Source organism: Psychrobium sp. MM17-31 (genome assembly GCF_022347785.1).
Taxonomy (GTDB): domain Bacteria; phylum Pseudomonadota; class Gammaproteobacteria; order Enterobacterales; family Psychrobiaceae; genus Psychrobium.
On sequence record NZ_JAKRGA010000005.1, the window covers coordinates 1 to 230,686 of the forward strand.

The 230,686-nt window shown below is 42.9% G+C and carries 200 protein-coding genes, 7 tRNA genes, 1 rRNA gene and 2 pseudogenes (1 of these 210 cut by a window edge); 102 read left to right on the forward strand and 108 right to left on the reverse strand.

The features are described from left to right. From MHM98_RS14715 to MHM98_RS14730, 4 genes are all read right to left on the reverse strand, one after another. Positions 1–62, reverse strand: a 16S ribosomal RNA gene (locus tag MHM98_RS14715); the annotation flags it as partial. 496 nt (positions 63–558) lie between these two features. Further along, positions 559–1,053: a cytochrome c-type biogenesis protein gene (locus MHM98_RS14720; protein ID WP_239440126.1), complete on the reverse strand. Its 495-nt coding sequence runs from the start codon at positions 1,051–1,053 to the stop codon at positions 559–561. Next, positions 1,053–1,586 carry a DsbE family thiol:disulfide interchange protein gene (locus MHM98_RS14725; RefSeq protein WP_239440127.1) on the reverse strand — a complete coding sequence of 178 codons (534 nt, stop codon included), beginning with the start codon at positions 1,584–1,586 and terminating at the stop codon, positions 1,053–1,055. Before MHM98_RS14725 ends, MHM98_RS14720 begins: the two co-directional genes overlap by 1 nt. 9 nt (positions 1,587–1,595) lie before the next feature. Next, positions 1,596–3,566 (reverse strand): heme lyase CcmF/NrfE family subunit, encoded by a 1,971-nt coding sequence (locus tag MHM98_RS14730; RefSeq protein WP_239440128.1) that lies wholly within the window; start codon positions 3,564–3,566, stop codon positions 1,596–1,598. A 299-nt stretch (positions 3,567–3,865) separates the two neighbouring features. Between MHM98_RS14730 and ccmI the strand changes: the two genes are divergently transcribed. The 10 genes from ccmI (at position 3,866) to MHM98_RS14780 (ending at position 11,870) form a co-directional block, all read left to right on the forward strand. Further along, positions 3,866–5,095, forward strand: a complete 1,230-nt coding sequence (gene ccmI, locus MHM98_RS14735) for a c-type cytochrome biogenesis protein CcmI (protein WP_239440129.1) — start codon at positions 3,866–3,868, stop codon at positions 5,093–5,095. A 2-nt stretch (positions 5,096–5,097) separates the two neighbouring features. Continuing rightward, positions 5,098–5,724: a cytochrome c biogenesis heme-transporting ATPase CcmA gene (ccmA, locus tag MHM98_RS14740; RefSeq protein WP_239440130.1), complete on the forward strand. Its 627-nt coding sequence runs from the start codon at positions 5,098–5,100 to the stop codon at positions 5,722–5,724. Then, a complete protein-coding gene (gene ccmB / locus MHM98_RS14745; RefSeq protein WP_239440131.1) occupies positions 5,724–6,416 on the forward strand; it encodes a heme exporter protein CcmB in 693 nt (230 codons plus the stop codon). The genes ccmA and ccmB overlap by 1 nt, the downstream gene beginning before the upstream one ends. A gap of 29 nt (positions 6,417–6,445) precedes the next feature. Beyond that, a complete protein-coding gene (gene ccmC / locus MHM98_RS14750; protein WP_239440132.1) occupies positions 6,446–7,192 on the forward strand; it encodes a heme ABC transporter permease CcmC in 747 nt (248 codons plus the stop codon). After that, positions 7,192–7,410 carry a heme exporter protein CcmD gene (ccmD, locus tag MHM98_RS14755; protein WP_239440133.1) on the forward strand — a complete coding sequence of 73 codons (219 nt, stop codon included), beginning with the start codon at positions 7,192–7,194 and terminating at the stop codon, positions 7,408–7,410. Before ccmC ends, ccmD begins: the two co-directional genes overlap by 1 nt. Next, complete coding sequence (gene ccmE, locus MHM98_RS14760) at positions 7,394–7,867, forward strand: cytochrome c maturation protein CcmE (RefSeq protein ID WP_239440134.1); 474 nt, start codon at positions 7,394–7,396, stop codon at positions 7,865–7,867. Before ccmD ends, ccmE begins: the two co-directional genes overlap by 17 nt. A gap of 162 nt (positions 7,868–8,029) precedes the next feature. Beyond that, positions 8,030–9,094, forward strand: coding sequence for a TRAP transporter substrate-binding protein (locus MHM98_RS14765; RefSeq protein ID WP_239440135.1), 1,065 nt, complete (start codon positions 8,030–8,032; stop codon positions 9,092–9,094). 91 nt (positions 9,095–9,185) lie between these two features. After that, the gene (locus tag MHM98_RS14770; RefSeq protein WP_239440136.1) at positions 9,186–9,722 is read left to right on the forward strand and encodes a TRAP transporter small permease subunit; all 537 of its coding nucleotides are present in this window, start codon (positions 9,186–9,188) and stop codon (positions 9,720–9,722) included. Continuing rightward, the gene (locus MHM98_RS14775; RefSeq protein WP_239440137.1) at positions 9,719–11,008 is read left to right on the forward strand and encodes a TRAP transporter large permease subunit; all 1,290 of its coding nucleotides are present in this window, start codon (positions 9,719–9,721) and stop codon (positions 11,006–11,008) included. The genes MHM98_RS14770 and MHM98_RS14775 overlap by 4 nt, the downstream gene beginning before the upstream one ends. A gap of 196 nt (positions 11,009–11,204) precedes the next feature. Further along, positions 11,205–11,870, forward strand: coding sequence for a response regulator transcription factor (locus MHM98_RS14780; RefSeq protein WP_239440138.1), 666 nt, complete (start codon positions 11,205–11,207; stop codon positions 11,868–11,870). Between the two features lie 63 nt (positions 11,871–11,933). On the opposite strand, the gene trpS is transcribed toward MHM98_RS14780, so the two are convergent. From trpS to MHM98_RS14795, 3 genes are all read right to left on the reverse strand, one after another. Continuing rightward, a complete protein-coding gene (trpS, locus tag MHM98_RS14785) occupies positions 11,934–12,935 on the reverse strand; it encodes a tryptophan--tRNA ligase (protein WP_239440139.1) in 1,002 nt (333 codons plus the stop codon). A 26-nt stretch (positions 12,936–12,961) separates the two neighbouring features. Further along, positions 12,962–13,627, reverse strand: a complete 666-nt coding sequence (rpe, locus tag MHM98_RS14790) for a ribulose-phosphate 3-epimerase (protein ID WP_239440140.1) — start codon at positions 13,625–13,627, stop codon at positions 12,962–12,964. 128 nt (positions 13,628–13,755) lie between these two features. Then, on the reverse strand, positions 13,756–14,403 hold the full coding sequence (locus tag MHM98_RS14795) for a TorF family putative porin (protein WP_239440141.1): 648 nt from the start codon (positions 14,401–14,403) through the stop codon (positions 13,756–13,758). 329 nt (positions 14,404–14,732) lie between these two features. Here MHM98_RS14795 and crp point away from each other — a divergent pair, with 329 nt between their 5' ends. From crp to MHM98_RS14810, 3 genes are all read left to right on the forward strand, one after another. Further along, positions 14,733–15,368: a cAMP-activated global transcriptional regulator CRP gene (crp, locus tag MHM98_RS14800; protein ID WP_239440142.1), complete on the forward strand. Its 636-nt coding sequence runs from the start codon at positions 14,733–14,735 to the stop codon at positions 15,366–15,368. Between the two features lie 251 nt (positions 15,369–15,619). Then, positions 15,620–17,422, forward strand: a complete 1,803-nt coding sequence (locus MHM98_RS14805; RefSeq protein ID WP_239440143.1) for an acyl-CoA dehydrogenase C-terminal domain-containing protein — start codon at positions 15,620–15,622, stop codon at positions 17,420–17,422. A gap of 326 nt (positions 17,423–17,748) precedes the next feature. After that, the gene (locus MHM98_RS14810; protein ID WP_239440144.1) at positions 17,749–20,073 is read left to right on the forward strand and encodes a methyl-accepting chemotaxis protein; all 2,325 of its coding nucleotides are present in this window, start codon (positions 17,749–17,751) and stop codon (positions 20,071–20,073) included. A 27-nt stretch (positions 20,074–20,100) separates the two neighbouring features. Here the strand turns inward: MHM98_RS14810 and MHM98_RS14815 are convergent, their stop codons facing one another. Next, complete coding sequence (locus tag MHM98_RS14815) at positions 20,101–21,318, reverse strand: methyltransferase (protein ID WP_239440145.1); 1,218 nt, start codon at positions 21,316–21,318, stop codon at positions 20,101–20,103. Continuing rightward, positions 21,293–21,958, reverse strand: coding sequence for a ribosome biogenesis GTP-binding protein YihA/YsxC (yihA, locus tag MHM98_RS14820; protein ID WP_239440146.1), 666 nt, complete (start codon positions 21,956–21,958; stop codon positions 21,293–21,295). The genes MHM98_RS14815 and yihA overlap by 26 nt, the downstream gene beginning before the upstream one ends. 152 nt (positions 21,959–22,110) lie before the next feature. Here yihA and MHM98_RS14825 point away from each other — a divergent pair, with 152 nt between their 5' ends. Then, positions 22,111–22,716 (forward strand): c-type cytochrome, encoded by a 606-nt coding sequence (locus tag MHM98_RS14825; protein ID WP_239440147.1) that lies wholly within the window; start codon positions 22,111–22,113, stop codon positions 22,714–22,716. 177 nt (positions 22,717–22,893) lie between these two features. After that, the gene (locus MHM98_RS14830; RefSeq protein WP_239440148.1) at positions 22,894–23,712 is read left to right on the forward strand and encodes a hypothetical protein; all 819 of its coding nucleotides are present in this window, start codon (positions 22,894–22,896) and stop codon (positions 23,710–23,712) included. 618 nt (positions 23,713–24,330) lie between these two features. On the opposite strand, the gene tuf is transcribed toward MHM98_RS14830, so the two are convergent. The 10 genes from tuf to metB form a co-directional block, all read right to left on the reverse strand. Further along, entirely contained in the window at positions 24,331–25,515 is a 1,185-nt protein-coding gene (gene tuf / locus MHM98_RS14835) for an elongation factor Tu (RefSeq protein WP_239440149.1), read from the reverse strand. Positions 25,516–25,709: 194 nt separating this feature from the next. Continuing rightward, a tRNA-Thr gene (locus MHM98_RS14840) sits at positions 25,710–25,785 on the reverse strand. Positions 25,786–25,793: 8 nt separating this feature from the next. Then, a tRNA-Gly gene (locus MHM98_RS14845) sits at positions 25,794–25,868 on the reverse strand. A gap of 46 nt (positions 25,869–25,914) precedes the next feature. Further along, positions 25,915–25,999: transfer RNA gene (locus tag MHM98_RS14850), tRNA-Tyr, on the reverse strand. Between the two features lie 26 nt (positions 26,000–26,025). Beyond that, positions 26,026–26,101, reverse strand: a tRNA-Thr gene (locus MHM98_RS14855). A gap of 119 nt (positions 26,102–26,220) precedes the next feature. Then, positions 26,221–26,979: a type III pantothenate kinase gene (locus MHM98_RS14860; protein ID WP_239440150.1), complete on the reverse strand. Its 759-nt coding sequence runs from the start codon at positions 26,977–26,979 to the stop codon at positions 26,221–26,223. Next, positions 26,976–27,962, reverse strand: a complete 987-nt coding sequence (birA, locus tag MHM98_RS14865; RefSeq protein WP_239440151.1) for a bifunctional biotin--[acetyl-CoA-carboxylase] ligase/biotin operon repressor BirA — start codon at positions 27,960–27,962, stop codon at positions 26,976–26,978. The genes MHM98_RS14860 and birA overlap by 4 nt, the downstream gene beginning before the upstream one ends. Next, on the reverse strand, positions 27,955–28,986 hold the full coding sequence (gene murB, locus MHM98_RS14870; RefSeq protein ID WP_239440152.1) for a UDP-N-acetylmuramate dehydrogenase: 1,032 nt from the start codon (positions 28,984–28,986) through the stop codon (positions 27,955–27,957). The genes birA and murB overlap by 8 nt, the downstream gene beginning before the upstream one ends. Positions 28,987–29,111: 125 nt before the next feature. Then, on the reverse strand, positions 29,112–31,523 hold the full coding sequence (gene metL, locus MHM98_RS14875; RefSeq protein ID WP_239440153.1) for a bifunctional aspartate kinase/homoserine dehydrogenase II: 2,412 nt from the start codon (positions 31,521–31,523) through the stop codon (positions 29,112–29,114). A 40-nt stretch (positions 31,524–31,563) separates the two neighbouring features. After that, positions 31,564–32,727 (reverse strand): cystathionine gamma-synthase, encoded by a 1,164-nt coding sequence (gene metB, locus MHM98_RS14880; RefSeq protein ID WP_239440154.1) that lies wholly within the window; start codon positions 32,725–32,727, stop codon positions 31,564–31,566. Between the two features lie 238 nt (positions 32,728–32,965). On the opposite strand from metB, the gene metJ reads away from it, so the two are divergent. Then, positions 32,966–33,295, forward strand: coding sequence for a met regulon transcriptional regulator MetJ (gene metJ, locus MHM98_RS14885; RefSeq protein WP_239440155.1), 330 nt, complete (start codon positions 32,966–32,968; stop codon positions 33,293–33,295). Between the two features lie 68 nt (positions 33,296–33,363). Here the strand turns inward: metJ and MHM98_RS14890 are convergent, their stop codons facing one another. The 6 genes from MHM98_RS14890 to MHM98_RS14915 all read right to left on the reverse strand — a co-directional run bounded on the left by MHM98_RS14890 (position 33,364) and on the right by MHM98_RS14915 (position 39,860). Further along, complete coding sequence (locus MHM98_RS14890) at positions 33,364–34,656, reverse strand: ATP-binding protein (protein ID WP_239440156.1); 1,293 nt, start codon at positions 34,654–34,656, stop codon at positions 33,364–33,366. Then, positions 34,653–35,357 carry a response regulator transcription factor gene (locus MHM98_RS14895; RefSeq protein WP_239440157.1) on the reverse strand — a complete coding sequence of 235 codons (705 nt, stop codon included), beginning with the start codon at positions 35,355–35,357 and terminating at the stop codon, positions 34,653–34,655. The genes MHM98_RS14890 and MHM98_RS14895 overlap by 4 nt, the downstream gene beginning before the upstream one ends. 10 nt (positions 35,358–35,367) lie before the next feature. Then, entirely contained in the window at positions 35,368–35,673 is a 306-nt protein-coding gene (locus MHM98_RS14900) for a DUF3019 domain-containing protein (protein ID WP_239440158.1), read from the reverse strand. A 79-nt stretch (positions 35,674–35,752) separates the two neighbouring features. Then, entirely contained in the window at positions 35,753–36,577 is an 825-nt protein-coding gene (locus tag MHM98_RS14905) for a MipA/OmpV family protein (protein ID WP_239440159.1), read from the reverse strand. A gap of 87 nt (positions 36,578–36,664) precedes the next feature. Next, on the reverse strand, positions 36,665–38,713 hold the full coding sequence (locus tag MHM98_RS14910) for a TonB-dependent receptor (RefSeq protein WP_239440160.1): 2,049 nt from the start codon (positions 38,711–38,713) through the stop codon (positions 36,665–36,667). Positions 38,714–38,864: 151 nt separating this feature from the next. Further along, entirely contained in the window at positions 38,865–39,860 is a 996-nt protein-coding gene (locus tag MHM98_RS14915) for a prolyl oligopeptidase family serine peptidase (protein ID WP_239440161.1), read from the reverse strand. A gap of 126 nt (positions 39,861–39,986) precedes the next feature. On the opposite strand from MHM98_RS14915, the gene MHM98_RS14920 reads away from it, so the two are divergent. Both MHM98_RS14920 and MHM98_RS14925 read left to right on the forward strand, forming a co-directional pair. After that, entirely contained in the window at positions 39,987–41,042 is a 1,056-nt protein-coding gene (locus MHM98_RS14920) for a histidine kinase (RefSeq protein ID WP_239440162.1), read from the forward strand. Next, entirely contained in the window at positions 41,033–41,752 is a 720-nt protein-coding gene (locus MHM98_RS14925; protein ID WP_239440163.1) for a LytTR family DNA-binding domain-containing protein, read from the forward strand. The genes MHM98_RS14920 and MHM98_RS14925 overlap by 10 nt, the downstream gene beginning before the upstream one ends. A gap of 79 nt (positions 41,753–41,831) precedes the next feature. Here the strand turns inward: MHM98_RS14925 and MHM98_RS14930 are convergent, their stop codons facing one another. Together MHM98_RS14930 and rpmE are read right to left on the reverse strand one after the other, a co-directional pair. Beyond that, positions 41,832–43,073: a malic enzyme-like NAD(P)-binding protein gene (locus MHM98_RS14930; RefSeq protein WP_239440164.1), complete on the reverse strand. Its 1,242-nt coding sequence runs from the start codon at positions 43,071–43,073 to the stop codon at positions 41,832–41,834. A 424-nt stretch (positions 43,074–43,497) separates the two neighbouring features. Then, a complete protein-coding gene (gene rpmE, locus MHM98_RS14935) occupies positions 43,498–43,713 on the reverse strand; it encodes a 50S ribosomal protein L31 (protein WP_239440165.1) in 216 nt (71 codons plus the stop codon). A 285-nt stretch (positions 43,714–43,998) separates the two neighbouring features. On the opposite strand from rpmE, the gene priA reads away from it, so the two are divergent. The 8 genes from priA (at position 43,999) to MHM98_RS14975 (ending at position 59,197) form a co-directional block, all read left to right on the forward strand. Further along, positions 43,999–46,230 carry a primosomal protein N' gene (priA, locus tag MHM98_RS14940; RefSeq protein WP_239440166.1) on the forward strand — a complete coding sequence of 744 codons (2,232 nt, stop codon included), beginning with the start codon at positions 43,999–44,001 and terminating at the stop codon, positions 46,228–46,230. 195 nt (positions 46,231–46,425) lie between these two features. After that, entirely contained in the window at positions 46,426–48,174 is a 1,749-nt protein-coding gene (gene argS / locus MHM98_RS14945; RefSeq protein WP_239440167.1) for an arginine--tRNA ligase, read from the forward strand. A gap of 3 nt (positions 48,175–48,177) precedes the next feature. After that, positions 48,178–48,747, forward strand: coding sequence for an SPOR domain-containing protein (locus tag MHM98_RS14950; protein WP_239440168.1), 570 nt, complete (start codon positions 48,178–48,180; stop codon positions 48,745–48,747). A 198-nt stretch (positions 48,748–48,945) separates the two neighbouring features. Continuing rightward, entirely contained in the window at positions 48,946–50,532 is a 1,587-nt protein-coding gene (gene dptF, locus MHM98_RS14955) for a DNA phosphorothioation-dependent restriction protein DptF (protein ID WP_239440169.1), read from the forward strand. 6 nt (positions 50,533–50,538) lie between these two features. Further along, positions 50,539–51,846, forward strand: a complete 1,308-nt coding sequence (gene dptG, locus MHM98_RS14960) for a DNA phosphorothioation-dependent restriction protein DptG (protein WP_239440170.1) — start codon at positions 50,539–50,541, stop codon at positions 51,844–51,846. Beyond that, complete coding sequence (dptH, locus tag MHM98_RS14965; protein WP_239440171.1) at positions 51,827–56,911, forward strand: DNA phosphorothioation-dependent restriction protein DptH; 5,085 nt, start codon at positions 51,827–51,829, stop codon at positions 56,909–56,911. Before dptG ends, dptH begins: the two co-directional genes overlap by 20 nt. A gap of 14 nt (positions 56,912–56,925) precedes the next feature. Then, complete coding sequence (locus tag MHM98_RS14970; protein WP_239440172.1) at positions 56,926–58,188, forward strand: ATP-binding protein; 1,263 nt, start codon at positions 56,926–56,928, stop codon at positions 58,186–58,188. A 4-nt stretch (positions 58,189–58,192) separates the two neighbouring features. Beyond that, a complete protein-coding gene (locus MHM98_RS14975; protein ID WP_239440173.1) occupies positions 58,193–59,197 on the forward strand; it encodes an O-methyltransferase in 1,005 nt (334 codons plus the stop codon). 79 nt (positions 59,198–59,276) lie between these two features. On the opposite strand, the gene MHM98_RS14980 is transcribed toward MHM98_RS14975, so the two are convergent. From MHM98_RS14980 to MHM98_RS15020, 9 genes are all read right to left on the reverse strand, one after another. Further along, positions 59,277–60,431 carry a DNA sulfur modification protein DndB gene (locus MHM98_RS14980; RefSeq protein WP_239440174.1) on the reverse strand — a complete coding sequence of 385 codons (1,155 nt, stop codon included), beginning with the start codon at positions 60,429–60,431 and terminating at the stop codon, positions 59,277–59,279. Beyond that, positions 60,428–60,970: a hypothetical protein gene (locus MHM98_RS14985; protein ID WP_239440175.1), complete on the reverse strand. Its 543-nt coding sequence runs from the start codon at positions 60,968–60,970 to the stop codon at positions 60,428–60,430. The genes MHM98_RS14980 and MHM98_RS14985 overlap by 4 nt, the downstream gene beginning before the upstream one ends. An 11-nt stretch (positions 60,971–60,981) precedes the next feature. Beyond that, on the reverse strand, positions 60,982–61,335 hold the full coding sequence (gene dndE / locus MHM98_RS14990) for a DNA sulfur modification protein DndE (RefSeq protein WP_239440176.1): 354 nt from the start codon (positions 61,333–61,335) through the stop codon (positions 60,982–60,984). Further along, complete coding sequence (gene dndD / locus MHM98_RS14995) at positions 61,335–63,323, reverse strand: DNA sulfur modification protein DndD (protein WP_239440177.1); 1,989 nt, start codon at positions 63,321–63,323, stop codon at positions 61,335–61,337. The genes dndE and dndD overlap by 1 nt, the downstream gene beginning before the upstream one ends. Further along, positions 63,320–64,945 carry a DNA phosphorothioation system sulfurtransferase DndC gene (locus MHM98_RS15000; RefSeq protein WP_239440178.1) on the reverse strand — a complete coding sequence of 542 codons (1,626 nt, stop codon included), beginning with the start codon at positions 64,943–64,945 and terminating at the stop codon, positions 63,320–63,322. The genes dndD and MHM98_RS15000 overlap by 4 nt, the downstream gene beginning before the upstream one ends. After that, positions 64,942–66,027, reverse strand: coding sequence for a DNA sulfur modification protein DndB (gene dndB / locus MHM98_RS15005; RefSeq protein WP_239440179.1), 1,086 nt, complete (start codon positions 66,025–66,027; stop codon positions 64,942–64,944). Before dndB ends, MHM98_RS15000 begins: the two co-directional genes overlap by 4 nt. Positions 66,028–66,297: 270 nt before the next feature. Then, entirely contained in the window at positions 66,298–66,930 is a 633-nt protein-coding gene (locus tag MHM98_RS15010) for a hypothetical protein (protein ID WP_239440459.1), read from the reverse strand. A 165-nt stretch (positions 66,931–67,095) separates the two neighbouring features. After that, positions 67,096–68,568, reverse strand: coding sequence for a hypothetical protein (locus MHM98_RS15015; RefSeq protein ID WP_239440180.1), 1,473 nt, complete (start codon positions 68,566–68,568; stop codon positions 67,096–67,098). Between the two features lie 163 nt (positions 68,569–68,731). Further along, the gene (locus tag MHM98_RS15020; protein WP_239440181.1) at positions 68,732–69,145 is read right to left on the reverse strand and encodes a helix-turn-helix transcriptional regulator; all 414 of its coding nucleotides are present in this window, start codon (positions 69,143–69,145) and stop codon (positions 68,732–68,734) included. Between the two features lie 446 nt (positions 69,146–69,591). Here MHM98_RS15020 and MHM98_RS15025 point away from each other — a divergent pair, with 446 nt between their 5' ends. Further along, the gene (locus MHM98_RS15025) at positions 69,592–70,143 is read left to right on the forward strand and encodes a peptidylprolyl isomerase (protein WP_239440182.1); all 552 of its coding nucleotides are present in this window, start codon (positions 69,592–69,594) and stop codon (positions 70,141–70,143) included. On the opposite strand, the gene MHM98_RS15030 is transcribed toward MHM98_RS15025, so the two are convergent. Next, complete coding sequence (locus tag MHM98_RS15030; RefSeq protein WP_239440183.1) at positions 70,118–71,020, reverse strand: alpha/beta fold hydrolase; 903 nt, start codon at positions 71,018–71,020, stop codon at positions 70,118–70,120. The genes MHM98_RS15025 and MHM98_RS15030 overlap by 26 nt on opposite strands. 177 nt (positions 71,021–71,197) lie before the next feature. Here MHM98_RS15030 and hslV point away from each other — a divergent pair, with 177 nt between their 5' ends. After that, a complete protein-coding gene (hslV, locus tag MHM98_RS15035; protein WP_239440184.1) occupies positions 71,198–71,737 on the forward strand; it encodes an ATP-dependent protease subunit HslV in 540 nt (179 codons plus the stop codon). A gap of 9 nt (positions 71,738–71,746) precedes the next feature. Beyond that, positions 71,747–73,072 (forward strand): HslU--HslV peptidase ATPase subunit, encoded by a 1,326-nt coding sequence (gene hslU / locus MHM98_RS15040; RefSeq protein WP_239440185.1) that lies wholly within the window; start codon positions 71,747–71,749, stop codon positions 73,070–73,072. Between the two features lie 57 nt (positions 73,073–73,129). On the opposite strand, the gene MHM98_RS15045 is transcribed toward hslU, so the two are convergent. From MHM98_RS15045 to MHM98_RS15060, 4 genes are all read right to left on the reverse strand, one after another. Continuing rightward, positions 73,130–73,684, reverse strand: a complete 555-nt coding sequence (locus MHM98_RS15045; protein ID WP_239440186.1) for a hypothetical protein — start codon at positions 73,682–73,684, stop codon at positions 73,130–73,132. Between the two features lie 22 nt (positions 73,685–73,706). Beyond that, a complete protein-coding gene (locus tag MHM98_RS15050) occupies positions 73,707–75,035 on the reverse strand; it encodes an ATP-binding protein (protein ID WP_239440187.1) in 1,329 nt (442 codons plus the stop codon). Beyond that, entirely contained in the window at positions 75,032–75,709 is a 678-nt protein-coding gene (locus tag MHM98_RS15055; protein ID WP_239440188.1) for a response regulator transcription factor, read from the reverse strand. Before MHM98_RS15055 ends, MHM98_RS15050 begins: the two co-directional genes overlap by 4 nt. 75 nt (positions 75,710–75,784) lie before the next feature. Continuing rightward, positions 75,785–77,731 carry a TonB-dependent receptor gene (locus MHM98_RS15060; RefSeq protein WP_239440189.1) on the reverse strand — a complete coding sequence of 649 codons (1,947 nt, stop codon included), beginning with the start codon at positions 77,729–77,731 and terminating at the stop codon, positions 75,785–75,787. Between the two features lie 308 nt (positions 77,732–78,039). Here MHM98_RS15060 and MHM98_RS15065 point away from each other — a divergent pair, with 308 nt between their 5' ends. Next, positions 78,040–78,414: a gamma-butyrobetaine hydroxylase-like domain-containing protein gene (locus tag MHM98_RS15065; RefSeq protein WP_239440190.1), complete on the forward strand. Its 375-nt coding sequence runs from the start codon at positions 78,040–78,042 to the stop codon at positions 78,412–78,414. A gap of 10 nt (positions 78,415–78,424) precedes the next feature. On the opposite strand, the gene msrQ is transcribed toward MHM98_RS15065, so the two are convergent. From msrQ to MHM98_RS15080, 3 genes are all read right to left on the reverse strand, one after another. Further along, a complete protein-coding gene (msrQ, locus tag MHM98_RS15070; RefSeq protein WP_239440191.1) occupies positions 78,425–79,024 on the reverse strand; it encodes a protein-methionine-sulfoxide reductase heme-binding subunit MsrQ in 600 nt (199 codons plus the stop codon). Positions 79,025–79,032: 8 nt separating this feature from the next. After that, complete coding sequence (gene msrP / locus MHM98_RS15075) at positions 79,033–80,028, reverse strand: protein-methionine-sulfoxide reductase catalytic subunit MsrP (RefSeq protein ID WP_239440460.1); 996 nt, start codon at positions 80,026–80,028, stop codon at positions 79,033–79,035. Between the two features lie 179 nt (positions 80,029–80,207). Beyond that, positions 80,208–81,077, reverse strand: a complete 870-nt coding sequence (locus MHM98_RS15080; protein ID WP_239440192.1) for a transcriptional regulator — start codon at positions 81,075–81,077, stop codon at positions 80,208–80,210. Positions 81,078–81,212: 135 nt separating this feature from the next. On the opposite strand from MHM98_RS15080, the gene MHM98_RS15085 reads away from it, so the two are divergent. Further along, positions 81,213–83,021 (forward strand): S41 family peptidase, encoded by a 1,809-nt coding sequence (locus tag MHM98_RS15085; RefSeq protein WP_239440193.1) that lies wholly within the window; start codon positions 81,213–81,215, stop codon positions 83,019–83,021. Between the two features lie 59 nt (positions 83,022–83,080). Here MHM98_RS15085 and MHM98_RS15090 read toward each other — a convergent pair whose 3' ends face one another. Beyond that, positions 83,081–83,893, reverse strand: coding sequence for an SDR family oxidoreductase (locus MHM98_RS15090; protein WP_239440194.1), 813 nt, complete (start codon positions 83,891–83,893; stop codon positions 83,081–83,083). 130 nt (positions 83,894–84,023) lie between these two features. Between MHM98_RS15090 and MHM98_RS15095 the strand changes: the two genes are divergently transcribed. Beyond that, entirely contained in the window at positions 84,024–84,968 is a 945-nt protein-coding gene (locus MHM98_RS15095) for a LysR family transcriptional regulator (RefSeq protein ID WP_239440195.1), read from the forward strand. Here MHM98_RS15095 and MHM98_RS15100 read toward each other — a convergent pair. The 3 genes from MHM98_RS15100 to MHM98_RS15110 are packed head-to-tail and all read right to left on the reverse strand — an operon-like array spanning position 84,965 to position 87,357. Next, complete coding sequence (locus MHM98_RS15100; RefSeq protein WP_239440196.1) at positions 84,965–85,858, reverse strand: helix-turn-helix transcriptional regulator; 894 nt, start codon at positions 85,856–85,858, stop codon at positions 84,965–84,967. The two genes, MHM98_RS15095 and MHM98_RS15100, sit on opposite strands and share 4 nt — an antisense overlap. Then, positions 85,848–86,237: a hypothetical protein gene (locus tag MHM98_RS15105; protein ID WP_239440197.1), complete on the reverse strand. Its 390-nt coding sequence runs from the start codon at positions 86,235–86,237 to the stop codon at positions 85,848–85,850. Before MHM98_RS15105 ends, MHM98_RS15100 begins: the two co-directional genes overlap by 11 nt. Before the next feature lie 55 nt (positions 86,238–86,292). Further along, positions 86,293–87,357: an alpha/beta hydrolase gene (locus tag MHM98_RS15110; RefSeq protein ID WP_239440198.1), complete on the reverse strand. Its 1,065-nt coding sequence runs from the start codon at positions 87,355–87,357 to the stop codon at positions 86,293–86,295. Positions 87,358–87,644: 287 nt separating this feature from the next. Between MHM98_RS15110 and MHM98_RS15115 the strand changes: the two genes are divergently transcribed. From MHM98_RS15115 to MHM98_RS15145, 7 genes are all read left to right on the forward strand, one after another. Next, a complete protein-coding gene (locus MHM98_RS15115) occupies positions 87,645–88,919 on the forward strand; it encodes a CoA transferase (protein ID WP_239440199.1) in 1,275 nt (424 codons plus the stop codon). Between the two features lie 40 nt (positions 88,920–88,959). Continuing rightward, the gene (locus MHM98_RS15120; RefSeq protein ID WP_239440200.1) at positions 88,960–89,808 is read left to right on the forward strand and encodes an enoyl-CoA hydratase; all 849 of its coding nucleotides are present in this window, start codon (positions 88,960–88,962) and stop codon (positions 89,806–89,808) included. A gap of 96 nt (positions 89,809–89,904) precedes the next feature. Continuing rightward, positions 89,905–91,062 carry an iron-containing alcohol dehydrogenase gene (locus tag MHM98_RS15125; protein ID WP_239440201.1) on the forward strand — a complete coding sequence of 386 codons (1,158 nt, stop codon included), beginning with the start codon at positions 89,905–89,907 and terminating at the stop codon, positions 91,060–91,062. A 51-nt stretch (positions 91,063–91,113) separates the two neighbouring features. Then, the gene (locus MHM98_RS15130; protein ID WP_239440202.1) at positions 91,114–92,610 is read left to right on the forward strand and encodes a CoA-acylating methylmalonate-semialdehyde dehydrogenase; all 1,497 of its coding nucleotides are present in this window, start codon (positions 91,114–91,116) and stop codon (positions 92,608–92,610) included. Positions 92,611–92,721: 111 nt separating this feature from the next. After that, the gene (locus tag MHM98_RS15135) at positions 92,722–93,489 is read left to right on the forward strand and encodes an IclR family transcriptional regulator (RefSeq protein WP_239440203.1); all 768 of its coding nucleotides are present in this window, start codon (positions 92,722–92,724) and stop codon (positions 93,487–93,489) included. A 65-nt stretch (positions 93,490–93,554) separates the two neighbouring features. After that, positions 93,555–94,187 (forward strand): TetR/AcrR family transcriptional regulator, encoded by a 633-nt coding sequence (locus MHM98_RS15140; RefSeq protein ID WP_239440204.1) that lies wholly within the window; start codon positions 93,555–93,557, stop codon positions 94,185–94,187. Between the two features lie 77 nt (positions 94,188–94,264). Beyond that, entirely contained in the window at positions 94,265–95,248 is a 984-nt protein-coding gene (locus MHM98_RS15145; protein WP_239440205.1) for an MDR family oxidoreductase, read from the forward strand. Between the two features lie 70 nt (positions 95,249–95,318). Here MHM98_RS15145 and MHM98_RS15150 read toward each other — a convergent pair whose 3' ends face one another. Then, a complete protein-coding gene (locus MHM98_RS15150; RefSeq protein WP_239440206.1) occupies positions 95,319–95,834 on the reverse strand; it encodes a Spy/CpxP family protein refolding chaperone in 516 nt (171 codons plus the stop codon). Positions 95,835–95,981: 147 nt separating this feature from the next. Between MHM98_RS15150 and MHM98_RS15155 the strand changes: the two genes are divergently transcribed. The 4 genes from MHM98_RS15155 to MHM98_RS15170 all read left to right on the forward strand — a co-directional run bounded on the left by MHM98_RS15155 (position 95,982) and on the right by MHM98_RS15170 (position 98,848). Further along, positions 95,982–96,671: a response regulator gene (locus tag MHM98_RS15155; protein ID WP_239440207.1), complete on the forward strand. Its 690-nt coding sequence runs from the start codon at positions 95,982–95,984 to the stop codon at positions 96,669–96,671. A 23-nt stretch (positions 96,672–96,694) separates the two neighbouring features. Continuing rightward, on the forward strand, positions 96,695–98,098 hold the full coding sequence (locus tag MHM98_RS15160; RefSeq protein WP_239440208.1) for an ATP-binding protein: 1,404 nt from the start codon (positions 96,695–96,697) through the stop codon (positions 98,096–98,098). A 134-nt stretch (positions 98,099–98,232) separates the two neighbouring features. After that, positions 98,233–98,709, forward strand: coding sequence for a tRNA (uridine(34)/cytosine(34)/5-carboxymethylaminomethyluridine(34)-2'-O)-methyltransferase TrmL (gene trmL, locus MHM98_RS15165; protein WP_239440209.1), 477 nt, complete (start codon positions 98,233–98,235; stop codon positions 98,707–98,709). Then, positions 98,699–98,848 (forward strand): hypothetical protein, encoded by a 150-nt coding sequence (locus MHM98_RS15170; RefSeq protein WP_239440210.1) that lies wholly within the window; start codon positions 98,699–98,701, stop codon positions 98,846–98,848. Before trmL ends, MHM98_RS15170 begins: the two co-directional genes overlap by 11 nt. A gap of 52 nt (positions 98,849–98,900) precedes the next feature. Here MHM98_RS15170 and gpsA read toward each other — a convergent pair whose 3' ends face one another. From gpsA to MHM98_RS15190, 4 genes are read right to left on the reverse strand one after another with little or no spacing between them, the layout of a single operon-like run. Further along, positions 98,901–99,923: an NAD(P)H-dependent glycerol-3-phosphate dehydrogenase gene (gene gpsA, locus MHM98_RS15175; RefSeq protein ID WP_239440211.1), complete on the reverse strand. Its 1,023-nt coding sequence runs from the start codon at positions 99,921–99,923 to the stop codon at positions 98,901–98,903. 2 nt (positions 99,924–99,925) lie between these two features. Beyond that, a complete protein-coding gene (gene secB, locus MHM98_RS15180; protein WP_239440212.1) occupies positions 99,926–100,396 on the reverse strand; it encodes a protein-export chaperone SecB in 471 nt (156 codons plus the stop codon). Positions 100,397–100,433: 37 nt separating this feature from the next. After that, on the reverse strand, positions 100,434–100,685 hold the full coding sequence (gene grxC / locus MHM98_RS15185; protein ID WP_239440213.1) for a glutaredoxin 3: 252 nt from the start codon (positions 100,683–100,685) through the stop codon (positions 100,434–100,436). Between the two features lie 10 nt (positions 100,686–100,695). After that, complete coding sequence (locus MHM98_RS15190; protein ID WP_239440214.1) at positions 100,696–101,124, reverse strand: rhodanese-like domain-containing protein; 429 nt, start codon at positions 101,122–101,124, stop codon at positions 100,696–100,698. Between the two features lie 263 nt (positions 101,125–101,387). Here MHM98_RS15190 and gpmM point away from each other — a divergent pair, with 263 nt between their 5' ends. The 3 genes from gpmM (at position 101,388) to MHM98_RS15205 (ending at position 105,054) form a co-directional block, all read left to right on the forward strand. Further along, on the forward strand, positions 101,388–102,929 hold the full coding sequence (gene gpmM, locus MHM98_RS15195; protein ID WP_239440215.1) for a 2,3-bisphosphoglycerate-independent phosphoglycerate mutase: 1,542 nt from the start codon (positions 101,388–101,390) through the stop codon (positions 102,927–102,929). 28 nt (positions 102,930–102,957) lie between these two features. Continuing rightward, positions 102,958–104,058: a peptidoglycan DD-metalloendopeptidase family protein gene (locus MHM98_RS15200; protein WP_239440216.1), complete on the forward strand. Its 1,101-nt coding sequence runs from the start codon at positions 102,958–102,960 to the stop codon at positions 104,056–104,058. A 162-nt stretch (positions 104,059–104,220) separates the two neighbouring features. Beyond that, complete coding sequence (locus MHM98_RS15205) at positions 104,221–105,054, forward strand: divergent polysaccharide deacetylase family protein (protein ID WP_239440217.1); 834 nt, start codon at positions 104,221–104,223, stop codon at positions 105,052–105,054. Here MHM98_RS15205 and MHM98_RS15210 read toward each other — a convergent pair. The 5 genes from MHM98_RS15210 to ftsY all read right to left on the reverse strand — a co-directional run bounded on the left by MHM98_RS15210 (position 105,021) and on the right by ftsY (position 109,560). Continuing rightward, positions 105,021–105,248, reverse strand: a complete 228-nt coding sequence (locus MHM98_RS15210; RefSeq protein WP_239440218.1) for a hypothetical protein — start codon at positions 105,246–105,248, stop codon at positions 105,021–105,023. The genes MHM98_RS15205 and MHM98_RS15210 overlap by 34 nt on opposite strands. Positions 105,249–105,377: 129 nt before the next feature. After that, positions 105,378–106,235: an RNA polymerase sigma factor RpoH gene (gene rpoH / locus MHM98_RS15215; protein WP_239440219.1), complete on the reverse strand. Its 858-nt coding sequence runs from the start codon at positions 106,233–106,235 to the stop codon at positions 105,378–105,380. 124 nt (positions 106,236–106,359) lie between these two features. Continuing rightward, complete coding sequence (gene ftsX, locus MHM98_RS15220; RefSeq protein WP_239440461.1) at positions 106,360–107,277, reverse strand: permease-like cell division protein FtsX; 918 nt, start codon at positions 107,275–107,277, stop codon at positions 106,360–106,362. 52 nt (positions 107,278–107,329) lie between these two features. Then, on the reverse strand, positions 107,330–108,034 hold the full coding sequence (gene ftsE / locus MHM98_RS15225; RefSeq protein ID WP_239440220.1) for a cell division ATP-binding protein FtsE: 705 nt from the start codon (positions 108,032–108,034) through the stop codon (positions 107,330–107,332). Positions 108,035–108,063: 29 nt separating this feature from the next. Next, positions 108,064–109,560, reverse strand: a complete 1,497-nt coding sequence (ftsY, locus tag MHM98_RS15230; RefSeq protein WP_343229219.1) for a signal recognition particle-docking protein FtsY — start codon at positions 109,558–109,560, stop codon at positions 108,064–108,066. A 183-nt stretch (positions 109,561–109,743) separates the two neighbouring features. Between ftsY and rsmD the strand changes: the two genes are divergently transcribed. Further along, positions 109,744–110,316 carry a 16S rRNA (guanine(966)-N(2))-methyltransferase RsmD gene (gene rsmD / locus MHM98_RS15235; RefSeq protein WP_239440221.1) on the forward strand — a complete coding sequence of 191 codons (573 nt, stop codon included), beginning with the start codon at positions 109,744–109,746 and terminating at the stop codon, positions 110,314–110,316. Positions 110,317–110,326: 10 nt separating this feature from the next. Here rsmD and MHM98_RS15240 read toward each other — a convergent pair whose 3' ends face one another. Then, a complete protein-coding gene (locus MHM98_RS15240) occupies positions 110,327–112,858 on the reverse strand; it encodes a TonB-dependent receptor (protein WP_239440222.1) in 2,532 nt (843 codons plus the stop codon). 281 nt (positions 112,859–113,139) lie between these two features. Here MHM98_RS15240 and MHM98_RS15245 point away from each other — a divergent pair, with 281 nt between their 5' ends. Beyond that, a complete protein-coding gene (locus MHM98_RS15245; protein ID WP_239440223.1) occupies positions 113,140–113,577 on the forward strand; it encodes a hypothetical protein in 438 nt (145 codons plus the stop codon). A gap of 97 nt (positions 113,578–113,674) precedes the next feature. Here the strand turns inward: MHM98_RS15245 and MHM98_RS15250 are convergent, their stop codons facing one another. The 3 genes from MHM98_RS15250 to MHM98_RS15260 form a co-directional block, all read right to left on the reverse strand. Then, positions 113,675–114,043, reverse strand: a complete 369-nt coding sequence (locus MHM98_RS15250; protein ID WP_239440224.1) for a hypothetical protein — start codon at positions 114,041–114,043, stop codon at positions 113,675–113,677. 115 nt (positions 114,044–114,158) lie between these two features. Then, positions 114,159–115,808 carry an electron transfer flavoprotein-ubiquinone oxidoreductase gene (locus tag MHM98_RS15255; RefSeq protein ID WP_239440225.1) on the reverse strand — a complete coding sequence of 550 codons (1,650 nt, stop codon included), beginning with the start codon at positions 115,806–115,808 and terminating at the stop codon, positions 114,159–114,161. Positions 115,809–116,082: 274 nt separating this feature from the next. After that, positions 116,083–118,239, reverse strand: coding sequence for a GNAT family N-acetyltransferase (locus MHM98_RS15260; RefSeq protein ID WP_239440226.1), 2,157 nt, complete (start codon positions 118,237–118,239; stop codon positions 116,083–116,085). Between the two features lie 116 nt (positions 118,240–118,355). Between MHM98_RS15260 and MHM98_RS15265 the strand changes: the two genes are divergently transcribed. Then, positions 118,356–118,751, forward strand: coding sequence for a thioesterase family protein (locus MHM98_RS15265; RefSeq protein WP_239440227.1), 396 nt, complete (start codon positions 118,356–118,358; stop codon positions 118,749–118,751). A gap of 21 nt (positions 118,752–118,772) precedes the next feature. Here the strand turns inward: MHM98_RS15265 and MHM98_RS15270 are convergent, their stop codons facing one another. After that, complete coding sequence (locus tag MHM98_RS15270; RefSeq protein WP_239440228.1) at positions 118,773–120,815, reverse strand: winged helix-turn-helix domain-containing protein; 2,043 nt, start codon at positions 120,813–120,815, stop codon at positions 118,773–118,775. 210 nt (positions 120,816–121,025) lie between these two features. Between MHM98_RS15270 and MHM98_RS15275 the strand changes: the two genes are divergently transcribed. Further along, positions 121,026–123,380: a DUF5916 domain-containing protein gene (locus MHM98_RS15275; protein WP_239440229.1), complete on the forward strand. Its 2,355-nt coding sequence runs from the start codon at positions 121,026–121,028 to the stop codon at positions 123,378–123,380. 7 nt (positions 123,381–123,387) lie between these two features. On the opposite strand, the gene MHM98_RS15280 is transcribed toward MHM98_RS15275, so the two are convergent. Then, a complete protein-coding gene (locus MHM98_RS15280) occupies positions 123,388–123,834 on the reverse strand; it encodes a GNAT family N-acetyltransferase (protein ID WP_239440230.1) in 447 nt (148 codons plus the stop codon). Positions 123,835–124,035: 201 nt separating this feature from the next. Here MHM98_RS15280 and MHM98_RS15285 point away from each other — a divergent pair, with 201 nt between their 5' ends. The 7 genes from MHM98_RS15285 (at position 124,036) to MHM98_RS15315 (ending at position 129,538) form a co-directional block, all read left to right on the forward strand. Next, on the forward strand, positions 124,036–124,866 hold the full coding sequence (locus MHM98_RS15285; RefSeq protein WP_239440231.1) for an ABC transporter permease subunit: 831 nt from the start codon (positions 124,036–124,038) through the stop codon (positions 124,864–124,866). Continuing rightward, on the forward strand, positions 124,863–125,765 hold the full coding sequence (locus MHM98_RS15290; protein ID WP_239440232.1) for an ABC transporter ATP-binding protein: 903 nt from the start codon (positions 124,863–124,865) through the stop codon (positions 125,763–125,765). The genes MHM98_RS15285 and MHM98_RS15290 overlap by 4 nt, the downstream gene beginning before the upstream one ends. 119 nt (positions 125,766–125,884) lie before the next feature. Beyond that, positions 125,885–126,652 carry a transporter substrate-binding domain-containing protein gene (locus MHM98_RS15295; RefSeq protein WP_239440233.1) on the forward strand — a complete coding sequence of 256 codons (768 nt, stop codon included), beginning with the start codon at positions 125,885–125,887 and terminating at the stop codon, positions 126,650–126,652. Positions 126,653–126,715: 63 nt separating this feature from the next. Continuing rightward, positions 126,716–127,465 carry an ABC transporter substrate-binding protein gene (locus tag MHM98_RS15300; protein ID WP_239440234.1) on the forward strand — a complete coding sequence of 250 codons (750 nt, stop codon included), beginning with the start codon at positions 126,716–126,718 and terminating at the stop codon, positions 127,463–127,465. 61 nt (positions 127,466–127,526) lie between these two features. Continuing rightward, positions 127,527–128,285 (forward strand): transporter substrate-binding domain-containing protein, encoded by a 759-nt coding sequence (locus MHM98_RS15305; RefSeq protein ID WP_239440235.1) that lies wholly within the window; start codon positions 127,527–127,529, stop codon positions 128,283–128,285. Positions 128,286–128,302: 17 nt separating this feature from the next. Beyond that, positions 128,303–128,665 (forward strand): hypothetical protein, encoded by a 363-nt coding sequence (locus MHM98_RS15310; protein WP_239440236.1) that lies wholly within the window; start codon positions 128,303–128,305, stop codon positions 128,663–128,665. Between the two features lie 129 nt (positions 128,666–128,794). Beyond that, positions 128,795–129,538, forward strand: a complete 744-nt coding sequence (locus tag MHM98_RS15315; protein WP_239440237.1) for an ABC transporter substrate-binding protein — start codon at positions 128,795–128,797, stop codon at positions 129,536–129,538. Here the strand turns inward: MHM98_RS15315 and hutI are convergent, their stop codons facing one another. Then, positions 129,539–130,762: an imidazolonepropionase gene (hutI, locus tag MHM98_RS15320; protein WP_239440238.1), complete on the reverse strand. Its 1,224-nt coding sequence runs from the start codon at positions 130,760–130,762 to the stop codon at positions 129,539–129,541. It lies immediately after the preceding gene. Between the two features lie 98 nt (positions 130,763–130,860). Here hutI and hutC point away from each other — a divergent pair, with 98 nt between their 5' ends. Together hutC and MHM98_RS15330 are read left to right on the forward strand one after the other, a co-directional pair. Then, complete coding sequence (hutC, locus tag MHM98_RS15325; protein ID WP_239440239.1) at positions 130,861–131,571, forward strand: histidine utilization repressor; 711 nt, start codon at positions 130,861–130,863, stop codon at positions 131,569–131,571. A gap of 9 nt (positions 131,572–131,580) precedes the next feature. Then, on the forward strand, positions 131,581–132,015 hold the full coding sequence (locus MHM98_RS15330) for a GNAT family N-acetyltransferase (RefSeq protein ID WP_239440240.1): 435 nt from the start codon (positions 131,581–131,583) through the stop codon (positions 132,013–132,015). A 2-nt stretch (positions 132,016–132,017) separates the two neighbouring features. On the opposite strand, the gene MHM98_RS15335 is transcribed toward MHM98_RS15330, so the two are convergent. Both MHM98_RS15335 and MHM98_RS15340 read right to left on the reverse strand, forming a co-directional pair. Further along, the gene (locus MHM98_RS15335; RefSeq protein WP_239440241.1) at positions 132,018–133,883 is read right to left on the reverse strand and encodes a DUF885 domain-containing protein; all 1,866 of its coding nucleotides are present in this window, start codon (positions 133,881–133,883) and stop codon (positions 132,018–132,020) included. Between the two features lie 69 nt (positions 133,884–133,952). Next, positions 133,953–136,898 carry an EAL domain-containing protein gene (locus tag MHM98_RS15340; protein WP_239440242.1) on the reverse strand — a complete coding sequence of 982 codons (2,946 nt, stop codon included), beginning with the start codon at positions 136,896–136,898 and terminating at the stop codon, positions 133,953–133,955. Positions 136,899–137,036: 138 nt separating this feature from the next. Here MHM98_RS15340 and MHM98_RS15345 point away from each other — a divergent pair, with 138 nt between their 5' ends. After that, entirely contained in the window at positions 137,037–138,110 is a 1,074-nt protein-coding gene (locus tag MHM98_RS15345; protein ID WP_239440243.1) for a hypothetical protein, read from the forward strand. Between the two features lie 4 nt (positions 138,111–138,114). On the opposite strand, the gene MHM98_RS15350 is transcribed toward MHM98_RS15345, so the two are convergent. Both MHM98_RS15350 and ilvY read right to left on the reverse strand, forming a co-directional pair. Next, positions 138,115–138,375: a DUF5062 family protein gene (locus MHM98_RS15350; RefSeq protein WP_239440244.1), complete on the reverse strand. Its 261-nt coding sequence runs from the start codon at positions 138,373–138,375 to the stop codon at positions 138,115–138,117. A gap of 48 nt (positions 138,376–138,423) precedes the next feature. Continuing rightward, the gene (ilvY, locus tag MHM98_RS15355) at positions 138,424–139,314 is read right to left on the reverse strand and encodes an HTH-type transcriptional activator IlvY (protein ID WP_239440245.1); all 891 of its coding nucleotides are present in this window, start codon (positions 139,312–139,314) and stop codon (positions 138,424–138,426) included. Between the two features lie 160 nt (positions 139,315–139,474). Between ilvY and ilvC the strand changes: the two genes are divergently transcribed. Then, the gene (gene ilvC, locus MHM98_RS15360) at positions 139,475–140,950 is read left to right on the forward strand and encodes a ketol-acid reductoisomerase (RefSeq protein ID WP_239440246.1); all 1,476 of its coding nucleotides are present in this window, start codon (positions 139,475–139,477) and stop codon (positions 140,948–140,950) included. Positions 140,951–141,029: 79 nt separating this feature from the next. On the opposite strand, the gene MHM98_RS15365 is transcribed toward ilvC, so the two are convergent. Further along, on the reverse strand, positions 141,030–141,599 hold the full coding sequence (locus tag MHM98_RS15365) for a lysophospholipid acyltransferase family protein (RefSeq protein WP_239440247.1): 570 nt from the start codon (positions 141,597–141,599) through the stop codon (positions 141,030–141,032). Positions 141,600–141,743: 144 nt separating this feature from the next. Between MHM98_RS15365 and MHM98_RS15370 the strand changes: the two genes are divergently transcribed. Next, on the forward strand, positions 141,744–143,516 hold the full coding sequence (locus MHM98_RS15370) for an EAL domain-containing protein (protein WP_239440248.1): 1,773 nt from the start codon (positions 141,744–141,746) through the stop codon (positions 143,514–143,516). A gap of 6 nt (positions 143,517–143,522) precedes the next feature. On the opposite strand, the gene MHM98_RS15375 is transcribed toward MHM98_RS15370, so the two are convergent. The 3 genes from MHM98_RS15375 to MHM98_RS15385 form a co-directional block, all read right to left on the reverse strand. Further along, a complete protein-coding gene (locus MHM98_RS15375; RefSeq protein WP_239440249.1) occupies positions 143,523–146,483 on the reverse strand; it encodes a DUF2339 domain-containing protein in 2,961 nt (986 codons plus the stop codon). 112 nt (positions 146,484–146,595) lie between these two features. Next, a complete protein-coding gene (locus MHM98_RS15380) occupies positions 146,596–147,882 on the reverse strand; it encodes an alpha/beta fold hydrolase (RefSeq protein WP_239440250.1) in 1,287 nt (428 codons plus the stop codon). 149 nt (positions 147,883–148,031) lie between these two features. Beyond that, positions 148,032–149,225, reverse strand: coding sequence for a GNAT family N-acetyltransferase (locus MHM98_RS15385; RefSeq protein ID WP_239440251.1), 1,194 nt, complete (start codon positions 149,223–149,225; stop codon positions 148,032–148,034). A gap of 87 nt (positions 149,226–149,312) precedes the next feature. Between MHM98_RS15385 and MHM98_RS15390 the strand changes: the two genes are divergently transcribed. The 5 genes from MHM98_RS15390 to ftnA all read left to right on the forward strand — a co-directional run bounded on the left by MHM98_RS15390 (position 149,313) and on the right by ftnA (position 153,824). Beyond that, positions 149,313–150,788: a PLP-dependent aminotransferase family protein gene (locus MHM98_RS15390; RefSeq protein WP_239440252.1), complete on the forward strand. Its 1,476-nt coding sequence runs from the start codon at positions 149,313–149,315 to the stop codon at positions 150,786–150,788. 119 nt (positions 150,789–150,907) lie between these two features. Then, positions 150,908–151,150: a cell division protein ZapB gene (gene zapB, locus MHM98_RS15395; RefSeq protein ID WP_239440253.1), complete on the forward strand. Its 243-nt coding sequence runs from the start codon at positions 150,908–150,910 to the stop codon at positions 151,148–151,150. Next, positions 151,150–151,425, forward strand: coding sequence for a cell division protein ZapA (locus MHM98_RS15400; RefSeq protein ID WP_239440254.1), 276 nt, complete (start codon positions 151,150–151,152; stop codon positions 151,423–151,425). The genes zapB and MHM98_RS15400 overlap by 1 nt, the downstream gene beginning before the upstream one ends. Positions 151,426–151,480: 55 nt before the next feature. Beyond that, the gene (locus MHM98_RS15405; RefSeq protein ID WP_239440255.1) at positions 151,481–152,713 is read left to right on the forward strand and encodes a mechanosensitive ion channel domain-containing protein; all 1,233 of its coding nucleotides are present in this window, start codon (positions 151,481–151,483) and stop codon (positions 152,711–152,713) included. 574 nt (positions 152,714–153,287) lie between these two features. Then, positions 153,288–153,824, forward strand: coding sequence for a non-heme ferritin (gene ftnA, locus MHM98_RS15410; RefSeq protein WP_239440256.1), 537 nt, complete (start codon positions 153,288–153,290; stop codon positions 153,822–153,824). Between the two features lie 213 nt (positions 153,825–154,037). On the opposite strand, the gene MHM98_RS18855 is transcribed toward ftnA, so the two are convergent. Further along, positions 154,038–154,163 carry a hypothetical protein gene (locus MHM98_RS18855; protein ID WP_275441637.1) on the reverse strand — a complete coding sequence of 42 codons (126 nt, stop codon included), beginning with the start codon at positions 154,161–154,163 and terminating at the stop codon, positions 154,038–154,040. Positions 154,164–154,210: 47 nt separating this feature from the next. On the opposite strand from MHM98_RS18855, the gene MHM98_RS15415 reads away from it, so the two are divergent. Next, positions 154,211–155,395, forward strand: coding sequence for an NAD(P)/FAD-dependent oxidoreductase (locus tag MHM98_RS15415; RefSeq protein WP_239440257.1), 1,185 nt, complete (start codon positions 154,211–154,213; stop codon positions 155,393–155,395). Positions 155,396–155,477: 82 nt separating this feature from the next. Here the strand turns inward: MHM98_RS15415 and MHM98_RS15420 are convergent, their stop codons facing one another. Continuing rightward, complete coding sequence (locus MHM98_RS15420; RefSeq protein ID WP_239440258.1) at positions 155,478–156,794, reverse strand: ATP-binding protein; 1,317 nt, start codon at positions 156,792–156,794, stop codon at positions 155,478–155,480. Between the two features lie 154 nt (positions 156,795–156,948). Here MHM98_RS15420 and MHM98_RS15425 point away from each other — a divergent pair. After that, a pseudogene (locus MHM98_RS15425) lies at positions 156,949–157,041 on the forward strand (NAD(P)/FAD-dependent oxidoreductase); the annotation flags it as partial. Positions 157,042–157,112: 71 nt separating this feature from the next. On the opposite strand, the gene MHM98_RS15430 reads toward MHM98_RS15425, so the two are convergent. From MHM98_RS15430 to MHM98_RS15475, 10 genes are all read right to left on the reverse strand, one after another. Next, positions 157,113–158,263 (reverse strand): IS3 family transposase gene (locus MHM98_RS15430; protein ID WP_239440259.1). Its coding sequence is split into 2 segments (ribosomal slippage): positions 157,113–158,017 and positions 158,017–158,263, totalling 1,152 coding nucleotides; the frame shifts between segments, so codons are not numbered across the junction. A 439-nt stretch (positions 158,264–158,702) separates the two neighbouring features. After that, positions 158,703–159,581, reverse strand: a complete 879-nt coding sequence (locus MHM98_RS15435) for a hypothetical protein (RefSeq protein ID WP_239440260.1) — start codon at positions 159,579–159,581, stop codon at positions 158,703–158,705. Further along, a complete protein-coding gene (locus MHM98_RS15440) occupies positions 159,582–161,177 on the reverse strand; it encodes an AAA family ATPase (RefSeq protein ID WP_239440261.1) in 1,596 nt (531 codons plus the stop codon). A 2-nt stretch (positions 161,178–161,179) separates the two neighbouring features. Next, positions 161,180–162,811, reverse strand: coding sequence for a restriction endonuclease subunit S (locus MHM98_RS15445; RefSeq protein WP_239440262.1), 1,632 nt, complete (start codon positions 162,809–162,811; stop codon positions 161,180–161,182). Next, the gene (locus tag MHM98_RS15450; RefSeq protein ID WP_239440263.1) at positions 162,808–164,400 is read right to left on the reverse strand and encodes an N-6 DNA methylase; all 1,593 of its coding nucleotides are present in this window, start codon (positions 164,398–164,400) and stop codon (positions 162,808–162,810) included. The genes MHM98_RS15445 and MHM98_RS15450 overlap by 4 nt, the downstream gene beginning before the upstream one ends. A gap of 81 nt (positions 164,401–164,481) precedes the next feature. Beyond that, positions 164,482–167,946 carry a type I restriction-modification system endonuclease gene (gene hsdR / locus MHM98_RS15455; RefSeq protein WP_239440264.1) on the reverse strand — a complete coding sequence of 1,155 codons (3,465 nt, stop codon included), beginning with the start codon at positions 167,944–167,946 and terminating at the stop codon, positions 164,482–164,484. A gap of 9 nt (positions 167,947–167,955) precedes the next feature. Beyond that, the gene (locus MHM98_RS15460) at positions 167,956–168,867 is read right to left on the reverse strand and encodes a restriction endonuclease (RefSeq protein ID WP_239440265.1); all 912 of its coding nucleotides are present in this window, start codon (positions 168,865–168,867) and stop codon (positions 167,956–167,958) included. Between the two features lie 16 nt (positions 168,868–168,883). Continuing rightward, complete coding sequence (locus tag MHM98_RS15465) at positions 168,884–169,648, reverse strand: hypothetical protein (protein WP_239440266.1); 765 nt, start codon at positions 169,646–169,648, stop codon at positions 168,884–168,886. Continuing rightward, positions 169,649–170,389, reverse strand: coding sequence for an NYN domain-containing protein (locus MHM98_RS15470; RefSeq protein WP_239440267.1), 741 nt, complete (start codon positions 170,387–170,389; stop codon positions 169,649–169,651). It lies immediately after the preceding gene. Positions 170,390–170,539: 150 nt separating this feature from the next. Next, positions 170,540–170,950 carry a hypothetical protein gene (locus tag MHM98_RS15475; protein ID WP_239440268.1) on the reverse strand — a complete coding sequence of 137 codons (411 nt, stop codon included), beginning with the start codon at positions 170,948–170,950 and terminating at the stop codon, positions 170,540–170,542. A 328-nt stretch (positions 170,951–171,278) separates the two neighbouring features. On the opposite strand from MHM98_RS15475, the gene MHM98_RS15480 reads away from it, so the two are divergent. Continuing rightward, positions 171,279–171,914, forward strand: coding sequence for a TetR/AcrR family transcriptional regulator (locus MHM98_RS15480; RefSeq protein ID WP_239440269.1), 636 nt, complete (start codon positions 171,279–171,281; stop codon positions 171,912–171,914). Positions 171,915–172,105: 191 nt separating this feature from the next. Continuing rightward, the gene (locus MHM98_RS15485) at positions 172,106–174,748 is read left to right on the forward strand and encodes an EAL domain-containing protein (RefSeq protein ID WP_239440270.1); all 2,643 of its coding nucleotides are present in this window, start codon (positions 172,106–172,108) and stop codon (positions 174,746–174,748) included. 2 nt (positions 174,749–174,750) lie between these two features. Here MHM98_RS15485 and MHM98_RS15490 read toward each other — a convergent pair whose 3' ends face one another. Then, positions 174,751–176,901, reverse strand: coding sequence for a TonB-dependent receptor (locus tag MHM98_RS15490; protein WP_239440271.1), 2,151 nt, complete (start codon positions 176,899–176,901; stop codon positions 174,751–174,753). A gap of 166 nt (positions 176,902–177,067) precedes the next feature. Between MHM98_RS15490 and MHM98_RS15495 the strand changes: the two genes are divergently transcribed. The 7 genes from MHM98_RS15495 to MHM98_RS15525 all read left to right on the forward strand — a co-directional run bounded on the left by MHM98_RS15495 (position 177,068) and on the right by MHM98_RS15525 (position 185,301). Then, complete coding sequence (locus tag MHM98_RS15495) at positions 177,068–177,763, forward strand: response regulator transcription factor (RefSeq protein WP_239440272.1); 696 nt, start codon at positions 177,068–177,070, stop codon at positions 177,761–177,763. Positions 177,764–177,858: 95 nt separating this feature from the next. Continuing rightward, positions 177,859–179,523 (forward strand): HAMP domain-containing sensor histidine kinase, encoded by a 1,665-nt coding sequence (locus MHM98_RS15500; RefSeq protein WP_239440273.1) that lies wholly within the window; start codon positions 177,859–177,861, stop codon positions 179,521–179,523. Between the two features lie 109 nt (positions 179,524–179,632). Further along, positions 179,633–179,908, forward strand: coding sequence for an acyl carrier protein (locus MHM98_RS15505; RefSeq protein ID WP_239440274.1), 276 nt, complete (start codon positions 179,633–179,635; stop codon positions 179,906–179,908). Continuing rightward, a complete protein-coding gene (locus tag MHM98_RS15510) occupies positions 179,889–180,722 on the forward strand; it encodes a hypothetical protein (RefSeq protein ID WP_239440275.1) in 834 nt (277 codons plus the stop codon). The genes MHM98_RS15505 and MHM98_RS15510 overlap by 20 nt, the downstream gene beginning before the upstream one ends. Continuing rightward, entirely contained in the window at positions 180,723–182,495 is a 1,773-nt protein-coding gene (msbA, locus tag MHM98_RS15515) for a lipid A export permease/ATP-binding protein MsbA (RefSeq protein ID WP_239440276.1), read from the forward strand. Between the two features lie 8 nt (positions 182,496–182,503). Beyond that, positions 182,504–184,087 carry an acyl-CoA ligase (AMP-forming), exosortase A system-associated gene (locus tag MHM98_RS15520; RefSeq protein ID WP_239440277.1) on the forward strand — a complete coding sequence of 528 codons (1,584 nt, stop codon included), beginning with the start codon at positions 182,504–182,506 and terminating at the stop codon, positions 184,085–184,087. Continuing rightward, positions 184,084–185,301: a pyridoxal-dependent decarboxylase, exosortase A system-associated gene (locus MHM98_RS15525; RefSeq protein WP_239440278.1), complete on the forward strand. Its 1,218-nt coding sequence runs from the start codon at positions 184,084–184,086 to the stop codon at positions 185,299–185,301. The genes MHM98_RS15520 and MHM98_RS15525 overlap by 4 nt, the downstream gene beginning before the upstream one ends. A 77-nt stretch (positions 185,302–185,378) precedes the next feature. On the opposite strand, the gene MHM98_RS15530 is transcribed toward MHM98_RS15525, so the two are convergent. Continuing rightward, the gene (locus MHM98_RS15530) at positions 185,379–186,134 is read right to left on the reverse strand and encodes an AAA family ATPase (RefSeq protein ID WP_239440279.1); all 756 of its coding nucleotides are present in this window, start codon (positions 186,132–186,134) and stop codon (positions 185,379–185,381) included. A 326-nt stretch (positions 186,135–186,460) separates the two neighbouring features. Here MHM98_RS15530 and MHM98_RS15535 point away from each other — a divergent pair, with 326 nt between their 5' ends. The 5 genes from MHM98_RS15535 to MHM98_RS15555 all read left to right on the forward strand — a co-directional run bounded on the left by MHM98_RS15535 (position 186,461) and on the right by MHM98_RS15555 (position 189,475). Further along, on the forward strand, positions 186,461–187,624 hold the full coding sequence (locus MHM98_RS15535) for an RNA ligase RtcB family protein (RefSeq protein WP_239440280.1): 1,164 nt from the start codon (positions 186,461–186,463) through the stop codon (positions 187,622–187,624). Then, positions 187,624–188,244 carry a peptide chain release factor H gene (gene prfH, locus MHM98_RS15540; RefSeq protein ID WP_239440281.1) on the forward strand — a complete coding sequence of 207 codons (621 nt, stop codon included), beginning with the start codon at positions 187,624–187,626 and terminating at the stop codon, positions 188,242–188,244. Before MHM98_RS15535 ends, prfH begins: the two co-directional genes overlap by 1 nt. Before the next feature lie 71 nt (positions 188,245–188,315). Continuing rightward, entirely contained in the window at positions 188,316–188,534 is a 219-nt protein-coding gene (locus MHM98_RS15545) for a hypothetical protein (RefSeq protein WP_239440282.1), read from the forward strand. Positions 188,535–188,559: 25 nt separating this feature from the next. Next, a complete protein-coding gene (locus MHM98_RS15550) occupies positions 188,560–189,141 on the forward strand; it encodes a hypothetical protein (protein WP_239440283.1) in 582 nt (193 codons plus the stop codon). Position 189,142: 1 nt separating this feature from the next. Then, positions 189,143–189,475: a phosphotyrosine protein phosphatase gene (locus MHM98_RS15555; protein ID WP_239440284.1), complete on the forward strand. Its 333-nt coding sequence runs from the start codon at positions 189,143–189,145 to the stop codon at positions 189,473–189,475. Between the two features lie 63 nt (positions 189,476–189,538). Here the strand turns inward: MHM98_RS15555 and MHM98_RS15560 are convergent, their stop codons facing one another. The 9 genes from MHM98_RS15560 to MHM98_RS15600 all read right to left on the reverse strand — a co-directional run bounded on the left by MHM98_RS15560 (position 189,539) and on the right by MHM98_RS15600 (position 196,476). Then, positions 189,539–189,976 (reverse strand): energy transducer TonB, encoded by a 438-nt coding sequence (locus tag MHM98_RS15560; protein WP_239440285.1) that lies wholly within the window; start codon positions 189,974–189,976, stop codon positions 189,539–189,541. A 76-nt stretch (positions 189,977–190,052) separates the two neighbouring features. Further along, on the reverse strand, positions 190,053–190,892 hold the full coding sequence (locus tag MHM98_RS15565) for a hypothetical protein (protein WP_239440286.1): 840 nt from the start codon (positions 190,890–190,892) through the stop codon (positions 190,053–190,055). Further along, a complete protein-coding gene (locus MHM98_RS15570) occupies positions 190,889–191,827 on the reverse strand; it encodes a hypothetical protein (RefSeq protein WP_239440287.1) in 939 nt (312 codons plus the stop codon). Before MHM98_RS15570 ends, MHM98_RS15565 begins: the two co-directional genes overlap by 4 nt. Next, on the reverse strand, positions 191,820–192,656 hold the full coding sequence (locus MHM98_RS15575; protein ID WP_239440288.1) for a nucleotidyltransferase domain-containing protein: 837 nt from the start codon (positions 192,654–192,656) through the stop codon (positions 191,820–191,822). Before MHM98_RS15575 ends, MHM98_RS15570 begins: the two co-directional genes overlap by 8 nt. Then, the gene (gene rtcA, locus MHM98_RS15580) at positions 192,653–193,687 is read right to left on the reverse strand and encodes an RNA 3'-terminal phosphate cyclase (RefSeq protein WP_239440289.1); all 1,035 of its coding nucleotides are present in this window, start codon (positions 193,685–193,687) and stop codon (positions 192,653–192,655) included. Before rtcA ends, MHM98_RS15575 begins: the two co-directional genes overlap by 4 nt. 10 nt (positions 193,688–193,697) lie before the next feature. Next, positions 193,698–194,924 (reverse strand): RtcB family protein, encoded by a 1,227-nt coding sequence (locus MHM98_RS15585; RefSeq protein ID WP_239440290.1) that lies wholly within the window; start codon positions 194,922–194,924, stop codon positions 193,698–193,700. 14 nt (positions 194,925–194,938) lie between these two features. Continuing rightward, on the reverse strand, positions 194,939–196,096 hold the full coding sequence (locus MHM98_RS15590; RefSeq protein WP_239440291.1) for a slipin family protein: 1,158 nt from the start codon (positions 196,094–196,096) through the stop codon (positions 194,939–194,941). A 233-nt stretch (positions 196,097–196,329) separates the two neighbouring features. After that, positions 196,330–196,407 (reverse strand) — tRNA-Asn (locus MHM98_RS15595). Further along, a tRNA-Leu gene (locus MHM98_RS15600) sits at positions 196,406–196,476 on the reverse strand. The genes MHM98_RS15595 and MHM98_RS15600 overlap by 2 nt, the downstream gene beginning before the upstream one ends. Positions 196,477–196,730: 254 nt before the next feature. Between MHM98_RS15600 and rtcR the strand changes: the two genes are divergently transcribed. The 8 genes from rtcR (at position 196,731) to MHM98_RS15640 (ending at position 203,871) form a co-directional block, all read left to right on the forward strand. Then, positions 196,731–198,335: an RNA repair transcriptional activator RtcR gene (rtcR, locus tag MHM98_RS15605; protein WP_239440292.1), complete on the forward strand. Its 1,605-nt coding sequence runs from the start codon at positions 196,731–196,733 to the stop codon at positions 198,333–198,335. 266 nt (positions 198,336–198,601) lie between these two features. Next, positions 198,602–198,820, forward strand: a complete 219-nt coding sequence (locus MHM98_RS15610) for a hypothetical protein (RefSeq protein ID WP_239440293.1) — start codon at positions 198,602–198,604, stop codon at positions 198,818–198,820. Between the two features lie 84 nt (positions 198,821–198,904). Then, a tRNA-Ile gene (locus MHM98_RS15615) sits at positions 198,905–198,981 on the forward strand. Positions 198,982–199,049: 68 nt separating this feature from the next. Further along, the gene (locus MHM98_RS15620; RefSeq protein WP_239440294.1) at positions 199,050–199,523 is read left to right on the forward strand and encodes a peroxiredoxin; all 474 of its coding nucleotides are present in this window, start codon (positions 199,050–199,052) and stop codon (positions 199,521–199,523) included. A 29-nt stretch (positions 199,524–199,552) separates the two neighbouring features. After that, positions 199,553–200,677, forward strand: a complete 1,125-nt coding sequence (locus tag MHM98_RS15625; RefSeq protein ID WP_239440295.1) for a hypothetical protein — start codon at positions 199,553–199,555, stop codon at positions 200,675–200,677. Positions 200,678–200,714: 37 nt separating this feature from the next. Next, positions 200,715–201,851, forward strand: coding sequence for a hypothetical protein (locus tag MHM98_RS15630; RefSeq protein WP_239440296.1), 1,137 nt, complete (start codon positions 200,715–200,717; stop codon positions 201,849–201,851). 124 nt (positions 201,852–201,975) lie between these two features. Beyond that, a complete protein-coding gene (locus MHM98_RS15635; RefSeq protein WP_239440297.1) occupies positions 201,976–202,905 on the forward strand; it encodes an oxidoreductase in 930 nt (309 codons plus the stop codon). A gap of 60 nt (positions 202,906–202,965) precedes the next feature. Beyond that, positions 202,966–203,871, forward strand: coding sequence for a helix-turn-helix domain-containing protein (locus tag MHM98_RS15640; RefSeq protein ID WP_239440298.1), 906 nt, complete (start codon positions 202,966–202,968; stop codon positions 203,869–203,871). Here MHM98_RS15640 and MHM98_RS15645 read toward each other — a convergent pair. After that, a complete protein-coding gene (locus tag MHM98_RS15645; protein ID WP_239440299.1) occupies positions 203,868–204,779 on the reverse strand; it encodes an SDR family NAD(P)-dependent oxidoreductase in 912 nt (303 codons plus the stop codon). The genes MHM98_RS15640 and MHM98_RS15645 overlap by 4 nt on opposite strands. 215 nt (positions 204,780–204,994) lie before the next feature. Between MHM98_RS15645 and MHM98_RS15650 the strand changes: the two genes are divergently transcribed. The 3 genes from MHM98_RS15650 to MHM98_RS15660 are packed head-to-tail and all read left to right on the forward strand — an operon-like array spanning position 204,995 to position 206,669. After that, positions 204,995–205,426 (forward strand): DUF4345 domain-containing protein, encoded by a 432-nt coding sequence (locus tag MHM98_RS15650; protein ID WP_239440300.1) that lies wholly within the window; start codon positions 204,995–204,997, stop codon positions 205,424–205,426. Positions 205,427–205,481: 55 nt separating this feature from the next. Continuing rightward, positions 205,482–205,787: a DUF1330 domain-containing protein gene (locus MHM98_RS15655; RefSeq protein WP_239440301.1), complete on the forward strand. Its 306-nt coding sequence runs from the start codon at positions 205,482–205,484 to the stop codon at positions 205,785–205,787. A gap of 30 nt (positions 205,788–205,817) precedes the next feature. Then, the gene (locus tag MHM98_RS15660) at positions 205,818–206,669 is read left to right on the forward strand and encodes an AraC family transcriptional regulator (RefSeq protein WP_239440302.1); all 852 of its coding nucleotides are present in this window, start codon (positions 205,818–205,820) and stop codon (positions 206,667–206,669) included. Between the two features lie 9 nt (positions 206,670–206,678). Here MHM98_RS15660 and MHM98_RS15665 read toward each other — a convergent pair whose 3' ends face one another. Then, on the reverse strand, positions 206,679–207,272 hold the full coding sequence (locus tag MHM98_RS15665) for a short chain dehydrogenase (RefSeq protein WP_239440303.1): 594 nt from the start codon (positions 207,270–207,272) through the stop codon (positions 206,679–206,681). A gap of 64 nt (positions 207,273–207,336) precedes the next feature. Here MHM98_RS15665 and MHM98_RS15670 point away from each other — a divergent pair, with 64 nt between their 5' ends. Continuing rightward, positions 207,337–208,260 carry a LysR family transcriptional regulator gene (locus tag MHM98_RS15670; protein ID WP_239440304.1) on the forward strand — a complete coding sequence of 308 codons (924 nt, stop codon included), beginning with the start codon at positions 207,337–207,339 and terminating at the stop codon, positions 208,258–208,260. On the opposite strand, the gene MHM98_RS15675 is transcribed toward MHM98_RS15670, so the two are convergent. The 3 genes from MHM98_RS15675 to MHM98_RS15685 are packed head-to-tail and all read right to left on the reverse strand — an operon-like array spanning position 208,257 to position 213,618. Continuing rightward, positions 208,257–209,258 carry a zinc-binding dehydrogenase gene (locus tag MHM98_RS15675; protein ID WP_239440305.1) on the reverse strand — a complete coding sequence of 334 codons (1,002 nt, stop codon included), beginning with the start codon at positions 209,256–209,258 and terminating at the stop codon, positions 208,257–208,259. The two genes, MHM98_RS15670 and MHM98_RS15675, sit on opposite strands and share 4 nt — an antisense overlap. A 51-nt stretch (positions 209,259–209,309) precedes the next feature. Then, a complete protein-coding gene (locus MHM98_RS15680; RefSeq protein WP_239440306.1) occupies positions 209,310–212,435 on the reverse strand; it encodes a multidrug efflux RND transporter permease subunit in 3,126 nt (1,041 codons plus the stop codon). Between the two features lie 13 nt (positions 212,436–212,448). Beyond that, positions 212,449–213,618 carry an efflux RND transporter periplasmic adaptor subunit gene (locus MHM98_RS15685; protein ID WP_239440307.1) on the reverse strand — a complete coding sequence of 390 codons (1,170 nt, stop codon included), beginning with the start codon at positions 213,616–213,618 and terminating at the stop codon, positions 212,449–212,451. 118 nt (positions 213,619–213,736) lie between these two features. On the opposite strand from MHM98_RS15685, the gene MHM98_RS15690 reads away from it, so the two are divergent. Together MHM98_RS15690 and MHM98_RS15695 are read left to right on the forward strand one after the other, a co-directional pair. Further along, complete coding sequence (locus tag MHM98_RS15690) at positions 213,737–214,708, forward strand: LysR family transcriptional regulator (RefSeq protein WP_239440308.1); 972 nt, start codon at positions 213,737–213,739, stop codon at positions 214,706–214,708. A gap of 89 nt (positions 214,709–214,797) precedes the next feature. After that, positions 214,798–215,814 (forward strand): ankyrin repeat domain-containing protein, encoded by a 1,017-nt coding sequence (locus tag MHM98_RS15695; RefSeq protein WP_239440309.1) that lies wholly within the window; start codon positions 214,798–214,800, stop codon positions 215,812–215,814. Positions 215,815–215,835: 21 nt separating this feature from the next. Here the strand turns inward: MHM98_RS15695 and MHM98_RS15700 are convergent, their stop codons facing one another. Then, entirely contained in the window at positions 215,836–216,723 is an 888-nt protein-coding gene (locus MHM98_RS15700) for a LysR family transcriptional regulator (RefSeq protein ID WP_239440310.1), read from the reverse strand. Between the two features lie 128 nt (positions 216,724–216,851). Between MHM98_RS15700 and MHM98_RS15705 the strand changes: the two are divergent. Further along, a pseudogene (locus MHM98_RS15705) lies at positions 216,852–218,044 on the forward strand (MFS transporter). A gap of 4 nt (positions 218,045–218,048) precedes the next feature. On the opposite strand, the gene MHM98_RS15710 reads toward MHM98_RS15705, so the two are convergent. Beyond that, on the reverse strand, positions 218,049–218,948 hold the full coding sequence (locus MHM98_RS15710; RefSeq protein WP_239440311.1) for a LysR family transcriptional regulator: 900 nt from the start codon (positions 218,946–218,948) through the stop codon (positions 218,049–218,051). A 123-nt stretch (positions 218,949–219,071) separates the two neighbouring features. Here MHM98_RS15710 and MHM98_RS15715 point away from each other — a divergent pair, with 123 nt between their 5' ends. Both MHM98_RS15715 and MHM98_RS15720 read left to right on the forward strand, forming a co-directional pair. Next, entirely contained in the window at positions 219,072–219,626 is a 555-nt protein-coding gene (locus MHM98_RS15715) for a nuclear transport factor 2 family protein (RefSeq protein WP_239440312.1), read from the forward strand. Next, complete coding sequence (locus MHM98_RS15720; protein WP_239440313.1) at positions 219,626–220,588, forward strand: NAD(P)H-dependent oxidoreductase; 963 nt, start codon at positions 219,626–219,628, stop codon at positions 220,586–220,588. Before MHM98_RS15715 ends, MHM98_RS15720 begins: the two co-directional genes overlap by 1 nt. Positions 220,589–220,641: 53 nt before the next feature. On the opposite strand, the gene MHM98_RS15725 is transcribed toward MHM98_RS15720, so the two are convergent. Then, positions 220,642–221,583: an AraC family transcriptional regulator gene (locus MHM98_RS15725; protein ID WP_239440314.1), complete on the reverse strand. Its 942-nt coding sequence runs from the start codon at positions 221,581–221,583 to the stop codon at positions 220,642–220,644. 92 nt (positions 221,584–221,675) lie between these two features. Between MHM98_RS15725 and MHM98_RS15730 the strand changes: the two genes are divergently transcribed. Next, positions 221,676–222,629: an alpha/beta hydrolase gene (locus MHM98_RS15730; RefSeq protein ID WP_239440315.1), complete on the forward strand. Its 954-nt coding sequence runs from the start codon at positions 221,676–221,678 to the stop codon at positions 222,627–222,629. Between the two features lie 62 nt (positions 222,630–222,691). After that, positions 222,692–223,252 carry a nuclear transport factor 2 family protein gene (locus MHM98_RS15735; RefSeq protein ID WP_239440316.1) on the forward strand — a complete coding sequence of 187 codons (561 nt, stop codon included), beginning with the start codon at positions 222,692–222,694 and terminating at the stop codon, positions 223,250–223,252. A gap of 477 nt (positions 223,253–223,729) precedes the next feature. Here MHM98_RS15735 and MHM98_RS15740 read toward each other — a convergent pair whose 3' ends face one another. From MHM98_RS15740 to MHM98_RS15755, 4 genes are all read right to left on the reverse strand, one after another. After that, positions 223,730–226,444 carry an AAA domain-containing protein gene (locus MHM98_RS15740; protein ID WP_239440317.1) on the reverse strand — a complete coding sequence of 905 codons (2,715 nt, stop codon included), beginning with the start codon at positions 226,442–226,444 and terminating at the stop codon, positions 223,730–223,732. Positions 226,445–226,556: 112 nt separating this feature from the next. Continuing rightward, on the reverse strand, positions 226,557–227,345 hold the full coding sequence (locus MHM98_RS15745; RefSeq protein WP_239440318.1) for a hypothetical protein: 789 nt from the start codon (positions 227,343–227,345) through the stop codon (positions 226,557–226,559). 9 nt (positions 227,346–227,354) lie between these two features. Continuing rightward, on the reverse strand, positions 227,355–229,307 hold the full coding sequence (locus MHM98_RS15750) for a M1 family metallopeptidase (protein WP_239440319.1): 1,953 nt from the start codon (positions 229,305–229,307) through the stop codon (positions 227,355–227,357). 365 nt (positions 229,308–229,672) lie between these two features. After that, on the reverse strand, positions 229,673–230,686 hold the 3' portion of the coding sequence (locus tag MHM98_RS15755; RefSeq protein ID WP_239440320.1) for a LysM peptidoglycan-binding domain-containing protein. The gene runs 318 nt beyond the window's last position; the window shows 1,014 of its 1,332 coding nt (coding positions 319–1,332); its start codon lies beyond the right edge, outside the window; it ends in the stop codon at positions 229,673–229,675.

Here is a 230,686-nt window from a genome sequence, read left to right on the forward strand (position 1 = left end):
ACTTGCATGTGTTAGGCCTGCCGCCAGCGTTCAATCTGAGCCATGATCAAACTCTTCAATTAAAATTTGATTTAGGTTCTCAATGAATTCTGTCTATTTGCATAGGCATTGTCATTAAGTTCCAAAGCAATAAATGCTTAAGTGATTCTTAACTTCAAATGCCCACACAGTTTATTTGAATACTAATTTTTAAAGAACGTTTTAACTCAACCTCGTTTGAGGGAGTTACGCTTCAAAGCACTGTGCTTCGTTGCGTTAGGGCTGCGCATTCTACGCAATCCTTATTTGAAGTCAACAACTAATTTTAAATAATTTTTAAAGTTTATTTAAAACGTTGCTTTCTTCGCTAACCCGCGTTGTTACTTCGTTTTAGAAGCTGTCCCGCCGTGTCAGTGGATGCGCATTATAGAGATCCAATTTAACTTGGCAAGAGCTTTTTTGATCTTTTATTTCAATTGGCGATCAAAACTACGATCCGGTCACATTATTCTGGCAAATACGGCTATTTTATCGACGCCATGTATAAAAAAGGACAGCGAATGCTGTCCTAGATATGTATTATTTTAAAAGCTTATCTAATTCTGCTTGTTCTTTTTCAGTCAAACTTGTATTTGTAGCAGTTTCCGTCTCTTCTTTTTGTTGATTGCCATTTCTACGTTTCTGGCGAATGACAATATAACTAACAATTAAGAGCCCGAAGATACCAAAACCTATGGGCCCGTACCAGAGGAAGTAAGTTACGCGATCAAGCCTTGGCTTATAGAGTACAAAACTGCCATAACGCATGACCATATATTCCATGATTTGTTCATCACTGCGCCCTTCTTCTAGCAGACGACGTACTTCGCGGCGCAGATCTTGAGAAATAAGCGAATTGGAATCTGATAAGTTTTGGTTCTGACATTTTGGGCAACGCAGTATTTTATTAAGTTCGTGAAAACGAACTTCATATTCTGGCTTACTAAAAGTATAGGTTTCTACAGAGTTTGCATTGGCGACTGAGCTAAAGCCAGCTACAAACAAAAAAACTAAACTAAGTAATATTGCTTTCATTATTCACCAGCCTTTATTGACTCAATTAAAGGCTTAATCTTAGTGTTCCACGCTGTTGGATCTAAAATCCCTGCAAAGCGTAAACGAATAATGCCTTTATCATCAACAACAAATGTTTCAGGTGCACCGTACACGCCTAAATCCAAAGCTAGTCGCCCGTCAGAATCATAAACGGTAAACTGGTACGGATCTTCGTAGTCTTCTAGCCATTGCTGTGCAGCATTCAATTCATCTTTAAAGTTAATGCCGTAAATAGGTAGCCCACTCTTTGCAATATCAAGTAGATAGGGGTGCTCGATTTTACAGCCCGCACACCAAGTACCCCAGACATTAAGTAAATAAACTTGTCCTTTTAAATCTGCATTGGTAACAACGCGATTTTGATCTTTCACTGTCAGAAGTTTAAAAGATGGAACTGGTTTACCTTCCAACGCTGATGGCATTTCTTGTGGGTTCAAATACAGCCCTCTATATAAGAAAAATCCCATCGCTAAAAATAGAACTAGCGGTAAAAAGAGTAATACGCGTTTCATAGTGATTCCCTATGCAAATACTTGTGCAGACTTTGAAGTTTCTTTTGCCGTAGCTTTGCGGCGATACCGCTTGTCGAACATACATAAGAAGCCACCTGCCATAATGACAAAACCAGCCAACCACAATAAGTTAATGAATGGTTTTACATAAATTCGTACAGCCCAAGCATCATTATCTAACGGATCGCCAAGTGCAACAAATAGATCGCGTGTAATGGTGCTATCAATTCCAGCTTCCGTCATGCCCATAGTTTGTACACGGTAAACACGTCGCTCTGGCTGTAAGCTAGCGACCTGCTCACCATCTTGGTACGCAATAATAGTTGCGCGTTGTGAGCTATAATTTGGCCCTTCAACTGGATCAACGGCTTGTAGTGAAAATTCATAGCCACTTAATGCAACGCGGTCGCCTTTGTCCATTCGCACATCGAGTTGAGTTTCATAATGACTGACTAATGTGATACCAACAATACCAATCGCAATACCAAGGTGAGCAATAACCATTCCCCAGTAACTTTGGGTTGGGCGGGTAATATCAAGCTTACCGTTGCGATCTTTAATACTAGTGTGAGTATTTTTCAATGTCCCTAAAGTCAGCCAACATGCTAATCCCATACCGATGGCAACCCAACCAATAAACTCACCGCCGTAAATAAATGGAAACGCTAAGCCAAAGACAACACTAATAACAGCAATTAGACCAAGCTCATTGATTAAGGTGCCTGCTTTATTCTTTTTCCAACGAATGATGGGCGCTGCCGCCATAATAACTACCATCACCGCCATTATAGGGTTGAAGACGGTATTAAAGAACGGAGGCCCCACTGAAATTTTGCCGTAACCAAGTGCATCCACTAATAATGGATAAAGCGTACCTAGCAATACTGTTGCCGTTGCAACCACTAGTGCGATGTTTCCGAGCAATATTAATGTTTCTTTCGACAATAATTCAAAATTCGAAGGTTCACGTAACGAGCTCGCTTTAAAAGCAAATAAGGTGAGAGAGCCAATGACGGCGATAGCTAATAGTAGAAGGATAAACATCCCGCGTGACGGATCGGCGGCAAATGAGTGAACTGAATTAAGCACGCCAGATCGTACTAGGAAAGTTCCCAACAAACTTAACGAGAATGCCGAAATAGCCAGTAACACTGTCCAGTTTCTGAACTGACCACGTTGTTCAGTAACAGATAATGAGTGAATAAGTGCAGTCCCTACGAGCCACGGCATAAATGACGCGTTTTCAACCGGATCCCAGAACCACCAGCCGCCCCAGCCTAGTTCGTAATATGCCCACCAACTACCAAGTACAATACCAATAGTTAAAAATGCCCAAGCAGCAAGCGTCCAAGGTCTAGTCCAACGCGCCCATGCCGCATCCATTTTGCCACTGAGTAACGCCGCAACAGCAAAAGCAAAAGCCACTGAGAAACCAACATAGCCTAAATAGAGCATCGGCGGATGAAGAATCAAACCGATATCTTGTAGTAAGGGATTTAAATCTCGGCCCTGTGTGGGAATATCCCACAAGATACGTTCAAAGGGGTTTGAAGTAATTAGAGTAAATAAGAAGAAGCCCGCTGCAATCATCCCTAGAATAGAGAGTACTCTTGCAACAAATGCCTCTTCGAGCTGGCGACTCGTATAAGCCAGCGCCAGTGCCCAAACACATAAGGTTAATACCCAAAACAATAACGAGCCTTCATGGCCACCGAACACTGCGGCAATTTTATATTGTATTGGTAATTCAGTATTTGATTGATGCGCGATGTAATAAACAGAGAAATCGTCGACGATAAAGCTGTAGGTTAATAGTCCGTAGCTCAATGCCGCAAAAAAGAACATACCGAAGGTGAGTGGTCTAGCATAACGAATTAGACTCAAATTGTTTTGCGCAACCCCAACCAGTGGCACAACGCTTAAGGCAACGGCGAACATCAGTCCGACAATAAAGGAGAAATTTCCTAACTCAGGGATCATTTCACTTCCTCAGTATTAAAGTAATGCTATCTCAAGACAGCGTAATGCATCGGCCGCCTATAATACCTGATTCGATATTAGATTAACTAATAAAGATCAAATATTCGCAGTTTTTCACATGACAAAGTCTATAGGCGAAGCACGATTGACAGGAAAATTTGACGAAAGTTTCACTTATTGGAAAATTTATTTTTTGTAACTTGATCCTGCATAAATTTTAGTGTGATAGCTATACCACAAGGGCTAATTTAACGTACAATCAGCACCAATTTTTTCCGATATTGGCAGTGAGTCACTTCATGACAACAGAACTTTGGACAGCAATTGGCATTATTGTGCTGTTAGCACTTCTTATTTTATGGTGGCCTTATGCTCGCAATAGTAATATTCAAGCGAAATCCGATAACTCACGCCAAGACGCCAACAAGGAAAGTTACTTAAGCTCATTAGAAAAAATAGATACTCAACTCGACGAAGGCCGTATCGACCAAAGCGAATACGACGAATTAAAAGCCGAACTTGGCCGTAAACTAATTCAAGAGTCCGCACAAACAACAGAGCTACAAGTAAAATCACACTCGATAATGTTACCGCTCATTCTCAGCGGTTTAATGATTTCCGGCTCTGTATATATGTATTTAAAGATTGGCTCATCACAACAAATTGAGCAGGCAATGGCTCAAAATGAACAATCAAAATCACAGCAGCAAAAATTCCTTCAAGCGCTCAAAGTGTTAGAAGACAAAGTTGCCGAGAATCCGAACAACAGTGAGATGTTGTTTAACCTCGCTCACTTCTATATTTCAGCACAGCAGTTTGACAAGGCAGTTGCTGCTTTTAACAAACTTATTGAAATGGTTGGCGAACACGCAGAGTTTATCGGTCCACAAGCTCAAGCGTTGTATTACAAAAACGATCAGAAAATGAATGACGAAATTCAAACACTGATCGACCGAGCATTGGCGTTAGATCCTAATGACGTGTCAACACTAGTTCTGCAAGGTATGGATAATTTTGTTAACGGCAACTACGGCCCTGCCATCGTCATTTGGCAGCGCGTGATAAATAACGGTCGCCCAGGCACTGATGTTGAAGCGCTAACCAATGCCATTAACAATGCCAAGCAACGACTAGAAATGACAGGCCAACCGATGCCTGAAATTGAAGAAGTAGCAGTATCTAACAGCGGCGTTGACGTTGAAGTCTCTATTAGCGACGCATTGGCTGGTAAATTCACCCCAGAACAAACAATCTTCATATATGCAATTGCTAGCGAAGGCCCGCGCATGCCATTAGCCGCCGTAAAACTCAGCGCTGGTGATTTACCACTTTCAATTCGTCTTGATGATACTCGTGCAATGACACCTGCTGGTAAAATTAGCCAGCACAAACAAGTACGTTTATTTGCCGTTATTTCTCAAACCGGCAGCCCAGGGATTAAGCCTGGCGATCTCCACGGCATGATCGAACGTGCCGATGTAGATAACGACACCCCATATTCACTAGTCATTGATAAAGTAGCGGAATAACCATGAGCTGTTTACTGCGCGCCCATCAATTAACCTGTATTCGAGAAGATCGCATATTGTTCGACGAACTATCGTTTGACGTAAACAGCGGCGATCTCATTCAGATTGAAGGGCCAAACGGCGCGGGAAAAACCAGCTTACTTAGATTGCTCGCTGGCTTGTCTTTACCTTACGAAGGTGAGGTGCAATATCAAGAACAAGCAATTACCAAATGTCGTGAAGAATATTATCAAGATCTCACATTCATCGGCCATTTGGCTGGCGTTAAAGGCGAGTTAACCGCAGTCGAAAATCTCTCGTTTAGCCTCAATTTGCAACAAGATGAAACGCAGGCGATGGACCAAGCAATTGAACAAGTTAATCTTTCAGGTTTTGAAGATAGCTATGCGTCCCATTTATCGGCAGGCCAAAACAGACGTATTGCTTTAGCGCGTCTATGGCAAAGTACCAGCAAAATTTGGATCCTCGATGAACCTTTTACAGCCATCGACAAAGCAGGTGTCGCTAAGCTTGAACGACTGTTCCTAACTCATATCGACAACGGCGGCGCCATTATCTTTACCAGCCATCAAGAGTTACAAATTGCCAATACCTCAGCAAAACGCATCAACTTAGAGGAGCTTGCCTAATGTCAGCACCTAAACCTCTGAGCTATAGCCAACTCTTTTGGCAAGTTATGCACCGCGACTTAAAAGTTGCTGTGCATAACAAAGGCGATTTTCTCAATCCGCTTATTTTTTTGGTTATTGTTATCACGCTATTTCCATTAGGCGTTGGCCCTGAAACCAACTTACTTACCCGTATAGCGCCGGGTATTATTTGGGTGGCAGCACTATTATCAGCATTATTGTCGTTAGAGCGTCTCTTTAAAAACGACTATAGCGATGGCACCTTAGAGCAAATGCTGCTTAGTCCACAGCCATTATTTATTATGGTGCTGGCTAAAATCAGCGCTCATTGGCTACTAACAGGCCTACCAATCATACTAATTGCACCATTGTTAGCCTTAATGCTACACATGGAAACACTCGCTTATCCCGCGCTTATGATAACATTGGCGCTAGGCACACCAGTACTCAGCCTAATTGGCGCTATTGGTGTCGCACTAACCGTCGGCCTTAAAAAAGGCGGCGTGTTGTTGAGTTTATTAATTTTACCGCTGTACATTCCGGTGTTGATCTTTGCAACAGCTGCCATAGAAGCAGCAGCACTCAGCATGCCTTACAGCGGACATATAGCAATTATATCCGCGCTTCTTGTGCTGGCCTTAACTCTTAGCCCCTTTGCTGTGAGTGCCGCACTGCGTGTGAGTACCAATTAATTTAAAATTTTTAGGTGAGTAAATAGATTATGTGGAAGTGGTTACATCCATACGCCAAACCAGAGCGCAGCTATCAGCTGGCAACTACCCTGTTGCCGTGGTTTGCTATCTCGAGTATTACGCTATTAGTTATCGGTGTCACTTGGGGCCTAGCCTTTGCCCCAGCTGAGCTATATCAAAAAGAGTATTACCGCATCATTTATATTCACGTGCCGTCCGCTACACTTTCTTTAAGTGTTTATATGGCCATGGCCACTTCCGTTCTAATTTCAATGGTTTGGCAACTTAAACTGGCCGATGCTGCCGCCGCGGCGATGGCTCCTATTGGTGCAACGTTAACCGCAATTGCGCTTATCACAGGTGCAATTTGGGGCGCACCTTCTTGGGGCACGTCTTGGGTTTGGGACGCACGCCTAACCTCATATTTAATTTTACTCTTCCTATATCTCGGTGTCATTGCACTGCACAACGCCTTTGACGATAGAGCACTAGCCAGTCGCGCCGCTGGCATCCTAACCTTAGTAGGCGTGGTGAATATTCCAATCATTAAATACTCTGTTGAGTGGTGGAACACCCTTCATCAAACAGCAACAATTTCAAAGCTTGATGCACCTTCGATGAGCACAGAAATGTTATGGCCACTGCTAACTAACATCCTTGGTTTTGCCTTAATGATTGGCGCGTTAACTTTAGTTCGTTTTAGAAATGAAGTGCTAGCAAGCAACTCAATGCGTCCTTGGGTCAGAGAAATGGCCGCTAAAGAAGGAGAGAAATAATGCACTTTGACAGTTTCAGCGACTTTATCGCCATGGGCGGCCACGGTTTTTACGTGTGGTGGTCATATGGTATTGCCTTCGCACTGCTACTAACTCTGACTATTGTCAGCGTACGTCGCCGTAAATCACTATTAAAGCAAATCGCCAAGCGCGCCGAGCATGAGCAAAAATTAAAACAAATGAGAAAGGATAAAAAAGCTAATGAATCCAAGACGTAAAAAGCGCCTCACCATCATTTCCATTATCTTCGTCGGTTTCGCCGCTGTTGTCGGATTAGTGCTTTATTCTTTAAGCCAAAACATTAACTTGTTTTACACGCCTCATGAAATCGTGGGCGGTAAAGATGATACTGGTCAAAAGCCAGTTGTCGGCCAACGCCTACGTATAGGCGGTATGGTGAAAGAAGGTTCAGTTGTCAAAAACAGCGAAAACCTCAAAGTATCTTTTGTCGTTTTTGACGCAACACACGAAGTTACGGTTCAATATGAAGGTTTACTACCAGACCTATTCCGAGAAGGCCAAGGCATTGTCGCTAATGGCGTACTTGCAGAAGGCAACGTTGTAGTGGCGACTGAAGTTTTAGCCAAACACGATGAGAATTACGTAGCGCCCGAAATTGCTGACGCTATGAAGAAGCAGCACGAGAAAGCTGAAAAAGCCAAAGCTGGTTACTAGTCTTTCCCCCAATTCGTCAGCGATGGCCAAGGTCATCGCTGAATATTATTCCTTTTCTACTCCCCTTATATTTTTATTATTTCCTCTACGCCCAACGTTTAATTGCCTTTTGAATCAGTTTTGTATAGGTTCATGTTAAACAAATGTAACGGAGCGACAAAAATGATAAAAAGTAAGTTACTTATTTCTACTGTTCTAATTGGCTTAATGGCCAGTGGCAGTGCCTTTGCAGCTAAGAAAGTTCACCGCTGGAAGCTCGCCGAAACTTGGCCGACCAATTTCCCGATCTTTGGCGATGCCAGTAAAAACATGGCCAAGATGGTTAAAGAAATGTCCGATGGCCGTCTGATTATTCAAATTCACTCGCGCAATAAACACAAAGCTCCGTTAGGCGTACTAGACATGGTAAAAGCCGGCCAATATCAAATGGGTCATACCGCGTCTTACTATTACAAAGGCAAAGACATTAACACTATGTTCTTTACTACAATGCCATTTGGCATGGTGGCCTCAGAACAGTATGCATGGTTCTATCACGGTGGTGGTATGGAGTTAATGGAGAAGGTTTACGATAAACATCGCATCTTGGCCTTCCCAGGCGGTAACACAGGTAATCAAATGGGCGGCTGGTTTAGAAAAGAAATCAACAGCCTAGATGATCTCAAAGGGCTAAAAATGCGCATTCCCGGCTTTGCTGGTGAAGTACTAGCGCAGTTAGGCGCCAAGCCAACTAATATCCCAGCAGGTGAGCTATACACCGCACTTGAGCGCAATACGATTGACGCACTCGAATGGGTTGGTCCGTCGCTTGATTTACGCATGGGTTTCCACAAAATTGCCCCATACTACTACACGGGTTGGCATGAGCCAGGTGCTGAGTTGCAATTTATGGTTAACAAGCGTGCTTACGAGAAGCTACCAAAAGATTTACAAGCTATCCTAAAAACAGCGATGCGCTTAGCGGCTTATGATATGTACACCTTGTCTACCCACGAGTCTGGTAAAAACCTAGCAAGCATTAGCAAAGACTATCCAAACGTGAAGATTAAAACCTTCCCTAGCGATGTAATGGACGCGCTGCGTCAAGCTAATCAAAAACTGCTAAAAGACTTTGCAGCTAAAGATCCACTCACTAAAGAAATCATCGACTCTCAACGCAACTACGTTGAGCAAGTTCGTCCTTGGACTAACATTTCTGATCAAGCGTACCTCAATAGCGCTAAATAATCCGAACAAGCCTTATCGTGAGATAGGGCTTTTTTATTTCCCAAATTCTTGTTAGTTTTTGTGCTTGATATTCAGCCGTAGTTACGTCATTATGTTTATATTTTTAAGAGACTTACTTGCGAAAATCATCGACTTTGTTGGTGTGCTAGTCGCCTGTTCTGTCATCGTTTTATTAGCAACCATTTTTTACAACGTCGTTAGTCGTTATTTGTTTGACGATGTCGACATAGGCCTGCAAGAGCTTGAATGGCACCTTTTCGCTTGCATGTTTTTATTTGGTATCGGCTATAGCCTCAAAGAAAATGCCCATGTCCGAGTCGATATTATTTATGAAAAGCTTGGCGTAAAAACTCAGGCCATTATCAATCTAGTCGGCACTATTGCACTATTAATTCCCATTAGCTTACTCATCATCTATTACGGCTACGATTTTGCCAACGAGGCATATCAGTCTGGCGAACGCAGCGGCGATCCCGGTGGTTTAACCCATCGCTGGATTATCAAAGGCGCCATACCCGCCTCATTTTGTTTTACTGTGCTGTGCGGAATCTATGTCGTTATCGAGCAGCTAGTCGTATTGACCAATGGCAGTGAGCCAAACAAATCATCTCAAGGAGAGGCTTTATGATAGGTATAGTGCTATTTATAACGGCGTTATGTCTGCTGTTCTTAGGTTATCCAATTGCCTTTACCTTTGCTGGTATTTCGCTGCTATTTGGTTGGTTTGCAATGGGGCCCGATCTATTCGCATTTATGCCGTATCGCATAATGAGCATCATGGAAAACACCATTTTAATGGCAGTACCGATGTTTATCTTTATGGGTGTCGTTTTGCAAAAATCCCAACTTGCAGAGCGATTGCTTGAATCCATGGCCACCTTGTTTGGCGAACTGCGCGGTGGTTTGGCTATTTCAACGGTTATTGTTGGCGCATTTCTAGCTGCCTCAACAGGTGTTGTTGGCGCTTCAGTTGTTGCTATGGGGGTTATTTCACTGCCGGTAATGATGAAATACAACTACGACAAACGCCTCGCCACTGGCGTTATCTGCGCCTCAGGAACGCTCGGACAAATTATCCCGCCATCAATTATCTTGATCATTCTCGGTGACGTTATGGGACTACCTGTTGGTGACTTGTTCCAGGCCGCTCTTTGGCCAGGTATTGCACTTATTCTCGGTTACGTTTTGTATGTCACCTACGTCGCATGGCGTCATCCTGAACGCGCGCCAGCGATCTCAGTACCACAAGAAGAAAAACGCAAAGCATTAATCCAAGCGGTGATTTATATCATTCCTCCGCTACTACTCATCGTGGCCGTGCTGGGCTCTATTTTCTCGGGTATTGCAACTCCGACAGAATCGTCGGCTTTAGGTGGTGTTGGAGCTATTGTGTTAGCGTTATTTAGCGGAAAATTTAATATCAAAATGATCCTCGATAGCGCTAAAGAAACATCAAAAGTGAGCGCCATGGTATTTGCTGTGCTCATTGGTGCCACGGCATTTTCAATGGTATTTACCTATACCGGCGGTGATTACTTAGTTGAAGACTTTATGCTACAGCTACCAGGAGAGAAGTGGACCTTTATCGCGCTTGCAATGATTGCCATCCTTATTTTAGGGTTCTTTATCGATTTCGTGGAAATCGCATTCATCATTGTGCCTATTTTAGTACCAATTGCTGAATCTTTAGGGATAAACATGATTTGGTTTGCTATACTCATAGCAATGAATTTGCAGTCGTCATTTTTGACACCGCCCTTTGGGTTTAGTTTGTTCTATCTCAAAGGAGTTGCTCCTAAGGGCGTCGCTACCACGGACATATATAAAGGCGTAATTCCCTTTATCATGATCCAAATTGCGGTGCTTGCAATGCTCATTGTGTTTCCAAGTGTCTTTGGCTTGTCGATGCAGTAAAGGTCGTCAACGTTGTTATAGTCGGAGTGAGTAGCCAATTAGAGGGATGGGAGCGGCTACTTGAGATTCTACTAAAGAATTTTCAATTAAATTTTACTTTTCCCAATTCCCTGCTAAGTTATATTTGTATAATAATTTTGTATTAGTAACCCTTTCCTACAATTGCACTATAGGAAAATAGAATTTACGAAAGGTAATGATGAAAAATACTCCGATATATATAGTTTCAACGGTTTCTGATAGTGCATTATCAAAATTGACTTTGATATTGCAAACATTAGATCTAAAAATCGTTTCCACCCAAATTGAGCAGGTTAATCAACTTCCTGATGGAATAGTGTTATTAGACTCGCGTAATTTGGAAATCGATCAACACGGTATTCCCAAGCAAATTAACGATATTAGTCGCAAGCACCAACTGGCTTTAATCAATGTGACTAAAGACTCTGTTAATGAATATATCTGTGTACAAATGGGTATTAAAGCGGCCTTCTATACAGACATTGAAACAGACCAATTGCTTAAAGGCCTGCGCTGTTTAATGAATGGCGAATGGTGGTTCTCTCGTAAAGTGCTTAGCCAAACACTAGCAAGCTTGTTTGAAAATATGCCAACGAGCATGCAGGCTCCAACTCAGCCTTCTCAACCATTAGCAGAAAGCTTAACCAAGCGTGAGAAAACTATTATTAAGTTAGTGTGTCAGGGCGCGAAGAACCAAGAGGTTGCCGACTCACTGAACATCAGCCCTCACACGGTTAAAACGCATTTGTATTCTATTTTTAGAAAAACCGAGTGTCGCAACCGCGTTGAATTACTCAACTGGGCTAAACAGCACACACTTGCTTACCAACTTATGGTTTAGCAAGCATCAAAAACAAAAAAAGCAGCTAAATAGCTGCTTTTTTTATGTTTTAATCTCGATTAATTAAACCGAAATTAGACCCAATGCATCTTTTGCTTTATCTAAAGTTTGAGATGCTTTTTCAGAAGCACGCTCAGCAGCATCCTTCATGATATTCAGCAATTCACCTTCATCTTTACGCAATTCGAAATAACGTTGTTGCAGCGGTTCAATCACTGACAATACAGCTTCCGCAGTGTCTTTCTTCAAATGGCCATACATTTTGTCTTCGTACTCTGGAACGATCTCGTCAATTGAACGCCCCGTCATACAAGACATCAAAGTGAGTAGATTAGAAACACCTGGTTTTTCTTCATTGTCGAAGTAAATACGCGCTTGCTCATCAGAGTCTGTTACTGCGCGCTTTAGTTTTTTCTCAATCTTCTTTGGCTCGTCCAATAACATAATAAAGTTATTAGCATTATCGTCAGACTTTGACATCTTCTTCAATGGATCTTGCAGGCTCATTACACGAGCGCCCACCTTAGCGATGTAAGGATCAGGAAGTTTAAACACTTCGCCGTATAGATTGTTAAAACGCGTGGCAATGTCGCGAGTTAATTCAAGATGTTGCTTTTGATCTTCACCAACAGGCACTTTATCTGCTTGGTAAAGTAAAATATCAGCCGCCTGCAAAACAGGGTAGCCAAACAAACCAACGTTTACGTTTTGAGAATGACGCGAAGACTTGTCCTTAAACTGAGTCATACGGTTAAGTTCGCCCATTTGCGCATAACAATTTAAGATCCAACCAAGCTGTGCATGCTCAGGTACTTGAGATTGGGTGAAGATAGTGCTCTTTTTCGGATCTAAACCACAAGCAATGTACATGGCTAAACACTCTAAAACGCGCTCGCGCATCACTTCTGGATCTTGGCGCACGGTAATAGTATGTAAATCAGCTAACATAAAGAAACAATCATTGTTTTCTTGCATTGGCAGCCACTGATTAATAGCACCGATGTAATTACCAATTGTTAAACCGCCAGACGGTTGAATACCACTTAATACCACAGGTTTTGACATGATTATTTCTCTTTGTTTAATTTTATCTATTTAGCTAATTCTTGACGCATTTGATCGATGACTGCTTTGTAATCTGGCTGATTAAAGATAGCCGAGCCTGCTACAAACATATCGGCGCCAGCTTCGGCAATTTCCGCAATGTTGTCGACTTTAACGCCACCATCTACTTCAAGGCGAATGTCATAACCGCTGTCATCGATTAATTTTCTAACTTGGCGAAGTTTATCTAAGGTCGACGGAATAAATTTCTGACCGCCAAAGCCCGGATTAACCGACATTAATAAAATAACATCGAGCTTATCCATAATATATTCAAGACAAGCTAACGGCGTAGCTGGATTTAACACGACTCCCGCCTGACAACCGCTATCTTTAATAAGTTGCAAGGTTCTATCAACATGCTGTGATGCTTCAGGGTGGAAGGTAATGATAGAAGCGCCAGCCTCGGCAAATTGCGGCACTAATGAATCGACGGGTGACACCATCAAATGAACATCAATGGGTGCGGTAATGCCGTAATTACGTAGTGCTTTACATACAGCCGGGCCAAAAGTTAATGCAGGTACGTAATGATTGTCCATCACATCAAAGTGCACAACATCGGCGCCACTCGCAATTACACGCTCAACATCTTCGCCTAAACGGGCGAAATCCGCTGACAAAATTGAAGGAGCAATTAGAAAGTCTTTCATTACGCAATCTCATATCAAGAATCGAAAGCGCAATAATACAGGACGGAACTCTATGGGTGAAGTGATAAATACTCCCCCGTGCAATCTAACACAGGGAAGATAAATCGAGTTAATGTCGCGAGGGAAGTCTAAAGATCGAAGTCTAACGAGTAGCTCAAGACAACTTTCATATCATCGCCATCTTTATCTGTATCAGTGATGCCGAAGCTAAAGCCATTCTTACTTAAACTAATGCCATAATCACTGTAATCGCCACCCGCGTCAAAACTAGATGAGCCGTAATGGAAGCCCAATTCTAAGCCATCACTAACTTCAAATGCCATATCAACGAAGATGTAATCATCATCGCCAAAATCACCGCCAGCATCTGAATCAGCCAATACGTTGTAGCCGACAGTTAAAAACTCCCAGCTAACACTGGCATAAACTTCTGAAAAATCTAAATCCTCACCTGCTGGATAGCCATAATTTAGATAGCCAACATCAAATGTCAGTTCGCCTACTTCAAAACCATAACCCAAATAAAGATCTAATTCGGAATTTGCTGTACCGTATTTCACATTTGACGCCCATGCGCCAACATAAAATCCAGATTCAGCATTAAAATCAATACCACCTGATACAGCTGCTTGATCATCGGTTTGCGTTACACCACGCCAAATATAATTATTAGTCACGGACGCGTTAGCCGACAACCCATCGACAGCTTGAGCTGAGGTGGTAAATAGACCAGTAGCAAGAGTTATTGCGCTTAACATTAATGCAGTTTTCTTCATGGTAATTCCTTGTTAAAAAGTGATGTTTGCTATGAAGCACTAACTAGACCAAATTTATTATTGATTGATTTTCTTGAAGATTAAAAGGGTTAGATAAAATTTTTATAATTCTTTTGCACTATTTTTGAGCGTAAAACAACCATTTTGGTGCACCAAGTCACTGTTTTGAAAAAAGTAAATTAATTTATAACTAAAAGCGTTTTAAAATTTTTAATTACGAATTTTTTTTGATAGTTGTATCGAATGGCGTTAAAGTCATTGTTATCGATAGATAAATCAATGCTTATCGACTACTATTTCAATATCGCTTAAAAATGCAAAGAGGGCTTATGTCAATTATTCAAAAACCGCAGCAAGATCCTGTTATCGACTGGTTTTTATCACAGTGTCATTTACATAAATACCCAAAGAAAAGTACCATTATTCACCGTGGTGACGTAGCAGATACGCTTTACTACATTATCGACGGCTCCGTTGCTGTGCTAATTAAAGACGAACAAGGTAAGGAGATGATTTTATCTTACCTGTCTAAAGGCGACTTTGTTGGTGAACTGGCGTTATTTGAAGACGAGCCAGAACGCACGGCGTGGGTTAAAACTCGCGAATCTTGTACTATCGCTGAGATCTCATTTACTCGTTTTAAGCAATTAGTACAAACCAACCCTGAGATTTTGATGAAGCTGTCTAAGCAGATGGCTGATCGCTTGCAAAGCACTAGCGAAAAGGTTGGCGATTTAGCTTTCTTAGACGTTACAGGTCGCATCGCACAAACTTTACTTAATTTATGTAAACAACCAGATGCGATGACTCATCCAGACGGCATGCAAATTAAAATTACGCGCCAAGAGATCGGCCAAATCGTTAGCTGTTCTCGTGAAACAGTTGGCCGAGTGCTTAAATTACTGGAAGAGCAAGAGCTTATTTCCGCCCATGGTAAAACCATCGTGGTATTCGGCACACGCTAACAGCAGCCTGCCTAATCAATATAAAAAACGCGAGTTAATTAACTCGCGTTTTTTTATGCCTGCCGAAAATAAGTCATTAAGTCTATTTGACCTTACACAAGTTCGCTCAAAAAAATAGCAACAATTTGAGTAGATACTCTATACGAAAACAAAATTGACTGATAATATCGATCCCAACAAATGTTTCAAACGTATGTTTACATAGCAAGTGAAACATTATCAAAAATAATAACAATCAATTTGAGGTGAGTATGCCTGACTTTAAAGCGCCATTAAAAGATATCGAATTTGTAATGAACGAAGTGTTAGACTTTCCACAACACTACGCCAGCCTGCCAAATGGAGAAGAAGCATCAGCCGATCTCGTCAACGCGATTCTTGGCGAAGCCGCTAAATTCTCGGAAGAAGTTTTGGCACCACTCAATCAAATAGGTGACCAACAAGGTTGTACTCGTAATGAAGACGGCAGTGTCACGACACCGCAAGGCTTTAAAGAAGCTTATCAGCAATATGTTGAGGGTGGTTGGCCATCACTGGCTCACGATCCAGAATTTGGTGGCCAAGGATTACCAGAATCATTAAGCACTATTATCAGTGAACTAGTGGGTACAGCAAACTGGTCGTGGGGCATGTACCCAGGCCTTAGCCACGGCTGTATGAATACCCTAACCAGTCACGGTACCGACGAACAAAAATCGGCCTACCTTCCAAAACTTATCAGTGGCGAATGGACAGGTACTATGTGTCTTACTGAACCACATGCCGGTACAGATTTAGGTCTCCTACGCACCAAAGCCGAGCCAAATGAAGATGGTAGTTACAAAATCTCAGGTACTAAAATTTTCATCTCTTCTGGCGAGCACGACATGTCAGAAAACATCATTCATATCGTGCTAGCTCGTTTACCTGGTGCGCCTTCAGGCACCAAAGGTATTTCATTATTTATTGTTCCTAAATTTAACTTAGATGCTAACGGCAACGTTGGTGAACAAAACGCCGTGAGTTGTGGTTCACTCGAACACAAAATGGGTATTCACGGTAACGCAACCTGTGTCATGAACTTTGATGGCGCAACAGGTTACTTAATTGGCCCAGAAAATCGCGGCTTAAACTGTATGTTTACCTTTATGAATAGCGCGCGCATTGGTACCGCCATTCAAGGTTTAGCAGCCGCCGAAGGCTCATTCCAAGGAGCAGTTGCTTATGCCAAAGATCGTTTACAGATGCGTTCTTTAAGCGGTGCAAAAAATCCTGAGGGCGCTGCAGACCCTATCATTGTGCACCCTGATGTGCGCCGTATGTTACTTACCCAAAAAGCGTTTGCCGAAGGCAACCGTGCTATGGCCTATTTCGGTGCACAGCAAAATGACCTAGCACACAGTGCAGCATCACCAGAAGAGCGTAAACAGGCCAGTGATTTACTATCATTCCTAACACCGATCATGAAAGCCTTCATGACAGAAACGGGTTATGAAGCGGCTAATCATGGCGTACAAGTTTTTGGTGGTCATGGCTTTATTCAAGAATGGGGCATGGAGCAAATCGTTCGCGACACACGTATCTCAATGCTTTATGAAGGCACCACTGGCGTTCAAGCTCTCGACTTACTAGGCCGTAAAGTACTAATGAGCCAAGGCGAACTACTCAAAAACTTCACTAAAATCATCCACAAATTTGTGCAAGCAGAAGCCAATACTGCTGACATGGAACAATTTATTAAACCACTTGCAGATCTCAACAAGCAATGGGGTGAAATTACCATGGAAATCGGCATGAAAGCGATGCAAAACCAAGATGAAGTTGGTGCAGCATCGGTCGATTACCTAATGTACTCAGGGTATGTTTCACTAGCGTATTTCTGGGCTAAATCGGCTAAAGTGGCACTGGCTAAATTAGCTGAAGGCGAAGGTGACCAGGCATTCTACCAAGCTAAGGTTGATACTGCTAAATTCTACTTTGCTCGTATTCTTCCTCGTACACTAAGTCACGTAGAAATGATAAAAGCAGGTAACGATACCTTAGCAGCAATCGATAGCGAGCACTTTGTGTTTTAAAAATTTTTGACACCATAGTCAAAGCCTCTACATTGTAGGGGCTTTATTTTTCTATTCTTTAGTATTAACTCGCCCAACTTCACTCTCGCCACGTCACATTAGTTTTCATCGTCAACTAATTGAAAATAAATACAATTTGTAAACGCTAAGATTTTAGTTGATCTTCGGTAAAGCTAGTTCTTTTTCATGACATTTGAGTTGTAATCTAATAATTTATTAGATAGGTTTATTTATAAGCCGATCACATTTTTACCAAAAATTTATAAAAATATCTGTGTAGGCATGGAAAAAATACTGTTGTAATGAATTTTATGAAGGACTGAGTTATGAATTTGAAGACCAAAATATTAATTGGTGCAGGATTGCTAGTGGCATTACCAATTATTATTTCATCTGTCGTACTTGGCTACACAGCATCATCTAGTGCGTATCAAGCACTGGAAGACTCAAGTAAGTCTCGCTTGACCGCGGTGCGGGATATTACTAAAGGACGCATTGAAGATTACCTCAATACCCTCAACAAGCAGGTCAAAACCTTTTCCAACGATCGCATGATTGTCGATGCGATGCGCCAGTTTAGTAGTGCCTATAACAACTACAGCCAGCAAAGCCCTCAAGCTATTGAGCTAGCACGCGAAGAATTAAAGACTTATTACCGAACTCAATTCAATCCAGAATACGAAAAACAAAATCACGGTACATCAGCCAATATCGACCAATGGCTAGCAAATCTTTCTGATACCGCCGTATTATTACAACATAAACTCATTCAACAAAATTCTAACGGCCTAGGCGAAAAACACCTTCAAGATTCCCTTTATGACAACACTGATTACGACACCGTCCACAGCCTCTATCACCCATCGATTAAAGATTACCTAGAACAATTTGAATACTACGATATCTTTTTAGTCGACAGTAACACTGGTGATATTGTTTACTCAGTATTTAAAGAGCTCGACTATGCCACTTCGTTAACTCAAGGCTCATTTTCAAATTCAGGCTTAGCAAAAGTATTTAGCAAAACCAATGCACTTGCTGATAATCAAGTTTCGGTGTTTGAAGATTTCGCTGCCTACGGCCCTTCTTATGAATCGCCAGCAGCATTCATTGCCTCACCAATCTTCGACGGCTCCGAAAAAATTGGTGTGCTAGTTTTCCAAATGCCAATTGGCAAACTCAACGAAATCATGACGCATAACAGTGATTGGGCCAATGCCGGCTTAGGCAACTCAGGCGAAACTTATCTCGTTGGCCCAGATAAAACCCTGCGCTCACAAAGCCGCTTCTTGATTGAGGATAAAGCTGGTTACCTCAATGCAATTAAAGCAGCAGGTATGGCACAAAATGTAATTAGTGCAATTGAAGATAAAGGCACAGCAATTAGCTTACAGCCAGTCAATAGTAATACAGCAAACGATGCTCTGCGCGGCCAAAGTGGCATTGAGATCATCAATGATTACCGCAATGTTCCGGTTTTGTCTGCTTATGCTCCGATTTCATTCAATGGCCAAACTTGGGCAATTCTCGCAGAACTTGATGAAGCGGAAGCATTTGAAGATGCCATTGCCATGAGCAGTTCAATTAAAATTTATGCGGTAATAATTGGCGCCGTTTTAATTGTGGGCGGTGTTGTTGCAGGTTGGTATTTTGCTGCTTCAATTAGTGCTCCTATTGTTCGTTTAAGTGATAGCATCAATACTATTGAAGATAGCTCTGATCTTACTTATCGCTTAAAGTCTTTATCTACCGACGAAATTGGCTCTGCGTCCACCGCCTTAAATTCAATGTTAACCAAATTTCACGACGGCATAACTAAAGTCTCCGACAACGCCAATTTAATTGCGACCGCTGCCGAAGAAACGTCAGTGATCACGGAACAAAATAGTAATCTACTCGACGAACAACAAAACCAAACAGCGCAAGTTGCTACTGCGATGGAACAAATGACCATCACTGTTGAATCAGTGGCGCAAAACCTTAATGAAACTGTCGACGCCGTTAAAACAGTTGATGAACAGAGTAGCCAAGGTCATGCAACAATGCGTAATACCATCAACTCAGTAAACCTACTTGCTAGTCAAATCGAACAAGCTTCACAAGTTATTCGCGATTTTGAGAACCACAGTAGCGAAATTGTTGCCGTGCTCGATGTCATTAAAGGCGTAGCCGAACAAACTAACCTACTCGCCCTCAACGCCGCTATAGAGGCAGCCCGTGCCGGTGAGCAAGGCCGCGGCTTTGCGGTTGTAGCAGATGAAGTCCGTGCGCTTGCAGGGCGTACCCAAACATCGACCAGTGAAATCGGCGCTGTAATTGATAAACTAAAACTCAGTGCCGAGCAAGCGGTTGGTGCAATGGAACAAAGCCAAACGTTAACCCGCGATGTGGTAGAACAATCTTCCACCGCAGAGCGAGCTTTTTCAGAGGTATCTAATTCAGTTGCATCGATTGCAGAAATGAATACGCAAATTGCCAGTGCCGTAGAAGAGCAGCGTGCAACCTCTGTTGATATCAATCGTAATATCAACTCGATTTCGAGTATCAGTATGGAAAGTGCCAAAGGCTCTAGTCAAACAGCTGAAGCATCAGTAGAACTAGCCAACTTAGCCCTAACTCTTAGAAATCTAGTCTCAGAATTTAAAGTCTAGTTATAGACCTGAGAATACATAGCCCGCTTAACTTGCGGGCTTTTTTATGCCTTGAATCATCGCATTGCGCGGCGTAATTGAAGACTCACAAAAATTAAACAAAGCGACTTCATAGCCCTGCTCTTCTAGATAAAGCACTCTATCTAGCAACAACCACCGCTCAAGCAATTGTCTAAATGCATGAGTGACCACTTCAATCTTTCGATTAACGATAAAACGTGCGAATCCTTGAGCTTCAAGCCGATTAAAATCAACATCTTGCGGCAACAACAGATTCTTTTGCGCCGCAGCCCACTGACAAAAGGCTTCGAATGAACCTGTCAGGATCGACTGTTTTATTGATGGCAAAGGTAAATATTCATCTACATTTCTAATTTGACGCTGTAAAACATCAAACGCCAAACGCCAACAGACTTCGGTATAACGATGGCGCTGCTCTCTCGTCGCCGACACAACAGATTGTTGCATCGATAAGCTAAGATCTAACTTGCTCAATTTTAAGCTACTTTCAGCTGCTACAGATGACAACGCTTGATAATGAGGTGCTTTAATCAAGTGATAACAACACGGCGCGATAGAAACACGCTCTAACGCTTTTTCACTACCAACCTTTAACAACTGCGTGTGTAAATCACCACAAGCATGTAATGCAATGGCGTGTTGGCAAGACTTAACATGTTGTTTCACTTGGTTGTCAAATACATCCGCTTCAACCACCTGCTGAGAAACATCGTGTTTTTTAGCGAGTACATTGCCTTGCTCACACAATGATTTTTGCCACTCCAAACTCAACACATCACGTTGCTGTGTTTTCGCGACTAGACGCCCCAAATGCCCTTTCCCCGCACACCACTCTAATATCGGCGAGTTTTCTGGCTTAATAAAGGATGAAAAATGTTGAATTTGAGACCACTTACGACCTTTGATTCCCGCATTAAAATGAGGTGCTACATCAGCTGACGTACTGGGTTTCACTGGTAAATCAGTAATGATATCTAACGACTCACCAATCAACGGAGAAAGAAACTGTCGTAGTGCGTGATCATCGCTATCAAGCTTATCAATATCATCGAGAGATAACATATCAAGGGCTTGAATTAATTCGCGATTATCGCTCCAGGGAAGATTTACAAAAGAAAACGGCAATATCTGCCAATATTGCCGTGTTTGAGTTAATAGCGAATCAATTGCCTTGAATTGCTCTCGCCAATCTCCTCGATTATTCTTCAACGAATTGTTCGTCATCTGACTCACTGTCATCGACTAGCTCTTCGTCTGGTTGTAACCACTTGTTCATCACACTAATTGCTTCGCCTTTACCCAAGCCTTTAAGCGACGAAAACGCCTGAATAGTGATATCGCCACCGTAAGCCTCACAGTCTTTTCTAGCTTTTAAAACCGCGGCTTTACGAGCGCCAGATTTTAACTTGTCACACTTAGTCAACAAGCCCAATACTGGTAAATCACTCTCTACCGCCCAGCGGATCATATTTACATCAAGATCTTTTAGTGGATGACGGATATCCATCATTACTACTAAACCGCGGAGACATTGACGTGATTGTAAGTATTCACTGAGGGACTTTTGCCACTTTAATTTCATGTCCAATGGTACTTTGGCAAAGCCATATCCCGGAAGATCCACCAAACGACGTTGCGGATCTAGACTAAAGATATTGATCAATTGAGTACGGCCAGGAGTTTTACTGGTACGGGCTAAATTTTTCTGACGGGTAATAGTGTTTAGAGCACTCGACTTTCCAGCATTGGAGCGGCCTGCGAAGGCAATCTCATACCCCAAATCTGCAGGCATATGCATATGGGATATATTGGGCGCACTCGTCAAAAATGAGGCCGCTTCAAAGTTTATTTTTAGATCTAACACAATTTTTGCTCCAAAACTTAAGTCAAACAGCGCTTGGCTGATTACTTTTTAATTTTTTCATGTACAATTATGAAAATTAAAACAAGTTTAGCATGCCAAGGTCGCATGTGAGTAATAGCAATCTTAATAATTCCGTAAAAAGTTGAGACGTCATGAAAAATGTAGCAATCGCATTAACACTCTTAGTTGGACTAGTTGGCGGCGCAAATGCCAAAGGTGATGCTGAAGCTGGTAAAGCAAAATCAACAACCTGTATGGCTTGTCATGGTGCCGTTGGTAACAAGACACTTCTAAACACCTACCCTAAATTAGCTGGTCAGCACGCTGACTACATCGTAAAACAGCTAAAAGAGTTCAAATCTGGCGTTCGTAAAGATCCAACAATGGCAGGTATGGTTGCTACACTAACTGAACAAGACATGATGGACCTAGCGGCATTCTACGAGTCTCAAACTGCAACTTACGGCACTACGCCAGAAAACGTTGTAGAAGTAGCACGTAAACTATACCTAGGCGGTGACATGGAGCGTAACATCGCATCATGTATCTCTTGTCATGGTCCACGTGGTAACGGTAGTGGTTTAGCGAAATTCCCTAAAATCTCTAGCCAAAACGCAGAATACATCGCAGCACAACTTAAGAAATTCCGCTCTGGCGAACGTGCAAACGATCCTTCAGGCATGATGGTAGATACAGCTAAGAAATTAACTGATGCTGAAATCGATGCACTATCTAAATACTTAGGTGGTTTACACTAATCTCTGATTAGTTATCACCAACACAAAGGCAAGCCAAATGGCTTGCCTTTTTTATTGCTGATTTTCTACTTGAAGGTATTAATTCTTAAGAAGAATTAGCAGAAGATACTTATCTCAAGTCGATCAACATATAAATATCGCGTAGGATAGCCCCAAACAATTTAAGAACTTAATAAGATGAAATTAATAGGGAAATTAATAGGGAAATTCATGCTATTCGCATGCTGTTTAGTAACTGCGCATGCATACGCTAAAGACGCTAGTGAGCTCATCTCACAATCAGGATTATGGGAAGGCGTTGATAATAAAAATAAATATTTTAAGCTACTCAAGCGCAATGAAGACGGGAAACAATTTTTGTATTCAATCCGGATGATCAGCGGTTTACGAGAAATTCAAAAAATACCTTTTAATGACAAAGATGTGCAATGTAGCAGCTCAGAGTGCACAATCGACCTCCCGTACGACAAGCGAGACAGAGCATTTAGGCGATTAATACTAACACCTCATGGAGTTTCGGGATTTCATGTTATTGAAATAGCGCTTGATAAAAATAAGAAGGTTATTACAAGTACTACCTATCAACTTCAACCACAAAAGCGTCAGTCTTCGGCTCTCCAGTTTCTTGAAGAATTTCATTCCAGATTCGAAGAATTTAAAAAATACGATAATTCAGATGAAGGGTTATGGATAGGTACAGCTTTAGTCAATAATAAATATCGCTTACTTATCTTAGAGCTATACAGAGACAAAAACTCTAGACTATTAGAATACTTTAACGGTAGCAATGATGTTCTTGTAATAGAGTTTAAACCCGAAAACTCTGAATTCTTTAACAATAACATTGAAGTAATAATTCAAGATGGTGGAGAGTTAAAGACACTTAACTTGTACAATGTTAATAACTTCAAGCTTGAAGGATATATGCTCTCAACAATAGATGCTGAACTACTCCGTAACGTGAAAATAGAATTATTCAAATTAAGACTAGAATAAACTGCATTCCATATTCTTTAGAACAATCATTTTTGATTTTTGAGAGCGGCAGATTCGCGCGCGTGAAGAGCATTACCGCTCCTAGCCATCCATGGCTTCGCGGCATTGCCGACAAGGATGTCGGTACTTAGGGTTTGCAGGAGCTTAAACCCTGCCCGTTCATCCTCGGCTCGGGCTCTAGCTTTTCTCGAAGCATAAAAAAGGCCACCGAAGTGACCTTTTTAATCGATATATTCAGCTAAGCCAAATATTAGTCGATGATATACGTACTGCAACACCAGCACCTAGACGTCTCACATAACTAAATCTAGGACCTTCGTCCATTGTTGACTCTTGAGAGCGGCAGATTAGCTATTTTCTCAAGGCATAAAAAAGACCGCTAAAAAGCGGCCTTTATAAACATATATTCGGCTAAGCCAAATATTAGTCGATGATGCGTGCTACAACACCAGTACTTACCGTATCGCTGACATCTGCAGATAACTGAATCTAGGACCTTCGTCCATTGTTGACTTTTGAGAGCGGCAGATTATTTTCTTACGTAGCACTTTTCTCAAGGCATAAAAAAGACCGCTAAAAAGCGGCCTTTTATAAACATATATTCGGCTAAGCCAAATATTAGTCGATGATGCGTGCTACAACACCAGCACCTACTGTACGGCCACCTTCACGGATAGCGAAACGTAGACCTTCGTCCATTGCGATTGGGCAGATTAGCTCAACAACGAACTTAAGGTTATCACCTGGCATTACCATTTCTACGCCTTCTGGAAGCTCTACAGCACCAGTTACGTCAGTTGTACGGAAGTAGAACTGTGGACGGTAACCTTTGAAGAATGGCGTGTGACGACCACCTTCATCTTTGCTTAGTACGTATACTTCTGATTCGAATTTAGTGTGTGGAGTGATTGTACCTGGCTTAACAAGTACTTGACCACGTTCGATTTCTTCACGCTTGATACCACGTAGAAGAACACCAACGTTCTCACCAGCGCGACCTTCGTCAAGAAGCTTACGGAACATTTCAACACCAGTACAAGTTGACTCTGCAGTCTCTTTGATACCAACGATTTCTACTGCATCACCAACGTTGATGATACCGCGCTCAACACGACCAGTTACAACAGTACCACGGCCTGAGATTGAGAATACGTCTTCGATTGGAAGTAGGAATGGCTTATCGATGTCACGCTCTGGCTCTGGGATGTAAGAATCTAGAGCTTCAGCTAGTTCAACAATCTTAGGAGTCCAGTTTGAATCACCTTCTAGAGCTTTAAGTGCAGAACCTTGGATTACTGGTAGGTCATCACCTGGGAATTCGTATTCAGATAGAAGTTCACGAACTTCCATTTCTACTAATTCTAGTAATTCTTCGTCGTCAACCATGTCACATTTGTTCATGAATACGATGATGAATGGTACACCAACTTGACGAGAAAGTAGGATGTGCTCACGAGTTTGTGGCATTGGGCCATCAGTCGCAGCTACTACTAGGATAGCGCCGTCCATTTGAGCAGCACCAGTGATCATGTTTTTAACGTAATCCGCGTGTCCTGGACAGTCAACGTGTGCGTAGTGACGAGTTGGAGTATCGTATTCTACGTGTGAAGTAGAGATTGTTATACCACGTGCTTTTTCTTCAGGAGCGTTATCGATTTGATCGAATGCTTTTACGTCACCGCCGTAAGTTTCAGCTAGTACTTTTGTAATAGCAGCAGTTAGAGTTGTTTTACCGTGGTCAACGTGGCCGATAGTACCAACGTTAACGTGCGGCTTGGAGCGGTCAAATTTTTCTTTAGACATGATTTAGCCTCATTCAGATGATAATACAGGTGGCAATCGAACCACTTGCGATTTAAGTTTTCGGATTATAATACCAATATGAAAAAATATCTAATAAGACTATATTTTTTCATGATCAAAACACGATCACTTGATCCACATTGGATTTATTTTCTAAGAGGATGATAATTTTAAGGAAGAATAAAGATAGGAAATGGTGCTGATACGCAGATTTGAACTGCGGACCTCACCCTTACCAAGGGTGCGCTCTACCAACTGAGCCATATCAGCAACTTTCTTGGAGCGGGCAGCGGGAATCGAACCCGCATCATCAGCTTGGAAGGCTGAGGTAATAGCCATTATACGATGCCCGCAAATAACTTTACTTTTTACTTATGGCTATCAACTTCGTAAAAAAAATGGTGGAGGGAGGTGGATTCGAACCACCGAAGGCGGAGCCGGCAGATTTACAGTCTGCTCCCTTTGGCCACTCGGGAACCCCTCCAAAATTTTGTACTACATTGAAACGAATGGTGCCGACACCAAGAGTCGAACTCGGGACCTACTGATTACAAGTCAGTTGCTCTACCAACTGAGCTATGTCGGCGTTCCGTTTCAGTGGTGCGTATATTAGTGATTTGATTTTCCCAATGCAAACACTTTTTTCAAAAAAAACCACTTTTTTTATAAAAAGCTGACCAAGTGTTTAAATTCAACACAATAAGATTATTTAACGTACAGAATTAAGCCTTCCAAAACCAGATGGGGTCTATTTATCCCCAATTCTACGATTTCTGGTGGTAAGTGATTAATGCCACCGCCTGTTAAATAGAGCGCTGGCTCTTCATTATCACTAAACATCGATTTGGCTTTTTGAATGGCATATAACACAGTGCCCGCCAAAGCAGCTCGACTGCCATTTTGTACGCAGGCTTTAGTATTGGTACCCAACGTTAGTTCATCACCGTGATGACCGCCAGCTCGCACCAATGCCGTGTGCTCAGTAAGCGCCAAGTTCATTAATCTAAAACCAGGGCTTATCCAGCCACCAAGGTGCATACCACTGCCATCAACAACATCAACCGTCATCGCAGTGCCAATATCAATCACTACCACAGGGCCATTAGCATCTTTATATGCGGCTAAAAACGCTAACCAACGGTCAATGCCTAGTTTAGTTGGCGCGTCATAACTATTAGTGACACCAAATGCTTGGGCGGGACTCGTGATTTGCTGATAACGCACTTTAAGTTTGCGCGATAGCGCTTTAACGTGCTGATAGTTTTTGCGATCACCAACGTTGGAATAAATAATCTGGTCAACATTGCCAATTTTGTCGCGATTAGGTCGATAACAAAAACTCGTCACACTATAACTACCTATATAGTGCATACCTGTCACTCCACCTTTTGCATCGAGATGAAGCTGCGCGGCTTTTAATTTGCTATTGCCTATTTCAATGAGTAATTTTATGCGTGTGGTCATGATGATAATTTTCTCAATGAAATCTCACCGCCGAAAAACGATTGGATTTGTTGGTCTACTTCTAATAATAAGCCGCCTTGGGTATCGACCCCTTTCGCAATGCCCGTTACTTGGCGTTGACCCATTTGTAACTGCACGTGCTGGCCGATAAAACAATCGTGTTGATGCCAGCGTTCAACAAAGGCGCTAAAACCTGACAATTCAAACTCGTTAAGCAATTTAATTAAATGAGACAAAATGCGACCTGCGATGTGGTTACGGCTTAGCGATAATCCCACTTCATGAATATCGGCGTAGGGCTGATCAATATCTTGAGTAACACTCTCTGGTAAGTGAACATTAATGCCTGCGCCAATAATAATATCGCAGCTATCACTTCCCTGACCTTCAAGTTCCACTAATATTCCCGCCAATTTACGGCCTTGATAATACACGTCATTTGGCCATTTCAAGCCAAGATTTGGCACACCTAATTCAGTCAGTGCTTCGACAATCGCAATACCAACCACTAAGCTCAATCCAGAAGTTGCACTAATACCTTGCTCAAAACGCCAATGAGTCGATAGATACAAACTCGCGCCTAATGGTGAAACCCATTGCTTCCCTCGGCGGCCGCGACCTGCCGTTTGCGCTTCGCTAAACACCGTGGTTCCAGACGGGCTGTTATTAAGTGCACCGCTACTAATTTGCTGCTTAACCCAATTATTAGTTGAGTCAATAACGGATTCGACAACAACTGGTGATGGCAAAGCAACATCTTGTGCAGATTTTATTGCTTCAACATCGAGCAATTCAACAGGAGCAGACAAACGATAGCCCTTACCCGTTACCGAATAAATATCTAATCCTAATTGCACAAGCGCTTGGATGTGTTTACCGATAGCGGCACGGCTCACGCCATTGGCTTCCCCCAATTGCTCGCCAGAACAAAAGTCGCCAGTGGCCAACTCACGCAAGATGTTTTGTGTCACCTGATTAAACATGCTGTTCCTCAACTAATTGCGCCAATGAACTGTAGCCGCCGTTAGCAATAACGTTAACTTCTGGCTCTAACTCAACACCATAAGTCGCCAATACTCTTTCTATTATATAAGTTGCCAATGATACGACATCTTGGCTAGTCGCATTATCCGTATTCACCAATACCAATGCTTGACGCTGATGCACGCTTGCACCGCCAATTTGATAACCTTTTAGACCCAATTGATCAATTAACCAACCAGCGGCTAACTTTACCTCATCGCCCACATCATATTGTGGCATTTGCGGATATTCTGATAGCAGTGCCATTGCCTGCGGTTTGCTTACGACAGGATTTTTAAAGAAGCTACCGACATTAGGCAGCTCAGCAGGATCAGGTAATTTGTTATTACGTACCGCAATAACTTCATTGGCCACCGATAACGGTGATATTTCGCTGTCACAGTCTTTGGCCCAAGCTTTTAACTCACCATAATCTAAAATAGGCGTCCAAGCTTTCGGCAGTTTAAACACCACATGATGAATAAAGTAATGACGTTTTGCTTTAAACACACTCTCGCGATAGGCAAACTGACACGCTTGATGACTAAAAATAACTTCCTCACCAGTCAGTAAATCAATCGCCATCACTTGCTGACAAATGTCCGCCAGTTCAACGCCGTAAGCACCAATATTCTGTACTGGAGCTGCACCAACACTACCCGGAATTAGCGCCAAATTTTCTAGGCCGCCAATCTCCCGTTCGGCACAATACATCACAAACTCATGCCAATTCTCACCACCAGCGACTTTAAAGTAATAGTGATTTTCGTCTTGCCAATGCTCTATACCCAATAATTGATTATGAAGAACCAATCCTTGATAAGGCTGACAAAACAGCATATTAGAGCCACCGCCGAGCACTAAAAACGATTGCTGTAACGGCAGTCGCTCTTTGAGCTGCGACAGCTCGCTAATCGCCAAGTAATCGTCTGCCGAGGCTGCTAACGCGAAAGTATTTAATGTTTGTAGGGATGTCAGGGCCATAAAAAGAAAATCTAAATAAATACAGCGGCAGTGTAATGTAATTTAGTGATGATGAACAGGAAATGACACTAGGACTACTATTGACAAAAAAGCACGGTGATTAACACCGTGCAAAAGGGAAAGGGTTATAACAACTCTTTAATCAGGTTATAAAGATCAGACTCTATTGCCGCCGCCGTCACTTCTCGTCCAGCACCTGGACCGCGAATAATCAAAGGATTATCTTGATACCATTGGCTTTGTACTAAAAACACGTTATCCGAAGGCGTTAAAGCAGCCAATGCGTGCTCTCGCGGCAGTGTTTGCAAACCAACAGACGCTTTAAACTCATCGCCACTATCATCAAATTGAGCAACGTAACGTACGACTTCGCCATTTTGAGCAGCGGCTTCGTACTGCGATGACATCAGCTCATCCATTTGACTGGCTCGCGCTAAAAATTCATCTAATGGAATATCTCTCAGCTGAGCTGGCACCATAGATTCAATGGCAATATCTTCAAGCTCTAATTCAAAGCCAGATTCTCGGGCCAAGATTAACAGCTTACGTTGCTTATCTTTACCCGATAAATCATCTCGTGGATCAGGCTCGGTTATGCCCAGCTCCAATGCTTTTAATAACAATTGTGAAAACGGCTGACTATTGTCGTAGTTCTCAAACAGCCAACTCAAGGTACCTGAGAATACACCGCTAATTGCTTCGACCTTATCACCACTGCGTTTTAAGTCATTAATTGAATATAAAATTGGCAAACCTGCGCCAACACTGGCGTTATAAAGCCACTTACAATTATTGCTATAAGCGAGTTGTTTAATGTCTTTATAGAAACTCAATGGCGCAGAACCAGCAAGTTTATTAGCGCTAATTAGATGGCAACCAGCGTTAAGCAGCTCAGGATATAAATCGGTTAGCCCTTGATCGGCACTGACATCTAACACAATCAAATCATCGAATGGATGGCTCGCCAGCTTGACAACGATGTCGGTAGAAGCCACGGGTTCACAGGTTTCAAAAGCTTGCTGCCATTCATCGATTTTTATACCGGAAAAATCAACTAACGCGCCTTTAGAACGGCCAACGGCAACTAAAGGAAGCGATAAATTAAAGCTGTTTTCTAGTTTCTCTTGTTGCTCAGCGAACAGGTTGAGCCATTGCTGACCGATATTCCCCGCGCCCATGAGTGCCACACCAATACGCTTTGGTGAGCTATAAATCTTCTGATGTAGCAAATAGGCGAGAATATTGACTCTTTTTTCCGGCACTATCACGCTTAAACTCAAGCCGTTGTCAGATAACACCACAGGCCAATCGGATTCTTTAGCAAAGATTTTAGCGAATAGTTTTCGATACCAAGACACACCGGCGTCTAATAATGAAATAACACCACATTGCTCATCTTTAGCAAAGTTCTCAGCGTTGTTACTATCGAGGAACTCCTCAAATCGACTGCATACCTCACTGCGCAGCACAACGGCTAACTGCTGATCTTTTTTGGTAATCACCAATGGGAAAAAACCATTTTCTTCTAGGCCAACCACCAGCTCTTGATTAGCTACTGTATTTTCAAATGTATACAGGGCAATATCTTTTGCGCCGTTAACAATACAATCACCGACATGACCTAAACGGCGGCCGATTTCAGTAAAAGCGGCGTCAGGCGTAAAACTACTACGCACGCGCAGCGCGATATTATCTTGCGCCAAAGGCTGTAAGGTTCTGTGATGCAATACGGGATTACCCAAACGCGCCAACTCTTCCGCTTCGGCTAAGCTGAGCTGCTCAATTAACGCAGCTTCATTAATTAAATTAGGATCTGCGCTATAAACTCCCGCAACATCAGTCCAGATATTTACGGTGCTGGCACCTGCTAACTTAGCAATCAAAGTCGCACTATAGTCGCTGCCATTACGGCCAAGTGTAAGGGTTTGGTTGGCTTCATTACGGCAAATAAAGCCAGTAATAACGCGTTGCGATGTGCGTTTATTTTGACAAAGCTCTGTGAATTGCTGGCGTGAAAGCGCTTCATCAACAACCGGAGATACATCACCTTGTGCAACTAAAAACTGTCTTGCGTCTATCGCGCAGCTTTTACGGCCTTTCTCGCTCAGTACAGCAGCTAACAAACGAGATGACCAAACTTCACCGCAAGCAACAATACTGTTGGCGGTGTAATGATCAACGGTTTCATAGCATAACCAGTTACCTAAGGCTTCTAGCTCGTTATCGAGTAAGCTTAATACTTCTTGAGGATCACACAGCAATTCTTCAACTAACTGACGTTGAAACTGTCGCAGTTGATTTAGCGCATGAGAAAAATCAATTCCTTGTTGCGCCATCTCAATAAGCGCTAACAATTGGTTAGTGGTTTTGCCTGCGGCAGAAACAACCACGAGATCATGTGGATGGCCGTGCTGCATCAAAAGGCCAGCAACGCGTTGATAACATGCAGGATCGGCTAAACTACTGCCACCAAATTTGTGTAACGTAATAGCCTCATCAACAGGTGATGAATTTACCGGGCTAACGTTTTCGCTCATAACTTTCTCTAACTCAATTGCTACTGTGCAATGTCTATACTTAAACCGACGCTAAAACAGCATCTAAACTTTGCGATAAATCGCCAATCAAATCGTCAACCGACTCCAAACCTACCGATAATCGAATTAGGCTATTACTAATGCCGGCAGTAATTCTTGCACTTTCTTCCATGCCAGCATGGGTCATAGTCGCCGGATGCGCCACCAAACTTTCAACGCCGCCAAGGCTCTCCGCTAAACAGAATAAGCCAATCTCCTGCACAAAGATTTGACTCTGCGCAATATCTCCCACCAAATCAAAACTAAGCATGGCACCAAATCCAGCTTGCTGTTGTTTGGCCAACTCGTGCTGCTGATGAGATTCAAATCCTGGGTAATAAACGTGTTTAACTGCCGGATGACTTGCTAAAAACTCCGCAATCTTCGCAGCGCTTTGTTGATGCTGTTGTAATCGTACAGGCAAGGTACGCAAGCCACGCATCGCCATATAACAATCAAATGCCGATCCCGTTGTGCCGATACAGTTTGCCCACCAATCTAAATCGATGCCCAATTGCTGATCTTTAGTCACAATAGCACCAGCCACAACATCGCTGTGTCCGTTGATATACTTGGTGCAAGAGTGTATCACAATATCTGCACCCAAGCTTAATGGCTGCTGTAATATTGGCGTTAAAAACGTATTGTCTACAACCACATAGGCATCAATCGCTTTTGCTTTAGCGGCAATAGATTTGATATCGACAATACGCAATAAAGGATTACTCGGCGTTTCTAACCAAACCATCTTCGGCTTTTGTGACAATGCACTCTCTAATGCCGCTTCATCTGCTTGATCGACAACCACCAAGGTAAACAAACCACGACGCGCTAAATGATCGAACATACGGTAGGTGCCGCCATAACAATCGTGTGGGATCACTAATGTATCTTGTGGCGATAGCAACTGAATAACTGTGGTAATTGCCGACAACCCAGTACTGGTAATCACGCCGTAACTACCACCTTCTAAGTCGGCTAATGCTTGTGCGAATTGGCTACGGGTCGGATTGCCACGACGAGCATAATCATATTCACGTGGTTGATCGTAGCCTTTAAAAGTGTAATTGCTGGAAAGGTAAATAGGAGGAACCACAGCACCGTACTGTGTATCTGTATCAATACCACCGCGCACTGCAATGGTCTGGTGTCCAAATTTGCTCATAAAACCTCCAACAAAAGTTGACTTAATGAATGACTGGGTTATAAAGGATGTCTAGATGGCCAATTTAAACGAAGCACGCATGGACGTCAAGATGTTTAGACGTCTAAATAAGAATAAGTTTATGCTTATATTTGACAGTGCTCATGTAACCGTTAAAATCGGCAGGATTTTTTATACAGGGTGTTACAATTACCCACTGTAACAACTCACTACTCACTATAATAGCAAAGGTATTTTCATGACAGTCTGGAATGGCGAATATATTAGTCCATATGCTGAACACGGTAAAAAGAACGAACAAGTTAAAAAAGTCACCGTATCAGTACCATTAAAACTGTTAAAAATCCTGACTGATGAGCGCACGCGTCGCCAAGTAAACAACCTGCGTCACGCCACTAACAGCGAATTATTGTGTGAAGCTTTCTTACACGCCTACACTGGCCAACCATTACCAGAAGATAGCGATTTATCTAAAGACAAGCCAAGTGCAATTCCAGAAGCTGCTCGCGTATTAATGGAAGAGCTAGGAACCCTAGAAGCCTACCTAGCCGAGAATAACGAAGACTAATTATCTTCGGTAATAATCAGATAACAAAAAAGCGACTCTCAGAGTCGCTTTTTTATTTTTAGCTTTAATCAAACAGGCAATGTTAATCGAAGCCTTGCGCCTTTTAGGCTAGAATTATTGCGAGCTGTCGCACTGCCATGGTGCCAGTCCATAATTTTTGTGGTGATAGCCAAGCCCAATCCAAAGTGCCCCGATTCACGCGAACGCTGAGAGTCTAGTCGCACAAAGGGATCGAAAATCGTCGCTTGCTTGTCTTCGGCAATGCCTTCGCCATCATCATCAATATCGATATAAATGCCCTTACTGTCTCGCGACAATAAACAACTAACTTGGCCATCGGCATAATCGATAGCGTTACTAATCAAATTTTGTACGGCGCGATAAAACCATTGGCTATCAATATCACACACCACCACCGACTCTTGCGTCTCGAAGTTGAGCGTAATTTCTTGTTGCTGTGCTAAATGCCCCAAGTCTTTACACAAGGTTTCAAGCCACTGCACCAAATCAATGCTTTGTAAACGGACACTACCCAGCTGACGTTCCATACCTGCGTATTCTAAAAAAGCCGCCGTCATTTCCTCCATCCGCGTGACTTCACTGTCCATACGGCTGAGGTATTTATCTTTCTTGGCAACATCATCTGCAGTCATCGCCGCCTCAATACCAAAACGCAAACAAGCCACAGGGGTTCGAATATCATGAGACAAACTGCGCGCCAATACCTTGTTATCCATTAGCAGCGTTTCTATCCGATCTGCCATCGCATTAAAGCTATCTTCCAATTGCTGAATATAAGAAAAGCGCGCTTTGGGAACGCGTGCCGACAAATCGCCCTCGCCAAACTTAGCAGCGGCACTGCTCAGTAAATGCAAACGACGCGTCAGTGGCAATGTCCACAGCACAATAATCACGGTTACGCCCAAATAAAGTAGCAGCGTTAACATCAAATCAATATTGTAATTGGCGTGCTCCTGTACCATTGGTAACTGCAAATGCAGTAAATAGCCATCATGTCCTGCAATTCGCTTATATAGATAAGCCTCGTGTTCTTCCCCCAACAATAAACCACCAGCTTGTGACAATTGCTGCGTTAAGGATGAGGGCAATGCAACACTGTTTTCTTCCACCAAAGACAGTGAAATCTTATAGTCAAGAGAGAGTGATTGGACGACGCTTGATAACTGGTCAGCAGGCGCAGAGCTTAATTGAGCTGACATACCATCGATTATCTGGCCATAGATATAGTTTTCATCGCGATGTTCATCTGGCGCTTCACTAACTAATAAATCAACGCCCCAGCCAATCGCAAATATCGCACCGAGCACAACGGCTATGATGCTGATATAAAATCGTCTCACGAGTCGCCCCAAGCATCAGCGACAAATAGATACCCCTTACCCCACACCGTTTTGAACTTTTTCGGGTTTTGAGGATCGTCATTAAACTGCTTGCGCAGTGTCGATAACATGACATCAAATCGGCGATCTAAGCCATCGTACTCGCGACCTTTTAGCGCCTTAAATACACTATCGCGATCGACCACTTCTCCCGCCTGACTGGCTAAGAACCACATAAAAGCAAACAAATTCGTAGATAACTCCACCTCTTGTCCTTGATAAACCACGCGACTAGATTCTTGATCAATACTCAAGTCACCAAAAACTAACTGTTTACTCTCACTCGATTTGACTTCGCGGTTACTCAAAGAGTTTTTAATACGAGCTAATAGTGCACGAGGGCGAACAGGTTTAATCACATAATCAGTAGCACCAGCTTCTAGGCCAATAACTTCATCAAATTCATCGGCGCGTGCCGTTAGCATAATAATTGGCAGCGATGATTTTTCTCGCAGTAAATGACACACCTCAATACCGTTAATGCCCGGTAACATGACGTCCAAAAGCACTAAATCAGGCTGGCAATTTTCAAAAACCTCCATCACCTTATCGCCGCGATCAACATGCGTCACTTGATAGTGTTGGTCGATCAAATATTCACTGACCCAATCCGCCAATGTAATATCGTCTTCAACTAATAAAATGTGCCCTAAACTAGACATGAGTTTCCTCTTAAAATAAGCGCCAGCGGCGTTTTCGAGATTTCTTTTGATGCACCCAGGCAACGTCGATCATTGCCTGCGCGATTTCTTTCTTGGTCAACTGCTCTATTAGCGAATAAGCTTGCTTAGAGGTCGATTCAAACTGCAATTGGAACAAGCCATAGCGCTCAATCGCTTCACAGGCTATTACCTTTTCATCTTCACGACGCAGCAAACAATATTGACCAGGCTTGGGCACGGCAAAACGCATGGTGATTTGCGCATAACAAGTACGCCCTTTATGCAAAGCCACGCATTTATTTGGCAATGCAGACATGTACGGTCCGTCTTTGGATTCCGACACCTCGGCGTTAACAAAGCCGCTAACGCCAATGCATAATATTGAAAGTAAGGCTCTAAAATACATAATTAAAGCCCAACTTTACAAAGGTTGAAGTACTGCGAATGCCCAATGGGCTATCACTTAGATTATCCGATAAGTAACTCTTTGTTAGGCCAATTCGCATGGTCCAATCTTCGGAAATCGGATAAATGGCATGCGCCTCTGCTTCTAAAATATACGCAGCACCCGGTCGATAATAAGCTAAGTTTGGTCGTATTTCGTGCTTATCAATACCAACATAATAATCAACCACATTAGAGCTGAGTATTGTCAGGCCCGTTCCGAGATAAATATCCCAATTGCGATACGGAATTAAATGACTGTAAAAAGACTCTACCGCCCAACCATTATCGGCTTCATCAATAAGCACTGACGCAACATCAACCGTCAGTAAAGCATCATCGAGATAATGCGAATAACGCAGCGCCACACCCATAGCACCATCGCGAGATTCCAAATGGTCAAAACCAGCATCTTCAAGATAGTCTTGAGACATATCATCGAAGAAATTCTTTAAGATGGCATCAACGGCCCAGTCATCGCGTTCATACAACGCATAGCCAATATCAATTTCCGCAGGGTTTGAGCGACGCTGATTCGATTGCACGAAAAAGCCTTTGTAGTACATATCGATAACAAAGCCGACGCCCAAGTAATCGATAAACTCTTCCTGCTCAACACCTTTGAGCGGATGCTCATAGAGTATGCCACCGATCTGAAATTGAATATCCCAGTGCCACTTATCGCTGTCTTTACTTCGTTCCTCTTCGCTATCTTGCGCATTAGCCGCAAAACTACTCAGTAAGAATAGCGCGGCTAATCCAAACAATTTCGCCATTATTATCTACCTTCCTTTTACACTAACGGCAGTGTAACAAAGTATCTAAGTTAGGCGCACGACGAAATTGTTTACTTTTTGTAAGAATTAAAATTGTGTTTTAAAGCCAATTGAGAAAAACGGCTCCATACCTTCTTCACCTTCAATCTTGTAATTAGTTAGGGTATCGCCTTCTTCAGCGGCATAGTAGTAACCTGATTCGTTCTTCGCACCTAAGGCATTTAGCACTGCGAACGACCATTGCACCGGATGATCAAACATCGTCGACTGCATATTGGCCTGTAAATCTAAGCGCGAATACACGGGCAAAGTCTTAGAATTCAACTCACCGTAATTTGGCAAAAAGTGTCCTGGATGATCTGGATTTTCACGTAAGCCAACAATAGGTGTATAGCGCTGGCCACTGCGCATTGTTAGGCGCGCGCCAAAATCCCACTTATCGTTGAGCTTATAATTCACCACCATATTGCCAAGGAGCGGCGTATCTAAATAATAATCGGTTGTAATGCCTGTATTTAAATCCGTGCGCTCACTCTTAGACCAACTAAGTGATGCCCAACCGTACCAGCCATCTTGCAAATCGCGCTTAACCACCCATTCTACGCCAACGGCTTTACCTTCCAGCTGATTGTTGTATCGCAATTTCTGAAGATCTTTATCTTCATCGATTGCTAAGGCCAAATCACCTAAGTCTTTTTGATAGACCTCGACACTGGTTTTCCAGATATCATTAATTTGATAATCGACACCAACCGCATAATGATTTGCTTTCGGTGATTTTAAGGCCGGATTACCCAACTTTTTCAATACAGTATCGATGTCAGGGAAACGGTTATACTGGCCCGCTTTTAACGACAGTTTCAATTCATCAGTGGCATACCAATTAACCGCCATGCGAGGCTGCACAAATTTTTGATCGGTGTAGTCATTGGTTTCAGCGCGCAAACCAAGCTCTAGTTCAACTTCCTCAGTTACGCTCCACATATCAGTGATATACACCGAAGAGTTGGTGGTTTTCAACGTATCAACATCTTGCACTCGTTCGCCTTTGCGCAAAGCACAATCTGCATCTTGGTCGGTACAGAAATACGGAATCATATCGTAGCTATAATCCGCTTTGCCGCGGTCAATTTCAGCGCCAACAATCAGTTTATGGTTGCCGAACTCACGCTGATAACTAGTCGCCAAATTCAAGCGCGTGAAAGTACTTTCCACAAATTGTCCCGCACCATAAGACTGCTTTGTCGTATCCTTGGTGTGACTCAAAGTTAAATTAAAGGCCTGCGCATCATCGCCAAAACTGTCCCAAGCAATCGACTGACTATCAAAACCATTATCGAGTTTAAGATCGCCGACTGAATCCGGATCGATGCGCCCTTCTTCAGACGCCTTAGAAATATTCAAACCACCGCTGTCTTTTGCGCCAAGAGCAGTCACCGTCAATCGATTATCATCGCCAATTAACCATTGGTATTTCGCTTGATAGTCGCTACTTTGCGGCGACTTTTTAATGGTTAAACCGTCTTCTTCTTCACCCTCTGGTAAAAATAGGTGCATTAACGACTGACGATAAGACACATAAAAAGCATGATCTTCCGCAATGCCACCCTCAACCATAAAACCCGCCTTAATCATGCTGGCATCAATGGTCGTGGTAATGTCTTGATTGCGTGGCGCTCGTAACTTAACGTCGAACACACCGCCCGTCGCATTACCGTACTGCGCACCAAATGCCGCAGGATGCAGGGCGAAGTCTTGCACAACATTTTCATTGAAAATACTATCGCCAAACAGATGGAAAATATAACCTGCAGGCATGTTATCAATATAGAACGCATTATCTTCAGGCGACGAACCGCGAATAGCAGGCTCACCACCAGCATCGCCACCAGCGTAAACCACACCGGGTAATGTAAAGACCGCACTTAATGGATCGTTAGCAATGCCCGCCACTTTAAACAGCTTTGCCGTTTCATCGGTAACTTCCGTATCAGGCTTATTACGCTGACCATTTACTTCAATCACTTCTGGCTTATCTGCACGTTTCTTATCGCCAGTGGTGGCATCTTCAGCATTACTATATAGAGAGCAGCTAATGAGAGAAGCCAATAATGTCATTCTAAAAATAGGGTTCATAACAAGTGTCCTTTGATTTAATGACACCAGTTTAGAAGCAAGGCGTGTTTAATACCGTTGAGCAAATGTGGGGAAAGTGTTTGAAAATGTGAGAAAGTGTAAGGCAGCCATTAACCGCACTGGTCAATGGCTAATAAAGATAGGACTAACGCTAAAACAACCAATCGATAATCTCTTTGTTAACCTTTCTTTTTTGCGCCATTAAGAAATGGTCGCCACCCGGATATACAACAAGTTTGTGCTTGCGGTTTAGCTGCTTAAGTTTCTGCGCCATGTTCTGAGCCTGACTAACATTAACGCGCTTGTCGGCATCACCGTGAATCAACAATATCTCGATGTCATTATCTAATTCATCAACCCACTCGATTGCTGAACGCGCTTGCAATGCTGCAGCTTTATTCACCTGATAATTCGGGATCCGCGCGCGATACACTCGCTCCATTTCAGGGCGAATCGTCAAGCCAAGCGCAAGATCTGACATACCCGCTTTGATCACCAACTTACCAATATCATCACGTGTTTTAGCCACCATATAACTCGTCATACCGCCACGGCTGGTTCCGATCATCTTAATCTTTTCATCCTTGGTAATTGCCAACGACTTACCAATATCGATTAACACATTAACGTCTTTAATATCAGCACCACCAAACTCATCGGCTTGACGATACTGACTGCCCATCACAATGGCGCCTTGTTTCAATAAAGGAAGCTTCGAGAACATATTGACGATGGCGTAACGGCCAAATCCGCCATTACCCCCGCGATTATTTATCACTAAGGATTGCGGTTTAGTCGCCCCTTTTTGTGCCACAGCGTATCCCGCCACAACAACATCATCTACGGTGTAATCGAACAAGTAGCAATCGATACTCGCCTTAACACGCTTATAAATCGCTGGCTTAAAACGCTTCTTGAATCGCTCGTCAGTCAATGACTTCATCAGCGAGCCACCACCTTGCTTTAGCTCTTTAACCGAATAGCTGATAAAGCCATCGTAATTTGCGCGTTCATTGCTAAAACATGCTTCGACATTTACAACACCTTTCGCATTTTTTAGCTGATTAAATAGCACTGAAGTGTCGGCAAAAGCACTAGATGAAAGCATTACACTGATTAATAAAAATGGGGCGACAAAAGATTTCATGATTAAAAGCCTTAAATAGATAACTGATTGAAAGAACATGTTATATTCAAAAATCAGTTTGCGATTTAATACTCGATGAACGCATGAAATTAATCGGTTAACACACCAATTACACTCGACGAAGGCATGGACACAACTAAACTCACTCAGCTAGTTAGCACCCATTACACCAAGATTATTCATTTTGGCGTGTTAGCAATACTATTGCTTATTTCTATGTTTGTTAGTGCCGCCACTGTCGGAAGAAATGTGCCACCAAACTTCTTTAGCGATGGCGTCTGGTTGGGCTTTACAGTCAACCTAGCATTCTTCTATGTACTTTATGTGCTGGTTTTTACACGTAAATACAATTCGCTAGCGCTAAAGCTGATAGCTGGACTAGTAATTGCCATTACCGCAATTGCGATTAGTGTCGCCATAGATGTTTATCGCATGACACAACTACAACAAGAAGTTGCCACCAAGCATTACCTTTATTTCACGCTGGTAAATTCCTTCGTCAAAGTGTTTTTCGCCACTTGTGCCGCCGTATTACACGCCGTGATTTCGTTTATCAAACAAAAGCAGCAATACAACGCCATCAAGCTCAACACCTTGCAAACTGAGCTGAATATTTTGAAACGCCAAACCAATCCGCATTTTCTGTTTAACACACTCAATGCGCTATATAGCAAAGCCTATTTAAGCAAACAAAATGAGCTTGCCGAGCACATTGGTCAACTGGCGGCGCTGATGCAATACACCTTTACCCAATCGGATAAAGTATTGGTTAAACTAGAAGACGAAATCGATCATATTGAAGCTTTCATCGCACTGCAGAAGCTACGAATCGGCGACAACGCCACGATTAACTTCAATTACGGCCCAATTGCTCAGTATCATCAAATTCCACCAATGTTATTAAATCCTCTCATCGAGAATGCTTGTAAATATGGACTTGCAGGAAACCCCGATGATTTTGTAAATATCCAAATGCGAATCGACGATAGCCAACTCACCATTGAAATTGAGAACTCCAATTGCAGCCACACCATCAAACAAAGTAACGCCTATCAGCCAAGTGGCACTGGACTCGACAATTTACAAAAGCGACTCAACATTTTGTTTCACGATACATATCAACTAAGCATCTGTGAGTGCGACGCCACTTATGCAGTAAGGTTAACTATCCCATGCCATTAAACATCGTTCTTTTAGATGACGAACAACACGTTATCGACCTGCTCTCGGCATACTGCGAATCAATCGATGCCGCAGATATTGTTGGCCGCTTTTCCAATCCGATCCAAGCGCTAAACTTTATTAATAATCACCCCGTCGACTTACTGATTAGTGATATCAACATGCCGCAAGTCTCTGGTATTGAACTAGCACAGTCGCTCACACGCGATGTTAAAGTGATATTTATCACTGCACACAGCGATTATGCAGTAGCCGCCTTCGAACTCGACGTCATCGATTACATCGTCAAACCCGTTCTATTACCGCGTTTTCTCAAAGCCATATCCAAGGCACAAAATGCCATCTCGGCTAGTGAGCCAAGCACTAAAGAGCTGGGTAATAGAGAACTAAGCAATAGAGAACAAAGCGCGCGCTATATTTTTGTAAAAGACGGCGGTGTTAAAAAACGATTAGTGTTTGATGAGATATTGTTTTTACACGCCCAAGGGGATTACACAGAGATTCGTTTAAAAGACAAAAAGCTATTATTGCTGGGCACCTTGTCTAGCTTTCAGCAGCTTTTACCAGAGGGTGAATTTGTCCGCATTCACCGCTCTTATATCGTTAATAAATCCAACGTCGATTCTGTCGACAAAGACCACCTGAATATCGATGGCCAAGACATTACCATTGGTAAAACATACCGCCAGAATATCGATGAGATTTTTTAGTACTGAAATTTTCGCTTCACTAATAATCAAAAAACCGCTCGTATTGAGCGGTTTTTCTAAGTGGAAAAAGCGTTAACGCTTATTCCATGTATCCTTCCGGCATATCAATACCAGCAACGCCAGAATCGATAGCTGCTTGTGCTACCGCTTTAGAAACGCGAGTTAACAAGCGTGGATCCATTGGCTTAGGAATAATGTAATCCTTACCAAATGTCAGCTTCTTATGACCACTTGCTTTTAATACCTCGGCAGGTACTTCTTCTTTAGCGATTTGACGAATTGCATGTACAGCCGCAACCTTCATTTCTTCGTTGATGGTCGACGCGCGAACGTCTAATGCACCACGGAAAATGAATGGGAAACACAACACATTGTTTACTTGGTTCGGGTAATCACTGCGACCAGTCGCCATAATCAAATCTTTACGCGCGCTATGAGCCAGCTCAGGCTTGATTTCTGGATCAGGGTTAGAACAAGCGAAAATAACTGGATTATCAGCCATCAACTTAACGTGTTCTTCAGTAATCACGTCAGGACCAGATACGCCAACAAAGATATCCGCACCAGTAATAACATCTTCCAGCGTACGCATGTCAGTGTTATTAGCAAAGCGGCGCTTGTATTCGTTTAAATCATCGCGGTTGGTGTGAATAACACCTTTGCGATCAAGCATGTAAATCTTCTCACGCATGGCGCCACAGCTAATTAATAGCTCCATACAAGAAATAGCCGCTGCACCAGCGCCCATACATACGATGCGTGAATCGGCAATGTTCTTGCCTTGAATATCTAACGCATTCAGCATGCCCGCAGCAGTAACAATCGCAGTACCGTGCTGGTCATCGTGGAATACCGGAATTGAACAACGCTCTTTTAGCGCCTTTTCAATCATAAAACACTCAGGTGCTTTAATATCTTCCAGGTTAATGCCACCAAACGAATCAGCAATGTTGGCCACCGTATCAACAAACTCATCAACAGTGCGGTGAGTTACTTCAATATCAATTGAATCGATATGTGCGAAACGCTTAAACAATAGCGCCTTACCTTCCATCACAGGTTTAGAGGCCAAAGGACCTAAATTACCCAAACCTAAAATCGCCGTACCGTTAGAAATTACTGCAACAAGGTTACCCTTACCTGTGTACTTATAAGCATTTTCAGGATCTTGAGCAATTTCGCGCACTGGCTCAGCCACACCTGGGCTATAAGCGAGTGCTAAATCTTTGGCAGTTTCTGCAGGAGTTGAAAGTTCTACACTAATTTTGCCTGGCGTTGGCAACGCATGGTAGTCGAGCGCTTGTTGACGGAAGTCGGTCATTTTCTTGCGGTTTCCTCGTTGGTCGCAGTGAAGTAATGAAACTGTGTTTGTAAATTTACTAACTAACTTTTCTGTCTAAATAAAATACGCTTAAAATAGCGTATTACAAGCAATAAAATTCGATTAATTGCTGATCCAACCAGCGCAGTTTTCTTTGACTTTAGCGCCTGATGAAAATGTCCGAAAGTATGTAAAAAATTTGATAAAGATTGGTGAAAATTAGATGTGTTTTCTAACAATTTCATCGACTATTTCGATGAAATTGTCGCAAAAGGATGAAATCTGCAAAAAATGATTGGTAAAGCTGACGAATATGCCAATGTATCAATGATCTATAACTTTTGTTTATTTCCTATATGGAAAATAAATCACAGGCACAAAAAAAGCACCCGAAGGTGCTTTTTGTCTCAAATCACAAGAAATATTATTTCTTAGACTTAAGAGAACCAAAACGTGATTTGAACTTATCAACACGACCACCAGTGTCAGCAACTTTTTGCTTACCAGTGTAGAATGGGTGACAAGAAGAACATACGTCTAGTGCTAAATCTTTACCAACAGTTGAACCAACGTTGATTACGTTACCACATGAACAAGTCGCAGTGATTTGCTCGTAAGTTGGGTGGATATCTTGTTTCATTACGAAAACCTCAATTTTATTCGCATCGCTAACAAACCCGAAGTCTGACACCATACGAAGATTATAGAAATATCGTTATCTGCATTGTGTCGCATACGCACACAAGCGATAACAGGGCGCGAATTATATAGCAATGTTCCCTCAGTGACTAGCATTTTGCACAAATAAACAGCCGTAAAAACGTGAAGAGGATCCTAATCCCTCAAATAATGATCACCCGAGTTCACTCGCATCTAAATCCAATAGCAGATACACTCTGCTCATCACAGAAATATCAGCAAACTCATGACGCACAAAACCTTGCTCGAAGTAGCAGTACCAACGCCATTAACTAGACCTTTCAATTACTTATGTCCGGCTGATATCAGCTTGCCAGTGATTGGTGCGCGGGTGGTGGTGCCCTTTGGTTCCCGTGAGTTAACAGCGATGGTGACAGGTCATGTTGACGAGCTTGATGAGTCCATCGACGAGAGTAAACTCAAAGCCATTATTAAGGTGCTAGATGACGCGCCGCTTCAGCCGCCGTCGTTTCATAAATTGCTAACGTGGGCGAGCAACTATTATCACTATTCCCTCGGTGAAATTTACAGCCAATCATGGCCAGCGCTTTTGCGCAAAGGCGAAGCGGCAGAGCTGCAACCTGTTATGCAATTGCAACTAACCGAGCAAGGCAAGCTTACCGAGCTAGACGAGCTAAAACGCGCTAAGAAACAACAACAATTATTAGCGCACATGCAAGCTAACCCTATTCAATTGCCACAGCAACTCAAAGACAATGATTTTACCACTCCGGCGATAAAAGCCTGTAGCGAGAAAGGATTGATTGAACTGGTGGAGAAGCCACTAGCACAGCCGTGTAGCTGGAATGAAAGCCACATTAATCAAGATGACAAACTAGTGCTTAATGCCGAGCAAGCCATTGCGGTGGCGGCGATTAACGATAAGCCGTTTTATCAAACCAGCTTATTGCTTGGCATTACTGGCAGTGGCAAAACCGAAGTGTATTTACAAGCCATCGAGCGAGTGATTAGCGAAGGCAAACAAGCGCTGGTGATGGTGCCAGAAATTGGCCTCACGCCACAAACCCTTGGCCGTTTTCAGCGCCGTTTTAATGTGCCTATTGTCTTTTTGCACTCAGCCCTTAACGACAAAGAACGTCTTGATGGTTTTCTAAAAGCCAAACAAGGCTTGGCGGCAATTATTATCGGTACTCGTTCCGCCATTTTCACGCCGCTATTAAAGCCGGGCATGATTATCGTCGATGAAGAGCACGACTCCTCGTTTAAACAACAAGACACCTTTAGATATAACGCCCGCGATCTCGCCGTGGTGCGCGCCAATATCGAAAACATTCCGCTAGTAATGGGCAGTGCCACGCCGAGCTTTGAAACTATTCACAATGCCGATTTGGGTAAGTATCAGTTGCTAACCCTAACCAAACGCGCCGCCAACGCGAGCACCGCGAGCCACCAGCTAATCGACATTAAAGGCTTACAACTGCAAAGCGGCTTATCGCCACAGCTAATTGAATTAATGCGCCATCATCTAACGCGTGGTAATCAGGTGATGATATTTCTTAATCGCCGTGGTTATGCGCCAGCGTTGCTATGTCACGAATGTGGTTGGCTTGGTAACTGTCAGCGCTGCGATGCCAACTACACGGTGCATCAGCAATATCGCTACATTCAGTGTCATCACTGCGGCGACCAACACGCCATTCCTTATCAGTGTCCTGGCTGTGGCAGCACCCAGTTAGCGACCGCGGGCGTTGGTACCGAACAGTTAGAGCACACTATTAACGAGCTATTTCCCGAATTTAATAGCGTACGCATCGACCGCGACAGTACCCGCCGCAAAGGTGCGCTCGATGAATCCCTCAACGCCATTAACAACAACGACTATCAAATTCTTATTGGCACTCAAATGCTCGCCAAAGGTCATCATTTCCCCGATGTTACCTTGGTGGCGATTTTAGATGTCGATAGCGCGCTGTTTAGCGGTGATTTTCGAGCCAGCGAAAAACTCGCTCAGTTATATTTACAAGTGTCAGGTCGCGCCGGACGCGCCAGCAAACCCGGCCAAGTGGCGCTGCAAACCCATCATCCAGAGCACGCGCTGTTGCAACTGCTCAACGACAAAGGCTATATGGCCTTTAGCGAAGTGGCAATGAAAGAGCGCCGCGTCGCCCAACTACCGCCCTATTGGCACATGGCGCTGTTGCGTATTGAATCTCACAAAGGCGATCTCATCACGGCCTTCAATCAAACCATCCACGATGTAGCCATGCCATTGCTACAACAAATTGGCAGTAAAGATCATCCATTGCGTCAAATTGGCCCCATGCCATCACCGATGGAGCGCCGCGCGGGTAAATATCGTTGGCAGGTGATTTTCGAAGCTTCAACTCGCAGCCGCTTGCATGCCTTTATCGAAGCCTTGCAAAGCGAGCTGGCCAAACATAAATCGAGTCACAAGGTGCGTTGGAGCATTGATGTTGACCCAATCGATATGGTTTAAACAAACAATCAGTTCAACGACAAAATACAACTAAAGTCGTCTTTTAATAAAAAACTTTCAAAATTGTCGAATTTGCCCTAAAACGCCCTTTAGACAGCGCTTTTTTTGCGATAGACTTAGCCGTTATCGCCGCGAGAAATACGCGGATAAAAAATAATAGCAATGTCAATAAACAACCAGTGGTAATCGAATCTAATGAAAGACAATATCCAACAACTACTTGAACAAACCGTCGAAGTTTTAAAGCAAGAAAACATCTTGCCAGCTGATGCTGCGCCGCGCATTCAAGTAGACCGAACCAAGGATAAGTCTCACGGTGATTTCGCCACTAACCTAGCGTTAATGACCTCAAAATTAGCCGGTAAAAACCCACGCGAATTAGCACAAATTATTTGCGACAAATTGCCACAATCAGCAGTTGTTGAAAAAACAGAAATCGCTGGCCCGGGTTTTATTAACTTCTTCGTTGCCGACAACGCACTAACGGACCAACTTGAAGCGGCCTACAACGACGAGCGTTTAAACGTTCAAGCCGTTGCTAACCCACAAAACATCGTAGTGGATTACAGCGCGCCAAACCTCGCTAAAGAAATGCACGTTGGTCACCTGCGTTCAGCGATTATCGGCGATAGCGTAGTACGCACCTTAGAATTCTTAGGTCACAAAGTGATTCGTCAAAACCACGTAGGCGACTGGGGCACCCAATTCGGCATGCTGCTGACCTACATGGAGCGCCTGCAAGAAAAAGGCGGCGAAATCTCGATGGAACTGCACAACCTTGAGCAATTCTACCGCGCTGCTAAAAAGTGTTTCGACGAAGACGAAAGCTTTACTAATCGCGCTCGTGAAATGGTTGTTAAGCTACAAAGCGGCGACGAAAACTGCCAAAAACTATGGCAACAATTTATCGATATTTCACTAAGCCATTGTCAAGAAACTTACGATCGCTTAGGTGTGAGCCTAACGCGTGAAGACGTCATGGCCGAAAGTGCCTACAACGACATGCTAGCTGGCGTGGTTGAATCGCTAAAAGAGCAAGGTCTATTAGTTGAAGACAACGGTGCACAATGTGTATTCCTAGACGAATTCAAAGGCAAAAACGACGAACCACTGCCAATCATCATCCAAAAGACTGGTGGCGGTTTCCTATACGCAACAACAGATATGGCAGCTACCCGCTACCGTAACGACGTGCTAAACGCCGATCGCGTTTTATATTTCGTAGACGCGCGTCAAAGCCTGCATTTCCAACAAATCTTCACCCTAGCGAAGAAAGCTAACTTCGCGCGTCCAGAAATGTCACTAGAGCACATGGCATTCGGCACCGTAATGGGCGAAGACGGCAAACCATTTAAAACTCGTTCAGGCGAAGTGGCTAAACTGGCAGATTTACTAGACGAAGCACAACAACGCGCATTCGACTTAGTAAAATCTAAAAACCCAGACATGAGCGAAGACCAGCTGAAGAAAATCGCCGATGTTGTTGGTATTTCAGCGGTTAAATACGCTGACTTATCAAAAACTCGTACCAGCGATTACACCTTCAGCTTCGACAGCATGCTGAGCTTTGAAGGCAACACAGCGCCATACATCCTATACGCCTACACTCGTGTAGCTAGCGTATTTGCCAAAGCAGGCGTTGATGCCAACAACCTAAGCGGCGACATCGTGCTAAACAGCGAGCAAGAAAAAGCCCTAGGCGCCAAGTTAATGCAATTTAACGATGCCGTTAAGCAAGTAGCCGACAAAGGCCTGCCACACGTAATGTGTAGCTACCTGTTTGACCTTGCTGGTACTTTCTCAAGCTTCTACGAAGCCTGCCCAATCTTGGTTGGCGACGACGAAGCGCTTAAACAAAGCCGCCTAAAACTAGCTGCACTAACCGCGAAAACACTAAAACAAGGTTTATCGCTACTAGGCATCGAGACACTGGAGCGCATGTAATCCATGGCTGATCACGCCAAAAAAGGCCGCCCTAAGAAACCGGCGGCCAAACGCAACACCCGCGGCAAAAAAGCACAACCAAGTGGCCCTAAACCACGCGTGTGGTTTATGCTGTTTTTAGTGATTTTAATCGCTGGCGGCTTCGGCTACTTCCTGTTCTTCATCAACGGCAGTGCCGACGAACAACCTGTTGTAATCGAGCAACCTAAGCCAAAGAAAAAGCCCGTCAAAAAAGACGCGCCAATTCCCGAAGCACCAAAGGAATCTTGGGTTTATGAGTCGCTTGATAAAAAAGAAATCACCGTCGATTTACCCGCTGATGAAATTCAAACCTCAACGCGCCGCTACCGCCTACAATGCGCCACATTCCGCACCCTAGGCCAAGCAGAATCGATGAAAGCGAAAATGGCGTTCATGGGTGAAGAGCCAAACATCAAAAAAGTCACAGGCACCTCAGGCACGTGGTATCGCGTAATTCTAGGCCCGTATGAAAACAAACGCGCCGCCGAAAAAACGCGTCACAAAATGCAACGCGCCAACATCAACACGTGTGAGATCTTCTTCTGGACTTAGTTTGGGATTGGAGTGTTAAAGAGTTGAATATGAGAAAAGCGCTGGGAGGCGCTTTTTTTGTGAGGTGATAAACACTGTACGACTAATTAAGCGTTGCTAAATAAATTTTCCTCTCGCCACTATAATCACGGAACTATTTAAGATAATATTCATAAATAACAATTGGTTGTTAACGGAATATAATAAAATGGAGGTAATGTGAGATTAAAAGAAGTATTGAGTGTCCTTTCTAAATCATCTCCATATGCTGTATCTACAGAGAGAAAGCAAGCCATCTCGAAATCATTAGACGATTTAAAAGACTATCTTTATATCAAAACTGAAATCGAAGATGATTTTCGACAGTATTTAACAGCCCTTTCACCTACAGACAAAAAAATCATATTTCTTTGTGGTAGTAGTGGTGATGGTAAATCTGAAATTCTTACGCGCTATAGTCGTGATTTTTCGACAAGAGCTAAATTTCATTTAGATGCTACTCATAGCTTCAGCCCCTCCGACAACGCTATACAAACTCTAGATCATCTCTTCTCCGAATTTGAATCAGGCTCTCACCCACTTGTCGTTGGTATCAATATTGGAATGCTAAGCAATTACGCTGAAGAAGGAGATGTAGAATCAATTAAAGAAGCTATCAAACTCTTTTTAGAAGGTAAAGAAACGGATTCAAACTTTATATTTCTAGATTTTGAAAGTTATCCCAAATTTGAGCTAAATGCAGAGGGACACGCTTCAAGCTTTGCCAAAAGTATCCTAGAGAAAATTACTGCTCCAAATGAAAATATTATTAGACAATATTTCGATATGGAATTACAGGCAATTGATAAGGATAAAAAACTTTGCACCAATTACCAACTTCTGAGCCTACCAGAAGTTCAAGACAGAATTATAGATATTCTGTTCAAAGCAAGATTAATGAAAGATCAGTTTCTAACAGCTAGAACACTTTTAGATTTCATCAACACATTATTAGCTGGCGATAGTTACTTGTTTGACAATTTATTTGAACCTTCAGACAACGAATTATCATCAAAGATTGTTGAATTTGATCCTTCTAATTTAAGAACAAGCAATATCGATAAATTCATTCTTTCTCTAAGCTTGGGCCTTCTTGACGAAGAGTTTGATGAATACGCGAGTTTTTTATCTTCTGAATTTGGAATCAGGAGAACTAAAAACCCTTATTCCTATTTGCGATTATTCTATTTACTGAAAGATACAGATTTAGGAAACGGGTACCACAAAAAGTTTTCATTTGATTTTTCTGAGTCACTACTAGATAGATACTCTAAAACTTGGAACTTGCACAACAAGTATGATGGAAACCCTGAAGACAAAAAATCTCTCAGATTATTCTACCGGGATACCTTAATAGCGGCGATTCACAGATATAACAACAGAAATGCTACAAATTTAGATAAAGGACAATTTCTAATTTCGTCACACAATGGTTATCAAGTTGTAACCGAAGTGGATATAAAACCTGACCTTAATAATATTAGGACGAAAAAAGAATCATCTCCTTCTACATTTACCGCTTTTGTTAAATTAAATGACAAGACCGTCGAGGTTCCTGTGAACATTAATTTGCTCAATTTAATGGAAAGCATCGTCAACGGGTATCGGCCCAACAAACACGATAAGAATACAGTCGTATTGCTAGACGAATTTGCAGATGAATTGTCGCAAATAGCAGCTCACTCGAAGACACTGCTAATAGTAAGAGGTAACAAGCACTATAAAGTCAGTCAAGTAGATGAAGACATAGAAGTAAGTGGGGTTTAGTACAGGATGTTTGAATTAAAAAAGAACCTAGAGCCACAAAACAATAAATTGACCTCTTTTTTTCCAATCAATACCAAAGATCGAAAAGATATATTTGATTGGGATTCTGTATTAGGGCATTTCGTAAAATATTGTTATCGAAAGCAAGTATCTACTGACGAGTTCGATAAATTTCAAGAGGCTTGCAAAAGCGCATTTGAAGCTAAATTGGACGTTCCTGAGTTTTGGCCTGTTATAGAAAGAATGTATTTTGAAAACGATGAGCTTTATAAAATTAGTCCAGAATTACTTCTCTTTAAAGCTCAAAAAGTCCAAGGCAATTCAGCCAATGAAAGGCTAGGTGATTTTTTCTTAAATCTGCTTCAAAATTTTTATATCGAGGAAAAGGTTGATACCAAACTCAACTTCATTGAAGAAGAGATTGTTCAGAGCTTCAATAACTTCGTTATACAAGGAAATCCTGCTGGTACGGTAACAGCGAAAACCAATGAAGAGCCATACCTGCCGTTTATTTCGAAAAAATTCGAAAAAGACCTGCGATTCCTTAATTCGAAACCTAAATATTTCCTCAGTTCAATTACCGACTTTTTGAAACTATATGCGTTTCTCTACACTGCTCAGCTATCAATCAATATAAGTGAATGGAGTAGTGGAGAACCTAGCTCAAAACGCTGTTACTTCATCATGGACAATGAAAAAGCGTCAGACGAAAGAACTTGGGTTAAGGACTTTGGTTATACGCAGCTCGAAAGAAATTTCGAAAAAATATTTCCATTTTTAGCCATGTCAGAAAGTCTACAAGAATCAGGCACTATAAAAGTTCCACTATGGAAGCTGAATGAATTATTGAAAGGTACAGACAGTACTGAGTTACTTCATGAGTACGCTTTAAAATTCAAAGATAATCGAAAGCTTAAGACTAACATTCTTGAACCAGATAACACTGAAAATGCATTAAGTAACTTATTGACCTTATCGTTAGATCAGTTTGCGAAAGGTGAATCAAGATACGAAATCAACACGTTGTACTGTAAAGCCATAGAAACCGAGCTGTGCGGTCACTTTATCCAAAACCGTCGAAGAGCCGGAAGGGTGTTGGTGTTTAATCAAGATTATATTTTGTTACTAACAAATATCGCCATTGCAGAAAGAGAGCAACTTAGACTTCATGAGTTGCTAAAAGAGTTTGAAGCTAGAGGTGTTTATTTCGATAAGCAAAGCCAGAAGCAGCTTGTAGATTTTTATGAGCGTATAGGAAACGTAGAACGAAAAAGTGACAGCGGGGATGCGGTTTATGTCAGAAAAACAGTTTGAGAAATTTTTAGCTGAGAAACTTATCTCGTGGGGTACTGATAATTTATTAGCTGGATATCGATATCAATTTCAATCTCCAGATGCTCACAACAGCCAAAACCTATACAAGGCACTTGTCTCTTACAAAGCTGATGATTGCTCGATTAAGGGGGCAAAGATACCTTATATTGAGATTGGGTATCATAAATTACTCGTTGTTCTTCATAATGAAGAGCATGACTGGGGATTTAGTGAAAACTTTATTTCTCATGTCCGTGATGTTGTGGCTGCGCAGCAAAAGGAGATCAAAGATTGTTCTCTGCTTGTCATTCACAATTCGATGCTAGATACGTTAATTAACTCAGCCGAAAATGTCGCCCAGTCAAACTGGGTATGGCATCCCCTTGAAATCCAAGCAGCACTTGAGTCGCTAATTGACCCTCTTGATGAAAACAAAAGAGTTTCTGAGTGCTTGTTATCTCATAAGTTTGAGCAAATTATTGAAGATGGCGCAACTATGTTTGGCTTTGAAGAATTATTCAATGCAATGATTGATGATGGTGATTTAAGGTTTGACGAAATTGGCTTACTTGAAGATCCAGTACTAAAAAGCTGGGATGGCCCTGTAGGGCAAATAAATAAGAGGCTTGAGGAAAACAAAAAGCTCTATGAAAAACTAGAATATATCACCTACAACTTCCCGACCAGCTATGAAGAAAAACTAGGTGACATGGACTTTAGTCAGTCGTTTATAAAAAAACATTTTAAAGAAGATGATCTTGAATCTTGGAAAAAAACACTAGAGTTTAGCGCTTGCGAACAAGAGCAGCATAAGAATAGAGAAAATCTCTTAGAGTTAGAAAAAGAGTACATTTCTGAGGGAACTCTAATCGTCAGGTCGAAAGCAGATACCAAAGCAGGTAAGAGAGACAAACATCTAATCTATTTGCTTGACTCTGAGCAAACTCAATTTGAAATCGAATTTAGCTTTTTAGGCGGAAAGGTTGAAAGTAAACAATGCTCATTCACCGACCAAAATTGCGGTTCACTAAGCATAGGTTCACCTGACAACACGGGCGGTAAAAGAAGCCGTGTCCGAGTTTCAGGGGAATATAGTGATAGCGCTATTTACTTCAATTTCCGAGTAAAAAGAGATAAAGGCACTGAAACTCACAACTTTAGAGTACTGGTTATTCCAAATGGAGAGTTTTATGAGCAAGCTTTCCAGTGCAGTTATTTAGTTGAACCTAAAAAGCAACGTTTAACACTGCAAACTGAAGACAACTTTCTTCAAATTAGTGAATTGACTCAGCAAGTCGAATTAGATAAAAACGCTCAAGTTGTTTCGAATGAAGAAATTGGCATTATAAACTTTGAGCAATTAGCTCAAGAATCTGATCATATTGAGTTTACAGTCAAAGGAAAGACGACAGAGATCAGTTTCAACGTTGAAGGTGCTGTAGCAACAGATACTTTAAGCTTACCCTTATTGCTTGACCAAGAGCGTTATCTAAAATTATTTAACAATGATTACTACGCTATTTTCAACAAAGCAAAGAATAAAGTGCAAATCGATAACCAAGAAGTCGCACCAAAAGGTAAACGCTTAACATTACTGCAATGGGAGCGGGATCTTCTAGACCAAAACCTATTGTATCTTGGCTCTCACGTCGATAATCACATCGAAGTTAATGACATCAATGCTGCTTACCCTACATTGGCAGAATCTTATTCAAAATTTTTCTCATACCTAAAAGACACTGGAACTCTTCCTAGTCTCTCTGGTTGGGGAGATGAATACTGTGGCTTAGTCACAGCAATTGTAGATTCATTTAACAAAGCAATTCTAGAGATATCATATGACACCATGCTGACTAAAGAGCAAAAGCAATTGGTTCATATAGGTTTCGCTAATCTCAAAGGCAATGAGTACATTACACCATTCCATCCAATGGTGCTGGCATATCACCTTTACCTAGTTGGCAAGATAAAAGCGGATGAAAGCGGTAGCTTTAAAACTCTACCTAAGGTCACGCTAAGTAGGCTTAATGCTCAAGGATTGATGCCTTTCGTTTACGATGAAATGAATGACTTCTCTTATACCCAAATGGAAGTCGAAAGCCCAATGTGGCTTAAGCTAATACCTCAGCAAAACACTAGCTATGAGTACATTCGAAAACTAGTTAGAGACAAAGTTTCTGAATTTAATGATGCATTTAGTAGTTTATTTGCTAATGGCTCAAGTTCTAAGATAATCATTAACTCAGTTAACAATGGGTTTAATCGTGAGTTATTCCTTGGCTTAATCGACTTTATTAAAAAGCGTAAAGATAAAGCCTGCCAAATACATGTGAATTTATATGACGACCAAATTAGTTATTGTGAATTCGATAAATTTGCTGACAACCAAAGTTACGACCAAATTAAAGCGGACTATGGGCTAGATAAAGGCTCAGAAAAAGATGTCGCAGATACCATCATTGATTTGATTAGAACGCGTTTAACTTATAGCAAGTTCAAGAATGCTAAGTTGGATGATGGCACTTACAAACCTCAAGAATATGCTCATATTTCATTCTTTAAAAACAATAATAAGGTTCAAGCTACTGACGTTAATGTAAACGAAGAAATAAGTGGGATTGTTGCGGATGGTTTAATGGCTGGTGAAGCTTCGACAAGTAAAGAAGAAAGTTATTTCACCTCATTCGGTTTAAAAAATATAGAGTACTCTGATAAACCACACCTTCAAATGGCAGAGCGTTTAAACGGCCTTATAAAACCATCTAGAAAAACCAATGAGCAATATAGCCGCTCAAAGTCTACAGCTCTCGCTGTGAGTGACAAATTCAAGCAGTTACTTAAATGTTCTTATCATAGCTCAATTTGGACTACGATCATTGATCCCAAGGTTACTCTCGACTTCTTTGAAAGCGAAAAGAATGTAGTTCTAATCCATTACTCGGACAACTACACCAACTCTGTCAACTATGACGCCATTACAGTTACTGAGGAATCGGACTTATACAAGAAAGTTCTGGAACAAGACCAAGGTGGCTTGATAGAGGAGTTTAATGCTTTCAATGGAGAGTGGTTGTTAAAAATGATCACCTCAAATGAGAATGAGCGCAAAGAGAAAAAGGGAATAATTGGCGCTTATAAATTTGTTAATTGCCTTCTCTACAAGTCTGATATTACATGGGTTCCTCTATCGGTAGCTGAGATGATTAGAGTTGCAGGTAACATCGGTCTAAAAATGGATGAAAGTGACTTTTCGAGAAATATCCAAGGGTATAAAAAAGGGCTGATTTCTGACGATGTTCTTTTCGTTGGCTTTAAAGATGATAGTTTGATTTTAATGCCGCTAGAGGTCAAAACGGGCAAGAAGCAAACTCACAATAAAGGCATATCTCAAGCTAAAGAGTTAAAACGCTACCTAAGCGAAGACATACTTAACAATGACTCTTTAGCCAGTCATCTATATCGTGGTTTATTCATCAGACAAATACTGATGCAGATCGATAAATATGAACTCTATAATGTTTATAAAGACGGTTACTTCGACCCATTATTAAATCGCAGAGAGTGGTGGTTACAAGGTAACTATTCTATTAAGGATATTGCTGAGTATCCTGAAGGATTCTTAGTATCACATGTCGAAAATGACACATTCTTCGAGCCTACGTTTGAATTAAAAGAAGATATTCTGAAGATTCAGCTACCGATTAGCTATTTACCAACGTTTATTAAAACTCCATTGCAAAAGTTGTTTACAGACACTAAACCCGAACAGTTATGCCATGTAGATAGTAAATATGTTTTGGATGGTGACGTTAATTTAGTGAGTTCTGATGTCACAGATAAAGAAGAAGTTAAGGTAGAAGAACCAATAGAAATTGTGACCACTGTGACAGCAGTGGAGGAAACTATAGAGTCTTCATCAATTGAAGCTAATCCAACACCTCAAGAAGATAATTTAAAGATCTTAGTTGGTCATGATGTAAGAAGTGACGATGCAGTATTTTGGGAGCCAACCAATACCGCGAAGTTCATGAATACCAACTCAGGCATTATCGGGACTATGGGAACTGGTAAAACTCAATGTACAAAGTCGGTTGTTACTCAGTTGCATCGCAACCAGCACAATAATGTTGATGGCAAACCAATAGGTATATTGATATTTGATTACAAATCAGACTATGTGGATGACAAGTTTATTGATGCTACAAGTGGTAAAAAATACAACTTATTCAGGCTACCTTATAATCCGTTGAGCCTATTCGGCTCAACACCAATGCTACCTGTCCACACTGCTCGTGGTTTCTCTGAAACTATGGGTAAAGCTTTTAATTTGGGTCAAAAGCAACAGTTGAGGTTAAGACAGTTAATTGCTCAAGCTTATGACTTGGCTGGGATTAAAAAAGCAGACTCTTCGACATGGAGCAGACCTGCCCCAACAGTTGCTGATGTATGGGTACTATTCTTAGAAAGCGAACCTGCGGAAGACTCTTTATATGCAGCTTTGGAAAGCCTTCACGAGCTTGAAGTCTTTGAGAGTGACGTTGAGAAGTGCACTAGTTTATATGAGCTTGTTGATGGTATTACCGTCGTTGAATTGGCTGGTTACCCATCAGAAATTCAAAGCTTAGTAGTCGCGTTAACACTAGACCTTTTCTATTCGCAAATGCAAAAGCAAGGCAAACCAGAAGTTCACGGTGACTTCAGGCAAGTAACCAAGCTAATACTAGTGGATGAGGCTGACAACTTCATGTCTCAGAACTTCCCAAGCTTGCGAAAAATTCTTAAAGAAGGCCGCGAATATGGTGTGGGCGTAATTCTATCGACCCAAGATATCACGCACTTCAAGACAGGAGAAAACGACTACTCTTCTTACATACTAAGCTGGATAGTTCACCGTGTATCACAAATTAAAAATCAGGATATTAAGTCGTTATTCAATAAGGACGATAAAGCAGATCAAGAGTATTTGATGAAGTCCATTCGAGAGCTAGAGAAACATCATAGTTTGTACGTGGATGGCGATAAGAGAATAACGAAAATTAAAGACAAAGCGTTTTGGGAATTATAAAAGAGAGTTCATTAATGAAAGTACATGCCGACCCTACAAAAGAATTTTTCATGACAATGCTTACTAGGGATATATCATTAACTTCCGCAATATTAGATTTGGTCGACAATAGTGTAGATGCCGCAAAACGAGAGTCAGCCCTTGATCAAATCCATATAAGTCTGTCACTAAATGAGATGGAGTTTAAAATTACTGATAATTGTGGAGGAATGGAAAAAAAAATAGCTGAAAATTATGCTTTTAGATTTGGTAGAGATCCTTCTGCGCCATCCACTGCAAATTCAGTTGGGCGATTTGGTGTCGGCATGAAAAGAGCCTTTTTTAAGCTCGGTAATACAATAAATCTGAAATCGAAATGTAATGATGACTCATTTGAAATAGATATTGACGCGAATGAGTGGAAACAAACTCAAGAATGGGAGTTTGACCTCGAAGACAAAAATGTCGGTTTAAAGGCAGACGGAACGTCAATTCTTGTGACAAGCCTTCATGAGACAGTTTCTCTAGACTTTGGTGATTCTAGTTATATTGATGAGCTTATCGAGTTTATCGCTGATGCACATCATAAAGCTATAAGTGACGGTATTACAATAACTGTAAATGGAAAGGTTGTACCTGATAGAGATCTTGAATTTAAGCAATCAGATGAGTTAGGTGTTATTGGCATAGAAAAAAATATACATGGAGTCGATGTAAAAATAATAAGTGGTGTCGGAGAACGAGATTTAAAAGCGGGTGGTTGGAGTATCTTTTGTAACAATCGACTAATTGAAGGCGCTAATAAATCTCAAACTACCGGATGGGGGACTCAAGGACTTAGAGCATATCATCCTGATATGGCATTTTTCAGAGGTATAGTTGAGTTCAACTCAGAAAATGGAGAACTTTTACCTTGGAATACCACTAAAAATGGTATTGATACGGATAACCCTATATACAAATCCGTTTTAATTGAAATGATTCGGCAAACAAAAATTATTGCCAAATTTCTTACAGACCGTGCCAAAGAAAAAGAAGCATTTGACAGAGAAACTATAGAAGCTAAGCCTATCAATGACTCTATTGAGAACGCCCCTAAATTAAGTGCATTTACAGCTAATTATACAAGCCACTTTATCAGAGTAGAAGCAGAAGCTTTACCTAAAAACAACAATAAGAGAATTTCGTACAATGTTAACAAGTCCCAATTGGAAATCGCTAAAGATTTGATTTCAGTCTCTACGGCAGCAGAGGTCGGTCGCTATACATTTGACTATTTTATGGAAAACGAGAGTTAAAAATATGGCCAGTGGTGATGTAATTAACTATTCAGTGCGACCAGCGAAGACTGTCGAAAGAAAAATTATTAAAGATATTTTCTCAAATTTGAATGCTTTTATTCCATTGAATGAATACAGGTACATAGGATTTGGATCTAAGTATTTTTCTGATTTTAAGATATTTCATAAAGAGCTACATATTGAAGATATGATTAGCATAGAAGATGATGAAGAAAATAAAGAGAAGTATATATTTAATAACCCATTTGACTGCATTCAGCTAAATTTTGGAAAGTCTACGGATGTATTAACCGATTTGATTTACGAAAAACCCTTTATATGCTGGTTAGACTACGACTATGCCTTAGAGCAATCAGTAATTGATGATTTGGATATTTTATTAGAAAACTTGCCGGAAGAATCAGGTTCTGTAATTTCAATTTCTTTGAACGTTAGACCATATAGACACAATTCACTGAAAGAAGAATTAAAAAAAGAAGGTACACATTCAGAACTTCTTGAAGATAAATTACAGAAAATTGTCGAAAAAAAGTTCATCCCTTTTGATTTACCTAAGCAAGGATTAAACAAAGCAGATATTCACTCTGAAATAATTCGGCAAATTATAACCAATAAGATTTTAAATAAATTGAAGCTGATAAATTCGGCATTAGAAGATTCTTTAAAATGGGAATTTAAGCAAATATTTAACTTTCTGTATAAAGATGGAGCAGAGATGGGGACATGGGGTTGGTTGTTTTATAAATCAAAAGACCAAGATAAATTTGAAAAGAGTGGGTTAGAGCACTCGGAGTTTTATTCATCTAATGAACAAATCTATACAATCACAATTCCGAATTTAACAATTAAGGAAATCAACCAGTTACTTGAAAAAATGCCCTTAAAAGAAGGAAAAGAGATAGATCGTTCTGCATTACCAGGCAGTATATATAGTGAATGTGATATCTATAATTTTTCCAAAATTTATAAATACTTCCCTAGTTTCGTAAATGCAGAGTTTGGATAGTAACTCACACTATTAGATCTTAAAACGCCCTGCTAAGTCAGCACTTACTATATATAAGCGAACAGTTATATACATAAGCCTAGGCAGATGTATATAACTTGTTTTTGACGGTTCTCATTCTTGAAGATGTTAAATCTTGAAGCCTACCTTTGGAAGAAGACCATAAGGTCCCTTCAAATATTGAGCCATTCAAATACAGGTCCTTCGATAGAATATTTTTAATTATATGTTCAAGCGCTATTTCTTCCGTTTCGAATTTGCTTACGACTAAATCTACATATATATCCCAACCAATTGGCCTAAAAAGCAAATGTCCACCTTCGCCCTTATTTCTATACTTTACAACTGGCTCCATATTAGATGTAACAGAGCGCAATTCATCACAATGAAAAAATGTATAATTGAAAAACTTAAATACGAAATCAAAAACTTCTGCTCGTGATTCTATTTTATGATGATCTAAATCACTTATCTTTATGCCCAGAAAGCCAGATACAAGCTTTTTAACATTTTTGTATATATTGGATATCGTGGTGATATTGGATTTATCAGTCGGATGAATCTGCTTTGAACTAAAAGAGACATTTGACTCTTTGAAGTGAGTAAAATGCGAGCTTTCAATTAGTTCTCTAGTTATACATGCTGATATATCTTCATCATCTAAAGCAATGATTGCATCTTCACTGACTTTTTCAGCTTTTTTGTTAAGAGTAGTAAATAGTCTCCTAGTTTGTCTGATTCCTTCTTTAGAGCTTTCATGTTTTACAATAATAACACTGAGCAACTCATCCCCTATACTTGGATCTCTCTTACAAGCTTTTTTGATACCTTCAACACGATGCTGACCGTCTAGAGCAAATAGCTTTTCATTTCGACTAACAGATAAAAAACCTGCACAATTTTCTGCATAATCAGGAAAGTCTAAATGCAGAGCCTCTTCACTATTAGGCCTAATGCTACTTATTTCATGCCAGCATGGATCACCTTCATAAATTGCTAGTACAATAGAGTTAAAAAACCTATCTTCATTTTCTAATAAATAATCAGCTATCTCTACGCCTCGCTCTTTCTTCAATTTTCTTTGAATTTGCTGAGATAGAGCGTCAATTTTATGAATGTCATGAGCAAACCCTACCAGCTCATCTATATCAGAAAGCCTCATCATGCATGTATAAGTATTCCAAGTACCTATTTTTCCCTTTAAGCAAGGAATCACTAACCTTTTGTTTTTCATAACCTAACACCTCTCACGAAGCTTCTTACTTGAGCAGAAAAGTCTGTTTGGTTACATGGTGGTACAAATACATCTGCCAAGGCTTCTTCTACTTCTGCTGTAGAGGTGCCCTGATCGACTTCCGCATAATGATAGAATAAGTGCTCTTTGAAATATTTAATCATCTTACGAACTTTTGGCCGCCCACTATAGCCCGAGGGTCTTACGTAATCTCTAAACCTTTTAGCTATTGTGTTATTTGAGTCAACGTCTCCCGCTTTTCCTACATACAAAACATATGAATTTGTAGGTAAATTTGGAATATCAAAGCTAACCGAAAACATATATACCCCTTGCCGCTGAGGAAAGTCGTGTTGTGCGTGCTCTGTATATTTGATTTTTTGCCAATTCAAATCAGGTAAAGTCGTCGCATTATCAATAAATAGCGGTGTTAAAATAAACTCAAAATTAGATTTAAAAAAGCCAAGTACTAACTCGACTTTTTCATTAGGAGTAAGATTAGCAATAAACTCTTCCGTTTCCTCGTAAATGGAATCCATTATTTTCCCTTTTAATTTAATCGCCCTAAAAAATTCATTAGATTTTTCGTATTTCTTAAAGACGCAATTCCATGCTCAACGTGTGCAGCCCAAGCTTGTTGAAGTTGTTTACCATCCAATTCGGGATAATTATGTTTCAATAACAACTCTGTCACATCTTGTGTTCGACCTAACCAAGTAATTTTATCTAACGTTAGATTTCCATTGATATTGTAGTCCGCTTCAGGTTGATACCTGAAGTCAGACTCTATTGACCTGAAAAATGCTATGCGTGCCGAAATGTTAGGAGTTACACCTGTATAACCCTTCAGCTTTTTTAATTGTTCTTCCACTGTACGTGAAAGCTGCATTCTATTTGGCAACATTACACAGCCTCCATTTGTCGATTGTTCCAGAAGTAACCTTTAGTAGTTGAAGAGCAGCGCGTTTTCTCATCAAACGTTATCTCAAAAGCATGAGAGATTTCAGATGATAATATTGAGTAAAAGTCCTCATCCACTTCAGTATCTGTAGATAGCAAGATCACTTGCTCTCCAGCTTCGGGGAAGTAATGTTTAATCAATTTATCCCTGTGTTTAGAATCAAGCCTTCCCAATGGAGTATCTACTACCACGGGAAGTACCTTACCAGACAGTTTGCCAAGTGCTTCTAATATGGCAAAAGCAAAAATTTGCTTCTCTCCCGCTGAAAGTGACTTTCTGTTAATTTCCAAACCATCTTGGTCTATTAGTGCGACATCAAAGGTAACTGGATTGATTTTGGCAGCTAATTTCAAATCACCTTTTCTTGCCAGTTTGCTGTAGGCAGAAGCAAATAGTTCTTCAAGTTGCTCAACTCTTAATGTTGTTAACTTTTCAGCAAATTGAGTTAATACACCTTGAGTGGCAGTAACTCTTGAAACGGCTTTCTGAAGTGACTTTTCATTCTTCTGTTGGTTGAAAAGCTTTTCTAATCTCTTTGCCAACTCAACGGCTTTTATCATTGAAGATTGAGCATTCAAAAGTGTTTCTTTATATAAGTCTTTTTCTTTGGCTAACTCTGTATCAAGTACACGCAGTCGTTCATATAAAGTCACTAGTTCTTTTTCATCAGGCGCACGTTGAATTTTAAGCGTAAGCGAATCTAAATCTGACTCTGCTTTATCCAGTTCGGATAATGAATGGTTCAAGCTCGATTTTGAAATTTGAGCGTCATTATTCAAGGCAGCTAATTGATGAAGTTCTCGATCAGATATATCTAGTTGAATAACTGAGTCGTCTACACTTTCTTTTCCTCTATTTATGTAGTTATCCAATAAATCATTTATGGTTTTTTCATCAGAAGAAAGCGCTTCAGATAGCTGCTCGGCTAACTCTCTTGCCTGAGATTCAAATTGAGTACCAAATGCTTTTTTCTCTTTAACTTCTTGCTCTTTCTCAAGTTGTTGAAGAAGGCTGCTAATTGCCGTAGGAGCTAAAGACAAAGGAAATGCGCCATCAAGTTCATGGAGTACTTTGCCACGGACGCTAGCTATCTCATTTTCCAGCGATTTTTGTTTGCTCTTTTCTTCCGATTTAGTAACTGCCCAAGCTCCGCCTCTTTCCTGAATACTTTTCTCAATTTGCTTCATTTCAAAGCGAATATCAGTAATCTTAGGATAAAGCTCACCGGCCTTTTCTTTGTATGAATCTGCTGCTGATTTGAGTTTTTCTTTTTGAACCTGTAGTTCAGCGATATCCTTTTGAATCGTCTTAGATGCTTTATTCTCACTCTCTTTATTTAGATAAATATCCAAGTCAATATTTAACCGCTCAATGACATCTAAACCTAGCAATTTCTGAACAGCTTCTCTTAAATACACACCCGTGTCATCTTCAGCAAGCTCAGCTATTTTTTCACCATCGAAAAAGAAAAGATCGCCTATACCTGGCGGGATCATTTCCGAAATTAGTGACTGTATTTGTTCAGCGGTAAAACGCTCTTGTTCTTCACCACTGTCAAAGCTAATTCGCTCTTTACCATCGGTCCCCCAAGAGCGGCTAATAGTAAAAATTCCATGTTTACCTTGGTGTGTATGAGTAAATTCAAGGCTAATGACAGCCGTTGCATCACTATTGTCTTTTTTAGCTTTATTGTTTAGCTGCTGAGACAAATAAGCAGAATATTCTTTATTATTTAATGTAGAGCTGTGTGCTCGCCTGCCTAATAAAAGCAATCGAATAGCAGTAAGAATTGATGTTTTACCGGCACCGTTTAGGCCACCAAATAAAATAATGGGTTTTGACAGCAAGCCGTCTTTTTTAGGTTGAAGGTCTAACTCATGTTCGCCATTGAAAACACGAAAGTTGGTTAATGTGAGTTTCTTAAAAATCATTGCTGCATCTCCTTATTTAAAGATGCGGTTATAGCTGCCAATTCTGCTTCAAGATCTTGCACTTCTTTTGACTGATTAATTTGATTTTGCCTCGTATCTTTATTTTTCCTAATAATTTCCTCAGCGGATTCCCAATCTTGCTGAATTAGGCTACCAATTTTCTTGTAAATTCCCGTTCTTCTCGCAAGGCCAGACATAGACACTTCCAGATCAATTAACTTTTTAACCAAATGAGGAGACACACCGTGTTCAGGGGCTAATTGTGAAATTAAAACAGCATCATCTCTACCGAATTGATTAGTGTCATCTATGGCCCAATCAAGGTCGTAACCAAAGATGTCATTAAATATTATTGGTAAATCATCATCCCAGTCTGGCTCATTCGGGTCATTTAACCACTCGTGTCTTACGGCATGCAATTCAGGCACTGTAATTAATTCTGCATCTTTTCCCAAGTCAGCTAGCTGTTTTTGGATGCTAAGAAGTAACCGTAGCGCTACTTTTCGATATTTAAGCTTATAAGGGCCAGTTGTGTAGTCATCGGTTAATATTTTTTCACCGTCTTCTTTTAGTGTTTTAAAAGCTAATCTGCCATCTCGACGAATATGGCTTCGGTATTTTTTCTTTAGTTTTGGTGACGTACTTCGCGATAGTATATTTCGATACTTTAGCAGTGGTTTCATCCACTCTTCGCCATTTTGAACCAAGCTTTCCATTGCTCTGTCTTTAGTAACAACAGTACAGGTCCAACATCCAAATCGAGAGTTTCCGCATGAAGGGGTTGTTTCATCAATAACCATCGGACACTCACCTTGCCCTGAAGAGTCTTTATAAAGATTCCAAAGCAAGAGGTTTTTACCACCCCATGGATTTTCCCATTCCATATCGTATTTATCGAACCATTTATTTTTTATACCGTAAGGCGTTTCTTCGCTCACTAAATGGCAAAATCTTAATATCTTCCACACATCATCTACTCCCCACATATCAATAGGGGTATAGATAAAAGCATTTGCTAATGTTGTGTGCTTGGCTAAGTCAGAGCCATCTATTTTATGTTTGGCGATTACTTGGGCACGAGAGGCGCTTTCTTGAGAGCGTGAGCCCAAAACAACTATAACCTCATCAAACTGGCTTACTTTATCAGTAATGAACGAAGATACAGGATCAATCTTCATTCGCTCTGTACACCAGCGAAATTGCCTTGTAGGTGCAGGATATCCTTTACCTAATAAATTCGCCCAAAATGTTTGATTTGTTTTGGGGACAACTTTATGGGATGTAATGGGTAGATTATCTCGTTTAGCACCGCGCTCAATTGCTCTTAGTGAGTTACTTACATGATTTACAACAACAGGTGTTTCAACGAGAGTATCTGATGCGACAACAAAAACTTCTTTATGGCGCTGCTTTGGCTCTAGCCCCAAAAGAGCTAAATAGACTAAGACCATAACAGCTGAAGAATCTTTACCACCGCTGTAACCTATGACCCATGGTCGCTTGTCACTAAGGTATACCCGCTGGACATTGGCAACGCAGTCCGATAGCAAGGTACCTGCAAATTTTTCATTTTCGATAAACTCGATATAGTCATCGAGATCGTATTGGTTAGCTAAGCTCATTTATTTAATAATTCTTTTTCTTTTTCTAATTCTTCGTCTGTAATTTTCAGACCAATTTGGCGTTTAATTTCTACCGTTGTCAAAAATATATTGGTACTAGCTTTAGACAACCTTCCGTGAGACATCGCCCTTTGTGACCATGCCTTGTTGGACTTTCTCCAGTCTATCTCTCTTACTTTTACCAAGGCTCCAATTCTCGACTCTTGCGACATATCTAATAATTCTCGGCCGACCAATGCCAACGCTTGTAAACCAATTCCATGTGCCGTTATATAATCTTGCCTGAATTCTCTAACAGTAAGTGACTTATCTTGCACCAGCTTCCATTCAACCAACTGCTCATTTAACTGATTCCAAAAACTAAGCGCAGTCTCCTTTTCAATCTCGCTGATTTCATCTTTTGGCCCTTTGCGAAGTAACGATCGTGTCGCATGTTTAATGGCACTTAACGCAAATATTTTATTACTTTTAATTGGTATGCTGCTTTTTTCCATTTCGGTAAAACCAATAAATGGCTTAGCATTTCTTGCTAAAAACTTAGCGACTCTAGAGCTGGGATCTCTGTCATCATATAAAGTCGAAAGTGAAGTAGATGGCCTGATCGCGTTTTGATTTAGATCTGCGAACATTTGCTGGCTTCTGCTTAACCCTTCATCTACATAAAAGACAATGGCTATATTATCTTGCGCTAGCTCAGGCTTAAGTTTAATTGCCTCTTCTATCGCAGCTCTTCGATGTTGCCCATCATTGATTAAGATACTAGTATTCATTGACACTTTTAAGATACCAATATTTGGAGCGCCATTATTCTCGACAAAACGAACCTCTGAGCCGACAGATGCCGTCAATGCAGAAAAAACATAGTCGTCTGGATTATCAACAAGATAACGACTCATCTCAGGAATTCGAGACTTATTTAAAGTACGTTGTGCTCTTAATTCTGGCGGAACGTCTTCTTCGTCATAACTAAATATTTTAGGGATTATACGTAAAGGGCAAGTTGCAATATAGAAGGGTCTACCTGCTTGAACTCCTCTCACCGCTGGGAAAGAGTAACAAAAATCATTTTCTAAATGGTCCATCGAGTACTACATCCAATTTAAAAGAACGTTAAAATTTTACGTACCTCAATTTTTAAATCAACAAAAAACGTAAAAATTTTACGTTCAATCTTGAGTAACTTCAAATTAGACAATAAAAGTGTGGTGAGAAACGGCTAATTTTAAAAAGCGATTCCAAATACCCAACCTAGATGCCAACAATCGTAATTTCGACGATGTGTTTGAGGCATTTTCACTACAACGCAACCGTATAAAAGACTTTCAGCAGTTGGCAGATTGGTAGGTAAACGCCTAATCAGCATATCCCCAAGGAGCTGCTGGCGGAGTAATCGGCTTGGTTAAGTCGAAATCCACTCTAAATTCGCGTCCTTCTCGCACCATGCGATAGGTGAATTTTTCAGGGTAAATGAACATTTGCCATGTGTTGCCGTTTGATTGCGGAATGCCGTGTTTCACGAACATTTCTTTAGAATATTGATCGGCTGGAAATGATTGCACGTTCTCCCAACCAGCATCAACAGTATGGCCGCCGTACATGGTTGATTTATCGTAGTTGCCATCTGGCTGGCGATGGTCGTGCTTTAACGAAATACCCGAGCCTGTTTTGGTTAGAATCCACGTGCGTGAGGCATCGTCGCCAACGTGAAATGGAATTTGTAATTCGCGGTCACTACAACGGCGCACATGCATCACTAATTTCTTACCAGCAAAGCCACCGCCTTTAGCGTTATCGACAGTTATCTTACCTTCATAGGCTTTGCCACAGTGTTTTCTAATATGATCAAAATAGGCATCGTGGGTTGCAATAGAGACTTGCGGAGTGGGCAATACAACTGATTTTCCGCTAGTGTTTTTGGTGCCTGCTGCATTTACCGTGAAAGAACTTCCTAATGCTACTGCACTAATAATTAAACTTGAGAACATGGATGTTTTCATAACAACTCTTTTTATAAATAAACGTTGAAAGAGGTAGTAGCAGGTTTCCTCCGCTTAATATAAAAATTCACGTATATATTAACCACTATTGTTACACTATCGGGGAAGAATCATCAAAACATAATGGCCATGAATAGTTCATGGCCTATCTACTTACTTTAAATTTTTCAACACAGAACAAGTCTCCGCTCTTTCTTCGCCGCCAAGAATACGAGATTTGTACTCATCAGCTCGTTTACTTCCGTAAGCCGTCGCCTTATTTAACCACTCTAGACCAGCTTTTCTGTCATTTATGCAATACCTACCTAAACCAAGAATAAAAGCCGCTGCAGGATGCTTTTGTTGTGCAGCGATTATTAAGTACTCCTGTGCTTTGGTTATATCAGTTTCCATATAAATATTTGCTAGTCGAAAATAAGCCTCAGTATGCTTATACTTTTTAGCCATAACCTCAAGTACATTTATCAAGTCTTTCTGGCTAGTTTCGATAAAAATACTATCAGTGTAATACTCTTCAATTTCGTTCTCTTCACGCAATTCACTTGCTAGAGTATAAAACTCACCGGAATCAAAAGAACGAACCAAAATTTCCAGCTGAGGCAAGGTTAAACTGTCTAAATTCCCCATTTGATATTGAAGTAAGTTCTGAAGCTCTTCTGTCGTAATTTTATGCTTGACGGTTAAAGAAAAAGCATCCGCGTCTTCATCTCTATTACGTGTTAATATTTTTATGTATTCAATAGCTTCTTTTTTAGTTTTATCTGTAATAAGTGAAGGGCGAATAATCTCTTCTAAGTGCATTTTTATTGCAGGTGCGTATTCTTTGTCTAATAATTTTTGCTGCCAAATAGCACGTTCTTCTTGTAAGTCTGTACTACTATTCTGATAAATGAAATGTAAGATTACCCACCAATACTCTTCATATTTAGCGTCACCTTCAGAAGCTAAAAATTTCATTAAACTCGCTTCAGAAGTAAATAGTTCATAACGACCAAACCAGTGCTCTGTCAACTCATAATCTTTCTTAAGCATTACTTCTTCCAATGAAGAAATATCCGGAGAAAAACAATACTCGACAATGACATGATGTTCGCCATTCTCAATTGACGTTAAACATCTATTTCCATAGTGGTTTAATATGAAATACCCCACCACTGGCAACGACAGTACTATGACTAGAGATGTAAAATGCTTATTTCGGTTAGAATTAGCACTCTGAAAAGGTTCAGCGGCATGCTCAATTGCCGCAAACTCTTCAATTAATGACAACTTCCTCATGCTCGTAAAAAAAACGATAGCCATTACGACAGGACTAATAATCAATGCTGCAGTAGGCTGCTTGCCCAAAATAAAAATTGAGGCATAAGTTACGCCTGAGAATAAAGCAACAATTAACCTTGGGAAAGTTTGATACAACCCTCCAATAAACCTTGCAAAATAGCCGACGATTGCAGGTGCGATTAACATGGCTACAATAACGTTTAGTATGAAGTAGCGCTCCATAACAGCAGTTACTGTAAAAGCAACAATCAACCCTATAAACGCACCAAATAAAGCAAGTAACGGTCTCTGCTTTTTCTCTAATTCTAAATAAACTTTTTCAAGTTCAGCTCTTTGATACTTCATTAATCACTTATACCCTATTATAAGGTTTTCCTTGTCATTATTAATGCGCCATACTCTATCACAAGAGCACTTTCACATTATTATTTAATTCATATTAATGAAGACATTAACAAAAAATGGACACCGCAGTGTCCATTTTTAAGTGTCGAGCCAATGTTTAAAATCACCAAACTTCTTTGCCATCGCCATAGCGAACAATCCAGCCGGTAATGTAGGCGCCTAAGAAAAAGGTGGCCGATGAAAAGGCGTTGTCGTTAAAGATCAAAAATACAAAGCCAAGGGCGAGTAATAAAAACTCAATCATCAGCACATGGCGTCTGGTGTATACACCAAACATGTTGGCTCTGAACCACCACGGTAGCTCTTTCCATTTTGCAGATTCTTTATCTATCACTGTGATTTCCTCCGTTAATGTTGCGATATCAACTTCAAAAACAGCAGCGAGAGATTTTAGAGTTTCAAGACTGGCCTTTTGACCACTTTCAACTCGTTGAATAGTTCTAACATTGAGGCCACAAGCTTGTGCTAACTCTTCTTGTGACCATTGTTTTTTGTCGCGTAATTTTTTAACTATCATAAGACTTAAGGTCCTTAATCTCTTCGCCGATGTTCACAGCGAATTCTGACAACAGATCTGCCTTGTCGGCCACGACATTCGCCCGACAGCGGCGATTTTATCGCTTTTTTACTATGTAAATGGTTACTAACAAATTAGCATCTGATAAACATACCCAAGCTACTTCAAGATGCAGGTTTCAGAGGCTGGGTAGGATGTGAGTACAAGGCATGATTCATAATTAATGGTTATTCCCTGATTTTGAATCATAACGCAGTAATCGCTTTCTACCCAGCCTCCCGTAGGGCAAGGCGATAAGCGACCAATAGCGGCGTTATAAGCTACTTATTAGGAACAACCTAACAGCGTATCTTATGCCTTGCTCTTGGCACGCTTCTCGACTTGCTGAAGACTAGCATCTTGAGGTGGCTTGGGTATACATGTAAACACTAACTGAAGGCAGCGCAGTGAAACTCGAATTAATTTCTCTTTGTGACTATCGCGAAGATGTGGAATATCTCAAGGCATTCTTTACCACCAATCATGGTGCCTTTAGTGCAATATTATTACCACAGCAATGTCCAACTACCACATGGAATTTTGTTAATTTAGCAGAAGGCCGCCAGCAAAACCCACATCGCGATGGGCCGTTTTACGACGGGCTAACCTTTCATCGATTGATTAAAGGTTTTGCACTAATGGGTGGTTGTCCGCACGGAACAGGTATGGGAAATGCGGGTTATCGCTTTGGCGACGATTTTCACCCCGAATTGTCTCATTGGGAAATAGGATATTTATCGATGGGCAACAGCGGTCCAAACTCCAACAGTTGCCAGTTTTTTATTACCTTGGGCGCGGCAGAGCACCTAGACAACAGCCACAATATTTTTGGTAAGGTGACTGAAGGATTAGAAACCCTCGAAAAAATAGCCCAATTAGCAACCGATTATAACGACAGACCCATTGAGCCAATTATTATCGAATCTATTGTTATTAAGCGGCCTGCTGAGCTCGAATAAAATTAATGACGTCACTGAAATAGTCATCCACCGCTTTAGGATGCGTCAGCATATTAATATGATCATAATCCAACGCATTGCCGTTGGCTTTACTCAAAATGGTGTGCTTGCCATGCCCCATTTCATCGCTAAAACGCCTAACGTCTTTGGGATGACCAAGTACAGGATCTTTTAGCGCGGCGATAAACCACGTGCGTGGCCAGTTAACCGACTTAGCGTTACTGCCATAATCAAAGTTATCGCGCGGATCGACCCAAGCCACATCGCGCACCCACAGTTGACCCTCGCTAATCGACAAATAAGTTTCGTTGTCGCTGCCCATTTTCCACTGCTTGAACGGGAAAAAGCCTTTTTTCTTAGCCAACCATGGACCAAAACGCTTCCACAGAAATTCCACTTTAAACAAACGCTCAAAGCTCCATTGTTTGATGGTGCGTTTGGTGCCAAAAAACACCTGAGATTCGACACTTTCGGTCAGCTCAGGAAAGCGAATTAACGCGGAACACATCACTACCCCACCCCACGAGTGCGCCATCCAGTGAATTTTTGAATGGCTAGCATGACGCGCAAGCACCCAACGATGGCATTCAGGTAGCGTGTGAGCAATCATTTCAAATTGGCCGTGATTATTATCTTTGCCAATCGGCGGCGTGCTTTGACCGCGACCACGGGAGTCAATCACGTACACACTATGACCAGCACGCGCCAAGGCACAAGCCAATCCCTTACCTGATTTTGAATAGAAAATTCGGCCGTCTTCAATTGCCCCATGTAGCATTAACACCGGTGGTAAATCGCTAGGTTGCTCAGGCGATATTTCACGAAGGTGGATGGAATGGTCGTCAAAATCGAGAAAGTGGGATGTTTGAGTAATCATGGACAAAGGATTCAAGCACTTAATTTAAACAAGGGTTTAAACCTACAGCAAAGTCAAAGAATACACAAACTCACCGCGCCCCCTTGAATTTATCTGTGCTGTCCCCACTTCTAAACTATGTCTGGCACTAAGCCAAAAATTTCGCGCACTGCGCATATATCAGATTAAGGACAGATAATGACTACGATAGTATCTGTACGCCGTGAAGGCAAAGTTGTCATCGCCGGTGATGGCCAAGTATCACTGGGTAACACAGTAATGAAAGGCAACGCGCGTAAAGTGCGCCGTTTGTACAACAACAAAGTATTGGCAGGATTTGCTGGCGGCACCGCCGATGCCTTTACCTTGTTTGAACGTTTTGAAGCCAAATTAGAAATGCACCAAGGTCACCTAACTAAAGCAGCGGTTGAGCTTGCCAAAGACTGGCGTAGCGATCGCGGTTTGCGCAAGCTAGAAGCGCTATTAGCGGTAGCTGATCACACAGCATCTTTAATTATCACGGGTAACGGTGATGTTATTCAGCCAGAAAACGATTTAATCGCAATCGGCTCAGGTGGTCCATTTGCTCAAGCTGCAGCGACAGCGCTATTAGAAAATACCGAGCTAAACGCGCAAGACATCGCAACGCGCGCACTCACTATCGCTGGTGACATCTGTGTATTCACCAACGGTAACCAAACAGTTGAAACCCTAGAAATAGAAGCAGATAAGGCGTAGGACGACACCATGACACAAATGACACCAAGAGAAATTGTTTCTGAGTTAGACGCTCACATCATCGGTCAAAGCGATGCCAAACGCGCCGTTTCTATTGCCCTACGTAACCGCTGGCGTCGTATGCAACTAAACGACGATTTACGCCAAGAAGTTACCCCGAAGAACATCTTAATGATCGGTCCAACGGGTGTTGGTAAAACCGAAATTGCTCGTCGTTTAGCTAAACTAGCGAACGCGCCTTTTATCAAGGTTGAAGCGACTAAATTCACCGAAGTGGGTTACGTTGGTAAAGAAGTTGACCAAATCATTCGCGATTTAGCAGACGTTGCCCTAAACATCACGCGCGAAGAGCAAATGAAGAAAGTACGCTTCGCCGCTGAAGAAGCAGCGGAAGAGCGTATTTTAGATGCTTTACTACCACCAGCACGCGGCGGGTTTGAAGAAGAAAAACCAACTGATAGCGGTACGCGTCAAGTATTTCGTAAGAAACTGCGCGAAGGTAAATTAGACGATAAAGAAATCGAAATTGAAGTTGCAGCACCACAAGTTGGCGTTGAAATCATGGCTCCTCCAGGCATGGAAGAAATGACTAACCAACTTCAAGGCATGTTCCAAAACCTTGGCAGCACGCCAGCTAAAAAGCGCAAGATGAAAATCAAAGACGCGTTCAAAGCAGTGCAAGAAGAAGAAGCGGCTAAGCTTGTAAATCAAGACGATTTAAAAGAGCAAGCAGTAGAAATGGCCGAGCAACACGGCATCGTGTTCATCGACGAAATCGACAAGATTTGTAAACGCGGCGAAGCCTCTGGCCCAGACGTATCTCGCGAAGGTGTTCAACGCGATTTACTACCATTAATCGAAGGTTGTACCGTTTCAACTAAGCACGGCATGGTAAAAACCGACCACATCTTATTTATTACTTCAGGTGCTTTCCAAGTGGCTAAGCCGTCTGATTTAATTCCTGAGCTACAAGGTCGTTTACCAATTCGCGTTGAGTTAAGCGCGCTATCGACTGAAGATTTTGTACGTATTCTTACCGAGCCAAATGCTTCGCTAACCGAACAGCACAAAGCATTGTTAGCTACTGAAGGTGTAGATGTTGAGTTCACCGAGTGTGGTATCCAACGCATCGCCGAGTCGGCGTGGCAAGTGAATGAGCGTACCGAGAACATCGGTGCCCGTCGTCTGCACACCGTACTTGAACGCTTAATGGAAGAGTTATCGTTCCACGCTTCAGATCGCACTGGCGAGTCAGTGAAAATTGATGCAGCATACGTTGATAAGTACCTAGGTGACCTAGTACAAAACGAAGATTTAAGTCAGTTTATTCTTTAATAGATTCACTGATTTTGAGAGGCCGTTTAATCTTTTGATTAAACGGCCTTTTTATTGCTAACCGATGATGAAGCCAATTACCAGTGTCGCCGATCCCGCGCCAAGCATTAGCAGTGACATATTCTTCACCTGTGGCATCTGTAAGCTAATCACCACACCACTAATCAAGCTAAAGGTTAGGCTCAATCCTAGAGCAATACCCAATAACCAAAACAAAAGACCAGCGTAGCCTTTGTGGATAATCAGTAACGATAGCCAAAAATCGTGTTCTTTTACGACTAGCTGTTGCGCAATTTTGTTATCATCAAGCGTTAAAATAACTTCCTGTTTATAGCCGTACCAGCTGTGTCCTGAGCGCTCATCAAAGTGGTCGCTAGGCAACGCACCGTGGTTATTAGCATCGAGATATTGCAATGCTAATTGCTCAGCTTGCTGCAGGCTGTCCACCTTAACAGCTGAATTGATCTCATAGCTGTTTTCTTTAACGACTTCGCCTTTTATATCAAAAAGATATAAGACACCTGAAACGATATAAACTAGGGTTAATGGCAAGAAAAAACACGAGAAATAGGCGTGTAACTTCATCCAAATTAAACGAACTTTGGCTTTCATGAATTGTAATTCCGAATAAAATTTATTTGATAGGTAGAGTCATGGTCATTACTAAACCATGAGGTGTGTTTGCTGATGCGCTAATAGTTCCGCCGAGCGCTGTTATTTGGCGTTTGGTTAGTGCTAAGCCCAAACCATAACCGCCACTGGCTCTATCACGTGCTTGGTCGAGTCGCACAAAGGGCTCAAACATATCTTCAAGACGTTCTACGGGAACACCTGCACCTTGGTCGCTGATTTCAATTGTTACCAACTCGGCTTCCTGCCAGCACTTAATAGAGACCTGAGATTGCTCGGGTGAGTATTTCATCGAGTTTCGAACCACATTTTCTATCGATTGTCCTAGCGCTCGATGATTGCTATTTTCAATCTGACAGCTCTCTGGTAATTGCAACACCAGCTGATGCTGGGTGAATTCAAACCGCGCATCTTCTGCAATAGTTTCGATTAATGCGGTTAAATCAACATCCTCACGCGACAAGTCAGGCTTTTCGTTATTAAGCCAAGCCAATGTTAAGGTGTCCTCGACAAGACCGGCCATATAACCAAGTTCGCGATCGAAGCGTTCAATGACATCCGCCTTGTTATATCCGCTACTCAACAACAATTTAAGGCGAGTGATAGGCGTGCGTAATTCATGAGAAATATCGGCTATCAACTGGCGCTGACTCTTAATTAATGCAGAAATATTGTCTGCCATGTCATTAAAGCCTGTCGCCAATTCACCAATTTCATCGTTGCGATTACTTACCTCACTCGACGAGCGGGTATTAAAATCCCCCTGCGTAAAATGCGCTGAATCGCGATGTAATGCTTGCAGTGGCTTAATAATATTGCGATACATCAGATAACTAATAATCGCCGTCAACAGCAAAGGCAGCAATACTGTGATTAGCAAGTGAATCACCTGCCAATAAGCACCCGGGCGCATATGCTGCGGTAGTTGAATCAACAAGTGATAATCGTTGAAGTTAAGCGGTAAATCCATCACCGGATTAACTTCATGCTCAAGGTGAATTGGCCATTCAACTAATCGACCTTGCACGGTCTCTTCTTGCAAGGCTGCTGGAATTTCACTGCCGTATAACCATTGATGTTTGGCCTTTACCACAACCAACCAAGTTTGTTCACGCTGAGCGATATCTTCTGCCCATTGCGTTAATAGCTCTGGATTGGTTTGCGCTAATTCCGTTGCTTGGCGAGCATACTCTTTGAGTGTTTGTTGATCCGTTAGCGTGAGATGACTCATTTTATCTTCAACGTATTCACTCAAATACGACAACCCCGTCACCAAACCAATACAGGTAATGGCAATACTGAGATAAATCTTCCAAAACAATTTTAATTTCATGATCTATTGTCCGGTAACTGTAGTGTATCCATCAGCATATAACCCTTACCATGCACTGTTTTTATGACATTGGGATCAATATCTACCTGCTTGAACTTCTTACGAATATTGGAGATGTGCATATCTAAGGTGCGATCGTAACGCCCATATTCTTTGTGTAAAACCGATTGATAAAGATAAGCCTTACTCGTGGGAATAGTGACGTTGCTAGCTAAGCATTTAACAATATCCAGTTCGATACTCGTCAGCTCAGGCACCAGCTGCTTTAGCTTTTCAAACAGCTCACTGTCCGCAACCTTGGCGTAATTCTGATGATAACGACGTAAAATAGCCTCGATTCTAAGCACCAACTCTTCCAAGTTAAATGGCTTACTCAAATAATCATCAGCACCAGTGCGCAAACCCTCAATGCGTTCTTGTTCGTTGCCCAATGCGGTAAGTATTAAGGTCGGCGTATTATTGATTTCTCGTAACTCACGCAACATGTCTAAGCCATTGAGATTCGGCAGCATAATGTCGAGTAAGATGAGATCAAAGTACTGCTCGCTTGCCAACTTGAGGCCAGTGACGCCGTCATGACAAGTAGTCACCTGATAATCACTGGCCAATAAGTGCTGACCAATGAGCTCGTTGACTACCTCATCATCTTCAACAACCAATATTTTCGCAGACATAGTTTTATTTCACCTTATACGCAAAAACGTGCACTACTTACATAGTACACGTTTTTATAGTTACAGCGTGGGCAGTTAGAACTGATAGCTCAGTGTCAGTCTAACGTCACGTCCCGGCTCAGCTAAGCCGATAATGCGTTCATCGTCACTGTCCCAACCGAAAGTGCCGTGGTCGTGGAAGTATTTATCAAATGCATTATTTACACTTAAGTTAATGTAAAAATCTTCGCCGCCCACTGGATACCACTCAACATAAAGATCGTGAACACCATAACCCGGCTTATCTGGGTTACCAGCAGGAACATCAGTTAAGCTCTTAACTAAGCGTGCATTCCAACCTAGTTCTAAGTTGTACTCTTCTAGCGAGTAGCTGCTGTTAAGCGTTAAGCTATCACCAAAGGCTGTACCAATACCCATATTGCCGTCGTCTAGCGGCTCGCCATTAAGCTCAGGCTTGTTGTGAGAGTAGCTTAGGCCAACTTGTGCGTTTTCCCATTGTTGAGAAATACTCAAACTAAAACCTGTTGTTTCAAGTTCACCCGCATTACCAAAGAAACGGCCTTCTTTACGACGTACTGTGGCTACAACATCATCTACTGTGCTCTTAAACGCTTGAGCAGTCACCAATAAGCCGTCTTTGTCATAAGCAAGTGTAAAGTCGATATTATCGGCTTTTTCTTCTTTCAAATCTGGCGCATTCTTGCGGAAACCGATTAGATAAGCTTCTTTAACTTTTTGACCACGCAAGGCTTGTGAATAACTACCTTTAACACTCCAATGCGGAGTAAACTCGTAAATGGCATTTATATTTGGACTAAAACCTGATGAGTCGTAGCTTTGGCCGTCGGCATCATCGAGTTGGTAATCATCGAAACGAGCACCAAAACTCACGCTTAAATTCTGGCTAACTTCGATAGTATCTTGCGCATAAATACCCAAAACTTTGCCAACTTCTTCGCCTTCGTTACCTTTGATGTAGTAACCGGTATCACGACGGTAATCAGCACCATAAGTCACTTGATGATCACCAAATAAAGCGCTGTTACGTAAGTCAAAACCAGTACTCTTGACGCCAGCTCCATCATGGCGCTCGTTACCTTCGTTTTGTGTTAAATACGCATCTGTGTGGTAGGCAGTAAAGGCAACATTTATGGCATCACTATCTGGCGTGTAGAAGTAGTTTAAAGTAGAGGTTTCGCGACGGCTTTTTTGCTCATTAGCGCTGTTCCAACCCGCAGCATAGAAGTGTGGACGTACGTTTCTAAAGCCGTCGTCATTGCGGATCTCATGACTTAATTTAATTAAGTGATCTTCGCTGATTTGTCCTTTCACTTTCACTAAGCCTAGGTCTTGATCAGTCTTAGTATTTTGAAGTTCAACGCCATTACCATCTTCAATATTATCGGTATCGTTGTTACCAATAATTGCCAGTGCACTCCACTCTTCATTAAATTTACCAAAGAAGCTGCCACTTAATTTACGCCCTTGCGTATTGCTAAAATAGCCAACTTTTAGCAGGGCACCAAATTGCTCGTCACCCTGTAATAAGTCTTGTGGGTCTTTCGTTTCAAAGCGAATAGCACCACCTAAGGCTCCCGGGCCATCTAATGCGGTACCGGCACCAGCTTTCACTTCAACGTGCTTAAGCATTTCAGGCTCAATAGACAGACGACCTTGGTGATGGAACAAGTAACCCGCTTGAGTCGCGCCATCAACGCTAACGTTTAAGTTTGTATCTTCCACACCGCGCACATAAACCTTTTGTGCAATACCAAAAGAACCACCAACAGTAATTGATGGCTCACCGCGGAAAATATCTTCTAAATCATTTGCTTGTTTCTTTCGAATATCGCTCAAATCAACGACATCTACACCTAGAATACGCTGACCTTTCACTTCGATCTTTTCAATTTTCTTATCGCTTTTTTCATTAGACTCAGCAGCGGAAACCGCCGTTGAACCCAAAGCACACGCCGCAGAAACTAACAGCGCAATGTGTTTCTTTTGAAACTTAGTAACCATTATTAAACCTCGTCAAACTCAAAAATTGACGCAATGATAACGATTGCTATTTGTAATAATTATTCAATTTACATTTTTTACAACTGATCACTAAATGTAACTTAACCAGAACCCACGAAACGTTAGACTAAATTCAATAAATAGAAGCTTTATTCGACTTAGCAGATGATTTACTATGCCACCATCACTGACCAAGGATGAATAAATGTCTTTATATAGCCGTTGTATTGTGAATTCTATTTCTGACTTAATGCATTACGCAGTGAGCGGTATTACCTTATTGGCACTTGGCAAATATTAGAGAGCGCATGATGAGCATTACTCTAGTCAAGCAACATTGTTTTTCTTATTTACTAGAAGTTCATTTTAGTGATGGTTATCGCCAACTTATCAGCTTCGAATTGCTGCGTGTTTATTCTCCCACCGCCACAAATATACCTAGCGGATTGAAACAGCCACCACTAGTCACCGCTAAAGCCTACGTCAAAATCTTCAAATTAAATTACGATGAAAATAGGTTAGATATTCTGTTTGATGACGGCCATCAAAGTGGCAGTTATAACGCTGGCTATTTACGACGCTTGTGTGAAGAACAGGATGAATTGTGGCGAGATTATTTGGCGCGTCTCAAATATGCCAAGCAACTTAAAGACAACGCCATTTCTCTTTCTATTACTGAGTAGCTATTACTGATTAACGGTTAAAGATCCGTTTAATTTGGTCTTTCCGCGCCCATAACAACAACGCAGTCAAGGCAATGTAGATACTCGGCTCGATAATTTCAGATTTCACCGACCAAATAAAATGCAGCGGCACTAATAACGCCACCACATAAACACTGTTATGCAATTGCTGCCAGCGCTTACCCATCTTGCGTTTAACAGCGTTGATTGAGGTAATCGCTAGCGCAAACAGTAAGATATAGGCCAACATGCCCACCAAAATATAAGGACGCTTAACGGTTTCAGTGAAAAACAACGACCACTCAAACAGCAAATCTAAGCTAATAAAGGCCGCTAAATGCAAAGTGGCATAAGCAAACACATATAACCCTACCAACCGCCTTGTTTGAATGAGTGCACCCTGCTTAAATCGTTTAGCCACAGGCGAAATCAGCAGCATTAACACCAAGGTGTTTAACGCCCCCATGCCAGTGTAGTGAATGATGTATTGCACGGGATCGCCACCCGCTTCATCGTAAAACACCGCTAGCACCAAAAACACAATAGGCGCAAGTGCAGCCCAATGCATAAAGGCTTTAACGAGGAATAAATGTTTGTTGGTTAACCGCATAACACCACTTAATAATTCTTGGTTAAATCTAAACCGCGATACAAATCAGCAACTTGATCGCCATAGCCGTTAAACGGCAAGGTAGGAATACGCTTCGCCGAAAATAAGCCACCTTCGGCAATACGGCGTTCACTCGCTTGTGACCAACGCGGGTGATCTACCGCTGGATTTACGTTGGCATAAAAGCCATATTCTTGCGGTGCTAATTGATTCCAGCTGGTTGGTGGACGCTTTTCTGTCACGCGAATACGCACCACAGATTTAATACTCTTGAAGCCATATTTCCACGGCACAACTAAGCGAATTGGTGCACCGTTTTGCGGAGGTAGTGTCTTGCCATACAAACCAACCGCCATAAAGGTTAGGTCATTCATAGCCTCGGCGATTGTTAAACCTTCAACGTATGGATAGTTAATGCCACCACCTAAGAAACGATTTTTCTGCCCCGGCATTTGCTCAGGATCATGCAGCGTTTCAAAAGCCACGTATTTGCCTTTACTGGTGACGCCAGCGCGCTTGAGCAGTGTCGATAATGGGAAACCTAACCACGGAATAACCATTGACCAAGCTTCAACACAGCGCAAACGATAAGTGCGTTGTTCTAAATCTATTAATTTGGTGAAATCATCAAAATCTAGCGTCAGCGGTTTTTCAACTTCGCCATCAATAACCAGTTTCCATGGCTCAACTTTGAATTCCTGAGAGTTTTGCGCAGGAGCTTTTTTGCTAGTGCCAAATTCATAGAAGTTATTGTGGGTAGTAACTTTGTTGTACGGCGTTAAGATTTCCCCCTTGGCGTAATTTGTTTCTTTGTCAAAAAGTAGCGGCTGAGTTTGAAACTTAACTTTCTTCTCGTCTTTACCAAACAAACTAAAAATATCAGCCTGCGCCGCAGTTGGTACACTGGCCCCAACAGCACCTAAACCCAGTGCCTTAACGATGTTACGACGATCTTTAAACACAGCTTCCGGCGTGACATCAGAATCTTTGATATGCCACGGCATTTTTTTGAGTAAACCTTGCGTAAATTTATTAGCCACTGTGTTGCTCCAGAATTTATTCTCGTGTGTTGATTAGTGAATAAGACACTCGCAGTAGCTAAAAAATTTCGCTACTGCCCAAAAGCAATACGATGTAGGCGCAACTCAGATCAGTATGTCATACACAGATTAAAAGCCAGTAGTTACTGACTATGCCAGTCTATTTGCGATAGTTTATTGCCATCAAAAGTAAGTTGAATGGCTTGTTCGATATTCAAGTCGAGCCGCTGGACATTAGGTGACAGCTGTTTTCGCTCGATAAATGCCAAAGGTGTCTGCCCGAGGTTTGACTGATTTTCTAATAGCATTGGTAGCTGACTGTCGTTGTCTGTATCAATAGAAAAAGCGTAGCGTTCAAAACTGGTTACTGAAGATATAACAAGCGTTAGCTGGTTATATGCTGCGGTTGTAATAACTGCAAAATAGCGACTGTCTGGAGACCAACTAAATAAATCAGGGGAAGTTAGTGCGATATTGCGAAGAAACAAGGCATCGCTGTGCTGCACATCAGTCGCAATAACGGCTAGATGATTGTCAGCAGTGACTATTGCACGAAAGTTGCCATCAGGTGATAAATAGGCTTTCTTGTTTGAATCATCAAACAGTAAAAAACCAAGGGCAATACCAACACAAATAATGATTGCGCAAGCTACAATCCACCAGCCCTTGTTGCTAAATTTGTTAGTTGCCTTTGTTTTTTCTGTTTCTGTAATACAAAGTCGATAACCTTGATTAGGAATAGTTTGAATATATTTGGGGGCCGACTTGTTATCGCCTAAGGTTCGGCGCAACTCTGAAATTGCTTGGCTTAGTGAATTTTCAGTGACCACGATATCAGGCCACACTTTTTGCAGCAATTGTTGCTTGGCAACAATTTCCCCCTGCGCTTCAAGTAATACCAATAACACCTGCATTGACTTATTTTTGATTTGAAAATTGCCTTTTTGGGGATGAGACAAGGTATTTTTGTCGCGATCTATTTGCCAATCATCAATACTTAATTTTTCCGCCAATGCCCTGAACTCTTTTTAAACTATTGATTATTAATATTTAAACTTCTGATTCAGAAGTTTTCATGACGATTAATTTGCCTGCATCACACCCAAACGAGTATTTATACCCCACCCAATTTAACACCTAGGAATAGTATGCGAATCATCAAACTAGTAACCCTGATCTTAGTCATTTTTATCAGTGGTTGTAAATCAGATAAAGTAGCCCCCTTTGAAGGGCAGCGCTGGCAAAACGGCCAATGGCAAGTAGCCATCGACAATCAATGGTATCAACTAACCAGTGTCAACGATATTCCCGTTGCGACTATTGAGCAGCAATTAAAAGCAAAAGATTTTCAATGGCGTCGCAATGCGTCAATGGCTTTTGTCGATACGCTAAACAATATCGGTATTCCACTAGAAGATGAAATCATTGTTGGCGTTGTAAATAGCGAGGGGCAAGCGCAACGTCTCACGATTGAAATGACGAATCAAAATCATCGCAAAAGTTTATTTAGCACGGATAGCTATCCAATCGCAGCAAGAACACAGTCGTTTAGCGCAGCAACTTGTCACTCATTTAATCTTAAAAAAGACAATCAGCAAGCCAATATCGAGGTGACTAAAGCCACCAAAATGCTCAACAAAATAGAAGGTATTATTGAGCACACTTATGCTTATAAAAATCGTGCTAACTACGACTACCGCACCAATTTTGATTGCTTACGTCATCAATTATCACCATCGGTAACACTGACGAGCTTTAACAATGCACTAAACAAATTAATCAGTAATTTTGGCGATGGTCATTTTTCGATGGTGACAGCCGATCGCACAGAAAGTTACTTGCCATTTTTGGTCTATCAAATTGATGGGCAATTCGCAGCCCTTGATAGCGAGCGTCAATTAATCGAGCGCGAGTATCCCTATATCCAAGCAATAGACGGCAAACCATTGTCATTCTGGCTCAATATTGCCCAATCGTTTTCTGTCAAAGGTTCACCACAGTTTGAAAAAATGTCTCTCATTAAGCAATTGCGCTATTTAGCAGTATTGCGACAAGAGGCTAATCTACCATCAAGTGACAATGTGCAGGTTACTCTTAGCAACCACGATGCCTCACAAACGAAAACCATTGAGCTATCGATGATCGATAAGCCGATTATCTACTCTAAATGGCCTTTTAAAGAAACGACTAAACGCAATGATAACATTGGCTATTTGCGTATCGATAAAATGGGAAAAGACGCTAGTTTTATCGATACTGCAATGGCTGATTTTGCCAATACCAAGGGCTTAATTATCGATGTGCGCGGTAATGGTGGCGGACGACGCACCATTCTCAAAGTATTAATGCCATACTTTCTTGCCGATAACGAATTTTATATTTCAAATCTCGCTCGCTATCGTATGACCAAATACGATGAGCCTAATGCCGAAGGTGGTTACCTTGGTAATAGGTATTTATATCCGCTGGAATCAAATAAGTTTTCACTAGCAGAACAAGCCCAATTGCAGCAATTTATCACCCGATTTTCGCCGCAATGGACGGATCAAACCATTGAATGGTCACCGTGGCACGTCATGGTGCACAAGAGAAGTGATAACCCCAAACGATATCACTATACAAAACCTGTCGTTATTTTGATGGATCATATCAATTTCAGCGCTACCGATATTTTCCTCAACGCCTTTAAAGGCCGCCACAATGTAACATTGATTGGTCAATCTAGCGGCGGTGGCAGTGCGCGTAGCCAATACTATTTCCTCGACAACGCGGCCAAACACGAGTCTTGGTCATTAGTAAAAATGGCGACCATGGCATCTTACAAATCCAATGGCCAACTTATTGAAGGTGTTGGCGTGGCGCCAGATATCGCTATGGACTACACGTTGCAAGACCTAATTGGTGAGCAAGACAGTATGTTGGACAAAGCCGTTTCATTCATCGCAACACAAAAATAATTAGCAAATATAACGCCCTACTATTTAGGGCGTAAAATGGCTAAAAATCGCCTCTGTGACTACAAGCCACAAGCGCCAGCGATCATGGTTTTAAATTCGACATCGTCCATTTGCTCTCTAGCGGCAAATGTTTGCAACGTATCTTGGCCTACTGGATATCTAAGTGTTTCAGTGTCATCTGTCGCAGCAAGGAAGGTCGCATCCGCCACCTCCTGCGGATCTTGCTGTGCATCACCCATTTGAGCGAACGCGGCGAAAGTGGCGTCTAAAATTGGTTTATAGTCACTGTCGTCATCAACACCGGCAAACTCATTTGATACCAATAAATTTGTATTATAAGCACCTGGTTCAATAAGTTTTAGCTTGATGCCAAGCGGATTAAGCTCATATTGTAGTGACTCAGTTAACCCCTCAACGGCATATTTTGAAGCGTGATATAGCGAAGTTATTGGAAAAGCAACACGCCCGCCCATCGACGAGAAGTTAATTACCACACCCTTTCTATGCTTACGCATCGTTGGTAACACCGCTTTAGTCACATCAATTAAGCCAAAGAAATTGGTATCAAATTGACGACGCATTGCATCACTTGAAGTCGCTTCCAAGGGTCCGTTTAGGGCATGCCCAGCATTATTAATCAGAACATCAATAGTGCCAAAACGCGCTAAACCTAATGCTACTGCTTCCTCAATAGACTGCTTATCTGTGACGTCTAAAGCAGTTACCAATACGTTATCAAGCTGGGTTAGTTCTGTTTCTCGTTCAGGTGAACGCATAGTCGCAATGACATTCCAACCTTCAGCGTGAAATTTGTTGGCAGTGAGTTTGCCAAAGCCACTGCTAGTGCCCGTTATGAATACTGTTTTTTTCATCTGATACATTCCTGATTTAAATAATTAATCACAGTGTATTTGTAGGATGAATAATTGAGTAGATGATGTAATATTGAATAACTATTAGAGTTGTACTAACAATAAGTAACAAAAAGCAATAGAGAAACCTATGCGAGAGTTTTATAACGGTGTCACTTACAATCAATTAATTACTTTCAAAGCGATCGTTGAAAGTGGCAATATCAGTAGAGCAGCGAAAGTACTGGGCATTAGCTCTGCCTCTGTTAGTTATTCTCTTAAATCATTAGAGCAGCAAATTAAACATCCGCTATTTATACGTTCGACCCGAGTAATGGAACTCACCGAAGCCGGTAACAATCTATATGAGTCCACCCAATTTCATATCGATGCCCTTCACACTGCCGTAGAAAATGTCGCCGACCTCAACAAAACGCCCAGTGGCAAGTTAGTCATCAATATTGCACGCGATATTTACCAAGCGTTTCTCAGAGATGTGTTGCGTCAATTTCAAATGGAATATCCAGATATTGAACTCGAACTAACCGTCACAGACACCATGGATAATTACATCGAAGAGCATGTCGACATTGGCTTTCGCTTTGGTGAAACCGTTAATGACAATCTCATTGCCCGCTCTATGGCCAAATATTTTGGTGACACCAAGGTCGCGCTCTTTGCATCGCCAGCCTATTTAGAAAAGCACGGCACGCCACAATCGATAGAACAACTGACTAACCACAAACTAATTCGTTTTCGCATGCCCACCAGCAAGCAGCTTAGTCAACTACAACTTCACGCCAACGCCGATCAAAACAGTAATATTATCGATATTAAAAACCTATCTACCGCGATGATAGTGAGTAATTCGGTAGTCATGGTTGATATGACAAGTAGAGGTGTAGGTTTGGGCATTGGCCTTGAAGCAACGGTAAAGCAGCAGTTTGATGACGGCGAGTTGGTGCCTGTTTTGCAAGAGCACTGGATAAAAATCCCCACCATCTATTTATATTACGCGCCAGAAAACAAGCGCCTTTCTAAGGTCACTCATTTTCTGGAGTTTATCGAACGGGAATTGTCTGAAAATAGAGCCTAATGAAAATGCTCATTGCGATATTGAGTAGGTGTTTTCCCGACCTTGTTTTTAAACAGGCGAGAAAAATATTGAGGATAGTCAAAGCCTAACTCATAAGCGATAGTGGCCACTGAATCTTTGGTGCCGAGCAATAAATTTTTCGCTTGTTCAATTTGATGCAAATGAATATTTTCCAATGCCGTTTTTCCAGTTTCTACTTTTAGACCATCGCTGAGATAGCGCGGTGTCATCGCCAATGTACTAGCAATGGCTTCAACAGTAGGAATGTGGTCTTTTGGCAAATCGCGCAATACTGAAAAAAACGTCTCGGTTAACGACATATCCGGCGTTTCTAAGCGTTGCTGAAACTGACGCTGATAAAAGCGTTCAGTATAGGTTAGCAAGGTATTTAGCTGGGATACCATAATATCCTTGCTAAAGGCGTCGTGATTCTGCTGATACTCTTGTTCAAGAATATCAAATACACCTTTGACAAGTGCTTCCTCACGAGGCGATAAGTGCAAGGCTTCATTGATGGCATAACTAAAGAAGTTTGCCCGTTCAATCGCCTTTTGAACATTAGTGCCGCGAATAAAATCTTCATGAATAATAATGGTTCTGGCGTCAGACTTTACATCAAGACGGGAGATTTTGATCTCTTGGCGTGGTCCTGTACAAAGCAAACTTCCGTTTTTGTAATCGTATTTAGTGCGGCCATAATAAATATCGCCCTTAATAATGTGTTTAAGGCTGATTGCATAAAAATCAGTGCTAAGTACAAAATCACCGCCAATACATGAGGCATCGAGGCTCGAACTAAAGACGGATATCAAAGGATGTTCTGGCTCAGGTAATCCAAGAAATTCATGATAATCATGTAAATTATCAAAATGTCGTTTGCTATTTTCCATTGCTCTCTTCCTCAAATTGCGGAACTAGCTCGATTGTCGACGACTGATGGCGCTTGCGGTTAAAACCCAGTTGCATTAAAGCATATATTAAGTGGTACTTTTTCCAAAACGCACGCGTCACAGCAGGATTAATCTCATTCAAATCTTCCGGCACTACACCTTTAACAGGTACAACTAAATCGCCACAACGCATTTCACCATCAGGTTCACGTACAAAAGCATCACGCCAACTACCAGCACCAAACTTGTATTGACGCACAAAAAAACGTCCTTGGGTTTCGACAATTGAAATATCGACAAAACGATGAGTTGTCCCCGATCGAATTTGATGTACTTTTAGTTTTTTAACAATATCAATTAACTGTATCTTTGAGGTCATTAGTTACTCACGGTTTACTATTGGCAAAGGGCACCAAGGCCCTTTGCGTTGTCGATTAATATTTTTTAAAGAATTTATCCATTGCAGCAACAGCTTGGTTCACATATTCGTCTCTATCGTATAAATCGACATGTGAAGCGCCTTTTATTTCAACAAGTTTCTTTGGTTCAGAAGCCGCATCGTAGAATTTTTTAGTCAATGGGCCAGTCATTGCTATACCACTAGCAGGATCCATTGCCTTAGAGCCAATAATACCAATGTATGGTGTATATAAATAAGGCGCATAAGATTGTGCATCAGCTAACATCGGTGCTTCTAACATGAACGAAGGAGCAAGATGAGTGTAATTAGCATAGGTCTGCGCACCAGCACGCTCCGTCATGTAATAATCATAGCCTTCGCTCGGGGTTGCCCCTTTATCAATAGCCTCTTTTTCTGCCGCTAACCCAAGAGCATCAACGTAATCAACAACGCCAGTTTCGTAAGCTTTTTGGCGACCTGCATTTTGCATCGCGATTAAACCGGTAATGGTTTCACGATCCATTGACTCAAAATAGCTCGCCTTATTGCCCATCATGCCAGACACGGTAGCAATTGCTTTTAAGCGTTTATCTGTTGTCGCCACCAACGCCATATAACCACCCGACGCACAAACACCTAAACCGAATAATTGTTCTTTATCAATTGACTTAACGGTGCCCATGAAACTTACTGCATCACGAATACTTTCTATTTTCACAAATGAATTTTCATTGTTGCGTAAGGCTCCTTCGCTATCGCCATATCCAAGGTGATCAAATACTAAAGTAGCGTAACCTAACTTAGCCAATTTCTCAGCGTAAACCGCGCCAGTTTGCTCTTTAACCTGATTAAAAGGCGGCGAAAAGATTACAGCAGGATAACTACCTTGCGGCGTGTAGTTTGCAGGTAAATACAAATTTGCCGACAAGTTAACACCTTGCGATTGGAATGAGATGGCGTTAACGCCCGCTTTTAATTGAGTAGAAGTCATTTTTGTTACCTCATGTTTAGCCGTTGAAATTCGTTCGGCAGCTACACTCGTAGCCGATACCGACATCATAAGTAGCGACATTGCGCCTGCAATCAGTTGCTTGTTCATTGTTTTCACCTCGTTGTGAATTGGACTGCGAACAAGTTTACGAGGACGACTCAAACTTGGTAATAAACAAAACTGCACAATTTGAATACAAAACCGCACAAAATATCACCACAGTTTTTTAAAATCTAAATATCAATTTCAAATCAGTGTCTTAATAAAAACCACCTCACTTCAGCCGTTAGACAAAGGTCGCAACTGCTAAAAGTATGCTTGATCTTTGAACAACCCGTTATTACGATACATTTTGTATCGTTATTAAAAATAATTACAACAACGGGTAAAACGCTATGACTCAAAACAGCGAAACAGAACACAAGCCAGGCCCATTAACTGGCATTACCGTACTCGATTTCTCACGAGTGCTGGCAGGTCCATACTGCACCATGATATTGGCTGATCTTGGAGCTCGAGTTATCAAAATAGAACGCTTTGGCACTGGCGATGACACTCGCGCATTTGGACCATTCGTTGGCGACGACTCCGCCTACTTCATGTGCTTCAACCGCGGTAAAGAAAGTATTAGCCTCGATATCAAATCGCCTCGTGATCGCGAACTTCTCGAACGCTTGCTTGATGAAAGTGATGTGGTGGTTGAAAACTTTCGTCCCGGCGTCATGGAACGTCTAGGCTATGGCCCTGAGCGATTAGCTAAAACTCATCCACATATCGTATATACGTCGATTTCTGGATTTGGCCATAGTGGCCCATTTAGCGAATTACCGGGTTATGACATGGTAGTGCAAGCAATGGGTGGCGTTATGAGCCTCACAGGTTGGCCAGACGAAGAACCAGCACGTGTTGGTACTAGTTTTGGTGATTTAGGTGCAGCGCTCTTTGGTGTCATCGGCATCTTATCTTCTCTTTATAGCCGCAGCCGTGATGCCCAAGGCTCACGCGTTGACATCGGTATGCTTGATTGTCAGGCCGCATTAATGGAAACCGCACTAGCTCGTTATGACGTAGAAGGCATAGTGCCAAACAGAACAGGCGACAATCATCCATCTCTTGCGCCATTTGAAACCTTTATGGCGCAAGACGGAAAATTTGTTATCTGTGCGGGAAATGACACCTTGTTCTTATTGATGGCCGACGCATTAGGCGCACCGCAGCTGGCGTTAAAACCTGAATATCTCACTAACGATCTACGAGTGCAAAACCGCGTACAGCTAGTGAAAGATGTCGAAGAACTCACTAAGCACCAACCGATGCAGCATTGGATTGACGCGCTAAATGAAGAAGGCGTGCCATGTGCGCCAATTAATACTATCGATAAACTGTTCGACCATCCTCAGCTACTAGCTCGAAACATGATTATCAAAGTTCAAGGTGAAACAGACCGACCAATTCGCACCGCAGGTAATCCAATTAAGATGAACAACCTGTCAGAAATCGATCCTGAAACACCAATTAAGTCTCCCGCCTTAAACGAGCATCGCGAAGCAATTCTCGACGAACTCATGGCAAGACATGGCGCTTATCAATCGGCTGCACCAGACAGCCACGCCGACGAAGAATTAGATGGTCCAGATCCTGCCAATCTCTATGATGCAGCTAAAGCCTAGCAATAAATAACCCATTAAAAAGACAATAAAGGTAAATACAATGAATAAGAAAGTCACCGCCAAGAAAACAGAACAAGACAACACGCCAGAACAAACGACAGCAACGACTACATCGAATCAGCCGGAAACGATTCTAGTTGAACGCCGCGAGCGAGTTGGCATTATCACCCTTAACCGCCCTAAGAGCTTAAACGCGTTAAACCGTCAATTAGCGGGCGAAGTATTAGATGCGCTAAAAACCTTTGATAAAGATCCTAACATCGGCGCCATTGTAATTACTGGTAGCGCCCGAGCTTTCGCTGCTGGTGCCGATATTGAAGAGATGGCTAACCTCAGCTATTCAGAGTTCTACTGTGATGACATCTTCGCGCCATGGGATGAACTACGCACCATCAAAAAACCAATCATTGCTGCTGTTGGTGGTTACGCGCTTGGTGGTGGTTGTGAACTAGCCCTCATGTGTGACTTTATTATCGCCGCTGAGGATGCTCAATTCGGTCAGCCAGAAATCAAGCTTGGCATCTTACCTGGCATCGGCGGTTCTCAGCGCTTGAGCCAAGCCGTTGGTAAATCAATGGCGATGGATTTAGTGCTCACTGGACGTACTATCGACGCTAAGGAAGCCAAAGAAATTGGCCTAGTTGCCCGCGTAGTTCCGTCAAATGAATTATTGCAAATTACCCTAGAAGCTGCACACACCATTGCTGGTTACAACGATCCTGCAGTACGCATGGCTAAAGAAGCAGTAAACGTTGCCTTTGAAACCAGTCTTACTGAAGGTATTAGACACGAACGTCGTCTATTCCAAGCTGCCTTTGCAACTGAAGGTCAAAAAGAAGGCATGCATGCCTTTATTGCTAAGCGCGCCCCTGTTTTTAGACATCGCTAAAGGCCCAAGCAAGCCCGTGAATTATTTGAATAACTCTCTCAACGCAAATTAACAACGGGCTTTACCGCAATACTGAGCAAATATTTAGGAGACATTATGTCTAATCAAGTTATTTTACCTCGCATCATGCAGGTTGGAGCAGATGCCAGTAAAGAAATTCCAGCTGTTTTAGCCAGCTTAGGCTGTGAACGCCCGTTGATCATCACCGATAAAATGATGGTAGAGCTAGGTTACGCCGCCGCTATTGAAACCGTGTTATCAGAAAACGGTCTTAGTGGCGAAGTATTTGACGATACAGTGCCAGAGCCAACTGTCGCGTCAATTCAAGCTGGGGTAGAGAAAGTACGTCAGGGTAACTACGATGCCATTATCGCCCTAGGCGGCGGTAGCCCAATTGATAGCGCCAAAGCCATTGCAATTCTCGGTGCTTATGGCGGCGAAATGCGCGATTACAAATTCCCGCGCATTGTCAATGAAGCAGGTTTACCAATTATTGCTGTACCAACCACTGCAGGTACGGGTTCGGAAGCAACGCGCTTTACTATTATTACCGACGAAACTACCGACGAGAAAATGCTCTGTGTCGGCATCGGCTTTATGCCAGTTGCCGCACTTGTCGATTACAAACTGACACTGAGTGTTCCTGCGCGTATTACCGCAGATACCGGTATAGATGCTCTCACTCATGCCATTGAAGCCTACGTCAGCCAAAAAGCCAATCCATACAGTGATAGCCAAGCATTATCGGCGATGAAGTTAATAGGTCCGAACCTGCGCAAGGTTTACCACGAAGGTTCAAACGAAAAAGCGCGTGAAGCCATGATGTTAGGCTCAACCCTTGCTGGTATTGCCTTCTCTAACGCTTCGGTTGCATTAGTACACGGCATGAGCCGCCCAATTGGCGCGGCATTCCACGTACCACACGGTTTATCAAATGCCATGTTACTGCCAGCGGTTACTGAGTTTTCTATTCCAGCGGCTCCATCTCGATATGCCGATTGCGCTAGAGCGATGGGTGTAGCAACCAGCAGCGATAGTGACGACAGTGCCAATGAAAAACTACTGCAAGAACTACGCGCACTTAACGACGAGTTAGAAGTACCGACACCGGAACAATTTGGCATCAAACGCGAAACCTTTTTCGAACTCATGCCAACTATGGCTCAACAAGCACTAGCGTCAGGTTCACCGGGAAATAACCCGCGCGTGCCAAGCCCAGAACAAATTATCGAAATCTACCGCCAACTTTGGTAGTCGCCACAAGACACCAATAGCGTTAATAAACAAATACACAGAGGAATACTCATGAACACCATAGGTCATATTATTAACGGTAACGAAGTTACCGAAGGCACACGTCAACAACCTGTATATAATCCAGCAACAGGTGAAGCAGAGAAGCAAGTGCTACTAGCCAGCCAAGAAACCGTTGAGCAAGCCATAGCTAGCGCTCAAGAAGCTTACCCAGCGTGGCGTAATACGCCGCCAATTAAACGCGCTCGTGTAATGTTCAAATTCAAGGAGCTGTTAGAAGCCAACGCCGAAAAAATCTGTCAACTCATCGGTGAAGAGCACGGTAAAATCCCTCACGATGCAATGGGTGAACTACAACGTGGTATCGAAAATGTTGAATACGCATGTGGTATCCCAGAGCTACTAAAAGGCGAACACAGCCGCAATGTTGGTCCAGGTATTGATTCGTGGAGCGAGTTCCAACCGTTAGGCGTTGTTGCAGGTATTACACCGTTTAACTTCCCAGTGATGGTACCGCTATGGATGTTCCCGATGGCAATTGCTTGTGGTAACACCTTCGTGCTTAAACCATCAGAGCGCGATCCTAGCTCTACTCTATACATTGCAGAATTACTTAAAGAAGCAGGCCTACCAGACGGCGTATTCAACGTGGTTAACGGAGACAAAGAAGCCGTTGACACACTACTTAACGATGCACGTATTAAAGCGGTTAGTTTTGTGGGTTCAACACCTATTGCCGAGTACATCTACAGCACAGCCAATGCCAATGGTAAACGCTGTCAAGCACTAGGCGGCGCTAAAAATCACGCTATCGTGATGCCAGACGCCGATATGGATAACGCAGTGAATCAATTATTAGGCGCAGCATTTGGCTCATCAGGTGAACGCTGTATGGCATTATCAGTTGCTGTTGCCGTAGGCGATGCAGCAGCAGATGCGCTTATCGCAAAAATGAAAGATGCGATGAAAGGGTTAAAAGTTGGTGCTTACACCGACAGCAGCAATGATTTTGGTCCTGTTATTACCGCAGCACACCGCGATAAAGTCGTTGGCTTTATCGATAGCGCAGAAGCTGACGGCGCAACTGTTGTTGTTGATGGTCGTAACCCACAAGTTGCTGGTCACGAAAATGGTTTCTTTGTCGGCGGCACCTTAATCGATGGTGTAACACCACAAATGAATAGCTATCAACAAGAGATCTTTGGCCCAGTATTACAGGTTGTGCGTGTTAGCAGCATGGATGAAGCGATGGCGTTAATCGATGCACACGAATACGGTAACGGCACCTGTATCTTCACTCGAGACGGTGAAGCAGCACGCTACTTCTCTGATAATATTCAAGTAGGCATGGTGGGTATTAATGTGCCATTGCCTGTTCCTGTGGCTTATCACAGTTTTGGTGGCTGGAAGCGTTCACTATTCGGTGATCTTCACGCTTATGGCCCAGATGGCGTGCGTTTTTACACCAAACGCAAAACCATTACTCAACGCTGGCCTTCAGCTGGTGTTCGCGAAGGCGTGTCCTTCTCGATGCCAACACTGAAATAGCCTAACGATTAGCCGCGCCATTCTTGGTGCGGCTCTTTCAGAGAACCAATTTTGACTACATCTTCACCTCGCTATACCATAGCAAACGCATCTACTCATTGAGGAATAACAATGACATCTGAGCGCAGAAAAAAAGGCTCATCCATTACCCGCGTATTAGAGATTATCGAAGCAGTCGCCAAGGCTGATCGTCCGTTGAGTCCAGCTGACCTAGCGCTGTTATTAGACATTCCCAAACCCAGTATCCACCGAATATTGCAACAACTCGTGGACGAAGGCTATTTACAAATAAACGTGCGCGGTTTAGTGATTCCAGCCGATCGTTTAGATAACGCCGCTTGGGGAATTTTACACACCAGTCGCTTTAAAGCGCTACGCCAAGCTATTTTACAAAAGCTTGCTGATGAAATTGGTGAAACCTGCGGTATTGCAATCCCTCGTGGCACAGAAATGATTTATTACGATCGCGTGCAAACCAATTGGCCATTACAGATGCATCTGCCTATTGGTAGCCATACGCCAATTTGGTGTACCGCCAGCGGTAAACTCTATTTGAGTTCACTCTCCAAAGACGCTCGCCAAGGAATTTTACGAAATCTGCCAATGCCGAAGCACACCCGAAATACGCTGACGACAATTGAGCAATTGGAGCCAGAGTTAGAGCAGATCGCCAGCAATGACTTGGGTATTGATAACGAAGAATTTGTCGATGGTATGGCAGCTATCTCAGTACCTATCAAAGATAAACAGGGCAAATTATTTGCCTGCTTGTTTACTCACGCACCTTTAATCAGAAAAAGCCTCGACCAACTACTAGCATTCGAACCACAAATGCGCCGAGCAGCCCAAGAATTCGGCGAACTTATTAGCGAGAAATAGTCGCCCAAACTTCACTCACTTTTTTCTTATTGAATTAAATAGACGATCGGTCTATTATTGTTTTCATGACAGCACTAGTAAATAAACCGCGCCGAGGCAGACCGCCTAAAAACAGCGCCGACAACAAAGACACCAAGCGAGAACTTATTCGCAGTGGCTTAGAGCACCTGACTGAATTTGGTTTTACGGCATCGGGCATCGACAAGATTTTAAAGAAAGTTGGCGTCCCTAAAGGATCGTTTTATTTCTACTTTTCCAGCAAAGAAGATTTTGGCCATGCCGTTATCGACAGCTACGCCACCTACTTTGCTAATAAACTCGATGCGTCGTTGCTCGATGAGTCTCATCCGCCATTACAACGTTTGCGCAATTTCGCTAGTCACGCCAAACAAGGCATGGCTAAGCATCAATTTAGGCGCGGCTGTTTAGTGGGAAACCTCGGGCAAGAAGTAGATGCCTTGCCAGAGAGTTACCGCGGCAAGCTGATCGAGATATTTGAAAGCTGGGAACAAAAAGTCAGTGCCTGTTTGCAATTGGCACAAGACAATGGCCAGCTAGATAGTCAGCTTGATTGCCATCAACTGGCACAGTTTTTTTGGCTTGGTTGGGAAGGCGCAGTTAGCCGCGCCAAGCTACAACAAAGCGCTAAACCACTGGATAATTACATCGATGTATTTATCAACGGATTAGCCAATTAAGGTATAAACAACTCAATCGTGATGATTGAGTTTTTTTACGCAGATTAATAGACGATCGGTCTAATTTTGGAGGACGTATGTTTAAAGGTGTTTTAATAGAAAAAGAGCAAGACAATTACACAGCGGCGGTTAAAGAGTTAGACGACAGCGTGTTAATGGATGGCGATACGGTAATCAACGTTGATTACAGTACCATCAACTACAAGGATGCACTAGCCATCACTGGTAAAGGGCCAGTAGTTCGCAAATTCCCAATGGTACCAGGCATCGATTTAGTGGGCACAGTAGAAAGCTGTTCGTCAGACACCTTTAAAGCAGGCGATAAAGTGCTGCTGAATGGTTTTGGTGTAGGCGAAGCACACTGTGGCGGTCTGGCACAAAAAGCACAGTTAAATAGCGAATGGTTAATTCCACTGCCAGAAGGTATTTCTGGACAGCAAGCCATGGCTGTAGGCACCGCTGGTTATACAGCAATGCTTTGTGTTATCGCGCTAGAAAAGCACGGTGTAACACCAGACAGCGGTGAAATTCTAGTGACAGGCGCCAATGGCGGTGTCGGTAGTTATGCCATCGCCCTACTCGCCAAACTTGGTTACACAGTGGTTGCATCGACAGGTCGCGTAGCTGAAGCAGATTACTTAAAATCGCTGGGCGCGAGTGATGTTATTGATCGCGAAGAACTATCAAATCCAGGTCGTCCGTTGGCCAAAGAGCGCTGGGCAGGTGTTGTTGATTCTGTAGGTAGTCACACGCTAGTAAATGCCTGTGCAAGCACCAAATACGGCGGTGTGGTTGCTGCTTGTGGTTTGGCTCAAGGCATGGATTTACCCGGCACGGTAGCGCCATTTATTTTACGCGGTGTCACCCTTGCGGGTATCGATAGTGTTATGCGTCCAGCCGTAGATCGCGTCGAAGCGTGGAGCCGCTTAGCAGAGTTAGTCGACAACGATACATTCGCGAGTGTCGCAAAAGAAATCTCGCTTAGTGAAGTAGTTAGCACTGCCGAAGCTCTATTAGCAGGTCAGGTACAAGGCCGAGTTATCGTTGATGTAAATGCCTAAGACTTAAAAGTTAGGCATAAAAAAAATCCCCTGCTTAGTTCGCTAAACGGGGGATTTTCTTTTCTGTTAATTAAGAATCTTCGCTGTGACGCTCTGCATCGCGGTCGTGACGGTGCTTCATGTGTTTTTTCATACGCTTTTTCATTTTGCGTTTTTTCTTATCCATCATCGCTAAGTATTCAGCGCGTTGCTCTTCGTTAAGCACTTGATAGATAGAATGCTTTAGCTTCATTTTAGCTACTTTGCGATCGGCTTGTTTCTCAGCGCGCTCTGCCATTTTAGCGCGAATTGCCGCTTCATCGAACTGTGGCGCATTTAGGAAAGCAACATATTCGGACTTCATATCTTTACGCTTAGCTTTCATCGCTTCTTTATCAAACTTAGGACGCTCTGCTTTGTGAGCATCGATTAACGCTTGGATTTTAGTTGATTGCGCTTCAGTTAAGTCTAGTTTCTTAGCCATGCGCTCTACGTTAAAACCGTGGCCTTTGTGATGATGTTTACCAGGGCCCATTGCCATAGCGCCACCAAAAATAAGAGAGCTCGATAGTGCTAATGTTGCTAAAACTTTAGTTGTTGTTTTCATGTCTGTGTCCTTTTGTGTTAAGTCGTAATCTATAGTAGACACTCCCAAGTAAAGCAGTGCCTATGGAGTGTAAAACTGTGTAAAGTAAGTGTGTTTCTTTGTCACACTAGTTAGAATTCCACTAAGAGAAAATACGATAGGCTTGTTATGACACATCAAAACAAACTGCTGCTAATAGAAGACGACCAAGAGCTAAGCGAATTACTCGTTCGCCTGCTGACGATGGAAGGCTATGAAGTAGATACTGCCAGCGATGGTGAAGCAGGTCTTGCCAAAGCATTAGAAGAAACACATCAATTAGTACTACTCGATGTAATGCTGCCAAAGCTCAATGGTTTCGATGTATTAAAACAGTTGCGCCAACAAAGCCAGCTGCCGGTCCTAATGCTTACCGCCAAAGGTGATGAGATCGATCGGGTGATTGGCCTTGAGTTTGGCGCCGATGATTATTTGCCAAAACCTTTTAACGATCGCGAATTACTAGCGCGTGTGAAAGCCATTTTACGTCGCAGTCAGCTAATGCCACAACGCACACAACAAGTGCAACGCGGTGATATTACGCTGCATCACGGACGCCAAGAAGCAATATGCGGCGATGAAAAACTCGACCTAACAGGCACCGAATTCTTATTGCTAGCAGAACTGCTCGAATCGCCGGGGGAATTGCTAGATAAAAACAGCCTTAACCAAAAGGTACTCGGCAAGCGCCTACAAGCCTTCGATCGTAGTTTAGACATGCATATGTCAAACCTGCGTAAGAAATTACCAGAGCGCAACGACGGCCTACCGCGCATCAAAACGGTACGTGGTCATGGCTATATTTGGCTTGATAATTAAGTCAAACAATAAGGTCTTAGAGAATGCCCAAGCAGTTATTTTTAAAAATATTTTTTGGTTTTTGGTTCGTTACCGTCGCCCAGATGGCGGCGATTATGATCTTGCCAAACATGCTTGATCCTGCCAGCAAGGTTGATCCAAAAATAGAAGCATTCCACAAAAAGCTGGCCCACTCGTTAGCCAAGTCATCTAACCTCGAAAAATCTGTACGTAAATTACAGCACAAACTGCGTCCACCTCATTTCATCAAAAAACGTATTAGCGACAAACGTGGACGCCTCGATAATATATTTGTGGTGGATGAAAACAAAATAGGATTAAAAGGTAATCGCCTACCTAAGGACATTTACCTCGCGCTAATTCAATTGGAAGAAGAACCAGAGCGCCGCTATTTCCTCTTTAAGCGTTGGGGCGTATATGGTCCTTATGCCTTTACTAACGATGGTAAAGATTACAAATTATTTGTTCGCGATTTCGAACACAAGCATCGCTCCGTTGTACTCAACTTTCTCAAAAAACATCCTGGTATTATTATCGCAATCGCCATGCTAATCAGCGCCATTATTTGTGGCTTATTGTCTTGGCATCTATCGCGCCCTATTCGCTCTCTCGATCGCAGCGCCAAGCAACTGGCCGCGGGTGATTTAACTGCTCGTGCCGACAAACTCGCCTTGCGTTATCACGACGAGATTGGTCAACTCGCCAAGTCTTTCAACGAAATGGCAGACTCGGTGCAGTCGATGGTTAATGGCCAACAACGCCTGCTCGGCGATATTTCTCATGAAATAAGAACGCCACTCACTCGCCTCCAACTTGCCTGTGCCATTCACCGCCGTCAATTTGGCGAAAATGATGAGCTAATGCGAATCGAACATGAAACCGAAGTTATCGATAAAATGCTTAATCAGTTACTGGCATTATCACGCTCAACACTAAGTGATGATCATCCATTTGAGCAGGTAGACTTCGCGTTTTTTATGGAAGAAATCATAGATAACGCGCGCTTTGAAGCCCATCAAGCAAACAAGCAGCTCGACAGTACTATCGCGCCAGATATAACTGTTGAATTGCAGTGGGATTCGCTAGCCAGCGCCATCGAAAATATTATTCGCAACGCCATTAAGTATGCCGACAGTAAAGTGTGTTTCAACGCCTATCGCGCTGATGAACAGCTAACTATCACCATTAGCGACGATGGTAGCGGTGTAGAAGAGAGCCACCTTGAAAACCTATTCACTCCCTTCTATCGCGTATCAACTGCTCGCGATAGAAAAACTGGCGGCACCGGCCTCGGCCTAGCTATCGCTCACGAAGCCGTTAAACGCCACAGCGGAAAAATCAGTGCCAGCAACAATGAAAAAGGCGGATTATCTGTCACTATTGTTCTGCCACTGACACCAAAAATAGATAACGCACGCAACGATTAACAGACCCACAGCCGTTTATTAGTCACCACTATTTAGCCGCTAGTCTCCTGCCACTAATGTCGCAAGCGCATGACGCTAGCAATTAGAAAATAGGCTAGGTACAATGCGTGCAAAGACTCTCATTCGAGCCCAACATGTTACACGTAGCTTTATACGAACCTGAAATCCCGCCTAACACAGGCAACATTATCCGCCTGTGTGCTAATACCGGTTATCACCTGCACCTCATTGAGCCATTAGGCTTTGATATTGATGATAAAAAGCTTAGACGTGCCGGTTTAGACTACAGCGAAATGACTCACGTATCGCGTCATAAAAGCTATCAAGCAATGCTTGAAGCAGTTGCACCAAAGCGCGTGTTTGCTTGTACTACCAAGGCGACTTGCAGCCACAGCGAAGCAGGTTTTGAAGACGGTGACATGTTATTATTTGGCCCCGAAACCCGCGGACTTCCGATGGAGATTATTGAATCTCTTCCGCCAGCACAACGCATTCGTATACCCATGCTGCCAGAAAGCCGCAGCATGAATTTATCTAACGCAGTAGCAGTTATCGTTTACGAATCGTGGCGACAAGTTGGCTACATCGGAGCTAGGGACTATGAGACCTAATCAAATACGCCGCAGAAAACGCATTCATATTCGTCATCAATCACAACGTCGAATGGCGTTTTACGCCGAAGAAAACGCGCAAAAGCCTAAGCCTTTTCGCTGTTATACCGATCGCCAAAACAAAGTTATTGGTGAATAAAAAAATGGTCTGCATTAGCAGACCATTTTTGTTTCTTAATATAATGAAGTCATTAAGATTCAATCTTCTTCGAGCGCCCTAATAAGGCCTTGGCGGCGACTGCAGCGTCTTTACCTTCGTAAAGCACTTGATAGATTTGCTCGGTAATTGGCATTTCAACGCCTAAACGCTGTGCTAGCAAGTAAACTTCTTTGGTATTGCGATAGCCTTCTACCACCTGACCAATTTCCTCGATCGCTTGCTCGATACCAACGCCTTTACCCAGCGCTAAGCCGAAACGACGATTTCGCGATTGGTTATCGGTACATGTCAGCACCAAATCACCTAAACCAGCCATTCCCATAAAGGTGGCCTGTTCAGCGCCAACAGCTTGACCAACACGGCAAAGCTCGGCTAAGCCACGAGTCACTAGTGCAATGCGCGCATTAGCACCAAAACCTAAGCCGTCTGACATTCCCGCACCAATAGCGATAACGTTTTTCACCGCACCGCCAAGTTGAATACCTGTAAAATCAGTATTTTGGTAAACGCGGAAGTTTTTCTCGTTGTGAAGCAGTTGCGCTAAATGCTCAGCAAAATCACTTTCACACGACGCAAGTGAAATTGCTGTCGGTAAGCCCGCCGCCATCTCTTTAGCAAAGGTTGGCCCTGACAAAACCGCTAACGGAATGTCATCACCTAAGATCTCACGCGCCACATCTTGCAATAAGCGGCCAGTATCAGCTTCTAACCCCTTGGTTGCCCACGCTAAGCGGTGCTCAGGCGTTAACAAAGGTTTTAGCTGTTTAAGCATATCGACAAAAGCAAAACTCGGCACCACCACCAAAATCGTTTTGGTTGCGGCAACCACAGCGGCTAAATCGTCGCTCATGGTTAGACTTGGCGGGAAAGCTGCACCAGGGAGGTACTTTTCGTTGCTACCATCTTTAGCAAGCTGCGCCACATGCTGCGGGTTATGCGCCCACATCAGAGTTTTGTTGCCATTGCGGGCTAAACAAATAGCAAGGGCAGAGCCATAAGACCCTGCCCCTAAAACCGCAATATCCGCCGGAGGCGTTTGATGCGATGTAGTCATAATTAGTGAGCTACGTTGTCGCCTTGTGCTTCATCAGCATCTTGACGAGAGTTTACGTATTGCGCGAATAACGCGTCAAAGTTAACTGGCGCTAGGTTTAATTGTGGGAATGTACCCGCAGTTACCAAGCTAGCAATCATTTGACGAGCGTATGGGAATAAGATGTTCGGACAGTATGAACCAATAGAGTGTGCTAGTTGGTTGCCTTCGATACCCATGATAGTGAAGATACCCGCTTGTTGAACTTCAGCTAAGAACGCAGTTTCTTCACCAATAGTTGCTGTCACAGTTAGTGATAATACAACTTCGTATAGACCTTCTTCTAGCTTGTTGCTACGCGTATCTAGATCTAACTTAACATCTGGCTCCCATTCTTTTTGGAAGATTACTGGTGAGTTAGGCGTTTCGAAAGAAACGTCTTTAGTGTAGATGCGTTGAATGTGAAATTCTGGGTTTGCTTGTTCTTCAGCCATGATAATTCCTTGGTTTAATTCTTATTGGTTAGCGCTATTACGCTAATAATTTGTCTAAGTCGCCTGATGCATGCAGTGCGAATAAATCGTCACAGCCGCCAACAGCTTGATCATTAATGAAAATTTGCGGTACAGATGTGCGTCCAGTGCGCTCAATCATTTCGTCGCGTTTTTCCGGTTGCTCTTCGATATCGATTGTATCGTAAGCCACTTCTTTGCTGTCTAACAACGCTTTTGCGCGCTTACAGAAAGAACACCACGAACGAGAATAAATAGTTACATTGGCCATGTCGCCACCTCTACTTTTTAGTTAATGGCAAATTCGCATTACGCCATTCTGTGATACCACCTTGCAAATTATATAGGTCGTTAAACCCTAGTTTTTGCAACATTTGGCACGCTTGGTTTGAAGTCATGCCTGAATTACATACAACAATAATGGGGGTGTCTTTGTATTTTTCAATGCTTGCTAGGTCATTATTTTTAAACTTAGATAATGGAACAAGTTTAGAGCCTAGGATATGTCCTTTTTTGTATTCGCCTTCACCGCGCACGTCTAGTACAACGGCGTCTTCGCGATTCATCATCATGGTCGCTTGTTGGTGATTTACCTTCTTAATACCATTGATACTAGCTCGAATGCTGGTTACAACAACCGCAATAAACAAAATAACCCAAGCCGCTGTTAACCAGATATTTGCTTGGAAAAATTCAACATATTCTTGCATTTTATGTCCTAAAAAATTGTAAAACTCGTAACGATTTGGCGCTTAGTATACAGACCAAATAGTCAGTTACCAATGTCTTATTCTTATCATGCCTCCACCTACAGCTGAAGCGGTAAAACAAGGCGTCAACAAACACATCATTGCTGAAATAATTTATTCTAACTTTCAATGACAATTGTGTTTTTTATCGGCCGCGCTCGGTGTAATATGTGTCACACATTTTGTCATCAAAAATCTAGTCACTCAGTTAGGAAGTTAAATTAATGTCTGCGGCCAAAAAACCATTAGTGCTCGTTATCCTTGATGGATGGGGTTATCGCGAAGATCAAACCAACAACGCCATCGCCCTAGCTAACACGCCAGTGTTAGACAAACTATGGCAAGATTACCCAAGCACGTTGATTTCAGGTTCAGGCATGGATGTTGGCTTACCAGATGGTCAAATGGGTAACTCTGAAGTTGGCCACGTTAATATCGGCTCTGGCCGCGTGGTTTACCAAAACTACACCCGCATCGACAAATCTATTCTCGACGGTGACTTTAACACCAACCCAGCTTTTGTTGATTACATCGACGCTAGCGTTAACGCAGGCAAAGCAGTGCACATCATGGGCTTATTATCGCCAGGCGGTGTGCACAGTCACGAAGACCACATGCTAGCGTTAATTAAACTAGCCAGCGAGCGCGGCGCTAAAGACATTTACTTCCACGCCTTCCTCGATGGTCGTGACACGCCACCACGCAGTGCACTCGCTTCAATCGAAAAAGTACAGGCGCTATTTAACGAGTTAGGCACTGGCCAAATCGCATCACTCGTTGGCCGTTACTACGCCATGGATCGCGATCAACGTTGGGACCGCGTAGAAGTTGCTTACGACTTATTAACGCAAGGCAAGGGCCAGCATCAATACGATTGCCCAGTTAAAGCATTAGAAGCAGCTTATGAGCGCGACGAAACAGACGAGTTTGTTGGCGCCAGCGCTATTACCAACAACGGCAACGCCGTCACTATCGAAGATGGCGACGCCCTATTCTTTATGAACTTTAGAGCAGATCGCGCCCGTGAAATCAGCCGCGCGTTTATAGACACTGACTTCACTGGTTTTGAACGCAATAAATGCGTCGAGCTTTGCGGTTTTGTGCAACTAACACAATACGCCGATGACATCATCAGCCCAATCGCCTACGCGCCAGAGAAATTAGATAACGTGTTGGGTGAGTGGCTACAAAACCACGACAAGACGCAACTTCGTATTTCTGAAACTGAAAAATACGCTCACGTGACCTTTTTCTTTAACGGTGGTGTAGAAACTGAATTTAACGGCGAAGATCGCATCTTGATCCCATCTCCTGATGTTGCAACCTACGATTTACAGCCAGAAATGAATTCAACGCTGTTAACTGACAAGCTAGTCGGCGCTATCGAAAGCGGTAAATACGACGTGATTGTGTGTAACTACCCTAACGGCGATATGGTTGGTCACACAGGTGTTATGGACGCAGCAGTTAAAGCCTGTGAAGCCGTTGATAGCTGTATTGGCCGTGTGGTAGAGGCGTTAGAAAAAGTCGGTGGCGAATGTTTAATTACCGCCGATCACGGCAACGCCGAGCAAATGGTTAATGAAACAACTCAGCAAGCACACACAGCACACACCAGCGAGCCAGTACCTTTCATTTATGTTGGTCGCCCTGCAACACCAGCAGGCGTTGGTAAACTAAGCGACATTGCCCCAACAATGCTGCGCTTGATGGACATGGAGATCCCAGAGCAAATGACGGGCACTCCATTAATGACGCTCAACTAAGTTGTTACGCTTCTTCGGCATAGCACTTATGACCACGCTGCTCTTTAGCAGCGTGAGCTTTGCCGATGACAATAAAGACCAACTCAAAGCCATTAAAGGCAAAATCGATGAGCAAAAATCACTGCTCGCCAAACAGAAAAAGCAACAACAACGCCTGCAAAATTTGTTACGCGATACCGATAAAAAAATCGCAACAGCAGCTAACGATCTCTACAAAACACAGCAACAACAAAAAACAGCCCAGCGCGAACAAGCCGCGTTAGTCACTAAAAAACAAACCCTCAAGAAAACACAATCCCATCAACAAGATGTCTTAGCTAAGCAGCTAAAAAGCGCCTATATGACGGGTAATCACGATCTCATGCAATTACTGCTTAATCAGGAGCAAAGCGGTAAGACAGAGCGATTACTTGGCTATTATCAATATCTCAATAAAGCGCGTGTAGAGGCAATCGACGAATTAAAACAAACAGTCAACGCACTGCAAGATGTCGAAGCACAACTCGTCAACACACTTGCCGTATTAGACAAACTACTTAAACAACAGCAACAAGCACAAGCCGCGTTAAAGAAAGAAAAACAAACGCGAAGCAATGCGTTAGCCCAGCTACAAAAATCTTATCGCGCCAACAGCGCCCAGTTAGAGCAATATCAGCTGTCCGAATTAGATATCAAACAGCTCATTAAAACGCAACGAGAAGCGGCACAGGCTCGACCGACGGAGAAACCTCTCAAGGGCTTAGCTAAAGTTCGCGGTCGCTTAACCAAGCCGACGAAAGGTAGAACAACCCACAACTTCGGCCAAAAGCGCAGCGGCCAGTTGCGTTGGAAAGGTGTCACCTTAGTTGGTAAAGAGGGCCAACCAGTCAATTCGGTTTACCACGGCAAAGTAGTATTTTCTGATTGGCTAAAAGGCTTTGGCTTGGTGTTAGTGGTCGATCACGGCAACGGTTATATGAGTTTGTATGGCCATAACCAAGCGCTACTCAAGAAAGCTGGCGATTACGTGGGTCAAAATGAACAAATCGCCTTGTTGGGGCAAAGTGGTGGTCAAGCATCACCGGGACTGTATTTTGAAATTCGCCACAAAGGCAAGGCGATTAACCCAACGCGATGGTTTAAAAAATAAACCAATGAGTCACTTTTAGAACAGTTGACGCCTTGGTTGTTGTATTTCGTTAACATCAATGCATAAATTAGTCATTAAGCATTATTGGCTTCGTCTAGAAATTCTGCTCAAATGACGCCAATACATGATGTAGTAAACAAGTCACCGGAGAGTGAATAACCAATGAAGGTACGTTTTTTATTTGTTAGCTTAATTGCGCTAATAGGCAGTAGCTTTAGTCACGCCACTGTGACGGCTAAGCCAAAAAATACGCCGCGTATCGCGATTGTTATCGACGACATTGGTTACCGCAAAACTGATTTTTCAGCCCTCGACCTCCCTGGACAATTTACCTATTCTGTTGTTCCTTTTGCTCCTTTTACTCAAACCATTGCCAACGCTGTGCATGATAGTAATCGTGAAGTTATGGCACATATTCCGATGGAAGCGGTGCACAATAATCACTTGCTGGGCAAAGGTGCATTAAAACTGGCAATGACCGAGCAACAAACACGACAGCAGGTACAAGATATTATCGCCGACATTCCTCATGTCAGCGGTATCAATAATCATATGGGAAGTCAGTTTACGACCAAGCCCAAAAATCTCGCGTGGTTAATGGATGAAATTTCGCATCAACAGCTTTACTTCATAGACAGTAAAACCACAGCCTATTCAATGGCAGAAAAAGTCGCTGTAGAACACGGACTGCGCACAGGTCACCGTCATATATTCCTCGATAACCAACTAGACACGCCTTATTTAAACCAGCAGTTTAATCAGCTAATTAAAATTGCCAAAAAGCATCACTACGCCATTGCGATTGCTCACCCGCATCCGCAAAGTATCCGTTTTTTAAAAGAAATTAGTGCTAAATTATCCGAGCTAGGTGTGGAATTGGTACCAGTATCAGCACTGTTACCAGAAATGACGCGCATCGCCCGCGCACGCCATCTAGACAATAAGACTGGCGCCAACAAACGCTATATTGGAGTATCGGCAACACTGCCTAAGTGATTGTCGGCTGTGCGTTCTTCTTCGCTTGTACACAAGCAATCTTGTCTCTGTGTTGCGTTACTATCTTCAAAACCGAATTCAGCATCAGATAGTAATTCTGAAGACACTTCCTCAGTATCCAGCTGAACACAGTCACCGTGAATCGGACAATCCTTTGCCACGACATTTACTAAATCAACTTGGTGCTTAATCATTTCCGTTCCATTCCAATTACAACAAACACACTATCAATAAAAGGCTCGCTCCAATCCAGAAATATGTCACTTTTGTGACAAATTCTGAACATAAAAAAAGCAGCTAATAAGCTGCTTTTTTCAAATCTTTTACTCCATGGCTGCCTTAAGCTTCTTCATGGCGTTTTTCTCAAGCTGTCGAACGCGCTCCGCCGACACCTCATAATACTTAGCAAGATCTTGCAACGTTGCTTTCTCATCATTGAGCCAGCGCGACTGAACGATGTGCTGACTGCGCTCATCTAATGTAGCTAGCGCATTGCGCAATTTATCATTAGCGTGATCTTCCCAGTTTTTCTCTTCAACGTAAGTTGCAACGTTTGAAGATTTATCTTCTAGGTATTGTGTCGGTGCAAAGTTAGTGCTGCCAGAATCATCATCGTCATTGGCTAAGTCAAACGAATTATCGGTCAACGCCATGCGGTTTTCCATTTCAAGCACATCACGTGTTGAAACACCTAACTCTTTCGCTACAACATCTACTTCGTCCTGATTAAACCAACCAAGACGAGTCTTATTTTTACGAAGATTAAAGAATAATTTGCGTTGTGCTTTAGTGGTAGCGACCTTAACGATGCGCCAGTTCTTTAATACGTACTCGTGTATCTCAGCTTTGATCCAATGCACAGCAAAAGAAACTAGACGAACACCCACATCAGGATTGAAGCGTTTAACCGCCTTCATCAATCCCACGTTGCCTTCTTGAATTAAGTCAGCGTGTGGTAATCCGTAACCAGCATAACTTTTAGCAACATGAACAACAAAACGGAGATGAGACATAATCAGCTTTTGTGCCGCCTTCAAATCGCCGTCGTGATATAAACGAGAGGCCAATTCATGTTCTTCCTCGGCATTAAGCATAGGGATCTGCGCAGCGCGAGAAACATAAGTTTCGATGCTACCAGAGGCTATTGGCATTAATGCTGTTGATTGAATTGCAGTACTCATTTACTACTCCTAATTTAAAACTCGACCCGAGTCTAGCACGCTATTTTAAGGATCGCTAGAGGATCCAAGCCGAGAATGTTACTAAGTTTTTCCGTCTTATTAGTCCGTCTAAAACTCACTTAGTTCACAATTGATTTTCTGGTTCAATTTCATAGACATGGCGCATTACAGAACCATAAGCTCCCAGCCATCCCAAGCCAGAACTCAGTGCGATCAAGATCAAAAATTCACTAAAACTCAATCCACTAAGGGTTAATTCCGAGCCTAATTGATTTGCTAATCCCACCAATGCACCTTCAACCCACCATAGGATCAACGACACACAAACCCAAGCAATCAACCCACCAATCAACCCATACCAAATGCCAGTGTAAAGAAATGGGCGGCGGATAAAGTCATTAGTCGCGCCCACCAGTTTTAACACTTCGATTTCTTCGCGGCGATTCAAGATGGATAAACGAATGGTATTGGCAATTACCAATGCCACCGCAAGCAACAGTAAAACGCCCAATGCTAATGCCGCATCATCTAGCAGGTTTACAATAGCAGTAAGTTTCTCAAGCCAAGTGACATCAAGCTTACCAAAGGCGATTTCAGGCTGTTGCTGCAGTTTTTCTAGTAGCTCACGAGCACCTTCAGGACTAGAGTATTGCTTAGTTGGCACTACTAAGATCACCGAAGGCAATGGATTTTTATCGAGATAAGATAGCGCATCACCAAAACCAGATAAGGTCTTAAATTCTTCTAGCGCGTCTTCCGCGCCAATGTAAGTTACCTTACTCACTTGCTCATACAAACCAATACGACGCAGTACGTTCTTAGTTTGATTTTCGTTAATACCTTCTTTCATAAACAAGGTGATTTCGGCAGCGCTATCCCAACTGCCACGTAGCTGCTGACCGTTTTTCATCAGTAGATGCAGCGCAGTCGGTAACGCCAAGCTCACACCTAGCACAGCCATCGTTAACAAAGACGAAATTGGCATTCGCCACAGCTCTCCTATGCTCGCTAAAGCCTGCTGTAAATGACGAATGAAATACATCACCAAACGGTGACCGGGATTGCTTTTGGTTGCGCCCGGCGATTTACGCTGACTAAATAACAGGCTCAAATTCACTCTCCCTTAAATCTGATGATGACAATCCATCTTGAATCATTTGTCCTTGACGCAGGGTAAAGGTGTGATACTTCATGCGTGCTATAAGTCCCAAATCATGAGTCGCAATCATTACGGCTACGCCAACGGAATTGAGATCTTCAAACACCTTGAGGATTTCTACCGACAAATGGGGATCTAGGTTACCCGTCGGCTCATCTGCCAATAACAACGGCGGCTTATTAACGATAGCGCGAGCAATACCTACACGTTGTAATTCACCACCAGAGAGTGAACTTGGCATGTTGTTTACTTTAGATAGCAAGCCAACCTTATCTAAGGCAGCAGCAACGCGGCGTTTAATATCAGATAGGTGATAACCTTCGATAATGAGTGGCAGAGCAACGTTATTAAAAACACTGCGATCCATTAACAAGCGGTGATTTTGGAAGATCATGCCGATATCGCGACGCGCGTATGGCACTTGCTTTTTGGTGATTTTATTGAGGTTGTGACCATTGATGAACACCTGACCCGACGTCGGGCGTTCCATCATAGCAATCAGCTTTAGCAGAGTACTTTTACCAGCACCTGAATGACCAGTTAAGAACGCCATTTCTCCCGGTTGAAGATGAAAATTAACCCGATTCAAGGCTTGTTGCCCGCCGGGATAGACCTTGGTTACATCTTCAAACCGAATCATTTAGCGCTCTCTTTTTTTATTATTAGAATTTATTGTTCTTCGCCAGTAAACAGGGCTTCGACAAACTCAGGACCATTAAATTCACGTAAATCGTCAATGCCTTCACCAACACCGATGTAGCGAATTGGAATCTTGTATTTATCAGCTAAGGCAAATACCACACCACCCTTGGCTGTGCCATCTAGCTTAGTAATGGTTAAGCCTGTCACGCCCACAGCTTCATTAAATAGCTGTACTTGGCTCATGGCGTTTTGTCCTGTTCCCGCATCAAGCGTTAACATCACTTCATGAGGAGCTGTTTCATCAAGCTTGCGCATTACGCGAACGACTTTCTTAAGCTCTTCCATTAAGTTTGATTTATTTTGTAAGCGGCCAGCCGTATCAGCGATTAACACATCAACGTTACGGGCTTTAGCAGCTTGTACGGCATCGAAGATAACTGATGCACTGTCAGCACCTGTGTGCTGCGCAATTACTTGAATATCGTTGCGCTCGCCCCACACTTGAAGCTGTTCAACCGCTGCAGCGCGGAAGGTATCACCAGCAGCTAATGCCACTTTCTTACCTTGTTGCTGGAATTTTTTCGCCAGCTTACCAATGGTTGTTGTTTTACCAACACCATTTACACCAACCATTAGAATGACGTATGGCCCATCACTTTTTTCGATGTCTAACGGCTGAGATACTGGCTTGATCACTTCCACCATCTCTTCTTGCAATAACTTATAGAGCGCTTCACCGTCTTTAAGATCTTTACGCGATGCACCTTGAGTTAAAGAATCGATAATCTTTAACGTGGTATCGACTCCAACGTCGGCAATTAATAGCTGCTCTTCTAATTCTTCGAATAAATCATCATCGATTTTCTTACCTTTGAATAAACCAAAGATACCACTACCGAAGTTTTGCTTAGTACGTTTAAGGCCTTCTTTTAAGCGGGCAAAGAAACCTGATTTCTTTTTCGGCTCTTCTTCCTCAGCCGCTTGCTCTGCTTCAGCTTGCGCCGCAGCTTCTTCAGCCGCCTGCTCTTTCGCTGCTTGCGCCGCAGCTTCTTCAGCCGCTTTCTCGGCAGCTGCTTGCGCCGCAGCATCTTCAGCCGCCTTCTCTGCTGCAGCTTGCGCCGCCGCTTCTTTAGCCGCTTTCTCGGCTGCCGCTTGTGCCGCAGCTTCTTCAGCCGCTTTCTCTGCTGCAGCTTGCGCCGCCGCTTCTTCAGCCGCTTCTTCAGCTGCTTTCTCTGCTGCCGCTTGTGCCGCAGCCTCTTCAGCCGCCTTCTCTGCTGCCGCTTGTGCCGCAGCCTCTTCAGCCGCCTTCTCTGCTGCCGCTTGTGCTGCAGCTTCTTCAGCCGCCTGCTCTTTCGCTGCTTGGGCTGCAGCTTCTTCAGCCGCTTTCTCTGCTGCCGCTTGTGCCGCAGCCTCTTCTGCTGCCTTTGCTTCTGCAGCTTGTTGCTCAGCTAAATTTTGCTGCTCTGCCTCTTGCTCTTTTTTACGGCCAAAACCCAACCAACCGAACATGCCTTTTTTTGCCATTATTTTGAAAACCTTATCAACATCTAATGCGATTTGAGCGTACAATAGCGCCCAAGCTGTACCCGTATTTATGGATTGGAAATTACTAAAAAGCCAAAGCGGGTATAAACCCAAGCTGTAAAACCTATAGCTTGAGTAAGAATTGGCACAGATGATAGCAAATACAAATAGATTGAGGTAGAGATGGCAGCAGGAAAAGGTGGTTCAGGTCAAGTTAGGATTATCGGTGGCCAATGGCGTAGTCGAAAACTGCCTGTAACCGATGTTGAAGGCCTGCGCCCAACAACCGATCGCGTCAAAGAAACCGTCTTTAATTGGCTCGCTCCCTATGTCAGCGAAGCGCGCTGTTTAGATCTATTCGCTGGGAGCGGTGGTTTGTCTTTTGAAGCGCTATCTCGTTATGCCGACAGCGCTCTGCTGTTAGAAAAAGATCGTAACGCAGCGATGCAGCTTAAGAAAAACCTCACTACCTTAAAGTGTGACAACGGTGAAGTTAAAAACACAGACAGTATAAAATTTTTAAGCGCGTCGTCATCACAGCAATTTGATCTAGTCTTTATCGACCCACCATTTCGTAAGAACCTGCTCGAACAAAGCTGCCAATTATTAGAAAGCAACCATTGGCTGAGCGAAGATGCCGTTATCTATATCGAAATGGAATCTGAACTCGCGGGCGTTAACTTGCCAAGCAATTGGAGCTGCCTTAAAGAGAAAACCGCAGGCCAAGTGACCTTCTCATTGTGGCAACGAAACTAACTCATTTCGTCTAAAAGCGATAGGTCACGCCAGCGTAGTAATAAGCGCCATTAAATCCAAATGGCGCAGCGCGGCGAGAATAGTCAAACACCCCAGCCGAATTCACTAGTGTTTGGCCTTCGCTATCAACAATATACCCTTGCTCAGCTTGACCGATAATGTTGCGATCTGGTGTCACGTCAAATAGATTATTTACGCCAGCATTAAAACTCACTGCCTGTGAATAGTGCCATGTCATTTTTACGTCTGTTAGCCACTTGGCACCGTAAGTTTGTCGCTCGTTATTGTCTAACACCGAATACTCGCCAAAGCGGTTGGCAGAAAAATTATAAACAAAGTTATTCACAGCATAGTTCGCGGTGAGATGAAAACGATCCTTAGGCTGCCACTCTTCGATGATCGAAACCCCTTGCGCCCCGAATACGTCACTCGGTTTAATGCCGTTGAGGCCACCGGGTGAAAACTGCTCTGTCACCTCAGTGTCAGTGACATTAGCACTTACTGATAGTTGTAATTCGCCTTGACCTAACTGGGTCGTATAAGTTGCAACTGCATCAAACCCTTGCGTTTTGGTGTTAGCGCCATTAATAAAAAACTGCGCGCCTGTCACCTTGTTTTTAGCCAATCCGCTATCGAAGATCCCACTACCTGATCCCATGCCAATTTGGTCGCTGATCACGATGCGATCATCAATAAGGATCATGTAGTAATCCAAGGTCAGCATAAAGTTATCCAAAGGCTCGAAGGCCACGCCAAAACTGAAGTTTTTCGACTTTTCTTCACTCAGCGCAGGAATACCGACATCTTTAGCCAGTTGCGAATCGTTGCGGAAAGTCCCCACTTCAACCGCCTGCCCGTCGACGAATTGGGTGCTGATGTTATTAAAATATTGCTGCTGCATCGACGGTGCTCTAAAGCCAGTGCTAAACGCGCCGCGCAACGTTGTTGTGTCGCTAACGCTATAGCGTGCCGACAGCTTTAGATTAAAGGTGCTGCCGAAATCTTCGAAATCGTCATAACGCAGTGCCGTAATGACCAACCAATCATCGCTAACATCCCACTCTGCATCACCATACACCGAATACACCATGCGCGATTCGTCCACTTCATTAAGCGGCGTAAAACCTGGAAATACTTGAATGCCCGCGTTGGCGCCAATTAGGCCACCATCATAATCACGCCATGAATATTCTTCGCCCGCAGTTAATTGATAATGATCGCGACGCGCCTCAAATCCCCAAGCTACTGCGACACTTTCTCGATCCCATGTAAAATCGAGGTTCAACGTAGAAAGCCCTAGACTTAGCTCGCCTGAATGGGCACTGGTTTGCGCAGATTGTCGTAAACCTGTATCTAAACCTTGCGCCACCAACCACGATGCATTAACGGAATTGCTTACCTGATAACTTTGACTATTTTTACCGTGACTAACAGCAGCATCAAATGCGATACCGTTGTCGAAATAGGTGCGATAGCCCACGTTAAATGAATAATCGTCATTGTCGGTAGTAATTAGTGGTAAATAGCCTTGCGGATAAAAAGCTTCGCCATCTGATAGCTGTGGATTGTTGATGACTTGATTGGCACGGCGGAAAAAACCGGCCGACTCGTTTTCCCGCTGCGACAATGTAATAAAACCGTAAAGCTCATCGTCATCCCAATCTACTGCGCCATTAACAACAGCACTGTGGTGACGAACTTGCGCATCACCGACCCGAAAATTTTGACGCTCAAAACTGATTTCACGCGAGTCTTGCGCCACTAACACACCTGCTAATGTCGGATGTGGCGAACAGGAAAACTGACATACGCCACTTTCACCTGCGCGATTAGTCGCACCGCGATCTCTAAATTCATAGCTAATATTTACAAAGCCATTTTCCAGTTCAATACCTTTGCTAACGCCCAACTGCCATGTTTCACCATCGCCTTCGTTCGTTTGACCATATGACAGATTGACACCACCCGGTTCACTGCCATCTTTAAGCACAATATTAATCACACCAGCAATTGCATCAGAGCCGTATTGCGCAGCAGCGCCATCGCGTAGAATTTCGATACGCTCGATCGCATCGATAGTAATGGCATTTAAATCAACGCCTGAGGTGCCGCGGCCAACAGAGGTATTAATATGAACAAGCGCTCCTTGATGGCGGCGTTTACCATTAATCAGCACCAGTGTTTGGTCTGGCCCTAATCCACGCAAAGTAGCAGGACGCACTGCATCTGTGCCATCACTAATACTAGAGCTAGAGAAATTAAATGAAGGGATCAGCGCTTGAATCATCCGTCCAACTTCGCTGTGACCCGTAGCACGCAGCTCGGCATTACCAATAACATCAACCGCCACCGGCACATCAGATTCAGTGCGGCCAGCCACGCGACTACCAATCACATACACCATATTAGCTGACTCATCATCAGCCACAATCATTTGATTAGCAACAGTAGGTACAGCTAAGGCCACAGAAGTCACCATGGCAATTGGGGGTAAAATTAATTGCAGCGCACGTGATAATCGAGAAACCGAAGTCCTTTCCATCATACATCCTTGTTCAGAAATCGTCTTATAGCCGAAGAACCGAATAAACTACATCAAAGTGATTACAAAATCACCATCTACCAGACGAAAGAAGGATAAGAATTGTAATAAATTGATTATGAACAATTCAGCTCAACGTTTTGGCATAAACTATATACCAAGCAAGAAACCCGAGATAAAAAAAGCAAGTAAAAATAGCTAACCAATTGACAAATATTAACTTTGTTACTAGTGTTTCAATAGTATTTACAACCAATATGCATATAAAATACGCGCCAAATATGGAAATAAATTTTCAAGAGATTTACCAAGAATTTAAGCATTATCCTCTAAAACCATCTATTAAAGGATGCCCCCACTGTGAACTAAAAAGCGTGAACTCTTCTCTTCACTCAAAAAGCTTAGAATCACTCTCTTGGGATGACTTTCAAGTTTTCATATTCAAGTCTATGACGACATTTGGAGATGTTGAGGATTTTAAGCATTTCTTACCTAGAATATTTGAGCTATACATTACTGACTATTGGAATGCACCTTATGACTTTGAACTGCTCTTATCAAAGCTTACATATGCGAAATTTGAATCTTGGGAGCAACATGAAAAGAAGACAATAAAAGTCCTATATCAGAGTTGGGTAAATCAGCTACAGACTTCTGGGTTACAATCAGACTTAGAAATTCTCGAAGATATTGAGAGTGATGTTCTAAGTTTATCGTGATTTTATAAACGTACTTATAAAGAATCGAAACTTCAAAGCCCCATTTTTAGCATGGGTATTTTGGCCTGTTGAGAAAAGGTAACTTACTACAAAACACTCAGATAAGATTTATCGTTGGTTTAACAGTGCTTAAAACATTTAAGCACTCATTTTGTCCCTTAACTAAAAACTCGTTTAGAGCACTATGTTTTGATAAAAATCCATCTCGATGATTTTCTTGTGCTAGCCAACCCGAATCATGTATTCGTAAAAGCCAGTTATCAGTCACTGTTTTGTTTGACCAAAATTCGAGTAAATCACCTTCATCTAGACATCTAAAACCAATGGGTTGATGAAAACAAACTTCAATACGTAAATTAGATCCTGCAGCAATCACTATTCTTAAAAAGTCTAAATCGTAATTAAGTGATTCAATATAGGTTTCGTTTCCTCTGTAGCCCATAAAATCAATAATTGAGGCTTCCATAGAAGTACCACGCTTTATAAAGGATTATTCATCATACTAGACTAACAAGACCTCAAACAAAAATGCCGCAACTATCAGCTAGCTGCGGCATTATCACTTTCAAATACGAAAACTACTACATATTCGGGTAGTTCGGTCCACCAGCACCTTCTGGGGTTACCCAAGTGATGTTTTGGCTTGGATCTTTGATATCACAGGTTTTACAGTGAACACAGTTTTGACCGTTGATTTGAAAACGCTGTTCACCGTTCTCTTCAATCACTTCATAAACACCAGCAGGACAGTAGCGCTGTGCTGGCTCCGCCCATTTTTCCATGTTGACGGTCAGTGGAATCGATGCGTCTTTAAGGGTTAAATGACAACGCTGATCTTCTTCGTGGTTAGTATTTGATAAGAATACCGACGACAACTTATCGAAGCTCAACTTACCATCTGGTTTCGGGTAGTTAATTTCTTGTGACTCACTGGCCAGTTTTAATTGCTCGTGATCTAAGCTGTCATCTTTGAGGTTAAATGGCAGTTTACCGCCAAAGATGTTTTGATCGATCATGTTGTAAGCACCGCCCAAGGTAGTGCCAAACTTGTGCATTGCTGCGCCGAAGTTGCGTGAGTTGTATAACTCTTCGTATAACCAAGATTGTTCAAATGCCGCAGCGTATTGGGTTAATTCGCTAGCAGCTTCTTCGCCTTTCGCTAATTCTTCGACAATAACATCGGCGGCAATCATGCCTGACTTCATCGCGGTGTGTGAACCTTTGATCTTAGCGAAGTTTAATGTACCCGCATCACAACCAATGAGTAGGCCGCCCGGGAAGCTCATTTTAGAAAGCGAGTTTAAACCGCCTTTAGCAATGGCACGTGCACCGTAAGACACACGAGTACCGCCTTCTAAATATTTGGCGATTTCTGGATGGTGTTTATAACGTTGGAACTCATCAAACGGACTTAAATATGGATTCGAGTAGTTAAGGTCGACGATTAAACCACATACTACTTGGTTGTCTTCGATGTGGTAAAGGAAACCACCGCCTGTCGCGCCATTGTCTAGTGGCCAACCGCCAGTGTGAACAACTTTACCTTGTTGGTGTTGCTCGGCAGGAATGGTCCACAGCTCTTTAATACCCAAACCGTAATGTTGTGGGCTACGGCCTTCGTTTAAATCGAAACGAGCTTGCAGCTCTTTACCTAAGTGACCGCGACAACCTTCGGCAAAAATGGTGTATTTAGCATGAAGTTCCATGCCCGGCATGTATGAGTCTTTTTGCTCACCACTTTCGCTAATACCCATGTCGCCAATTAAAATACCTTTAACTGACCCATCGTCATTATAAAGTGTTTCAGCAGCAGCAAAGCCAGGGAATACTTCAACGCCAAGTTGTTCAGCTTGTTCGCCCAACCAACGACACAGGTTACCAAGGCTAATAATGTAGTTGCCTTCGTTGTGCATAGTTTTCGGTACAAAGGCGTTTGGCACTTTGGTGGCTTTAGATTCGCTACCAAATAGGAAAATGTCGTCGCCAACTACTTCGGTATTAAGCGGCGCGCCTAGTTCTTTCCAATTTGGGAATAATTCGTTTAGGGCACGAGGTTCGAATACGGCACCTGATAGGATGTGGGCACCAACTTCTGAGCCTTTTTCAACAACACATACCATGAGCTCTTGCCCTTTTTCTTGTGCTGCTTGCATTAGACGACACGCTGCTGATAGTCCAGCTGGACCACCACCTACGATGACGACGTCAAACTCCATCGATTCACGTTCCATACTCTGCTCCTATTACTCTTTTATTCGTTGCTTAGTGTGCTATTTCATGTCGCTCTTTGGCGACTTATCTTGGGACAATCACTGCTACCTGGGCGAAGATTGTTCGAATATTGGCTACGAGTCTGCCAGAAAGTTTACGTGTACGTCAACTATACCTGTGATTCTTTAACCGCCAGAGAATTAAACAACCGTTTGAAACTTAGTGCAAGAAATTTTTGTTATTTGCTCAAGAAGAATTCGGGGAGATTGAACAGATGTTGATAAGTTACTGTTTTTAAATGTGCTGAAACCAAGAGCTGATTGCGCGTCGCAAAGTTTGCTGTGCTTGCTTTTTACCACTAAATTTCAATTCACTGCACACTGTAGCCCATGAATGTCGCTGCAGAATACGTTTAATGACTAACGCTTGTTCCAGATCAGTAAGTGTAGACATTGTCGCTGGCCTAGAAAAAATTCCTTTTTCTATCATCGAGTTAACCTGTTCTACGGGCCTATTTCCGCAACAATAGTTATCGATATTAAAACGCTCAAAATCACCAAGTGTGGTTAATTCTTTACAATATTGCAGAAGTTTTACGACCAATTGACTAGATAGCTGACTGTGACTATCGGCTAAATCGTAACGCAGCGCCTGTGAGAATTGTTCATTAGCCGTAGAGATCATCTCTTCGGTTTCACTATTTATTGCTTTTAACACCATCAACGAATGAGTACCACTCGCGCTGTCACGACTAAATCCCAAACGAACGGGACGATAATCACAATTGAACCAAAACTGGCTGAGCTGCGCCGTTGCACCAAAACTGGAGCCCAAGATATCGATGTTATGCGCGTTAGCCCATTGCGTCGTATGTTGATCAAGCGCACTGCCAATACCGCTACCTTGCCATTGTGGATGCACTGCAATACGCATAATACGGCCATAGCTGAAGCTGGCAGCGTCTTTAACGCCCAATTGCCCAAGCAATGATTGCGGTAGCAAATGACCACGTAAACGGCGCTCACCCAAAGCAATCTTATTAACTAGCTCCACAGGCAGATTCCCTTCTTGCATAATCAGCGATGCAGCTACGACGTTGCCATCAAATAAACCAACCAAAATATGTAAATCTGGCGCGTCGAGCAACTGTCTAAAATCGGTTGGCGAGGTTTGATAATGGGCTAAAACAAGTAAGCTAAAGAGTTGTTCTAATAGCTGACTATCTTGCGCGAGTTGCAATTGCGTTAGCCACTGAAATTCAAGCTGGCTAGCTGACACCTCATAGTGTGAACTTAAATTCACAGCTTTAGCATTGATGCCTAATAACTTGTTACTCAAGGCTTCCACGGGATCGCCAAGTTGCCAGCGCACAGGTTGTGAGAGCTGGTATTGGCGCATTTGCGGCGCAATTTTTTCAAGCTCAGTTAAGAATTTAAGCACAAAACCACGGCCAGTCCCTTCATAGCCATGAATGGTGGTGGAAAATACCAAGCGGGAATAATGCTGACTTAAGCTAATTAGCATCGGGGTCGGAATTGCCGCGGCTTCATCCACCATTACTAAATCCGCTTCGGGTAATTGACTCACCAATTCGTCGGGGGCAACAAAGCGCAATTGCTTGTCTTGCCACAACAGCGAGTTTTGCACGCGCTTTGCGTCTGGCAGTAGGCGCATCGCATGAAAAAATACACTGTCTAATGCTGCGGCTTTAGGCGCAGTAATCACAATATTCGACAAGCCATTTTGCAATAACTGTGCTGCGGAGATACCTAGTGCACTTGACTTGCCACGGCCACGATCGGCGTTAATGACCAGCGGTCTATTGCGATGTCCGGTGGCAACTTTGATAATCTGCGCCACACACTCCGCTTGTTCTGTCGTGGCGTAAGGCCCCGTAATTTGATTAGCAGCAACTCTATTAACAGTGGTTTCGTTGGCTATAGTTTCGTGGAGATTGGCTGGCAATTGCCATGTCACAGCGTCAGTTTGGCCTTGTTCGATGACAATGGCGTGACCGTCATCTTTGATTTCTTGCTGTAGACGCTGAATAAACAGGGAATTCACACGACGAATATCATCTGGAGTCGCTACATAACGCTGATAGTCAGGATCTTGATAACTTTGCCATTCAGTCCACTCAGGCACCAACAAGTAACAAATTCCGCCGCCACTTAACGCTCCAATAGCTTGACCAAAGGCATCGGGATGAAAGCCGCTAAACGCATTAAAGACCAAGCTTTGATATTCGCGGCCGAGACTGAGGTGGGCTTTGCTCGATGCCACACCAGCATCATCCCCTGCGCCAATCCACAAACAATCATCCGAAATGACAACTTGTTTGACTAAATCACAGGCCCATGCTTGTTCGCCGCTAAGCACCACAAATTGACGCGTCTTAGTGCAAGAAAATTGCTCGGAGAGTTGCTGTAAAGATTGGATCAGTGTCGACAAGGTAGTGTTCTTTTGGCTCGTTAGATTAATTGATTCTATCGCTAAACGTATTATAACTGGAATATTTTTGTTAGATTGTCACACACCAAAATCAAACACTCGTTTAGGATGACGCTATGTTTTCATTGACCATTACACCGCGATTTTTAGAAACCGATGCCCTCGGACACATCAACAACACCGTTTTTCCAATGTGGTTTGAGTCTGGTCGCGATCCTATTTTTATGTTCTTTACCCCAGATCTCGACGTTAATAATTGGAAATTAATGTTGGGTGGTATTAGCGTTAGCTATCACGCCGAAACCCACTTTGGCAGCGATGTTGAAATTCGCACCTATATCGCCCGTATCGGAAATAGCTCGTTCGATATCTATCAAGAATGTTGGCAAAACGGCGTTAAAACTGCCAGCGGTAAGGCAGCAATGATTCACTACTGCCACAAAGAAAAGAAAAGTGTGCCGTTAACGCCAGAGCTTCGCGAGAAGTTGCAACAACACATGCTTGAAGAGTAATTTTTTCTTATTAGATTCAATTTACTTAAATTCAGTTTTCAGAATATCGCCGCTTCGGCCTTCTTCGTAACTCACTACTAGGTGATTATCGAGTACATCGAAGCCGGCGACAAATAACCATTTGCCAAGCGATTCCTGCTGCTTAGTCAACAACGACACGCGAATAAATTCACTGTAAACACCTTGTCGCTTCAAATAAATCAATGAATCACCATCGACTTTAACGTCAATACCGCCTGAAAATACGCGATCTAGCGTAACCGACGTCGGCTCTGCGCGCTCTTCATCAGCAAACCATTGATAAACCTGATAAGTACCTTGCTCAACAAAAAACAATCGCTGCGCCTTGGTGTCGCTAAATGCCGCCTGCCAACGAGGATTACCATCGCTAAATGCGTTGGTGGTTAAATCGTAATAACGCAGCAGTGGCGTGGTATCGCGCAATATGCCAAAGGCAATACGCGTATTCGATAACCATGCAGCGGAGATAGAAGAGCCATCGTCAATATCAATAATTTTGCTGGAATTATCGGCTAAAGACAGCAAGGTTAGTTGCGCCGTACTGCCGAGCAGCAGCGTTTTGCCATCCGGTGATACATCGATAGTGTCTACATCAGGCTCTTGCTCGAAGTGGGTAAGCTGTTTTATTTGACCAGTAACTTCATCCGCCTCAAAAATTTGCGAATGTCCGTTGCGCTTAGATAGGAAATACCAGCGTTTAGTGGATGGCGAAAAGGTTGGTAGCTTGTCGTAGACCGCTGAATTAAAGCGGCGACTAACCTCACCTGTTGCCAAGTTGATTAACTCATTGTCGTTGTTCATTTGAAACGAAGTAAAGTAATAGTCGCGACCATTGGGAAAACGGCTAAAATTATGCGCCACACGATTCGACGTACTCACCAAACTCATAATTGGCGTACCATCGATTTTAGTTTGTACTATTTCATGGGAGTAGGCATTTGTCGCCGTGACTATGCTTTCGCCATCATGATGCCAAATAGCTCGATAGACAAAACGCGGCCACTTGCCTTTGTTGGTGAGCTGATTGTTTTTTCTATCTAGCACATACAAGTTACTGTATTCACTATCTTCATTGGCAGATAGAATCAATAATTGCTGACCGTCGTCAGATAAATCAAAACCATAGTTACCGCTACTTTTCGCATTAGGCTGGTTAATAGCTTCGCGCGTTTTATTTGCCATGCTGTAGCGATAGATCTGATTCGGCGCAAAACTGACTTCGCGACCCGCGTATAAAATGCCCTCGTTATTATCAATCAACGCCATTTGCCTAATATAAAGTGCATTACAGGGTGACAGTGTGGAGACGGTTCCTGCAAGATCATAGCGTTTAAACTGACACTGTTGCTCTGGATAGTCAGTAAAAACAATAAAATCGCTGTTAGACGACCAAGCTATTTCCGCCGAGGTCGCTAAATCAGCCACCTTTACTTCTTTTTCAGAACCATCGAGATGCCTTAGCCACAATTCACCAACACCGTTTCTCGGATCATTGCGAGTATAAGCAAGATAGTTTCCATTGGGTGATACAGCAGGCGAAAACTCAACGCCGGAATGTCTGGTTAAAGGCTGAAGCTGCAGGTTGGTATAGGTTTTTTCCGCCGATTTATTGGAAAAGCCTTGCCACGCAATAGCAGCCACAGCTAATAGCAAACTTAAAATAAATACCGGTTTTACATTGGATGATTTAGGCGCGGCCTCATCTTTCTGACCAGCGGTCACTTTATCTTCTTGAGGAGCAATAGGTGCAATAAAACAATAACCCTGCTTGGGAATAGTTTTAATAAAAGTCGGCGCTTTGGGATTATCAGCCAATAACTGACGTAAATTAGCCACCATTTTGTTGACGGCATTGTCGCTAACAATAACTCCCTGATTAACTGTTTCAATGATCTCATCGCGGCTAATCACTTGATTAGCTTGCTCAATAAAGAGCATCAGCAGCGCATGTTGCTTAGGTTCAAGGGAAATTTCATTGCCATCATTCCACATCAGCGGCAACTGACTATCGATGACAAATTGATTTACGCGAAGATATCTCATTGAATCGTTTTTTATTATTTTTGATCGGCGAGTGAGTTTATTATCTACAGCTAATGAAAACCCGTCAACTACGCTTCAATTGCACAATAAACCGACAAAAACCACCAAAAATCACAACTCCTTCACCTTTTTTCACCACTTCACCACGACTTTAAGCCCCGTCACGCCGAAGCTAGACAGCGTTAACTCTCTCGTAACGGAAAACAAAAAATGCATCAACTTACATGGTTAAACAAAATCAAAAACACCGCACTGTGGACAGCGATACTCGCATCGAGCCTCTCAGTATCAATGCATACATGGGCGGCAGATAAGTTCACTCTCAGCAAACAGCAAGACGCGCCAACCATTGACGGCAAACTCGATGAACCGATGTGGAAACTCGCTACTCCAATTGAGCTCAAATATGAAAACAATCCTGGCAACGGTATTGCGGCTCCCGTAAAAACTATTGGCTATTTATATCAAGACGGCCAAGCGCTTCATATTGCGCTTAGAGCTTATGATCCACAGCCAGAGAACATTCGCGGCTCTTTGCGAGCACACGATAAGATTTGGCAAGACGATAACATGGGCATCATCCTCGATACCTTTAACGACGAGCGCAACGCCTATCTATTTTTCGTTAACCCAAAAGGCGCACAGTCAGACGCCATTATTAACGATGACAACGGTTGGCGTGAAGACGATGCTTGGGATGCCATTTGGCACAGTGCCGCTCAGCTAACAGATGATGGTTGGACGGCTGAAATTAGCATTCCATTTGCCGCATTGCGCTTTAAAGACGAACAAGACATTCAGCGCTGGGGCTTTACCTTATGGCGTAACTATCCGCGTGAAGTTCGTCATCAGCTCGCCAGTTATCAGGGAGATCGCGACTCGACCTGTTCTCTGTGTCTGTATAACAAACTGGATGGCTTCGAGGGTGCTAAAGCCAGTAACAACATCCAAGTGACGCCAACTGCAACTATCAAGCGCAGCGATGGTAAAGCGACGTCAAATGACTCATGGTCAAATGGCGATAGCGAACAAGATCTAGGATTAGATTTGCGCTGGGGCATGACCCAAAACAGTGTGCTAAACCTAACTATCAACCCTGATTTTTCACAAGTGGAGGCAGATTCTACTGAGCTAGACATCAATAACACCTTCGCTCTTTATACGCGTGAAAAACGCCCATTCTTTTTAGACGGTGCCGATAACTTCAAAACCAGTCGCTTAAATCTGGTACACACACGCAATATCAACCAGCCTGATTACGGCGTTAAGGTCACCGGCAAAAGCGGCGCACATTCCTACGGTGTACTAACCGCTAAAGATCAGCAAACCAGCTTCCTGCTACCATCGGCTCAAGGCTCTCGTAATATTACATTGACCGATAATGGCGCTTCGCTAACCAGCACCAATCATCTGCTGCGTTATAAAAATGATTTGGGCAATCGCGATAACATTGGTTTCTTCGTGTCGCATCGCGATGCAGACGATTATCGCAATACCGTCGTCAGCGGTGACGGCAACCATTGGTTTAGCAAGCAAGATAGTCTGCAATATCAAGTGGCCTATTCTAAAAGTGACAACCCGCTGCAAGAAGCTCTCGATTATGGCCTTGAACAATCACAAAGCGATCACGCCATCGAACTTAATTACAGTCATTCACAAAAAGACTATAACTACTGCGCCACCTATACCGATATCGGCGAAGATTTTCGCGCAGATTTAGGTTTCATTGGTCAGGTTGACTATAAGAAATTACTCATTGGTGGCGGCCAAACCTTTTATAACGACGATGACAAAACCCAATTCGTCAATCGCTATGGTTACTTTGCTAGCGCTCAAAGCTCGCAAAATCAGGCAGGTGAGAAACTTGGGCACAACGTCGATGTGCGCGGTTTTATCAATGGTAAAAAACAAGCATTCGCCAATTTCGGCTTTATGAACAATGAGTCGCTGTACGATAGCCAATACAATCGCGACGGTGGCGAGTTGTATAATCACACCCAATTTGTCAGCTACTCAAGCATTAACCCGACGGCAGATTTAAAACTTCAGTTTTTCACCCGCATCGGTAAACAAATTGACTATGCAAACGCTCAGCTAGCCGACCAGTTTTACTTGCACACTACGATTAATTATCAATTTAATCAGCACTTTGCACTCACATTCAATAACTACTTCAACCGCTTAGATGTCGATGCGCAACAAGCTATGGTAGGCGGAAAGAGTGTGAATATAGAAGGCGGCCGCCTGTTTCGCGCGAGTAAGAGTGATTTGAATATGGCGTATCAATTCGACCAAAAGAATCAGTTAAAGCTCATCGTGCAATACACAGATATTGATCGCAATCCGCTGCTGTACAAGGCGAATCACGACAGTGATAGCAATAACGATTACAGCGCCGAAACGCGATTCTTTTCGACGCAATTGCTGTATACCTACAAAATCAACCCACAATCACTGGTTTACGTAGGTTATTCAGATAGTGGTTATCAACCGCAAGGTGACGACTCGCTACATCGCGATCGCCGCACCTTCTTCGCTAAATTTAGCTACGCGTGGCAAGGCTAACGATAAGCTAAACATCCCAACGGCACATTCCTTTGATATCAACCTGTGCCCCTAATTTACTGTAGAAATTGATAGCGTTTTCGTTATCTTTTTCTACTTCCCAACGAATTCGATTACATCCCGCTTCACGGCATATATCCCGCGCTTTGTTCATCAAATGTAATCCAACTTTTTGGCTGCGGTACTGTTGATGAACATATAAATCGTCAAGCCCCATGTAGGTGACGCCACGCCAAATTGAATAATTCCAGGTATAGCTGCAGTAGCCTGCTATCTCACCATCAATTTCGGCTAACACAGCACCGAATTTAGGCGAATCACCAAAGCCTGCACGCTTAATTTCAGCGGGTGATGTTTCTACAAAATGTGTCTGCTGATGAAAGTCAGCTATCGCGAGAATGAAGTTATAAAGCGTATCAACATCATCAATTGTCGCTTGTCGTATAGTTATCATTGGTCGTCCTGTTAGCAATAATTAACGGCTTCTAACTTAATGAAATAAATGAGTAAATCCATCATTAATTCGCCTGACTGACCAAGAAGAATGACACGAACATTATTAACATATTGATAAATAATAAAAATAATTAGTGGTACTATGATTGCTTTAGGCTATGCTACCTAACGACAGCAAACGGGTATTTAAGGATTATTCATGCACCCCACTCCACAACACAACGCCACGCGTTCTATTTGGCTGATCAGCCAATTTGAGTTAACGCGCTTATTTCTCACCAAACGCGGCGCCATATTGCTAGCAGCGTTCGCCATTGTTTGGTTTCTAATTCTGAAATACCCCGTTTCTTACTCGGTAAGTATCTTGGCCAACGAAAATTTCGGCGAAAATATCTCGGTATTCTCAAGCCAGCTTAACTTAGATTACTTATTACAGTGGGCCTATTCAGAAGTCGCGGTCTATTGGTTGTTCGCTATTTTCGTGTTCCCATTTATCGCCGTACTGATGACTTCTGATCAAACGGCATCGGATGCTACCCGCGGCACTATTCGCTTTTTGCTACTGCGTACTTCTCGCAGTCAATTACTTTTCGGTCGCTTCCTCGGCCAAGCAATGATCATCAGCATTCTCATTGGCTTAACGATGTCTGCCGCTTATGTGATGGGTATTTGGCGTGAACCGACTGGCGTACTTTATGCCGTGCCGCAGCTTTTACTAGTTGCCGTTAATCTTGTAGTCGCCTGCTTGCCTTTCATCGCATTAATGGCGCTGTTTAACGTGTGGGTTCAATCTTCTAAATTAAGTGTTGCCTTCACTATCATTCTGCTGCCGATCCTCAATGGGTTAATTAGCTGGTTAACTGGCTATTTCGAGCCTATCGAAACATTAAATTACGCCCTGCCAGGTGTTCAGCTAACTGACACAGTACAGAATGCCAATTTGAGCTTTTTCTCAATGTCGATTCCACTCACTCAAACTGTCATTTATCTTGGCTTAGCAAACTTCGTCTTAACAAGGAAAGCACTATGAGCACATTAATTAGTTGTCACAACGTCAATAAATTCTTCGGCTCAAAACAAGCGCTTAAGGACGTAAGTTTTGAACTAAATGTCGGTGAAACTACCGCACTTGTCGGTCCCAATGGCGCAGGTAAAACAACCTTATTCAGCATCTTGTGTAATTATCATCTACCAAGCTCAGGCCAAGTCACCATCTTTAGGGAAAAACCTGGTAGCACAGCGTTAATAGGACGCATGGGCGCCTTACCACAAGACGCCCAACTCGACCCGCGCTTTGCCATTAAGCATCAATTAGAGCTTTATGCAAAGTTACAAGGGTTTGGCAAAAAAGACGCCGCCAAAGAGTGTGAGCGAGTACTTGAACGCGTTGAATTATCTCAGGTATTAAACGAGCGACCAGCGGCGCTAAGCCACGGCATGCGAAAGCGCGTAACCATTGCTCAAGCGCTAATCGGTAGCCCTGAATTAGTAATGCTTGACGAACCAACAGCGGGCCTCGATCCTGCGAATGCCCGCAACATTCGTCAATTAGTGATGGATTTATCTGGTGACGCGAGTTTTATTATTAGCTCCCACAATCTGGATGAGTTAGAGCGTCTATGTTCAACCGTGTTATTGCTAGAGCAAGGCAATCTCTCCCAACAAGAAATCGGTCAGCAGTCGCAAAACCAATTGCAAAGCATCACCTTATTATTAGAACCAACACAACTCGAAGCTGCTAATTTATTAGCTAATATTCAAGGGGTTAATAATGTTGAAGCAGTCAACAAGCAAGAGTTTGTTATCAGTTACGACGCGCTAAATTCGCCGCAATTTGATATTGAGCTCATTCAAGGTGTTCAGCAACAAGGATTGCAATATCGCCAGTTAACCAAAGGCCTTTCACTCGAACAACAGTTATTTTCATAACTTTCCTCTGGCAGCTGGCCATACAAGTTAGCTGCCTAATTCTCTAAAAATTGTTAGTTGCATCTATTAACACCAGTAGTTACGCTAGTTAGCCTTTGTTTAAAAAACGAATTTCAACTATGTATAAGCTCCTTGCCTTTTTGGTATGCGCTGTGATTTCCCATTCGATAGTAACGGTTAAAGCCGATACCTTAGCTGTCGTTACCGAGGAGTCATCGCTGCAATATTCTGAAAATGGCAAAGTTGTGGGGATTGCAACCGAGCTCGTTAAAGCGGTATTAGCAGAAGCACAATTGGAGGGAGACTTTCGTGTTTATCCTTGGCCTCGAGCTTACGAAATTGCCCAAACGCAACCCAACACTTTAATCTACTCGATGACTCGCAGCCCTAAACGAGAAAAACAGTTCAAATGGGTTGGTGAAATCCTTCCGCTTACCTACTATTTTTATCGTTTAAAAACCAATATATCGGTCAATCCGAGGACGCTTGAAGAAGCCAGAAATGTTCGCATTGGTGTCGCCAAGAACGGTGTCATCCACCAGTACTTAGAGCAAAAACGTTTTCGCAATATTCGCACTGTGGCCAATTCAACAACTTATCTAAAGATGTTTATGACTGGGCGCGTCGATTTCATTGTTCTCAATAGCTCAAGCCTTCAATCTTGGTGTAAAAACACCGTTCTTGACTGCAAACTAGTTGAGCCTGTACTGCCAATTGACGACATGTCGACAGGCCTCTATATGGCACTGAGCCAACAAACTGAAGATAGCCTGCATCTACGTTTAAAAGATGCTTATCAATCAGTTAGAGAACAAGGGATTTATCACAGGATTATGGCAAGTAGATTGCAACCAGAAGCCACTGAGATCTCAGAAAAAGGCGAGTAAATCTATTGATTCTGTAGCGTCTGCTACACTTATTGTTCAATGAGTTGTTGAGCAGTAATCCGATTGAGCAAAAACCACATAAGTGTGATATTAAAAGTCGTTTGTTTTCTAGTTGGCAGCGCAGTTTGCGTATCTAACGCATCGCCATTACTCGTTATTGCAGAAGACAGTGTTTTACAATATCGCAAAGGAAACTCCGTTGCTGGGCCAGCCGCAGAACTCATGAAGGCACTATTGGCGGAGGCTCAACTTACAGGAGACTTTAAAATTGTTCCTTGGTCTAGAGCCTATAACACTGCGCTAAATCGACCTGATACCATTATTTACTCCATTGCTAAAACCCCCGAAAGAGCAGATTTATTCAATTGGATTGGCGAAATCATCCCCCTTAAGTATCAGTTTTACCGTTTAAAATCATCAACTCATGTTAACCCTACCAATATAGAACAGAGTAAAGCATTTACAATTGGCGCCATTAGCCGTGGCGCTATTCATCAATATTTACGCCGTGAAAATTATCCAAAGCTTGTCGCCGTTGCTAGCCCCACATCCCACATTAGAATGTTTATGAATAATCGCTTTGATCTCATTGTCATCGATTCTTCTTCCCTCAACAAAGTGTGTGTGACTACAGAATTGGACTGCAGTTTGATTGAAGCTGTATTACCCATTCCACAAATTTCAAATAGCCTATACATCGCATTAAGTAACTCAAGTGATCCTCAAATAACGCAACAGCTCAAAGAAGCCTATAACGCGCTCAAAAACAACGGTCGATATCAACAGATTATGGGACCGACTATTGAGAAATAACTATTAGATTTCTATAGCAAAAAACTGTTTAATATATGCTCAATTAATGATTGGAATAGCAATGCCTTTAAGAACACCACTCCTGACTATCGTCGCCTACTTATCCTTGGTTATGGCAGTATTTCTGAGTAACGGCTCAGCACTCGCGACGACGCTCAATGTAGTGACTGAAGAAGGATCATTGCAATTTACTAAAAACAGTCGCGTCGAAGGTGTCGCTACTGATTTAGTAAGGGCGGTGTTAAACGAAGCAAAGGTCAAAGGCAATATTCGCGTCTACCCTTGGCCTCGAGCTTATGAACAGGCGAAGAGCAAGCCTAATACATTAATCTACTCAATGGCTCGAACACCGCAGCGAGAAAAAATGTTTAAATGGGTGGGAGAAATATTACCGCTAGACTATCGTTTTTTCCGTTTAAAATTAAATGATAAGGTGAATCCCACCACATTAGAACAAGCCAAGAAATTTAAGATAGGTACTGTGAACAATGGTGCTATCCATAGCTATCTAAAGCGCAATAAATTCACGAATCTGAGTAAGGCATCCAATGCCACTTCTCATATTAGAATGTTTATGGCGGGACGCTTTGATTTAATCATTCTTAATACTTCACGTCTGCAATCATTGTGTAAAAATACCAAGCTCGACTGTAATCGCATTGAACCTATCATTAATATTCCGGAGATCTCAAACGGCCTCTATATGGCCCTGAGCAAACAAACCAGCGATTCGCTTCATAAAAAGCTTACAGCCGCTTACCAAACACTTAAAACAAGTGGACAGTACGACTCAATCATGGCACAAGAAGTTATTAAGTAACGTCAGGCGAACCGAATATGATGCGTGATCCCAAATTCCTCAATGAAAGTGGCAGCAAACAAGGCAACTGGTATCTTAATCGATTTGAATATTTCGAGTTCTACGGTTTTGAAAATGAGTGGAAAATAAAATGCTGGGCATGGCTGACTCTGATTGCAACAGTGATAGCGCTATTTAAGCTTCCGTTATTCATTCTCCCCCTACTACTTTGGTGCAGTTATGTCGCTGGCCGTACACTAATTATTTTGCATCGCAAGGTCTGTCATTTTCACGGCTACTTCCTCTATCCACAGCGATTAATAACTACCTTTAAACGCTATGAAAAACAAATTGATATGAATGATTTTGACTCTATTACAACGACGGAAAAACAACGATAATAAGCTAATTCGTTATATAAAATAGTCATTAACAAAACGAAATAAGACGGTTAAAAATACCCCCTTATACATTGCAACAAAACGGCTTAATAGTTAGTATTAGCATAATTTTTGTTCTACGAGTTTAATATGGATATGCGCCTTGTACAGCTAGTTTTTGTTGCCGTTATAAGCGCGATCTTCACTATTAACTCTTATGCCAACACCCTCTCGGTAGTCACCGAAGAAAGCACCCTTCAGTATTCAAAAGGTAACAAAGTTACAGGCCCTGCAACCGACTTAGTCAAAGAAGTGCTCAAACAAGCAGAAATGGCTGGTAATTTTCGCATCTACCCTTGGCCTCGCGCCTATAAACTCGCGCAAACCAAAGCCGATGTATTGATCTATTCGATGGCTAGAACGCCACAACGAGAACATCTATTTAAATGGGTTGGTGAAGTGGTACCGCTGGATTACCAATTTTTTAGATTGAAGCGCAAAACCGACGTTAATCCAAAAGATTTCACTGAAACCAAAAGTTATCGCATTGGCACTATCAAAGACGGCGCCATTCACAACTTCCTAAAAAAGAACGGCTTTAGCAGCATATCGGCGGCTTCAAATGAAGGCGCTTATATCAAAATGTTTATGGCTGGTCGCGTCGATATGATTATCGTCAACAGGTCGAGCCTGCGTAAACGCTGTGCCGTATTCAAAATCGACTGTAGTCTATTAGAACCTGTTTTACCCATCCCACAAATCTCAACGGGACTATACATGGCCGTCAGCAAACAAACCGACGACGCCACTCACCAAAAACTCATCAACGCCTACAACAAAGTAAAAGAACACGGTACCTACGCATATATTATGCGGAATGAGTTGATTCAGTAATTAAACCACCACCCCATTCTTAATTACTTGCGCACATGGGTTTACGCCGTATTGATAACTCAACTGTGCTGGATGTTCGATATCCCACAGCACTAAATCAGCTTGTTTTCCTACGGCTAAGCTACCCACTTTTTCCTGCATACCCAAGGCTTTAGCAGCATGGAGAGTAACGCCTGCAAGCGCTTCATACGGCGTCATTCTAAATAGCGTACACGCCATATTGAGCATCAATTGCAGGGAACACAGCGGCGATGAACCTGGGTTAGCATCCGTTGCAATCGCCATTGGTACCTTGTACTTACGCAGTAAATCGATTGGTGGCTGCTGAGTTTCACGTAAGAAATAAAATGCCCCCGGTAATACAACCGCAACGGTGCCCGACTCTTTAATGGCTTTAATTCCAGCTTCATCAAGGTATTCGATATGATCAACAGACAACGCATTAAAGCTCGCAGCCATTTCACTGCCACCTAAATTCGACATCTGTTCTGCATGCAATTTCACGGGAATATTGTGCCTTTTCGCCGCTTCGAAAACGCGCTTGGTCTGAGCTAAATCAAAGCCAACTGATTCACAAAAGGCATCAACAGCATCAGCGAGATCATCTTTAACTACAGCGTCCATCATTTCGCCGCACACTAAATCGATGTAACCATCCGCGTTTTCTTTATATTCTGGCGGCAATGCATGGGCACCTAAAAATGTGGTTTTAACATCAATTGGGTGATGCTCACCGAGTAACCTTGCGATGTGTAGCATCTTAATTTCTGTTTCAGTATCAAGACCATAGCCTGATTTTATTTCTACCATAGTAACGCCTTCTTGCATTAAAGCGTTTAAGCGATTTTTCGCTGCTACATAAAGCGTTTCTTCATCGGCTTCGCGGGTTGCCTTAACCGTTGAAACAATGCCACCACCAGCTGCGGCAATTTCTTGATACGTTGCGCCTTCTAAACGCATTTCAAATTCTTTAGCGCGATTACCACCGTAAACAATATGTGTATGACAGTCGATAAGTCCCGGCGTTATCCAGCCGCCTTTACCTTGATAAGTTGGTGTCGCGAAAGCGTCAAATGCAGGTAAATCCTCGCGTTTTCCTAACCATGCGATCTTGCCATCTTTAATGGCAATGGCGGCATTTTCGATGATGCCATAATCGGTCTCATTCATCGTCGCGAGGTTAACGTCGATCCAAACACTATCAAATTCATTATTTAAGGACATAAGGCTTCACTTAATTGTTATCATTACCGATGGAGTATAAATTATTTCATAACAAAATACCTTTTAACGCTTGTATATACAACCATTGGATAGTAGTAATGATCGCAGCGAAATTCGAACAAATTAAACAATACATTTGTCAGCAGGTTGAAAATGGTACGCTAAAAGAACATGACCGCGTGCCTTCTGAAAACGAATTGTCGCAACAGTTTGTATGTAGCCGAATGACAGCAAGGCGCGCGATAACCGAATTGTGCGACACTGGATTATTAGTGCGTAGCCAAGGGCGCGGCACCTTTGTTGCCACGTTAAAATCGCAAACTTCCCTAATGGAAATTCGCAATATTAGTGACGAAATTAGAGAGCGTGGCCACGACTACAGCGTTGAAGTGGTTAGCCTTGACGAAGTCGCTGCCAGCCAAGATGTAGCCATTACACTCGATGTTGAAACTGGCTCTCAGGTATTTTGCTCTAAACTCGTTCATTTAGAAAATAACACCCCAGTTCAGTTGGAAGTGCGCTATGTCAATCCGCGTCTGGTGCCGGATTATCTCAGTAATGATTTCACCCTCCACACACCACACGAATTTTTGAGTATGGCAGCGCCGCTTACAGAAGCTGAGCATATTATCGAAGCCGTCATGCCAACATCGCTAACCGCCAAAATGCTCAAGCTAGCGCAATACGAGCCGTGTCTGCAAATAAAGCGCCGCACCTTTAGCTCAAAAGGAGTTGTTAGCTTTGCTACGCTAACGCACCCAAGCAGCCGCTTTCGCATTGGTGGCCGCTTTAGCGTTAATAACGGGTAGCTGATTTTGATGGTTGAAATTCGCAGCGGTACTATTCAACAGGCCCTAACTATTCACCGACAAATTCCCGAATTTGATCGGCCATTATCTGAAGCTAAGCTATTGGATAGATTAGAGAATAAGGAAAGCTTAGTGTTGATGGCCTATAAGGCTGAACAAGCTGTCGGCTACAAGCTAGGTTATGCCCTTAACGAGCAAGAATTCTATAGCTGGCTCGGCGGTGTTATTCCCAGTGCCAGAAAACAGGGCGTAGCCAATAAATTGCGCCAAGCTCAAGAACGTTGGGCACAAAAAAAGGGATATCAATCCATCAGTGTTAAGTCGATGAATCAATATCCCGCGATGTTACAGATGCTGATTAGTAACAGTTATCAAATTAGCGGCTACGAAAACAATGGCGATCTTGCCTTAAACAAGATTTGTTTCGTTAAATCGCTAATTTAAAGCTATTTATTAGCTTCTATCCACGTCATCACATCCGCTTCAACAATCGACATTGGACGAGCACCTTTGAGTAAAATCAGATCGTGGAAACCCTTGATATCAAACTTATCGCCTAGTTCACGCTCGGCAGTTTGACGTAGCTCGACAAATTTCAGCATACCAAGCTTGTAACCCAATGCTTGACCCGGCCATGCCATGTAACGCTCGATTTCTGAGGTAACATCCGAAAGGCCTGTGCCAGTAGTGGTATGGAAATAATCAATCGCCTTTTCACGCGTCCATTTTTTGTAGTGCAAACCAGTGTCTACCACAAGGCGGACTGCGCGATACAACTCAGCTTGCAGGCGGCCAAGGTTACCCCACACATCGCCTTCGTACATCCCCATTTCTAGTGCCACCAGCTCAGAATACAACGCCCAACCTTCAACAAAACCGTTAAACGGTGCGTTTTGGCGCATCAGACCGATATCGGTTTGTTCCATATTCAATGCGATTTGGAAGTGATGTCCCGGTGCAGCTTCATGATAAGTCAGCGTTTTAAGACTAAATTTCGGCACTTCTTTCATGTTGCGAAGATTAATTGCAAACTCACCTTTTCGAGTACCATCTAAAGTCGGCGGCGTATAAAAGCCACCTGGCGCGCCCGCTTCAATAACTTTAGGAATACGTTTAACTTCAACGCCAATGGTCGGCATGGTTGCAAACAGCTGTGGTGCTTTTTGCATTATCACGTCGATTTCTTGGTTAAGGTAATCTAGTAACTCTTGGCGGCCCGCATCAGAATCGGCAAATAATTGCTTTGGATCTTCCGCCAACGCCACCATGCGCTCGCCGACAGTTCCCTTATCAAGCCCTTGCGAGCGCAGTAGCTTATCCATTTCGTCGCTAATGCGTTTTACTTCACTCAAACCAATGTTGTGGATTTGCTCAGGCGTAAGATCAGAATCACCAAGAAATTGCACTTCGTGCAAGTAAAACTCGCTGCCATTTGGCTGTGCCCAAATTCCATCCCCTTCAGGTGCGCGCTCTCGAAGCTCAACCATCAAGTTATTAACCCGTTGATACGCAGGATAAACTTGTAGTGTCATTACGTTATGGGCTTTTAACATCAAGGCATTAACCAGACGCTCATCACCAATGCTCGCCTGCTCTAATTTGCGCTTAAAACTGGTCATTAACGCATGATTATCAATATCAGGAGCAACAAAAGCATTGAGGAACTTCAGCGTATTTGGGAAAAGTTTCTTAGGCAGTATTACGCCTTTCTCTGCGTCAAACTCCACTTTTTGATGAACTTGTCCCACCATGCTCGCCAGTGCTTCAAGACGAGTAATGTAGTCATTGGCTTGCGCTAGGTTAGTGACTGGCTGCTGATTTTCCAAAATCTTTGGAATATCCATTAAGGGTCCAGCGATTTGGCTAACGATATAAGGTAAATGACCACCCCAAGTATCGATGTAACCCGCTTCAAATTTCTTTGAACCGGCATAGTAATTGTCGATAACGCGATTAACTTGCAGATGTAATTTTGTATCATCAGGCAAATTAGCCAATTCAACATTTGCCAGCTCTAACGCGGCTTTACGCATCGTTTGCTGTAATTTTTTCATTCCCTGCGGAGAATAATCGGGTAATTGCTGATTGTAGTTAGCGACATAATCATTGCTTAACTTAAGCGAGGTAGACAGCGCTGGTTGCTGCTTTACGTATTCAAGCGTGTGCTGTTCAATCAGTTGATTAACCTGAGCTTTGTTTAATTGCTGTTTGACTACGACTTGAGACGAGTTCGCTTGTTCATTAACTGATTGCGATGGTGCGCATCCGGTAATAATGGCCACTACAGCCATCGATAGAAGAGTTTTTTTCATGACGCTATATTCCTATGAAAGACCACAGGAATATAGCAGTTGGTTTAGCGAAGCGCCATTAATGAGGCGCTAATGGATAGTTGCCAGTGGTTTAGGCACGCCTAGTAGGTCCCCTTGCACGTAATCAACGCCGATTTCCTGTAAACATTTAAGGGTTTCTTCGTCTTCAACAAAGGTGGCGACTGTTGATTTTTCAACAACATGAGCAATATCGTTGATAGCTTTAACTGTTGCTAAGTTAATTGCTTGATCCGTTAAACAACTCACCAAGGTGCCATCGATTTTCACAATATCGACCGGCAATGTTTTGATATGTCCCAATAAAGAGGCATCGCCACCAAAGTTATCCAAAATAAAACGCGTTTTATACTTGGCTAATTCAGCCATAAAATTAACCACACCTTGCAAGTTCTCATGAGCGGACATTTCAGTGATTTCAAAACAAATATTACTGCCATCGATGTCGTGCTGTTTAAGCTTACTGACAACAAACTGCAGGAAATCACCGTGACTGACGGAAATGGTCGATAAATTAATGTTACAGCGAACGCCGTCGAGGTTATGTCTGTTAGTATCCATCCATGCAAATGCCTGACTAATCACCCAACGATCGATCATCATCAGCGCATCAAAACGACGCGCTAAATGCATAAACTCACTCGCCGGAATTAATCCGTCTTGGTGGCGCATTCTGAGCAAGAACTCATAACTGACAACCTTAGTCATATCGGCAATTTTAAATACAGGTTGTGCAAATAACTCAAAACGCTCTTCGGTAATAGAGTCGCGTATTTGACTCATTTCAACGTCTTTTTCATCTAACAAATGAGAGTCACAGTCGTAGCGATAAACGGTATTGCGCCCAGCTTTCTTAGCGCAATAACAAGCGTCATCAGCTGCGGTTACTATTTCTCTAAAGGTTTGTTTAGTATGAGTAAATTTAGTAATTCCGATACTCGCACCAACTTTGAATTCCACCCCTTTCCAAATGAATGAATAGGCGGCGATGGCATCACACATCTTCTGAGCGATCTCGACGCCTTTATCTAATCCGCAATTGGCCATAATAATGGTAAATTCATCACCACCAATACGGCAGATTACGTCATTGCGGCGCACCCCTAACTTCAGCAGCGCCGCAATATTTTTCAATAATTCATCCCCTGCCGGGTGACCACATTCGTCATTTACTTGCTTAAAGTTATCTAAATCGATGTAGCACAACACGTGCTCAGTAGCTTCGTGATCTTCAGGTAAGTCAATTAGCTTGTGCATTGCCCGCTCAAACTCGATTCGATTTGCTAATCCCGTCAGCGAGTCATGACTAGCTTGATATGACAGCTCTAACGAATATTGATGTTTCTCAGTGATATCTTCCGATGCCAATAAAATACGTGGCTGACAATTATCCACTTCCACCACTTGTGCCGACTGTTTAACCCAGATGACATTGCCATCACTCGTCACCATGCGCATTTCCCATTCATGCAATTCATCTGGCTTTTGGAAGCAGCGACTTAAGAAGTGATCCACCAGCTCTTTGTCTTCATCACAGTACAAATTATGCAGCTTATCGTTGGCTAGTTCTGACTTTTCAAAGCCAAGCTTCTGCGTTACAAAGGCATTAGCAGAGCTAATATTCAACGATTGGTCAACTGTGAAAAACATCGACGGTGTTTTATCGTAAAGAACCTGCAACCAAGACTCACTCGGCTGATTAACCACTTCTCCAGCTGCTGTCCCAGTCATATCGCGACACGACATCACAGCACCAACGATATCGCCTTGCGCATTGTGATAAGGATGATGTTTAGCATGCAACACCATCTCGTTCCCTTGCATATCAGTACCAGAAAACTCAACACTATCGATTACGCCATTAAATGCTTTCTCTAGGCTAGGTTTAATAATGTTGTCGAAGTTTTTTTCGCCATACAGCAAGGCAACAGGTCGTTGAATTATGTGCTCTTTCGGTAAACCAAACTTCGTTTGATAGGCATCGTTTACGGCGCAAAAAGTATAATCGCGGTCGACAAAACTCAATAAATCAGATGTGCCTTCTAAAATCCCCGTGTAGTAGTCCAACTGACGCTGGGTTGTTTGATTTTCGAGTTCGCGTGACGCGCTAAGGGAGAAGCTATCAAGCAGAGATTTCACCGACTGAATTCGGTCGACTTCGGTTTTAGTCATTACCCCCAATACGCCAATCACCTGATTGTTTTTACCAAACAAATAAATACCAATAACACAACTCACAATCTGCGATCGATTACCGTTTAGCGGTAATTGTGTTGGCTGCATTTGCATCACATAAGGTTGACGCACAGTAGGGGGAATATTAGGAATTGGTAATTGGTAGTTACTTAGCGAAATATCAATTTCTCGCTCGGTCATTGCCCGGATTTCAACATTAACGAAATCAGGATCAGTTACATTGCCAATAAAGGCATAATCGACATTGAGATAGCGAGTCATCAGCTTCACTAATTCGCTAAAGTAAAGCTCACCTTTAGGTAATGACAAGCCCAAATTGAGCATTTCTATCTTCGTCGATTGCTGTTCGCGTTCTAACTCATTGGCCAATCGAAACGTTGCCGCATTTAACGCGGTCCGCTGAATGGTGTAATTAAACTTCGATTTGCTGCTAAAGAATGCGACATGCCCTATCACTTTATGGCGAGCATTGAGAATAGGCATAATAAATTGATGAGGGAATGATTGGCCGTTAACCATGACTTGATGGGGATCTTCAAGCTTGTCGACTGAACTGCCCGTCAGTAAATCACTAACAGTATCGCTGTCAATAACATAGCTGGCGTCATACAATTGCTTGCCATTACCGTAGGCGGCTTGCACATTGACATGCTGTTTATAAACAATACCAAAGGTGGCAATTACAACGCATTCAATATCAAAACATTTGGCAAGATAGGCAGAGGCGTGAATAAAAAATTCCTCGCGCGGCATCTTGCAAAAATCTTGTACGATCTGATTTTCATCTATTTTCGCTGGCATACTACTCTCATCCCTGTCACTGCATCAGATAGCCTATGACTATTTATTGAGTTTTTCGAAATTAAAATATAGTCTACAAATCTGCTTTTTGTGTAAGAAATGCACGATAAATCGCTTGAATTAAAAGGGAAAAGCGCCATGTCAGAATCGAAATCGTCCTATATTGCGGCAAGTTACGCCAATATCAATCAGAAAACCTCGTCACAACAACAAGATTTCGATATAAAAATCAAAGCATTAGGCAGTGCCTCTATAGAAGCCACTACCTTAACCATTGATCCTCTAGCAACACCTTGGCATAGCGAACAGACAGCCAATCACTTTCGCAGTGGTTGCGCACCGATAATGGCACTAGAACATGCGACTCATTTAATTAATCAAGGTCAGCAAGCAGTCATTATCGAGGCCAATGAGCCCCTCAAAACAGGCTATAGTCGCGAGCAACGCCACCAACTAATGGCGGTGTATGATGATGAAACCACTATTGCTGATCTCTACAACGATCTCGCGCAGCAATTTATTAAAAATCACAGTTTGAATGAAGAGCAATTCACAACAATAGCAGCAGCGCTGTTTGAGAATTACAAAGTCACTTATCAACGTCATATCGATAATGAACAAGCGCATTTTTCACTGCCATCACAGCAATGGTATGACAATGTCACGCCACTATTTCGCGGCGTTGATTGCGCAAATCCATTAATTGATTTTGCAGGAAAATTACTGATTTGCAGCGAAGAAGTATTGGCGCAATTAGGATGGGAAAAAAGCGTGAAAGTTGCAGGGGTTCACTGCTGTGAAATCAATACCCAAGATGAAACTAAAGAGCTTAAGACACTCTCGCAATACAATCACTTAGGCATTGCGTTTGATGAAGCATGTAATGCCGCACAAATTAATTTTAGCCAAGAATTTTTGCACCACAACGCACTATTAGAAGCCTATACCTGCTATCCGATAGTACCGATGGCATTTTTACTACACAGTGGAATTGTCAAAGACGTCAGTGATATAGCGCCGTTATTACAAGACTATGAAATTACCATTACCGGCGGCATGAACTTGGCGCGTGCGCCTTGGAACGCACCCAGTCTCAATGCATTGATTGAAATGAGTCAGCGCCTCATCAATAGTAATCAACGCTATGGCGCTGTCCACGGCAATGGCGGTTTAGGTTACCGCCAAGGCGTAGCCATTCTCGAAAGGATATAGCAGATTACTGCAATAATTCGTGATTCTCAGGCAATTGCGAAATAATCCACAACACGAGGCGGTGCTTGAGATTAGGGCCGTCTTCTTTATCTTCAGGCAAGGGACTAATTAACTTATCGTGCACTAACAATCGATAAATCGCTTCTACTTTATCCTTGTTAGATTCCGCCTTTTCCAAACCACCATATCCGCGTTTCGTGGCATAGGCTTTCCCTAACTGCAATGCTAGCTTGAGCAACTTATCTTCATTTTTATGCTTTTTCATCGATACCTATTCCCTTGAAATGAGTGATTATAAAGTAACTCAAAACCGTTATTTTTCAATCCCTTCTTTCGCTAATTCCCATAATGAACTCAATAAAGGTTGCTTTAAGCGCTTCTTCAAACAACAAATCACCACTTCAAAAGGTTCAATACTAGGGGTCACTTCCATAATCTGAATAGAATCCTTTAACGGACTGTTATCCAAAACAATTTTAGGAACCAACCCAACACCGAATCCAAGGCTTACCATACTAACAATGGCCTCATTACCCGCTACCTCAGAATAAATATTGGGCTTGATACTCTTACTTTTAAACCATTTATCTAAGCGCTTACGCGCCACACCTTGCTCTGGAACAATCAAAGGCAACTCATTCCAGCGATATTGACCGCTATCCACCTGAGCTTGCACTTCGCAACGATCAACGGGGGCAATAAATACCAATGGCGAGACACCAATAGTCTGAAAAGCGACATTGCTTGGCTGCACATCCGGCTTAGCGGCAATTGCCATATCTTCACTTTCGTCCACCACACGTGGCACCGACTGCACCACATCGCCGGTGCGCAACTTAATTTCCACCTTGGGATATTGCTGGCGATAGCGAGCGAGCAGTGAATGTAAAAAACTATGGCTAGCAGTCACCGAGCAATAAATACTGAGCTCGCCCTGCAGTTCATCGCTGTCGTTTTCCAATGAGCTCTTAAACATATCCCATTGCGCTAATGACGCTTTGGCATATTGCACAAAGAGCTGCCCTTCTCGCGTCAAGGCAACAGTGCGATTGTCACGATCGAACAACACCACACCCAATTGCTGCTCTAGCTGGGCGATATTGCGACTTAGCGTCGACGGGCTAACGTGACAAATATCGCTCGCCTTCGCAAAGTGCAGGGAGTCAGCCAGTGCCAAGAACATTTTTAAGTGTTTATTATCCATTGCAAGATACTCAATTTACATTTCACATTTTGCAACACTGTAGCCCGTTTATATCATTTTACGCAAGAGAAGAGTTGAGTTAGTGTTAAGGCATAGTCACCTAGTGACCCTCAATCAGATGAATTTAAGTATCGAACAGAATAAATAAGTAGGAACGAGCATGGCACAAAATTACTTTAATACCCTTTCATTACGCGATCAGTTAGCACAATTAGCTAAGTGTGATTTTATGGATATCAGCGAATTCAGCGACGGCGTCCAAGCCCTAGTTGGTAAGAAAATGGTAATTATTGGCTGTGGTGCTCAAGGCCTAAACCAAGGTTTAAATCTACGTGACAGCGGCTTAGATATTTCTTACGCCTTACGTAAAGAAGCTATTGAAACAAAACGTCAATCATGGAAAAACGCCACCGAAAACGGTTTTACCGTTGGCACTTACGAAGAGCTAATTCCAGATGCAGACGTAGTACTTAACCTAACGCCAGACAAGCAACACTCTGCGGTAGTTGAAGCGGTGATGCCATTAATGAAACACGGCGCATGTCTAACTTATTCTCACGGCTTTAACGTTGTTGAAGAAGGTATGCAAATTCGCGACGACTTAACAGTAATCATGGTAGCACCTAAGTGTCCAGGTTCTGAAGTACGTGAAGAATATAAGCGCGGCTTTGGTGTACCAACGCTAATCGCCGTTCACGAAGACAACGATCCAAATGGCGAAGGTCTAGCGCTAGCTAAAGCTTATGCTGCTGGTACTGGTGGTCATCGCGCCGGTGTTCTAATGTCATCATTCATTGCCGAAGTTAAATCTGACCTAATGGGTGAGCAAACCATTCTATGTGGCATGCTACAAACTGGCTCATTACTTTGTTTCGACAAAATGGTTGAGAAAGGCATCGACGCAGGTTACGCAGCGAAACTTCTACAATACGGTTGGGAAACGATCACCGAGGCTCTCAAATACGGTGGTGTTACCAACATGCTAGATCGCTTGTCTAACCCTGCTAAGATCAAAGCATTTGAATTATCAGAAGAATTAAAAGACATCATGCGTCCGCTATACAACAAGCACATGGACGACATCATGAGCGGCGCATTCTCATCAGGCATGATGGAAGACTGGGCTAACGACGACGAGAAGCTACTAGGCTGGCGTCAAGAAACTGCTGAAACAGCTTTCGAAAAGCAAGCAGCGGGCGACATGGAAATCAGCGAACAAGAATTCTTCGACCACGGTATTCTAATGGTAGCTATGGTTCGCGCCGGTGTAGAGCTAGCATTTGAAACTATGGTTGCAGCAGGCATCAAAGACGAATCTGCTTACTACGAGTCACTACACGAAACGCCGTTAATCGCCAATACGATTGCACGTAAGAAGTTATACGAAATGAACGCAACCATTTCTGACACAGCAGAATACGGCTGTTACCTATACAACCACGCGTGTTTACCATTGCTACAAGATTTCATGAAAGGCATCGATACCGACGTTATCGGTCGCGGTCTAGACAGTAAAGACAATGGCGTAGACAACGCGCAGTTAATCGCAATCAACGCCGAGTTACGCAATCATCCAGTGGAAGCTGTTGGTAACGTATTACGCGGCCACATGTCAGCGATGAAGAAAATCGTTTAACGATTTAAATCATTAAAAAATCTAACAAAAAGGGGCTATCAACACTGTTGATAGCCCCTTTTGTTATCTTGAGCAAAGATTAATTTGATACTTTCTCAGCCGGAATATGCTGTGGAATCACTTTCGGATGACAGCCATCCACGCCGCGGAAATAATCCAAAATCACCGGAAAATCGGAATCGATATCTCCCGTTGGCCAAAACGCCTCACGAAAACGCACTTCTTTGGATTTAAAATCGAAACCAATCATTTCAATCGGCACATTTGCCTTTGCGGCAATATGATAAAACCCTGATTTCCAACGCTTAGTCTCGCTGCGCGTCCCTTCAGGTGCAATCCCCAAAATAAAATCGTCATTGTCTTCATACATCGCAACGACTTGGTCGACAAGATTATTGTCTTTATGGCGATAAACAGGGCTGCCGCCAAGCCAACGAAAAAACCAGCCATAAGGTGCGTAAAACAACTGATGCTTCGCTAAAAATCGTACTTTAACGCCCAGCGCCGAACGCACAACCATGCCTAAAATGAAATCCCAATTGCTGGTGTGCGGGCCAACAATAATTATATATTTGCGCTCACGTGGTAACTCACCAACCATTTTCCATCCCAGAGATTTGAGGATGAATCTACTAACAGATTGAAACATATAAACTATTACTCTTGTTATTGTTATATTTCGGTGACACTTTTATTACTAGTATCTAATTTACACTAATTTTAGCCTAAAGATCATATTGATAGCTCACAAAAATTCACGTTAGAATGGATTGTTATTCAAGGGAAACTCTTTATGAATGAGCTACTTTTAGAAAGTTTAGTTGCCTTAACTGCCTTCGCAGTTTTGTGGACATTGTATTATTCGATGATGCGCCACAAAGTCGAAACTCAACCGGGTTCCCGATTCCTTTTAGCTGGCTTTATCCTCTTATTCATTAGCTCACTCATCGACATTACCGACAACTTTCCCGCACTTAATCAATACGTTCTCATTGGCGATACGCCTACCGAAGCTGTGATCGAAAAAGGCATTGGCTCACTCATTGGTTTACTCTTTTTAGCGGTTGGCTTTCACCGTTGGCTACCAGCAGTGTTTGAACTCTCCCTTGCCAAGAAGAACATCAACAAACTCAATAACAAACTGGGTAAACTCGTTGATGAGCGCACCGCAGAACTCAGTCAGGTTAACCAACAGCTGCGCCAAGAGATCGCCGAGCGAGAGAAAGCGCAAAACAAGCTCGACAAGCAAATGCTTCACGATCCTCTCACCGAGCTGCCAAACCGATATGCGCTACTAGAATACTTAGAGCACGAGCGCCTCCGCAGTGCAGCGCATCCAAGTCATTACGCCATGTTTATTATCGACTTGGATCAATTTAAAGCCGTTAACGACTCACTCGGTCACGCCACTGGCGATAAAGTTATTAAAGCCATTGGTAACCGTCTGGCGTTTAACCATCGCAGTGAAGATTTCCTAGGGCGCTTAGGCGGCGACGAATTTGTATTGGTGATGTCGATGAACCGCGACGATCCGCAATCGGCAGCACTGCAAACCTACAATAACGCCACCACCCTAATCGAGCTAGTGGCGGCGCAACTCAAGGTCGACAAACACCAATTTAATCTGTCGGCGAGTATCGGAATTACCGTATTTAACTACGGCGGCAGCCAATCGTCGGAAGATATCTTACGCCAAGCCGATATCGCGCTGTACAACGCCAAAGAAAAAGGCCAAGGCTTCTTCTCTTTCTTTCAGCCAGAAATGCAGAAAAAAGCCCAAGTGCGCCTCAAACAATCGAAAGAACTCCACGATGCCCTTGCCAACAAGGAGCTATTCCTGCAATACCAACCACAAGTCGATAAAGACGGGAAATTCATTGGTATGGAAGCCCTACTACGTTGGCATCATCCGATTAACGGCATTGTAGATCCATCAAACTTTATCGCGCTGGCGGAAGAAATCGGCATCATCGACAAACTAGGCCGCTACATCATGCACATGGCGTGTCAGCAATGTAATGATTTAGTCAGTAGCTTCTACCCCGACAACAAATTAAAAGTGGCGATTAACATTAGTCCAAGCCACTTCTTACAAGACGATTTTGTCGATCAAGTCAAAGGCATTATCGAAAGCTACTCAATGCAGAATATGCAGTTGGTGCTAGAGATCACCGAAGAAGTAACCATTGGCGATATCGACGATGTCATCAAGAAAATGAATCAGCTGCGTCGCCTCCACGTTCACTTCTCACTCGATGATTTTGGCACTGGTTATTCGTCGCTTACCTACCTCAAGCAACTACCTATCGATACCGTAAAAATCGATAAGTCATTCATTCAGGAATTGCACGAAAACAAAGATGACGCGTCAATTGTCGAAGCCATTTTAACCATGACGCGCGCATTAGAAATCGACGTAATTGCCGAAGGCATTGAAAACCAAAGCCAATATAAATTCTTGGCCGATTTACACTGTCAGTATTACCAAGGATATTTCTTTGGCAAACCAGAGAGTGTCGCCGCGCTCATTGAAAACGGCGACCTCATCGACAAGCGAGTAATTTAACAGACGCTAACCTTCGTTAGCGTCCAATAGCTGTTCGTCTGTGTCGGTGGCTTGGTTATTCACCAAACGCTGATACCAGAATGATGCTAACAAGATCAGCACACCAATTCCCATAAATAGCACCACTTTTTGCCATAGCACGGCATTGGCAGCATCGTATAACCCAAGTTTGAGAATACCCATTAAGATAAGACCAAAGCTATAACGAACATTTGCGATAGTACGTTGATTCATAAACAGAATAAACGCACCATGCACGGCAAGAATAGGCGCTAATAACAGATCTAATCTCAAGTTGTATAAGCCGAGTAACGTTATGGTGTAAGCAATTAAAATGACGCTGTGTAGCAACAGTCCATTGTTAGAATCAAACCATTGGCCAAGTGCTGACGCCTGATATGGCTGACGTTGTTTAACAAAGGACGCCGCCACAAACAACACACTTGCTATTGCAAATAGCGGATCTTCATAAGCCAGCAACCAACTCGACACAACATACAAGCCCAACATCACGCCGATCATCGTACTATGACGCTTAGCCAACCACCATTGCGGTGCAATCAGCATCATTGCTAACCAATACATCAGTCCGGCAATATGTGCCTCAATACCAACATCAAACACAGTGATCACCGCTAGTGGAACCATCATGCCGATGGTCCATAAGCCCCAACTAGCAATGTATTGATAAAGCTCATTAGCATTGCGTTGATGCAACCAATAAGCCGCGCCATAGCAAAGTATAAATAATACCGTGGCAATAAGTGCAACACTCACAGCCGTAAACAACGCCCCAAAAATTAACACAATGCTAGCAACGCCCACTAAGATTTTCGCCTGCCCAACAATCAGTTTGTGTTTAACCCAAATAGCAAAGCAAGTTGCCAGCAACGGTGATAGCCATGCCACTAAAATAACGCTTTCATCTAAGCGTCTAACAGCGGTACCTAACCAACATATCGGCACTATCAAATAGAAAGCGATACGAGCGTATTCGGAGAACTGACGCAGTGAACTCTGCGGCGCAAAGCGGCGATAATATTCAGAAAATAACCACAGCTGAGCCAGTGCTGAAACCAAAGACAATTTGGCAAACATCGGTAATTGAGAGAAGCGATAAATGCCGAAATTCGTCGCAAAATCAATAGTGTAAATTAATGGCACCGCGATTAACGACATTGCCAATAATTCGATACTCACTTGCCCACAAGCACGCGCTCTAAACAATAGCGCCGCCTGCAGGACAATAGTAATAGGCGCGACCCACGGGCCGAGCCACATAGCGCCACACGATACTAATACCAAGGCTACCCACGCCGACTCACAAAACAGCAATAATGGCTTAACGCGATCGATAGCGAACTTATCAAAAGCTTCACTTTCGTCGATCAAGCGCAGCCAAATACTCACCGTTGCCCAAATGCTAGCTGCCATAATCCATTCAAATAGCGTCGCTAGATTCAATAACAGCACAGAATTATCAAACACCGCCACCAAACAATGGCACAGTGCGATAACTGACAAAATCTGGCCCTGATTAATCACGCTTGGCAAGCCATAACGACGACCAATGGCAATCAACAACAAGCCCTCAACGGCCCATGCAATGCCCCAATATTCGCCATCGAGCATACTAACCGCTGTTAATACTGCCCACACAGTCGCAACGAGTACCATGAAATGGGTCAATGGATGTTTAATGCGATAGAGCACATAACTCGCCGCAATCGCCGCAGTACTATTCACCGCAAAGATAACTGACAGCCAATGAGAAAAGGCATCGCTGACTTGGAAGAAAAAGAGTAGATGAGCGCCAATCAGCGCCGCCAAGAACAACAATACAGTCTGCTGGCGTTGTTCTTTAAATACCAAGGTTAAAGCGATATAACCGAAGAAAAGAAGGTAGAATACATCAATAAAAACAACAGGTAACGAGAATAGTGGCTGGTTAACAGCCCATTCTAACGACACTAGCACAAATGCTAGCGTCAGATTCGCCAGCCAAGCACCAAGATAACGATAAGCAAGCACTAAACTACTTAGCGTCACCAAGGCTAGAGAAACTAAATACAGATTGCCCTGCGCCGTCACCACGTCCGACAGCATAGGTAAAATAGCCACACCGACAATACCAAGCGCGGCTATTACTTTAGTATCTAACCACAAGGCAAGTGCATGAGCCGCTAGCGCGATAACCAAATACAGCGCCACAACGTGCCATATCGATAAAATTTGATAAACGTCGCCAGCGAAATACACGGTGCTATAGAGCAATAAAATGCCCAAACTGACAATCGCCGTTGCGAATTCACCGAACTTAGTTTGTCGCTTGAGATATATTCCCAACGCCATCACCGCCAATGCCGCCGACAACATAGCAAGAGATTTTAATCCGACGCCCATTTGATCAATAAGCAGTTGCATCAAATAGCCAAAGCCAGCCAGCGTTAAACCAATCCCCATGATAGTTAACGAGAAAATACCTAACATGCCACGTTCTTTATACGAGTGATAAATAGTGGCAACAGGTTTAAACCAATCGAACAGCATCGCCATTAATGCGCGCACCATTGCTTCAACAACATTTGGTTTGCGCGGTGTAGCGGGTACTTTTGGTGCTGGAATCGTTTTTTGAACAGGCGCAGCTTGCGCTGTTGGAGTTTTAGTTGATGCAGCGATAGGTGCTTGTTCAACATCCTGCGGCTTAGTGAGTTTATCTTCCGATGTTACTGCAACCTGCTCAATATCAGGCGTTGATTCAACAACTGAGTGAACAACGGATTGCATCGCATTAGCATCACTTTGTGAGTTTGTATCTACAGCAGTTTGATTCTGAGAATTGGTAGGAGAGTAATCGGGATCAACCTGAGCGATTCGAAACTCGAGGTTGTTAATACGCGCCTCAAATTGGCTTTTGAGTTGAGCCAATTCAAACTTGAGGGCGTTGATTTCATCGTTATTTTTCAAAGCTACATCCAGTGTGCCAAAAATTGTCGCACTAGTATGGCACAAAAAATCAACGTTGAACGCTAAATCAACAACCTAACTCGATGAAATTCTAAGGTATAAATATACGCTACTAAGGGTTCAATATCTTATGCAGCGTTGCAAAAATTCGCGCACCATCTACCTTAATACCATTGTGCTCATGATCGCCGCTATACCACGCCATTGCGCCATTTACTTGCTGCAACGTTTCATTGGAATAGGCAATATCAACATACATATCAGTCTCATACACCGCAGCCGCCACAGGTACCTGATTATTCGCCAACTGCTCAAGGTCATATAACATCGACCAATCGTCTTTTTCTGCCAACAATTGCGCGGCTTGTGCTAGTGGTTTTAATTGTGAAAACTGCTCAAACATCCACGGGAAAATCATCTCCCCCGTAAAGTTAAACACCTGCTCACCACCAAGGTAATTAAACTGCTGGCTAAATTCCTCATTACGCACCTGATGTGCCGCCCAATTCGACGCAAACTCTTGGCAATAAATGGATTCGTGTAAGAATGCGAAAATCGGATTAGTGTCGTAATCGAGTAAACCGAGCATCGCTTGTTTAAATACAAAGCTCAGTTCACGCTGGCCATTCACATCGACGAAGGCTTGCTCTAATGCGGCATACAACTCTTGATGACCACCAGTCATTCCCAAGTGAATACCCAATAATTGAAAACGTTCAACCGTTAGTGGCGAGCCATCAGGCAAGGTTTCGTCGTGAGTTAACAAGTGCTCGGCAATCGCTTTTGCCATTGCTTGCGCCTGCGGATAGGTATCGAAAAACAGCTGATTCTTGTCTAAAACACGGCTAAATGTTTTGCGATAAACATCAGCAGCAGGACGAGTAAGTGATGGAATGCCACCAGTAATAAAGGCCTGCTTAACGCCCTCTGGTGCAGCCGATAGATAGCGCAGCACACAAAAACCACCGAAGCTTTGACCTAAAATAGTCCACTGCGCATCACCAATCAGCTGACGACGAATAAATTCGGCATCGCGCACTATGTTGTCACTGCGAAAATGAGCTAGATACTCAGCTTGCTGCTCAGGAGACATATGACGTAAGGTTTGTGCATTTACTGGCGAACTACAGGCTGTGCCGCGCTGGTCGAGTAACAATACGCGGTAATGCTTACAAGCCTCACCAACCCAGCCATCAAGCCCCGTCGGGCGGCTTGCACCAAATCCAGGACCGCCTTGAAAGAAAATCAAATAAGGAAACTGCTGCTCGATGCCTTGTTCGCTGGCCACTTCACGCACAAAAACAGATAACTGTTGTTGCTCTGGCTGCTGATAATCCAGCGGTACATTAAAGCGATGGTCACGACAAATAAGGTCATTGAATTGATAGCTTGGGTTCATAATGTTGTTCGTAAAATAATTGAATGAATAAAGTATACGATCCTCCGCCCAATGAAGGAACTAGCTCATCCAACAATATCAATAACCTCATTGACCAGTGCTCAACAGCTCTGTCAAAAACTCTCTCAACTGCTCACTCAATAGTTCGTTCAATCAAGGTGCGCGTTTGCCAAACTTAACTGACCGTCGGCCACTAGCTCATCAGCAATGGCTTTGCGCAATTCAAAAGGTTTATGCTTGCTCAGCTTTTCGTGCATTTGAATTTGCTCGATGGCGATTTCGAAACAACGGATCTGACTGAGCATAGTCGCCATTAATTTTGGTGACTGCTGTTCATATTGCCATTGCATTTCCTGATTTTTGCCACCTTCAAACTGCGCAACTTGCGCCTTGATAATTGCTTCGTTTTCATCGGTAGATAAAAAGCTAAATTGGCCGCTGATATGCAACTTGCGATAATTCCATGTTGGCACCAACTGCTTGGCATGTACCTGTGGTGACACATAATTATCGCCGCCGTCAAAAACCACCACCACACGAGGTGAATTTTCCAATAACCACGCCAGCTTATTATCACTCGCCATATGACCGGTTAACACACCACGCTGCCTGTCGAGCTGCAGCGGTAAATAGATGATTTGATCGAGCAAGTTATCATTACTCGCCACCACAATTTGTGCGAAAGGCGCTTCTTGCATCAGAGCATTGGCCGTGTCACTAATGGCCGCCTTTGCAGCGTTCACTGAGCTAGCAGAGCCTGCAATTCTAGCCATCAATCGTTGTTTGGCCTGCGGCCATTCATCTCGCAACATACTAAACATCGCAGTATCGCGATACTCTCCCGTTGATAGCAAAATATTGTGGCGAAAAATACCTTCAAACTGCATTCCCAAACGGCTAATCGCATTGCGGGATTTTTGATTGCGCTTATGAGTACGCAACTGCACGCGCACCGCCCCCAAAGCTTCAAAAGCATGAGTTAGCAACAACAATTTGCAGTTTGAATTGATGTGAGAGCGTTGAAATTCGGGATTAACCCATGTGTAGCCAATTTCGATGGTGGAATTGACTACATCGATACTCAAATAACGAGTACTGCCGACAAAACGCCCTGTGGCATTGTCGATAATGGCAAACATAACCTGTTCACCACGCTCAACGGCTGCCAATCCCGTTTCTACCCAACGAGTCGCCGTTGCTAGCGATTCACATTGATAGGGTTGAGTCCATTGCCAAATTTGCTCAGGCTTTCCGGCGCGATAAAAATCTTCCACCATAGCCATCGTCATCGGCTTAAGCGTGACAATATCATTTGCAAGAATAAGAGGTTGTGGCTGTTTCATAATTCATTCCGTTAATGATCAATGGAGATAATTATGGAAACATCTGGTAGATTGTTAACAACCAGAAATTAAGTTAATGCTATACCAGTGAAAACGCTCCACATCAGCAATGAGTCACTTTCGAATTTCAAGGGCGCAAAATACCTCGCCATTAGCCATGCGCTGCGCCAAGCCATCAAGCAAGGGCAAGTGAAAGAGAACGAGCAATTGCCATCGGCGCGAGAGCTCGCACAGCAACTTAGCACCAACCGCCACACCATTATGGCGGCTTATAACGAACTCATCGCTCAAGGTTGGATTATTAGTAAGCAACGGCGCGGTTATTTCGTGGCTACAAACCTACCAATCAACAGCTCTTTGCCACCAGCGCAGCAAAATCGCGTCAGTGAGTCAGGATTTCAATGGCAATTTACCAAAAACGTCCCGCGCCACAGCGACCAAGTTGCCGCGAACTACCGCTATAACTTTGCTGGCGGTACGCCAGATATATCGCTATTTCCCTTTCACGAGTTTAAAAGCTACGTTAGCGATGCTTTCTCTCGACCACAACTGGCCGAACTGAATTACGGTAACATAGCTGGTTTTTCGCCGTTAATTGAACAAGTTAGTCAATATCTACGTCGTGCCCGTTCTCTAACAGATCGCGAAATAGTCATTACCAACGGCTCACAAGAAGCGCTTTATATGCTGTCGCAACTGCTATTATCGCCAAACAATAGCGTTGCCACCGAAGCCATGGGCTACGCTCCCGCATGGCGTAGCTTTCAAAGTAGCGGAACCACGGTCATTTCCATCCCGCAAGATGAGAATGGCATGATTCCTAGCGAATTAGAGAAAGCGATCGCTAACCAACTGGCGCTTGGTCAACCCATTGCCGTAATCTATTTAACGCCTTTGCACCAATATCCAACCACGGTCACACTGCCGCCAAGCAGGCGTCACGCTATCTACCAAGTTGCCAGTCGCCACAACATCGCCATCATCGAAGACGACTACGATCACGAATATCACTACAGCTGCCAACCGCTAGCGCCAATGGCCAGTGACGATCCCAACGGCTTGGTGATTTATCTATCCACTTTCTCGAAAGTGATGTTTCCCGGCGCGCGCATTGGCTTTATGGCGATGGACAAACAACTCGCCACCGCGGTAACCAATTACAAAAGCCTGCTCAATCACAAAGTAAGTGTGCCAATGCAAGACGCTATCGCCCGTTGGATGCAAGCAGGCGCGTTCGAACGTTACCTGCGCAAAGCCACTAAAACCTATCACCAACGCCGCGATTTCATGATTAAACAACTCGAACACTATCAATCACTTGGCATTGTATCGGCGTTTACCATTCCCGACGGCGGCATGGCGATGTGGGTGCAAATAAATCAAAGCGCCAAAGCACTCACCGAGCGAGCATTAAACAACGACATTTACATCCAACAAGAGTCGCAGTTTTTAATCGATAAAAATCAAACAAGTGATCGATTTATTCGCCTTGGATTCGCGGGTTTGGGTGAACAAGACATCGAATTGGGACTACAACGTCTATTTGATCAAAAAAATGTATAAATTCTTACAATAAACCCGCACTACGACTGGCTATTTACACCCCATATTGTTTATATTAAGCCCCACTAGACTAGTGTTTGTACTACAGTCTTTTTTTCATTATTTTCACAGGATTTCTCATGTCAGATTCAGCATTACCAAAACTAGAGCAACTCATCGAACAACTTATCTCAAAAAACGCCTCACACAACGACGAAATCGCTCGCCTAACAGCACAAAACGAACAACTAGCTGCCCAAGTAAAACAACTTGAAGACGACAACGAAACTCTGCAACTTGAAGCGCTAGAGCAAGAAGAAAATCACGCGCAAACCATTAGCAAAATCAACGCAATTGTGGGACGCCTAGAGCAAGAAGCCTAATGAGCCAAGAGTTAACAATCACCCTGCTTGATAAAACGCTATCGGTGGCATGCCCCGAAGGTCAGGCAGACGCCCTGCTCGAATCGGCAAAATTGTTAAATCAACAAATGGAAAAAGTGCAACAAAAACAACCGAGCGCCAACCTGCTCAACGTTGCACTTATCGCCGGACTAAACATCAGCTACCAACTGTTGGAAAATAAACAACAAAACCAAGCCGATGCCCAATCCATTGCCCAACTGAGCGAACTCATTAGCAACGCACTTGCCCAATAGCATTCGCTAAAAAATTACTCTATCCTACTCAAGACTAACCAAAGGAGTAGGATGAGTGACAAATTATCTAAATCAACTGATTGCCCAATATCAGCCAATCACCCAATACGTATGGCTCGACAGCGCAATACTCGTTGGCATCATGCTGATTGCCTCAGTCATTATCGACAAAGTTGATCGCCTAATACTCATTAATCTCCTCAATCGATTATTGGGAAAAACTGCCCCAAAGACACTCGATTTACTCGAAAAACATCAAGCACTTGCCAAAATAGCCGCCATTATTCCACTGCTGATAATCGCCACCTTTAGTCCGGTTGCCCTGCATCCCTATCCGGCGCTAACAACCATAGTGGTGACGGTATGTAACATCGCTATCTTGATGAAAATTGCCGCCTTTTTATTCTCAATTCTCGATGTCGTACTAGATATCGCCAGAGATCGCGGTCTCAATAAGAAACTACCAGTAAAAAGCATCAACCAACTGGTTAAGCTCATTATTTTCTTGATCGTTGCGGTTATCTCAATCTCAACCATCTTCGGCAAATCACCGCTCTACTTCCTCAGTGGTTTAGGGGCCATGACCGCCGTCGTGCTATTAGTCTTTAAAGACACCATCCTTGGCTTTGTCGCAGGCGTGCAGCTCGCCGCCAACCAAATGGTGAGTCGTGGTGACTGGATAGAAATGCCTAAATACGGTGCCGACGGTGAAGTGTTAGAAGTCGCGCTTACCACGGTACAGGTACAAAACTGGGATAAAACCATCACCATGATCCCAACCTACGCCCTAATCAGCGATTCATTCAAAAACTGGCGTGGCATGGAACAGGCAGGCGGCCGCCGCATCAAACGTTCAATTCGCATCGACGTCAATTCCATTGGCTTTATGGATCAAGCGCTCATCGAACGCCTTAAAAAAATCGACTCTATCGCCGATTATCTAACTCAGAAACAAGCTGAAATAGACGAGCAAAATCAACAACTAACTAGCGATTTAACCTTAGGTGCCAACGGCCGAAAACTCACCAACGTCGGCACCTTCCGCGCCTACTTAGAATATTATTTAAAGAACCACCCCATGGTTAGCAAAGACATGACCATGCTGGTACGCCAACTGGCAGCAGACGAAAACGGCCTGCCAATCGAAATCTACCTATTCTGCACCGACATCCGCTGGGCGAACTACGAAGCGATACAAGCAGACCTATTCGACCACATCTATGCAGTGCTTCCAGAATTCGACCTGCGCGCCTTCCAAAGTCCAAGTGGTTACGATTGGCGCAAGTAACGTTCGTCTTGTTATGTGAGTATTTATTCGAGAATCTAATGCGATATGTCAACGTGCGGACACCTCCCGCCGTTTATCGCCTTGAATTAGAAATTGACCAATAGAAAAATCAGGGACGATTTTTCAGTATTTGCCGCAGGGATGCGGATCAAATACGGTATTGATAAGGCAATTTTTTATTCAAGATTCAGCGATAAACCCGCGGGTCGCCTTTCTTTTGGTTACTTTTCTTTGGCGACGCAAAGAAAAGTAACTGGTGTGCTTTCATCCATGCTGGTATTTTCTCCAAAGCTTATAAGCACATCATACAATCCTCGGACTAAATTACCGCGAATCTTTTACAAAATTACGATTGTAAAACCGTAATATAAATGCGAACTATTTTTAGCAAATAGCATAAATATAGCTTTGAAATCATAACGTTAATGACAAGTGTTCTCACTAGCTAAAATTCAGCCGAAAAACTTAGCCACAATCACATTTCACACCGTTTTTACCGTTGACCACTCCCCTAAATTACGCCATTATCTGGCCAACTAAATTTTCAGCATCACGCACCAAAAAAGGGAAGCTCATGTTATCAGCACAAATGATCCAAAAGCTCAACGAACAAATCAATCTTGAGTTCTACTCATCAAACTTATACCTACAAATGAGTGCATGGTGTGAAGACAAAAGCTTCGACGGCGCAGCAACCTTCTTGCGCAAACACGCCAACGAAGAAATGGAACACATGAAACGCCTATTCACCTACGTATCAGAAACAGGCGGTCTACCAATTTTAGGTGCCATCGATGCCGCGCCACACGAGTTCGAATCACTACACGACGTATTCACACAAATTCTTGAGCACGAGTGTGAGATCACAAGCAAGATCAACGAACTAGCTCACGTAGCTTTCACCAGCCACGACTACTCAACCTTCAACTTCCTACAATGGTATGTTGCCGAGCAACACGAAGAAGAGAAGCTATTCAAAGGCATCCTAGACAAGCTAGAAATGATCGGTAACGACGGCTCAGCCATGTACATGTTCGACAAAGACTTCGCAGCAATGGCAGTTGAAGGCGCAGGCGGCAGCATCATGGAACCAGGTTCAACTGTAGAGTAGCCTCAGCGCTCATACGCGGTTACAATACGCACGTTTTATTAGGTTATGTCGATACTCTTATATTACGTGCAGATAATGATGTGCTTTTTGTAATTTGTTCCACTCTCAAGTTTTTCACAAGCACATCAGTTACTTTTCTTTGCTTCGCCAAAGAAAAGTAACCAAAAGAAAGGCGACCCGCCACTTTATCGCTCATCTTAAATAATAAATTGCCTATTCAATGACGTATTTGATCCGCATCCCTGCGGCAAATACTAAAAAATCATCCATGATTTTTTCATTGGCCAATTTCTGATTTAAGGCGATAAAAACGGGAATGATCCTCGCTTCAATCCCCACGCAATATTCTTCACATCGATTTACGCAACATTAAAAAAGAGAATTCCATGAACAACTTCGACGTAATAATCATTGGCGCAGGTGCGGCAGGTCTACACTGTGCAGCCACTGCTGGCTATCGCGGAAAACGCGTATTATTACTCGATAACGCCAAAAAAATTGGCCGAAAAATTCTTATTAGCGGCGGTGGTCGTTGCAACTTTACCAACTACAACATCGAGCCTAACGCCTACATCTGTGGCAACAAACATTTCGTGAAATCAGCGCTTAGTCGCTACACCCAGTGGGACTTCATCTCCCTAGTCGGCAAATACCAAATCCCTTATCACGAGAAAACACTCGGCCAACTATTTTGCGACGACAGCGCCAAAGACATCGTTCACATGCTAGAGAGTGAGTGTGACAAGGCTGGCGTGACCATAGAGCTGCGTCATGAAATCATGACCATCAACAAAACCGACGACGGCTTTGACATCACAACCAGCCAAGGTAAATACCAAGCAACATCGCTTGTCATCGCCACAGGCGGCCTCTCAATGCCAAAACTCGGCGCGACACCATTTGGTTACAAGGTTGCGCAGCAGTTTGGCTTAAACGTCACAGAAACTACCGCTGGGCTTGTTCCTTTTACGTGGCAAAACAACGACAAAGAAGATTTCGAATGTCTTTCAGGCATCAGCCTGTCAGCATCTGTAACCTGCGAAAATGGCGTTAACTTTAGCGAAGACATGCTATTTACTCACCGCGGTTTATCAGGCCCAGTGATGCTACAAGTATCTTCGTATTGGAAAGCGGGCGAAGCAATCACCATCGACTTGCTACCAAGCAGCGATTTACAAAACGTGTTAGAAAAAGCGCGCGAGAAAAGTCCCAAACAGGCACTTAAAACCTGTCTAACGCAGCATCTACCAAAACGCTTTATCGAGCGTTTAATCGAGCTAAACAAAATTGATGACAAACCATTAAATCAATTTAACGACAAAGAGTTAGTTAACCTAGCCACCTACTTCCACCAGTGGAAAATCAAGCCAAACGGCACCGAAGGTTACCGCACCGCCGAAGTCACTTTAGGCGGCGTAAACACCGACGAACTTAGCTCAAAAACCATGGAATCAAAAAAGGTCAAAGGCCTCTACTTCATCGGCGAAGTGATGGACGTTAGCGGCTGGCTCGGAGGCTACAACTTCCAATGGGCATGGAGCTCTGGTTGGGCGTGTGGAGATGCGGTTTAATAGTCTAGGAATATCAACTAAGTAGCGCTATACGCACATTGTTATCTGTAGGGGATAAATCATAGTGATCTATCCCTATCGATTAATCGAGCAGCATGTGTAATCTAGAAGCATAATATAGCGGTAACACCAACGCGTTTTTATTATCCAATGAACCTGTCGACCCAATAAGTTTGACAGTTTGCGCTGGCTTATAGCGATCAACATAAACGCCCAATGATTTAGCTCTTGTTCGTTTACCGCTTTTAACTTCAACAGGAACAATCTGTCCATCGTCTTTCTTCAGCAAAAACTCAATTTCACTGCGCGCATATTCCCAAGAGTAAGTAGAACTACCATTAGCCGCAATCAGCTCATTTTGTACAAAATTCTCTGCAATATAGCCTTTATAATTAAAACCTTGATCGCGAAGTTCTTTGTAAGATAACTCAAGCATATGATTAAGTAATCCCACATCAAACATAAACAATTTAAAGCGATTATCTTTAGTTAATGCTGACAATGGTGAGCTAGGTGTTGTATCTATCGGATGGCATTTAGAAAGCAACTTACACTTATCTAACCAATTGATAGGTCCAGATAAATCTTGGTACCTCGTTTTCTTTTCTATTACGTCTTTAAACTTAAAACGCTTAACTGAATCATCAATGTTCTGAGACAGCTGAGTAGGAATATTATTAAAAATAGATTGGATATGCTGTGCAGACGTTTTACCCGAATACTTACCAAAATCACGCTCATAGCCGACAATAAGGTCGGCGTGAATTTGGCTAACCTGCTCTACTCTTTCTATTATCCCTTTGTCACTTTTTGACTCAAACCAGCTGTTTACAGCTTCGGGCATACCGCCAACAAAGTAATAATCGAGCAATAAATCAAACAGCTTATCGTGAGCAATTTTCCCCATATTCATTTGATTGAATGCTTTTTCAAGTGGCGTTTGTTGCGATGCCCACAAAAACTCTTCAAATGTTAAAGGGTATAACGTTAACAGCTCTACTTTCCCAACAGGAAAAGATCCCAACAAACCTATATTAGAACCAGACGCACAGATGTACATGTCGGGATGTTGCTCAGCAAAAAACTTCAATGAATCTATCGCGGCTTGGCATTCACCAATCTCATCAAAAATAATTAACGCATTTTTCTGATCAATGCTGATATTCAATGTTAATTCGATATTAACTAATATATCCGAAGGGTTTAATGAATCTGAAAATATATTAGAGAGAGAAGGTTGCTCTAAAAAATCTAAACGAATGACTTGCTCAAAATGAGCACCAAACAAATGTTCAAGCAGAAACGACTTTCCTGTTTGGCGTGCACCATCTAACAAGACTGGCTTACGCTTAGCTTGTTTTTTCCAAGATATTAACTTTTCTAATAGCAATCGTTTCATTGTGCTAACCCTCGCCCTATATTTTGTAGAATAAAGTATAAGTCAACACATTTTTATGCGCAATAAAATGTCAATTTACTACACTTTTATGCGCATAAAAATGTAGATTAACAACACTTATTAGCGCAGAAAAGTACTAACCACCTTCTAACTCATTGTTGAAATTGTAGATGCTCGTGGCTGGTTAGGAGGCTACAACTTCCAATGGGCATGGAGTTCTGGTTGGGCGTGTGGAGATGCGGTTTAACTGACAAAACATAATTAGAGCGAACAAATTTTAAATTGTGCGAATAAATTGTATGAATCGACCAGACTTACCTAGACGTTTTCTTGATGCATAAAATAGGTTCTATCATAGTCAGCCGGAGACTGATTATTTAAATAACCATGTTTGCGTTTACTGTTATAAAACATTTCGATGTAATCGAAAATATCTTCCTTCGCTTTTTCCCTGCTTTTATACTTTCTTCGCTTAATCCGTTCGCGCTTAAGCAGCTGAAAAAAGCTTTCTGCAACTGCATTATCGTGACAGTTACCTCTGCGACTCATGCTTAGCGATAAATTATGCTCAGCAGCAAAGCGCTGCCAATCATAACCGGTAAACTGGCTACCTTGATCTGAATGTATAATAACAGTCTGCTTAGGCTTTCTACGCCACACTGCTGCAAGTAATGCACTTAAGACTAAATCGGTATGCATCATTGATTGCATCGACCAACAAATCACCTGCCGAGAGAATAAATCGATAACAACAGCGAGATATAGAAAGCCCTCATGAGTGTCAATATAAGTGATATCAGTTACCCAAGCTTGATTTGGCTCTACCACGTCAAACTGTCGTTTAAGTTGGTTATCAGCAACAACTGATGGTTTAGTACCATAATTTCCTTTACGCTTTTTATAGCCAACCTGCGCTTGGATACCAGCCAACTGCATTAACCGATGAACTCTATTTTTAGAGCAAGCTTCTCCTAAATCTCGCATATCACTTTGAATTTTACGATAGCCATATACACAGTCACTTTCTAGCCAAGATTGTTTGATTAATCCCGTTAAGCGTCTGTCATCTATAGACCGTTCAGACTCAGGCTTTTTAAGCCAAGCATGGAAGCCACTGCGATGGACTTGTAATGCTTGGCACATCAGCTTTATTGGGTATTGGTTGAGCCGAGACTTTATGAACGTGTACTTTTCTTTGACTCGCCCGCAAAGTACACGGCGGCTTCCTTTAAAAGATCACGCTCTTGTTGAGTACGCTTTAACTCTTTTTCAAGCTCTCTTATACGCTTATCTTGCTCCGATAGCTCTTGATAGTGCTCGCTATTACTACCATAACGTTTTAACCAGTTATAAAGGCTATTGGTGGAAATATCTAGCCGCTCGGCAACGCTCGCAACCGCATGGCCTTTTTCAGTAACTTGCTTAACGGCCTGTATCTTGAATTCTTCTGGAAATCTTTTTGCGCTCATTTATCCTCCTAGGACACAAAGTTTACTACTTATTTGTGTCTAGGAAAATCTGGTCGATTCAAACAGAGGTTCTAGAATTAACGCAATGTTGTATAATTACTTTTATTGGATGAATTAAACGCTTTACAAATATCCTTTATGACAATTAACGATATATATCGTTAGATAGCTATTACTTTAATTTTTTACTTAGATGTAAATATTGAGAGAGTCAAATTGGCTGTTCGCTGCAATTTAATATATTAGAAAATTTAGGCTATTAAGAATAAGGTTTATAAGGGCAGAATGTGTTCGCTAAAATTACATCTAGTCATAAATGTATAGATACATCTCAAAATGAGACAAAGGTAAGTTTGTCTCATTTTTTATAGATTAGCTATTACAAGCAGAGCCCCACTAGACATGTGTTTTTTTATTGAACGCCAAATTAGTATTGAGTTTAATCGCTAAGGTCCAGTAGTGGTAAAATACTAGCCAACCAAGGCTCTGCTTTTTTAGGTTTAACAAAAGCTACTGCGGCGGCTGAAAATGGTGATTGTCGGTTACAGGCATCAATTATTCGATCTTCAGCGTTACTCGCATGAGCTTGCATTGCTTGCTTACTTGCCTGTGGTAATCCATGAATACTTTCTAGTAGCTCTAAGTCTTGCTGAACGGATGTAATTACTTTTAACCTTTCACCTTTTACTGTCTTGTGGTTAAGGTTGTAACACTTGGTACTGGTTCGCACTCTTTCATATTTCGCTTTGTCAGTTGCTTGATCAAATCGGGAGTGAGCCATACCAGGAGACTTTTCAAAGGATAATAGTTGCACATCTGCAAGTACGCATGGATCAATAAGAACAGGATCTTCAACGTTGTGCTCTCTTAACGAGCATTGGCTCCAGACTCTGGTGTTTTCGTTGTGAAGCGGGAAATAATCATGTTTGCCGCCATTATCTCTTGGTTGGTTGGCGTATTGACAAGAATACCGATAATTTTTTGGTTCAAACGCTAACCACCAATAACCAGAGTGTTTTTCTGATTGCCCACCAACTACTCTAGTAGCATAAGATTCTTTAGCTTTCTTAACGGCACCTTTAGGACGAAAATGGTCAACGTTGAAATCGGTCGCAATTCGAGGCACTTCTGAATACCAACATTTATCACCAAACTGATTAATAAAATTGTCCTTAAATGGTGACCACTTACTACCAAGTCGTGTAAATTCTGCTGATTTATCTTGTGCATTCCTAACTTCAGCTAACCACTGCCTAGCATTAACATCCCAATTGTCAGGTTTACATGCATCGATTAAATTAATGTCTATATATCGCAATTAAACCAGTCCCTTTGTCTTTAATATATTCTCAATAATATTTAAACGATACTCCGTATCATCTAAACCTTTCGAATCCATAGAGTCTATTGCTCTTTTTCTAGCAATTAGGAACTGCCTATAATCTTCATCTGGGTGGGTATAACCGTAACCTAAACGCTCTAACGAACCATTTAGCTTTCTTAGTTCTTTGGTTTCATGCTCAGTTAAAGTCTCTTTTTCAAGTAACGTTCTACGTTTCTCAATAACACCGCTTGTGTGCTTATCTAATGTTGTTGCCATGCCAAACATGTCACTGGTTAAAATACCATTTACTCCCATACCTATTGGGCTTTCAGCTGGTACTTCTGCGAAAGATGTTCCATTTTGACTCTTTCGTAATACTTGAATCTGTTGCTGGTTCAATTCAGCAATAGCTAGTGGATGGTGGGTCACCATCAAAATATGACAAAACTTTTTATTAGGAATAAACCTCTGCAAAAAGTTATGGTATTTCGCCGCCCATGCAGGATTTAGATGAGTATCAGGTTCATCAAGTAAAAATAGTGAATCATCTTCAACAGTAAATTCTAACAAGCCAAGAACGGTTAATAGTTGCTGCTCACCTTCACTTAACTCACTAAAGCTGACTATCTCATTATTATTCAATCTAACCTTGATATGAACACTATCGATCAACTCAGAAAGCAAGGTACTTTCTAGCATTTTAAAAAAATTCTTTGGCTCCAACCCTTTAGCAACATTTTTTAGGCTTTGAATATCAGGTAAGAAAAGGTGCACAAACTCGTTATCACTCCCTCTTCCTGTTAAAGAGGAAGCTTCTTCTCTTGTCGATTTTATCGTTCCAAAACTATGCGGTAAAAGCCGATCTAAGAAATCACGAACAACCCCTCTAGCCCCCCAAAATATGTCTGTTTTGTTATTCTTACCCCATTCGGGTCGTCTAAATACAAAATGAACAGAATGAAAGTCTTTAATACCAAGCTGTTGTTCTAAAAACTCTCGGCCAACTCTTCGTTTTTGATTTAAAAAAAATGCCAATAGTACAAACTGACTATGGAACGGTTTAGCATAGAATAGCGGGCGAACTTCGTCTTCTATTTTAACTTTGTTCTTAAGTAGCTGATTATAAAACTTTGTTCTATGCGGTTTGAACAAATCTTCTAATCTGTCACTGGGGCCGGAATAATAGGCAAATAGGTGCTTTGGCAGCACTTCTGAATGTCCTTGCGCGTCCCTAGCTACTTTCGATATACCTATCGTTTTAAAATTTTTATAAACTCCTTCCTCATCTTTTTCAGCCACTTCAATCTTGTGTTGCTGATGAGGTGTGCTCCCATAAGAAGGCGATGCATCTATTTTAATCAGCTTCTGATTTTCAGAGCCTAGAAAATATCTCAGCTCATAGCTAAATGGAGCTTCTTCATTACCAAAATCCAAAGCTCTGAATATTCGAACTAGTGCTTCAATAACATTCGATTTTCCTGAGCCATTACGGCCAATTAAAACAGTGAGTAATTGTTGGTCATCAAAATCAATTTCAAGGTTGTTGATGTTTTTAAAACCATCCCTAATTTTTAAAAAATCAATTTTCACTACTACTTAGCCTTAAATTTCGTATTAATACCATTACCTAACTGTTCAATTAGGTTAAGTTTCAGTAATTTCTTTAGTTCTATAAAAATGTTATCTATCGTTTCGAAAGTATTCAGTTCATTGGTATCAAATATCTCCTGTACAGAACGGCTACGTTTTTTGTTAGTTCTAAGTAGCTTTAAAACTTCACTATTCTTTTCGAACTCTAGATCTTCGTCGTTGGCTGGAGCGGCAGAAACTTGATCAATTTTCGTATTATCAACCGTGCTACTATCAGGCACATCTGAGATCAAATCAGTTTTTAATTCGAATGAGGCAGTATTTTCTGAAGAGTTGGTACTGCCTGCAATTCTAAATTTAATAGCTGTGGACTCAGATAAAGGTAAGAATAAATCGCCTTTAAATGCTCTAGCGAGAATAGATTGATTAAGTTTGTTTAATCGAGCTTTGGCGGCGTTGTATTGTTTTTCTACAACTTCAGCTTTCGCTAAAAGCTCGGAAGTCAATCTCGAAATTTCAAGCTGCTCAGCTTCTGGAGGTACTGGAACAGGAATTTTATTCAAAGCTTTTTGGTTTATTTTAGGGAGAACAACTCGGCCTTGCTGTTGTGATGTGTAGTTAACAAATTCATCGGACAACATTACATTTAGCAAATATTCACGATTCACTTTCGCTTCTATTGGATACATATCCGCGCTGCAAAGACCTTCAAAGTCTACTGCACATACTTTATTCAAGTATGGACGTATCTTTGAGTAGATGATTTGGCCTGCATAAAACTGATGCTTATTACTTTTCACTCCATCTTGTTCAACAGTTACCAATTCGAGAATTTTACCTGTATTTGCTTCAATATGATTTGGTGCCAAATGGATTGCGTCAGGAGTAAGTTTAGGATCAGTTAAATTTGACTTAATATCTGCGGCATCTTTGAAGCTAACATACCCCCAACCTTGAGGTAACTCAGCCAGATCTTTGCCGTCGTATTCCGCTATAAAAAACTCAGCGAGCGTATTTACAGAATCACTATTCTCCTCACGCCAGTCTTTGGTGAGTTCGCCGGAGGTGGCGGCGGCAAGAACGGATTGGCGGAATCGTTTTAGGATGGTTGGGATTTTGTCTAGGCGAGCTTGTGCCCCTTCGACTTTGGCTAATACTGAATCCAGTTTATCTGCAATGCGTTTCTGGTCTTCCAGAGGGGGCTGATAGAAATCAAACGTTGATAGATCTTTTTTGTTAAAACCATTTTGAGCAGATCTCGAAAGCATCGATAGTGGTCTTTGAAATACGTCTGATTTTAAAAAGTATTTCAAGTAACCAGTGTCAATGTAATCAGGTTTAGCAACTTTAGCGAGCGCTACATTATATGCGCCAGACATACCCGTACATATTCTCCCAACAGACGCACCATAACGACCAATTAAAATATCGTCTTCTGTACAAGTTCTTCGTTTACCATTGTCTGGGATATACGTAGGAACTGGTTTAGCCCCAAAATCTCTGATCTGTAAAAGTCGAATGTAGCCCTCTTTTGGCTCCGAGATAAACTCACTTTTAGGAGGCTGAGTCCCACCATTAATATCAAAAACGTCTGTAAACTTTTTTAGTTCCCAACCTGGAGGCAACTGGCTCATGCAATAACCTCATCCGTTTCTTCAGCAGCATCAAGCTCCACTAAAATTGACTGTAAATCAGTAATCGCTCCAGCTAACTCTTCTATCGCTTCATTAATCAATACATCTGGCTCAGGCAAGTTGGCGGCATCTTCAATGCTGTCGTCACGAATCCAAGCAAGATCAAGTGAATCGTCTTTGGCAGTGATTTCTTCACGGGTGAAACAACGTAATCGGCAAGTATCAACATCACCTACTTCACTGCCGTCTTTATGCTTATCGATAAAGGCTTGGCGTTTGGCTTCATCGACTTGAGTTAGGTCGCTACCAACTGCTTGATAGAATTCGTCAAAGTGAGCTTTAGTTAAAACCGTGCGTTTGCCAAATTGCGGCATATTGGCACGAAGGTCATATACCCAGACTTTCTTGGTGTTACCTTTATCTTTAGTGATATCAGTTGGCTTTTCAAAAAACAGTACATTGGTTTTAACACCTGCCGCGTAGAAGATGCCTGTTGGTAATCTCAAAATGGTGTGCAGGTTAGACTTTTCCATTAAGTCGTTGCGAATTTTACGACCTGTTGAGCCTTCAAATAATACGTTGTCTGGCAACACCACTGCGGCACGACCACCTGGCTTTAACATACTGTGGTACATGGTGTGTAAAAACGCTAACTGCTTGTTAGAGGTGTAATGAACAAGGTCATCCCTAGTTGGAACACCACCACCTTGCTTGGTGCCAAATGGAGGGTTAGCCAAAATTAGACTGGCTTTGGGAAGAGTTTTTCCCTCATTAGATAAGGTATCTCCGAATAAAACGCCTGCACTCTCATCATCAATAGCTAAATCGTGTAGCATCAGATTCATCATCGCTAGTCGGCGAGTATCAGACACAAGCTCCATTCCATGAAAAGTCTTATGTTGATAATTGTCATAATCCTCCTCATCTAATCCTGCAACATCAAAATTGTCTTCCATATATTGATGAGCTGCGATTAGAAAGCCACCTGTTCCGGCTGTCGGATCAACTATCACATCGCCCGCTTGTTTATTTCTTTTATCTTTTGGGGTTGGCTTCATAAGCTCAACCATAATTTCTATCAATACGCGTGGGGTGAAGTATTGTCCTGCACCAGATTTTTTCTCACTAGCATTAATTTCCAGCAAGCCTTCGTACATATCCCCTAAACCTTCGGCTTTGGCACTGTACCAATCAAGTTTATCTATCTGAGTGACCAGTTTTTCTAAAGTGGTTGGCTTGCGAATTACAGTTGTGGCGTTAGCATAAATGGCTTTGGTGATAACGGTTCCATTAGATCCCAGATGAATCAATAACTTTTTGTATTCATCTAATCTCGAAACATTGTTATAACCTTTTAAATTTTTCCATCTATACCCTTCAGGTATGTTAGGTTCCTTTCTCTTTTCTCCGTCTTTTAACTTTCGTGTTTTCTCGTGCTCTGTGCGTCCGTCCTCAGTATCAGTTTCTTCTGCCATTTTAAGAAAAATCAAATAAGTGAGTTCATTAAGATATTCATGATAAGTAATACCATCATCACGTAGGAGGTTACATAGGTTCCAGAGTTTATTGATTAAATCTTGCGTACTCATTTAGTTTCTCTAATTTTAATTCTTTTGGGTGGATTCAGACTTTACGCTCAAACCACATAATAATGCCCTCATTATATATTGTTAGGCTGAATGCTGTTGTTCGTCTTGTAACCAAACTGCTTTGTTGAACTGGCCCAATATATCACTTACGGGTTCCTCAAATAGCTTAGTTGCTCGTTTCAAGCCGCCTAATCTCTGCTTGAAAATCCCTTCATTTAAATTGGACTCATCAACAATGATGTTGGCTTTCATTTGTGCAGCTATAGTTTCAAGCCACTCTCGTTGTGGCGTTTTCCACGGTTGGCTAGAAAGTATCTTATCAAATGCTCTATCGACTCGTTTATCATAAGGCTCTAACGCTTCGCCAATAGCGGCTTGACGTATATGACCAATGATTCGAGCAGCGATATCTTCGTTTTTAACTTCTTTCCAAGCTTCTTTTAAGTCTTGCTCACGGAATTCATTTTTCTCTAGCTCTAAGGCCAGCTCTTTAAGGCTATCGCGTGTGAGTTCCCAAGGACGCTGAATTACGGTCTGGATGGCGACCATTCGGTTGCTGTTGGCATTCACAAAACTGGAAAAGGCTGTTAAATAATCCTCTGGCTTTTGACCGCTGCCATAACCTGTAGATGTACCTGTGACTTCATCTTCATGAGAGGAGATCACAACGGTGTTGCCACCTCCACCTGTACCAGATACTTTCATATCAAGTAATTCACCTAAACCAGGGTGACTCACAAACCAATCGGCAACGTCCGTCAACTTCATGCTTTTCAGCTCTTGAGCAAACTCTTTTGGTGGTTTACCAACAATGCGCTCAAAGTCTGAGTTTTGGTGCGGTGATAGATAATTCTTCTTGCTTTGTAGCTTGGCAAGGAACTGGTCTTTCGCAAGCTGTTGCAGTTTAGGATCTGAACTACCTGTGATTTCAGTTTCTAACTCTGTGAAAGTGATATCTACCTTGGTGACAACGGGTTTCATGCTGTTGACCTTTTCTAACTGTTTGTAGATATCTACGGCATCAAAAATACGGAAACGCTCTTTGGCGATGTCATCACAACGGCGAGTTGCACGGCCAAGCATTTGTTCAAACAAAATACGGCTGTTTACTCGACGTAAAAATACAAGATTACATATAGATGGAACGTCTACTCCTGTAGTTAATAAATCTACAGTAACGGCTATATTGGGGAGTCGATCATTTTTGTAACGGCGAATTTTTTCTAATGGCTTATCTGACGCACCCGTGATTTTTTGAATGGCATCATCTTCCACCTCACCGTGGTAGTTTTCACACGCATCTTTGAGAGCTTCGACTACTTCATCAGCATGTTTGTCGGTTACACAGAATATCAGTGATTTTTCTGGTGAGTACGGGTTAAGCGAATCGCTTTCGATTAACCATTTACATACTTCCTTAGTAAATTCGGGGGCAATTACCTTACGGTTAAACTGAGAAACATCGAAACTAAGTTCATCTGGCGTATTTACTAAATCAATTTGCTGAGTCTGTGGATCGTATACTTGCACAGGCTCATTCATTGCGTATTTAATACCATCGGTATTCAGCTTGGTGTGAATTCGTGTCGGTGGTAAATGATCAACAAGGTGACCATCAATAACCGCCTCAGTGTAAGAGTAGGTAAACACAGGATCACCAAAGATATCTTTGGTATGAAGTGCAGGTGTTGCAGTTAATCCTACCTTAAAGGCATCAAAATATTCGATAACCGCTCGGTACTTAGACATGTAATCTTTTTGATCACGGAATTTCACTTCGGTTTCACTTAGTTCACGATCAAGTAGGTAACCCCTATGACATTCATCAACAACAATACAATCGTACTGACCAACACCTGGTTTAGCTCCGTTATCTGACGGGTACATAATGCGTTTTACTAAACCTTGTACGGTAGCAACATGAACTTTGGTATCGTCTTCTGGATTAGGTTTTGGCGCTTTTTCTGGTTCGATGCCTAATACTTCAAACGTGTCGGCAAAGGTGTTGAGGTTTTCCATACGAACCTCACCAAAATCAACAGTCGCTTGAACACCTAATGCGCTTCTATCAACTAAAAAGAGAATTCGGCGAAAACGTTCTGCTTTTAATAAGCGATAGACTAAAGCAATACAGGTTTTGGTTTTCCCTGTGCCTGTTGCCATAGCCACCATAGCTTTGTCTTTACCATCCTTAATGGCTTGTTCTACACTTAAAATCGCTTTCTTCTGGTAATCCCGAAGTTTAAGTTCGTAATCAAAGCTCATGTCATCAAGCTCTGCATTGGCTTGTTGCGGAGTTTGGCGCAAATAAGTTTTGATTTCTTGTGGAGAATACCAGCCTTTGAGCGTCTTACGGCGATTTGTATTATCACGAACATCTAAAAACCAGATGCCGCTTTCTTGTTCTAATTGTTTTAAGTAAGCACGACCATTAGTGGCAAAAGTAAGAGGGGTATTAAACTCACCATATTGAGTTACTTCTACGTCTTCAGGGAGGTTCTCAATACCTCTGGCATATCGTTTAGCTTGATCAATAGCGCCATATACATTTTTAGCATTCTTCTTGGCTTCAATAACCCCCACAAGAGTCATACCAATAAACAGAGCATAATCAGCAGGCCCAGATTCTGTAGGCCATTCAGCTATTGCCTTATTTTTATTTGGCTCAGGTCTAGAACCTGGTATTTTTTTACCATTAATAATTCTATCAGCATGTCTAATATTTACAGTGTCTGCTTCCCAACCTGCATCTACTAATTGCTGATCTATGATGACACGTGTTTCAGCTTCATCCATCTCAAATAAAGACTTCTCGATACGCTTGAGTTCTGCGGCTTGTTCTTCTTTGGGTTTGGCTTGGAATGTAGCTTTATACAGAATATTTGCTTCATCCATTTTTGCTCTATATTCTGCTAGTTTAGCTTCATGCTCTTCTGCAACTCGTTCCCATGCGGCTTTATCAGCTGACATTTTCTCAGCACGCTCACGCTCTGCTTTGGCTTTTTCAGCTTCTATTTGGCTAAGCTGTTCCGCGATTTTAATGCGTTCAGATGTACGTTGTGATTCCGTTTTTAATTGTTCAACTTGTTCTTCAAGTGAGCGTACATACCCTGATGGATCTTGTGGTTTTACAAATTTCTTTATTTTAAAGCCTTTGGCTGCACTACCGCCAAAAGTGATATGAAACCACATGGCTAATGCATGTCCGACCATTATTGCTTTTAACGCATCACGGTGACTGGTACTGTCAAACTTATGGGTAGCCGCGTTGCCTAATTTTCGAATTGTGTGGAAAGCATCTCTAACGTTATCATCTAGACGTAAGTTATAATCAAGATCTCTGAGAAGGTCGATTTGTTTTATATTATTACCAAACTCTACACCGATCCGGGCTGCTATTGATTGCGCTATAGCTTCACCTAGTTGACGTATTTTTATAAGTGAAGTGTTTGGATCTGAGGAAAAATTGAGTTCAGCACTTTCCGCTAATTTATATAACCACTCTTGATGCTTCTTTAAAAAATCGAAATTACTGATGTGTCCCATAAACTTTCCTTAGCATCCTTCAAAAAACTCTTCGTCTATTTTCTTCAGGTGCAGTACCTGTTCATCTCTACTACCGATGTTGTATCGCAACATGAGTTTTGCTAATTCGGTGCCGTTGATAAGTACAATTCTCATACCTAAATCTTGAGCTGTTTGCTGAGCAGAAGAGGTAAAGTCTGATGTAGTGATAAAAATGCCTTTTTGTGCTTTTTTCAGATTCAAAGCCCCAAAAAAGTCTCTTATATCACTCGCACCAACATTGTTGCCTAACGCATAGCGCTTTGCCTGAATGTAGATTTGGTCAACACCCAGTGGGTCTTGATCGATAACGCCATCAACACCGTTGTCCCCTGACATGCCTAACGCATGGGCAGCACCCTCGCCTGTTCCGCCATATCCCATGGCTAGTAGTAACTCAATGAGCAACTTTTCAAAGAATGCGGGTGTTACTTTGCGAGTTTTTTCTAAAATATCTTCAGCCAATGCATTATTGATTCGCTCGTAAGCAGCGCGCAATGCTTCATCTGGGGTAATTTCTTCATCGGTTTGCTGTTGTGGTACTGACTTTTCAATTTTGTCTTTTCCTTGTCCAACGAACTGATGAAATTCATCGAACTGCTTTAGGTAGTTAACGTTAATTACTGCATTTTTATCTTTTACAGCGTCTAAACCACGCGGTGTTATTACGTAGTGCGCGCGCTTAGTTGTTTCTAGCAGTTGTGTTTTTGTGAGGTAAGTACGCGCCCAACCTACTCTATTTTCAAATACGGTTTGTTTGCCACTTGGTAATAGTTGCGAAAGGTCGGAATCTGTCAGTGAAAACTCTCGAATTAAATGCTGTTTGACGTCTTTAAGTTGAATTTCTCCCTGTTGCGCAAACTCTAGAAACGGGCGCATAAAATCTTGATAACTAGGTATCATTTAACATCCTTTATAACTATTCTTCTTTTGGTTGTTGCTTTGCCTCTTCATGTGCAGCAACTATGCCTTCAACAACAAAATCGATGTATGCTTCGATTTCTTCTAAAGTAACTGAATTATCTAAACTCAACTTGTGACTTATTATTTTTTTAACTTTTCTAGATGTAAAAAAGCCGCACTCTTTGGCAAGCAAGATAATATCACTTTCAAGCTCATTTAATACGTCAGACTTAACTTTTTGCAATGTATTATTTGGCAAGTTAGTTAAATAATCTTTCATCCAAGAATTCAGTTCGTCTGGCATCTCAACAATAGAATTAATGCTTGCCAGATGAGACTCAATTATTTTCATCATATCTTCAAGTTTATGCTTACCTTTCAAATAAAAAGCTAATAAAGGTTTATCAGCTGCAAGCAGTAATAATTGTTCTTCATAAGGTTTAATAAGCTCTTTTGCTAAATCTTCACGCAAACAAGTTATTGACCGAGTAATTGTTAACAGTAATGTCTCTGCTACTTCAGAAGGAAGCTCCTCTTTTTGCATTTTTAAACCACGCTTATTGAATCTTTCGATTAAAACATTCAAAAAGCGATTAACTTCTTCCTTAGGGTCAAATAGTGACGTTATTATTGAGTGTCTGATCTCTAATAAATAATAAAGAGTTTTACGCGCGCTTTTTTTCCTCTCATCATGGGCTTTGTAGAAATAAGCGAATATGCCGATTAATGCTGTACCAGTTATTGTCATTAATGCAACAACAAACTTTATATCCACGCTCATCTAAGCTTTCTTCCTTTGATTATCGATGCTTTTAGCTTTGAACCAAACAACTGAACCTTGTGTTTTTCTGCTCTCAAACAAACCAACGGCATAACACAAATCAACTAACTTCCCGAAGTTGTGTTGTTTCCATGGATACTGTTTCTCTTTTAAATAAGTACCGATAGCCCCCAGCCTTGCCCACGCACCTTGTTCAGCACAGGCGGTGACACTCTCAAGTAATATTGAATGTAACACTTTGTCTTGTTTAACTTTTACTTCGCGCGCATTAATGATTGGCTCAATAATTGAGATTTTCTGTTCCTTTTCAGGCTTAGCGTCTAAATAAATAAACTTTGAACAACTATTCACAAAAGGGCTGGCTGCTTTTTTCTCGCCAATTCCAATTGCCAGCCTTCCCTCAGCAAGAATACGAGTAATTAATGGAGTGAAATCTCCATCAGAGGACGCAATACAAATAACGTCAACAGATTTGGTATGCAACGTGTCCATAACATCGATTACTATTGCTATATCGGTAGCATTTTTTCCTTTAGTAATATCAAATTGCTGGATAGGTTGAATCGCATATTCGTGAAGCACTGCTTCCCAGTTTTTTAGATTATCGCTTTTCCAGTTACCGTAGGCTTTGCGAATATTCACTACGCCATAGCGAGCGAGTTCTGAGAGGATGACATCTATTTTTGCGGCGGGGGCATTATCAGCATCGATAAACAATGCGATCTTTTCTTTATCTTTCAAAACTATCCGTGTTTAGTTGAGGAATCCTGAGTGTCACTATAATGAAAAGCGTTCTCGATTGAAATGCTTTAAATCGAGAAAATACTGAGTAATTGATTTAAGTAAATTTCACATGAAAATTACCAATAGCCTACAAATCTACTGGCCGTTCTAAAAATTCGCTAACCACGCAAAAACTGAAAAGCACAACAGTGAAATGGCTATGCCGATGAATGGTATTTTGAACCAGTACTTTTGAGCTAATAATAAATAGCTAATACTCACGATGACAGGAAATGTTGATAAGACTAATGAGCTGACGATCAATTGAAAATGCACAATGCTCAAATATAGGTAGATAACAGCAAAGCCAATTAGACCAAGACTATGACTGGCGTTGAAACCAATCCACGCACGCCACATATCAGTCTGTTTGGTTATTCTGGGGGACGTAGATAACATCGCTTTTTTAACATTGATGCCGAGAGGTGCGAATTTATCGGTCAAAAATGTATAAAACAAATGAATGATTCCGAGCAATCCGAATATTGTTAGCCCTAAAGTTAGCGTTAATTTTTCCATAATTTTTTACTCACCTTTAAGCGCATCAACGCACCGTTACTTTCTCAGTTAACTTTGAAGCTATTGGGGTGAAAATCAGAGTTAACGGTAGCGCGATGAGAAATACCACGATAAATGCCTTTCCCCATAGATGTAGGAAATTATCTACCAAACCGATATTAATAAAAGTCACAATTCCTGACATGCACCCGCCCATGAAAAAAGCCATAAAACTCGACATGATTAGATGATGGTATTTGTTAGATATTTTCATTTTCTCTTTTGAATTAGTCATTGAATAAGCTTAAATTATCCAGTACTTTTCACATTTAAAATACTCGGATTTCTGTTGAATACTGATACCTCATATAAGCCCCGTAAGCGCCCGTCTCAGGCACGCTCTTCTGTTACTTATAATGCTATTTTAGAGTCGGCTGCTCGGGTTTTAGTTGAGGCAGGCGTTGAATCAACTACTACAAATAAAATTGCTGAAACGGCTGGCACAAGCATTGGAACCTTGTATGAGTACTTTCCGTCAAAAGAGGCTATTTTTGCAGAGCTTATCCGCAAACTAGATCAGCAAATGGCTGATTCAGTCATCAGTGTTTTTTCTACAATGACCATTGTTAAGCCAGCCCAGTTGATCGAAGCTATTGTGAGAGCAAGAGTAAAAGAAGCCGTATCTTTTCCTGAGCTTGATAAACTATTGCGCGCCCTTGTTCCCGCGCATTTGTTCAAGCTACAAATGAAGAATACTCACAGCCGCTTTTACGATGGAATGAAGCAGTTTGTTGATTCAAATCCAACCATCGTTAGAGTAAGGAATGTTGATAAATCAATTGAACTGGGCACTCTTGTTGTCGAGTCAACCATTAGAGCAATAGCCGCTAATACTCCAGAAAGACTTCATGACGAAGATTTCATTCAAGAGCTTATCGATCTGATGTGTAGATATATTTTAGACGACCAAAGCTATTGTCCTTAGCTATGAGTGCTAGTTTTCACTTGCGTACTCTCTCGCTATATCTAGTCATACATGCACAGTGTTTAACCCAACACCAAAAACCATCCTTTAGGTTGGTATAAAGTATAAAATTAAATACTTTGTCTTATCTCAATGCTTACGCGGTTAAAATCGGATATGATTTATTTAAATTGCGTACAAATATTGATTCGATGTTTAAAACATTTTTAGTCGCTGTATTATTTTTAATCTCAATTCAATCACTTGCATCAGACACTACGTTTGACGAGTTCTTTCGTCCGTATAGTCTGCCAACGCTATTAATCTCTCCTGACGATGGCAAGATAGTCGATGCCAATGATGCGGCGATAGTATTTTATGGTTATTCGCGCAAAGAGTTTCAAAACATCTCCATTCAAGACGTTAATTTACTTAGCGCGGAACAGGTGGCTACAGAGCGTCAAGCAGCCAAGTTAGAAAACCGTAACTACTTCATTTTTAGACATAAGATGGCTGATGGTTCGATAAAAACTGTTCAAGTTTATTCATCGCCTATTATCGTCAAAAACCGAAAATTACTCTTTTCTACTATCCGAGATATTTCATCGCAGCGCCAATTAGAACAGGAGTTATGGCACTACCAAGACAATCTCGAAACTATGGTAGACAAACAAATTGAAGTCATTAGGGCGCAAAACAAAAAGCAATTCTTCTATCTTTTTCTCGGTATTACGCTTCTTATTATCTGTGTCACCGTATTGCTTTATTTGTTGAGCCGCAAAAAAAGCGCCGAGAATCGCATCAAAACCCTGTCACAAATTGTAGAGCAAAGTCCGATTGCCATCGCCACTATTGATGACAAAGGGCGCATTAGTTATGGCAATAGCCAATTTGAAGAGCAATATAGTGAGCGTTGCCAACAATCAATTATTAATCAACCATTTATTGATTTATACGCGGACTCGGGTGACAACGCAGACGAATTAGCCTTTTCAATGCGAGGCGGAATAAGTTGGCAAGGTGAACTAGGTAGCGAGTTAGACACAATTTTTGAACGCTGGGAAATGCTCAATGTCTTTCCACTATCCAACGCCGCCAATAAGACTGAATACGTGGTGATTAGTCGTGATGTCAGCCTACTCAAAGAAAACGAAAAGCAGCTGCGCTTGGCCTCGACGGTTTTCCACACTGCGACTGAAGCGGTGATGATTTGTAATAACAAACAAGAAATCCTCGCTATTAATCAGGCATTTACTGAAATAACAGGCTTTAGCGAACAAGAAACCATTGGTAAGACGCCGACTATTTTGCGTTCTGGCCACCACGACCAAGGCTTTTACAACTCGATGATTCGCGAGCTAAAACGCAATGGTAGCTGGCAAGGTGAAGTGAGTAATCGACGTAAAAGCGGCGAGCTATATTACGAGTGGCTGGCGATTACTGCGCTGTGTAATCCGCAAGGGGAAATTGAGGCTTATGTTGGGCTGTTTAGCGATATTACTAAGCGTAAGAAAGCCGAAGATAAGATTTATCATCAAGCAAATTACGATGCGCTGACCGGGCTCGCCAATCGCAATATGTTTTCAGACCGTTTAGTTCACGCGCTTGATGTAGCCAGCCACAATCAAAGTAAGCTCGCTTTACTTTTCATCGATTTAGATGGCTTTAAGCAAGTAAACGATAACTTAGGCCATTCACAAGGTGATATCTTATTGCAGCAAGTGAGTGAGCGTATTACTGCCTGCGTGACTAGCTCGAATATGGTGTCGCGATTAGGTGGCGACGAGTTTGCGATTATTTTCACCGAGCCTGCCGAGGTCGATACAGTGGAAGATATCACTAACGACATCATCCAAGAAATAGCGCGCCCTTATGATCTCAATGGCCACAAAGCCTATATCACGGCGAGTATTGGTATCGCAGTGTGTCCCGACGACGGCGACAATGCGGAAGAGCTGCTCACCAAAGCCGATAGCGCGATGTATAAAGCCAAGGCTAATGGCCGTAATAAATTCCAGTTCTTTACCAAAGAAATGGATGAGGAAGCGCAAAATCGCCGTACTCTGATGGGCGAATTGCGCGAAGCGGTTCACAACGAAGATTTTGAGGTGTGGTTTCAGCCGATTCATCACTGCCAAAGCACGCAATTGGAATATACCGAAGCCCTTGTCCGCTGGCGTCACCCAATTAAAGGTATCATAGCGCCGATTCACTTTATTCCGCTGGCCGAAGAGATGGGGTTAATAAACGCCATTGGCCATCAGGTATTAAAACAAGCTTGTCGCACTGCCGCTGACTGGCAATCGACATTAGCCTATGCGCCAGGTGTCGCGGTGAATGTGTCGTCGTTGCAGTTCCAGCAGCCAAACTTTGTTGAGCAGGTGACTGACGTATTACGCGAAACGGGCCTAGCGCCAAATAAGCTTATTTTAGAAATCACCGAAAGCTTGTTAATTGCCGACGATGAGCAAGTGTTTTCGCAGTTAACCGAGCTGCGCCGCTTGGGCATTAACATTAGCCTCGATGATTTTGGCACCGGCTATTCGTCGCTGAGTTATCTCAAGCGCTTCCCTGTCAATAAGCTGAAAATCGACCGCAGCTTTGTCAAAGATATCGAGCCACACAATACAGATACTCGCCTGATTAACGCGATAGTATCGATGGCTAAGAGTCTGCAAATGGAAGTGGTGGCCGAAGGTGTAGAAACCGATTTTCAGCTGCGACAATTACACTATCTCGGCTGCGATTTAGTGCAAGGCTATGTCTATAGCAAGCCGCTTTCACCGCCAGCAATCAGTGACTATTTACAGTCGTTGCAAACGGTGAATGCAGCAGCACAGCAAAAAGATAGTTAGCGTTAAAACTGTCCCGTTAGTGTTAGGGTGTAGCGCGGCGTTCTATCGTAAGTTCGTCGCTCATATCTCGATGGTTCATTCGCCGTAAACAGTCCCGGATAACGCACACGGTTTAGCGTTGATTTGCGCTGAAGTAAGTTCTCTGCCAGCAATCTTATTTTTAGGCTTTGATTGATTTTATAGTCCACGGTCGCACTGGCGATGGGATCTTGCGTGCGGCTGGCTTGATAATCGAATCGCGAATACTTGTAATCACTTTGCTGACTCACCGACGCGCTCACCGATAATCCCGGCAATATGTCGTTTTGGTCGATCTTTAGATTCCAATCACTATCACTCAAGCTTTCAATCTCGGTGCTTTGTCCGGTAAACGGATGAATCATTTGGCTATTGCGCCATGTGTGCTCAACGCTAATCACGGTATTTTTTAGGCCAATCGCATTCAAATCGAAGTTGCTATTGAGCGTTACACCATATTCTTTGGCATCATCGATGTTGCCAGCTCCTGAATGGGCGACGAGTGGAATCTCGGTAATTAAGTCGCTAATACGGTGATAATAAGGGGTAACGCTAATGCTGCCATTTGCCGTTTGCCATTGTTTTTCAAAGGTAAATGAGAGTTCATCACGCACTTCTGGTTTGAGATTTGGATTGGTTTCTTCAAGCCGTGTTTCTTCGCGATTAAATCCCGGCACAAAATCATCGAGATTTAGTTGGCTGACGGTTCGCTCTAAGTTAAAGCGCAGTTGATGGGTGTCGTCAAAGTCATAACGCACATTAAAACGCGGCTTGAGATAGTTAAAGGTTCGGGTCGATTCACTGGCCACTTGGTTGCGGGTTTCTGTTTCCAACAGGTAGTTTGTCGCCACATCCATGGTTGAGCGCTCAAACACCAGTGAGCCTTGAATATTTAGCGCTGACGAAGCGGCAAAATTGTAGTGAACAAATCCTTCATAGCGTGTCTCTTCAATATCGTTGATCTCAGTTGAGCGATATGGCGCGTTAATCTGGCTGTCGAACTGCAGTTTTTCATCGCGACTATTTATCGCCAGTTCCAGTCCAGAATCAAAGGAGTGACGATTGTCTAGCTGATGTTTCCAGTTGCCTCGCAATACGTTTTCTTTGGCGGTGTAGTGTCGTGGCAAGGTGTAATTTGGAGATCGCGAATCGTCTTCCAAAATAAACAGCCGCGCTAAATCGTCAGTCGCCGTCAGTTCGTTGCTAATGAATAACAGTTTAAGATGATTTTTAGCATTTAACTGATGACTAACATCACCGCTAACTTCCCACTTTTCTCTATCATTATCAAAGGCTAATACAAATTTATCGCGTTGATTAAGCGTCCACTTATCATGGGTTGATATAAACTCGGCATCGACATAGTTTTTTTCGTATAGCGCACTCACCTGCGCTGCCGTTTGCGGCGTCGCGCTGTATTCTACCTTGGCAGTTAATTGATCTTGTTGATACCAATTGTGACGATTACCAATCTTGGTATCAGTGAGCGTTTTGTCTGGCGCGCTAAAGTAATCTTTGATCCACAGATTAGTCGGGCTCATGCTGTGATTGAGCCCTAAGCGATATTTAATATCTCCCGCAGCCGCGCTATACACCACAGAAAATTCTGGCTTGGCGCTAATTCCTTCTGCCTTGATGCCAGCCAAAGTCCACAACACCGATGACTCAATCGTTTGTTTTAAAACAACATTAATGATTAATCCATTACTTTGCACATCGAGATCTGAACGCGTACCGCGAATAAGCTCAATGTAGTCAACATCGCGCGCTTGAATATTGCTAAGCTCCTTTTGAATGCTATTTTCTTTGCCGGAGATACGCTTGTTGTTAATCAGAATTTGGTCGCCACTAGAACCAAAACCACGGCTCTGCTCAGCATTTTTCATGGCGACGATAATGCTATTAGCACCGGGTGTTTTTTCTAACATGTCATAGAGTGTTTGCGGCGAGAATTCATGGAAAAATTCAGCGCGATAAGTATCGATAGCGGCATTATTTTCTGTTGTATTGGTGTTGGCCTGTGCTACACCACTGCTAAGAGCCATTGCTACCAACAAACCTTTAAAAAGATTTTTGTGCTGCCTTGAGGTCATGCTTATCGGCAATGAGTTAGCTGAGTATTTTTGATTAAACATCGCGTAAATCCTTTAATTAATTCGAGTTAATCATAGGGACGACGCAATGAGGCAAGTAGACACACAACGTAAAAATAACGCCTTGAATGTTTTACAAAAGTTTACATTGGAGCGAATAGAGTCTTTGGTATATTCTCTTTGAGTTAATGACCGGGGTTGGCAAACGATGGATATAAAACCGACTATTTTAATTGTTGAAGATGAGCCTAATATTTTACGAGGTTTAACCGATCTCTTTATTTTTCATGGTTTTAATGTAGAAAGCGAAACCGATGGCCAGAAGGGTTTAGAGCGAGCGTTAGCAGGTCAGCACGCCTGTATCATCTTAGATGTAATGCTGCCCTCAATCGATGGTTTTCAGATCTGTGACGCGATTAGACAGCACTCACAAACTCAGCCGATTCTAATGCTCACCGCCAAGAACACCGAGCAAGACGTTATCAATGGTTTAACCCTAGGCGCCGACGATTACTTAGCAAAGCCCTTTTCAACTGCAGAGTTAGTGTTGCGAGTGACCGCGTTAATCAGACGTTCGGGAATGACGGCTAATGAATCGCAGCTGGTGATTAATGAACATGTGAATATTTGCACTCAAAAGCTAACGGGCGTGTCGTATCAAAAAGCCATGAAATACACTCGCCGTGAAGTCGCCATTTTGAGCTATCTCAAGCAAAAGCAGACGCCTGTTTCCCGCGAGGAATTGCTCAAACAAGTCTGGGATTACAAATCCACCGACCATTTAGATACGCGAACCGTCGACATTCACATTGCTAAACTGAGAAAGAAAATCGAAAGCGATCCAAAATCGCCACGGCACTTGGTGACATTTAGAGGTGAGGGGTATCAATTATTAATTGGTTAACTCGCAATATCAAGCTGTTAGTCAATAATAAACAGCTTCTTAATTATCAACAACGAATCAAACGATTACGTATTTTAACCTTGGTGTTTTTCGCCTTGTTATTTACCCCTGCCTGCTTGATTTCGCTCGCTGCATACACTCAGTTTGCACAAGAGCAACTGACACAATACCAGCAGCAAAGCGACAAGATGTCGGCGGCGATTAACAAGCGACTATTCAAACGAAGAACCCTGCCCAACACCATCAGGTATAGCGAATTTAGTTACATTCAGCATATTTACAATCCACAGACCAAGCAGCTGACCCAAGAATTATCACCGCTTGCCGATCCGCAATATTATCAACACGCCGATGGACTAGTCGGCTATTTCCAGATCGACCCCGATGTTGGCTTTAGTAGCCCAACTTGGCCCTTTGTAATTGATAGCCCCGAAGATCAACAGGCAATAACGGCATCAACTAACGCGTCATCGAAGGCCCAACGCGAGAAAATAGCGACCTTACAACGCATCGTCAGCAGCTCGTCGAAAGTTACGCAGTTATCAGAATCTGGTGCAATGAAAGAGAAAGAATTATTTCAATTAGTCACCGATGTGCCTGATTACTTTATCTTTTATCGCATTATTAAGATGAATGAACGACTGGTAATGCAAGGCTACGTGGTGGATAAACACGCCTTTGTCAGTCCTGCAATCATCGATACCATGAATATTGCGCAGTTTGATAAGCCAATGAGCATTCTGGTGCAGGATATACAGCAAAACCAAGGGGCATATCTTTTTTCTCGCCGCAATCAGCAAAGCGACATCGAAATTACTCTGTTAACTAGTACGGCGGAAATGGCACAGCAACAGCTCATCAAGCGCGCCAAGCTAAACTATCCCTATACCGACTTCCAGTTATCTTATATCACGTCTCAATTAGCGCCATCAGCCAACGCCAATTACGGTTTAGCGCTTATGGCGGTGTTATTGATAACGATAATCTTCGGCTGTTTCGGCTTTTATCGCATCGGCGCACAACAATTGGCGTTAGCAGAACAGCGGCTTAACTTTGTGTCATCGGTAAGTCACGAGCTAAAAACCCCCCTCACTTCAATTCGAATGTATGCAGAAATGCTAAGTATGGGCGCGGTGTTGTCCAAAGAGCACCAAGCGGAATATTACGAATTTATTCAAAGCGAAAGCGAGCGCTTGTCGCGTTTGATCGACAATATTTTACAGCTAGCGACACTAAATCAGCCCGAGCGAAGCATCAATTTGCAATATGTTAAGGCACCGATTCTCGCCGATACCATACGCTCCAAGCTGTCGTCGCTGTTGGACAACAATCAGTTTGAATTAGTAATTTCACCGCTTACAGACAAGCTGAAAACGACTGACGTATTAGTCGATAGCGATGCATTTTCGCAAGTCATCATCAACATTGCCGACAACGCGGTTAAGTTTTTTGACCGTGAAAAAATTAATGACAAGTCGCGCCAACGCCTCGATTTTAATTTCAGTCTTATCGCTGATAACCAACTGCAACTAGAAATTCGCGATTACGGCGACGGCATTAGCGCGGAACAACAACAGAAAATCTTCGAGCTGTTCTATCGCGGCGGCAGCGAACTGACCCGCACCACCCAAGGCACAGGCATCGGCTTAGCACTAGTCAATGAACTTATGGCCGCCCAGCAAGGAAGTATTCAAGTAAAACGTATGACTCCGGGGTTGGCGATGATAATTAGCTTCAACGTAAAAACACATCAAATGTAAGCAATTGTAATAAAACGTAAAGAGGATTACATTCACACTACAATTCAAACACATTTTCCCGCAAACGTCCTGCGTACAATGATCTCACCTTACAAGGAAGGAGATCATTATGACGATAGAAAATTCATTAAAGGCCATTCTCGCTGGCTTACTAAACCTAAATTCCAACGACTTAGGAACTGATTCGCCCCTGCTTGGGCATTATCCAGAACTTGATTCGATGGGAATCATGACGTTGCTGATGGAAATTGAGGCAGCATTTAGCATCAATATCAACAACATCGAATTAACAGCTGACAACTTCGAAAGTTTTGGCGCTTTGCTCAGCTGCGTTAAATCTTCAGCAAATGTAAGGCAGGTTGAACATGAAGTATCAATTTGCTGATCTCATTATTCGATCGTTTCTATTTGTTTTAACTCGCTTTAGTCGAGCGAGTCGACAAAGGTTTATCAATGCGATTACACCGCTGATATTAAAGCTAGCCAGTAAAACCAAGCGCAGAGCATTCGATAACATTACAAATGCAATGCCCCATTTAACTGCCGAGCAAGCCGATGATTTAGTCTTAGCATCGTACAAAGTCATCGCTTACGGTGTTTTGGAGTGTTTTTGGCTTGATGAATTAGAGGTCGATATAAAATGCGACGAAAACACCCTGCGCTTATTAAATAATCCTGCAGGTGTTAGCGTAGCAACCATGCATATGAGTTGCTACGAGTTAGCACCTTTGGCGATTAACAAAATTGTCGGTTCTGTAACTACACTTTCAAAACTGCCTAAATTTATGCCGTCAGCAGCAGCAATTTATCAAAAAGCTAATATCAGCGTGATCGATAAAAATGCCCCTAATTCGTTATTTCATCTGCTTGGTGCCGCACGTCAAGGTGCTGCGGTTTGTTTACATGCCGATCATTACTCCAAAGAAGTGGATGTCACCTTCTTTGGCAGATCCACAAAGGCACCAAGCGGCTCAGCGATCATCTCAGCTTACAGCAAAGTACCTCTACTACTGTGCTATCCAGTACTGAATGACGATGGTAAATACACGGTGTATTTTGAAACCATTGTCGATTCTTATGTCGATAACAATCCAGTCGCCATCTCACAAGCAATAAATACCATTTATCAACGCTTTGAAGCCATTATTTTAAAGCATCCGACACAGTGGTATTGGTCGTACAATCGCTGGAGGCAATAAATGGAACAGCAAGAACCATTACCTACGTCTCAGCGCCTCATTCGATATTTTTATCCCTATAAGGTGTTTGTTGCGATTGCGTTAATCGCCACCTTGCTATTCAGTGTGATCGACGCTGGCATGATTTATTTTGTCAAACCTTTAATTGACCAAGGACTCGCTAAAGCTGACAGTGACACACTGGTACTCGGTGCTTTTTTAGTTATCTTGATTTTTGTTCTTCGCGGTATCACGAGCATTATATCTAGCATGGCTGTCAGTTATATCAGCACTCAAATTACCTTTGTATTGCGTCAGCAGGCATTTGAAAAGCTTCAATCACTCCCTGTCAGGTTCTTTGATCAACACAATACAGGCAGTGTGATTTCGAAAATAACCTACGACACCGAACAAGTCTCTTCAGCTACATCAAATGCGATTGTAGTGATGGTTAGAGAGTTGATGATTGTATGTGTTTTATTGGCGTTGATGATTTATACCAGCTGGCAACTGTCACTCATATTTCTAATTATTGGCCCTTCAATCGCCTATATTATTGCGCTTGCGTCGCGGCGCTTTAAAAATATCAGCAGCGCGCAACAACACTCGATGGGCGTTATCACTCAACAGGCCGAGCAAGCAATTTTGAGCCACCAAGAAGTGTTAGCCTTTAATCATGGCCATCAGCTGTCTGAACAATTTAAACAGGCCAATAATCGCAACCGACAGCACGCATTCAAATTAGCTGCAACCAGTGCCATAAGTAATCCGATTATCCAACTGCTAGCCGCTAGTGCTATTGCCATCATCTTGTTGCTCGCCAGTATCGAACAAGTCTTGTCTACCCTTACACCCGGTACGTTCATGATGTTGCTATTTGCGATGGGATCATTACTTAGGCCACTCAAGCAACTATCATCCATTAACCAACAGCTGCAAAAAGGGTTAGCAGGTGCAACAAGTGTATTTGCTTTTATTGATCTGGACGACGAAATAGACGTCGGAAAGCTAGCACTAACAGGGACAACACATACAATCTCAATTAAGGATTTAACTTTCCGATATAATCTGGATAGCCCACGTCCAGCGCTCGGTGAGTTTTCGGCAACCATTGACCCAGGTAAAACAGTTGCCTTGGTCGGCAGTTCCGGCAGCGGAAAGTCAACACTCGCCAAATTATTACTCCGCTTCTACGAGCCACCACCACAGAGTATTTTCATCAATGACGTGCCAATTGAACATTATCAACTAAAGGCACTGCGTTCACAGTGTTCACTCGTTTCTCAGTCGGTGATCCTTATTGATGACACGCTAGCTAACAACATTCGTTTTGGTTGTGATTATCCAGTCACAAGAAAAGCGATTGAAGAAGCAGCACGAGCAGCAAACGTAATGGCTTTTGCCAATTCAATGGAGCATGGCTTAGACACTTACATTGGTGAAAACGGCAAACTACTGTCCGGTGGTCAACGTCAACGAATTGCGATAGCGAGAGCGTTTTTGCGCAATGCACCTATTGTCATTTTAGATGAAGCAACCTCGGCACTCGATACCCAATCAGAGCTGTTGATTCAACGGTCATTGTCAGAGCTAACAGCAAATAAAACAGTGCTAATCATTGCTCATCGACTATCGACGGTAAAAGATGCAGACACAATTCTAGTCATGAATGAAGGGGCAATTGTCGAACGTGGCACACACCAAACACTCATGATGACCAAAGGTCATTATTACGATCTTTTCCTCAATTCGACACCAGCGAATAAATCAACAGACAACGCAACAAACTATTGAGAATAACTATGCCTTTTTTACTTCATGAACTTCTATTTCAACAAGCGTTAAAAACACCTGATGCAAAAGCCCTAGGCTGTAAACAAGATTGGCGCAGTTACCAACAGCTTTCAGAAATATGCCAGCAATTATGTCGCAGCTTTCAAGCAATAGATGTTAAATACGCAGATCGAGTCGCCATTTATTTACCAAAATCTATCGAATCTGTGGTCAGCTGCCTCGCTGCCAGTGCAAACGGCAGTATTTTTGTGCCCATTAATCCAGCAGTAAAGTCGACTCAAGTCGCCCATATACTCGCTAATTGTGAAGCCAAAGTGCTCATCACAAACCATGCAAGATTGTCTCAAATTGATGAAAATCAGCTAAAGACTGTTGAGCATATTGTACTCATAGATGAGACCAATCTTACTTTTGACGATATATCACTATGGCATTGGGATAGCTTTCTAGCTGCTGGAGACAGTGCACCAAACCGCACAAGCGCCCTAGTTCAAACCGATATCGCGGCAATTCTATACACTTCCGGCAGCACCGGAAATCCCAAAGGTGTGGTGCTAAGCCATCAGAATCTAGTCGTTGGCGCCCAAAGTGTTAGTGACTATTTACCCTGTAAGTCGACAGACATAATGCTAGGCGCGCTGCCACTCAGCTTTGATTATGGCTTTAGTCAAATCACTATTGCCTTCACCACCGGCGCAAGTTGCTACTTAGTAGACTACGTCTTTCCTCATGAGCTATTTAAGGTGATAGAGCAGCAAGCAATTACCACCATGGCCTTAGTGCCGCCGCTGTGGATTGCACTAGCCAATGAGCCTTGGCCTGAACAAGCGACAAAAAACATCCGTTATTTTTGTAACACCGGTGGCAGCATGCCTACTAGCACACTTAGTCAGTTGAGAGACTACATGCCGCAGGCAGAGCCGTTCTTAATGTATGGTTTAACGGAAGCATTTCGTTCATGTTATTTACCTCCTAGCGAAATAGATAATCGACCAACCTCGTTTGGCCGTGCGATTCCCAATGCCAATATTTTGGTGATTAACGAACATGGCGAAGAATGTGCACCGCATGAACACGGAGAACTGGTGCATTGCGGCCCCCTTGTCAGCCAAGGATATTGGAATGACGCAGCCAAAACCAATCAACGCTTTAAACCATCACCGACTCGTAAGCCTGAGGTGAAAACACCTGAGTTAGCCGTCTGGTCGGGAGATATCGTTACGCGTGACGAACAAGGCTACTTATATTTTGTCGGCCGCCGTGATGACATGATAAAAACGTCAGGCTATCGCGTTAGCCCACAAGAAATAGAAGATATTATTTATCAGCTACCAACGATAAAAGAAGCTGTAGTTACCGGCGTTCCCCATCCAGTATTAGGTCAAGCGCTAATCGCCGTTGTTATACCCAATGGAGATAGCACTAGTTGTCATGACATCTTGCGCCACTGCCGCGCGTTGCTTCCTAATTTTATGTTGCCAGTTCAAATATTTATAGTCGATTCACTACCACGTAATCCCAATGGAAAATTTGATCGAATTTACTGGCAATCACACTATCAACACTTATTCGCTAATGGATTAAACAAATGAGTATCCAAAACTTAGATGCAAGTAAAATGGTCAACGAACTAATCATCGCTGGGAAAACCGCACGCCAAATTACCAATATAGCCGGTGGAACGCCTTGCTATATCTACGATAGTAATCGAGTAAAAAACACGGTGTACAACCTAAAGTCACAACTGCCGTCACAAGTACATTTGCATTATGCCGTCAAAGCAAACCCGTTTCCGCCGTTAGTTGCTCAAATGGCCAACTGGGTCGATGGTTTTGATGTTGCCTCGCAAAAAGAGTTATTACTCGCGTTATCGAGTGGCATGCCGAGTCATAAGATTAGTATTGCAGGTCCCGGAAAATCACAGCGTGATTTACTAACTGCGATCAGCGCTGGTGCAGTAATCAACATCGAATCAGCAACTGAGCTGGTTCGAGTTTATGAACTGTGCAAAGTCCACCAGCTAAAAGCCTCAATTTCACTGCGAATTAACCCCGATTTCGAACTAAAAAAATCAGGAATGAAAATGGCAGGAGGCTCAAAACCCTTCGGTATTGACGCGGAACAAGCGTTAGCAATCTTGAAGAATCTCGATTTAACCCTAGTGAATTTTAAAGGACTACATATTTTTACTGGATCACAAAACCTAGATCACAATGCGATTATTGAAGCTCACGATAAAACATTCGATCTCGCTCATCGTTTATTAACGCAAAGCAATATGTCTGCCAGCCAAATCAATATCGGCGGTGGCTTTGGCATTCCATACTTTGCCCACGAAGCGCCGTTAAACACGTCACCGATCATAGATAACCTCAACCGCTTAATTAAGCAATATAACAATGCTTTCAATGGCGCGGAAATTCACTTAGAACTCGGTCGTTACTTAGTTGGAGAATGCGGCACGTATCTATGTACCATCGTAGACAAAAAAGTGTCGCGTGAGAAAACCTATGTTGTAACCGATGGCGGAATGCATCACCACCTAGCCAACTCAGGAAATTTCGGCCAAGTCATTCGCAAAAATTATCCGGTGTTAAATGCTTCAAATGTCGATGGCGATGACGCCGAAACTGTCGAAGTTGTAGGGCCTTTATGTACACCTTTAGACATTCTTGCCAACAATATTTCGCTACCAGCATTAAACATCGGCGATCTCTTTGCCGTCACTCAATCCGGCGCATATGGCGCGAGTGCCAGCCCACACAACTTTCTAAGCCAACCAGAGGTTATTGAATTGATGTTGTAGCTTCTAATGATAAAAACGAGACTCTTTACTCAATCTATAACCAAATTCACTAACGAGGCATCTCACTTCGTTAGTGATTAAACACCTTCCTCAAACAGCTCATCAAAGACTCGCTGTGGATTATTTAAAAATGCACGGGTTAAGCGAAAATGTTCAGAGTCTTCTAATCGCGTTTGCTGGATCCCCTCTTGAGTCACCTCGAGGATTTTGGCGTTGGGAAATGCCATTAAAATTGGCGAGTGTGTGGCAATGATAAACTGCGATTGCTGCTTAACTAACTGATTCATTTTACTGAGCATTACCAGCATCCTATTTGGCGATAACGCTGCCTCAGGCTCATCGAGAATATATAAACCATTGCCGCCAAAGCGATTGAGCATCAGCGATAAAAATGACTCACCATGAGATTGTTTATGTAACGATACACCGCCATAACTGTCGATAACTGGCGGACCAAATGCTGGCGCTTCATCCATTTCATCAATGTTAGTCGCGACGTTATAAAAGCTCTCTGCCCGCAAGAAAAAACCATCGCGATGTCGCTTAAATGAGCGTGCTAATCGTAAATAATCCGCCAGTTGTGAATGAGTACTACGAGTTTCAAAGTTGAGATTAACCGTGCCGCCCTCAGGATTAAATCCCATGGCCACTGCGATAGCTTCAAGTAACGTCGACTTGCCACTGCCGTTTTCACCAACGATAAAAGTCACTTCGCGAGCAAACTTAATTTGCTCTAAAAACTTCACTGATGGCATCGAAAACGGATAGTCATCGAACGATGCAATCTTCTCTCGCTTTAAGCTGATCTGTTGTAAATAGGGCAGTGCGTCCATTGATAACAAGCCTATATTTGGTCAATATTTCAGTAGTTTACCATTTAAAATTTCAAATAGAGTCAAAAAAGTGCTTGCATTTTAATCACTAGCTATTTACCATGCGCGCCGTTCACTTACTGAACACATTTCAAATTCAACCAACTGTAGAGGAGTAAACAATATGACACATACAACATTACCCTTTGCAGATCGCGCTAAGTCATAGCAAGCTAAATCTTCGTTTTTAGCTTTCTCGAAAGCTTCGCCCAGTCGCCATCGCGACACGATCTGCCAACACGTTTTTTACAACAACCATTTTCAATCGTGAAAAAGGAATTGGCATTATGGGCAAATCCGTCCAAACCATTGCAAAAAACGTTAGCCTCATTGCGTCCAAAAAGACGTGGATTGAAGGGTTAGCTGTTGAGCAATTAAAGAAAACATCACAACTAACAGGTATGCACAGCGTTGCTGGCATGCCCGATTTACACCCCGGCCGTGGTTATCCCATTGGCGCGGCGTTTTTTACAACCAACAAAATATATCCTGCATTAGTGGGCAACGACATCGGCTGCGGCATGGCACTATGGCAAACATCCACCAAGGTGGCCAATGTCAAATTAGACAAACTCGCCAAGCAGTTTAAAGACATCGAGCAGCCACTCGACAGTGAATGGCATGAGCAAATTGCAGCGCGAAAACAAGATAAGGACATTACAAATGATATTTTTGATCAAGCACTTGGCACCATAGGCGGCGGTAATCACTTCGCTGAGTTTCAAGCAATCGATAAAATCTACGACGGTGAAACAGTGGCAGCATTAGGATTAGATCGCAAAAAACTCCAGCTGTTAGTGCACTCAGGTTCGCGTGGCTTTGGCCAATCGATATTAGTCGAGCACATAACTAAACACAATCACTGTGGACTGTTGGTCGATGGCGACGATTTTAACGATTATTGCCAGCAACACGATCACGCAGTGCGCTGGGCTGAGTTAAATCGTGAATTTATCGCCAAGCGATTTTTAGCAGCAATTCGCGCCACTGGCAATTGCGTTCTGGATGTAAACCATAACTTGGTGTCTCCGAAAACGATTGGCGAAACAAAAGGTTGGTTACATCGCAAAGGCGCAACTCCCGGTGATCAAGGCTGCGTGATGATCCCTGGCTCGCGCGGTGATTACAGCTATTTGGTCAAACCGCTGCCATTAAGCGAAGAACAAGCGCTTACGAGTTTGTATTCACTGGCGCATGGCGCTGGCCGTAAATGGAAACGCGGTGAATGTCAGGGTCGACTGAGCAACAAATACAAACGCGACGACTTATATCGCACCGCGCTAGGAAGCCGCGTCATTTGCGGCAACAAAGAACTGCTGTATGACGAGGCACCACAGGCTTATAAGAAATGCCAAACGGTGATCAGCGATATGGAAGACGCAGGACTGATCGAAGTAGTCGCACGATTAAAACCCGTGCTGACCTTTAAAACCAATGGAGATTGTAGCTAATGATTTTATTACAAATCTCCGCTGGGCAAGGCCCGCTAGAGTGCTGTCGCGCCGTGGCTCTAGCTTTAAAAGCCATTGAAAAACAATGTAAAAACAGCAAGCTCGATTATCAGATTATCGAAGTCGTCAACGCTGAACGCAAAGGCTGTTTCAAATCAGCACTGATTCGTTTTGACGACAGTGAAATCGCTAAACAGGTCGTTTCACAGTGGCAAGGTGCCATGTTGTGGATCTGCCAGAGCACGTTTCGGCCCAAGCACAAACGCAAAAACTGGTATTTCAGCGGCTGCGTATATGAAGTGGAAGAAAGGGAGTTTGATAAACACATCGTTTTTCAAAGCTGCCGCGCATCAGGCGCTGGCGGACAACACGTTAACACCACTGATTCGGCAATTCGCGCCACGCATGTGGCAAGCGGATTAAGTGTCAGAGTAGAACAAGAGCGCAGCCAGCACGCCAACAAGCGTTTGGCCATCGCCCTGCTCTACCAAAAGTTAACGCAACATCAACAACAAACCGCCAGTGCGCAAGATAAAGCACGCTGGCAACAACATTGGGAAGTACAACGTGGCAACCCGGTGAGAACCTTTGTCGGTGACAAGTTCACCTGTAAAAAATAATAAGGAAATTCAAATGACTATCAATATTTTTAAAGGTGCTCTCTTTTAGCTAACAACTAAAGGAGAGCACAATGAAACGAGAGATACGATTAATCAAAGCCTATGGCTGTATTGAATTCGGACTCGCCGACATGCCCAACAAAATATCAGGCACAGCGATATCACGAATTACTTTGGGAGACGACATAGGCTGCGCATTTTGCTTCCCTCATGGCTACGACACAATCAACAGCCGTGAAATGAAGAGGCAGCGCAACTGGAAACGCCAACGCAAAACGCAATGGCGTTAACCATACAGAATTTAAAGGATTTATTATGACAATCATTGCAGCAGCAATTAAAAACGGGCAAGTAGCCATTTCATCTGATACTCAGGTTAATTTTGGCGCATTACAAGTCAATTCGAAATACCTAGTCGACAAAACGAAATTGTTTCGCGTCGGCGATAGCGTTTTAGGATTTACAGGTTGGTCGGCAACATGCCAAATCATGGAGCATCTATTAGCAAGTGAGCCAGAGTTATTTGAACTCGACAGCCGCATGACAATTTTCAGTACGTTATTGAAAATTCAGCACAAGCTCAAAGAAGAGTACTTCATCGATACTAGTGAAGACAGTGACCAACCGGTCGAGTCTAATCAAATTGACGGTTTGGTGATCAACCCGACGGGTATTTATCAAATTGGTAGTTATCGAGAAGTGCACCAATACAGTCAGTTTTGGTCAATTGGTTCTGGCCGCCGCTACGCTCTTGGTGCAATGCACAGCACCTACGACACCGCGACTTCTGCACAAGAAATCGCTGAAGCAGGAGTTAAAGCAGCCGCAGAATTTGATGATGCGTGTAACTTGCCACTCCACACCATGGTGCTGGATTTGGCAACAAACCAAGGATAAATTGATAAACATTTTATTCATTTGCAGCCGTAATCAATGGCGCAGTCCGACGGGTGAGCAAGTTTGGCGTAATCACCCGGAGGTCTCAGCACGATCGGCTGGCACTAGCACCAAGGCTAAACGAAAGGTATCAGCCAAAGATATTCAATGGGCGGATCTGACTTTAGTTATGGAACAAAAACACAAACAGCGGTTGCAAGCTAGCTTCAACCGCCTACTAGCTCACAAGCGATTAATCGTATTGGATATTCCCGATGAATATCAGTACATGGACCCTGAGCTAGTGACTATTTTAAAACAAAGCGTCGCGCCGCTAATTTGCGCAGACGAATAACGAGGACTGGACGAAGGCCTTGCTCACAGCAAGGCCTAACCTTTCAACTATTCTGAACTTGAATTATTGGTTTCCGTTTATGCGGATTCGTTCAACATTGGCGTAAGTTCTTACAGATGGCTTATCCGATAATACAAATTCAATTGCCACGTAATTATTACGAAGCTTTTTTGCAGGTTTTGTATAGACCCATCTCTGAACCCCCAATACTGCGCTGGCGTCAAAAAGCTCATCTAGATCAGAACCTTCAACTTGAATATCCGACACATTGCCATCTTTTTCGATGCTAAAACTCAGCAATACCGCCCCTTCAAGCTTATTTTTCACAGCATACTGCGGGTAATTTGGTAATGCCCTTTTAACCACAGATACCTCGTTAGGATCAGTAGCAGCCTGCGCACTTTGCAAAGTCACCGAACTCAGAAAAAGTGCCGTCAATGTTGAAAACGCGATAGCTATCGATTTGAAACTGCTAGTAAATTTAATTAACTGCAAACTCATGATTTTCATTCCAACTATAAATTACAAGTGTAATCGAAATAATTACACTTGTAATCCAAGGAGTCAAATGCGGCGTTCAACCATACGGAGATTTCTTTAGAATTTTTGGCTCCCCAGCTAACGTTGCCTCTAAACGATAACTCACTAGCCCTTTTCCAGTTGCTTTAATTTTTATTATTCCAGAGAACTCAACGTGCTCATTATATCCGTCGTCTGTGCTAGACATCATGTCGGCAACTCCATCAACGAAAACTTCATATTTTGTTAGTGTTTTTATCTGTTTGAATTCCACACCATCGCACCAATAATCTGCAGTTAATGATTCAGTTCCCAAGTAAGCACCAATAAACCAAGAGAAATCGGCAGTAAAAAGATCACTATTTTGGGTGAGTATAAATTGCCCTAATGACTTAGCTAAACTAACCTCATTGCATCTCAAATTTTTCTTAAGCAACCTTTTATTAGTAAACTTCTTTTGAAAACTACGAGAGCACAACAAATGTAACTTGGCGCTATCAGTGGTTAACCAGAACTCGGTTACTTGTTGATTTTTTAGAAACAGCTCAAGGCCAAGAACTTTCGATTCATACTCACTAGCATTATTCCCTTGGCACATGAGTTTTACGCTCGGAGCTAATGAATCAATATCATCTTCCTTCAATCCAATTAGACTTCGTTCATTCAAATAAACGAGTGAAGTACTCACCTTAAATCCAGACACACGAAACTGATAAAAGTTATCAAAAACAATAATTAATGAACTATCGTTGTAATGCCATTGCTCGTCGCAAAATTCATCAATTTTCCCATCTTGATTTTCAATCAGGTCTGGCTCTCCCATAATCTGAGCAACTTCACGGCGTAGCATGCCATATTGAACTTCACCAATTCCTGTTTCAAAATCTAACTTCATCAAAAAATAGTCTCTCCTGCTAACTTTTTCTGGGCAAACTGCCCACGCTCTCTCACCGATGGTGCTGAGTCACCTACTAACTTGGTGATAAAAACTTGAGCTTCGTTTCCTAAAATATCGAGCTCGCGGATCACTGTTTGCGCGATAACCCGACGGACAATACTCGATTTATCCTCTAGTCCCAGATGCAATAACTCAATTAGCGGTGTTTTCACTGAGATATCACGCGACTCATAACAAGGCTCAACAATAATATTGCGATAATAATCTTTACTCACAATTAGATTAGAGCCAGAGCGCCAACGCACTTTTCGCTCTAGTAAGCAGCGATAAGCCATAGCCCGTAGCGAAGGTACAACCGCAGACTGTGCTATTGCTAACAGCGAGTCGTCAATTGCAGTCCGCGCCATCAACTGACTCAAAATAAGAGTCTGCGGGCCACTAGTCGCGGTCGTTAAACGCTCAACAATCATAGGTAAAAACCTAACATCAGCAGCTATGTCACGGAGCAAGTTACGATCTTCATCTTCTATTCTTTGCCATGAACTCCAATGATTTAACGCATAAAACAGCGCTTCAACGACCTCTTGTGGCCGAGAACTTTCAACAACAGTAGTAATTACCTTTCTTGTCGCACAGCGTACTTGCGGTACCCAATCGTTAAGGCGGCGCAGTAATACCACCAAAAAGAATGCATTAGGTGCACCGCTATCCAAAGCCAAGATCGACTTTTCACGTTGATAGCCACTCCATGAACACAAATTTAACCAATCTTTTTCAACCGACTCGCGACGCCAAAACTTCCAACTTGCAGCTGACTGGAGCGCACTATCATTATCTACTTGATAACGTAGTTCACGCTCCCAATGATCGATATTATTCAGTGGTCGAGAGCCGTAAGTTGTTATGACATCACTGAGTACCCTAACTTCACTCATATTTAGTAATCACCTCTCTAAACAACTGATTCAACAGATCAAAATCAGTAGTTTCATTGTGTTTAGGCGCACTAAAATCGGCGTGACGATCCAGCTCTTGCTCAATAAATCTGTTAATTACTGGCACAGCATCGATTAACTCTTTTTCGAGACTTTGGCGCTTGCGGGCAAGTAAGTCTTCGATGGCATTATTGAGCTGGACATCATCAGCAATTAACACACGTAGCTTTTCAAACTCGATAGGCGCTGGTGAGTCGTATTGCTCCAACCAACGAATCGCCAATAGCGGTCGTAATACGTAAAAGTATTTTTTAAGCGGCACTTTAACGCCTTTCAAATACTCGCGGTAATTTCCTTTCGCCATATGCAGATAATGGTAAATTCCCTTGTGACTCGCCACAACAGTGGGCATTAATTCGCGCACTGCGTTGGCAAAGTGTTGATCGTCGACATAAACAATAGGTGATTGAATCCATTCGATAAAAGCAGGATTCGATTTCCAAAAGAGTTTAAGTGCCTTACGCAAATCCCAGCCATTGATATCTATTTCGTCAACAATTGGATACTCGATGACATCACGCTTGTCTTCAACATCGAGTGACATATACCAGTCGCGTTGTTGTACATAGACAAAACGCACATCATAGTCGCTGTTTGGGCTAGAGAATCCCCATGCTCGACTGCCTGATTCTACGGCGAATAACACTTTAACGTTGTGCTCATGTTCCGCAGCGCGAATACGGCGCAAGATTTCAAAGCGTACTTCATCTGCGATGACTTCAGTTTCATTCACCGTTAATACGTCATTTCTTTCTTCAAGTTCACTCATGTCTGCTGCACCTCAATGTGATATAAGCTTTCGTTTTCCTGCGTTATCATAAAGTTAAGTTCTAAAAACTGCTTAATGACGTCGATATTCGTCGTTGTATGTAAACTTGGTTTAGTCGTTGTAAAACAGCCGCTTTGTGCTAATGCCAATGGCAACAAAAGTTGATCAGCTAAATGCTCCTCAACCGCCGCGTATGAAGCAATAAAATCACGAGCTCGTTTCGCGGCACCGTTAGCGACACGCTCAGCGGACACACCAACGCGACCAACTTCTTCAAACATAATGCTATTGTGTTCTGCTGCTATCGCCACTTGAAAACTATTACCAGGGGCTGGCGAGTCAACGTGTAAAAGCTCACCGTGAACATCTTGCCACGCCAAGGTTTCTTTCGCCGCAGCGATTTCTCGTACACCAATTTTATGAGCTAATTTACACATTAGCGCAGTCAGCGAACAACGCCGTTGTTGAGCGCTAAACTCAGCGCCAGCACTAGTTAGTTCAAGTGGTTTTAGTACGCGTGTCGGCTCAATAGTTATTGACCACTTGCCGCCACCAGCAGGATAAAAACCATAGCGTTCAACACGCACTTGCGTCTTTACACCCATCTGCTCAAGCAAAGGTAAAAACGATTGCTGTAAAAAACTCAGTGACGGCGATTTACCATTATGTGTGCCGCCTTCAAAGGTCACTGTCGAGGGTTTATCGGCGAAAGCCAGCGCCAACAAAATGGTTTGGCACACCAAGACAGTGCTGCCAGCGCTACCAATGGCAAAATGATAGTCTCCGGCAGTAATTTTTCCCGGCACAAACTCGACGCTTTGAGAGCCAAGCTGCGCACCTGTAACTTGTCCATTAGTGATTTGCTGAGCCGCCAACACCGCAGTGAGATGTTGACGCAGTAATCCCGGCTTATTGCGCTTGGCGCGAATATTAATAAGCTTGAGTGGCTGGCCCGTCAGCATAGCTAATGTTAGCGATGTTCTCAGTACTTGGCCGCCGCCTTCACCCATAGCGCCATCAATAGTTATCATCTTGATTACCTTATCCTTTTACACATACTACTTGTTTTAGCGTGTAGACGACTTCCACTAAATCACTTTGCGCTGCCATCACCTTGTCGATGTCTTTATAGGCGTGAGGGATCTCATCGATAACTGCTGCGTCTTTACGACATTCGACCCCCTGCGTCGCCGCGATTTGATCATCGATGTTATAGACCTTTTTCGCCTTAGTACGCGACATTACGCGCCCAGCGCCGTGACTACAACTGTTGAAACTCTCTGGATTTCCCAAGCCGCGAACGATAAACGAACACGCCCCCATGCTGCCGGGAATTATCCCCATTTCGCCTTTTTCTGCGCGCACTGCCCCTTTGCGAGTGACATAGCAATCTCTACCGAAATGACGCTCGCGCGAAATATAGTTATGGTGACAATTCACCGCTAATTCTGCGGCTTCAAATGGCACAGGCATTTCTTTACGCAACGCAGCAATGGCATTCATCATCATAATTTCGCGATTTTTAGCCGCAAAGTCTTGCGCCCATTCCACCGCTTCAACGTAATCATCAAAGTATTCGCTACCTTCTTCAAGGTAGGCCAAGTCTTTGTCGGGTAAGTTGCGTTGATGACGCTCCATTTCTTTTTTGGCTAGCTCAATAAAATAAGTTCCGATGCGGTTACCCACCCCGCGACTTCCCGAGTGCAGCATGATCCACACAGCATCGTTTTCATCTAAACAAAGCTCTAAAAAGTGATTCCCCGTCCCCATGGTCCCCAAGTGATTAACGTGATTACTCTTGCGAATTGCTGGGTGCTTTTGACAAATCAACTCGAAACGCTGCTCTAACTTTTTCCATTCGTGAGCAACAATCTCGGGAATGTTATGCCAAGCACCGCGATCACGACGGCCACCTCGCCCGCCAGTTCGGCCATGAGGAACAGCGGCCTCAAAAGCGTGACGGATCGCCGATAAATTATCTGGCAACTGACTCGCGGACAGCGTGGTTTTAGTGGCCACCATACCGCATCCAATATCGACACCAACCGCCGCTGGAATTACCGCATCTACCGACGGAATGACACTACCAATAGTTGCGCCTTTTCCTAAATGAACGTCGGGCATTACCGCAATATGCGAATGCACTATCGGCATCGACGCAATATTGTGAAGCTGTTGCTTCGCTTCCTGCTCAAACGGCACCCCCTTGGTCCATGCCTTGATTGGCACATGGCCTTTATTTTCGATTGTGTTGTAATTTCCACACATAATTTTTTCCTTGCCTAATCTGCGATTTTTACGACGTTATTCATTAATCCTTCTAGGCCGCCGTAAACCGTTAGGGAATCTATTTTGTCTGCCACTTTTTCTAACGCTTCCAACTCTTTCAAGCGCATTAAAGTTGGGTTGTTTTCCATCACCTTAGCGGTATTGTGCAAGCTGCGCGTCGCCGATGTTTCTTCACGGCGTTTGATGACATTGGCTTCTGCGGCTTTCTGCGCTTCTACCACCTGATTTAAAATCGCCTTCATTTCACCAGGTAAAATAATGTCTTTAACGCCAACGCTCACCAAGCTAATGCCTAAATTGAGCAGACGCTGAGTAACCAGCTCTTTGACTGTTTCGTTGACATACAACTTATCGATTAAGATATCGTCTAGCGTTTTAGTACCTACCGCTTCACGCAATGCCAATTGCAGCGTTTTATAAACAAAGTCATCGACTTTATCGACGCTTTTCGCCGCTAAGGCTGCGTTTGTAATACGAATATTAGCGCTCAGATTAATGCGTAAGCTAACGCGATCTTTACTTAGAATCTCTTGGCCAGAAATATCCAATACTTGCTCACGACAATCGAATAAGCGCACGTCAATTACATCATTAAACTGCCAGTAGCCATATTGACCTGCGGTCAATTCACGCACCAATTCGCCGTTAATGTACAGCAACCCAAGATGATTGTTAGGTACGCTAATTTGTGCCACCGGCTGCACCGCAACTGTGCTATTACTGCGGATCAATCGACTCGCTATATTAGCACCCGCGCGATTAATAGCTCGCAGTGTTTTATTATCTACCGCAATGTCGTCCGTTAATGACACACGTTCAATCCGAATATCACCAGCAGCCTGCCAGAAGTAAGCATTTTCGTTTGGCGCAATTACACCAAGCAACATATCGTTTAGATACATTAAACCCACTTCATCTTCCGCCACTTTTTGATGACCGACGTGCTGGCGAAGCAGTTCATAATCATTGTACAAACGCTCTGTGCTATTACCTGTAAAGAACACATCGTTAATGTCTGCTAATTCAAAAGTTAGTTCGTTTTTCACATCCCAAAGCGTGTGCTTGCCCGTCGCCAAAACATCAATCAACTTTTGATTTTTAAATACTAATACACGTTCATTTTCATTAATTGTTAATTTTTTTCTAAACATCATTTTATTCCTTTTTCTGGCTATCCCTTTGGATAGCATTAGTAAGGGTTAATTACTTAAATCAATCACGGCCCGTTCGTTATTGAGACTGGGGAGCGTCCTGCTTGCCAGCTTCAATCTTCGATTAGCGGTGGTTGTTTAGCGGCAACAACGGCTTACTAATTTTTTAAATGTATCTAGTAATCTAATGGTGGGTATCGAACCCACAGCACTTCTGCTTACCGTTTTTAGTTTGGAAACTTAGAGTGGGAATCGAACCCACAACCAACGAATTAATAGTTCGCTGCTCTATCCAATTGAGCTATCTAGTTTTAAGGAGGGACTCGAACCCCCAACAGCCAATTCCTATAATTGGTGCTCTACCATTGAGCTACTTAATGTTTATCTATTGAGGCATACACAGTTGCATCGCTCAGTGCACCGAGGTGATTTTTGAATCACACTCTGATCAAATAGATACCTAGTAATATCAAGTGATGTGCCAACCACATTTCAAATGTCAAAAAATCTTGTAACCAGTTGATAATTAGATAAATAAAATATTTAAAGGCATTCATCTGCAAATTTAGATTGCACACAAAACACCATTAAAATATCCTTTTGGATACAATTTATTTAAAATGGATACAACGGAATGAATAAGAAGACGGTTGTCGTAAGCTTAATTGGAACGCAACTCGATTACGTCGGCAAAGGTAGTGCGCGCTGGTCGCGCTGGCGTCCGAATGTCAGTTTATGTAGTCAGGAAGACTTGATTGTCGACGAACTGCATCTTATTCACGACAATCGGAGTAGCCGCTTGGCTAACAATGTTGCGGTCGATATTGAATCGGTATCGCCAGAAACGACCACCAGCCTGCATAACGTGCGATTTGAAGATCCGTGGGACTTCGAAGAGGTTTACGCCAAACTCTACGACTGGTGTCATCAACAAACTTTTGATACCGACCACAACGATTACCTGTTTCACATTACTACGGGTACTCACGTGGTACAGATCTGTAGTTATTTACTAACAGAGAGCCGCCATTTTCCGGGACGCTTAATTCAAACCTCTCCCGATCACCACAATCCGAATAGATCGATTGGCCGCACTCATATTATCGATTTAGATCTATCGAAGTATGATCAAATCGCCAGCCGATTCGACATTGAACATCAAACTGGCAAAGATTTCCTAAAAGGTGGTATTGCTACAAAAAACAAAGCTTTCAATGAGTTAATCAGCCAAGTTGAGAAAGTTGCCATTCGTTCGACGGCACCAATATTACTCACGGGCCCAACAGGCGCCGGTAAGAGTCAGCTAGCAACGCGTATCTTTCAGCTCAAAAAAATGCGTGAATTGGTTTCAGGTTCCTTGGTTTCAGTAAACTGTGCCACTCTAAAGGGCGAAAATGCGATGGCGGCGTTATTCGGGCATACCAAAGGCGCGTTTACCGGCGCGCAAAAAGCTCGCGACGGATTCTTATTAAGTGCCAACAACGGCGTACTGTTTCTAGATGAAATCGGCGAACTAGGCCTCGAAGAGCAAGCGATGCTGTTACACGCCATTGAAAACAAGAGTTTTTATCCGGTGGGTAGCGACGTGGCGGTGACTAGTAATTTCCAGCTGATTGCTGGTACTAATCGCCAACTAAAACAAGAAATCGCCGCAGGTAAATTTCGCGAAGATTTATTAGCGCGGATTAACCTATGGACTTATCAGCTGCCAGCATTGCGCGAGCGCAAAGAAGATATTCCCGCTAACATCGATTACGAAATCGATTTATACGCCCAAACCAATGGCCAACGCGTCCAATTTAACAAAGAAGCACAGCAGCGTTTTCTCAAGTTCGCCCAGTCATCAGAAGCGTTGTGGACAGGCAACTTCCGCGATCTCAGTTCAGCTATTACTCGCATGTGTACGCTAGCCGATTCATCGCGTATCACCATCGATGATGTTAACGCCGAAATAGCGCGCTTAAGCCAAGCATGGCAACCTTCTGAAGTATCTAACAATAATGATATTTTGCTGAACTATTTCAATTCCGAACAAATCGCCGCTCTTGATAGTTTCGACGCTAACCAGCTAGCGTTCGTGCTACAACGCTGCCAAGACCACAATTCGATGGCCTCAGCTGGGCGAGAGCTATTTAACGTTAGTCGTACCAGCAAGGTGCAAGTTAATGATTCGAGTCGATTACAAAAATACCTGGCTAAGTTTGGCTTGAAGTGGAAAGATATAGATGCGCGAAGATAGACGAGCTAAGTTTCCGATTTGGAAACCACTAGTTGTTTATTTGCCCAGCGACTCACGCTAAACTAGCCTCATTGAAACGAATATACCCAATTTTAGGTAACACCATGACATTAATACGAATAGTTAACTGGCAATACATCCGATATTGATCTCTTATGGCTCGTCCAAGGAGATCTTCTTTTGGGCGCGCAGCAACTATTCGACCTTCGAGCCCAGCACCTGTGACTGGGCTTTTTTATGCCCAATACTACGACAAGGAATAACCAATGGGCATCAATACACCGATTAAACAACTCAATAGCGACGCCACCAAACTCGAAGTCATGGCACTGTTACTAAATGTCAGTAAATCTGCGGTAAGTAAGATGGGCAACAAGTCTATTGGCGACGTTAATCTCGCCAAACTAAAAGACTATGTTGAAGCGAGCGGCGGACAACTCAATCTACAAATCACCCTTGCGAATGGCGATGTGGTGTCTCTGTAAAACAATGTAGCGAAGATACTGGGTATCGGCGGGCCTCCAAAACCTTGCCTGTAGGGTTCGAATCCCTATCGCTATGCCACTTTCGGCCCGTTAGCATAATTGGTTAATGCACTCGCCTCATAAGCGAGCCGATGGCAGTTCAAATCTGCCACGGGCCACCAAGATACATTGTTTTAAAAGGAATTATCGACTAATCTAACTCACTTCTACCACTTATCACATCAAGCTTATGATCCAACAAAACCAATCAATGCCAAGCGGCCAGTTAACGCAACGTATCAATGGCGAAACCATTACTCATGACGCTAATGAATTGTTTGCTAATAAAAAAGTCGCTTTGTTTGCAGTACCTGGCGCATTTACGCCGACTTGCAGCGCCTCACATTTACCGGGCTTTGTTGCCTTAGCTGACAAAATCAAGGCTAAAGGCGTCGATGCCATTATTTGTTTATCGGTAAACGACGCTTTTGTAATGGAGGCTTGGGGACAAGCCCATAACGCCGAAGAAATCATGATGCTCGGTGACGGCGATGGCGCTTACACTAAAACGCTAGGACTAGACAAAGAAACAGGCAGTTTCGGCGGAATTCGCTCACAACGTTATTCGATGATTATCGACAACGGCGTGATCACTCAACTGAATCTTGAACAACCAAAAGAGTTTAAAATAAGTGACGCACAAACGCTGTTAGAACAGCTATAATTCAACGAAAAGCAAGGACGCTAATTTTAATGCAAAATAAAAAGCTTTTAATCTCACTGATAGTCTCTGTAATCGCAGCGGTTATAGTCGTTTGGAAATACAATAAAGAAAAACGTGTAGTGGAGAGCAATCAATTATCTCCGCTTGCCGTGCTTCATCATTCTATTCAAACCAAAACAGACATAGTAAAGACGGCACGTCAATCTTCAACTCAAGAAACGATAAGTCCCGAGTCTAGTTCCGGTTCAACTGAATTGCCAATATGTAACAATGGACTTCATCGTTCTCAGAAATTTGTAGACTTATCCGCTAGAAATAAGAAGCTGCAACAAAGTCTGCAAAATTCCAACGAAATAGAACATCAGTTTTTAGCAACACTGTTAAATAGAGAAATCAGTCAGCAGGCTAAAATAAACTCCCTATCGAGCTTATTTGAAGAATCTCCAAACAACGAAATCATTGCATACAACCTTTTAGCTCTTTGCGCTGAAGGGCAACAACTTTGCACACAAGAGTTACTAGACAAATTAATGGCAGTTCAAAAGGATAATGGGACAGCATGGGCATTAATTTCAGGTATTAGTGCTCAAAAAGATCAAAAACAACAAGCAGTTCAAGCGTTGATAAATGCTTCTAAAGCTCCCTACTTCGAAAACTATTTAGAGCTAAACACAAAATTTATAGATAATGCTTATCGCGACATGGGCGCTGATGACGATTTACTCCTATATGCTGCTCTAATGACCCATAGTATCTCTTCTTCACTACCAGTAATTCCCATTATTAACCTTTGTCAGCCTCCTTTATTATCAGACTCAGAAGTATTAGACGCTTGCTTTCACGCGGGCAATATATTCAGGCAAGGAACTCCTATGACCAAAATCGGTGGTGCAGCAATACAAATGTATGTTTACACCGAGCTAGATGATGAATCTTCGTTGCAAGCAGTGAAGAAAGAACTAACAGAACTCGAGAAATATGCAACACGACATGGAAAAGCCATGAATATATTGGCAAGACACAAAAGCGCAATAGTTGATTGGTTGGAACTAAAATTAGCTGGAGATGATTCTGGCAGCCAAGCATTTGTGATTGAACAATCACAAAAAATCACAGCAACTCTTAATTCAAATGCCTGTAATTTAAATTGGTAAGTAAATCTCACAGAAATAGCGCAGTAAGGACACTTTTATGCCATCTAAACGTTTATTAATAACAGCCGTCATAGTTGCGGTTGCTGCATTTTCCATACTTTTCTTTATAGATACGAGTCAACCAACGTCTCTTAAAGATGCCACTTCATCATCAGAAAATGAGTCACCTGTTATAGCTCACAACAACGTGCCCAAAAGCAAAATTGAACAGTCACCAACTATTGCTAACAAAACTCATCTCAATGCCATAAGCACTGACAATATAACCAAGTGTAATTCTCTTGGCGCTGAATACGATGAGAATTACGCTTTACAATCTAAGCTTGAGAATGCGAGATTACGCGAAAATATAAAGGCTCTTAACAGTGTAGAGTCTGATTTTGTCCTCATGTTAATAGCCGACTTAACGGTAGGTGAAATAATAGAAAACACCACTTTATTGAGTGAGAAATATCCTGACAATCAACTATTAGCTTATCACCTCTTAAGCGAATGTAGCAGTAATAGCGAGCTTTGTTCTGACAGCTTAATTTCCCAAATTTCCGAGAAGCTCACCGACAATAGTGCAGTTTGGTTACTCAATGCCATCTACTATGCCGACAAGGGAAATATTGATGCGGTAGAACAAGCGATTATTGAGGCATCAAAAGCTCCAGTTTTCGACAGTTATTGGCATAGCTACGTCGCCGCGATCTCGGATGCTTATGATCAAGCGGGCGATAAAGGCACACAAATGCAAGATGAAATTAAAATGGGATATATTTCCGCAATTGCAGTGCCTTCTTATGGCTCATTGTTTAAAGTGTGCGAGCAAGCATCGATAGAAAAACTAACACTCATTGAAGCTTGTCTTACCGCCGGAAGGTTACTCACACGTGATAGTAAAACACTCATCACAAAATCAATCGGATATTCAATGCAAGAAACCGCTTTAGTCAATCTAGATCGCGAAGATGAATTATCATTTCTAAGCACTGACAAACAGGCTCACAAAGCGCTTTACACATCACAAGCAAAAGCAGTCGACTTATTGTGGCGCAACACCCCACTACGACATCAAATACTGCGCCAACTAATGGAACACGGCGAAATCGCCTATGCACAATTCGCCATTGAAGAAGCAATAAAGCTCTCTAATGCACCTGATGTTGATGAGTGCCAAGTCGTCCCATAACGGCGCCAGACGCTCTAATCGCACGTCAGTAATATGTATAATTCTTTCTGGGAAAGGTATAAACCTGCTAGGTAAATCATCGTTATCATGGTTCCAATTCAAGTAACAATCGATGAGGTGAATGATGACTAAAGCAGTTTGGACCACAGCAAATATTGGCGATCAATCAGGTAAAGTTGTAATTGTCACTGGTAGCAATAGCGGTATCGGTAAGGAAACGGTAAAAGAATTAGCAAGCCGAGGCGCCAAGGTGATTATGGCAGTACGTAATCTAGAAAAAGGCCGCCAAGCGATGACCGATATCAAACAAAGCGCTCCCAACGCCGATATCGAAGTGCGTCAACTAGATCTAAGTGACTTAGCGTCAGTTAGAAAATTTTCGGCATCAATCAATAATGATTACAATCAATTAGACATACTAATCAACAATGCTGGCATCATGATGTGTCCGCAAGTCAGTACCGCTGATGGCTTTGATATCCAAGTTGGCACCAATCACTTTGGCCACTTCGCGCTTACTGGATTACTGATGCCCCTGTTGCGTAAAACGGCCAATTCGCAGCTTGTAGTACTTTCTAGCATCGGCCATAAATTAGCAAAAATTAATCTCGACGATATCAACTGGCAGCATCGGAAATACGACAAATCAAAGGCTTATTATGAGAGTAAGTTAGCCAATACTTTATTTGCTTTCGAATACGTAAGACGCTACGCCAATGACCCACAAGCTCCTAAATTAACATTGGCACATCCGGGTTGGACGCAAACAGGATTACAACAGCACGTTGGTTTCTTAACTATTCTCAATAAATTGTTTGCCCAAGATGCTCCTGCAGGCGCATTACCAACGTTAAGAGCAGCGACAGATCATAGCGCCCGCAACGGTGACTTCTTTGGTCCATCAAAATTCTTTGAATTGCACGGTCATCCAGTGCACGTTCAAGCGAGTAAAGATGCCCATAATCAAGCCGATGGTCAGAGATTATGGCAGATTTCTGAATCGCTAACGGGCGTAGCATTCGACGCTGAAGTTTCACAAGATATCGCCTCTTAGCAGCCGCAACAAAGCTTGCTACACTGAAAATTCCTCTTTAAATACGAGCTCGGTAACCATATGAACCAACTTTATCGTTTGACTAGTATTGCGCAAATCCACGAATGGCTAGGGCTGCCACCACCTTTGCATCCGCTGATCTCAATTTGTCAGCATACCGAAGAAATGCAGGCGAACTATCGCGATATGAGTTTTGTTACCGAGCTCTATATGGTGTCTTATAAGAAAGACCTCTGCGGTTCTTTTAACTACGGCCGCCAGTCTTACGACTTTCAACAAGGAACCCTTATTTTTACGGCGCCAGAGCAAGTGATTAGCGCCGTTGATACCGAGTTTAACGACAATTCAGAAGGGTGGACGCTGTTATTTCACCCCGATCTTATTCGTCCTTTTGAACTTGGCCGCAACATCGATAAGTACACTTTCTTTTCATACGAAGTGAACGAAGCGCTGCATGTGTCAGAAGCTGAAAGAAACGCCTTATTTGATTTGGTTAAACGCATAGAACACGAGCTGCAATTAAACATCGACCAACACAGCCACCGTCTTATCTCATCAACACTGGGCTTAATACTCGACTACTGCGCCCGTTTTTTCGACCGCCAATTTTGTACCCGCCTGCACGTCAATCAAGATGTGGTGACTAAGTTCGAGAGCTTGCTCAATCAGTATTACACTAACCAACATCACCTTGAGCATGGCATTCCTACCGTGGCCTATTGCGGTAAAGAACTGGGTATATCGCCGAATTATCTTAGCGATTTACTCAAAAAAGAAACTGGAAAAAGTACGATAGAACTTATACATAATCATATTCTCGACAAAGCGAAAACCGCATTACTGCAAGACAATATTGCCGTAGGCCAACTGGCCTACGACTTAGGCTTTGAGTATCCGTCGCACTTTTCTAAGTTGTTTAAAAAGCTCACTGGCGAAAGCCCAAATAGCTATCGCAAGGCGCATTAAACAAAGCGTTCAATCGCCTGCTTAGCATTATTTTGATATTGCACATTGGCTAAGTCGGCGAAGATTTCACTTTGCTCTCCTAACAATCCAGTTAAGCCTTTTTGACTGGCATAGAAGCCACCGCTTTGATACGTCTCGCTTAGCAATCCATCGACAAAGCGCTGCGCACCAACTTCGAGTTTGTGGACTTTGCCAATCATTAACATCACTTTCATCATGCTTTTCATCACGTGCTTACGCAGCCAAGATAAGGTTTCAAATCCTTCGGTGCCCGTTGTCGCCCCAGGGCTCATGGTTACAAATCGAATCTGTGGATAATCTCGCGCCATCGCCGACATCCACAGCGCCGCCATGTATTTGATTGGGCCATAAGGCACTGTGGCATCTTTGACGCTAGCATACACGCTACCGCTAGCAATACCCGCAAACTCATCGACCGAAGACGAAGTTAAATCAGGGCGTTTCATGCCCATTTCAGGCACGCCGCGTGCCGCTTCCGAGCCTGCATAAACCGCTGTTTTGGTGAGCTTACCCGCTTTGAGTAATTCATTCGTTAAAACAGTATGTCCTAGTAGATTCACTGCAAATATTTGCGTTACACCATCAGTATTTGTTTCATAAAACTTCTGACCGCCTGTACCACCAGCATTCATTAACAATCCTTCAACCGGTTCTGGCAACGCGGCGACAGCAGCGCGCACCGAGTCGAGATCAGACACATCAATTTGTAATGTTTCATAGATACGACGTCCGGTTTGTTGCTCTAATTCAGCTTTAGCTGCTAACGCCTTATCCATATTGCGACAACCTAAGTAAATCTTTTCGACACCTGCGCGCATCGCTAGTTGTTTCGCAGTTTCTTTACCTAGACCAGCATTAGCGCCAGTGATTAATACACTCTTTAACATGGTTATCCCCTCATCGGTCAAAATTACATTCTTCGGGCAAGCAGCTACTTGCTCGTGGTTGATGGAATAACTTTAACCAGATGTGAAATCGCATTTTTGATATTTCTTGCTCTCTTGGAAAATGACCAATAATTTGGATATAGCAAGAAATATCAAAAAACCAAATCTCGTGCTGGGTAACCTTGCTTCATCAATTAACCAGAAAGGTAATCATCATGAATCAAACCAGCACCTTCGAGCGCAAAGCGTTTCAACTATTCACCGTTATTTTAACCATCATCTGTTTTGTGCCCGGTGGTGCCAGTGCTTTCGGCGGCATGAACGGCAGTGCCGCATTAGGAGGTGCGGAGGCAATATTCCAAGCCGACAGCATCTTGCGCGGCTTTGCCGACAACCAATATCGCTTTGGCTTCGGCGTGTTCTTCGCACAAGGTTTAGTACTGATCTATTTCCTACGCGATATCAGCAAACACGCTAACTTGTTCCGCGTAGTAGCACTCGGACTCTTTGTTGGTGGCTTAGCGCGCATCTCAAATGTATTGGAATTCGGCCTTGTCGACAGCCAAGTCGTGGGTCCTATTGTGATTGAAATTATCGTAGTACCACTGCTTGCGTTATGGCACAGCCGCGTCATTCGCAATCACTAATCTAATTGCGGCGCATTGCGTGCCGCTAAACTAAATTTATTGAGAGAACATTATCATGACACTACCCGTTTTTTTACACATAGAAGCAACACCAAACCCAAATCAACTAGCTGAATTACAAAGTTATTTGAGCAAGGTTCCTGCAATAATTTCTCATTATGGCGGCGTCCCTATCGCTACCTACGATGTAGAGCGGGCGCTAGACAATCAACCCAGCGCCAAGGTCTTTGTTGTGGTTTCGTTTCCCGACAGACAAGCCATCGATAACTTCTTTGCTGCACCGGAATATCAAGCGATTATTCCACTGCGCGATAAAGGCTTTAGCCACTTGCGATTTTACATTACCAGCGAACGAGTTTAGTCTTTAACAAAGTAAATTAAGGAAATGATTATGCAGCGTTTTTTCAAGAGCATAGAATTTGTAGAGCAGCATTTATACGACAAAATTTCGGTGCACGAAATTGCCGCTGCATCCCATTATTCCACCTATCACTTTAGCCGTATCTTCAAGGCGTTGGTGGGAGATACTCCTAAAGAATATTTACGCAAGCGCCGCTTAACCGTCAGCGCCAAACGCCTACTCGAAGAAGACATTAGCATTCTCGATTTGGCGCTAGACTGCCAGTTTGATTCGCAAGAGGCTTTCACTCGCGCATTCAAAGACTTGTTTAAAGTGACGCCAGCGCAATATCGCAAACAAAACGATCCCTTTCGACTGCTTTATAAAGACCAATTTAGCCCGCACATGCTTCACATGTTGCAAAACGAGCTATCGATGGAGCCAGAAATCATCACGCGGCCTGCAGTAAAACTAGTGGGTATTCGCAATAATTACGATGACAGCGATCTAAGTTTACCTAAACTATGGTCTGGCTTTCGTCCCTATCGCGATCTCATTAAAAATCGCGCTAGCGACGAGTCATTTGGTATTTACGAATGCTACGAAGAAGATGGCGACAAGGTTAACTTTAGCTATATCTGCAGCGCCGCAGTCACCAACTTTGACGATGTACCCGAAGGCATGATTACTCGCGAATTAGCCCCACAAATGTACGCCAAGTTTATCCATAAAGGTTCAATTAGCGACCTCGATAAAACCCTAAAATACATCTGGGGTAGCTGGTTACCTAAATCCGATTATGAATACGAAGAAAAACCCGATTTCGAGTTGTATCCACCCAACTACAACGTGATGGATCCCAGCTGTGAAATGGCACTTCATATTCCGGTTCGAGCTAGATAACCTTTATCACTAACCAACAGCCACAATGTCCCCACTATTGCTCGCTTCAATAGTGGCGGCATAAGCGGTGGCAATTTCCTTTGCTGGAATCCCTTGCGTAGGATCCATATTCATCGCGCTAAGCGTCTCACTAATCCACCCCGGTGAAACGGCATTGATTCGCAGGTGATCTAACTCCAAGCTAAATGCGCGAATCGCCCCTTCAACTGCCGCATTTACCGCAGATACTATGCTGCTACCAGGTAATGGCGTTTGCGCTAATGTGCCAGTAGTTAAAACGATACTGCCGCCTTCATTAATGTAATCGGCACCTTCGCGGACAATATTGATTTGGCCCATCATCTTGTTACTAATTGCAAATTGCCAGTCTTGATCAGCCATTTCCGTTAATGCTTTAAAATGTGCAATACCCGCCGTACAAATGATAGCGTCGACTTTGCCAACGGCTTTAAATAACTTAGCTAACGAGTTTTTATCTGCAATATCAACCTGATAGTCAGCACCACTGCGCGCAGCGGTAACTAAGTTAACCTGCCCAGAAAGTTGCTCGACGATTGCGTTACCCAATAACCCTGTTGCACCAATTACTAATACTTTTTTCATTTGTCATTCCTCATTTAAAATTTCAGATATCAATATATGCAACAACAAAGTATTCTTGAAATGGATGAATCAGATACATCAAATCGGTTTTATGAATATAAATACAACAGACTTTAATTTGCTAAAGGTGTTCGCGGCCATTTATAAAACCCGCAATGTCAGCAAAGCCGGAGAACAAATTGGCTTGGCGCAATCGTCAATGAGTAACGCCCTTGCGCGACTAAGAGATCAGTTTGACGACCCTTTGTTCCAACGTACGCCACAAGGAATGGAGCCGACACACCGCGCAGAACAACTTGCACCTAAAATAACGCAAGTGATTAATATAGTTAATGAAATGATTAACCCTGTTGAGTTTGATCCGAAAAAAATAACGGCAAGCCTAGCCATCGCCGCATCTGATCTAACCATAACAACGCTAGCGCCAACGTTGATTTCACAACTCAATCAACAGGCTCCCAATATTCAAGTGCGTTTTGTGCCACTCAACAAGCAAACGGTATTTAATCAACTCGATGATGAAGATATTGAAATGGCGATAGGTACCTTTGCCAAAGTTCCCAGACGATATCACTTAAAACAACTTAATGATGAGCACTTTGTTTGCATTGCCAAACAGCAGCATCCAAAAATCCAAGAGCAGATAACATTAAGTGATTTTACCCAGCTTCAACACGCGTTAATGACATTGAATACTGATGATCGAGGAGTCATTGATAAAGCATTGGCGAAACTCGGCCACAAACGAGAAATAGCAATGACTTGTGCCCAATTTGCACCACTAATCGATATTGTGGCGAGTTCACAGCTCATTGCGACTATTCCTGCATCAATGACAGAGCATGCCAAACGAGGCGGCTGCGACGTTTATCCGCTGCCGTTTGCTATGCCGACTTGGCACAGCGAATTGGTAGTGTCGCAAAAATTTCTAGCATCAGATTTAGGTCGTTTTATGACAACGCAAATCCAAACAGCGAGTGGTAACTAGCTTAGTTTTACGACTTGTTTGCCAAAAACACCGCCGTCTAACTGTGCGTGCATAGCCTGCGTTACGTCAGCGGCATCAAAAACAATTTCTGTGATAAGTGGAACTGTTATCTCATTGTTTGATAATAAGTTTAAAAGGTGTTCCCCTTTTAAACCTAATTTTTGCTGAGCACACATGTCACCAGATAACCACGCACCGCCAAGTGAAATAATATGCACCGTTGGCGATTGGGTGAATAGCAATCCGGCGTCACAACTCGGCAATGAATTGAGACAGGCAATTTGACCGTTAAACTTTAGCAATCGAATGTTGCGCTCTGTGCCTTTGTCTCCCATGGCGTCTATCACCGCATCTAATGGCTGCGCTTCAAATGCGGTAGTCAGCTTATCTTCAAATGCAGGATCGCGATAATCGAACACTTCATCGGCCCCTAACTTTTGCAAATATTTATGACGCGCCTTTGATGCCGTCGCATAAACGGTTAGTCCTTTGGCTTTCGCCAACTGGATTGCAAACTGCCCAACAGCACCTGCGCCAGCTTCAATAAGAATTGACTCACCAGCACTAAGATTCAACTTGCACAATGCTTGTAGCGCCGTCATTCCAGCACAAGGCAAAGTAGCAGCGGCCATCACATCAATGCTTTCTGGTACAGCGGCAACCGCATGTGCTTCGATGACCATATACTGTGCCAATGCTCCTTGCTTAGTCAGATCGCTATGCCACATCACGCGCTTGCCAATTAAGGGACAATGTTCAGTGTAACTAGCCACCACAACACCCACGCCATCGAGGCCCGGCACATGAGGATATTGCCATTTACCATGACCACCGCGTGCCAGCTTAGTATCGACGGGATTTAGGCCAACAGCTTCAACTTTGATCAACAATTGACGGTCACCAAGTTTTGGCAATGGCACCGATTGTTTCACTAACTCAAAATCAGCTCCCGCTTGATTAAGTACTAAAGCATCCATTGTTTGCGGTATTTGTGTCATAACACTGTCTCTCTTCACTGGCTGACATCAAATTATGTCAGCCCAAATCACTTACTTCTTCTTACTCATCAGCATGTAGAACACAGGTGTGAATAACAAGCCGAAAATAGTAACGCCGATCATCCCAGCAAATACTGCAACGCCCATTGCTTGACGCATTTCAGCGCCTGCTCCCGATGCTAACACCAGTGGAATAACACCAGCGGTAAAGGCGATTGACGTCATTAAAATGGGACGTAAACGCAGGCGACAAGCTTCGATAATAGCATCGAACGGCGACTGACCTTCATCCTGAATTTCTTTCGCAAATTCAACCATTAATATCGCATTCTTACAAGCCAAGGCCACCAATACTATCAAGGCAATTTGAGTAAATATATTGTTGTCACCGCCAATCATCCACACGCCTAATAAAGCCGAGAAGATGGTCATTGGAACGATTAGAATAATCGCCAGCGGTAAGCGTAAACTTTCGTACTGCGCTGCCAATACCGAAAACACCAAGATAACGACTAACGGGAAAACGTAAATCATAGTGTTACCCGCTAGAATCTGTTGGAAAGTTACCTCAGTCCATTCGTATTCCATACCAGCAGGCAAGTTATCCGCAAGTACGCGTTCAATCGCTTGTTGCGCCTGATCTGAACTATAACCCGGTGCTGGGCTGCCGTTTAGTTCGGCACTTGGATAACCGTTGTAATGCATCACGCGATCAGGGCCAGTCGTTGGTGTCACCTGCACTACAGCGCCTAATGGTACCATTACTCCAGCAGCGTTTCTGACTTTTAAACCAAGCACTTGTGATGGATCAACACGGTAATTGGCATCTGCCTGAGCGTTAACCTGATAAGTACGGCCAAACAAGTTAAAGTCATTGACATACAGTGAGCCTAAATACACTTGCAAAGCATCGAATACTTCATTGAGTTCAATCCCCAATACCAGTGCTTGCTCGCGATCAACCACGATGTCCATTTGCGGTGTTTGAATGCGGAAAGTCGAGTAAAGTCCCATTAGTTCTGGCTCTTTTTGACCAGCATTAATCACTGTTTGCAATGCATCAAACAACGCATTAAAGCCAAGGTTAGCGCGATCTTCGATTTGCAATTTAAAGCCACCAGTTGAACCTAGACCTTGAATTGGCGGTGGTGGAAAAATAGCAACAAAGGCTTCATCTATTACGCTAAATGATTGATTTAATTTAGCGACAATAGCACCTGCTGAAAGATTTGGAGATTTTCGCTTATCGAAACTTTCCAATGTCACAAACACAATGCCGCTGTTTGGGCTATTGGTAAAACCGTTTACTGACAAACCAGGAAACGAAATTGTTTGGGCGACACCATCGGTTTCTAAAGCAATAGCTTCCATTTCACGAATAACTTCTTCGGTGCGATTCAAACTCGCCGCATCAGGTAGTTGGGCAATAGCCACCAAATACTGTTTGTCTTGCTGCGGGATAAAGCCACCAGGCACTGCTTGAAATAAGCCGCCAGTTGCCGTAACTAAGCCAAGATACAACACTCCCACTAATAACGAGAATCGAATTAGTTTTTTCACTAAACGCTCATAAGCATTAGCACCGCGATCAAATAGGCGATTAAAAGGCGCGAAAACAACGCGATTTAACGATTTATCCAGCACGCGAGTTAACCAATCTGGTTTGGCATCATGCCCTTTAAGTAGCAGTGCCGATAACGCTGGTGATAAGGTTAATGAGTTAAAGGCCGAAATCAGCGTCGAGATAGTGATAGTTAACGCGAATTGCTTATAAAACTGTCCAGATAAGCCAGTGATGAAAGCCGTTGGGATAAATACCGCACATAATACGAGAGCGATGGCGATAATTGGCCCAGTAACTTCTGTCATAGCCTGACGGGTTGCTTCAAGCGGCGTCAAACCGCGGTGAATATTGCGTTCAACGTTTTCTACTACCACAATGGCATCATCAACAACAATGCCGATAGCAAGTACCAAACCGAATAACGACAGGGTATTAATCGACACACCAATCCACTGCATCACCGCAAAGGTACCAATCAGTGATACAGGTACCGCAATTAATGGAATGATCGAAGCGCGCCACGTTTGTAGGAACAAGATCACCACCAGCACTACCAAGACAATAGCTTCTAACAGCGTTTCAATTACAGCGTCGATAGAACCGCGGACAAAGACCGTTGGATCATAAGCGATTTCGTAAGCAACGCCTTGTGGGAAATTCTGTGACAGCGTCGCCATGGTTGCGCGCACTTGATCTGATAACTCAATTGCATTCGAACCGGGACGCTGGAAGATTGGCATAGCCACTGCAGGCTTGCCATTAAGCATCGCACGTAGGGCATAGGTATTTTGGCCGAGCTCTAAGCGAGCAACGTCTTTCAAGCGAATTAATGACCCCTGGTCACCAACTTTAATAACAATGTTTTCGAACTCTTCGATTGAACTCAAGCGTCCTTGTACATTCAATAGTACCTGAAACTCACTATCTAAATCTGTTGGCTGTGCGCCTAAAGAACCAGCCGCAACTTGGCGATTTTGAGCGCGAATCGCTTGCACCACATCCATCGCCGTCATATTACGGGCAGCAATAGCTTCAGGGTTAAGCCAAACACGCATCGAATATTCACCGCCACCAAACAACTGCACATCACCAACGCCGTCTAAACGAGCGATCTGATCTTTAATGTTTAAGCTGGTGTAGTTAGATAAGTAGCTGATTTCACGTGACTCATCTGGCGAGTATAAATGCACCACCATGGTGAGATCTGGCGACGCTTTTTCCGCGACAACGCCTAATCGTTGCACCGTTTGGGGTAAGCGTGGCAAAGCACTATTAACGCGATTTTGCACCTGTACCTGCGCCTTGTCTAAGTCAGTCCCTAGTGCAAAGGTTACTGTAAGAGTCATGCGCCCATCGCTAGTCGCCTGCGAAAACATATACAACATGTTTTCGGTACCATTAATCTCTTGCTCTAATGGCGTTGAAACCGTCTCTGCAATGACCTTTGGATTAGCACCGGGATAATTAGCCGTTACCACAACCGTTGGCGGTACAACTTCTGGATATTCACTCACTGGCAGTTGAAATAGAGAAATCGAACCACCAATGAGAATAAGCAGCGACAACATCGATGCAAAGATCGGTCGCTGGATAAAAAAGTGAGAAAAATTCATCTTAGTTCACCTATTAATCGGCTAATGCGACTGTTGTTATCGCGCCAGTCTTTTTCGGGTTTAACGCCACTTTCGAAAGATCTAAGGTCACATTGCGCGGCGAAATGGTCATACCCGGACCGACTTTCGCAGGGCCGTTAACCGCAATCACATCATTGGCTTTTAAACCGCTGTCGATGGCACGAAATTTACCAAAACGCGCGCCGACTTTAACTTGGCGATATTCCAAGACATTATCTGGCGTAACGGTTAATACAAATTGATTCTTAAGATCGGTACCGATAGCACGCTCTGGCACCAACACCTTCACTTGGCTGTCGTTAGCAGCGAGCTTTAAGCGAGCAAACGACCCAGCACGCAAACTATTGTCATGAGTGTTAAAGGTCGCACGCACTCGCAAGGTGCCAGTCGACGGATTAACGGTGTTATCAATAAAGTCGACATAACCACCGTATTTCTGGTCGTTGTTACCGGTTAATTCGAGAATAACTGGTAATTGATCTTGCGCGGTAACATCGTGAAACTGACCGTTCCAAGTGCGCTCATCAATGTTGAAATAAGCGTACATTTGCTCGGTTGAGATAATGTTGGTCAACACGCTTTGATTGGCATTAACATTGTTGCCCTTGGTAATTTCAGCACGTGAAATCAAACCATCAATCGGCGATGTAATGCGGGTAAAACTCAGGTTTAATTGCGCGGCTTCTAGCTCTGCGTTCAAGGCCAATAGATCTGCGCGACGCTGTTTGGTGTTTGCGACACGAGTTTCAATTTGTTCCACAGCTATTGCGCTAGTTTTACCGAGATTAACGGCGCGCTTCTCACTCTTGATAGCTTGCTCTAACGCAGCCTCAGCACTTTTTATCTGTGCCTTTAAACGAGTAACTTGCGCTTGAAATGGACGCGGGTCAATTTGAAACAACAAATCTCCCTCGCTAACTGACTGGCCTTCAGTAAATGCTACCTGCTCAACAATGCCAGACACGCGCGGCATTAGCGTAACCACTTCAGGTGACTCTAAGCGCGTCGTGTAGGTATGCCATGCTTGCACGTTTTCAACGGCCACTTTTGCGACATCAATAGCGGTGGCAACAGGCGCTGGTGCCGCAGCTTCATTTTCGCTCATGCATCCGCTTAACAAGCCAATGCTTAACAATGTAATTAACGATAGTTTCTTATTCACAACGATAACTCCTATAAATTTGTGCTCATTGTAAGGATCGAACTATTGCCAATAAATCAGCTATTGATAAACTTAGTGTTGCCACTGTGGCACCAATGAAAAACTGAGTGAGTAAAATATGGATACGTCGAGTCGTATGTTGTTGTTTTTAGAGGTGACTGAACGAGGATCTTTTGCCAAAGCAGCCGAGCACCGTAAGGTCGACCGCTCGATGATCTCAAAACAAGTCTCAAAACTAGAAGCCGAGCTTGGTGTACGATTACTCAATAGAACCACTCGTTCACTGTCACTGACAGGCGCCGGTCACGAAGTTCTCAAACGAGCACAGCAGCTAAGAGTGTTGTTAGATGACACCTCAAGATTGGCAGAGAATTATCACTCAACCCCGACAGGAACACTGCGTATAACTGCAAGTTATTCGTTGGCCCAGCAGGTGATACAGCCAGTGATCAATAAATTTAAGCAGCGTTTTTCGGATGTCATGGTAGAGCTTTATGTTAGTGACAACGTGATGGATATTGTCGGTGACAATTTTGACTTGGCCTTCCGCGTTGGTGAACTGAAAGACTCAACACTAGTGGCTCGTTACTTGGCTCGCAACAGGTTAGCACTATTAGCTGCACCTGAGTTTATCGAACGCTATGGCGAGCCAACTTCCCTCGCCCAATTACAACAATTGCCAGCAGCTTGTTACGCAGGCAGTAAGTTTAAAGCGGACTACGTCGATTACCGCGATAAACACAATCAAATTCAGCGCATGCCAATGAATTGCGTGTATTTTGCCAATGATGTCGACATGATGAAAGACTTTGTTTTGAGCGGCAATGGCTACTACTTAGCACCTGTTTTTCACATTCACGACGAAGTAAAGTCCGGTCGTCTAGTACCCATAATGAAGGACCTAAACCTCGTTGATTTTGCAGCTATTTATGCGGTTTATCCTCATCGAGATATTCCACTGCGTACTCGCCTATTTTTCGAAGCGGTCAAAGAGTATATCGGTGACGGAGCGCCAATTTGGGAACACAATATTCCAAGCTTTGAAACCATGTATGGCCATCAGCCAACCAACAATACTATTAGCTTTTAGCTAAATGATTATTAGGCCCCAGCTAATTAAAGTCAGCTCGGCTCTAAGGTTACAATGAGCCCTTTTCAAAGATATTTCGCAGGGCCACCATGATTAAAGCACCAACATTTATCGCCGCGGCAACAATGCTATTTGCTAGCTGGGCCAATGCTAACCCGCAACAACAATTGCCACAGTTGCACCAAGCTGTAATTACTGGCGATTTACAGCAAGTTAAGCAACTTATCGCCAACGGCGCCGACATTAATCAGCTCGATAGCCAAATGGGCAACGCCCCTGTCCACGTTGCAGCGCAAACCGACCACACTGATATTCTGAAATATCTCCTCGACCAAGGCGCTTTTATCAATCTACAAACACCGCGCTCGGGGTTTACCCCACTGCACAAAGCGGCGTGGTACTCGAAAGGCGAAAATATTAAATTGTTGATGCAATACCCTGCGTTAAATATCAATCTTAAAACCCCAGGCGGCGCATTAGCAGAAAACATGGTTGGTGGCTGGGATCGCAACATCACACCTCAAGAGCGCTCTCGTTACGATGCACTAGCACAACTATTTAGTCAGTATCGCCAACAGTTAAACAAGGTAATTGATCAACAAAAAATTCTAAACGTAATAGACGACAGCAACATTAGCCAAGTTGATAAAGTTAAGAAAATTAAAAGGTTACTAAAACAGGGACAAGACGTGAATCAACGCCGTCCGGTGCGCAGCGATCGCAATGACTGGCACACACCACTGCTTGTCGCCTCGCGTGAAGGCTACACAGATGTCGTAAAACTATTACTGGAAAACGGTGCCGATCAAACTATTCCTGGCTACACCATGAATGCCATCCCGTTCCATAAAGCGGGTTACATGGGACACCCGGAAATTGTGAGCCTATTGCTGGCAGCCCCCAAAGCCGACCAAGTGGTAAACGCTCAAGGCCCCAACAATGGTTATACTCCACTACACGACGCAATTTGGCACGGCAATACAGAAGCTGCAAAGCGCTTGATAGATGCGGGGGCACGCACCGATTTAAGTACATATGAGCAAGACACTCCACAGCAGCTTGCCAAGCGTTACAACTATCTGGCTATTTTGGCGTTGTTTAAATAAACCTGAGCTGGCAACGGCCTTTTACAACTCGATACGCTCGGCAAAGAACGCTAAAAACGCGCTAATGCGGGAAGAGATTGCCGAGTGTTTGTAATACACCGCGTGCACCTCTTCGCGCGGATTCGGTGATTGTACTTGCTCAGGTAACACCTCTATTAATCTCCCCTGAGCAAGGTCTTCGCGGATCATGAAATGCGATAACAACGCCAAGCCATTGCCACTCAGCGCCAACTGGCGCACAGTTTCACCATTACTCGCCAACATGGTCGGCGCGATTGAGCTACCATCCTTCAAATACCAATTGTTGAGCTTGGGGTTGTCGGCGAAACCGATGATTTGATGGCCATGTAGCTCGTTGCATTGCTGCGGCACACCACACTTAGCCAGATATTCCGGACTAGCAACGATTCGCAATCGACTATTTCCCAACTTTTTAGCGTGTAGATTAGAGTCTGAAAGCTGCCCTACTCGAATGGCAACGTCCGTCTTTTTCTCAATTAAATCAATAATATTTTCGTTAGAAATTAATGATAACTCTATCTCTGGATAACGCTGATTAAAGGCGCTGATGTGCGGCACTATTTGATGAAATAAAAACGGACTTACGGCATCGATGCGCAATCGACCACGCGGCTCACCTTGGCGAGCCATCAACTCTTCTTCCCCTTGAGCCAACAAGTTTAAGCTGTCGCGAACACAACGGGCGAAATCGCGCCCCTCTGCTGTTAATTCAATGCGTCTTGTGGTGCGATTAAACAAGGTCACTGCAAGTGCAGATTCCAAACGAGCTACATTGCGAGAAACTTTGGCGACCTGCATATCTAATGCAATTGCTGCGCTACTAAAACTGCCACTGTCGATAACCGTTAAAAAACACTGTAAATCTTCAATCTTCGATTTTATATCCATCTCGCCTTCCTCAATGTAACAGCCCCACTTTATCAAAATTGACAAAATTAATTTGTAATTTTTGCTATTTTTGCAAATTTAAACCACGGGTAGAGTAGCGCCTTTCATTAATTGAAGGAGTTTTTATTATGCCAATTGCGTTACTCGCACTGACGCTCAGTGCCTTTGCTATTGGAACAACCGAATTTGTTATCGTTGGCTTGGTACCGACAATTGCACAAGATCTTGGAATTTCGCTGCCATCGGCGGGACTATTGGTTAGTCTCTACGCCCTTGGGGTCGCCGTTGGTGCGCCGGTGCTAACCGCCTTGACAGGTCGCTGGAACAGAAAATTAGTGCTATTGGCGTTAATGGCGCTATTTGTGGTCGGCAATCTTATCGCTTGGCAGGCGCCGAGTTATGAAACGTTGATCATCGCCCGAATTGTCACTGGTTTAGCCCATGGCGTATTTTTCTCAATTGGCTCTACCATTGCCACAGGTTTGGTAGCCAAGGAAAAAGAAGCTAGTGCCATTGCCATCATGTTCACTGGTTTAACTGTCGCACTAGTGACAGGCGTTCCCTTGGGCACCTTTATCGGCCAAGAGTTTGGCTGGCGCGCCACTTTCTTAGTCGTTTCAATGCTCGGCTTAATCGCCTTAATCGGCAGCGCATTCCTCGTACCATCGAATTTAAAGCAGCCTAAAGCCGCTAAAATATCTGAGCAATTAAAAGTGCTGACCCAGCCGCGCTTACTATTGATATACGCCATGACAGCTGTTGGCTATGGCGGGACTTTCACAGCCTTTACTTATTTAGCACCAATCTTGGAACAAGAATCGGGTTTCGCTTCCAGTACTATTGGCCTCATTATGCTGGTGTACGGTGTTTCAGTCGCCATTGGCAATATTTGGGGTGGTAAGCTGGCTGATAACATGGGGCCAATCAAGGCGTTACATATTATTTTTACCGCTTTAGCCCTTGTGTTCTTGTGTTATTGGCGTTTACCTTTACCGCGGGTAGTCAAATTGGCGCCGTGCTAACTGTGTTAATTTGGGGAGCATTCGCCTTCGGTAATGTGCCGGGATTACAAGTATACGTCGTTCAATTAGCGCAAAAATACACGCCAAACGCAGTGGATGTTGCATCGGGCTTAAACATTGCGGCATTTAATATAGGTATTGCCTTTGGCTCTATCGTCGGCGGCATTATCGTTGAAGAAATGACTCTGATGGATACACCGTGGATTGGTGCGTTAATCGTTGGCTTTGCCATAGTATTAACAAGGGCTTCAGGCTTTTTGGACAACCGCGATCAACAAGGACTGGCCACCACTCGCTAGTGGCTTAAGAGGCTAATTCTTCAAGTAAGAAATCGATTAACACCCTGACTCGCTTCGCTTTTTGAGTATTGCGATGAAAATACACATACAACGGCGAATAGGGATACCAGTAATCCTTTAAAATTGGCATTAGCTGCCCATCTTCGAGATAAGGTTCGATGATGGGCGCAACCATTCTACCGATCCCTAATCCTTGCAACGCTGCGTCTAACATCACGTCAGTATCGTTAACGACCAAGGCATTTGGCACATCAACTGTTAAGGTTTCGCCATTGTTATTAAGTAATAATGGCGCAATTTGATTGGAAGTAATAAAGCGATATTGAATAAGTTTGTGTTGCTCTAGTTCATTCGGAGTCTGGGGTACGCCATGTTCTTTTATGTATTGCGGTGACGCAAAATAAGCTTCCACCATAGGTTTAGTTAACTGTCTCGCCACCATTTCAGGTTCGACGCGATCACCAAAGCGAATGCCCAAATCGAAACCATCTTTGAGGATATCGATGGCGGCATCACTAACGGATATTTCCAGTTCAATGTTGGGATAACGACGACAAAACTTACCGTAAATGGGCTTTAGCATGTGCTGATATACAAACTTAGGCACAGTTAACCGTACTTTGCCGGAGGGCACCTTACTTAAATCGCCAATACTTTCCACAGCAAAATTGAGCTCATTGACGCTAGCTAAAGTGCGCTCATATAACAAAGCCCCTGCTTCTGTTAATTCGATACGCCGTGTTGTTCGCGTAAACAGCGGCAAACCGAGCTCTTTCTCTAGCGCTTTTAAAGCATTACTCACCGACGGCGGTGCCATTTCAAGTTTTTGCGCCGCTTTACTGACGCTATTTTCATTGGCGATGGCGTGGAAAATGATTAGCTGATTGTAGGTAGTTCCATTCATAGCAAGCTCAATAACACTATTATTAGTTACAGGCTAACAGTAATTTAGCTAAGCATCATCTAATTTTAAATAATTAAATCTCATAAACTATGGCTCATTAATCAATTGAAATGAGGTCATAACATGAAAGCATTGCTACTGACATTAAGCATATTGACGATGACGGCGACGATTGCTCATGCCGATAACATCCAACAAATTGCAGACGCTAAAGCCATTAATCAGCAACAACTATGGCCAAAACCAGCTAATCCAATTGCCAAGGGTTCAGAAAATAGCGCGGCACTCAAAGTAGTACAAAACTTCTTTGCCGCCTATGGCAAAGGAGATCTTAACGAAATTAAAAAGTATGTTGCCGACGATGTTGAGTGGCATATTCCCGGTCGCCATCCCCTTGCTGGCACCAAGCGCGGCATTAAAGAGTTCAGTGATTTCTTTGCGTTACTCGGCCGCGCAGCATTTAAGGCCGAAGTGATGATTTTAGCGGCCAATGACACCTATATTATTGATGTGCATAGAGGATTTAGCAACCTACAAGGTGAAAACATCGACCTTAATTGGATTCTGCTGTACCAAGTGGAAGACGGAAAAATCAAACGAGTACAAAACTTCTCAGGCGACCTTTATGCCTCAGACGCTTTCTTTAACCAATTTGCCAAATCATTAGGAGCGAAATAATGAGCAAAGTATTAGTAATTTCAGGCCACCCTAACTTGGCTCAATCAAACACCAACACCGTTATTTTAAATACGCTAAGTACTGAGCTTAACGATGTGAGTATTAGACGTCTCGATGCATTATATCCAGACTATCAAATCGACATCGCCGCCGAACAACAAGCACTAATTGAAGCGCAGGTGGTCGTGTTACAGTTCCCATTTTATTGGTATTCAGTGCCAGCATTACTCAAAAAGTGGATCGACGACGTATTCGCCTATGATTTTGCTTACGGCGCTAACGGTGACAAACTCAAAGACAAAGAGCTAATACTTTCATTTACCGTTGGCGGCCCAGCAGAGTCTTATACGCCGTTAAATTACAATCATTTCCCAATTGCCGAGTTGATTAAACCACTACAACAAACCGCGTATTTGGCTGGGATGCGAGTTGCCGAGCCTATCTTTACTCATGGCATGGTTTACATCGAAGGGGTTTACAACAAACTCAGCGACGTTCAAGCCAAGGCACAAGATCACGCCGAACGCTTAATCACTAGCATTAGCCATCTCATCGACTCGCCAGAAGCCAAACTCCAAAGGTTTGTGGCGCAGTGGTTTGAAAAGTTTGACGTGCTGGCACCAGACAGCGAGCAATTTACCAAGCATCTTGCATCGGATATTAGATTGGTGATGCCAGAGGGTGAGTTTAACGGTCACGCCGGCTTTAAGGATTGGTATCAGGGGGCACGAGTCACGTTCAAGCCTAACTGCGACCACGATGTCGAGCAAATGCAAGTAAAAGCGCTATCAGATGATCGCTTTGAAGTAGAGCTGCGTATAAGGTTAACAGCTGAGACTTTCGCTGAGTCAGCCTTTGGTGGTGAAGCGGTGAATATTTTAGTTAATGAACTATGGCAGGTGTCGTTTGACGAGAACGACAATGCGATAATTCATGAATACCTCGTGGAAGTGGTTAGTTAGCACGTGACTAACCCCTCGTTTTCGGCTCCTACAGAAAATGGTAGGAGCCTTTTTTATGTCTCCAGCGACTTAACGTATTGTCCCGGTGTTTGCGAAAATTGACCTTTAAAAGCGCGAGTAAAATGTGATTGATCGTTAAATCCCAAACTCAGTGCTACGTCAGTAATGTTGGGCGACTTGGTAGTTAGCAGATGTTTAGCTTGTTGCAGTCGTTTAAGCAGCAAATATTGATAAGGGGTTGAGCCAGTTATCTTCTTAAACTCTCGTAAAAAGTGAAACTTGCTACAATTAACCAAGGCTGCTAAATCTTCCACCGTAATTTGCTGCCCCAAATGTTCACTAATATAACTATCAATTTTTTCAATATGCTGTTGACCGAATCGCGACGTCTGCTGCGCGCTGTCTTTAAGATCGAGATAATTTGAATAGTTGTGAATGTAATGAGTGCTGAGCAGTGCCACTAAATTGTTTTTGTAACTAACCCCATTGCTGGCGCGCCCTTGTAATTCAAGCGTAAAGAGTTCGAGAATACCTTGGATAGTTTTATCTAACACATTGTAGTTATTTAAGAAAACCAGCTTATTAGCATCAATATCTAACGGGCAATGGCGCATAAATTCTTGCTCTTCAATTGCTAAAATCAAGAAGTAGCACGGCTCTGAAATATCGTGAGTAAAAGGCGTGTTAGGCGGATTGATCCAAATGTTGCCCGGCGTAGTGGTTATATTGGTAAGCTTGCCATCTTTAATCGCCTGCCAATGGAGATCTTCATCCAACGCCAACGCAAAGTAGAAATAAGGCGTGTAAACATTATTAGGATAGAAGTGCGGCGAACTGCCCTGCTCTAAAATCACCCCTGACCACGGCGTCTCGCTGCTAGACAGCTCAATATCTAACACCTCTCCGCAATTAGAAAGCTGGTTATCGCTGTGATTATAAAATTTTAACTGCGAGCGCATATCACCCCATTGTTCGTTTTGTACAAAACCGAGCAATTATCTTCCATCAACTGAGCACTAATTTGCAATAACTGATTGGCACTACTCGCTATTATTTTCAACATCGAAAACACACAGGAGCAAGACTCATGTTGAAAAAACTCATAATTCCAGCAATGGCCGCCATCCTAGGCACATCAGCTAACGCAACGCCAACTACGCAATTAGTGGAAAAGAAAATGCAAGCAATTGAATTAAATACTGAAGTAGGAAAACTAGCAGCAAACCTTTATTTGCCAAAAGGCGTTAAAAAACCACCTGTTGTCATTGTTACTGGAGCCTGGACGACGGTTAAAGAACAAATGCCAGCCAATTATGCCCAAGCGTTAGCGGATAAGGGTTACGCAGCTATCACTTTCGATTTTCGCGGCTGGGGTCAATCGAAAGACGCAACGCCATATTTAGAAGATCCAACTCGTAAAACCCGTGACATTAGCGCTGTGATCAACGCCGTTAGCAAGCTAGATCAAATCAATGGCGATAAAATTGCTGGTCTTGGGATCTGTGCATCTTCTGGCTACATGCTAGATGCCGCAAACGGTAACGGCAAGATTAGCTCAGTTGCAGTTGTAGCGCCATGGCTCCACGATAAAGCGATGGCAACAGCAATTTACGGCGGTGAAGAAAGCGTGAAAAATCTATTAGCAGTGGCAGACAAAGCACAACACAGTAGCGAACCTATGGTTATCGAAGCCGCCAGTCTGACCAACAAAGACGCGCTAATGTATCAAGCACCGTACTACACGGAAACCGACCGCGGTTTAATCAAAGAATACGACAACAAATACAATCTAGCGTCTTGGGATGGCTGGTTAAACTACGATGCTCAACAAGGCGCGAAATCACAAGACAAGCCAGTATTGTTAGTTGCTTCAGAAGCAATGGCTCTGCCAGCAGGCGCTCATCAGTATCTAGATGCAGCAGGCGACAATGTAACAAGTGTGTGGTTTGACGGCGTATCGCAGTTCGATTTTTACGACCAACCAAAGGCTATCAGCGATGCAGTTGATGCGGTAACCGCCTTCTTCAACAAAACACTTTAATTAGCGATTATCGGCAGGTGCTTATATCAAGCGTTTGCCGACAATTCCGCGAGGAAAATCTCATGAAGTTTAAGTTTTTATTATCTATTTGGGTGACCCTAATGATCAGCACAACAAACGCAAAAACTCATAGCCCAATGAGCCAAGACGAAGCCAAAATTCGTTCGACTATTTACAGCTTTTCTGCCTTGGCAGATCAAAATGCTTTTGCTCACCTCGGACGATTATTTGCACCGACTATCACCCTAGACTACCGCGCCATTTTCGGCGGTGAGCCAAGCGTAGCGACACCGCAATCATTAATGCAGCAATGGGCAGGATTTCTACCGGGCTTCGATACCACTTATCACGAGCTATCGAATCTCAATGTGGTTACTAAAGACGATAGCGCCATGGTTGGCGTTGATTTTATCGCTCGCCATTGGCACGGCGATAACGGCTTTTGGGCAGTCTCTGGACGCTATCATTTTGCGCTAGAAAAAGTCGCCGACAACTGGCTCATCAATAGGTTAACAGTAAGCAATGTCAGCGAAAGTGGCAGCCGTGATGTCCTAGGCACCGTGGGAAAAGACGCAATAGCGAACTTAAAAGCTCGCGACAAGCGATTGGTTGTTGTTGAGTAAATGAAAAAAGGCTCTTATCAAAATCACTAATCAACCTTGGATATAAAAAACATACAGCGCGGATAATTCCCGCTGTTTAGCGTCTTAAATTAGAAATTGACCAAAGCAAAAATCAGGGATGATTTTTGAGCATTTGCCGCATGGATGCGGATCAAATACGGCTTTGATAAGTCAATTTATCATTTAAGAATAATCGCTAAACCTCGGGTCGCCTTTCTTTTGGTTACTTTTCTTTGTAAGTCTCGTCCTGAGACTTATCGCTACGCGACCTGCTAACGCAGTCCAAGAATACTCCAGATATTCTAGTGGCGACGCACAAATTTGTTTGGAACAAATTTGAATAGCCGAAGGCTATCCATAGGGGGAAATACACGGAGGTATTTCATTAAAGAAAAGTAACTGGTGTGCTATCGATTATTTCAATAAAGCATTCAAATTTAATAAGCACACCAAACATTCTGAATACCTAAGTTTGGTCTATTTAGTTTTTTGCATCTTGTTAGGGAAAATTTCGCTATTCAATCGGCTTTTGATTTCATCCACACATCGCTGTGGCTCAGTTAGCCACAAGCCATAACTAATAGGCAAAATCTCAATCCCTGCCCGTTGTAGCACCTTATAAGTATTAAGCTCAAAGAAATCTGCCCATGGGCCGGGATAACCAATGAGATCTAACGCCAGATACTTACCATTGAAGCGACATAGTAAATCCACTTCAACACCAGCGACGTGATAGCCGGGCCAAGATTCGATATCATCGCGCGCTAATTGCGCCATCAGCGCTTGCTGAAAGGCGTCAATCGACGCATTTTGACTGTGGTTCACTTCGAACTGACCAGTAGCCATTAAGTATTTTCGCAGTAAATTCGAATCAGGTAATAATTGCTCATCGATGGACACAAATAGCTGCTGTCGCTGCCTTGCACGAGTGATACAAACGTTAAATACATCCGCTTTATTGAGATAAGCCGCGGCGCGAGTGCTGTTGTTATCAACACTAAAGGCAATGAGCATAATATCGCGCTCTTCCCCCTGAAAACCGAACGGCGTGGCAGCACGTAAGTTATGAATCGCGATTTGCTGTTCATCAAAAGTCGTTTCTATTGCCTTAGCAATATGTTCTGCCTGATGTCTAAACGGCGAAACTACGCCGATACTGTGATTAATTCCCGCCGCTTCGTCGCTAGCAATTTGCTGCTTAATCGCGACAATTACCGCGTTAGTTTCTGCTTGGTTGATACCCTTGGCATCGCGCTCACCGTTAACACGCACAACGTCCAAATAGCCGCTATTAGTGCATGGGCGATGTTGCATGATTTTGAGTTTGTTTTGGTAAAACTGCTGGTTGCTAAAATCGATCAATTCGGGCTTGCTACGAAAATGTTCATCTAGCATCGCTACTTGTTGCTGACAATTGAGGGCCTGCAATGACAAATCTAAGATTGAATTGTCACGATAGCTTACAACGCCACTTTGAAAATCGGTCAACTGATGCTTAGTCAGTAACTGACTTTCCTTGGATTTAGCCAAAAACGAGTAGTGACGTAGCTGTTTGGTATCCCCAACAATTAAAGCTCGCTTTGCGCGATATAACGCTGGTAAGCAGCTGCTGATATTACATTGCGTAGCCTCATCAATGATGACCACATCGAACATTTCTTTATGCAATGGCAAAATGCGATAGAGTGAGTTGAGGCTCATTAGCCACACTGGAAAGGCTTTAAACAACGCCGTAAACTCAATGTCTTCGAACATCTCAGCTTGACGTTTTGAGGTGCGACTGCGAATCGCTTGATTAAAGGCTTGTAATGATTGGCGATCATTTTTAAGTAGCGACAACAAATTACTATTTTTTACGGCACTTAAAAATTCGGCTGCAGCCAGCTCGCGCTTAACACTCAAATCATTGATTTGCCCCAACGCTTGCCATTGCTCAGCCAAGCCACCAATTTTGCTGCCAACAAAGAACAGATAAAATTTATACAGCCAATCACTATCCCGCTCGCTCAATTGGTGCAGCCGCTGGCCGCGCTTAATGGCTTTTTTACAGAACTTTATAAAGCGCTGCTCAAGTGCGGTTAGCGAGTGATTTAATTCCAGCAACTCCTTTTCACACACCTCGCTACCATTGAGTTTATCGTCCGTTAGATAACCAGCGAGTAAATCGGCAATATAGCTCTTAAGCTGTTTTAAAAACTCCTTTTTACCAGCACGAACAGACACACCACCTAAGCCAAAATTTTGTTCGAGCTTGTCACCAATCACGTCCAATGCAGCGTCATTATTAGCGATTATTAACACCGATTCTCCACGCGCCATATGCTCAGCCGCCACCGCTGCAATGGTGTAACTCTTACCTGTCCCCGGTGGCCCTGAAACACAACCCAACTGCGCATTAGCAGCGATAGAAATCACCTTTTGTTGCGGTGTTGATAACAGCCCCGGCAAATAACCGTATTTGAGTTTTTTATTGGCTTTGAATTGCTGCTTGTTGTCAGAGAACAGCTCCACCAAAGGCGCGGATACACTATTGAGTTCGGCGATACTTTCCAGTTCATGCAACACGCCGCGGCTACTGCTAGCACGCTCAACAAACGCCAACATCGAAACAGGCAATATAGAGAGCGTTTTACGGCGCAGCCCCTTTTTCACATCCTCTTGCGTCATCAATTGAGGAAAATTAAGTAATTCGAGGGCATTAATATTGTGAGGAGAATTCGCCAGCAATGACGTCCACAAAGATGGCGCCTGCAGGTTATCTTCGTCTTGCAACAGCTGATGAATATCGACTTCGGGTAGCAATAACTCAACTAAGGTCTCATTTAGCTCAGGCTGTTGATTTACTGTAGAAAAACAGAAACCCTGCTCATCGTTTTCAATCGCAGCTTCGTTGAATAATAAAGGGGCGGCAATCTGTTTGCGCTCTCCTTTGAGCTCTACCGTGCCAACCACCATAAAACTAACATAGAGCAGAATACGCTCTCTTTGGTAAGTTTCCACCCGCCCTTGCATGGTTTGCGCAAACTCGGTCGGCAATGGTAAACGAGGTAAAAAACCACTGCCTAGGTCATCACGCCCCTGCAAATACCAAACATCTTCCGCCTTTAATTTTTGCAACATCCACAAATTTAAATCGGCGCTATCTTCTTGATAGCAATCCCTGTAGTACGACAAGATGTTTGAATAATTCACTAAATGGCATCCACGCTATTTCACAATTGGCTACAAAGTGTAACCCGATTCCTTAGAACTTTCCGAACAAAAAAGCCCTTCCGAAGAAGGGCTTAAGTATTAACAACTCGAATTACGACGAGACTTTTCGCCAACCTTCGACATGTGACGTTTGCCAGAATAAGACCAATAATCGCGTTGCCAATCCTAGCAATAACGCGATTACGATAGCAAAACCAACGCCAGTGTCGGCGTGACTGTTAGCGCTAAAGTACGAAAAGTCCATAAGTTTAATTGCGCCACCAATTACGACGAAAATCGCAGCGGTTACGGCAAAGCGGTTGATATTTTTACGTAGAACGCCAAAGCCGCGGATCAAGGCTTTTTTCTCGCGAGCGACTGTAAAGTTCAGTGCAAAGCTAAACCACGATAGGCTAAATAGCCACGCAATAACTAGCAATGCCCACATCAGCTTCTTAACTGTACCGTCGGTCATAGTGACTAACGCAGCGGTGATACCACAAAAGATAACTGGCACTAAGATCCAGCGCAGGAACAAGCCAAGGGCTGGGAATAAATTACATCCAGCGTGCGATAGCCACACTGATAATTTCAGTTCGCCATCTTGAGCACTAGCCATAGTGCCAGCCGCGAGTGCAATTTTGCTCAAAAACAGCAATGGCAAACTCAGCAGTAATACTAAGATACCGTACACAAAGGCTGGATTATTGCTAATGGCGTCAATTAATAAGGTGACGTGCTCGGTAGAACCCACTGGGGTTACTGCCAAGTTTACCGCCAAACTCTTTTCGCCAAAACGATAGAACACAAAGTACGCCGGCAGCAAAATAAGTGCTTCGATAAACAATGTAGCAACGGCAATCCATTTCATGCGCCACATTAGAGATAGTGTATTTTTCATAGCAGACTCCTAAAGTGGCAACGCAATGCTAAACGCATGCTGAATGTTTTGTAGTAACGAAATAGCCCAACGCCAAGATTCATTACTCTTCTTACCAAGACGCTTAGTGTTATTTGAAAAATCTTTATCTAACAACACCTTAAACTTTGGATCGATCATCACTTCTACTAGTTTAACGTCTGATTCCCATTGCCATTTTGTCCACGGAATAGTGTTGTCTGGCTGCCACTGACGCGTTTCTGTTGAGCCATCGGCAAAGGTGAGTAATACATCAACTTGCGGTGGATGTAATTCTCCGTTGCGTACTAAGGTTACGCGGTGAACATAGCCTTCGCCCTTTTCAGGCTTATTAAAACTCGGCTCTTCATTATCGTCACTAAAGCTAAAGCCACCAGCAACTTGTTTCTTGCCACTAGTTGCAGACTTCACTTCAAAATCGATGTTTTTAATGGTGGTAATAGCATCGTTGAGGTAACGCGCCATGCTTGGATCGATTTCATCGGCAATAGCGATAAAGTCTTGGGTCGACGGATGTTTGAATGCCCAGCGTTTGTAATAAGTTTTTAGCAGTTGGTCGACTTTTTCTACACCCCAAACGCGCTCGACAGTATTTAAAATTGTCGCTGGTTTTGAATATGAATTGGTGCTGTAACCACCGCGATCGACATACATCCAACCGTGAGTCTTTACTGGATCTAAGGTTGGCGTTTGTGCAGTACGTACATGATGCATGGTTGGCATATCGGCACTAAATTGTGCGAATTGCACAATGTTAGCCTGACCAAGTGTTTCGCTCATGATACGGCCTTCAGTGTAACTATTGATGCCTTCATCCATCCACGATTCTTCAAACTCATTCGAAGCGAAAATACCTTGCCAGTAGTTGTGACCAATTTCGTGAATGGTCACCATCGCTGCAGCATGCATATATTCCGAGTAATCGAGATCAGTAATAGTCGTAACCAAGGTTGGATATTCCATACCCGCCGCACCGCCAGCATTTTCAGGCGGTTGCACTAAGGTCATAGTTGAGTATGGGTAAGCACCAACGTGTTTGTCGAACCATTCAAACGAAGCCTTAGCCGCATCAAACTGATTTTGAATAGATTTTTCAGAAAGCGGCTTTTGATGTAACAAACGAATAGTAATGCCATTCCACTCTGCTGTCGCTTCGGCAAATTTCGAATCAGCAGTCCATACAAAATCGTGCACGTCTTCGGCTTGATAATGATGCGTGGTTAGTGCTTCTTGTGTTTCTTTCTTGACTAAATAACCCGTTGCACCAACAACGTAATCACTTGGCGCGGTAATTTCGACATCGTAAGTACCAAAGTCAGCAAAGAATTCGGTATTGGCGTGATAGTTGTGGTTTACCCAGCGGCCATTGTAATAAACACCCGGTTTAGGGAACCATTGCGCAACAAAATTAAAAGTATCGCCATTGTGGCCACTGCGGGCAAAGACTTTAGGCAATTGGCTAGTAAAAGCGATGTTTAGTGTGACTTCTTGGTTTGGCAATAATGGCTGCGGTAATTTATACGTTGCAACATCGCCATCAACGAGCCAATTTTGTGCTTGATCTTCACCACTAGCGTCGGTGATTGCTGTCACGTGAACATAGCCAAATTTGTCTTGGTCATCGCCTTCACGTGTATCGTTACGCAAACGCCCACCATTACTTTCGGTCATGAAAATAGTGTCGGTGCGCGAAAATGCGTTTAAATATAGATGGAACGGAATTTCGGTTAACTCGACACCAGTGGTATTTTTCCAGCGCAGGGTCATGTCGGCTTTTACGCGGTGCTTTTCAGCATCGAGCGTGGCTTTAATGTGGGTGTGATGTACGCGATCGGTATGGGGTCCCGGCATTCGTAAGGCCGATGCCATTGCCGTTGAAGTAAAGATTACTCCTAACAACAAAACCAATCGCTGCAAAAATCGCACAGAGGGCAGACGTTGCATGTGATTTCCTTTTTAAAGTTGCGTTTTACCAGTGCCAAAGCGGCGCTCGCCAAAACATTTGTTATTGTTATTTTTTATAAAACGCAACAAGAGTAAACCATGAGGTTTACTTTGTTAAGAGGAAATATGTAACTAATGTTAATCAATTTAAGTCATTGAATTAATTTAGTTATGGGATATTGTAGTTACAAGATGTTTACTTTGTATTTACAAAAAAATTCAGAGCTAGCCAACTAATTCCATGATTAAAATCCCCTGACCGAGCACTGTTATTCATATCCAACTAACCCGCCAGTTAATCCGATATATAAAAAGAATCGACCAGCAACTAGTACTATCAGGAGCGAGCTGCTGATGAACAAAGCCTACTGAATGATAGTAAGCTTTTGTTTGAGCTTCAAAATGCTGCCAGCTGAAATACGATTCCAACGTACAATATCTTTTACCGATACCTTATAGGCACGGCTAATATCCCATAAATTATCGCCTGATTTCACCGTGTGAATCACCTTACGACCTTTTTTGGTGGCACTGCGCCACATCGACTTATCAAAATCTACCAAAGGGATCGCTAGCGTTTGACCAATATAAATCCTGTTAGAAGATAAATCGTTAGCCGCTTTGATTTCACTCACTTTGCTATCATGCTTGGCGGCAATGCGGCTTAAGCTATCGCCTGAGCGCACTTTATATTCAAGCCAACGCATCCACTCTTTAGGATCCGTTTGCGCCAATTTATCACGCAGTAATTGAGCTTTGTCAGCAGGCATAACTACTTGATGCTGCTGGTTTGGCATGGTCACTAAAAAGTTAAGGCCAGGATTGAGTTGCTGCAGGCGATTAATATCAACATCACTCCATTTCGCCGCAAGTTCTAAATCAAGCTGATTATTGATTGCTACAAAGTCGATAGCTGGCTTATTAGCAATTGGCGTGAACTCATAATTGAGGCTTTCGTGATGTTTCAAAATATCAGCAATTGCTAGCAATTTAGGAACAAAGTTATTGGTTTCTAACGGCAATTTTAATGACCAAAAGTCAGTTTTCTTACCCGCTTTCTTGTTGCGCGCAATTGCACGACCAACCCGCCCTTCGCCTGAATTAAAGGCGGCAACGGCATTGAGCCAATCTTCATCAAAGGTGTCGTGGAAGAATTCAAAATATGACAACGCTGCATTAGTTGACTCAATGACATCACGACGGCCGTCAAACCACTTGTTAATACGTACATCAAAACGCTTAGCGCTGGCTGGCATAAATTGCCACAGGCCAACAGCACTCTTGTGAGAAACACCATAAGGGAGATAAGCACTTTCAACAATCGGCAACAAGGCCAATTCCACTGGCATATTGCGCTTTTCAATCTCCGTCACTATGTA

Bases quoted from the DNA above. Each gene is read 5' to 3' on its own strand.
- MHM98_RS15115 (WP_239440199.1), top strand. From the start codon at position 87,645: ATGACTCAAAACAGCGAAACAGAACACAAGCCAGGCCCATTAACTGGC.
- MHM98_RS15485 (WP_239440270.1), top strand. From the start codon at position 172,106: ATGTTTAAAACATTTTTAGTCGCTGTATTATTTTTAATCTCAATTCAA.
- MHM98_RS15675 (WP_239440305.1), bottom strand. From the start codon at position 209,258: ATGACACAAATACCGCAAACAATGGATGCTTTAGTACTTAATCAAGCG.
- MHM98_RS15370 (WP_239440248.1), top strand. From the start codon at position 141,744: ATGAATGAGCTACTTTTAGAAAGTTTAGTTGCCTTAACTGCCTTCGCA.
- MHM98_RS15380 (WP_239440250.1), bottom strand. From the start codon at position 147,882: ATGAACCCAAGCTATCAATTCAATGACCTTATTTGTCGTGACCATCGC.
- grxC (WP_239440213.1), bottom strand. From the start codon at position 100,685: ATGGCCAATGTAACTATTTATTCTCGTTCGTGGTGTTCTTTCTGTAAG.
- msrQ (WP_239440191.1), bottom strand. From the start codon at position 79,024: ATGCGGTTAACCAACAAACATTTATTCCTCGTTAAAGCCTTTATGCAT.
- gpsA (WP_239440211.1), bottom strand. From the start codon at position 99,923: ATGACTACATCGCATCAAACGCCTCCGGCGGATATTGCGGTTTTAGGG.
- murB (WP_239440152.1), bottom strand. From the start codon at position 28,986: ATGGCCCTGACATCCCTACAAACATTAAATACTTTCGCGTTAGCAGCC.
- MHM98_RS15650 (WP_239440300.1), top strand. From the start codon at position 204,995: ATGAATCAAACCAGCACCTTCGAGCGCAAAGCGTTTCAACTATTCACC.
- ilvC (WP_239440246.1), top strand. From the start codon at position 139,475: ATGGCACAAAATTACTTTAATACCCTTTCATTACGCGATCAGTTAGCA.
- MHM98_RS15125 (WP_239440201.1), top strand. From the start codon at position 89,905: ATGTCTAATCAAGTTATTTTACCTCGCATCATGCAGGTTGGAGCAGAT.
- MHM98_RS14900 (WP_239440158.1), bottom strand. From the start codon at position 35,673: ATGTCTGCATTGCCAAATAAATGCGTGGCTTTGCATAAAGGGCGTACT.
- MHM98_RS15415 (WP_239440257.1), top strand. From the start codon at position 154,211: ATGAACAACTTCGACGTAATAATCATTGGCGCAGGTGCGGCAGGTCTA.
- MHM98_RS15275 (WP_239440229.1), top strand. From the start codon at position 121,026: ATGCATCAACTTACATGGTTAAACAAAATCAAAAACACCGCACTGTGG.
- MHM98_RS15065 (WP_239440190.1), top strand. From the start codon at position 78,040: ATGATGAGCATTACTCTAGTCAAGCAACATTGTTTTTCTTATTTACTA.
- MHM98_RS15720 (WP_239440313.1), top strand. From the start codon at position 219,626: ATGAGCAAAGTATTAGTAATTTCAGGCCACCCTAACTTGGCTCAATCA.
- metB (WP_239440154.1), bottom strand. From the start codon at position 32,727: ATGAGCAAATTTGGACACCAGACCATTGCAGTGCGCGGTGGTATTGAT.
- MHM98_RS15345 (WP_239440243.1), top strand. From the start codon at position 137,037: ATGTCAGAATCGAAATCGTCCTATATTGCGGCAAGTTACGCCAATATC.
- ftsY (WP_343229219.1), bottom strand. From the start codon at position 109,560: ATGGCAAAAAAAGGCATGTTCGGTTGGTTGGGTTTTGGCCGTAAAAAA.
- MHM98_RS15700 (WP_239440310.1), bottom strand. From the start codon at position 216,723: ATGGATATAAAATCGAAGATTGAAGATTTACAGTGTTTTTTAACGGTT.
- MHM98_RS15335 (WP_239440241.1), bottom strand. From the start codon at position 133,883: ATGAAAAAAACTCTTCTATCGATGGCTGTAGTGGCCATTATTACCGGA.
- MHM98_RS15490 (WP_239440271.1), bottom strand. From the start codon at position 176,901: ATGTTTAATCAAAAATACTCAGCTAACTCATTGCCGATAAGCATGACC.
- ccmE (WP_239440134.1), top strand. From the start codon at position 7,394: ATGAATCCAAGACGTAAAAAGCGCCTCACCATCATTTCCATTATCTTC.
- dndE (WP_239440176.1), bottom strand. From the start codon at position 61,335: ATGTTGCCAAATAGAATGCAGCTTTCACGTACAGTGGAAGAACAATTA.
- rpe (WP_239440140.1), bottom strand. From the start codon at position 13,627: ATGAAAGACTTTCTAATTGCTCCTTCAATTTTGTCAGCGGATTTCGCC.
- MHM98_RS14905 (WP_239440159.1), bottom strand. From the start codon at position 36,577: ATGGCGAAATTGTTTGGATTAGCCGCGCTATTCTTACTGAGTAGTTTT.
- MHM98_RS15365 (WP_239440247.1), bottom strand. From the start codon at position 141,599: ATGTTTCAATCTGTTAGTAGATTCATCCTCAAATCTCTGGGATGGAAA.
- birA (WP_239440151.1), bottom strand. From the start codon at position 27,962: ATGTTTAATCAGGTGACACAAAACATCTTGCGTGAGTTGGCCACTGGC.
- MHM98_RS15090 (WP_239440194.1), bottom strand. From the start codon at position 83,893: ATGAAAAAAACAGTATTCATAACGGGCACTAGCAGTGGCTTTGGCAAA.
- MHM98_RS15170 (WP_239440210.1), top strand. From the start codon at position 98,699: ATGAGACCTAATCAAATACGCCGCAGAAAACGCATTCATATTCGTCAT.
- MHM98_RS15245 (WP_239440223.1), top strand. From the start codon at position 113,140: ATGGAAATAAATTTTCAAGAGATTTACCAAGAATTTAAGCATTATCCT.
- MHM98_RS14780 (WP_239440138.1), top strand. From the start codon at position 11,205: ATGATGAAAAATACTCCGATATATATAGTTTCAACGGTTTCTGATAGT.
- MHM98_RS14925 (WP_239440163.1), top strand. From the start codon at position 41,033: ATGCCATTAAACATCGTTCTTTTAGATGACGAACAACACGTTATCGAC.
- MHM98_RS14980 (WP_239440174.1), bottom strand. From the start codon at position 60,431: ATGAAAAACAAAAGGTTAGTGATTCCTTGCTTAAAGGGAAAAATAGGT.
- hutI (WP_239440238.1), bottom strand. From the start codon at position 130,762: ATGTCCTTAAATAATGAATTTGATAGTGTTTGGATCGACGTTAACCTC.
- MHM98_RS15550 (WP_239440283.1), top strand. From the start codon at position 188,560: ATGACAATCATTGCAGCAGCAATTAAAAACGGGCAAGTAGCCATTTCA.
- MHM98_RS15310 (WP_239440236.1), top strand. From the start codon at position 128,303: ATGATGCGTGATCCCAAATTCCTCAATGAAAGTGGCAGCAAACAAGGC.
- MHM98_RS15465 (WP_239440266.1), bottom strand. From the start codon at position 169,648: ATGAGCGTGGATATAAAGTTTGTTGTTGCATTAATGACAATAACTGGT.
- MHM98_RS15695 (WP_239440309.1), top strand. From the start codon at position 214,798: ATGATTAAAGCACCAACATTTATCGCCGCGGCAACAATGCTATTTGCT.
- MHM98_RS14830 (WP_239440148.1), top strand. From the start codon at position 22,894: ATGAAATTAATAGGGAAATTAATAGGGAAATTCATGCTATTCGCATGC.
- tuf (WP_239440149.1), bottom strand. From the start codon at position 25,515: ATGTCTAAAGAAAAATTTGACCGCTCCAAGCCGCACGTTAACGTTGGT.
- MHM98_RS15340 (WP_239440242.1), bottom strand. From the start codon at position 136,898: ATGCCAGCGAAAATAGATGAAAATCAGATCGTACAAGATTTTTGCAAG.
- ftsX (WP_239440461.1), bottom strand. From the start codon at position 107,277: ATGTATTTCATTCGTCATTTACAGCAGGCTTTAGCGAGCATAGGAGAG.
- MHM98_RS15060 (WP_239440189.1), bottom strand. From the start codon at position 77,731: ATGGTTACTAAGTTTCAAAAGAAACACATTGCGCTGTTAGTTTCTGCG.
- MHM98_RS15590 (WP_239440291.1), bottom strand. From the start codon at position 196,096: ATGTTTAGAAAAAAATTAACAATTAATGAAAATGAACGTGTATTAGTA.
- MHM98_RS14795 (WP_239440141.1), bottom strand. From the start codon at position 14,403: ATGAAGAAAACTGCATTAATGTTAAGCGCAATAACTCTTGCTACTGGT.
- MHM98_RS14915 (WP_239440161.1), bottom strand. From the start codon at position 39,860: ATGAAATCTTTTGTCGCCCCATTTTTATTAATCAGTGTAATGCTTTCA.
- MHM98_RS15350 (WP_239440244.1), bottom strand. From the start codon at position 138,375: ATGAAAAAGCATAAAAATGAAGATAAGTTGCTCAAGCTAGCATTGCAG.
- MHM98_RS14815 (WP_239440145.1), bottom strand. From the start codon at position 21,318: ATGACGAACAATTCGTTGAAGAATAATCGAGGAGATTGGCGAGAGCAA.
- MHM98_RS15525 (WP_239440278.1), top strand. From the start codon at position 184,084: ATGAGTATCCAAAACTTAGATGCAAGTAAAATGGTCAACGAACTAATC.
- MHM98_RS15535 (WP_239440280.1), top strand. From the start codon at position 186,461: ATGGGCAAATCCGTCCAAACCATTGCAAAAAACGTTAGCCTCATTGCG.
- MHM98_RS15155 (WP_239440207.1), top strand. From the start codon at position 95,982: ATGACACATCAAAACAAACTGCTGCTAATAGAAGACGACCAAGAGCTA.
- MHM98_RS15045 (WP_239440186.1), bottom strand. From the start codon at position 73,684: ATGAAAGCCAAAGTTCGTTTAATTTGGATGAAGTTACACGCCTATTTC.
- rpmE (WP_239440165.1), bottom strand. From the start codon at position 43,713: ATGAAACAAGATATCCACCCAACTTACGAGCAAATCACTGCGACTTGT.
- ccmA (WP_239440130.1), top strand. From the start codon at position 5,098: ATGAGCTGTTTACTGCGCGCCCATCAATTAACCTGTATTCGAGAAGAT.
- crp (WP_239440142.1), top strand. From the start codon at position 14,733: ATGTCAATTATTCAAAAACCGCAGCAAGATCCTGTTATCGACTGGTTT.
- MHM98_RS14730 (WP_239440128.1), bottom strand. From the start codon at position 3,566: ATGATCCCTGAGTTAGGAAATTTCTCCTTTATTGTCGGACTGATGTTC.
- MHM98_RS15560 (WP_239440285.1), bottom strand. From the start codon at position 189,976: ATGAGTTTGCAGTTAATTAAATTTACTAGCAGTTTCAAATCGATAGCT.
- MHM98_RS14930 (WP_239440164.1), bottom strand. From the start codon at position 43,073: ATGACCGACTTCCGTCAACAAGCGCTCGACTACCATGCGTTGCCAACG.
- MHM98_RS15710 (WP_239440311.1), bottom strand. From the start codon at position 218,948: ATGAATGGAACTACCTACAATCAGCTAATCATTTTCCACGCCATCGCC.
- MHM98_RS15105 (WP_239440197.1), bottom strand. From the start codon at position 86,237: ATGACCTCAAAGATACAGTTAATTGATATTGTTAAAAAACTAAAAGTA.
- MHM98_RS15520 (WP_239440277.1), top strand. From the start codon at position 182,504: ATGCCTTTTTTACTTCATGAACTTCTATTTCAACAAGCGTTAAAAACA.
- MHM98_RS14920 (WP_239440162.1), top strand. From the start codon at position 39,987: ATGGACACAACTAAACTCACTCAGCTAGTTAGCACCCATTACACCAAG.
- MHM98_RS15020 (WP_239440181.1), bottom strand. From the start codon at position 69,145: ATGATAGTTAAAAAATTACGCGACAAAAAACAATGGTCACAAGAAGAG.
- hslV (WP_239440184.1), top strand. From the start codon at position 71,198: ATGACTACGATAGTATCTGTACGCCGTGAAGGCAAAGTTGTCATCGCC.
- MHM98_RS15510 (WP_239440275.1), top strand. From the start codon at position 179,889: ATGAAGTATCAATTTGCTGATCTCATTATTCGATCGTTTCTATTTGTT.
- MHM98_RS15475 (WP_239440268.1), bottom strand. From the start codon at position 170,950: ATGGAAAAATTAACGCTAACTTTAGGGCTAACAATATTCGGATTGCTC.
- MHM98_RS15280 (WP_239440230.1), bottom strand. From the start codon at position 123,834: ATGATAACTATACGACAAGCGACAATTGATGATGTTGATACGCTTTAT.
- MHM98_RS15575 (WP_239440288.1), bottom strand. From the start codon at position 192,656: ATGAGTGAACTTGAAGAAAGAAATGACGTATTAACGGTGAATGAAACT.
- MHM98_RS14825 (WP_239440147.1), top strand. From the start codon at position 22,111: ATGAAAAATGTAGCAATCGCATTAACACTCTTAGTTGGACTAGTTGGC.
- trpS (WP_239440139.1), bottom strand. From the start codon at position 12,935: ATGTCAAAACCTGTGGTATTAAGTGGTATTCAACCGTCTGGCGGTTTA.
- MHM98_RS15295 (WP_239440233.1), top strand. From the start codon at position 125,885: ATGTATAAGCTCCTTGCCTTTTTGGTATGCGCTGTGATTTCCCATTCG.
- MHM98_RS15450 (WP_239440263.1), bottom strand. From the start codon at position 164,400: ATGAGTACGCAAGATTTAATCAATAAACTCTGGAACCTATGTAACCTC.
- MHM98_RS14975 (WP_239440173.1), top strand. From the start codon at position 58,193: ATGGCCAGTGGTGATGTAATTAACTATTCAGTGCGACCAGCGAAGACT.
- argS (WP_239440167.1), top strand. From the start codon at position 46,426: ATGAAAGACAATATCCAACAACTACTTGAACAAACCGTCGAAGTTTTA.
- MHM98_RS14985 (WP_239440175.1), bottom strand. From the start codon at position 60,970: ATGGATTCCATTTACGAGGAAACGGAAGAGTTTATTGCTAATCTTACT.
- MHM98_RS15200 (WP_239440216.1), top strand. From the start codon at position 102,958: ATGACCACGCTGCTCTTTAGCAGCGTGAGCTTTGCCGATGACAATAAA.
- MHM98_RS15055 (WP_239440188.1), bottom strand. From the start codon at position 75,709: ATGTCTGCGAAAATATTGGTTGTTGAAGATGATGAGGTAGTCAACGAG.
- MHM98_RS15315 (WP_239440237.1), top strand. From the start codon at position 128,795: ATGGATATGCGCCTTGTACAGCTAGTTTTTGTTGCCGTTATAAGCGCG.
- rtcA (WP_239440289.1), bottom strand. From the start codon at position 193,687: ATGATAACTATTGATGGCGCTATGGGTGAAGGCGGCGGCCAAGTACTG.
- ftnA (WP_239440256.1), top strand. From the start codon at position 153,288: ATGTTATCAGCACAAATGATCCAAAAGCTCAACGAACAAATCAATCTT.
- MHM98_RS15160 (WP_239440208.1), top strand. From the start codon at position 96,695: ATGCCCAAGCAGTTATTTTTAAAAATATTTTTTGGTTTTTGGTTCGTT.
- MHM98_RS15100 (WP_239440196.1), bottom strand. From the start codon at position 85,858: ATGGAAAATAGCAAACGACATTTTGATAATTTACATGATTATCATGAA.
- dptG (WP_239440170.1), top strand. From the start codon at position 50,539: ATGTTTGAATTAAAAAAGAACCTAGAGCCACAAAACAATAAATTGACC.
- MHM98_RS14725 (WP_239440127.1), bottom strand. From the start codon at position 1,586: ATGAAACGCGTATTACTCTTTTTACCGCTAGTTCTATTTTTAGCGATG.
- ccmC (WP_239440132.1), top strand. From the start codon at position 6,446: ATGTGGAAGTGGTTACATCCATACGCCAAACCAGAGCGCAGCTATCAG.
- ccmB (WP_239440131.1), top strand. From the start codon at position 5,724: ATGTCAGCACCTAAACCTCTGAGCTATAGCCAACTCTTTTGGCAAGTT.
- MHM98_RS15670 (WP_239440304.1), top strand. From the start codon at position 207,337: ATGAATCAGATACATCAAATCGGTTTTATGAATATAAATACAACAGAC.
- MHM98_RS15530 (WP_239440279.1), bottom strand. From the start codon at position 186,134: ATGGACGCACTGCCCTATTTACAACAGATCAGCTTAAAGCGAGAGAAG.
- MHM98_RS15545 (WP_239440282.1), top strand. From the start codon at position 188,316: ATGAAACGAGAGATACGATTAATCAAAGCCTATGGCTGTATTGAATTC.
- MHM98_RS14775 (WP_239440137.1), top strand. From the start codon at position 9,719: ATGATAGGTATAGTGCTATTTATAACGGCGTTATGTCTGCTGTTCTTA.
- MHM98_RS15445 (WP_239440262.1), bottom strand. From the start codon at position 162,811: ATGAGCCAGTTGCCTCCAGGTTGGGAACTAAAAAAGTTTACAGACGTT.
- MHM98_RS15205 (WP_239440217.1), top strand. From the start codon at position 104,221: ATGAAGGTACGTTTTTTATTTGTTAGCTTAATTGCGCTAATAGGCAGT.
- MHM98_RS15505 (WP_239440274.1), top strand. From the start codon at position 179,633: ATGACGATAGAAAATTCATTAAAGGCCATTCTCGCTGGCTTACTAAAC.
- MHM98_RS15735 (WP_239440316.1), top strand. From the start codon at position 222,692: ATGAAGTTTAAGTTTTTATTATCTATTTGGGTGACCCTAATGATCAGC.
- ccmI (WP_239440129.1), top strand. From the start codon at position 3,866: ATGACAACAGAACTTTGGACAGCAATTGGCATTATTGTGCTGTTAGCA.
- secB (WP_239440212.1), bottom strand. From the start codon at position 100,396: ATGGCTGAAGAACAAGCAAACCCAGAATTTCACATTCAACGCATCTAC.
- MHM98_RS15570 (WP_239440287.1), bottom strand. From the start codon at position 191,827: ATGAGTGAAGTTAGGGTACTCAGTGATGTCATAACAACTTACGGCTCT.
- rpoH (WP_239440219.1), bottom strand. From the start codon at position 106,235: ATGAGTACTGCAATTCAATCAACAGCATTAATGCCAATAGCCTCTGGT.
- dptH (WP_239440171.1), top strand. From the start codon at position 51,827: ATGTCAGAAAAACAGTTTGAGAAATTTTTAGCTGAGAAACTTATCTCG.
- MHM98_RS14805 (WP_239440143.1), top strand. From the start codon at position 15,620: ATGCCTGACTTTAAAGCGCCATTAAAAGATATCGAATTTGTAATGAAC.
- metJ (WP_239440155.1), top strand. From the start codon at position 32,966: ATGACAGTCTGGAATGGCGAATATATTAGTCCATATGCTGAACACGGT.
- MHM98_RS15000 (WP_239440178.1), bottom strand. From the start codon at position 64,945: ATGAGCTTAGCTAACCAATACGATCTCGATGACTATATCGAGTTTATC.
- MHM98_RS15585 (WP_239440290.1), bottom strand. From the start codon at position 194,924: ATGTGTGGAAATTACAACACAATCGAAAATAAAGGCCATGTGCCAATC.
- MHM98_RS15625 (WP_239440295.1), top strand. From the start codon at position 199,553: ATGCAAAATAAAAAGCTTTTAATCTCACTGATAGTCTCTGTAATCGCA.
- ilvY (WP_239440245.1), bottom strand. From the start codon at position 139,314: ATGGATAATAAACACTTAAAAATGTTCTTGGCACTGGCTGACTCCCTG.
- MHM98_RS15240 (WP_239440222.1), bottom strand. From the start codon at position 112,858: ATGGAAAGGACTTCGGTTTCTCGATTATCACGTGCGCTGCAATTAATT.
- MHM98_RS15665 (WP_239440303.1), bottom strand. From the start codon at position 207,272: ATGAAAAAAGTATTAGTAATTGGTGCAACAGGGTTATTGGGTAACGCA.
- MHM98_RS14860 (WP_239440150.1), bottom strand. From the start codon at position 26,979: ATGACCACACGCATAAAATTACTCATTGAAATAGGCAATAGCAAATTA.
- MHM98_RS15655 (WP_239440301.1), top strand. From the start codon at position 205,482: ATGACACTACCCGTTTTTTTACACATAGAAGCAACACCAAACCCAAAT.
- MHM98_RS15460 (WP_239440265.1), bottom strand. From the start codon at position 168,867: ATGATACCTAGTTATCAAGATTTTATGCGCCCGTTTCTAGAGTTTGCG.
- MHM98_RS15690 (WP_239440308.1), top strand. From the start codon at position 213,737: ATGGATACGTCGAGTCGTATGTTGTTGTTTTTAGAGGTGACTGAACGA.
- rsmD (WP_239440221.1), top strand. From the start codon at position 109,744: ATGGCAGCAGGAAAAGGTGGTTCAGGTCAAGTTAGGATTATCGGTGGC.
- ftsE (WP_239440220.1), bottom strand. From the start codon at position 108,034: ATGATTCGGTTTGAAGATGTAACCAAGGTCTATCCCGGCGGGCAACAA.
- MHM98_RS15285 (WP_239440231.1), top strand. From the start codon at position 124,036: ATGCACCCCACTCCACAACACAACGCCACGCGTTCTATTTGGCTGATC.
- MHM98_RS15635 (WP_239440297.1), top strand. From the start codon at position 201,976: ATGACTAAAGCAGTTTGGACCACAGCAAATATTGGCGATCAATCAGGT.
- MHM98_RS15255 (WP_239440225.1), bottom strand. From the start codon at position 115,808: ATGGAACGTGAATCGATGGAGTTTGACGTCGTCATCGTAGGTGGTGGT.
- MHM98_RS15305 (WP_239440235.1), top strand. From the start codon at position 127,527: ATGCCTTTAAGAACACCACTCCTGACTATCGTCGCCTACTTATCCTTG.
- MHM98_RS15730 (WP_239440315.1), top strand. From the start codon at position 221,676: ATGTTGAAAAAACTCATAATTCCAGCAATGGCCGCCATCCTAGGCACA.
- MHM98_RS15750 (WP_239440319.1), bottom strand. From the start codon at position 229,307: ATGCAACGTCTGCCCTCTGTGCGATTTTTGCAGCGATTGGTTTTGTTG.
- MHM98_RS15250 (WP_239440224.1), bottom strand. From the start codon at position 114,043: ATGGAAGCCTCAATTATTGATTTTATGGGCTACAGAGGAAACGAAACC.
- MHM98_RS14950 (WP_239440168.1), top strand. From the start codon at position 48,178: ATGGCTGATCACGCCAAAAAAGGCCGCCCTAAGAAACCGGCGGCCAAA.
- MHM98_RS15110 (WP_239440198.1), bottom strand. From the start codon at position 87,357: ATGAACAAGCAACTGATTGCAGGCGCAATGTCGCTACTTATGATGTCG.
- MHM98_RS15400 (WP_239440254.1), top strand. From the start codon at position 151,150: ATGAGCCAAGAGTTAACAATCACCCTGCTTGATAAAACGCTATCGGTG.
- MHM98_RS15140 (WP_239440204.1), top strand. From the start codon at position 93,555: ATGACAGCACTAGTAAATAAACCGCGCCGAGGCAGACCGCCTAAAAAC.
- priA (WP_239440166.1), top strand. From the start codon at position 43,999: ATGACGCACAAAACCTTGCTCGAAGTAGCAGTACCAACGCCATTAACT.
- dndB (WP_239440179.1), bottom strand. From the start codon at position 66,027: ATGGACCATTTAGAAAATGATTTTTGTTACTCTTTCCCAGCGGTGAGA.
- MHM98_RS15265 (WP_239440227.1), top strand. From the start codon at position 118,356: ATGTTTTCATTGACCATTACACCGCGATTTTTAGAAACCGATGCCCTC.
- MHM98_RS14720 (WP_239440126.1), bottom strand. From the start codon at position 1,053: ATGAAAGCAATATTACTTAGTTTAGTTTTTTTGTTTGTAGCTGGCTTT.
- MHM98_RS15130 (WP_239440202.1), top strand. From the start codon at position 91,114: ATGAACACCATAGGTCATATTATTAACGGTAACGAAGTTACCGAAGGC.
- MHM98_RS14770 (WP_239440136.1), top strand. From the start codon at position 9,186: ATGTTTATATTTTTAAGAGACTTACTTGCGAAAATCATCGACTTTGTT.
- MHM98_RS14910 (WP_239440160.1), bottom strand. From the start codon at position 38,713: ATGAACCCTATTTTTAGAATGACATTATTGGCTTCTCTCATTAGCTGC.
- MHM98_RS15715 (WP_239440312.1), top strand. From the start codon at position 219,072: ATGAAAGCATTGCTACTGACATTAAGCATATTGACGATGACGGCGACG.
- MHM98_RS15270 (WP_239440228.1), bottom strand. From the start codon at position 120,815: ATGAGATATCTTCGCGTAAATCAATTTGTCATCGATAGTCAGTTGCCG.
- MHM98_RS15290 (WP_239440232.1), top strand. From the start codon at position 124,863: ATGAGCACATTAATTAGTTGTCACAACGTCAATAAATTCTTCGGCTCA.
- ccmD (WP_239440133.1), top strand. From the start codon at position 7,192: ATGCACTTTGACAGTTTCAGCGACTTTATCGCCATGGGCGGCCACGGT.
- MHM98_RS15135 (WP_239440203.1), top strand. From the start codon at position 92,722: ATGACATCTGAGCGCAGAAAAAAAGGCTCATCCATTACCCGCGTATTA.
- metL (WP_239440153.1), bottom strand. From the start codon at position 31,523: ATGAGCGAAAACGTTAGCCCGGTAAATTCATCACCTGTTGATGAGGCT.
- MHM98_RS15495 (WP_239440272.1), top strand. From the start codon at position 177,068: ATGGATATAAAACCGACTATTTTAATTGTTGAAGATGAGCCTAATATT.
- MHM98_RS15660 (WP_239440302.1), top strand. From the start codon at position 205,818: ATGCAGCGTTTTTTCAAGAGCATAGAATTTGTAGAGCAGCATTTATAC.
- MHM98_RS15015 (WP_239440180.1), bottom strand. From the start codon at position 68,568: ATGAAGTATCAAAGAGCTGAACTTGAAAAAGTTTATTTAGAATTAGAG.
- prfH (WP_239440281.1), top strand. From the start codon at position 187,624: ATGATTTTATTACAAATCTCCGCTGGGCAAGGCCCGCTAGAGTGCTGT.
- MHM98_RS15030 (WP_239440183.1), bottom strand. From the start codon at position 71,020: ATGATTACTCAAACATCCCACTTTCTCGATTTTGACGACCATTCCATC.
- MHM98_RS15210 (WP_239440218.1), bottom strand. From the start codon at position 105,248: ATGATTAAGCACCAAGTTGATTTAGTAAATGTCGTGGCAAAGGATTGT.
- msrP (WP_239440460.1), bottom strand. From the start codon at position 80,028: ATGCCGTGGCATATCAAAGATTCTGATGTCACGCCGGAAGCTGTGTTT.
- MHM98_RS14810 (WP_239440144.1), top strand. From the start codon at position 17,749: ATGAATTTGAAGACCAAAATATTAATTGGTGCAGGATTGCTAGTGGCA.
- MHM98_RS15085 (WP_239440193.1), top strand. From the start codon at position 81,213: ATGCGAATCATCAAACTAGTAACCCTGATCTTAGTCATTTTTATCAGT.
- MHM98_RS14765 (WP_239440135.1), top strand. From the start codon at position 8,030: ATGATAAAAAGTAAGTTACTTATTTCTACTGTTCTAATTGGCTTAATG.
- MHM98_RS15620 (WP_239440294.1), top strand. From the start codon at position 199,050: ATGATCCAACAAAACCAATCAATGCCAAGCGGCCAGTTAACGCAACGT.
- MHM98_RS15150 (WP_239440206.1), bottom strand. From the start codon at position 95,834: ATGAAAACAACAACTAAAGTTTTAGCAACATTAGCACTATCGAGCTCT.
- MHM98_RS15680 (WP_239440306.1), bottom strand. From the start codon at position 212,435: ATGAATTTTTCTCACTTTTTTATCCAGCGACCGATCTTTGCATCGATG.
- gpmM (WP_239440215.1), top strand. From the start codon at position 101,388: ATGTCTGCGGCCAAAAAACCATTAGTGCTCGTTATCCTTGATGGATGG.
- rtcR (WP_239440292.1), top strand. From the start codon at position 196,731: ATGAATAAGAAGACGGTTGTCGTAAGCTTAATTGGAACGCAACTCGAT.
- MHM98_RS15095 (WP_239440195.1), top strand. From the start codon at position 84,024: ATGCGAGAGTTTTATAACGGTGTCACTTACAATCAATTAATTACTTTC.
- MHM98_RS15385 (WP_239440251.1), bottom strand. From the start codon at position 149,225: ATGAAACAGCCACAACCTCTTATTCTTGCAAATGATATTGTCACGCTT.
- MHM98_RS14970 (WP_239440172.1), top strand. From the start codon at position 56,926: ATGAAAGTACATGCCGACCCTACAAAAGAATTTTTCATGACAATGCTT.
- MHM98_RS15010 (WP_239440459.1), bottom strand. From the start codon at position 66,930: ATGTTCTCAAGTTTAATTATTAGTGCAGTAGCATTAGGAAGTTCTTTC.
- MHM98_RS15050 (WP_239440187.1), bottom strand. From the start codon at position 75,035: ATGAAATTAAAATTGTTTTGGAAGATTTATCTCAGTATTGCCATTACC.
- hsdR (WP_239440264.1), bottom strand. From the start codon at position 167,946: ATGGGACACATCAGTAATTTCGATTTTTTAAAGAAGCATCAAGAGTGG.
- MHM98_RS15640 (WP_239440298.1), top strand. From the start codon at position 202,966: ATGAACCAACTTTATCGTTTGACTAGTATTGCGCAAATCCACGAATGG.
- MHM98_RS15630 (WP_239440296.1), top strand. From the start codon at position 200,715: ATGCCATCTAAACGTTTATTAATAACAGCCGTCATAGTTGCGGTTGCT.
- trmL (WP_239440209.1), top strand. From the start codon at position 98,233: ATGTTACACGTAGCTTTATACGAACCTGAAATCCCGCCTAACACAGGC.
- dndD (WP_239440177.1), bottom strand. From the start codon at position 63,323: ATGATTTTTAAGAAACTCACATTAACCAACTTTCGTGTTTTCAATGGC.
- MHM98_RS15190 (WP_239440214.1), bottom strand. From the start codon at position 101,124: ATGCAAGAATATGTTGAATTTTTCCAAGCAAATATCTGGTTAACAGCG.
- hslU (WP_239440185.1), top strand. From the start codon at position 71,747: ATGACACAAATGACACCAAGAGAAATTGTTTCTGAGTTAGACGCTCAC.
- MHM98_RS15120 (WP_239440200.1), top strand. From the start codon at position 88,960: ATGAATAAGAAAGTCACCGCCAAGAAAACAGAACAAGACAACACGCCA.
- msbA (WP_239440276.1), top strand. From the start codon at position 180,723: ATGGAACAGCAAGAACCATTACCTACGTCTCAGCGCCTCATTCGATAT.
- zapB (WP_239440253.1), top strand. From the start codon at position 150,908: ATGTCAGATTCAGCATTACCAAAACTAGAGCAACTCATCGAACAACTT.
- MHM98_RS15145 (WP_239440205.1), top strand. From the start codon at position 94,265: ATGTTTAAAGGTGTTTTAATAGAAAAAGAGCAAGACAATTACACAGCG.
- MHM98_RS15610 (WP_239440293.1), top strand. From the start codon at position 198,602: ATGGGCATCAATACACCGATTAAACAACTCAATAGCGACGCCACCAAA.
- hutC (WP_239440239.1), top strand. From the start codon at position 130,861: ATGATCGCAGCGAAATTCGAACAAATTAAACAATACATTTGTCAGCAG.
- MHM98_RS14895 (WP_239440157.1), bottom strand. From the start codon at position 35,357: ATGTCTAGTTTAGGGCACATTTTATTAGTTGAAGACGATATTACATTG.
- MHM98_RS15330 (WP_239440240.1), top strand. From the start codon at position 131,581: ATGGTTGAAATTCGCAGCGGTACTATTCAACAGGCCCTAACTATTCAC.
- MHM98_RS15645 (WP_239440299.1), bottom strand. From the start codon at position 204,779: ATGTTAAAGAGTGTATTAATCACTGGCGCTAATGCTGGTCTAGGTAAA.
- MHM98_RS15420 (WP_239440258.1), bottom strand. From the start codon at position 156,794: ATGAAACGATTGCTATTAGAAAAGTTAATATCTTGGAAAAAACAAGCT.
- MHM98_RS15745 (WP_239440318.1), bottom strand. From the start codon at position 227,345: ATGAAAAATACACTATCTCTAATGTGGCGCATGAAATGGATTGCCGTT.